The sequence below is a fragment of the Burkholderia sp. AU16741 genome, from assembly GCF_002223345.1.
In the GTDB taxonomy this organism is placed as follows: domain Bacteria; phylum Pseudomonadota; class Gammaproteobacteria; order Burkholderiales; family Burkholderiaceae; genus Burkholderia; species Burkholderia sola.
Genome location: NZ_NKEZ01000004.1, coordinates 54,921 through 280,124, shown reverse-complemented (window position 1 = coordinate 280,124; position 225,204 = coordinate 54,921). Strand labels below are relative to the sequence as shown.

The window sequence follows — 225,204 nt, the reverse complement described above, 5'->3', positions numbered from 1 at the left end:
GCTTCCCGCGCGAGTCCGGATGCTTCCTTGACGCTCGCGCGACCGGCTCCTAAACTGGCGCCGCCTCGGTGCTCGCGCAGGACGCGCGGTTAAACGGGAAGCAGGGTGCGGGCTCGAGGAGCACGCCAACCTGCGCTGCCCCCGCAACGGTAAGCGGCCGCGTCGCGTGACGCAGGCCGGCTCGGGCGCGTTTCGCGTGCAGGTCGCACGCGGGCGCGGGCCACTGCGCATCATTGCGCGGGAAGGCGAGCCGGACCGCCGCCAGCCCGGATACCGGCCGAGACGGGGAGCCCGCACGGGCTCCATGACGCGCGGCCTGCGGGGAAGCGGGGCGCGCAATGTTCACGGAACGTTCTTCGATGCCGACCCCAATCGTCCGCCACGCGCCCATGTCGCGCGCGGCCGGCTACCGCCAGCGGATGCGCCGCGCGTCGTGCGTGCGGCCGTGCGCGGCATGAACGCCGCGCGCGCCGGCGTCATCTGGGCCGCGCTGGGCGCCGTGGTCGCGCTGCTGTTCGTCGCGTCGCTGTCGATCGGCAGCGTGCCGATGTCGCCGTGGCAAGCACTCGCATCGCTCGTGCCGCACGGCGGCGACACCCTGTTCGCCGATATCGTGCGCACGCTGCGCCTGCCGCGCGCGCTCGCGGGTTTCGCGTGCGGCGCGCTGCTCGCGCTGGCCGGCGCGTTGTTGCAGGTGCTGCTGCGCAATCCGCTCGCGGAGCCGTACGTGCTGGGCGTGTCGGGCGGTGCGGCCGGTTTCGCGCTCGTCGCGATGATCGCGGGCGGCGCGTGGTGGCTCGTCGACGCATCCGCGTTCGCCGGTTCGCTCGTATCGGTCGCGCTGGTGCTCGGTCTCGCGAGGCGGGAGCTGTGGCGCGGCGAATCGCGCGACGCGTCGCCGCGGCTGCTGCTCACGGGCGTCGTGATCGCGGCGGGGTGGGGCGCGCTCGTCACGCTGTTGCTGTCGCTCGCGCCCGACGCGCGGTTGCGCGGCATCATCTTCTGGCTGACGGGCGACCTGAACGGCGCGACGGCGCCGTGGTTCGCGTGGGGCGCGCTGCTGCTGAGCGCAGGCGTCGCGTTGCCGGCCGCGCCGCAACTGAACGTGCTGCTGCGCGGCGACGCGAGCGCGCTCGCGCTCGGCGTGCCGGTCGCGCGCCTGCGCGTGCGGATCTATCTCGTCGCGTCGCTGGCCGCCGCGGCCGCGGTCACGACGGCCGGGACGATCGGTTTCGTCGGCCTCGTCGTGCCGCATGCGTTGCGGCTCGCGTTCGGCAACGACCAGCGGATGCTGCTGCCGGCCGCGATGCTCGCGGGCGGCGGCGGCGTGATGGCGGCCGACCTGCTCGCGCGCACCGCGATCGCGCCCGCGCAATTGCCGGTCGGCGTCATGACCGCGTTGATCGGCGTGCCGACGTTCCTGTGGATGCTGCTGAGGAGGCCGATGCGATGACGGGCGCCGCAGTACGGAATGCCGCCGCCGGCGACATGCGCTACATGGCCGTCGACCTGACGCTCAAGGCCGGCGCGCGCACGCTGCTCGACCACTTCACGCAGGTGTTCCGCCCCGGCGAGATCTGGTGCGTCGCCGGGCCGAACGGCGCGGGCAAGACGACGCTGCTCGCGACGCTCGCGGGACTGCAGCCGCCCGCCGCGGGACACGTCGAGATCGACGGCCGGCCGCTTGCCGCGTGGCGCCCCGAACACCTCGCGCAGCGCCGCGCACTGATGCCGCAGCAATTGCACGATGCGTTCAGCGCGACCGTGTTCGACACGGTGCTGCTCAGCCGCTTTCCGTATCTCGGCGGCTGGGGGTGGGAGCGCGACGGCGACCGCGCGGCCGCGCGCGATGCGCTCGCGACGTTCGACCTGAGCCTGCTCGCGTCGCGCGACGTGATGTCGCTGTCGGGCGGCGAGCGGCAGCGGGTCGCGCTGGCCGCGACGCTGTGCCAGGATGCGCCGTTGATGCTGCTCGACGAACCGCTCGCGCATCTCGACCTGCATCACCAGATCGACTGCCTGACGGCGCTGGCCGCCTGGCTCGCGGCAGGCCCGCGCACGGTGATGTTTTCGTGTCACGACCTGAATCTCGCACGGCGTTTCACGACGCATGCGCTGTTGCTCGACGGCCGCGGCCGTGCGTGGGCCGGCCTCGTGCACGACGTGCTGACGCCGGAGCGCGCGAGCGACGCGTTCGGCTATCCGCTCGTGCTGATCCGCGAGAACGGCCGCGATGCGCTGCTGCCGGCGTGGCCCGCGCGACAATGATCTTTCCCGTTCCGAATTTTCCGATGCGCGGCGCACGCCGCCCCCACCACACGGCTTCCCGATGACCATTTCGACCCAATTCCCGCCCGCGATCGCGCCGCTCGACGACGCGCTGCGCACGCGCCTGCAGCACGTGATCGACCACAAGACCAAGCCGCCCGGCAGCCTCGGCCAGCTCGAGGCGCTCGCGCTGCAGATCGGCCTGATCCAGCGCACCGAGCGGCCGGGCGTGCAGCGTCCCGTGACGATCGTGTTCGCGGGCGATCACGGGATCGCGGCCGAGGGCGTCAGCCCTTATCCGCAGGCGGTGACGGCGCAGATGGTCGCGAACTTCCTCGCCGGCGGCGCGGCGATCAACGCGTTTTCGGGCGTCGCGCAGAGCACGCTCGAGATCGTCGATGCGGGCGTCGCGTCGCCGCTGCCGCTGTCGGACCGGCTGGTGTCGCTGCCGGTCGCGCGCGGCACGCGCAACTTCGCGGCGGAACCGGCGATGACGCGTGAAGAAGCGATGACGGCGCTGGCCGCGGGCGCGGCGCGCGTCCGCCTGCACGCGTCGCTCGGCACGAACGTGATCGGCTTCGGCGAGATGGGGATCGCGAACACGTCGTCGGCCGCGTGCCTGATGAGCCGGTTGCTCGACGTACCGATCGACGCATGCGTCGGCCGCGGCACGGGCCTCGACGATCAGGGCCTCGCGCACAAGCGCGCGGTGCTCGGCCGCGCGCTCGCCAAGCACTCGCACGCGATCGCGCCGCTCGACGTGCTCGCGACGTTCGGCGGCTTCGAGATCGCGATGATGACGGGCGCGTACCTCGCGGCCGCGAGCGAGCGGATGACGATCCTCGTCGACGGCTTCATCGCGACCGCCGCGCTGCTCGTCGCCGAGCGCCTCGCGCCCGGCGTGCGCGACTATTGCGTGTTCTCGCATACGTCGCACGAGGCCGGCCACCGGCGCATGCTCGAGCATTTCGGCGCGAAACCGCTGCTCGCGCTCGACCTGCGGCTCGGCGAAGGCACGGGCGCCGCGCTCGCGCTGCCGCTGGTGCGCGCGGCGGCCGCGTTCCTCAGCGAGATGGCGAGCTTCGAATCCGCCGGCGTCGACGATCGTGACGCCTGAGCGCGCGCGCGGCATGCGGGCCGAACTGCACTACTTCTTCGTCGCGCTCGGCTATTTCACGCGCGTGCCCGTGCCGCGCGCGATCGGCTACGCGGCCGGCGACCTCGACCAGGCCGCGCGCTATTTTCCGCTCGTCGGCGCGTGCGTCGGCGCATGGGGAGCGCTCGTCTATCTCGTCGCGCTGCGCGCGCTGCCGCCATCGATCGCGGTGGGGCTGTCGATGGCTGCGACGCTGCTCGCGACCGGCGCGTTCCACGAAGACGGCCTTGCCGACAGTTGCGATGCGTTCGGCGGCGGCTACACGCGCGACGACGTGCTGCGCATCATGCACGATTCGCGGATCGGCACGTTCGGCGCGGTCGCGCTCGTCGTCGCGCTCGGCTTGAAATGGCAGGCGCTGGCGTCGATGCTGCCGCTGCGCGCCGCATGGACGATGATCGCCGCGCACGCGGCGAGCCGTGCGATGGCGGTGAGCCTGCTGACGACGCTCGACTACGTGCGGCCCGAAGGCAAGGCGAAGCCGGTCGCGCAACGGATGGGCGCACGCGCGGCGGGCGTCGCGGCGGTGTTCGGACTGCCGTGGCTGTTCTGGCCGGATTGGCGCATGGGCGTTGCCGCATGCGTGGCGCTCGTGCTCGTGCGCGCATGCCTGGCGCGCTATTTCGTGAAGCGGATCGGCGGTTATACGGGCGACTGTCTCGGCTTCGCGCAGCAACTGGGCGAACTGGCGATCTATCTGGTGGTGCTCGGATGGACGTCGTCCTGATCCGTCATCCGGCCGTCGGCATCGAGCCGGGCGTCTGCTACGGGCGCAGCGACGTGCCGCTAGCCGAATCGGCCGATCGCAGTGCGCAGGCCGTGCGTGCGCATTTGGCGGACTTGGATGCGCCGTTGCCCGAACGGGTGTGGACGAGCCCGCTGACGCGCTGCGCGTCGGTTGCCGAACGGCTCGCGCGGGCGTTCGACGTACCGCTGCTGCGCGATGACGACTGGCAGGAAATGGATTTCGGCGCGTGGGAAATGCAGCGCTGGGACGATATCGACCGCGCGGCGCTCGATGCGTGGGCGGCCGACCTGATGCATGCGTGCGCGCACGGCGGAGAAAGCGTCGAGCGCTTCGTCGCGCGGGTGGCGCGGCGGGCCGATGCGGTTGTGAAGCTCGACGGGCCGCAATGGATCGTCACGCATGCGGGTGTGATCCGCGCATTCGCGTCGCATGTGTTGCGCGTGCCGCTCGACACGTTGCTGTCGCGGCCGGTGCTGACGGGTGGGGTGGTGTGGCTGCGCAGCGAGGACGCCGCGCGAACGTGGGAAGTCGTGCATTGGGACGCATAGGCGCACTTGCGTCTGCATGTGAACGACGCGGCGCACGGAGCCGAGCACCGGACGCATTCGGTATGAGTGCGCGATGAACGCGACGGCCGCCGGAAATCAGTGCGCCGGCCGTCGCGCACGGGCGGCATCCAGATCCTCGCATAGCGCGGCCGCGCCTTGCGCGATCCGCGGCGACGGCCGCGTCAGCAGATCGCCATCGATCGCGAACAGGTTGTTGCGCGCCACGGCCGTCAGCGCGGGCCACGCGCGCCAGCGCGCGAGGCTCGGCAGCGGTTCGTTCGAACGGGTCGCGCCGGCACTCGTCGTCACGATCGCCTCCGGATTGGCCGCGAGCACCGCCTCGTCGGTCACGGTCGGCGCGAGCGGCTTGAGCGACGCGAACACGTTGCGGCCGCCGCAGAGTTCGAACACTTCGTTGATCAGGTGCGTGCCGTTGAGCGTCGTCAGCGGGCGATCCCACACCTGGAAGAACATCGTGACGGGCGGGCGAGCCGCGTAGCGTGCGCGCAGTGTCGCGATGTCACGCGTAAAGGCGGCCGCGGCAGCGTCGGCGGCCGGTTGCGTGCCCAGCAGCGTGCCGAGCCGGCGCAACGACGACGACACGTCGTCGAGATGCTTCGGCTCGCTGAAGAACAGCGGGATGTGCAGTGCGCGCAGCGCATCGGTCTGCCGCTCGGCGTTGCCGTGCCGCCACACGACGATCAGGTCGGGCTTCAGCGCGGCGATGCGTTCGAGATCGAGCGCCTTGTTGTCGCCGACGCGCGGCACCGCTTGCGCGGCGGGCGGATAGTCGCTGTACGTGACGGTGCCGACGAGCTTCGCGCCGCCGCCGGCCGCGTAGACGAGCTCGGTCGCGTGCGGCGCGAGGCTGATCACGCGCTGCGCGGGCGCGGGCAGCGTGACGGTATGGCCGGCGTCGTCGCGTGTCGTGACGTCGGCGTGGACGAGCGGTGCGTGAGCGAGCGCGGCCAGCAGCGAGACCGGTGCGAATCGGCGGAACAGGCGTGCACTCATGCGGAGGCCCGCGGCAGCAATGGCACGCAATGCGCAAGCGCATCACCGAGGCGCCGCCATTCGGCTTCGCTGCCGGGCAGGCCGATGCGCACGCTCGACGGCGTCGGGAAGTACCGCGTCCAGACCCCGCGTGCCGCGAGCGCCGCATGCAGCGCCGCGGCGCGCGGATCGTCGGTCCAACTGAACAGCGGCGTCGCGCGCACCGCGAAGCCGTGCATACGCAGCAGCGCGGCCAGCCGCTCGCGGTCGGCCGCGAGCCGTTCGCGCGCGGCGGCCTGCCACGCACGGTCGGCGAACGCCGCGGCGACCGCGTGGCGCGCGGGGCCGCTGACCGTCCATGCGCCGAGCCTGTCGCGCAGCGCGGCGATCAGCGCGGGATGCGCGAGCACGAAGCCCGCGCGAATGCCGGCGAGCCCGAAGAACTTGCCGACCGAGCGCAGCACGACGAGCCCCGCGCGATCGACCTGCGGCGCGAGCGACGGCGTCGCGCCCGTATCGGCGAACGCTTCGTCGACGATCATCGTGCCGCCGCGTGCCGCCAGTTGCGCGTGCCAGCCGAGCAGGCGTTCGGTCGGCAGGAACTCGGCGGTCGGATTATTCGGATTTCCGACGATGACGTGGCGCAGCGTCGCGGGCAGCGTATTCGCGCGGATGTCGAGCGCGACGACGCGATGGCCGTGGCGCGCGAACGCGGGCGCGTATTCCCCGTATGCGAGCGGTGCGACGCCGGCGTCGCCGGCCGGCAGCAACGCCGGCAACGCGCGGATCGCGGCCTGGCTGCCGGCGACCGGCAGCACGTGCGCGGCGTCGGGCGCGCGGTAATACTGCGCGGCGCAGGCCGCGAGGCCGTCGCCGTCGTCGGGCAACCGGCGCCAGGCGTCGGCCGGCACGGGCGGAACCGGGTAGCCGACCGGATTGATGCCGGTCGACAGGTCGAGCCATGCGTCATACGGAATGCCGTGGCGGCGGGCGGCCTCATGCAGGTTGCCGCCGTGCGCGATGGATGAATCAGACATGATGGGTGGCCATGGCGAGTGCGCCGCTCGCGATCAGCAGCGCGAGCCACAGCGCGAGCGTGCGCGTGACGAGCGACAGCGCGGCGACGATGTGAAGGGCGGTGGCCGGGGCGCCGATGCCGAGCACCGGCCGATCCTCGATCTCGCCGTGATAGACGGCCGGGCCGCCGAGCTGCACGTTCAGGCTGCCGGCGCCCGCGGCCATCACGGGGCCTGCGTTCGGGCTGTCCCAGTGGCGCGCCTGCGTGCGCCAGCAGCGCCACGCGGCGGCCGTGTCGCCGAGCAGCGCGTAGCTCGCGGCGGTGAGGCGCGCGGGCACCCAGTTCAGCGCGTCGTCGATGCGCGCGGCGGCCCAGCCGAAGGTCAGGAAGCGCGGCGTGCGATAGCCCCACATCGCGTCGAGCGTATTCGCGAGCCGGAACAGCAACGCGCCGGGGCCGCCCGCGACGATGAACCAGAAGAGCGCGCCGAAGATCGCGTCGTTGCCGTTTTCGAGCGCCGATTCGACGGCCGCGCGCGACAGCGCGCCTTCGTCCGCGTGGCTCGTGTCGCGCGACACGATGCGCGCGGTCAGCGTGCGCGCCGCGTCGAGGTCGCGCCGCAGCAGCGCGGCGGCGATCGGCGCGACGTGGTCGGCGAGGCTCTTCGCGCCGAGCGCGAACCACAGCAGCGCGACGTGCAGCGCCGCCGCGAACGGCCACGGCAGCACGGCGACGAGGCATGCCGCGATGGCCACCGGCGGCACGACCGCCGCGAGCCACGCGGCGACGCCGTTCACGCGACCGCGCCGGCCGGTGTTCATTGCGGCTTCGATGCGCGCGGCGAAGCGGCCGAACGCGACGAGCGGATGCCAGCCGGCCGGCTCGCCGATGGCGCGGTCGACGATCGCGGCCGCGACCGCGAGCATCGCGACGACGGGCAGCGACAGCATCAGCATGACGGCGCGCCCGCCTTGAGGTCGAGCGGCAGCCCGGCAACCAGCAGCGTGACGCGTGTCGCGAGCGCGGCGACGCGCTGGTTCAGGCGGCCGAGCTCGTCGACGTAGCGGCGCGTGACCGACCCGAGCGGCACGACGCCGAGCCCGATTTCGTTGCTGACGACGATCACCTTCGCACGCGCGCCGCGCAGCGCATGCTCGAGCCGCTCGACGTGCGTCGCGTATTGTGCGTCGTCGAGCGGCGCGCCGTCGGCCGGGCACAGCAGGTTCGTGAGCCACAGCGTCAGGCAGTCGACGAGCAGGCACGCGTGCGGATCGTCGAGGCGCGCGAGCGTGCCCGCGAGATCGACGGGTGCGTCGGCGAACCCCCAGTCGGCCGGCCGGCGCGCGCGGTGATGCGCGATGCGCTGCGCGAATTCGGCATCGGCGGCGGTCGCGGTCGCGATATAGGTGACGGGGCGGCCGCTGTCGGCGGCGAGCCGCTCGGCATGCGCGCTCTTGCCCGAGCGCGCGCCGCCGAGGACGAAGGTGAGGTCGTGCGGAATCATCGCGTGATTGTAACGGCGCGGGCGACCCGGCGCGGGCGATAATGCCGCCTTTGCCTCGCGACACCTTTCACACGATGAATGCACCCGAGCCGCGGCCGCGCGGCACGCTGATGATCCAGGGCACGACGTCCGACGCGGGCAAGAGCACGCTCGTCGCGGGCCTGTGCCGCCTCGCGCGCCGCGGCGGCGCGCGCGTCGCGCCGTTCAAGCCGCAGAACATGGCGCTCAACAGCGCGGTGACGGTCGACGGCGGCGAGATCGGCCGCGCGCAGGCGTTGCAGGCGCTGGCCGCCGGCGTCGCGCCGCATACGGATTTCAATCCGGTGCTGCTGAAGCCGACGAGCGACCGCGGCGCGCAGGTGATCATTCACGGCAAGGCGCGCATGAACCTCGACGCGCGGGCGTATCACGACTACAAGCCGGTCGCGTTCGATGCGGTGCTCGAGTCGTATGCGCGCCTGCGCGCCGGTTACGACACGGTGATCGTCGAAGGCGCCGGCAGCCCGGCCGAGATCAACCTGCGCGACGGCGACATCGCGAACATGGGCTTTGCCGAGCGCGTCGACTGCCCGGTCGTGCTCGTCGCCGACATCGATCGCGGCGGCGTGTTCGCGCATCTGGTCGGCACGCTCGCCTGCCTGTCGGACAGCGAGCGCGCGCGCGTGCGCGGCTTCGTGATCAACCGCTTCCGCGGCGATCTCAAGCTGCTCGAACCGGGGCTCGACTGGCTGCGCGCGCGGACGGGCAAGCCGGTGTTCGGCGTGCTGCCGTATCTGCACGGGCTGCTGCTCGACGCCGAGGACATGCTGCCCGCACAGGCGCGCAGCGCCGCCGCCCGCGGCGATGCCGGCGTGTTGCGCGTCGTCGTGCCCGCGCTGCCGCGCATCAGCAACCACACCGATTTCGATCCGCTGCGCGCGCATCCGCAGGTCGAATTCACGTACTGGAAGAGCGGCCCCGTGCCCGACGCCGACCTGCTGATCCTGCCCGGTTCGAAGAGCGTGCAGCGCGACCTCGCGTGGCTGCGCGACGCCGGCTGGGACGCGCTGATCCGGCGCCATCTGCGCTACGGCGGCAAGGTGATCGGCATCTGCGGCGGCATGCAGATGCTCGGGCGCACGCTCGACGATCCGCTCGGCCTCGAAGGCGCGCCCGGCAGCGTGCCGGGGCTCGGGCTGCTCGATTTCGACACGACGCTGCAGCCCGACAAGACGCTGAAGAACGTGACCGGGCAACTCGCGCTGCCGGGCGCGGCGGCCGTGCGCGGCTACGAGATCCACATGGGCGACACACGCGGGCCGGCGCTCGCGACGCCCGCGCTGACGCTGGCCGCCGATGCCGCGCGGGACGGCGTGCGTCCCGACGGCGCGAGGTCGGCCGATGACCAGATCCTCGCGACCTACGTGCACGGGTTGTTCGACGCGCCCGACGCTTGCGCGGCGCTGCTCGCGTGGGCCGGGCTCGACGGCGCGGCCCGCATCGACTACCCGGCGCTGCGCGAGGCGTCGCTCGAGCAGCTGGCCGACACGTTCGCCGAGCACCTCGACCTCGACGCGCTGTACGCCGAGTTTCGTTGAGGCCGCGTCGGTCGGCCCTCGCTTTTTCTGCCCGATCGCATACAACCGAGGAGGGCGGAAGTCCGCCCGAAGGAGGGCTCGATGGTGGTGGGGACGTCCTGCTCGCGGTGTTACTGGGCGCATCGGCGGCCGCGCATGCGTGCGATTCGTATGCGCCGGGCGGCGGCCAGTCCGGCGGCGACGCCACGCAAGGCAAGAGCGGTCACTGAGCCGGACGCAGGGCATGATGGGTCATGCCCTTTTTTGCGTCTATTAATTCCAAAGGAGAATCAATTTAAGCGGGCTGGCGCGTTTATCGGCCGAATCGATTCGAATAGAGTGCGATCCATTCCCCTCCACTCACGAAGGAATTCGTCATGAACGCCAACCGCCTGAACGATTTCGCCGCGACGCTGCTGCGCGTCGCCCTCGGCGTGCTGTACCTCGCGCACGTCGCACAGAAAATATTCGTCTTCACGCTGCCGGGCACCGCGCAGTTCTTCGCGTCGATCGGCCTGCCGGGCTGGCTCGCGTACCTGACCACGTTCGTCGAACTGGCGGGCGGCCTCGCGCTGCTCGCGGGGTTCCGCGTGCGCGTCGCCGCGCTGGTGCTGCTGCCGTTCATGCTCGGCGCGGTCGCCGCGCATCTGCCGAACGGCTGGAGTTTCGCGTCGCCGCACGGCGGCTGGGAATATCCGGCGTTCTGGGCCGTTACGCTGGCCGTCCAGGCGCTGCTGGGCGGCGGCGCGTTCGCGCTCGGCGCGCGGGAGGCCACCCTCCAGCGTGCGTAATCCGAAGGAAAGCAGACGAAAGGGCTGCATGGTTCCACACCACCGGTTCCGGTGACCCCCGGTTTGCCGATATCATCGCTCCCTGTATCCGCAATCGAGCGGCGCCTGCCATGCGGCCGGCGCCGCGCGGCATTTTCGGGGGGAATTCATGACGGTCATCGTGGTGGCGAATCCGAAGGGCGGCGTGGGCAAGAGCACGCTGTCCACCAATCTAGCCGGCTATTTCGCGGCGCAGGGCGCATGGGTCGCGCTGGCCGACCTGGACCGGCAGCAGTCCGCGCATGCGTGGCTCGACCTGCGGCCGGCCGGCTTGCCGGCGATCGAGGCGTGGGAGCTCGATGCGGAGGCGCCGTCGAAGCCGCCGCGCGGGCTCGAATATGCGGTGATCGATACGCCGGCCGGCCTGCACGGCACGCGGCTCAACGTCGCGCTGCAACTGGCCGACAAGGTGATCGTGCCGCTGCAGCCGTCGATGTTCGATATTCTCGCGACCCAGCAGTTTCTGGAACGCCTCGCCGGCGAGAAGGCCGTGCGCAAGGGCAGCGTCGAGGTCGGGATCGTCGGGATGCGGGTCGACGCGCGCACGCGCTCGTCCGACCAGTTGCACCGCTTCGTCGAAGGGCTCGGCCTGCCGGTGCTCGGCTACGTGCGCGATACGCAGAATTACGTGCAGATCGCCGCGCACGGCCTGACGCTGTGGGATGTCGCGAAAAGCCGCGTGGAGAAGGATCTCGAACAGTGGCGGCCGATCGTCGAATGGGCCGAGCGTCGCGTGCAGAAGGGCGAGAAGGCCGTCAAGGCGTCCTGAGCGGCCGCCGTCCGGCCGGCGCGATACCCGGGACCCGATAAGAAAGGGCCGGATCCCGTGGCATACGGCATCCGGCCCTTCTGCAGCGAGCGGAGTCGCGGCACCCGCGCGCGCCGGCACGCGAGCGTGCCGCTCGGCTTACGTCCAGTTCTGCGTCGGCACGTGATCGCGGTGGCCCTTGATCTTGTTGCCTTCGTCGATGAACACGAGCTTCGGCTTCCAGCCGGCCTGCAGTTCGGCTTCGTCGACCATCGCGAACGCCGCGATGATCACGAGGTCGCCGAGCTGCGCGCGGCGCGCGGCCGAGCCGTTCAGCGAGATCATCCCGCTGCCGCGCTCGCCCTTGATCGCGTACGTCGAGAAGCGCTCGCCGTTGTTGATGTTCCAGATGTCGATCCGTTCGTTTTCGATGAGGCCCGCCGCTTCGAGCAGGTCTTCGTCGATCGCGCACGAACCTTCGTAGTGCAGTTCGCAGTGCGTGACCGCCGCACGGTGGATCTTCGATTTGAGCATGTGGCGCTGCATGGGGTCTCCGTGATGCGTCGTGAGAGGCGCGGGCGGGCCGCGCGTCAGATTTCCAGGTTGTCGATGAGGCGCGTCGCGCCGAGCTTCGCGGCCGCGAGCACGACGAGCGGCTCGCCGGCTTCGAGTTCGGCGGCGCTCGGCGCGATCAGGTTCGCGCGGCGGCGGATCGCGATGTAGTCGGGCTGCCAGCCGCGTTCGGCCAGGTGCGTGTGCGCGTGCTGCTCGAGCTTGCCGAGATCGCGTTCGCCGCCGAGCACGCTGTCGCGCACCCGCTGCAGCGTTTTCGCGAGCTCCGGCGCTTCCTTGCGCTCGTCGGTCGTCAGGTAGCGGTTGCGCGACGACAGCGCGAGGCCGTCCTCGTCGCGCACGGTCTCGGCCGCGATGATCTCGACCGGCAGCGCGAGCTGCTGGCACATCCGGCGCACGATCATCAGTTGCTGGTAGTCCTTCTTGCCGAACACGGCGACGCGCGGCTGCACGCAGGACATCAGCTTGGTGACGACCGTGCACACGCCGGCGAAGAAGCCCGGGCGAAACTCGCCTTCGAGAATCCCGCCCAGATCGTCCGGCGGCAGCACGCGGTACTCCTGCGGCTCGGGGTACATGTCGCGCTCGGTCGGCGCGAACAGCACGTACACGTTTTCCTGCTGCAACTTCTCGATGTCGTCCTGGAGCGTGCGCGGGTACTTGTCGAAATCCTCGTTCGGGCCGAATTGCAGCCGGTTGACGAAGATGCTCGCCACGACCGGGTCGCCGTGCTGGCGCGCGAGGCGCATCAGCGACAGGTGCCCTTCGTGCAGGTTGCCCATCGTCGGCACGAACGCCGTGCGGTTCTGTCCGCGCAGCTGGTCGCGCAGTTCCTGGATCGAGCTGATGACTTTCATGATCGGGTAGCGGGTTCCTCGCGCAGGCGCGCGTTGACGCCGCGGCAGCGGCATCGGGGTCGAAGCGGAGAACGCCGGTGCGCGCGGGCGGCGCATCGGGCGTCGGCGGATTGTAGAGGATTTGGCCGCGCGACGCATCGATAAAAGAACGATCGTTCACTTTATAGTGGGACGTGGCGGACACCCGCCGGACGGCCATTCGCCGCGACGAAGCGACGAGCGTCGGAGCGAACCGTGGAACGGGAAGCGGCGGGGGCGGGCCCTTACGCGGGCAGGTACGCGAGACGCACGTAGATCGGCGCGAACGGTTCGGCCTGGGTGATCTCGAGCAGCGATTCACGCGCGAGTTCGAGCATCGCGATGAAGTTCACGACGACGACCGGCACGCCGCGCGACGTGTCGAACAGGTCGGCGAATTCCATGAAGCGCGCGTTCTGCAGCCGGCGCAGGATCAGGCTCATGTGTTCGCGCACCGACAGCTCCTCGCGGGAGATCTTGTGGTGCTGGACGAGCTTCGCGCGCTTGAGCACGTCGGCCCACGCGGCGCGCAGGTCGTCCGAATTCACGTCGGGAAAGCGCGGCGTGACGCTTTGCTCGATGTACACCTCGGCGCGCAGGAAATCGCGGCCGAGCTGCGGCAACTGGTCGAGCCGTTGCGCGGCAAGCTTCATCTGCTCGTACTCGAGCAGCCGGCGCACGAGTTCGGCGCGCGGATCCTCGGCTTCCTCGCCGGTGTCGGCCTTCTTCACCGGCAGCAGCATCCGCGACTTGATCTCGATCAGCATCGCGGCCATCAGCAGGTACTCGGCCGCGAGCTCGAGGTTCGACGTGCGGATTTGATCGACGTAGCCGAGATATTGCGCGGTGACCTGCGCCATCGGGATGTCGAGCACGTTGAAGTTCTGCTTGCGGATCAGGTACAGCAGCAGGTCGAGCGGGCCTTCGAACGTCTCGAGGAACACCTCGAGCGCGTCGGGCGGGATGTAGAGATCCTGCGGCAGCTTGAACAGCGGCTCGCCGTACAGGCGAGCGAACGCCGCGACACCGTCGACCGTGTCGGGCGTCGAATCGGCACCCGCGGGCGCGGCGATCGCGTCGTCCTGCCGGGCGGCGTTGGCCTCGTCGGCGGCGCTCACGTCGTCAGAAGTTCTGGTAGTAGACGTACGACGTTTGCTTCACGCGCGATTCCTGCTGCTCGGCGCGCTCTTCGAGATCGATCGGCTGCTTGTCCCACAGCAGGGAACGGCCCTTGCGTTGCTCTTCCTCGAGCGTCGGCTTCTGCTGCTTGAGCTGGTTCAGGAACTGCGTGACGTCGGACTGGTACGGCATGGCTGGATCTTCCGTTTCGGGCGGCGCACGATGCGCCGGATTCTCGATGGCGGGATTTTACCGCATCGCGGGGAACAGCCGGCGCCAATCGCGCGTCGAATCCGCGGGCCGGCGCTGGCGGGCATCGTGCGGCGGCGCTGCCGGGGCCTTGGCACTCTTTCACAATCGTTTGGCTGCGACGTCGGCGCCCTGTGGTCAAATACAGGGTTTTCCACGAAACCGTAACACTCCAGGACGGCGAGGTCATATTTGGCGGGGCAGTCGAACCAGCAAGCACACACGGCGCATCACGCGGGCCGGCGCGCGGCACGCGATCGCGCCGACGCCGCGGCCCGCGTCGCGCGGGCGGCCCTCGCGGGTTGCCTGGCCGCATGCTTCGCGCTGCCGGCCCATGCGAAGTACGACGTCGACATCGACGCGCCGCGCTCGATCCGCAAGCTCCTGAAGGCGCATCTCGATATCGCCCGCTTCGCGAAGCGCGACGACATCAGCGACGACCAGTTCGACTTCCTCGTGACCGCCACGCAGCAGCAGGTGCGCGACCTGGCCGCGACGGCCGGCTATTTCTCGCCGGTCGTGCGCACCGACGTGCGCACCCGCGACGGCAAGCGCGACGTGCGCATCGCGGTCGATCCGGGCAAGCAGACCATCGTGTCGACGGTCGACCTGACGTTCAAGGGGCCCGTCGAAACCGAGGATCCGAAGCAGGAGTCGGCCACCCGGTTCGCGTTCTCGATGAAGCCGGGCGACCCGTTCACGCAGTCCGACTGGGACGACGCGAAGGGCGCGGCGCTCCGGCAACTGCAGTCGCGCCGCTATCTCGGCGCGAAGATCGCGTCGTCCGAGGCGCGTATCGATCCGCGCACGCAGCGCGCGACGCTCGCGGTCGCGTTCGACAGCGGCCCGACGTTTACGATCGGCAAGGTCGACGTCAACGGCGTGCGCCGTTATCCGGAAAAGATCGTCACGAACGTCAATCCGCTGTCGGAGGGTGAAATCTACGACGTGCGGCGGATCACCGAATTGCAGCGGCAGCTGCAGAACACGCCGTACTACGCGAGCGTCGCGATCGACGTCGGCGACGATACGTCGAAGCCCGAGCTCACGCCCGTGCACGTGAAGGTCAGCGAGTTCCCGTACAACAACATCCGCGGCGGCGTCGGCTTCGCGACCGACACCGGGCCGCACGTGCAGGGTTCCTATACGTATCTCAACACGTTCGGCGCCGCGTGGCCGCTGACCGTGTCGGGCCGGGTCGATCAGATCCAGCAGTACGGGCAGGTCCAGCTGTCGATGCCGCCGGGCGAGAAGGGCTGGACCAACAGCGTGCTCGCGTCGTACACGAACACCAACGTGTCGGATACGCGCATCTACAGCGCGCGGGTCGGCGTGCAGCGCACGCGCACCGGCCAGTTCATCGACTATTCGTATTCGTTGATGTACTACCAGGACCGGCTCGACCAGAACGGTGCGGGGCCGACCACGAGCCGCGCGCTGGTGCCGCAATGGGCGTGGACCCGCCGCAACGTCGACGATCCGCTGTTCCCGCGCTCGGGCAACCTGATTCACGCGGAGGCCGGCTTCGCGGTCAAGCACGTGCTGGCCGACGAAACCTTCATCCGCGGCTACGCGCGCGGGCAGCAGTACGTGCCGATCGGCAAGCGCGACCTGTTCGTGTTTCGCGCGGAGCTCGGCGGCGTGTTCACGAGCGGCAGCTCGACCGGCGTGCCGGCGTCGCTGCTGTTCCGCGCCGGCGGCTCGAACTCGGTGCGCGGTTACGGCTACCAGAGCATCGGCAACAGCGTCGACGGCTCCGTGTTGCCGACCAAGTACCTGATGACGGGGACGGCCGAATACCAGCACTGGTTCAACCGCGACTGGGGCGCCGCGACGTTCTTCGACATCGGCACCGCGACCGACGCGTGGGGCGAACGCGTGTTCTACCCGGGCGTGGGCGTCGGTGCGCGCTGGCGCAGCCCGGTCGGCCCGATCAACGTCGACGTTGCGTACGGGCTGCGCAACCACAGCGTGCGCCCGTACCTGACGCTCGGCATCGCTTTCTGAACCTGCCGCCCTATTGACGACGACCCGCACGACGAACCGCATGACGAAGGACCCGAACGACACGCCGCCGCCTCACGATCCGGATACGCCCGACGGCGCGCCCGGTACGCCGCCGCGCGCGCCGCGCCGCGGCCGCGCGTGGCGCGCCGTCGCGTGGACGCTCGCGACGGTCGTGCTGCTCGTCGTGCTGGCGGCGGGGCTCGTGCTGGGCGCGGTGACGACCGAGTGCGGCACGCGGCTCGCGTGGCAAGTGGCCGGCAAGGTGCTCGGCACGCGGCTCGCGGGCACGCTCGAAGGCGGCTCGCTCGCGACCGGCGTGCGCTTGCGCGGATTCGCGTGGACCAGCCCCGACGGCACCGGCACCGAGGTCCGCATCGACCGGCTCGACGGTCGCTGGGCCCTGACGCGCGCGCCGTGGCGGCTGTCCGTCGCCTATCTGCGCGCCGGCACGATCGACGTGCGGATCGTGCCCGGGCCGTCCACGCCGAGTAAGACGCCGCAGGACCTGAGCCTGCCGCTGCAGGTGCGGATCGACGACCTGCGCGTCGATCGCCTCGCCATTCACGAAGGCACGTCGACGACGCAGCTCGACCATCTCGCGCTGAACGGCCGCAGCGACGGCCGCCATCATGAACTCGTGCTCGAGGGCGTCGATACGCCGTACGGCGCGCTGACCGCGCGCGCGAAGCTCGACGGCGTGAAGCCGTTCGCGCTGACGGGCAATGCGACCTACGTGGGCAAACTCGCCGATGAACCGGTCAACGCGAGCGCGAACGTGTCGGGGTCGCTCGAAGCGCTCGTCGCCGACGTCTCCGCGAGCGGGATGAAGCTGAACGGGCGCGCGCACGTCGAGGCCGCGCCGTTCGGCACGGTGCCGCTCACGCGTGCGTCGCTCGCGTTCGACCACGTGAACCCGCAGGCGCTGTCGCCCGGCGCGCCCGCGGCCGATCTCGCGGTGCGCGCGGAACTCGCACCGGTGAGCGCGCCGGCCGGCTCGGCACCCGCGAAGGGGTTCGCGGTGACGGGCCCGGTGTCGATCGTCAACGCGAAGCCGGGCACGCTCGGCGACCATCTGCTGCCGTTGATCGACGCACACGCGACCGTGCATCTCGACGCGCACGCGCAGCGCATCGACGATCTCGCGCTGAAGCTGATTCGCGACGGCAGCGTGACGGGCGGCGGCACGCTCGCGGGCGGCAAGGGCCGCTTCGACCTGAAGGTCGCGAACCTCGACCTGAACGCGTTCGTCGCCGAGTTGCGGCCGATGCGCCTCGGCGGCCCGCTCGGCGTGACGCTCGCGGGCGACGTGACGACCGTCGATTTCAACCTGAACGACCCGAAGCTCGCGCTGGGCGCGCGCGCCAAGGTCGCGCTGACGAAGCAACAGACCGTGCTGACCGACACGCGCGTGACTGCGGCCAAGGGGCGCATCGACCTGACGGGCGTGTTCCGCCACGACGCGCATTCGACCTATGACGCGAAGGCGACGCTCACCGCGTTCGATCCGCTGCTGCTCGCCGCGATGAGCACGCCTAAGGCAGGCGGCGGCAAGGCGCCCGCGAAAGCGGCCAAGGCGCCGGCCAGGCACGGCGAGACGCGCGTGTCCGGCACGCTGACCGCGTCGGGCGCGTTCGCGCCGCAGGTGTCGACGAAGGCGACCTTCAAGCTCGCCGACAGCCTGTACGACGGCGTGCCGCTGACCGGCGCCGGCGTCGTGCAGATCGCCGGCTCGCGAATCCTGCCGAGCAACGCGAACCTGTCGATCGCCGGCAACCACGTCGACCTGCGCGGCAGCTTCGGCGCGCCCGGCGACCGGCTGCGCTTCGTCGTCGACGCGCCGCAACTCGACCGGCTCGGCTTCGGCGTCGAAGGGCTCGTGCAGGCGCAGGGCGACCTGACCGGCAGCTTCGCGCATCCGAACGTGACGGCCACCTACAAGGCCGAGCACGTCGTCGTCGGGTCGAACCGAATCGGCACCGCCCAGGGCCGCGCGGACATCCGCGACGGCGCGCACGGCGCGCTCGTGTTCACGGCCGACGCGTCCGACATCGCGCTCGGTTCGTTCAAGCTGAAGTCGTTGCGCGCGAACCTCGACGGCACGCGTGCGAAGCACACGCTCGACGCCTCGGCGCTCGGGGTGGCCGGCGGCCGCGTGATCGACCTCACGCTGGCGGCGAACGGCGGCGTGGTCGAGAGCCGCGACGGCATGCGCTGGGACGGCACCGTCACGCGGCTCGCGAATCGCGGCACGCCGGCGCTCGCGCTGCAGGCGCCGCTGACGATATCGGCGGGCGCCGGTCGCGTGACGCTCGGCGCGACACGGCTCACGCTCGAAGGCGCGGCGATCGACCTGAAATCGTTCGTGTTCGATCGCGGCCAGATGCGCTCGGCCGGTTCGGTGACCGGCGCATCGGTCGCGCGTTTCCTCGAGGTGCGCCAGGCGCTGACCGGCCAGCGGCCGCCGGTGCGGACCGACGTCGTGCTCGATGCCGACTGGGATTTCTCGCTCGGCGCGAACGCGACGGGCTACGTGCAGGTGAAGCGCCGCGGCGGCGACGTGACGATCGAGACCGGGCGCGGCATCGCGTCGCTCGGCCTGACCGACCTGTCCGCCCGCGCGAGCTTCGCGCCCGGCAACCGGCTCAACGTGACCGCGCTCGCGAAGGCGAGCCGGATCGGCACGCTCGACGCGAACGTCACGGTGCCGTTCGCGCTGCGCGACGGCGTGTTCGGCATCGTCGACGACGGCCCGTTGTCGGGCCGCATCGACGCCGACATCCCCGCGCTGAAGACCACCGGCAACCTGCTCGGGCCGAGCTACCTGCTCGGCGGGCGCGCGGCGCTGAAGCTGACGGTGTCCGGCACGCCGGTAAAACCGAACCTGTCGGGGACGCTGACGGGCGACGAGCTGTCCGCGACGCTGATCGACCAGGGCGTGCAGTTGAAGGACGGCATCGTGCGCGTGAAGCTGTCGGACAACCTCGTCGAATTCCAGCAGGTCGAGTTCCACGGCGGCGACGGCACGCTGCGCGCGCTCGGCCGCGTGCGCCTTGACGGCGAGGCGCCGGACCTGACCGCCAGCATCGTCGCGGACAAGCTCGAACTGTTCGCGGCGCCGGACCGCAAGCTGTCGCTGTCGGGCAAGGCCACCGTCGCGAACGACGGGCCGCGCGGCGCGCTGGCGATCGACGGCAAGTTCGTCGTCGATCGCGCGCTATTCGACCTGCCGGAGCAATCGGCGCCGCACCTGTCGGACGACGTCGTGATCGTGCAGCCGGACGGCACGGTGCGCGGCGAGACGCCCACCGGCACCGCGGCCGCGAAGCCGAAGCCGGTCGAAAACAAGCCGGCGCCGTCGCTGGCGCCGCGCGCGAACATCGACGTCGGGCTCGGCAACAACTTCCGCTTCAAGGGCCACGGCGCGGATCTCGGGCTGCGCGGCACGATCACCGTGATGAGCGCGCCGGGCGTGCCGCTACGCGCGGTCGGCAACGTGCGCGTGACCGAGGGCTCGACGTACACGACGTTCGGCCGCAAGCTCGCGATCGAGAACGGTTTCTTCACGTTCAACGGCCCGGTGTCGAACCCGGGCGTCAACATCCTCGCGATGCGGCGCAACCAGGAGGTCGAGGCCGGCGTGCAGGTGACGGGCACGATCCAGTCGCCGACGGTCAAGCTCGTGTCGGAGCCGAACGTGACGGACAACGAAAAGCTGTCGTGGCTGCTGTTCGGGCACGGCACCGACCAGGGCAACAACGTCGGTCAGCAGGGCGCGATGACGGCGGCGCTCGGCCTGCTCGGCAGCGTGACCGGCAAGCGCGTCGCGCAGACCTTCGGCCTCGACGAGGTGTCGGTCGGCCGCAGCGAGGTCGGCCTGACCGATCCGCAGGTCGTGCTGGTGTCGAAGGCGATCAACGAGCGGTTCGTGCTTGGCTTCGAGCAGGGGTTGCAATCGGCGAGCAACGCGTTCAAGGCGACGATCAACCTGACGCGCTTCTGGTCGGTGTCCGCGTACGGCGGCACGTTCCAGGGTGTCGACCTGAACTACACGCGGCGCTTCGACCGGTGGTTCGGGCAGCGGTGACGAACGGCGCGGCGTACCGGGCAGCGATAAAAAAGCCCCGCACGATTCAAATCGTGCGGGGCTTTTTTGCGCAGCAGGCAGCCGCGCGTTCCGCTTACTTCACGCGCATGCCCGGCTTCGCGCCGCTGTGCGGCTCGAGGATGTAGAGGCCCGGTTCCGCCTTCTCGTCGGTGGCCGACGCGGCGAGCACCATCCCTTCGGACAGGCCGAACTTCATCTTGCGCGGCGCGAGGTTCGCGACCATCACCGTCAGCTTGCCGACGAGCTGCTCGGGCTGGTACGCGGACTTGATGCCCGAGAACACGTTGCGGGTCTTTTCCTCGCCGACGTCGAGCGTGAGCTGCAGCAGCTTGTCCGAGCCTTCCACGGCCTGGCATGCGACGATCTTCGCGATGCGCAGGTCGATCTTCGCGAAATCGTCGATCGAGATCGGTGCGTCGTCGGCGCCGTTCGCGGCGGCCGGCTTCGCGTTCGCCTTCGCGTTGTTCTTCGCATCCTTCGCGGCGTTCGCGCTCGCGGCGGCCGCACCCGTCGTTTCGGCCTGCAGCGAATCGCGGTTCGCGGCGAGCAGCGCTTCGAGCTGCTTCGCATCGACGCGCGTCATCAGGTGCTGGTACGCCTTGATCGGCTGCGCCGACGACAGCGGCTTCGCGGCATCGGCCCACGCGAGCGGCGCGATCCCGAAGAACGCCTCGACCGCAACGGCCACGCGCGGCATCACCGGCTTCAGCGCGAGCGACAGCAGGCGGAACGCCTCGAGGCTCACGCTGCAGGTTTCGTGCAGCGCGACCGCGTTGGCCGGATCCTTCGCGAGATCCCACGGCTTCGCGCCGTCGACGTACGCGTTCACTTCGTCCGCGAGCTCCATCGTGTGGCGCAGCGCGCGGCCGTATTCGCGTGCTTCGTAGCTCGCGGCGATCTGCGGAATCGCATCGCGCAGCTTCGCGACGAGCGGATGATTCATCGCGCTGTCCTGCACGCGGCCGTCGAAACGCTTGAGCAGGAAGCCGGCCGCTCGGCTCGCGATGTTCACGTACTTGCCGACGAGATCGCTGTTCACGCGCGCCTGGAAGTCGTCGAGGTTCAGGTCGATGTCTTCCATCGTCGCGTTCAGCTTCGCCGCGAAGTAGTAGCGCAGCCACTCGGGGTTCAGGCCCGTGTCGATGTAGCTCTGCGCGGTGATGAACGTCCCGCGCGACTTCGACATCTTCGCGCCGTCGACCGTCAGGAAGCCGTGCGCGAACACGTTGGTCGGCGTGCGATGGCCCGAGAACTCGAGCATCGCGGGCCAGAACAGCGTGTGGAAGTACAGGATGTCCTTGCCGATGAAGTGATACTGCTCGGCCTTCGAGCCCGGGCGGATCCACGCATCGAAATCGATGCCGTTACGGTCGCACAGGTTCTTGAAGCTCGCGTAGTAGCCGACCGGCGCGTCGAGCCACACGTAGAAATACTTGCCGGGCGCGCCCGGGATCTCGAAACCGAAATACGGCGCGTCGCGCGAGATGTCCCAGTCGGCGAGCTTGGCTTCGCCGGCGTCGCCGAGCCATTCGCGCATCTTGTTGGTCGCTTCGGGCTGCGCGAGGCCGCTCACCCATTCGCGCAGGAACGATTCGCAGCGCGGGTCGGACAGGCGGAAGAAGTAGTGCTTCGAGGTCTTGCGCACCGGCGTCGCGCCCGACACTACCGAATACGGGTTCAGCAGTTCGGTCGGCAGGTACGTCGAGCCGCACACTTCGCAGCTGTCGCCGTACTGGTCCTTCGCGTGGCACTTCGGGCACTCGCCCTTGATGAAGCGGTCCGGCAGGAACATCTCCTTCACCGGATCGTAGGCCTGCTCGATTTCGCGTTCGGCGATCAGGCCGGCTTCCTGCAGCGCGAGATAGATCTTCTCGCTCAGCACGCGGTTCTCGTCCGAATCGGTGGAGTAGAAGTTGTCGAACGACACGCCGAAGCTGTCGAAGTCGCGCTTGTGCTCCGTCCACACGCGCTCGATCAGCTGCTTCGGCGTCAGGCCTTCCTTCTCCGCGCGCAGCATGACCGGCGTGCCGTGCGTATCGTCGGCGCCGATGTAGTAGACCTCATGGCCATGCATTCGCAGCGTCCGCACCCAGATGTCGGTCTGGATGTACTCGACCAGGTGGCCGATGTGGATCTGCCCGTTGGCATAGGGCAGTGCGGACGTAACGAGGATCTGGCGGCTGCCTTGCGGCGCCGCGGCCTGCACGGAAGTGAGGTCGGATGCGGACATAGGGTCTGGAGAAGAACAGCGGGAAAAACGACGGGAAACCGCGATTCTAGCAGGGGGCGCGGGCCAGCGCGGCGGGCAAGCGCCGCGGGCCGGACGCCGGAACGACCAAGGCCGCTCGCGCGGCGTACCCGGCGGCGACATGTTGCGACGCAACATGAATTCTGCGGGCAAAAAAAACCGGGGCGGATACGGCCCCGGAGCAACAACGACAAGAGGAGAATGGTGACGCGCCGGCAACACCAGCCGCGTACCGTAAATACTGACCACGGCCTGCGACAGAAGTTCGAAAATTTTTTCGATTCGTTACCGGCCCCGCCGAAAGCCTTGTGCGGCGGGGCTGTGCGGGCAGGGCGCCCGCACGTTTCCTCTCGTGGTCGCGCTTATTGATGCTGTTGCGGCGCGCGCAGGTAGATCTCGACGCGGCGGTTCTGGGCGCGGCCGGCCTCGGTCGCGTTGTCCGCGATCGGGTTCGACGGACCCATGCCTTGCGCCGACAGACGGCCGCCGTTCACGCCGCGCTGCACGAGCGCGTTCACGACGCTTTGCGCGCGGTTCTGCGACAGCGTCTGGTTCAGCTGCGCCGAGCCCGTGCTGTCCGTGTAGCCGACGATCGACGCCGTCACTTGCGGGTTCTGGTTCAGCGTCGTCGCCAGGTCGTTCAGCAGCGGCGTGAACGCCGGCGTGATCGCATACTGGTTCGTCGCGAACGTGACCGAGCTCGGCACGTTCAGCTTCAGCGAGCCGTCCGGCTGCTCGGTGACTTGCGTACCCGTCTGCGCGGCCGACGGCGCGAGCTTGTTCTTGATCGCTTGCCAGTTGTAACCCGTCACGCCGCCGACCAGTGCGCCGACGCCCGCGCCGATCGCCGCGCCCTTGCCGCCACCGGCCAGTGCGCCGATGCCCGCGCCCAGCGCCGCACCCGTGCCGGTGCCGACGGCCGTATTGTTGCCTTGCTGCGTGGCGCAGCCTGCCAGCAGTGCGCCGGCGAGTGCGAAGGCGGACAGGCGAGTCGCGATTTTCATGTTCATCTTGGATTCCTCTCTTGGTTGAACGAGTCGACAACGACGACAAACAACAGTCATGGCTCCCTGCGCGGGCCGTCCGAAAAAGGAAGGCCGGCCTGCGCTCGCGGCAGCCACCGAGGCGGTCGCATGCCCTGTCCGTCAGCGTGGCTGTTCGGGCAGCGCGACGCGTCAGCCTCTACAATATAGGCGGTGAGTGGCCGATTTGGCCCTATAGCATGCCGCACGCGAAGAGTGCGCCGGGTCGCGCGTTCGCGCAATGGCGTGCAACAGATTCTTTCACTTTTCCCGAATTTCGCCGCGAAATTTGATATTTTTTGACGTTTTGCGCGCGAGAAAAACGTTTTCACGGAGTCTTGATGAGCATTGACCGGGCCCAAGTCGACGCCGCGCTGGCGGCAGTCGTCGACCCCAATACCAGCCGCCCGTACGCGGCGAACAAGGGCGTGCGCAACGTCGCGATCGAAGGCGACGTCGTGGCGCTCGACGTGGTGCTCGGTTATCCGGCGCGCAGCCAGCATGACGGCGTGCGCATGCGCGTCGCCGCGGCGCTCCAGGCCGTGCCGGGCGTGCGCGACGCGCGCGTCGCCGTGTCGCAGGAGATCGTCGCGCATACGGTGCAGCGCGGCGTGAAACTGTTGCCGAACGTGAAGAACATCGTCGCGGTCGCGTCGGGCAAGGGCGGCGTCGGCAAGAGCACGACGGCGGTGAACCTCGCGCTCGCGCTGGCTTCGGAAGGCGCGTCGGTCGGCATTCTCGACGCCGACATCTACGGCCCGTCGCTGCCGACGATGCTCGGCATCCACGGCCAGCGCCCCGAGTCGCCGGACAACCAGTCGATGAACCCGCTCGTCGGCCACGGGCTGCAGGCGAACTCGATCGGCTTCCTGATCGAGGAAGACAACCCGATGGTGTGGCGCGGCCCGATGGCGACGTCCGCGCTCGAGCAGCTGCTGCGCCAGACCAACTGGCGCGAGCTCGACTACCTGATCGTCGACATGCCGCCGGGCACGGGCGACATCCAGCTCACGCTCGCGCAGCGCGTGCCCGTCACCGGTGCGGTGATCGTCACGACGCCGCAGGACATCGCGCTGCTCGACGCGAAGAAGGGGCTGAAGATGTTCGAGAAGGTCGGGATCCCGATCCTCGGCATCGTCGAGAACATGAGCATTCACATCTGCTCGAACTGCGGCCACGAGGAGCACATCTTCGGCGCCGGCGGGGCGGAGCGGATGGCGAAGGATTACGACGTGACCGTGCTCGGCAGCCTGCCGCTCGACATCGCGATCCGCGAGCGGGCCGACAGCGGCACGCCGACGGTCGCGGCCGATCCGGAAGGCGCGCTCGCGCGTCGTTACCGCGACATCGCGCGCGGCGTCGCACTGGCGATTGCCGAGCGATCGCGCGACATGACGTCGAAGTTCCCGTCGATCGTTGTTCAAAATACGTAAAACCCTTGCGGGGCGGGGCCTCACGCTGTTGGCGGCGCCGCGAGGCGCGGTATCATGGCGACTTTCCCCGGGTCCCTTTACCCGCCCGGCGCGGCCGTCGTCTCAAACGGCGGCCAGCCGGCATGAGGATCGAATGAAACAACGACATCACGGCGTGCGCGCCGGCCGCGCGCGGCGCGCGCTGCTGGCCGCCGCCGCGCTGGGCCTGCTGGCCGGCTGTACCTCCTTTTCCTCGTCGCACGAAAAACGGGCCGACGCGCAACTGCAGCCGACGGTCGGCTCCCAGGCGCGCGGTGCGGTGACGTTCGTCGAGCGCCCGGACGGCGTGCAGGTCACCTACAACCTGGTTGGCCTGCCGCCGAACAGCGATCACGCGCTGCAGGTGCACGAGCGCGGCGACTGCAACGCGGGCGACGGCTCGAGCGCCGGCCAAGTATTCGCGCCGGCCGCCGACCGGCTGCGCGCGGGCGCGCGCGTCGCCGGCGATCTCGGCAACATCCACGCGGATGCGAACGGCGTCGCGGCCGGCTTCATCGTCGCGCCCGATCTGGCCCTCGACGGCGTGCGCTCGGCGATGAACCGCGCGGCGCTGGTGCACCGCGACGCGAGCGACCCGGCATTTGCGCAGCATGGCGCGGGGCCCGCGCTGGCCTGCGGCGTGATCCGTTGACGGCTGCCGCGTGCGTGGGCCGATGATCGCGTAAAATGTGCGCCTTTCCCGGCCGCCGCCTCGCGCGAGCGGCCCTCTCAGATTGTCACGCAGCGTTTCCAGGCGCCCTGATATGAGCATCAAGTCCGACAAATGGATTCGGCGCATGGCCGAAGAGCACAAGATGATCGAGCCGTTCGTGCCCGATCAGGTCCGCGCGTCCGAGGACGGCCGCCGGATCGTCAGCTACGGCACGTCGAGCTACGGCTACGACATCCGCTGCGCGGACGAATTCAAGATCTTCACGAACATCAACTCGACGATCGTCGATCCGAAGAACTTCGACGAGGGTTCGTTTGTCGATTTCAAGGGCGACGTGTGCATCATCCCGCCGAACTCGTTCGCGCTGGCCCGCACCGTCGAATATTTCCGCATTCCGCGCACCGTGCTGACGGTCTGCCTCGGCAAGTCGACCTACGCGCGCTGCGGGATCATCGTCAATGTGACGCCGTTCGAACCCGAGTGGGAAGGCTACGTCACGCTGGAATTCTCGAACACCACGCCGTTGCCCGCGAAGATCTACGCGAACGAAGGCGTCGCGCAGGTGCTGTTCTTCGAAAGCGACGAGGTGTGCGACGTGTCGTACGCCGATCGCGGCGGCAAGTATCAGGGTCAGCGCGGTGTCACGCTGCCGAAAACCTGATCTGGTTGCATAACGTCTCACCAGTTTCCGGGTGACCGCTGCGCGTGACGCGCCGCGGTCGTTCTTTTTGGAGAATCGCCCATGAAGTTTCGTTTTCCCGTCGTCATCATCGACGAAGATTTCCGCTCCGAGAACATCTCGGGCTCCGGCATCCGGGCGTTGGCCGAAGCGATCGAGAAGGAGGGCGTCGAAGTCCTCGGCCTCACGAGCTACGGCGATCTGACGTCGTTCGCGCAGCAATCGAGCCGCGCGTCGTGTTTCATCCTGTCGATCGACGACGACGAACTCATGCTCGGCGAGACCGGCCCGGACGGCGAGTTGCCCGAATTGGCGACCGCGATCATCGAGCTGCGCGCGTTCGTCACCGAAGTGCGCCGCCGCAACGCGGACATCCCGATCTTCCTGTACGGCGAGACGCGCACGTCGCGGCATCTGCCGAACGACATCCTGCGCGAACTGCACGGCTTCATCCACATGTTCGAGGACACGCCGGAGTTCGTCGCGCGCCACATCATCCGCGAGGCGAAGGTCTATCTCGATTCGCTCGCGCCGCCGTTCTTCAAGGAGCTCGTCAAGTACGCGGACGAAGGCTCGTATTCGTGGCACTGCCCGGGTCACTCGGGCGGCGTCGCGTTCCTGAAGAACCCGCTCGGCCAGATGTTCCACCAGTTCTTCGGCGAGAACATGCTGCGCGCGGACGTCTGCAACGCGGTGGACGAACTCGGCCAGTTGCTCGACCACACCGGCCCGGTCGCGGCGTCCGAGCGCAACGCGGCGCGCATCTTCAGCGCGGACCACCTGTTCTTCGTGACCAACGGCACGTCGACGTCGAACAAGATCGTCTGGCACGCGACGGTCGCGCCCGGCGACATCGTGCTGGTCGACCGCAACTGCCACAAGTCGATCCTGCACGCGATCACGATGACGGGCGCGATTCCGGTGTTCCTCACGCCGACGCGCAACCATTTCGGCATCATCGGGCCGATCCCGCGCGACGAATTCAAGCCGGAGAACATCCGCAAGAAGATCGAGGCGAACCCGTTCGCGCGCGAGGCGCTGCGCGAGAACCCGGACATGAAGCCGCGGATCCTGACGATCACGCAGAGCACGTACGACGGCGTCGTCTACAACGTCGAGATGATCAAGGACCTGCTCGGCGACCTGCTCGACACGCTGCACTTCGACGAAGCATGGCTGCCGCACGCGACGTTCCACGATTTCTACCGCGACATGCACGCGATCGGCGACGGCCGTCCGCGCACGGGCGCGCTCGTGTTCGCGACGCACTCGACGCACAAGCTGCTCGCCGGTATCTCGCAGGCGTCGCAGATCGTCGTGCAGGATTCGGAGAACCGCACGTTCGACAAGCACCGCTTCAACGAGGCGTACCTGATGCACACGTCGACGAGCCCGCAGTACGCGATCATCGCGTCGTGCGACGTCGCGGCCGCGATGATGGAGCCGCCGGGCGGCACCGCGCTCGTCGAGGAATCGATCGCCGAGGCGATCGACTTCCGCCGCGCGATGCGCAAGGTCGACGCCGAATACGGCGACGACTGGTTCTTCAGCGTGTGGGGCCCGGACAACCTGTCCGAGGAAGGCATCGGTTCGCGCGAGGACTGGATGCTGAAGCCGAACGACCACTGGCACGGCTTCGGCCCGCTCGCGGAAGGCTTCAACATGCTCGACCCGATCAAGGCGACGATCATCACGCCGGGGCTCGACGTCGACGGCGAGTTCGGCGAGACGGGCATTCCAGCCGCGATCGTCACGAAGTACTTGGCCGAGCACGGGATCATCGTCGAGAAGACCGGCCTGTATTCGTTCTTCATCATGTTCACGATCGGCATCACGAAGGGCCGCTGGAACTCGATGGTGACCGAGCTGCAGCAGTTCAAGGACGACTACGACAACAACCAGCCGCTGTGGCGCGTGCTGCCGGAATTCGTCGCGCAGCATCCGCGCTACGAGCGCGTCGGCCTGCGCGACCTGTGCACGCAGATCCACGACGTGTACCGCGCGAACGACATCGCGCGCCTGACGACCGAGATGTACCTGTCGGACATGGAGCCGGCGATGAAGCCGTCGGACGCGTTCGCGAAGCTCGCGCACCGCAAGATCGACCGCGTGCCGCTCGACGAGCTCGAAGGCCGCGTGACGAGCATCCTGCTGACGCCGTACCCGCCGGGCATTCCGCTGCTGATCCCGGGCGAGCGCTTCAACAAGACGATCGTGAACTACCTGCGGTTCGCGCGCGACTTCAACGAGCGCTTCCCGGGCTTCCACACCGACATCCACGGCCTCGTCGCGGAAGAGGTGAACGGCCGCGTCGAGTACTTCGTCGACTGCGTGCGCGACTGATGGCGGCGCGCGGACGATTCCGGACGATGCGCGCGGCGCTGGCCGCGCTCGTCGTCTGGGCGGCAGGATTGGCGGGGCTCGCCGGCGCGGGCGTTGCTCATGCGGAAGTCGCGGCGGCCGACCCGATCGACGTCGCGATGCGGCAATGCTTCGCGCGGCGCGACCGGTCGTCGCCGGCCGGCCAGATCCAGTGCATGGGCGAAGCGCAGCAGCAGTGGCAGGCAGTGATGGACGGCGCGTACCAGCGCCTGTTGAAGGATGCGCCTGCCGACGCGAAGCGCGGCTGGCAGGACAGCCAGCGCCGCTGGCTCACGTGGCGCAAGGACGAAGTGCTGCTGCTGAAGGCCGTGTACGACACGACGCGCGGCAGCGCGTATGCGATGTCGAGCGCCGACCTGCAACTGCAGCCGGTGCGCGATCGCGCGCTCGCGCTGCGCGGGGCGGCCGATCGCTATGCGCCGCCGCCCGCCGCCGTGCCGGTCGCGGCGACGAGCGGTGCGCAGGGCGGTGCGGGTGCGGCGGCGCCGGCCGGCGCCAAGCCGGCGAACGCGCCGCGCGATCCGGCGATCCGCCGCGTGCGGCCGTGCGTGCAGGACGCCGCGTGCGAACACGCGGTGTTCGACCTGAACCGCTATTACCGGAAGCTGCACCGCAAGATGCCCGCGCATTCGGCGGCGACGCTCGTGCGCGCGCAGCGCGCATGGGTGGCGTTCCGCGATGCGACCGCGCCGCTCGTCGGCGAGGACGGACGCGTCGACCTGATCGGCGCGCGCATCGCGACGATGAAGCGGTTGTCGGAGACGGCCGGCAATCGGTAGCCATCGCGGCGATGCCGGCGAGCCGGCGCGGCAACGCAAAACGGGCACCCTCGGGTGCCCGTTTGCATGGGGGCGGCGCGTGCGCCGCTTACGCGGGCTGCCGCATATCCAGACGGCCGAACCACGACGGCACGAGCGCGACCGCGTCGTCGAGCGACGCGAGCACGTGCAGGCTCAGCGCGACGATCTCGGGCGTCGGCGCCTTCAGGTCGGGCACGGTGACGACCGCGGCGCCGGCGCCGGCCGCCGACAGCGCGCCGAAGTCGCTGTCCTCGAACGCGACGCAGGCCTGCGCCGGCACGCCGAGACGCTCGGCCGCGAGCCGGTAGACGGCCGGGTCGGGCTTGCCGCGCGCGACTTCGTTGCCGCCCGCGATCGCGCGGAAGAACGGCAGCACGCCGACCGCGTCGAGCCGCGCGCGGATCACGTCGGTCGCGGACGACGACGCGACCGCGCACGGAATGCCGGCCTGCGCGAGTGTGTCGAGCAGCGCGAGCGCGCCCGACTTCAGCGGAAACTTCGGATGGGGTTCGGGCGCGGCGAGTTGCTCGCGCACGCGGACGCGCACCGCGTCGAACGTATCGGCGTCGCCGATCAGCCGCGCGAGGATCACCTGGCCTTCGGCGAACGAGCGGCCGACGATCTGCAGGTAATCGATCTCGGTCAGCACGACGCCGTGCGCGTTCGACACGTCGATCCACGTGTTCATGATGGTCCGCTCGGAATCGACGAGCAGGCCGTCCATGTCGAAGAGCGCGGCGGAAAAGGTCATCGGGGGCATCCGAGAAGCGGTGAAGCGGAAAGGCGACGGGCGGCGCGACAGCCGCCCGAATGAAAAACGGACGCCGAAGGCATCCGTGGCTGCAGGCCGTTACTTGCCGATCGCGGCGCGGGCAGCCTTGACGGCCGCGCGTACCTGGTCGGGCGCGGTGCCGCCCGGGTGATTGCGGCTCGCGACCGACCCTTCGAGCGTCAGGTAGCCGAACACGTCGTCGCCGATCAGGTGCGCGACGTTCGGCAGTTCCTGCTTCATTTCGTCGAGCGTCAGGTCGGCGAGATCGATCCCGCGGTCGTCGCAGATCTTCACCGCGTGCGCGACGGCTTCGTGCGCGTCGCGGAACGGCAGGCCGCGCTTGACCAGGTAGTCGGCGAGGTCGGTGGCGGTCGAGAAGCCCTGCAGCGCGGCCGCGCGCATCGCGTCCGGCTTCACGGTGATGCCGGCGACCATTTCCGCGAAGATCCGCAGCGTGTCGGCGACGGTGTCGACCGTGTCGAACAGCGGTTCCTTGTCTTCCTGGTTGTCCTTGTTGTACGCGAGCGGCTGGCCCTTCATCAGCGTGAGCAGCGCCATCAGGTGGCCGTTCACGCGGCCGGTCTTGCCGCGCGCGAGCTCGGGCACGTCCGGGTTCTTCTTCTGCGGCATGATCGAGCTGCCGGTGCAGAAGCGGTCGGCGATGTCGATGAAGCCGACGCGCGGGCTCATCCACAACACGAGTTCTTCGGAGAAACGCGACACGTGCGTCATCACCAGCGCCGACGCCGCGGTGAATTCGATCGCGAAGTCGCGATCGGACACCGCGTCGAGCGAGTTCGCGCAGATGCCGTCGAAGCCGAGCGTCTTCGCGACCGCATGACGGTCGATCGGGTAGCTCGTGCCCGCGAGCGCGGCCGCGCCGAGCGGCAGGCGGTTCACGCGGGTGCGGCAGTCGCGCATGCGTTCCGCGTCGCGCGTGAACATCTCGACGTACGCGAGCAGGTGATGGCCGAACGTGACGGGCTGCGCGACCTGGAGGTGCGTGAAGCCCGGCATGATCGTGTCGGCGTTCTGTTCCGCGAGGTCGATCAGCGCGCCGCGCAGGTCGTTCAGCAGGCCGCCGATGCGGTCGATCTCGCCGCGCAGCCACAGGCGAATGTCGGTCGCGACCTGGTCGTTGCGCGAGCGGCCCGTATGCAGGCGCTTGCCGGCATCGCCGATCAGCGCGGTCAGGCGCGCCTCGATGTTCAGGTGGACGTCTTCCAGGTCGAGCTGCCATTCGAATTCGCCACGCTCGATCTCGCCCTTGATCTGCGCCATCCCGCGTTCGATCGCGGCGAGGTCGTCGGCGCTGATGATCTTCTGCGCGGCGAGCATGTTCGCGTGCGCGAGCGAGCCGGCGATGTCGACGAGCGCGAGGCGCTTGTCGAAAAACACCGACGACGTGTAGCGCTTGACCAGCTCCGACATCGGTTCCGAGAAGCGGGCCGACCAGGCCTCGCCCTTTTTGTGCAGTTGGGACGTCATGGCGATTCTTCGAAGGGGAGTTGGGCGGCCGTGCGCCGCCGAGGGAATCCCGCGATTCTAACATTCGCGCGGCGGGCGACCGGCGACCGGCGGCGGGCGACCGGCGGCGGGCGGCCGGCGCGGGTGAGGGCGGCGGCGCGCTCAGTCGCGCACCAGCACGACGAGCTTCAGGTCCTCGCGGTGCGCGGGCTTCAGCGTGATCTGCTGGTACACGAGGCGGCCGTCGGCCGGATGGTCGAATTCGCGCAGCCCGCCTTCGCGCTCGAACACGTCCTGCGACGCCCAGTACTGCGCGAACGCGTCGCTGCCGGCCGTCAGCGCGTCGATCAGCGCGCGCGTCGGCGCATCGGTCAGGTGGCGGATCGCGTCGGCGCGGAATTCGGCCGCGAGCCGCCGCGCGCGGGTTTCCCAGTCGACGATCAGCGTGCGGGCGGCCGGCGACATGAACGTGAAGCGCAGCAGGTTGCGGTCGTGCTCGCCGTCGAGCCAGCCGGAAAAGAGCGCGGCGGCCGGCGCATTCCACGCGAGCGCGTTCCATTGGCGGTCGAGCACGTAGGCGGGCGTCGCGATCGCGGCGACGGTCGCGCCGAGCGTCGGCGGCAGGTCGCCGCCCGCGACGTCGGGCTCGGCCGGGTCGCGCTGCGCGGCCAGCTCGAACAGATACGCGCGCTCGGCCCTGGACAACTGCAACGCGACGGCGATCCGGGCGAGCGCGTCGGCCGAGGCCGACACGGGCCGGCCCTGCTCGATCCACGTGTACCAGGTCGGGCTGACGCCGCACAGTTGCGCGACTTCCTCGCGCCGCAGGCCCGGCGTGCGGCGGCGCGGGCCGGGCGGCAGGCCGACGGCCTGCGGCGACAGCCGCTCGCGGTGGGCGCGGATGAATTCGCCGAGCGCGCGGGCGGGCGTGGCGTCGAGCGGCGGGACGGGGGCGGAGGACGGCTGGTTCATGCGGAAACGGCGAAGTGGAGGCGAAAACGCGGCAACGATCGAACGATCAGACAGGTGGATCGAATACCAGAATAACTGCTTAACTTGTACTGGTACAAACGCAGGCCTATTGTAGCGGCTCGCGCGCTGGCAGGGCAGCGCGCGTCCCACAAAACGTTGCACGGGGCCGGGTCGCGCGCGGATGCGCCGGGTTCGGCCGACTGCATCCAGGAAAGGAGCAAACAATGAAACATCACGACCAGGTCGCCGACGCATTCGGCACGACGGCCGCCGCCTATCTGACGAGCACGGTCCATGCGACGGGCGCCGACCTGCAAACGCTCGCCGACGCGGTGCGTGCGACGCCCGATGCCGCGGTGCTCGACCTCGGTTGCGGCGCCGGCCACGCGAGCTTCGCGGTCGCGCCGCACGTGCGCGACGTGGTCGCGTACGATCTCGCCGCGCCGATGCTCGCGACGGTCGACGCGGCCGCGCGCGAGCGCGGACTCGCGAACATCCGCTCGCAGCAGGGTCCGGCCGAGCGGCTGCCGTTCGACGCCGCGACGTTCGACTGGGTCGTGAGCCGGATGAGCGCGCACCACTGGCACGACGTGCGCGCGGCACTCGCCGAGGTGCGCCGCGTGCTGAAGCCGGGCGGCCGCGTGCTGATGATCGACATCGCGGGCAACGACCATCCGCTGCTCGATACGTATCTGCAGGCCGCGGAAGTGCTGCGCGACGCGTCGCACGTGCGCGACTACCGCGCGGACGAATGGCTCGCGATGTTCCGCGCAGCCGGTTTCGACGCGCAGGTGCACAGCCGCTGGCGGCTGCCGATCGATTTCGACACGTGGGTCCAGCGCATCCGCACGCCGGCCGACAGCGTCGCCGGCATTCGCGCGCTGTGGGCGCATGCGCCGGACGAGGTGCGCGGCTATTACGCGGTGCAGCCCGACGGTTCGTTCGAGCACGATGCGTTGCTGATCGACGCTCACTGAGCGTGCGGCGCGCGCCGCGCCGTTGCGCCATTTCGCATTTCGTCGTCGCATGAAAAAAGCCGCGATACGCAGGAACGCGTATCGCGGCTTTCGTTCTCCCGGCCGGCGCCGACCACGCCCGGCGCCCGCACCGCGCGCCGATCAGCCGGTGTTGCGCAGGCCGGCCGCGATCCCGTTGATCGTCAGGTGAATCCCGCGGCGCAGCCGCGCGTTCGTGTCGCCCGCGCGGTGACGCTTGATCAGTTCGACCTGCAGGTGGTTCAGCGGATCGAGATACGGGAAGCGGTTCTTGATCGAGCGCGCGAGCAGCGGGTTGGTCGCGAGGCGGCCTTCCTGCCCGGTGATTTCCGCGAGCGCCCGCGACGTGCGCTCCCATTCCGCGACGATCCGCTCGAACACGTGCTTGCGCAGCTTGCGGTCGGACACGAGCTGCGCATAGCGCGACGCGACCGCGAGATCGGTCTTCGCGAGCACCATGTCCATGTTCGACAGCAGGTTCGCGAAGAACGGCCAGGTCTTGTTCATCTTCTTCAGCAGCGTCACGCGTTTCGCGCGTTCGGCGTCGTCCTGCGCGCCGTCGAGATACGCGCTCACCGCGCTGCCGAAGCCGTACCAGCCGGTCAGCAGCAGCCGACACTGGCCCCACGAGAAGCCCCACGGAATCGCGCGCAGATCCTCGATCCTGCGCTGCTTCGGGTCCTGCAGCTTGCGCGACGCCGGGCGGCTGCCGATGTTCAGTTCGGCGATCTCGGTGATCGGCGTCGACGAGAAGAAGTAGTCGGTGAAGCCCGGGGTTTCGTAGACGAGCGCGCGATACGCGGCCATCGCCGAATCGGACAGCGTCTGCATCGCGGCCTCGAACGCGGGCAACTGCGCCGGCGCGTTCGATTGCGGCAGCAGCGACGCCTCGAGCGTCGCGGCGACGACCGTCTCGAGGTTGCGCCGGCCGATCGACGGGTTCGCGAACTTGCTCGCGATCACCTCGCCCTGTTCGGTCAGGCGGATCTGGCCGTTCACGGTGCCCGGCGGCTGCGACAGGATCGCCTGGTAGGTCGGGCCGCCTCCGCGGCCGACCGTGCCCCCGCGGCCGTGGAACAGCCGCAGCGTGATCTTGCGCTCGCGGAACAGGTCGACGAGCGCGAGTTCCGCGCGATACAGCTCCCAGTTCGACGTGAGGAAGCCGCCGTCCTTGTTGCTGTCCGAGTAGCCGAGCATCACTTCCTGTTCCGCGCCCTGATGCGCGATCAGCGCGTCGATGCCCGGCAGCGCGAAGTATTCGCGCATGATGCGCGACGCGTCGCGCAGGTCGGGAATCGTCTCGAACAGCGGGATCACCATCAGGCTGTTGCGCGCGTCGCTGCCCGGCACGCCGAGCGTGCCTTCGAGCAGGCCCGTCTCCTTCTGCAGCAGCAGTACCTCGACGAGGTCGCTGACGGTTTCCGTGTGCGAAATGATGTAGTTGCGCACCGCGCGCGCACCGAATTGCGCGCGGACCTCGCGCGCCTTCTCGAACACGCCGAGCTCGCTCTGCGCGAGCGCCGAGTATTCGATGTACGGCGAGCGCAGCGGGCGCGGATCGGCGAGCGCGGCGAGCAGCACGCGCAGCTTGTCTTCCTCGGCGAGGGCCGCATAGTCGGCCTCGACGCCCGCCCGCGCGAACAGTTCGGCCACCACCGCCTCGTGGATGTCGGAACTCTGGCGCAGGTCGATGCTCGCGAGATGGAAGCCGAACACTTCGGCCGCGCGCACGAGCGGCGCGAGGCGCGGGGCGGCGAGCGACGCGCCGTGGTGTTCGTCGAGCGACGCGGTCAGCACTTTCAGATCGGCGACGAACGCTTCGGAATCCTCGTACGGGATCGCGCGCACCGGCGGCGCGCCGCGGCCCGCGCTGCGCACCGGCACCGTGCCTTCGCCGAGACGCACGCGCGCGCTCGCGGCGAGCCGCGTGTAGATGCCGATCAGCGCGCGGCGATACGGTTCGTCGACGCGATGCGGCGACTGGTCGGGCGATGCGGCCGCGAGCGCCTTCACCGCGTCGTTCGCGCCGACCAGCAGGTTCGACACCGACAGCTCGGCGCCGAGCTTGTGCACCTGTTCCAGATAGTGCTCGAGGATCACCGCGGCCTGGCGGTTGATCGCCTCGTCGAGCGTCGCGGCCGTCACGTTCGGGTTGCCGTCGCGATCGCCGCCGATCCAGCTGCCCATCTGGAAGAACGCGGGCACGCGGGCCGACAGACCGTGCTCGGCGAGCGCGGCCTCGATGTCGCCGTACAGCGCGGGCAACTCGTCGAGGAACGTCGCGCGATAGTACGACAGCGCGTTCTCGATCTCGTCGCCGACCGTCAGGCGCGCGTCGCGCAGCATGCGCGTCTGCCACAGCGCGGTCACGCGCGCGCGCAGCATCGCTTCGTTGTACTGGCGCTCGCGCGCGGTCAGCTCCTGGTCGCGCTCGGCGAGCAGGCGCGCGATGTCGTGCTGCGCGTCGAGGATGCTCTTGCGCTGCACTTCGGTCGGGTGTGCGGTCAGCACCGGCACGATCAGCGCATCGTCGAAGAAGCGCTGCAGCAGGCGCTTCGACGCGTTGCCGGTGGTTTTCAGCTGGTCGAGCGCGTACGCGACCGTGCCCGGCTGCGGCGCGGAGCCGGCCAGCGCGTGGATGCGGCGGCGGCGGTTGTGGTGGCGGTCTTCCGCGATGTTCGCGAGGTGCGAGAAATAGCTGAACGCGCGCACGACGCTCACCGTCTGCTCGGGCGTCAGCTTGCGCAGCTTCTTCTCGAGCGTCTGCGCGGCTTCGCTGTCGTCCTCGCGGCGGAACTTGACCGCGGTCTGGCGGATCGTCTCGACCACGTCGAACACCGTATCGCCTTCCTGTTCGCGCACGACGTCGCCGAGCAGGCGGCCGAGGAAGCGGATGTCCTCGAACAGCGGGCGATCCTTGTCGTCGCGCGTGCGGGTGCCGGCCTTCGGCGCGACGGCATTGCGGGCGGGGCTCGGGGCTTTCGTCGCGCGTTTTGTCTGACGTATCGGGTCTTTCGGTTTCGTTGCCGTGGATTTCGTTGCCGTTTTCGCACGGCCGTTCGGGGCGGTGGCGACGGTGTCCGTCGAGGCATCGGGGGAGGGCAAGGCAGCATTGCGGCGCGCCGTACGCGCCGATCCGGAAGACTTCACGATGGGTTTCCTTGGGAAAGCTCGAGTCAAAAGGAACTGCGGAAACTGCGGGAACTGCGGTCAAGCAACCAGCTACGTGCGGCACGTCCGCACAACGGCGCCGCGACCCGCGCGGAAGCAGGCCGGGCGCAGGCTCCGGGCCCGGGCGGGCCGGGGCGTGCGTGCTACCATTGTTCGATCTTCAATCCCGTCCTTCGATGTTCCAGCAATGAATTCCGAGACCCCCGCGGCCGGGCCGCAGCAGGCACAGCCGCCCGCGACGTTGACGATTGCTTCGCGCGAGAGCCGCCTGGCGATGTGGCAAGCCGAACATGTGCGTGATGCGCTGCGCAAATTATATCCAGCTTGTGACGTGAAAATCCTCGGGATGACGACGCGCGGCGATCAGATTCTCGATCGCACGCTGTCGAAGGTCGGCGGCAAGGGCCTGTTCGTGAAGGAACTGGAGGCCGCGCTGGCCGATGGTCGCGCCGATCTCGCCGTGCATTCGCTGAAGGACGTGCCGATGGCGCTGCCCGACGGCTTCTCGCTCGCCGCGATCATGGAACGCGAAGACCCGCGCGATGCGTTCGTGTCGAACGACTACGCGTCGCTCGACGCGCTGCCGGCCGGCGCGGTCGTCGGCACGTCGAGCCTGCGCCGCGAGGCGATGCTGCGTTCGCGCTATCCGCACCTCGAGGTCCTGCCGCTGCGCGGCAACCTCGACACGCGCCTCGCGAAGCTCGACCGCGGCGACTACGCGGCGATCATCCTCGCGGCCGCCGGCCTGAAACGCCTCGGCCTCGAAACGCGGATCCGCGCGCTGCTCGACGTCGAAGCCAGCCCGCCGGCCGCCGGCCAGGGCGCGCTCGGCATCGAGATCGCCGCGCATCGCGACGACGTCGCCGCGTGGCTCGCGCCGCTGCACGACCCGCACACCGCGCTGGCCGTCGAGGCGGAGCGGATGGTGTCGCGCGCGCTCGGCGGCAGCTGCGAGGTGCCGCTTGCCGCGCACGCGGTGTGGCGTGCGGGCGAGCTGTACCTGACCGGCCGCGTGTCGACCACCGACGGCAAGCGCGTGCTGACGGCCGAGGCGTGCGGCGCGGTCGTGACCGTCGCCGATGCGCTCGCGCTCGGCCGCGCGGTGTCCGACGAGCTCGAGGCGCAAGGCGCGCTCGACATCGTCCAGGCGCTGCTCGCCGGCTCGCAGGCCGCGGGCAAGGGCGACGCCTGATGACGGGCGGCGCGCGCGCGTTCACCGCTGTCCTGACGCGTCCGGACGGCCAGTCCGACGCGCTCGCGTCGCAACTGGCCGACGCCGGCTGCGACGTGCTCGAATTCCCGCTGATCGATATCGCGCCGGTCGACGATCCGGCGCCGCTCGACGCCGCGTTCGCGGCGCTGGCCGACTACGCGCTGGTGATTTTCGTGTCGCCGAACGCGATCGACCGCGCGCTCGCGCGGTACGGCGCGATCTGGCCGAACGCGCTGCCGGTCGGCGTGGTCGGGCCCGGCAGCGTCGCGGCGCTCGAGCGTCACGGCATCGCGGCGCCCGCGCATCGCGTGATCGCGCCGCAGGCGCCGGCCGACGGCGGCGTGCCCCATTACGATTCGGAAAGCCTGTTCGCGAGCATCGACGCGGCGTTCGGCGGCGCGCAGGCGCTGGCGGGCAAGCGTGTGCTGATCGTGCGCGGCGACGGCGGGCGCGAATGGCTCGCCGAGCGCCTGCGCGAGGCCGGTGCTGACGTCACGCTCGTCGCCGCGTACCGGCGCGTCGTGCCGGAGCCGCGCGTCGGCGCGTGGGAGCGCGTGCACGCGCTGCTCGACGGCCAGCCGCACGCGTGGCTCGTCACGAGTTCGGAAGGCGTGCGCAACCTGCACGAACTCGCGCGGGCTCATCTGAACGATGCCGAGATCGACGCGCTGAAGCATGCGCCGCTCGTCACGCCGCACCCGCGGATCGAGCAGACCGCGCGCGCATTGGGTTTTGATAGGATTACGCTGACCGGCGCGGGCGATGAGCGCATCGTCCGCGCGTTTCGAACGATGGCCGACGAGGCCGTCCAACCGGCGACAGCCGTACCGGTGACTAAACGCATGACAGATACCAACGATTCCAAAAGCGTCGCTTCCCAGCCGGCCGCTGCATCCGCACCGCCGTCCAGCCCTCCTTATCTCGCGTCCGAGCCGCGTGCGCGCCGCGGCGGCAGCGCGGTGCTGTGGTTCGTCGTCGTCGTGCTCGGCTGCGCGGCAGGTGTCGGCGGCTATGCGCTGAACCGCAAGATCGACCGGCTCGACGGCACGTTCGTCGCGCGCCAGAAGGCGCTCGACGCGCAAGCGGCCGAAACGCGGATGAAGACCGAGCAGGCGCTCGCCAGCACGCACCAGGTCGACACGCAGCTCGCGCAGCTCGACGGCAAGCTTGCCGATGCGCAGAGCGCGCAGCAGGCGCTGCAGCAGCAATACCAGGACCTGTCGCGCAACCGCGATGCGTGGATGCTCGAGGAAGTCGACCAGATGCTGTCGAGCGCGAGCCAGCAGCTTCAGCTGACCGGCAACACGCAGCTCGCGCTGATCGCGCTGCAGAACGCCGACGCGCGTCTCGCGACGTCGCAGAGCGCGCAAGCCGTCACGGTGCGCAAGGCGCTCGCGCAGGACATCGAGAAGCTGAAGGCCGCGCCGGCGGCCGATCTCACCGGCCTCGCGATCAAGCTCGACGACGCGATCGCCAAGATCGACGCGCTGCCGCTGTCCGGCGAGGCGATCGTGCCGCACGCGGCGCCGAAGGCCGCGCCGGCCGAGCCGGCCTCGTCGGTCGCCGCCGGCGAGCCGCGCTGGAAGGTGTGGTGGCACGCGTTCTCGGCCGGCCTCGGCGAGCAATTGAAGGGCCTCGTGCAGGTGCGCCGGATCGACAACGCGGACGCGATGCTCGCGTCCCCCGATCAGGGCTACTTCGTGCGCGAGAACGTGAAGCTGCGCCTGCTCACCGCGCGGCTGTCGCTGCTGGCGCGCAACGACAGCGCGATGAAGGCCGACCTGCACGCCGCCCAGGCGTCGCTTGGCAAGTATTTCGATCAGGCATCGAAGGATACGCAGACCGTCGAGGATCTGCTCAAGCAGGTTGACGGCGCATCGCTGACGGTCGCGGTGCCGAACCTGAACACGAGCCTGAACGCCGTTCAGCAGTTCAAGAGCCGGGGGTAACGATGACGCTTCGAGGAATCGTCTGGCTCGCGGTCCTGTTCGCGATCGCCGCGGCGCTTGCGACCGTCGGCCGTTTCGACGCGGGGCAGGTGCTGCTCGTCTATCCGCCGTACCGGATCGACGTGTCGCTGAACCTGTTCGTGATCGCCATCGTCGTGCTGTTCATCGTCGTGTATGCGCTGCTGCGCATCGTGCGCAACATCTGGCGCATGCCGCAGCGGGTCGCCGCGTATCGGGCGCGTTCGCGCAACGAGAAGGCGCAGGCGTCGCTGCGCGACGCGATCGCGAACCTGTACGCGGGTCGTTTTTCGCGTGCCGAGAAGGCTGCGCGCGAAGCGATGTCGGTCGACGCGAACCTGGGCGCCGCGAGTCTCGTCGCGGCCACGGCCGCGCACCGGATGCACGAGTACACGCGCCGCGACGACTGGCTGTCGAAGGTCGACGCGCCCGAATGGCAGGATGCCCGCCTGCTCGCCGCGGCCGACATGCGCGCGGATGCACGCGACGCCGACGGCGCGCTCGCCGCGCTGGCCGACATGCAGGCCGGCGGCAAGCGCATTCACGCGCAGCAGGTCGCGCTGCGTGCGCAGCAGCAACTGAAGAACTGGGCCGAGGTGCTGAAGCTCGCGAAAGCGCTCGAAAAGCGCGAGGCGCTGCATCCGGCCGCGGCCGTGCGGCTGCGTCAGCAGGCCGCGGAAAACCTGTTGCGCGAACGCCGGCACGATCCGGATGCGCTGCTTGAGGTGTGGCAGTCGCTGTCGCCGGTCGAGCGCCAGTCGCCGCGCCTGGCCGATCTCGCGGCCGAGTTGCTGGTGCCGCTCGAGCGCCGCAACGAAGCGCGCCGCATCGTCGAGGACGCGCTCGCGCACAACTGGGATGCACGCCTGCTGCGCCGTTACCCGGACACGGCCGGCGCCGATGCGCTGCCGCTGATCCAGAAGGCCGAAGGCTGGAAGAAGGATCATCCGGACGATGCCGACCTGCTGTTCGCACTCGGCCGCCTCTGCCAGCAGCAGCAGTTGTGGGGCAAGGCGCAGTCGTTCCTCGAATCGGCGCTGAAGCTGGCCGACAACGAGGCGCTGAGGGTGCGCGCGCATCGTGCGCTCGCCCGCCTGTTCGAGCAGCTCGGCGAAACCGACAAGGCGGCGAAGCACTACCGCGAAAGCGCGCTCGCGATCACCGTGGTGTGACGCGGCGCTGCGCCGCTCGGCGCCGTGTAAAAAGCCCCGAACGCCGATCGGCCTTCGGGGCTTTTTTTCGTCCGTCGCGAGGCAGCAGGGTGCGCGGCGCGCGGGGCGTTACGCGCCGAGCCTGCGCAGCAGGTCGTCCTCGCTTGCGACGAACCACACCGATTGCCCGCGATTGCACTCGCGAACGAGCGCGCGCAGCGCTTCGCTGTGCGCGAGCCAGCGGTCGATGTCGCCGACGACGCCGAGCCGGACGCCGTAGTTGGCCAGCTTTTGCAGCACGGCGCCGGCCAGCTTGCTGTCGAGCCGGAAGAAGTCGTCGTGCAGCGAGTCGACGGGAACGGCGATCCAGTCGGCTTCATGCTCGTGTGCGAGCGCGACGAGATCGAGCGCGTCGCTTTCCCGCTGCACGAGGTCGGCGGAAGGATCGCGGACCAGCACGCGGCTGCCCGCCACCTGAACGATTCGATGGTGCATGTCGAGTGCTTCCGTCGATGAGAGAAAAGTGCGTAAGGCGTCGCGCTGCCCGCGGATGAAGTGAGGCTGCTCGGGAAGAAACCGCACCTGCGCGTGCGGCACGAGGCGCGTCAGGCGATCCCGCGTGTCGCGGGAATCGAGCATCACGTCGCGGCCGCCGACGATCGCCAGCACGGGCATGGACAACGTGCGGAGCATGGCGTCGTCGAATCGCGGAACCGGCTCGATGCGCGGACGAAAGCCGCGATCGATCGCGCGCATCAGGGCGAGCGCGTCCCGTTCGGCCGGCGTCGATGCCGGCGGCAGGCGACCCAGCACGCGCCGCCGCACGCATGCGCGCCCGGCATCGCCGAGCAGCAGCAGCGGCAGCGCCCACCACAGAAACGGCTTCTGCCTGCCGATGCCGGACGGGCAGAGCAGCGCGAGCCGGGTGACGCGCGTCGGCCGGCGCAACGCGAAGTCGAGCGCCGTGCGCGCGCCGAGCGAGATGCCGACGAACGCGGCGCGCGGCACCTGCAGACCGTCGAGCACGTCGTCGAGCCACTGCGCATAGGCGTCGCCCGCGAGCGGCGGCCGCGACGGCGCGCTCGGTCCCGCTTCGCCGATCACGTCGATCGCGTAGAGCCGGAAGTGCGTCGACCACGCGGCCGCGTGATGCTGCCAGCTTGCCGCCGTCGTCTGTGCGCCGTGGATCAGCACGACCGGCGGCGCGTGTTCGGGGCCACAGACGATCACGTGCGTCGCGCCAAGACGCGTTTGCACGGTGACGCGCCGATGTCCGGCCGGCCAGTGCGACAGCGCGGCCGCGTAAGCGGTGCGAATCGCGCGGGCATGGCGGGGTGACTTGAAGATTGCGCTCATGTCCCGCTTTGCTGAAGCAGCATGTCGAGCGACGACATCAGCGCGGCCGTGTCGGCCGGTGTCGCGGCCACGATGATCTTGACCACGCTCGACGCGGGATCGAACGTGACGTCGATTCGCACGGGGTCGACATACGAGGTGCGGCCGGACGCCATCGCGTGCAGCGATCGCGACAGGTACTGGTGCAGCGACTGCGACCCATCCGGAATGTCGACGATGCTGGTGACGCGCACCGCACGCGGCGCGGGGGCGGCCGGCTCCGTCCGGGCGAACGCGGCGAGGTCGACATCGAGGATGCGGTATGCGCGACCGACCCGCGTTGCGCGCAGCTTGCCGTCGCGAATGAACCGCAGGACGGTCTTCGGGTGGACGCGCAGGCGGGCGGCAGTGTCTTCGACGGTGTGGAACATGAGTTGTAGGTAATTCCCTGATTATCTTTATTGTTCCATATATGAAGGAGCATAAGGGAATATTTTGGTGATCAAGGGATTGTCGCCGGATGGGCGGGACATTCCGCCGATCGGGGTTGTGCCTGTCCGGAATCGAAAACGCCCCGGCGACCGGCAATGCCGGACGTCGGGGCGTATCGGGGGAAACGAGCCGGAAATCGGCCGGCGTGTTCGAGAAATCCGGGTGCGCCTTTACGCGCCGCGCGTCGTCACTTGTCGACGAGCCGCTTCGGCACCGACAGCGCCAGCAGCCCGCCGAGCACGAGGAACCCGGCCAGCATGTACATGCCCGCATCGTTGGCGCCTGTCGCCTGCTTGAGCCAGCCCATCAGGTACGGGCTCAGGAAGCCCGCGAGGTTGCCGATCGAGTTGATCATCGCGATGCCGGCCGCGGCGGCCGTGCCGCCGAGGAATGCGGTCGGCAGGCTCCAGAACAGCGGCAGCGTCGTCAGGATGCCGATCGTCGCGAGCGTGAGGCCCAGCATCGCGAGCGCGGTCTGGTGTGCCCAGACCACCGACAGCACGAGGCCGAGCGCGCCGATCGCGGCCGGAATCGCGAGGTGCCAGCGGCGTTCGCGGCGCTTGTCCGCGCTGCGCGCGATCAGGATCATCGCGACCACCGCCGCCGCATACGGAATCGCCGACAGCAGGCCGATCATGAACGTGTCGGTCACGCCCGTCGCCTTGATGATCGTCGGCAGCCAGAAGCCGACGCCGTAGAGCCCCATCACGAACGAGAAATAGATCAGCGCCATCAGCCAGACGCGCGGGCTCGACATCACGGCGCCGAGCGGCGGGTCTTCCTTGGTGGCTTCTTCCGCGTCGACGTTGCGGGCGAGCAGCGCCTTTTCTTCGTCGGTCAGCCACGTCGCCTTCGCGATCCGCTCGTCGAGCGCGAAGAACACGAGCACGCCGGCGAGCACCGACGGAATGCCTTCGAGCAGGAACAGCCATTGCCAGCCGTGCCAACCGCTCACGCCGTCGAACGCCTTCAGGATGAAGCCCGAGATCGGCCCGCCGATCACGCCGGACAGCGCGACGGCCGTCATGAAGAACGTCGTCATCCGGCCGCGCCGGTGCGCGGGATACCAGTAGGTGAGGTAGAGGATCACGCCGGGGAAGAAGCCTGCTTCGGCGACGCCGAGCAGGAAGCGCATCACGTAGAACATCGCGGGCGTCGTGACGAACATCGTCAGGATCGAGATCACGCCCCACGTCGCCATGATGCGGGCGATCCACACGCGGGCGCCCACCTTGTGCAGGATGATGTTGCTCGGCACCTCGAACAGGAAATAGCCGAAGAAGAAGATCCCTGCGCCGAGCCCGTACACCGTGTCGCTCAGGTTCAGGTCGCTCGCCATCTGCAGCTTCGCGAACCCGACGTTTACGCGGTCGAGATACGCGACCACGTAGCACAGCAGCAGGAGCGGCAGGAGCCGCCACGACACCTTGCGGTAGGTTGCTTCCTCGAATGCGCCGGACGAGCCCGGCAGCGACTGCGTCGATGTTGCCATGTTGTCTCCTGTCGATCGAGGTTGGCGCTTTGGCGCTTGCTTGGATCCCATGCTTTGCGGTCGATCCAAGTTGGCGCTTTGGCGGTTGCCCGGATCCCATGTACCGCTGTCGTTGTAGTTGGCCGGCGCAGACGCAGCGGCGCGTCCGATCCGGTTTCGTGCAAAGCAAGACGGGCGATCGTGCGGCCGGTACAACTAGATGCAACGTCCGCCGTCGACTTCGAGGCACACGCCGGTGATGAATTCGGCTTCGTCGGACGCCAGGTACAGCGCGGCGTTCGCGATGTCCTGCGGCGTCGAGAAGCGGCCGAGCGGGATCGTCGCGAGGAAGCGGCGGCGATTGTCCGGCGTGTCCTCGCAGCCCATGAACTCGGTCATCAGCGCGGTTTCGCCGAGCACCGGGTTGATGCAGTTCACGCGGATGCGATCGGCGCCGAGCTCGGCCGCGAGCGACTTGCTCGCGGTGATCATCGCGCCCTTCGTGCTGTTGTACCAGACGAGGCCCGGGCGCGGCCGCACGCCGGCCGTCGACGCGACGTTCACGAACACGCCGCCGCCCTGTGCGCGGAAATACGGCACGAAGGTCTGCACGCACCAGAACAGGCTCTTCATGTTGACCGCGTACACGCGGTCGAATTCGGCTTCCGTCACGTCGAGCACGGGCTTGTTGCGGTGCGTGGTGCCCGCGTTGTTCACGACGATCTGCACCGAATGGAAATCGTCGAGCGCGGCCTGCAGCAGCGCGCGCCAGTCGTCCTCCTTCGACACGTCGCCGGCCATCGCGATCGCCTTGCCGCCCGCGAGCGCGATCTCGCTCGCGACGCGCTCGGCCGCCGCGCCGTTCAGATCGTTGACGACGACGTTCGCGCCTTCGCGCGCATACGTCTTCGCGATGCCTTCGCCGAACCCCGAACCGCCGCCCGTGACGATGGCCGTCTTGCCGCTCAACCGCATGGTGTGTCTCCTGTACTTGTATCGAGTCGTTGCGCGCCGCGCGTTCAGCCGTGCCGGATCGCGATCGTCTTCAGCGCGGTGAAGCCGTACAGCGCCTCGAAGCCTTTCTCGCGGCCATGGCCCGAATGGCCGACGCCGCCGAACGGCAGCTCGACGCCGCCGCCCGCGCCATAGTTGTTGATGAACACCTGGCCCGCGCGCAGGCGCCGCGCAAGCCGCATCTGGCGCGCGCCGTCGCGTGTCCAGATGCCCGCGACGAGGCCGTACGGCGTGCCGTTCGCGAGCGCGACGGCTTCGTCCTCGTCGACGAAGCGCATCGCCGCGAGCACGGGGCCGAACACTTCCTCCTGCGCGAGCCGGTGCGACGGCGGCACGTCGCGCAACAGCGCGGGCGCCTGGTAGAAGCCGGTTTCGGGCGCGTCGGCGACGACCTGCCCGTGGCCGGCCATCGGAATGCCGTCGTGCTGCGCGTCGGACAGGAAATCCCACACGCGCTGCTGCTGCTTCGCGTTGATCAGCGGGCCGCAATCGAGATCGGCGCGGCTCGGGCCGACGCGCAGCCCGTTGAACGCGGTGGCGAGGCGCTCGACGAGCGGCTCGTACACCGCGCGCTCGATCAGCACGCGGCTGCCGGCCGAGCACGTTTGCCCGCCGTTCTGCACGATCGCGGACACGAGCACGGGCAGCGCCGCGTCGAGATCGGCATCGGCGAACACGATTTGCGGCGACTTGCCGCCGAGTTCGAGCGTGACGGGCACGTGGTTCTCGGCCGCCATCTGCGTGACCAGCTTGCCGGTGGCCGGCGAACCCGTAAACGAGATGTGGTCGATGCCCGGATGGCGGGCGAGCGCGGCGCCCGCTTCGTGGCCGTAGCCGGTGACGACGTTGAGCGCGCCGGCCGGCAGCCCGGCTTCGGCGGCGAGCTCGGCGACGCGCAGCACGGACAGGCATGCGTCCTCGGCCGGCTTGACCACGCATGCGTTGCCGGCGGCCAGCGCCGCGCCGACGCTGCGCCCGAAGATCTGCATCGGGTAGTTCCACGGCACGATATGCCCCGTGACGCCGTGCGGCTCGCGCACCGTCAGCACCGTGTAGCCGGCCTGGTAGGGGAGGGTTTCGCCGTGCAGCTTGTCGGCGGCGCCCGCGTAGAACTCGAAGTAGCGCACGAGCGCGGCTGCATCGGCGCGCGCCTGCTTCAGTGGCTTGCCGGTGTCGCGTGCCTCGATCGCGGCGAGTTCCTCGATCGAATCGGCCACGCGCGCCGACAGCCGCATCAGCACGCGGCCGCGTTCGGCGGCGCTCGCGGCGCCCCACGGGCCCGCGAACGCGTCGCGGGCCGCGGAGACCGCGCGCTCGACGTCGGGCGCGGTGCCGCGTGCGATCGTCGCGAACGGCTGTCCGTCGGACGGATCGACGACCGCGATGGTTTCCAGTTGCGCGGGCAACGTCCATTCGCCCGCGATGAAGTGCTTCGCCTCTTCCATGTCTCCTCCTGTCGACCCAAGTTAGCGCTTTAGCGCTTACTTGGGTCCCATGCAAAGCGGTCGACGCAAGTTAGCGCTTCAGCGCTCGCTCGGATCCCATGCATCGCAGTCGACCCGGTCAGCACTTTGGCACCGACTCGTGCCTATGCTTTGCGATCGACGTGCCGCGCCGCCGCCGGTTCGACGCCCGGACATCCGGAACGATTATCGCGCCGATCGTCATCCGGACGCCACCGGTCGATTGGCTATAATGGCGCATTCCTTTTGGGGAATGCCCGCGGCCATGCATCGGCCGCGGCGCCCTGTCCCGAATTCCCATCGACCTACAGAGAGTGCTCATGAGCTTCAATCATGTTCCGGCCGGCAAGGACCTGCCGCAAGATTTCAACGTGATCATCGAGATTCCCGCGCAAAGCGATCCGGTGAAATACGAGGCGGACAAGGAACTGGGCCTCCTCGTCGTCGACCGCTTCATCGGCACGGGCATGCGCTACCCGGTGAACTACGGCTACATCCCGCAGACGCTGTCGGGCGACGGCGATCCGGTCGACGTGCTGGTGATCACGCCGTTCCCGCTGCTGGCCGGCTCGATCGTGCGTTCGCGCGTGCTCGGCATGCTGCAGATGACCGACGAGTCGGGCGTCGACGCGAAGCTGGTCGCGGTGCCGCACGACAAGATCTGCCCGATGACGGCGAACCTGAAGACGATCGACGACGTGCCCGAGTACCTGAAGGACCAGATCAAGCACTTCTTCGAGCAATACAAGGCGCTCGAGAAGGGCAAGTGGGTGAAGGTCGAAGGTTGGGCCGGCATCGAAGCCGCGCACAAGGAAATCACCGACGGCGCCGCGAACTACAAGAAGTAAGCGGCGTGCCGGCCGGCGGCCGGCACGTACGGAACGCGAACCGCGCGTGTCTCCTCAGGAGGCCGCGCGGTTTTGTTTTGCGCGCGCGGTTTTCCGGCGGGCGGACGCGGAGACGGGCGGGAGCGGGGTGGCCGGTGCTTTCCTCGCGCGTTTCGCGCGGGACGCGGCAACGGACGGAGCGGCGGCTTCGGCGGCTTGCGTGGCCGCTGGACGGCGGCGGGCCGGTGCGGAAGCGGCGTCTTCGCGTACGTTCGCGGCGGCTGGTTTGCCAGCGGCGGCCGGCGCCTTCGTTTTTGACGACGCGGATGCGGGCGGCAGGCCGGGTTTCTTTACCGGTGTGCCACGCGACGCGGTCGTTTTTGCGGCTGCATCGCCGTCGGCTTTGGCACGTTTCGCGCCCGGCCCGGCTTGATTTGGCTTCGTCGACTTCGCGGCTTGTTTGCCCTTCGCCGTTTTCGCCTTCTTCGCGGCCGTTGCAGCCCCGCCGACTTTCCCGGCCTTCACCTCTTTCCCGGCCACCTGTTCCGTTGCAGCCGTCTCCGCCGCATCGCCGACATTTTCCGCCTTCCCTTTCTTCCGCCCGCGCGCCGTCGCCTTCGTCCGGGCCGTGTCTCCGCTCTCGTCGCGTGACGTGACGACCACCGGCAACACCGATTCCAGCGTCCGCAACCCGGCCGCCAGCTCGCGCTTTTTCGCGGGCGTGAGCCGCTTCACCCAGTATTCGGCGCGCGACGCGCTCGACCGGTCGGGCAGCGCAAACGCCGCGAGCACCGCGCGCGGCTTGCGCGAGCGCGTGTAGCGCGCGCCCTTGCCGGACGCGTGTTCGTCGAAGCGCGCGGCGACGTCGGTCGTGATGCCCGTGTAGACGCTGTCGTCGGCGCATTCGATCAGATACAGAAACCAGGACATGGCAGGGCGGCGGGATGCGAAGCCGCCAGTGTCTCAGAAAAAACGGGCGTCAACGCCGCCGGCTGCCGTGCCCGTCGCGAAAGCGGCTCGGCGCCGCGCCGAGTTCGCGCGTGAAGAAGCGCGTGAACGCGCTCGTCGATCGGAAGCCGACGCGCACGCCGATCTCGCCGATCGGCAACTGCGTGTTGAGCAGCAGGTCGCGCGCCTCGCCGAGCCGCGCCTGCGCGACGAGCGCATGGAAACCGACCGCTTCGCGATGCAGGCGTCGGCGCAACGTCCAGCGCGACATCGCGAAGCGCGTGCAGACGTGCTGCATCAGCGTATCGGTCGGCACGTCGGCGGCGTCGGACGTGCGCAGCCAGTCGCGCACGCATTGCTCGACCGACGCGCCGAACGTCGAACGAGCGCGCACGCGCTCGCGTGCGGCGTCGGCCGCATGCCGCTGGATGCCGGCAAGCGGCGCGTTGTAGCGCTCGAACGGCGTGTCGAAGTGCGCGGAGCGCAGCACGAGGCGGTTGTGCGCGGCATCGAACGACACCGGCGCCCCGAGCATGTCGCGTAGCGCGGCAACGGGCGCGAACGCGCGGCCGGCGAATTCGGCGTCGTGAATGCGCGCGCGCGGATCGTACAGGCGTGCGAGCGCCGCGAGGATCGCGAGGTTGGCGAACGCGCTGCCCGCGTGCCGGCCGTTGCCTTCGTTCACGTATTCGAGTGCGATCGCGTCGCCGTTCTCATGCGCGAAGACCCAGTCGACGTTGCCGATCAGCTCGCGATAGCGCAGGTAGCCGTGCAGCGCGTCGCGCAGCGTCGCCGCGTTGCACGTGACGCCCGCGAGTTCGGGAAACGGCACGAGCCACGGCTCGACCTGCGGCGGCGGGCGGTGCCACGACAGCGGCCAGTCGTTCGTCAGTTGCATCGCGGCCACGTGCCGGTCGCCCGCGATGCGGCGCATGTCGTCGGCGAGCTCGGCTGGCCCGATGCCGAGCGTCTCGTAAAGCGGTGCGGGATCGATGCCGTTCATGCGCGCGTCTTCGCACAGCCAGCGGTAGATCCGGACGGATACCGATTTCTGTTGCAGCTCCATGTCTGTCTCCCTGTCGTCATGCCGTTCGGGTTTGTCCCCGCTGCGAGAGGTCAACGCATGCTCCCGCCGGTCAAGCGTGGTGACCGGTCGATTTTTAGACTTGGACGCTGGAGTGAGGCGACAAGTACAACAGAACGATTCTGGAGGATCAATGAAAACTTCGCTGTTCCGGTGTTCGACGATTGCGTCCGCGTGCGCGCTCACGGTGCTGCTCGCATCGTGCGGCGGCGACGACATTCACGCCCCGACCGACCCCGACGCGACAGCCGATCAGCGCGCGGCCGCGCTCGTCGCGCAACTGACGACCGACGAGAAGCTGCAGCTCGTGCATGGCACGGGCATGCCCGCGCTCGGCCTGGGCGGCCCGTTTCCGGCCGGCGCGCTGAACGGCGCGAGCTACATCCCGGGCGTGCCGCGGCTCGGCATTCCGGCGGTCAGCAGCGCCGATTCGGCGGGCGGCGTGAACGTCAAGAATGCGCGCGTGACCGCGCTGCCCGCGCCGGTCGCGCTCGCGGCGACGTGGGACCCGGCGCTTGCGGGCACCTACGGCACGCGCATCGCGCTCGAACTGCGCGCGCTCGGTTTCGCGGAAGGGCTCGGCGGCGGCGTGAACCTCGCGCGCGAGCCGCGCAACGGCCGCACCTTCGAATACATGGGCGAGGACCCGGTGCTCGCGGGCACGCTGAGCGCCGCGCGCACGCAGGCCACGCAGGCGCAGAAGGTGAGCGCGACGATCAAGCATTTCGCGTTCAACGATCAGGAAACCAACCGGATGACGGTCGATTCGGTCGTCGACGAGCGAACCATGCGCGAGGCCGAACTGCTCGCGTTCGAGATCGGCGTGAAGGACGGCCAACCGGGCAACGTGATGTGCTCGTACAACAAGCTGAACGGCGTGTATGCGTGCGAGAACCCGTATTTGCTGACGACGGTGCTGAAGAACGAATGGGGTTTCAAGGGCGTCGTGCAGTCCGACTGGGGCGCGACGCATTCGACGGTCGCGGCCGTGCAGGCCGGGCTCGACGAGGAACAGCCGGGCGCGGCCGACGACGGCAACGCGCCGCTCGGCTCGTACTTCAATTCGAAGCTGCGCGCGGCGCTGCAGGCCGGCAGCGTATCGGCCGCACGGCTGAACGACATGGTGCAGCGCAAGCTGCGCACGCTGATCCGCATCGGCGTGATGGACGCGCCGCCGAAGCCGGGCGGCGCGATCGACGAAGCCGCCGGCAACGCCGATGCGCTCGCGATCGCACGGCAGGCGGCGGTGCTGCTGAAGAACGCGGCCGCGCCGGGCGACGCGCAACCGGTGCTGCCGCTCGCCGCAGGCGCGCTCAAGTCGGTCGTCGTGATCGGCGGGCATGCGGACGCGGGCGTGCTGTCGGGCGGCGGCTCGGGTGCGGTGCCCGCGATCGACGGCAACGCGGTGACGTCGTGCCAGCAACCGGCCGACATGCTGTTCGGCGGGTGCGCGACCTGGTACAAGTCCGCGCCGCTTGCGGCGATTCGCGCGAAGGCGCCGAACGCGTCGGTCAGCTATCTCGACGGGACCGACGCGAATGCCGCGGCGAGCGCGGCCGCACAGGCCGATGTCGCGATCGTGTTCGCCACGCAGTGGCAGACGGAAGGGCTCGACCTCGCGAGCCTGTCGCTGCCCGATGCGAAGGCGGACCCGTACAACCAGCAATACGACCAGAACGCGCTGATCGCCGCGGTCGCCGCGAAGGCCAGGCGCGTGATCGTCGTGCTCGAGAACGGCAGCCCGGTGTTGATGCCGTGGCTCGCGAACGTGCATGGCGTGCTGGACGTGTGGTATCCGGGCGCGCAAGGCGGCCAGGCGATCGCCGACCTGCTGTTCGGCGACGCCAACCCGTCGGGCCGGCTGCCGCTCACGTTCCCGAAGCAGGAGGCCGACCTGCCGCAGCCGACGATCGATCCGTCGAACCTGCAGAACGTCTATGCGGAAGGGCTCGCGTACGGCTATCGCTGGTTCGACGCGAAGGCGATCGAGCCGCTGTTCCCGTTCGGCTACGGGTTGTCGTACACGACCTATGCGTTGTCGGCGATGTCCGCGCAGGCGGATGCCGCGGGCAACGTGACGGTCGGCGTGACGGTGACGAATACCGGTGCGCGCGCCGGGACGCACACGGTGCAGATCTACGCGGCGCTGCCCGCGTCGCTCGGCGAGCCGCCGAAGCGGCTCGTCGGCTGGACCCAGGTCGCGCTGCAGCCGGGCGAGGCGCGCACGGTCAGCGTCGCGGTGCCGGCGCAGCGCTTCGCGGTGTGGGATGCGAGCGCGCACGCATGGCGGATCGGCGCGGGCAGCTACGGGCTGTCGGCGGCCGCGTCGTCGCGCGATCCGCTGGCGCTGTCGCAGACGGTGACGCTCGCCGCGCACTGAACCGGCTGAGGCGGACGACAGGCGGCGAGGCCCCAGCGTGGCTTCGCCGCCTGCGCGGCGCGCCGGATGACGCTAGCCGGTGTTGCGCCGGAACGGATCGTGTTCGCGCAGTTCGTCGACGTACGCGTGGACATGCTCGGTCTCGCGTTCGAGAAAGCGCGCGACCGCATCGGAAAACGCCGGATGCGCGAGCCAGTGCGCGGAGTGCGTGACGGTCGGCAGGAAACCGCGCGCGAGCTTGTGCTCGCCCTGCGCGCCGCCTTCGAACGTATCGAGCCCGGCCTCGATGCAGAATTCGAGCAACTGGTAGTAGGCGGTTTCGAAATGCAGGCAGGGCACGTGCTCGATCGCGCCCCAGTAGCGGCCGTACAGCGTGCCGCCGCCGTGCTCGCCGCGCCGGTACACGGCGAGCGCGCTCGCGATCGGCTTCCCGTCGGCTTCCGCGATCACGAGCAGCAGGTTCTCGGGCATCGTCGCGCCGATCGTGCGGAAGAAGTCGAGGTTCAGGTACGGGCTCGAATAATGTTCGCGGTACGTTTGCCGATAGCAGCGCGAGAAGAAACGCCAGTCGGCGTCGGTGATCTGGTCGCCGGTGAGCCGCCGGAAGGTCACGCCCGCGTCGTGCACCTTGCGCCGCTCCGCGCGGATGTTCTTGCGCTTCTTCTGTTCGAGCGTGCCGAGGAAATCGTCGAAGTGACGGTAGCCGTCGTTGAGCCAGTGGAACTGTACGCCTTCGCGCAGCATCATCCCCATCGATTCGAGCAGCCGCGCTTCGTCGCCGGTCGGGAACAGCACGTGCAGCGACGACACGTCGCTCTGCTCGGCGAACGCCAGCAGCGTGGCCGCGAGCCGGCGGCGCGCGTCGTCGTCGGCCGCGAGCAGCCGCGTGCCCTGCACCGGCGTGAACGGCACCGCGCACAGCAGCTTCGGGTAATAGGGCAGGTCGTTGCGCTGGTATGCGTCGGCCCACGCCCAGTCGAACACGTATTCGCCGTACGAATGCTGCTTCGCGTAGACGGGCGCCGCGGCCGCGAGCCGGCCGGTGCGCGCGTCGGTCAGCGTGACGAAGTGCGGCGACCAGCCGGTGTCGTCCACCGCGCAGCGCGCGACGTGCAGCGCGTCGAGGAATTCGTGGCGCAGGAACGGCGTGGGCTGCGCGTCGCCCGCGAGCAGCGCGTTCCATTCGTCGGCCGGCACCTCGGCGGGGGACGACAGGATGCCCGTGCGATAATCGATGCGTTCGTGTTTCAAGCGTGAATCCGTACCGTTGGATGTTGCCGGATGCGGGCCGCCGTGGCCCGCGCCCGGATCGATTTCGTCAGCCGTTCAAGGCGCGCCGCCGGGTTGCGCCGATCCCGCCATGAAGACCCGACTCGCTCTCGCCCAGATCAACGTCACCGTCGGCGATTTCGCCGGCAACGTCGCGCGCATCGCCGCCGCCGCGCGCGCCGCGCACAACGATGGTGCGCAACTGATGGTCGCCCCCGAACTCGCGCTATCCGGCTATCCACCCGAAGACCTGCTGCTGCGCCCCGCGTTCTACGCGGCGGCGGCCGCCGCGCTCGATGCGCTCGCCGACGCGCTGAAGGCGTTCGACGGGCTCGCGGTGCTGGTCGGCCATCCGTTGCGCGGTGCGGGCAGGGGGGCGGGCAGCGCATCAGCCGTCGATGGTAATGCAAACCGCCCGATCGAGCGCGGCGTGCCGCCCACCGATACCTTCAACGCGGTGTCGCTGATCGTCGGCGGCGAGATCGTCGGCACCTATCGCAAGCAGGATCTGCCGAATGCCGAGGTGTTCGACGAGAAGCGCTATTTCGCGACCGACACCGAGCCGCTCGTATTCGAGCTGAACGGCGTGAAATACGGCGTGATCATCTGCGAGGACGCGTGGCACGCGTCGGCCGCGCAGATCGCGAAGGCGGCCGGCGCGCAGGTGCTGCTGATCCCGAACGGTTCGCCGTATCACATGAACAAGGAGGCGGTGCGCATCGACATCCTGCGCGCGCGGATTCGCGAGACCGGCCTGCCGATGGTGTACGTGAACCTCGTCGGCGGCCAGGACGAGCTCGTGTTCGACGGCGGTTCGTTCGTGCTCGACGGCGAGGGCGCGCTCGTCGCGAAGATGCCGCAGTTCGACGAAGGGCACGCGATTGTCGAATTCGACGGCGCGCGGCCGCTGCCCGGCGCGATCGCGCCCGAGCTGTCGACGCACGCGCAGGTGTACCGCGCGCTCGTGACCGGCGTGCGCGACTACATCGGCAAGAACGGCTTTCCCGGCGTGCTGATCGGACTGTCGGGCGGCGTCGATTCGGCGCTGGTGCTGGCCGTCGCATGCGATGCGCTCGGGCCCGAGCGCGTGCGCGCGGTGATGATGCCGTCGCGCTTCACGGCCGACATCTCGACCACCGATGCGGCGGAGATGGCGCGGCGCGTCGGCGTGCGCTACGACGAGATCGCGATCGCGCCGATGTTCGATGCATTCCGCGCCGCGCTCGCGGGCGAATTCGCGGGCCGCGCGGAAGACGCGACGGAGGAGAACATCCAGGCGCGCATCCGCGGCACGCTGCTGATGGCGCTGTCGAACAAGTTCGGCTCGATCGTGCTGACGACCGGCAACAAGAGCGAGATGGCGGTCGGCTACTGCACGCTGTACGGCGACATGGCCGGCGGGTTCGCGGTGATCAAGGACATCGCGAAGACCCTCGTGTACCAACTCTGCCGCTACCGCAACGAAACGACCGATTACGCGCTGCGCGACGTGATTCCCGAGCGGATCCTGACGCGCGCGCCGTCGGCCGAGCTGCGCGAGAACCAGACCGACCAGGACAGCCTGCCGCCGTACGACGTGCTCGACGCGATCATGCGGATGTACATGGAAGAAGACCGGCCGCTCGCCGAGATCGTCGCGGCCGGCTACGCGCAGGCCGACGTCGAGCGCGTGACGCGGCTTATCAAGATCAACGAATACAAGCGCCGGCAGGCGCCGATCGGCATCCGCGTCACGCATCGCGCGTTCGGGCGCGACTGGCGCTACCCGATCACGTCGCGCTTCACCGAACGGCTCGATTGACCGGTGCTGGGCCGGATGCGGCCCGCCGGCTTACAATCGGGAACGCGATTTTTTCATCCAAACGAGCATTGAGGGACACCCATCATGAAACGCATCACCGCCATCATCAAGCCGTTCAAGCTGGACGAAGTCCGCGAAGCGCTCGCCGAAGTGGGTCTCACGGGCCTGACTGTGACGGAAGTGAAGGGCTTCGGCCGCCAGAAGGGCCATACCGAGCTGTATCGCGGCGCCGAATACGTGGTCGACTTCCTGCCGAAGATGAAGATCGAGGTGGTCGTCGCGGAAGCGCAGGTCGATCAGGTGATCGACGCGGTGATCGGTGCGGCGCGCACCGGCAAGATCGGCGACGGCAAGATCTTCGTGTCGGACGTCGAGCGCGTGATCCGCATCCGTACCGGCGAAGAGAACGAAGCGGCCGTCTGAGCGCCGCGTCCGCTCGATTCGGTCAAGCGCGGCCGAATCGACCGATCGGGCAACGGGTCGCACGAATCCGGCCCACCAAGAAAAAACGGTGCGGATACCCGTTTGGGTACCGCACCGATACGCGCCTCTCGCAGCAGCGTGGAAAGTGTTGTCGATTCGTTCTTTGACGGCGCCTGATCAGAACAGGTGCTGGATACCGGCGTAGACGCCGGTCTGGCTGCCGCCCGGATGCGGGTTGCCGGTCGACACGGCGGTGCCTGCACCGTTCGCGTTCAGGCCGAAGTTCGCCGACGAGCTGTTGCGCACCGTCGCGGCCTGCAGGTCGAACAGCGTGCGCTTCGAGATGTTGTACGAACCGCCGATCGTGTAGATGTTCGCGTTGCCGCCGCCGTGGTTCGCGTTCACGTGATACACGGCCGCGATCAGCGCCGCTGCCGGCGTGGCCTGCCACGTCACACCGCCCCACACCTGTTGCGTACCCGTCACGCCGGCGTTCACTGCCGGGCCGCCGCTGCCGTCGGCGCGCGATGCCTGGTAGGCCGCCTGCAACTTGAACTGGCCGAGGAACACGTTCACGCCCGCGAAGTATTCACGCGAGTAGTTGAACACGTCCGAGAAGCGGCCGTTGCTGTCGCGCGTTTCGTCGTAGATGCCGCGCAACTGGAACAGCGAGTTCGTGTAGGTGACCTGACCGCCCATTGCACGGCCCGGTTGGCCGGCCGTCGTGTTGCCGTTGAAGCTGGTCGAGTTCGAGAACGAGAACTGGCCGTAGAAGTCGAGGCCGTAGAGCGACGGCGACTGGTACGACACGTTGTTGCTGGTCTTGTTCCAGTTGCGGCCGCGCACCAGCGAGGCCGTCGACCAGGCCGACTGGCCGAACGGGTCGAAGTCCCACACGCCGTTGGCGATCGCGAGCTCGCGACCCAACAGCAGCGTACCGTAGCGTTCGTTCGAGATACCGACGGTCGCGAAACGATCCCAGATCGAGCCGCTCGTGCCCAGGCCGCCGTTCATCGTGTTGAACGCGCCTTCGAGGTGGAACAGGACCTTGTTGCCGCCGCCGATATCCTCGCTACCCTTCAAGCCCCACAGGCTCGTGCCCCAGTCGCCGCTTTCCGCGCGCACTTGGTGGCCGTTTTGCAGGCCGTTCAGGTATTCGATGCCTGCATCCAGGCGGCCATACAGCGTGACGCTGCTCTGCGCGTGCGCCGTCACCACCCCAGCAGCCATCAGCGCGGCCGCGACCAAAGCTTTCTTCATCATCTCCTCCATACCCTGTCAAAAAGTCAACCCAGACTGCACGAGATGCCCGGAGCGCGAGCGCCGGGCAAAAGCGGGATAACCAGGGAGACCTCGTGCAGGGCTGGTAAGCGCGGCACGCGGGCAAGCAGACGGAAAACCGTTGAGCGGTCCCGCGCAGCCGGGTCGGCCTGCGGGGTCTCCTTGTTGTGTCGTGAAGCTAAACTACATTTCACGAACTTCGTTTTGCTACTTTGGTTACTAATTTAGCAAAAATACAATTTTGTGGCGATGGAAATCGTTGTTTGACTAACCGCTGTCGCCAAATTGCCATGCAACACGGTGCGCAAGCGGGGAGCCAAGGGTGCTCGATTTCCGGAAAACCCTTGTGCCATAAGGGAGACATGGATTCCACGGACGTGGGTCAAGGATTGCCACTATTGACGTTGCAAAGGCGCCGGCGTAAGCGCGAAAGTCGCGAAACAGGTAAGTATTTCGTAATGATCCGGGCGATTGCCGCCATTGCTGGCGGGTGCCGGAAACACCCGGCCGGCAACGCGCCGCGGCTAGTCCGGGTTCGGCCGTGCGTCGAGCAACTGCGCGCGAATCCAGCGATGCGCATCGGTTCGCGCATGCTTCGCATGCGAGTAGACCTTCACCGTGTAGCGCGGGATCTCGAACGGCGCCGGGAAGATGCGGATCGGCGCCGCGTGCCGCAGCGCCTGCGCGGCGCGATTCGGTACGGTCATCAGGAGTGCCGACTCCGCGATCACGAACGGCGCGGCCAGCACGGTCGGCAACTGTACGGCCACATGCCGCGCGAGGCCGAGCCGGTCGAGCACGTAGTCGACGACGCCGCGCGACTCGTTCCACGGCGTGACGACCACGTGGCGGGCCGCCAGATACTGGTCGAGCGTCAGCCGCCGGCGGATGTCCGGATGCGTGGCGCTCGCGATCACGACGTAGTCGTCGGAGAACCAGTCGAAATCCTCGATGCCCGGCGCGTCGGCCGCCGATTCCTCGTGGTAGCCGAGCGCGAAGTCGATGCGGCCGGCCGCGAGCTCGTCGACGGAAATCTTGCGGTCCGAATGGACCACGCGGATCCGCAGGTGCGGCGCCACGTGCTGGATGCGGGCGAGGAACGCCGGCAGCACCGCGAACGCGGTGTAGTCGGTCGCGGCGAACACGAACGTACGGTCGCTTTGCGCCGGGTCGAAGCGGCGCGCGCGGGCGAGTCCCTTCGACATCGCGTCGAGCGCGTCGCCGGCCCACGTGGCAATGTCGTCGGCGCGCACGGTCGGCTGCATTTCGTTGCCGAGGCGCACGAACAGCGCATCGCCGATCGCGTCGCGCAGCCGGGCGAGCGCATGGCTCAACGCCGACGGGCTCAACGCGAGCTCGTGCGCGGCCGCCGCGACCGACCGGTGGCGATACAGCGCATCGAACACGAGCAGCAGGTTCAGGTCGAGACGGCGGAGATCGGGATGCATCATGTTCAGGTCCGGATGAAGAAACTGCACTTCCTGCAGGCGCCACATGAACGTAGCATGACGGTTTGAGCGGCGCCAGCGCGGGGGCGCGGGGCCGCCTTTCCGTTTCACATCCGGGCTGGAGGAGGGCTCAACCCGTGCAAATCGATATCCGTTCCGCCACCGTCGCCGACGTGCCGCTGATCCTGCGCTTCATCACCGAGCTGGCCGTCTACGAGAAGGCGGAGCACGAAGTCGTCGCGACGCCCGAATCGCTCGAACGCAGCCTGTTCGGCGAAGGCTCGCCGGCGCGTGCGCTGATGTGCGAGGTCGACGGCGAGCCGGCCGGCTTCGCCGTGTATTTCTTCTCGTATTCGACGTGGCTCGCGCGGCAGGGGCTGTATCTGGAGGATCTGTACGTATCGCCGCGTTTTCGCGGCGCCGGCGCGGGGCTGCGGCTGCTGAAGGCGCTCGCGCGGATCGCGGTCGAGTCGGGCTGCGGGCGTTTCGAATGGAGCGTGCTCGACTGGAACGAGCCGGCGATCCGCTTCTACGAGAGCGTCGGCGCGGCGCCGCAGAGCGAATGGGTGCGTTACCGGCTGGCGGGCGACGAACTGCGCGCGTTCGCCGACGGCATGCCGGTGAGCGCCGCGTAAACGCAAAACGGGCGCCGCGCGGCGAACCGCGGGGCGCCCGTTCGGGCGGGGTGCGCGACGGGCGTTACTTGAGGCTGCCCGACAGGAACGCGCGCAGGCGCTCGCTCTTCGGGTTCGCGAGCACCTCGGCCGGCACGCCTTCTTCCTCGACGCGCCCCTGGTGCAGGAACATCACGTGATTCGACACGTTGCGCGCGAAGCCCATTTCGTGCGTGACGACGATCATCGTGCGCCCTTCCTCGGCCAGCTTCTGCATCACCTTCAGCACTTCGCCCACCAGTTCCGGGTCGAGCGCCGAGGTCGGCTCGTCGAACAGCATCACGTCAGGATGCATCGCAAGCGCCCGCGCGATCGCCACGCGCTGTTGCTGGCCGCCCGACAGATGCGACGGATACTGCTTCTCGACGCGCGGCGCGAGGCCGACCTTCTCGAGATACTCGCGCGCACGGTCCTCGGCTTCCTTCTTCGGGATGCCGAGCACGTTCACCGGCGCTTCCATCACGTTCTCGATCACGTTCATGTGCGACCAGAGGTTGAAGTGCTGGAACACCATCGACAGCTTGGTGCGCACGCGCTGCAGCTGTTTCGTATCGGCCGCGCGCAATGCGCCCGTCTTGTCGAGCGCGGTGCGCACTTCCTCGCCGTCGACGAAGATGCGGCCCGCGTTCGGCTGCTCGAGGAAATTGATACAGCGCAGCATCGTGCTCTTGCCGGAGCCGGACGAGCCGATCACGCTGATCACGTCGCCCGAGTTCGCCCTCAGCGACACGCCTTTGAGCACCTCGTTATCGCCGTACCGCTTGTGGAGATCGTCGACGAAAAGCTTTTGAGTCTGGGAATTCATCAATATTCCTGCGGAAACTTACTTGCCTTGCGGGCGCAGATACGCGAGCCAGCGGCGCTCGGCCTGGCGGAACAGCCACACGAGCGTGAACGAGATCACGAGGTAGAGCAGGGCGGCGATGCCGAACGCGTGGAACGACATGTAGGTCGCCGAGTTCACGTCGCGCGCGATCTTCAGGATGTCCGGCACGGTCGCGGTGAACGCCACGGTGGTCGCGTGCAGCATCAGGATCACTTCGTTGCTGTACAGCGGCAGCGCGCGGCGCAGCGCCGACGGCAGGATCACGCGGCGATACATCGTGAACGGGGACATCCCGTACGCGCGCGCGGCTTCGATCTCGCCGTACGACGTCGCCTTGATCGCGCCCGCGAAGATTTCGGTGGTGTACGCGCACGTGTTCAGCGTGAACGCGAGCAGCGTGCAGTGCATTCCATCGCGGAAGAACGCATCGAGCATCGGCGTGCCGCGCACGGCCTGCAGGCTGTACAGGCCCGTGTAGCAGAGCAGCAGCTGCACGTAGAGCGGCGTGCCGCGGAACACGTACGTGTACAGCCACACGGCGCCCGACAGCCACTTCTTCTTCGACACGCGCGCGACGGCGAGCGGCACCGACAGGCAGAAGCCGAGGCCGATCGACACGACCAGCAGCCACAGCGTGATCGCGACACCCGTGATGCGATAGCCGTCGGTGTAGAGATAGTTGCGCCAGTATTCTTGGATGAGTTCGATCATAGGTCAGCCTTGCGGACACCGGTCGAGTAGCGCTTTTCGAGCCACATCAGCACGAAGTTCGAGATCGTCGTGATGGCCAGGTAGACCGCGCCCGCGATCAGCGTGAAGAAGAAGAACCGCAGCGTGCCCTTGCCGGCGTCCTGCGACGCCTTCACGACGTCGGCCAGGCCGATGATCGACACGAGCGCGGTCGACTTCACGAGTACCTGCCAGTTGTTGCCGATCCCCGGCAGCGCGAAGCGCATCATCTGCGGGAACATGATCCGCGTGAACACCTGCCAGTTCGTCATCCCGTATGCGCTGCCGGCTTCGAGCTGGCCGCGCGGCACCGACAGGAACGCCCCGCGGAACGTCTCCGTGAAGTACGCGCCGTAGATGAAGCCGAGCACGAGCACGCCGGCGAGGAACGGGTCGATGTCGATCTGGTCCCAGCCGAGCGCGTCGGTCGCCATGTTCAGCCAGATCTGCAGGCTGTAGAACAGCAGCAGCATCAGCACGAGATCGGGCACGCCGCGGATCAGCGTCGTATAGACGGTGCCGATGCCGCTCGTCACCCGGTTGCGCGACAGCTTCGCGCCGGCGCCGAGCAGCCCCAGCAGGAACGACAGCGCAAGCGAAAGCACCGCCAGTTTGACGGTTTGCCAGGTGCCGGCGAGGATCAGCGGGCCGTAGCCTTGTAGAAACATATGGGGTCCCTGGTGTGGTCCCTGAGGGCGCACGCGGTGCGCCGCGAAAGACGCGTCCGCCAAGCTGCGCGGAACGCCCCGTGCATATCATGACCGTCCGCCCCGGCAACGGTGCCGGGCCCGCCCGTCGCGCGAGCGGCGGGCAAGGGAGCGGGCGGCGCGTGGTTGACTGCCTGTACTGCCCGGACGCGGGGCCGCCCCGCATCCGCTGCTTCTGCCTAGGCCGCGGTCAGCGGGCCGGCGCCGAATAGACGCTGAACGAGAAATACTTGTGCGACAGTCGGTCGTACGTGCCGTCCTTGTGCATGTCCGCCAGCGCCCGGTTGATCTTGAGCTTCAGGTCGGTATCTTCCTTGCGCAGGCCGATCGCGGTGCCGTCGCCGATCGTCTTCGGATCCTTCACTTCCGGCCCGGCGAACGCGAAGCCCTTGCCGCGCGGCGTGCGCAGGAAGCCGTAGTCGGCCTGCAGTTCGTCCTGCAGCGTCGCGTCGAGGCGGCCCGAGCCGAGATCGGTATAGACCTGGTCCTGGTTCTGGTAAGGAACGATCGTCACGCCCTGCGGTTCCCAATACGCCTTCGCGTAGGTTTCCTGCGTCGAGCCCTGCTCGACGCCGACGCGCTTGCCCTTCAGCGACGCGACCGTCGGCAGCAGCGGCGAGCCGGTCTTCGCGATCATCCGCGCGGGCGCGTCGTACACCTTGTCGGAGAAGTCGATCTGTTGACGACGCTTGTCCGTGACGGTCAGCGACGACACGATGACGTCGTACTTCTTCGCTTTCAGCGCCGGGATGATCCCGTCGAGATCCTGCGCCACCCACACACACTTCACGTTGATCCGCTTGCAGATTTCCTTGGTGAGATCGACGTCGAAACCGACGATCTCGCCGCTCGGCGCGGTCGACTCGAACGGCGGGTAGCTGGCGTCGACGCCGATCCGCACGGTCTTCCACTCCTTCGCGAAGGCGCTGCCCGCCACGAGGGCGAGGGCGGCGCACAGGGCGGCCTTCTTCATTTCCATCCTTCTGTTGCTGACTTTCCGGGGGCGCTCGCGGCCGGTCGAACCGGGCGCCGCGGCGTATTCTAGACGGCCAAAAATCGCCGATCGGCGCTCTGACGCTGGCGGCCGCCGGAACGGCGAACGCCAAAAGGGCGGTATTTTACCCGAACGCGATACCCGGAAAACGGCAATCCGGCACGGTCGACCGATTCCTCGATTCGGCTGTTGCGACAATCGTGGTATTCGCAACGAATATTTCTGCAATTGGTTGTGCGAGTGCAACGATGCGGTGCGCGGGCGGCGGATTGTGGCGCTGTCGGCCTCCCCTGCAGTGGAGGTAAACCCGAACAGAACATCCGCGCCGCCGAGCGTCCCCCCAATGTTCCAGATCCTGCGCGCCGAAGACCGCTGGCGCACGCGTCACGGCTGGCTCGAATCGAGTCACAGTTTTTCGTCCGCCTGCCGCACCGCGCATGCGCCGGTGCGTCGGCCCGTCGGCCCGTCGGCCCGTCGGCGCGTTGTGCGTGCTGAGCGAGGACCTGATCGCGCCGACGCGCGGTTTCGGAATGCAGCCGCGCCGCGACGTGGAGATCGTCACTTACGTGCTGGATGGCGTACTCGCGCACCGCGACAGCCTCGGCTGCGGCGCGATCGTCCGGACTGGCGGCATCCCGCGGATGAGCGCCGGCACGGGGCTCATGCACAGCGAAACCAACGCGTCGCGCGACCGGCCGCTGCATCTGCTGCGGATCGGGCTGCAGCCGGCCGAGCGGGGCGGGCGGCCCGGCTACGAGGAGCGGCGTTTCGCCGACGACGAGAAGCGCGGGCGGCTTAGGCTCGTCGCGGCGCCCGACGGTGGCGACGGCGCACTGTCGATGCGGGCGGACGCTCGCATCTTCGCGGGGCTGATCGACGGCAACGAGACGACGGCGTTCGACGTGCCGGCCGGGCGCAGCGTCTACGTGCACGTGGCGCGCGGCGAGGTCGCGGTCGACGGCCGCGCGCTGGCTGCGGGCGACGGCGCGCGGAGCGGCGGGGTGGCCGCGGTGGCGTTCGCGCGCGGCCGCGCGGCCGAGGTGCTGCTGTTCGACGTCGCCTGAAACGAAAAAGGGGACGCAGGGCAGTGCCTGCGTCCCCTTCGATGCCGCTGCGGAAGCGGCCCGCCAGCTTACTGCGCCGGCGTCGACGCGCCCTTGGCGGCCGCGCGATGCTGCTCCCAGCGCTCCTTCATCTTCTCGTGGCGCTGTTCCATCTTCGCGAACTGCTGCTTGAGCGCGGTGCTGACCATGGTCTTCTGCTGGTCGTTCAGCCCGTTGTAGAACGTGAGCCACGCGGCGGACGTCTGCTCGCGCAGTTGCGCGTTCTGCGCCTCCGCCTGCTGGCGTGCCGAATGCATCGCGCTCAGGTCGAGGATCGGCTGGTTCTGCTGCGCCTTGAACTGCTCGCGCATCTGCTCGTGGCTCTTGCGCATCGCGTCACGATTCTGCTTCATCGTGTTGACGGCCGCTTGCCATTGCTGTTCCTGCGACGCGTTGAGCTTCAACTGGTCGTGCAGTCTCATGATCGCGCCGAACGGGCCGCCTTCGTGCCCGTCGTGCATCCGGTGCATGCCGGGGCCGCCCGGCGGCGGCATGTCGGTGGGTTGCGCGGCATGCGCGGTGCCGAATGCGAGAGCGAGCACGGTGGCGGCCGCGATGGCCACGCGGGAAGTCTTCTTATACATTTCAGAAACTCCTTGTATCCAAAGGGTCCGGCGATGCGGTGCCGGGAAAGCCGGTGCCGCATCCGGTAAGACGCAGGTTAGCGATGCAGGCGCCGGCGGGTGTTACGCGGGGTGGCTGCGCGGTTACCGGGCATTACAGTTCCCTTGCGCGGTAACCCGCAGTAACCCTTTCGCCCCTTTGTTTCGTTCTTCCACTCCTCCCTCGCGCGATAAACTTCGAGCCATGACTACCCAGATCCTCATCGTCGACGACGACCAAGAACTCCGAGACCTGCTGCGCGACTATCTCGTGCGCCAGGGGATGGAAGTGTCCGTGCTGCATGACGCGGCGACGCTCGAGAAGCGCCTCGAGCGCGAGCGGCCCGACCTGATCGTGCTGGACCTGATGATGCCGGGCGTGGACGGCCTGACCGCGCTGCGCCAGCTGCGCGCGGCCGGCGACGACATCCCCGTGATCATGCTGACCGCGCGGGCGGACGACGTCGACCGCATCGTCGGGCTCGAGCTCGGCGCGGACGACTACCTCGGCAAGCCGTTCAACCCGCGCGAGCTGCTCGCGCGCGTGCAGGCCGTGCTGCGCCGCCGCCGCGCGACGCCGTCGGCGGCCGCGCCCGAGCAGCGCGAGCCGTTCGCGTTCGGCCGCTTCCTGCTCGACTTCCAGGCGCGCACGCTGTCGGTCGATGGCAAGCCGGCCACGCTGTCGAGCAGCGAATTCGCGCTGCTGAAGATCTTCGTGAACCACGCGCTGCGCACGCTCACGCGCGAGCGGCTGCTCGAGCTGCTGCACGGGCCCGAGTACGACGGCACCGACCGCGGCATCGACGTCCAGGTGTGGCGCCTGCGCCGCATCCTCGAAACGGATCCGTCGACGCCGCGCTTCATCCAGACGGTCCGCGGGCGCGGCTACGTGTTCGTGCCCGACGGCGAGGCCCATGCGCAAACCCATTGATTCGCTGTTCGGGCGGCTGGCGCTGCTCGTCGTCGGCGTCCTGCTTCTGTCGCACTTCGCGTGGTTCTTCGCGATACGGCTCGAGCGCAACCAGATGCAGACGCGTTATGCGGTCGAGGAGGCCGCGTTCCTGGTCGACGCGGTGCGCCAGCACGTCGCGCGCACGCCCGACCAGCCGCTGCCGTCGCGCGTGCGGCTCGTGTCGCCGGATAGCGCCGACGTGCCGAAGGGCGGCGATGCGGGGCTGCCGCCGCCGCTGAAGCGGTTCCGCGACGACGTGAGCGACCGCATGCCGCCCGGCACGCAGGTCGAGATCGGGACGCCCGGCCATCCGCCGGTGCTGTGGGTGAAGGAGCCGGCCGACCGCAACTGGATCGTGGTGCCCGTGCAGCCGCTGCGGCCGCCGCGCTCGCTCGACCGGATGCTGTTGTGGCTCGGCACGATCTTCTCGGCCGGCGTGATCGCCGCGCTGTTCGCGGCCTGGCAGTTGCAGCAGCCGCTGCGTTCGCTGGCGCGCGCGGTCGCGCGTTTCGGCCGCGGGCAGCCGGTGCCGCCGCTGCGCGAACGCGGGCCGCGCGAGCTGCGCCAGCTCACGCACGGCTTCAACCAGATGGTCGAGCAGGTGTCGCAGGCCGAGAGCGATCGCGCGGTGATGCTGGCCGGCGTCGCGCACGACCTGCGCACGCCGCTCGCCCGGATGCGCCTGCGGGCGGAAATGATGGACGACGCGCGGCTGCGCGACGGCGTGGTGCGCGACGTCGACTCGATGTCGCACATCGTCGACCAGTTCCTGGTGTTTGCGCATGGCGGGGCCGACCGCAGCGAGCCGGTGCCGGTCGATCAGGCGTGCGAGCGGGTTGCGCGCAGCTATCGTGCGGTCGCGCCGAACGCGCCCGCGGTCCAGACGCGGCTGGAGGCCGGTCCCGGCTTCCGGCTGCCGACGGCGACGCTCGACCGGATCCTGTCGAACCTGCTGGACAATGCGCATGCGTACGGCGCGCCGCCCGTGCTCGTCGAGACGGCGCGCACGCCGGCCGGCTACGTGCTGTCGGTCGGCGACAGCGGCGGCGGCATCGCGCCGCGCGACCTCGCGGCCGCCACGCGGCCGTTCGTGCGGCTCGATCCCGCGCGCGGCGGGAACGGCCACAGCGGGCTCGGCCTTGCGATCGTCGAGCGGCTCGTGCTCAGGCTGGGCGGCGCGTGCGACATCGGCAATCGTCCCGAAGGCGGCCTGCGCGTGTCGATGACGTTCCCGTTCGACGTCGTGCCGAAAGACGACGAATCCCACGCACAGGCCGTATGAGCGGTGGCGGCGCCGGCCCGGCCGGGCTGGCGCCGCACGGCGTCATTCGCCGAACAGCGTGCCGAGCGTCTCGGCCGCGTTGCTGTCGATCGTGTTGTAGGTCACCGTGGTGGCCTCGAAGATATAGACGGTCGTATACCGGCCGAGGCGCTCCAGGATTTCCTCCTGCAGCGATTCCGGCACGACGTTCATGTTCAGGTACCACGCCGTGGACGACAGCCGGGTCTGGAACGACCCGTACTCCTGCATGAGTTCATAGAACGCGTCGGCATCCTGATCGCGACAGACGATCACCAAGTTTCCTGCCATTCCCTTCCTCCCGCTCGTCGGTCGATCCCCGGGGCCGGTTGACACGGCGCGCGTGTGCCTTGAGGCGACACGGCCGCAACGGACCCCGGGGGCTAGCCCCGATCATACCTGCTTCGCCGTATCCGGCTGCTGATCCGGGACACGGTTTGTGCCCGCGTGCGGGGGGCGGGTTCACGGCCGGGCCGGATCACGGCATAATTCGGGCCTGCGTGCCGGCCGCAGGACTGCGGCCAGGCTGTTCCGTACCGCGCGCCCGCCATCCGTCCACGCGCTGGGCACGATCCATGCGTTGCCTGCGCCGTCCCCGGACGGTTGTACCTGAAATACAGGTTGGTGTAGTGTCGTGCCGTCGCGGCCCGGCTCGACCGGCTGCGGCGACGCATGCACGCACGGCGCGCCGCGTGCGCGAGATCGCCAGTCAATCGAATTACCGCGCCCGTGCGCTTTGCCATGAATCAACATCGACTGCCGGCTTCGATCGGCCTTACCGGGGAGGGCGCCTGATGAACGTCGGATTCTTCAATCCGAACCGGACCGCCAACGCATCCGCGTGGCGCGTGTTGCCGAACCGGTGGGACTTCATCGCCTTTCCGCTGATCATCTGCCTGATCGCGATGGCGGTGGTCGGTTTTCATGAAACGATGGCGCCGATCGGCGTGCTGCAGACGCAGAAGATCTCGCTCGATCCGTCGAACCTGCCCGAATACGCGCTGCGCACCACGCTGCGGATGCTCGCCGCGATGGTCGCGTCGCTGGCGTTCACGCTCGTCTACGGCACGCTCGCGGCCAAGAGCCGCCGCGCGGGCATGGTGCTGATCCCGATTCTCGACATCCTGCAGTCGGTGCCGGTGCTCGGCTTCATCTCGTTTACGGTCACGTTCTTCCTCGCGCTGTTCCCGAGCCGCGTGCTCGGTGCCGAGCTCGCGGCGATCTTCGCGATCTTCACGAGCCAGGCGTGGAACATGACGTTCAGCTTCTATCAGTCGCTGCGCACGGTGCCGCGCGACCTGGACGAAGTGTCGCGCGGCTTTCACCTGACGTCCTGGCAGCGCTTCTGGAAGCTCGAAGTGCCGTTCTCGATGCCGGGCCTGATCTGGAACATGATGATGTCGATGTCGGGCGGCTGGTTCTTCGTCGTCGCGTCGGAGGCGATCACGGTCGGCAACCAGACGATCACGCTGCCGGGCATCGGCGCGTATCTCGCGCAGGCGATCTCGGACAAGAACTTCGGCGCGATCGGCTGGGTGATCCTGACGATGACGGTCGTGATCCTCGCGTACGATCAGCTCCTGTTCCGCCCGCTCATCGCGTGGGCCGACAAGTTCCGGATGGAGAACACCGCGTCGGGCGACGCGCCGCAATCGTGGCTGCTCGACCTCGTGCGCCGCACGCGGCTGATTCATCAGTTGCTCGTGCCGGCCGGCTGGTTGTTCGCGAAGGCCGCGCGGATCCCGCTGCGCCTGCCGCTGTCGGGCGCGATGCGCTTCTCGCTGCCGAAAGTCGAGAAGAAGGCGTCGCGCACGGTCGACATTGCCTGGGCCGGGCTCGTGCTGCTCGGCACGGCCTATATCGTATGGCGCGTCGTCAGCTTCGTGGCGACCGGCGTGACGATGGCCGAAGTCGGCCACGTGCTCGTGCTCGGGCTCATCACGCTGCTGCGCGTGGTCGTGCTGATCTCGATCGCGTCGGTGATCTGGGTGCCGATCGGCGTGTGGGTCGGGCTGCGTCCGAAGCTGGCCGAAAAGCTGCAGCCGCTCGCGCAGTTCCTCGCCGCGTTCCCGGCGAACCTGCTGTTCCCGGTGTTCGTGATCGTGATCGCGCGCTTCCACCTGAACGCGGACATCTGGTTGTCGCCGCTGATCGTGCTCGGCACGCAGTGGTATATCCTGTTCAACGTGATCGCAGGCGCAACGTCTTACCCGAACGACTATCGCGAAGCGGCGACCAACTTCCGCATCCGCGGCTGGCAGTGGTGGCGCCAGGCGATCCTGCCCGGCATCTTCCCGTACTACGTGACGGGCGCGATCACCGCCTCGGGCGGCGCGTGGAACGCGAGCATCGTGTCGGAAGCCGTGCAGTGGGGCAGCACGCGCATCGAGGCGCATGGTCTCGGCGCCTACATCGCGCAGACCACCGCCGCCGGCGATTTTCCGAAGATCATCCTGGGCATCGCCGTGATGTCCCTGTTCGTCACCCTGTTCAACCGCCTGCTGTGGCGCCCGCTGTATGCCTTCGCCGAGGCGAAGCTGCGGCTCGACTGAGACCGATTGAGAGCGAAACGCGATGCACAATCCGAATGCTGTAAACGCCCCCGTCCAGACGTCCCAGCCGCCGCGCCTCGGTGAAGAAATCCTGCGCGTCGATCACGTCTGCCGCGGCTTCAACAAGACGCAGGGCGAGCTGCTCGTGCTCGACGACGCGAACCTGTCGCTGCGTGAAGGCGAGATCGTCGGCCTGCTCGGCCGTTCGGGCTCGGGCAAATCCACGTTGCTGCGCATCATCGCCGGGCTGATCGAGCCGACCGGCGGCGAGGTGACCTATCTCGGCAAGCCGCTGCGCGGCCCGGCCGAGGGCGTCGCGATGGTGTTCCAGACCTTCGCGCTGTTCCCGTGGCTCACCGTGCTGCAGAACGTGGAAGCCGGGCTGGAGGCACTCGGCGTCGGCGCGCGCGAGCGGCGCGAGCGTGCGTTGGCCGCGATCGACCTGATCGGTCTCGACGGTTTCGAGAACGCGTACCCGCGCGAGCTGTCGGGCGGGATGCGCCAGCGCGTCGGTTTCGCGCGCGCGCTCGTCGTCGATCCGACGATCCTGCTGATGGACGAGCCGTTCTCCGCACTCGACGTGCTGACGGCCGAGACGCTGCGTACCGACCTGCTCGATCTGTGGACGCAGGGCCGCATGCCGATCAAGTCGGTGCTGATCGTCACGCACAACATCGAGGAAGCGGTGTTCATGTGCGACCGGATCCTCGTGCTCTCGTCGAACCCGGGTCGCGTGATCGCCGAGATCAAGGTGCCGTTCAAGCACCCGCGCAATCGTCTCGACCCGGCGTTCCGCAAGCTCGTCGACGATATCTACGCGAAGATGACCGCGCGTCAGACCGGCGAGGCGACGAAGAAGGGGCTGGAGCTCGGTAGCTGGCTGCCGCAGGTGTCGACCAACCTGATGGCCGGCCTGATCGAGACGCTCGCGATGGCGCCGTACCACGGCCGCGCGGACATGCCGGAAATCGCGCGCACGCTGCACCTCGAGGTCGACGACCTGTTCCCGATCGCGGAAGTGCTGCAGTACCTCGGCTTCGCGGACGTGCGCGAAGGCGACGTGTTCCTGACGCCGCCGGGGCGCGTGTTCGCGGAATTCGGCACGCAGGAGCGCAAGCTGATGTTCGCGGATCACCTGCTGAAGCACGTGCCGCTCGCCGCGCGGATCAAGAAGGTGCTGAACGAGCGCCCGGGCCATCGCGCGCCGCGCGTGCGCTTCGAGCAGGAGCTCGAGGATTTCCTGTCGGACGGCGCGGCCGAGGAAACGCTCGACGCGGTGATCGACTGGGGCCGTTATGGCGAGATCTTCTCGTACAACGACCAGACGGAGATCTTCAGTCTCGAGGACGTCGAGTCGTGATGTTGGCGGGGCGCTCGGCATAACTGCACCTTGCAGAACGCGAAGGGCGCCGCGCGCGACGCGCGGCGCATCGCCCCGTTACTGCAAATTCCCCCACCGATCGACGGCCGGTTCCGCCGACGCCCACTTCCAGTGGGTGCCCTGCTGGCACGCATTCGCGAAATACCAGTCGGCCTTGTCGCCGTCCTTCACCGAGAACGCGAATTCCTTGCACAGCGCGAGCGCCGACGAATACGCGCGCGTGACGCGCACTTCGCCTTCGCCGTTTTCGAGCGGCAGCGTATTCTTCACCTTCCACGGCTTCACTTCGCCGACGGCGAGACTGCCGGCCGTCTTCGCGATCGCGTCCTGCTGATTCTGATGGAACTGCTTCATCGTGCGGTTGACGGCTTCGTCGGTCGCGGCTTGCACGGCGATCCCGACGCCGACGCCGACCGCCGGGTTCGCCGTGACGAGGCCCGTCGCCGCGCCGGCCAGCGCGCCGCTCGCGGCGCCGACCGATCCGCAGCCCGACAGCGCGACCGTCGCCGCGCACAGCGTGCCGATCGCCGCGATACGGATCGCGACGCTCATTGCAGCGCGCCCCAGCGCTCGGTCGCCGGTTCGGCCGACGCCCATTTCCACACGGGCCCGTCGCGGCAGATGGTGGCGACGTAGAACGCCGATTGCGCGGCCTTGTCGGCCTTCGCCGGCGTATCGACCGCGAACACGATTTCCTTGCAGTCGAGCGGACCGACGCTGATCATCCGGCTGACCGTCACGCGGCCCTGCTCGTCGTCCTCGATCGGGAACGAATGGTGCGTCGACCACGGCGCGACGCCGCCGACGTCGAGCGGGCCGGCCGCCTTCGCGATCTGCTCCTGCGTGTAGCGGTGCGCGACGCGCTGCGAGTACTGGACGCCGGCCCGCGCGCCGGCGACGGCGCCGAGGCCGATGCCCGTCGCGACGGCGGCGTTGTTGGTGACCTTGGAGGCGATCGCGGCGCCCGCGATACCGGCGCCGGCGGTCGCGCCTTCGCTGTACAGCGAATTGCAGCCGGACAGCAGTGCGGCCGTGGCGATCACGGCCAGCACGACGCGCGTCGGCGTGGCCCGGCGCGGCGATTCGAAACGAATGTTCATCCCTGAGTGCAAGTCCTGTCTGGGTGAGCGGCGACGCGTGCACGCCCTGATGCCGCGTCATTGTTTCGCAATTGTCATGGGAAAACTGCAAAGCTTTGACAAATCGCCGTGCGGCGGGCCGCGTGCGCGCGGGCGGCGTTATTGTCGGATAGATGATCGGCGAGGGGTCGAAACGTTACAAATTGAAGGTAATTGTTACCTTCGGATGCGATCAAGCGACCTAGACTGTTTTGTTATGGAATGTTTCTACGACGGCCTCGAGCCGCGCCGCTTATGAGACACCCAGCCATGCGCCGTTCGAAACGGTTGTCACACCGGCCGCCTGTCGCGGCGGCCGACCATCCGGAAGCGCCGCCGCGTCCGCGGACCGACGCGCCTTCGGCCCCGGCGGGTGCGCCGGGCGCGCCGGACGAGACGCCGTCGGACGGCGATCACAATCAGGGTGGTGCTCGCCCGGAAGGGCTCGACTATCAACGCGACCTCGGGCAGGAGCAGGACGCCTGATGCGGTCGTCGCCGCATTCCATCGCCGTATTTCATTGCAATTCTCGGAACTGAGTCGCCGCGCGGCCGCCTTCGGGCCGCCGCGCCCGCGTGGGCGTGCGTCGCGCGCCAGCCAATCGAATCGAGGAGGGGAAGTCGCATGAGCAGATTGATCGTGGTATCGAATCGTGTCGCCGCCGGCGAGGACACGCGCCCGAGCGCGGGCGGCCTGGCCGTCGGCGTGATGGACGCGCTGAAGGAAACGGGCGGCGTCTGGTTCGGCTGGAACGGCGAGATCGTCGGTGCGCCGGATGCCGAGCCCGCGATCCAGCGGGACGGCAACGTGACGTATGCGACGGTCGGGCTGACCCGGCGCGACTACGACCAGTACTATCGCGGCTTCTCGAACGCGACGCTGTGGCCGGTGTTCCATTACCGCGGCGATCTCGCCCGCTTCGACCGCCAGGAGTACGCCGGTTATCTGCGCGTGAACGCGATGCTCGCGAAGCAGCTCGCCGCGCTGCTGCGTCCGGACGACCTGATCTGGGTGCACGACTACCACCTGCTGCCGTTCGCGCACTGCCTGCGCGAGCTCGGCGTGAAGAACCCGATCGGCTTCTTCCTGCATATCCCGTTTCCGTCGCCCGACATGTTGCGCCTCGTGCCGCCGCACGAGGAACTCGTGAAGTTCATGTGCGCGTACGACGTCGCGGGCTTCCAGACCGACGCCGACAAGCAGGCGTTTACCGATTACATCGAGCGGCGCGGCATCGGCGCGGCGAGCGACGACGGGATGCTGCATGCGCATGGCCGCGTCGTGAAGGTTGCCGCCTATCCGATCGGCGTGCATCCTGACGCGATCGCGCAGGCGGCCGTCCAGTACGGCACGCGCAAGCCGGTCAAGATGCTGCGCGAGGCGCTGGGCGATCGGAAGCTGGTGATGAGCGTCGACCGCCTCGATTACTCGAAGGGGCTCGTCGAGCGCTTCCAGTCGTTCGAGCGGATGCTCGCGAATGCGCCGGGCTGGCAGGGGCGCGTGTCGCTGCTGCAGATCGCGCCGCCGACGCGTTCCGACGTGCAGACCTATCAGCACATCCGCGAAACGCTGGAAGGCGAGGCCGGCCGCATCAACGGCCGCTTCTCGCAGCTCGACTGGACGCCGATCCAGTATCTGAACCGCAAGTACGAGCGCAACCTGCTGATGGCGTTCTTCCGGATGTCGCAGGTCGGCTACGTGACGCCGCTGCGCGACGGGATGAATCTCGTCGCGAAGGAGTACGTCGCGTCGCAGGATCCGGCCGATCCGGGCGTGCTCGTGCTGTCGGAGTTCGCGGGCGCGGCGGCCGAGCTGACCGGCGCGCTGCTCGTCAATCCGTACGACCTGTCGCAGATGGCCGAGGCGCTCGAACGCGCGCTGTCGATGCCGCTCGCGGAGCGGCAGGCGCGCCACGAGCAGAACCTCGCGCGGTTGCGCGAGAACGACCTGTCGGTCTGGCGCGATACGTTCGTCGCCGACCTGCGCAGTGTCGCGGCGGCGGCGTCGGTCACCCAGCGCGCGGGCCGGCGGGTCGCGCATGCGTGAGTGCGCGCCGGACGCCGGTAGCGACGACGAAACGGCGGGCGATACGGCCGGCCGTTTCTTCGTCGTGACGGGCGGCCCGGGCTCGGGCAAGAGCACCTTGCTCGATGCGCTGGAGCGCGCCGGCTTTGCTCGCTCGCAGGAGGCCGGGCGCGGTGTGATCCGCGACCAGATGGCGGTCGACGGCCCTGCGCTGCCGTGGCGCGACCCGGCGGCGTTCGCCGAGCTGATGCTGGGCTGGGAGATGCGCTCCTACCATCTCGCGCGGCAGGCGCGCGGGCCGGTGTTCTTCGACCGCGGCGTGCCGGACGTGATCGGTTATCTGCGGCTGACCGGATTGGCGGTACCCGCGCACGCGGAAGCCGCGGCGCGGCGTTTCCGCTATCACCGGCGCGTGTTCGTCGCGCCGCCTTGGCCCGACATCTATGTGCAGGACACCGAGCGCCGGCAGGATTTTGCCGAAGCGGTGCGGACCCATGACGCGATGGTCGATTGCTATACGTCGTACGGCTATCGGCTGATCGAATTGCCGCGCGTGAGCGTGAAGGCACGCGTGCGCTTCGTGATGGATACGCTCGACGCCGCATGATGGCCGCCGCGAGTGCGGTAAGACGGTGTCAGGTCGCCGTGTCCGGCCGCGGCGACGCGACGCGCAGCAGGCTGACGAGCGCGGCCACCGCCGCGAACACCGCGGCGACATACAACGCGATCGTCGGCCCGCGGTCGGGCACGAGCCCGAAAATCAGCGCGACGAGCGCGGCGCCGAGCGTCTGGCCCGTCAGGCGCGCGGTGCTCAGCATGCCGCCGGCGCCGCCGCTGCGCTCGCGCGGCGCCGACGACAGCATTGCGCGGTTGTTCGGCGACTGGAACAGCCCGAAGCCCGCGCCGCACAGCGCCATCCGCCACACGATGTCGACCGTGCCAGGGTGCGCGCCGATCGTCGCGAGCGACAGCAGCCCGGCCGCGAACAGCGCGAGCCCGATTCCGCCGAGGATGCCGGCCGAATAGCGGTCCGACAGCACGCCCGCGAGCGGCGCGGCGAATACGATCACGAGCGGCCACGGCGTCATGTAGAGGCCCGTCTCGACCTGCGAGAAACCGAGCGAATTCTGCAGCCAGAACGGCAGCGCGACGAACGCGAGCATCTGCGACGTGAACGACGCCATCGACGTGTAGATCGACAGCGCGAACATCGGGATGCGCATCAGGTCGACCGGCAGGAGCGGCGCCGGCTGCGACAACTGACGCTTCACGAAGAAGTAGCCGACCACGCATGCGACGGCCAGTTCGGCCGCGACGTACGCATGACCTTCGCCGTGACCGAGCCCGTCGACGGCCGTGATCAGCAGGCCGAACACGCAGGCGTTCATCAGCGCGCTCGGGAAGTCGTACGGCGCGTCGTGCAGCGGGTTGGCCGGCAGCGCGCGCACGCTGCCGAGCACGGCCGCGATGCCGATCGGCACGTTGACCGCGAAAAGCCACGGCCATGACGCGAACGACAGGATCGCGGACGCGACCGTCGGCCCGATCGCCGACGACAGCGCGACCACCATCGCGTTGATCGACAGCCCGCGCCCGAGCATCGACGACGGGTAGATCATCCGCACGAGCGCCGCGTTGACGCTCATGATGCCGGCCGCGCCGAACCCCTGGATCACGCGCATCACGGCCAGCATCGGCAGCGAGCCGGCGAGCGCGCAGCCGAGCGACGCCGCGGTGAACAGGGCGAGCCCGGCGATGTAGATGCGGCGATAGCCGATGCGTTCGCCGAGCGACGCGAGCGGCAGCAGCGTGATCGTGACCGCGAGCTGGTACGCGTTGACGATCCAGATCGACGCGGCGTCGGACGCGTGCAGGTCGCGCGCGATGGTCGGCAATGCGACGTTCGCGATGGCGCCGTCGAGCACGGCGAGCGTGATGCCCAGGGCGACGCAGACGATCGCCCAGTAACGTTGCGGAAGCGGCAGGCCGGTATCGGCGTTCATGACGGGAGCGAGAGCGTGGTTGTCCGCGCGCCCGCGTGCCGGTTGCGTGCGCAACCATGTGCAGGGGCGGCGGCGATGAACGGCCCGGCCGGCGCGGGCGCGCCGGCACGGGGCCGATCGAGTGTATCACCGCGCCGCATCGTGTGACGCCAAGCCGCGCGGGGCCGGCGGGCGCGCGCATTCAGCCTTCGAAGTCGAGGCCGCCGAGCCGCACGAGCGGCTCGGCCTGCGTGCGCGACGCGAGATCGATGTCGCGCGCGCTTTGCCATGCGCCCAGCTTTTTCGGCAACGCGGCGAGGTAGTGCTCGAAGCGCCGCGGGCCTTCCGGTTCCATCAGCCTCTCGATTTCGTCGATGTCCCAGGTCAGTTCGAGATTCAGCGGATACATGAAGCCGCTCACGTGCTCGTGTGGCGCGCTGCGGATCTGCACGCGCGTCGGGTGCCCGTGCCCGCCATAGGGGACGACGTCGGTCTGAACGTGATCGGCGAAGAATACGGCGATCGCCTGCGCGATGCGCGGCGCGAATTCGGTATCGAAACGGCGGGCGGTTTCAGGCTGCATGAAGGCGTCTCCTGTCTGTCGAAAATCGTAGCACGGCGACGACGCGTTTCGACGCGGGCGATACCGGTAATCGCGCGTTACCACTTGCTGCATCTATTACGGCCGCGTCCCGCCACAATGCATCGCATCCAGTACCACTTCGCGTGGGAGTCCATCATGAAAAAGATTGCCGCAGTGTGTGTCCTTGCCGGTTCGCTCGCGGTCGCGGGCCCGGCGTCCGCGCATGGCCGCGACGGCGGCGCCGTCATCGGCGCATTGATCGGCGGCGCGGTGCTGGGCGCGATCGTGACGTCCGCGATGAATCCGCCCGTCGCGTACCAGGCGCAGGCCTATCAACCGCCGACGTACTACCAGGCGCCCGCGTACCAGCAGCCTGCCTACCCGACGTATCAACAGGCGCAGTATCAGGACGACGGCCCGAACTATTGCTACGACCGCTACCAGCGTGCGTACGTGTGCGGGGCGCCGGTGCGGGGCGGCTACGCGCAGCCGGCCGGCTGGTAAGCGCGGGCGGGTTTCGGGCCGGTTGACCCGTACCCGTCGATGTTCGCTTCGCCGGGCCGGACGACGAAAGGCCCTCGCTCGATGCGAGGGCCTTTGTCTTTTTGTGCGGCCGATTCGTTGGGGGGCGGAATGCGCCGCCGGCCTTCGGCGGGCCGTGCGCGGATACAAACGGTTGCAATTGCGCGTCAGTGGCGATGACCGCCGCCACCGCCGCCTCCGTTCCAGTCGCCGCGGTGTCCGCCGCCGCGCCCCCAGCCGTTGCCGCGGTTGCCGCGATCGCCGTCCCAGCGATGGTAGTCGCGCCGGCCGCGATCCCAGTCGCGTCCGCCGCCACCGCCCCAGATGTTGACCGTGCCGTACACGGGGGACGGCGCGTACGCATAGCCGGGATCGGAATAGTAAGGCTGCCCGTAGCCGTATCCGGCGTCCGGGGCGACGACGCAGCCGGCCAGCAGGGTAGCGACGCCGGCGGCGGCAATGAGCTTCAGCATGATGTTCTCCGTTGGTTCCGGTATAAGTACCGCGCCCGGGGATTGCCGGCTGTTTGCAATTGTGTCGCCAAATTACAGCCTCGTAAGGTCTTGCGACGAAAGTGTTAGCATCCGGGGCTCATTTGTTTTTCAGGAGCACATCGATGAAATTCGCGATCCGGGCCGCGCTGGCCGCCTTCTGCGTGACGACCGCCGCCGCATGCGTGGCCGCGCCGGCCTCCGCGCCCGCCGTGTCGGCCGAGTCGATCAAGATGTTTCCGCAGGCGGCGAGCGGCCAGCAGCGCGTCGTGATCGCGCTGCCCGCGCTCGAGAACGAGGGCGATGCGCGCGTCGAGCTGATGATCGGCAAGACGCTGCAGACCGACTGCAACCAGCAGTGGTTCGGCGGCGAGCTGACTGCCGAGGACGTGAAGGGCTGGGGCTATACGTACTACCGGCTCACCGACGTGAAGGGGCCGGCATCGACGCTGATGGCGTGCCCGGGCCAGGCGCCGCAGCAACGGTTCGTGCAGGTGCGCAGTGACGGTCAACTGCTGCGCTACAACAGCCGCCTGCCGCTGGTCGTCTATGTACCCGACGGCTTCGACGTGCGCTATCGCGTATGGCATGCGTCGAAGGACGTGCAGCAAGCCGAGAAGCAGTAATCGCTGCGCGGCGTCCTGCCGCCACCCACCGGCCGCGCTGCTCGTGCCGACGAGCGCCGGCCACGCGGCCAGCGCGGCTTGCGCGATGGCCTCCAGATTGCGGCGGCTCGCGCCGTCGCGCGCCTGGATCGACATGCCCTGTTGAACCGTCACGTAGTAGCGCGCGATTGCGTCGAGATTCGCGTGCGCCGATATTTCACCGGTCGCGATGCCTTGTGCGAGGCGTTCCTGCAACGCGTCGACCGTGCCCTCGCGCATCTCGATCAGCGTTTGCCGGACCCTATCGGAACGTTCGGCCGGATGCAGCGCCGACAGCACGATCAGGCAGCCCGCCGGCTTCGAGCGCCGCGTGAACACGCGTGCGGTGGCCGACGGCGCGGACGTGGCGATCACGTATGAAAAATCGGCCGAGCGGGCGCAGGCCGTCGTCGCCGGCATCGAGGCGCTGGGCCGTCGCGCCATCGCGATCCAGGCCGACAGCGCCGATCCGACGGCCGTGCGCAACGCGGTCGATCGTGCCGCGGACACGTTCGGCGGCCTCGACATTCTCGTCAACAACGCGGGGATTTTCCGGGCCGGCGCGCTGGACGACCTCACGCTCGACGATATCGATGCGACGCTGGACGTGAACGTGCGCGCGGTGATCGTCGCGTCGCAGGCGGCGGCGCGTCATCTCGGGGAAGGCGGCCGCATCGTGTCGACCGGCAGTTGTCTCGCGACGCGCGTGCCCGATGCGGGGATGAGCCTCTATGCGGCAAGCAAGGCCGCGTTGATCGGCTGGACGCAGGGGCTCGCGCGCGATCTCGGCTCGCGCGGCATCACGGTCAACATCGTGCATCCGGGGTCGACCGATACCGATATGAACCCGGCCGACGGCGAGCATGCCGATGCGCAGCGTTCGCGGATGGCGATTCAGCAGTACGGCAAGGCCGATGACGTGGCCGCGCTCGTGGCGTTCGTCGTCGGGCCGGAAGGGCGGTCGATCAATGGGACCGGGTTGACGATCGACGGCGGCGCGAACGCGTAAAGACCGATGCCCGGTGCGAGTGAGCCGGGTCACGGTGCGTTCGTCGTTGGTCGTGATTCGTTATTGGCAGCCGACGCGCAGGTGCTCGGCTTCCAGGTCGGCCCGTTTGTCATAGGCGTGCCGTTCGTTGCGCGGTTTGCCGTCCGGGCCTATCCCGCGCACGACTCGGTGGCCGCGATCGGGCGAGTGCGTGAGTGCATCGATGCCGGCGGCCAGTTCCCGGCACCGCGTGTCGGGGGAGGTGCTTTCCGGGCGTGGGGCTACCGCGCCCGCGCCCGCGCCAGTGACGTTGGCGATGCCCGGGCTGACGTAGCGTTGCTTGGCAGGCGCCATGCCGGTGTCGGCGGCGTTGGCCGTGGCGGTCATCGCTGAAAGCGCGGCGAGCGCCGCGATCGTTCGAATCATTCGAGAAATCCGTGTGCTGAACCGAAGAAGGTTCGGAATTCTACGCAATGTTCGCTGCATGTCCGCGGAGAATGGACGAGGTGCGATCGCGTGTCGCACGTCGCGGCGAACGGTCGATTACCCCATCTTCGTGTGCTGCGCCGCATGCGCGGCAACATCCCCGGACAGCAAAAAGCCCGCTTGCTTTCGCAAAGCGGGCTTCGGTATTTGGTTGCGGGGGTAGGATTTGAACCTACGACCTTCGGGTTATGAGCCCGACGAGCTGCCAGACTGCTCCACCCCGCGGCGCGAAGTGTACTTCGGGTTGATGCCGTGAGTCAATCGATTCGTGTCGCGCTAGTCCCCATGCCATATCGGGCCTGTTCCTTGAAACCCCTGCAACGCAGTGAAGCCGACGCGTACAGCCGCAAATTTTTCACACTCGCCACAATATTCGCGCGCCTGAAACGTCTTCAGACGCATGGAACCGCCACCCACTTCGCAAACGATGACCGACCCAGACCGCGACATCACTGCGACGGTGATGCGTGAACGAACGAGGCTAGGGAACTTCATTCGGCGCCGGATCCGCGACCCGGACGATGCCGAGGACGTTCTGCAGGATGTGCTTCACGAATTCGTGCAGGCTTATCGGCTTCCCGCGCCAATCGAACAGGCGAGTGCGTGGCTGTTCCGGACCGCGCGTAATCGCATCATCGATCGTTTTCGCAAGAAGAAGGAGCAGCCGCTGGCCGATCTGCTCGATGCCGATGACGACGCGGACAGCGAGTATCGCCTGGATCTCGCGCTACCGTCGCACGATGCCGGCCCTGAAGCGCTCTACGCTCGCACGTTGTTGCTCAAGGCGTTGCAGGATGCGCTCGACGAATTGCCGGCGAATCAGCGCGAGGTTTTTATCGCGCACGAACTGGACGGGCAGTCCTTCAAGGAGATGGCCGCGCAAAGCGGCGTCACGCTCAATACGCTGCTCGCGCGCAAACGCTATGCGGTCCTGCATCTGCGTGCGCGACTGCAACCCATTTATGACGAACTGGATATCTAGAGGAGTCGACGGATGAATTTTCGAATCAGATGTGCGGGCAAAGCGCTGCTCGTGGTGGTCGCCATCGGCGTGCTCGGGTGGGTCGTCATGATGCTGTGGAATTGGGTGATGCCGGGGTTATTCGTCGGCGCCCGGACGATCGACTTCGCCCATGCGCTGGGCTTGCTCGTGTTGAGCCGCATTCTACTCGGCGGATTCCGCGGACATCGCGGCTGGCACGGCCGGCGCCATTGGCGGAAGTGGGAGGCCATGACGCCCGAAGAACGCGAGCAATTTCGGGCCGCATGGCGATCGGGCGGCAAGCGGCCTACCGAGGAGTGAGCATGCGCGAGAAATCCACAGCCGAGTGCAAGCAGAAGGCGGGCGTGATTGCGCCGTTCGTCGATCTGAAACGTTGCGAAGGCAAGGGAGATTGCGTGACCGCTTGCCCTGAAAACGTGTTCGAGGTTCGGCGCATCGATCAGGCCGATTACCTCGATCTTGGTTTGATGCATCGGTTGAAGCTGCGCGTGCATGGAATGAAGGTCGCGTATACGCCCAATGCGGACGCGTGCAGATCGTGCGGGCTTTGCGTGACGGCGTGTCCTGAGCGCGCAATCACGCTTGCGCGACGGGCATAGCATCGTCTGTTCGCGCCGATGATGGTGGAACGGCAGATCGGGGAGCCTGACGGCGGATTGGCGATTGCTGGATACGCGGTCCACGTGATCAACCTCATCAGGGAACGCACTTGACTTCAACTACTCATGTTCTTCTGCAACGGCTTCATGAAGAAAGCCGGAGCGAAATCGTCGCCCGCGCCCGTGCGCAGTTCCAAGGGCCGAATGAGGCGTTTCCAACGCTCGTCGACGAATACGAAGCACTCGCCCCTCGGCTAAGAGGGCGTTTTCTGGAAACGTTCGGCTTGTTCACTGAAGATTTCGGGTCGTCGGCTGGCAGTGCTTTATCGTTAGCCGTGTCAGCGGAAACAGGAAGGTTTCTGCGCAACATGGTGCTCGCGCAACGGCCGGCCAGAATCCTTGAACTCGGCAGTTCCTGCGGCGTGTCGACACTGTATTTCGCCGACGCGCTGCGTACGTTGGGACGTGGCGTGGTCATCGCGACCGAAGGCGATGCGCTCAAGTGTGCGCGGTTGCGGGCTCACGTCGAAGCAGCCGGCCTGGACGCCTATGTCGAGTTGCGGGAGGGCGACGTATTCGACACGGTTGCCGAACTGGACGGTACCGTCGACATGGTATTTATCGACGTATGGGCAGACGCCTATCTGAAGCTGTTCAAGCAGGTCGAGCGCCTGCTACGGCCGGGGGCGGTTGTATTCGCCGACAACATGTACACGGCCGAGGACGCCGTTCGACCGTACAAGCTCTACCTCGACGAGGATCCACGGTTTTCGACCACGACGCTGGATTTTGAGTCGGGGGTGGAGTTTACGGTTGTTGTGGCTTGAGAGGGGAGTTTCTTGTGAATCTTGAGAGAGGTTTGGAGCTTGGCTGCTCGCCCGACAGAACTCATGTCTGTATGGCACAAATTGGTTGAGTGGGAGACGCGCCAAATAGAACTCCATAAAAATCAGTCTCGATTCGCCTCGATAATCTGGTCCAGTGCATTGGCATCGTCGGTAGGCTCCTCCGTACCCCGAAAAATGCAAACCTCCGTATGCCCGTCTCGGAACACGTCTATTTCGACTCGCATCCCAACCACGGTAACCGAGACCAAGACCGTATCGGGTCGATTGCGGCTCAGGGTGTAGTGAATTTTCGCGGAGTCGAGCCGGTCGAGCAGATGAAACAGTGTATTGGTGGTCATATCGGGTACCTATTTCTTGAATCGATTATCGTTGAGCAACTTGAGCGCCTTACGCGCCTCTTTGATACCGTCGCTCGCGTCGCCTTGAATCTCGTTGAGCGTCGAATTCAAATACTGCCCCGGAAACTCGCGGAGCACTGAGCCCTTGCATTCGGCTTTGATGATGTCGCAGGCCATCATATCGCCTCGGTCGATTCCTGCTACTTGAACCGCGTCGCCCAAGGTGTCCGCTGAATAATCGAACGGAGACGCGTCACTGAGTGAGGCGGAGTCAGTGAAATTCGCACCTCCTGCGAATTTAGCGGCACCGCCAGCGCCGCCGATTCCGACAACGCTTTGCAGATAGCTCATCAGTTCGCCAGCGGACACGTCGCTAGGCGTGGCCCAAGAAGGTAGTGGCTTATCTATCGGTAGTCCAGCGACGCCGGCACGCTGGCGAGCCTACTAGCCTTGGGGAAAGGCGGGGTTGAGGGCGAACCTCCAGCCGCCCCGCCACGGGCCGTTGGGCGATCGATTGCTACGGACACTCTCCCGTCCTCTATGGCGGACCTGAGCGCGCCTACGGGATCGCCGGAGAGTGCCCCAGCTAGTCCCAAGTCTCGGAGATAGCTAACGGCTCCCGTCACCGGTCCGGAGTATTTCGGCCAATGGAGCATCAATTCTGAGACTGCCGCCCGCTGTTCCGCGGATCGACTTACTTCACCGTTGTTAGACAACGTGGCTCGCTTCCCTGATCCTATATCGATAGTCACTGACGCCATGCGGCTTGCTCTCCGATTCCGATCGATATACATCATACGATAACGGGAGGGCTTGCCCTTTGGGCTTCGTGGAGCAGGAGGTGAGCTGAAGTAATTCGTCGTTACGCCAAAGTTACGCCAAACTCGGCGAAGAGATTTGTCGCGTAACGCTGGGATGGGATCTCTGGTCCCCCCGACAGGAATCGAACCTGTATCTAGCGCTTAGGAGGCGCTTGTTCTATCCATTGAACTACGGGGAGCGGATAGTTTGAGCGGGATGGGCTGAGCCCTTGTGAATCAGGCTCTTAGCCTTGTCCCGTGTGCCTTTCCGGGATTTTCGTCTTTCCGCGCATGACGCGAAATGACGGGGTGTGAAGCATAGTTTAACGCCCCGCCTGCTACAATTCTGCTACAAATCGACCCTGTAGCAGCGTATGTGGATGACGCATTGCTACAGTCCACAAACGGGGTGTTTCATGGCTTCGATCCTCAAGATCGGCGACCGCTGGCGTGCTCAAGTCCGCCGGCGGGGACAGAGTATAGCAAAGACGTTTCGAACCAAGGGCGCAGCCGAAGCATGGGCGCGAGAGATCGAGGGCGGTATCGACAAGGGGCAAGCTGCCGTCGACGAGCAGACGATCACGGTCGGCGAGTTGGTGCGCTTGTATCGAAACGCTCGCAACGATTCCGGACGGCCGGTCGCCGAGAAGTCGAACGAAGACTACATGCTCAAGCGGCTGGAAAGTCACTTTGATGACGAGGTGGCTGCGAAGCTGTCGACCAAACGACTCGTGAAGTTTGCGCAAGAGCGGAAGAAGGAAGGGGCGGGGCAGTACACGATCGACATGGATATCTCCAAGCTCGGGACCGTGTACAAGCATATGGCGTCGCTTCTCGACCTGAGATTGCCGCATGCGCCTAGCATCGCACGGCCGACTCTCGACCACCTGCAGCTCATCGGCCCCGGCAAGCATCGCGATCGCCGGCCGACTCGCGACGAGATCGTGAGAATCTTCCAGTGGTTTGCAGAACATCCCGAACGGGAGCAGGCGGTGCCGGATGTGATCCGAGTTGCAATGAACAGCGCATTCCGGCGGGGGGAGCTGTTTCGGCTGACGTGGTCGGATCTCGACGTCGAGCGTCGGCTCGCGCTCGTCCGTGATCGCAAACACCCGCGACAGAAGAAGGGTAACGATGAATGGGTGCCGCTGATCGGCGATTCGCTCGAAGTGTTGCTGCGTCAACCGCGATATCCGGTGCCACCCGCATACGAGGCGAAGCGTAAGGCTGATCCGACGATCGAGCCGCATCCGAACGAGTACATCTTCCGATTCAGCAAAAGCACGGCCAGCAAGTATTTCAAGCAGGCGTGCGATGAGAAAGGAATCGTTGATTTGCACCTGCATGATCTGCGGCACGAGGCAGCCAGCGCGCTGTTCGAGGCCGGTTGGCAGATTCCCGAGGTTGCCACTGTTACCGGACATAAGGACTGGCGCAACCTCAGGCGGTATACAAACTTGCAGCCGAAAAGTGTCGCGATCAAGGGTAGGTTGGTCGAGCGAGCGGCGTTGTCTGATGTGCCGACTGAATGACCGCGAAATGGCTCGGCAAGTTGGTGCGCGTTTCCCTATAATAGAGTCATTGTATGCACCACGTGCATGAACGCATTGATTTTAAAGGGAAAAAATGGATCACGCTCTGATCGATCTCGTGGTTTCGTTGGCGCATCAGGGGGTCAAGGGTGATAGTCGAGCATTTCAACTTCGCCTTCGGCGCGCTGTCAGCCGTTTGCGCGACGCCGAGCCCGAGCTTGCTGGGCGATTGATTGACGTACTGTCAGAAGGGACTGCTCCAACGAGAGAGGTCTATGCTTTGCAGTCGGAGGTGGAGCATGGCCGCGACAGGGCGGGTGGTACAGGTGCCGGCGGTGCCCCTGATGGGCCGTTAAAGGCACGTCGGGAGGTGGCGCCTACGCAAAGTTTCGCGGTTGAATCCGGAATCCCGACCCAAGTGCCAGTAGATGGTGACAGTCGTCAGACCTTGGTGACTGTTACCAACCCGACTATCGAGGAGGCGGAGTGTCCAGCATGGGCGGAGTCCGTGGGAGTTCCCGTAAGCCAACTGATTCGCGAATGGGACCTCGCGAGTGAGTTGCGGGATAACGGCCTCAGTCCGAGTAAATCGGTTTTGATGGAGGGACCGCCGGGGGTCGGCAAGACGATGACGGCAACTTGGATTGCTGCTCGGCTCCAGCTACCTCTTCTGACACTTGATCTCTCAACTGTCATGAGCAGTTTTCTCGGAAAGACAGGGAACAATATCCGAGCAGTGATTGACTTTGCACGCAGCTTTCCTTGTGTCCTGCTACTGGATGAATTCGATTCTATTGCAAAGCGTCGAGACGACGAGACTGACGTTGGGGAGCTGAAGAGGCTGGTCACTGTATTGCTGCAGTCAGTCGATAGCTGGCCAGATACCTCCCTACTGATAGCCGCGACCAACCACGAGGAGCTCTTGGATCCCGCCGTGTGGCGCCGTTTCGATCTGGTCCTAAGCTTTGATTTGCCAGATGCCACCGCAATTGAGAAATTCATGATTTCTCGGGGGGTAAAGGCCGACTTTTCGCGTGTCGCATCTGCTTTGCTTCGCGGGCAGACGTACGCACGTATCGAAAAAATTCTGAATATTGCCCGGAAGGCATCGGTGCTCGACCGTCGTTCCTATGAAGAGTGTCTATGTCAGGCGATCGTGGCGCAAATGAAGAAATCTCTTGCGGACGATGATGCAATGGAGCTAGAGTTAATTTCGCTTCATTTGCAAGGGTTGTCGCAGCGCGCAATTGCGGCGCGTCTCAAGATGGCGCACACGACTGTCGGTAGACATATAAAGGCAATTTTCGGGGAAAAGGATGGCCGATAAAAATTTACTTATAGGGTACGGCGAAACATTAGTTGAGCCTGTAAAGCTGAAGCGAGGCGGCGGGGCGAAGCGCTATCCATACGAATTTTCGGAGATGCGCGGTCGACTTTCCAAGCAGATAAAGACCGTGATCCAGCAGGTCAAGCAGACGGACGAGAAAATCGCTCCTAAGGGAGAGTCCGTCGTCGAAATGACCCTGCATCCAGCATTTTTGGCGAAAAGTTATTTTCCTCAGCAGTTGTTGAACGAATTCGGTCTTCGTCACGTCGGTAGCCGCGGTCGCTTTGTTCATCCTGAGGTTTCCTTGCGCAAGGATGAACCCCCTGAAGGTGAGGCCGCTCCGGTTTTATTTGTCGCGGGGAGTGCCGAGAACTTCGAGGCTATGGAGTCCAGTCTTAAGGAAAAAGGACTCCCGAAGTTATTTCAGGATGATTTCAGGAAAATAGAGAATTTCGAAATTTTCCACGCAGAACAGAAGGTGAAGTGGATCGACTCCGATGCTGATTTAGTGAGCCTCGAAGTTGTGCTCCACGCGGCGGCTCATCAGAGCTACATTCTCGAGAGTTTCGTTAAATGGGCGGAGCAGTGTGGCGGGGAAGTATTTGTTGATAAGGCCATATTCGTCCCGGGATTGACATTTTTGCCCGTAAACGTGAGCCGCAATAATGTTGTTGAGCTTGCGAAGTTCTCTTTTGTGCGTGCAGTTCGAAGCCTTGCCCCGTTAAGGGTAAGCCGGCCCGTCGCCGTACGGAATGTTCAAGGAGGGGATGCGGTATCACTTCCAGAGGAAACTGAACTCGACCCCAGCGTATCGGTTGCCATCTTCGATGGGGGCATTGGGCATGCAGATCTGTCTAAGTGGGTCGATGAATATACGTGGCCCGATACGAAAGTTACGGCGGCAAATCTATTGCTGCATGGCAACACCGTAACTACGACGGTTCTGTTTGGCGAGGGTTCCGCAAAAAAAGCAGTTATGCCGCGGCCATTTTCTCGTGTCCGTCATTATCGTGTTCTTGGAAAAGATAGCGGTGGTGACCCCGATCTTTTTGATGTATTGAAAAAGATTGACTGGGTTTTGATAAACGAGCAACCGCAGTTTATGAACCTGAGCTTAGGGCCGTGCATACCGATCGATGACGATGATGTGCACGTCTGGACGACCTTGTTAGATCATCGCCTGTCAAATGGTCGAACTTTTACAACCGTAGCGGTTGGTAACGACGGCGACGACCCAGATCCGTCATTGTCGCGAGTGCAGCCACCGAGTGATATGGTGAATGCGCTCGGAGTTGGGGCAGCCGATTCAGCCGGTTCGGCCTGGAATCGAGCCCCGTACAGTTGCATCGGCCCTGGGCGAAGCCCGGGGCTTATGAAGCCTGATGGTGTGGCATTTGGGGGTTCGGGCGCGGAAGCGTTTCATGCGTATTCCCCGGTACATGGCGGATTGGTCGGCCTTGAGGGCACGAGCTTTTCTGCACCACTTGTCTTGCGAGCAGCCATCGGAGTGGCGGCGACGTTGGACGCACCGCTTTCGGCAACAGCACTTAGAGCGCTAATGGTTCATCGTGCCGAACCACATGACACGGCTGGAGGGCGTGAAACCGGTTGGGGGCGTTTCGAGACCGACCCGGAAAGGCTCATTGTGTGTGGCGACCATGAGGCGATGGTCATATACACCGGCTCGATAAACCCAGGTCAACCGGTGAGGGCGAAGATTCCGTTTCCAAATATTCCGTTGAACGGTAAAGTGACCATAAAAGCAACTTTTGCATTTACTGCGCCTACCGACCCAGCACACTCTCTGAACTATACAAAAGCAGGGCTCGGAGTAATTTTCCGTCCCGTGGGAGCGGACAAAAAAACCATCCCATTTTTTAATCAGGATAAGTTCGATAGCGAAAGTGATCTTCGGCGAGATGCACAAAAGTGGGAGTCCTGTCTTTCGAGAACTAGGCGTTTCAATCCTGGGACATTGAATGATCCGGTCTTCGACATCGAGTACTTAACGAGAGAGGAAGGCAAGGCGGTTGCATCGAAGGATCAGGTGCCACTCCCATATGTGCTGGTGGTTACCGTGTCCGTGGCAAATACGCCTGGTGTGTACAACAACGTTCTTCAAAGGTACAAGACGCTGCAGCCCGTTAAGGTTGCGACTCAGATCCATATCAAGAAGTAGACTCTGCGACGCAGGGTAGGGCGACCTCCTCAATTTTTTGGCTGAGTGTGGGTCGCCCATTGCGGCTGTATTAGGCAACGGCCGACACGTTGTGACGAGCTCTGGCAGACATGGCGTCGAGGTAGTCAGCGACTGCGTCATATGGCGCGAACCGCCCACCGCCTTCCTTATAGGTCGGAATGGGAAAAGTTTCGGCGCTGATCTGATTACGGATTGTTCCCTCCGACATCAGCAGCAGTTGCGCGAGCTGCGCCAGCGTCATGCGAGGGCCGTACTTTTCCAGAATATATGCACGGGTCAGCAGGCTCATTGCGTCACCTCCCCATCATGGGTGGCATGCGCGGCAAGCAACCGTTGTGTTTCGGGATGCATCGGGTCCGCGCCAATGTAACAGTCGTCCGGCGCATCAGGCCAAGCCCGTCTGCACCGCTCAAACTCGCCTTCATTCCAGAGCGACAGCCACTCGAAGCCTTCTTCGGCGTCGAGGGCATATTGAATGGCTGCAACGCTTGCATACGTTGGATGCCCCGATGCGGCTGTGAGCGCGGTGCGTCGTTCGCGGAGAAGTCGAAGGATGGTGTCCGGGTTCGCGAGGGCGATATAGGCGGCGTCGCGCAACGCTTGCTCGTAGTCTTCGTTCCCGTTCGGGCGACAATCGCAGATATCCTTCCGGTCGTCATGCTCGTTTTCTACCCATGCGCCGACGTTGATCCAGCTACCCTTGGTTGCCTTTTCGGCAGCCGCTTGCAGGGCATCGTAGTTGCCGGTGATGTTTTCCATGTCGGTCCTCGGTTATCGAATGGCGCTGACGATACGATCGAGCTTGCCGTCGATCTCCAAACTCGCCAATGCTTGCATTGCGGTTGCCATGCGTTCGAGGACGGTGGCATAACGCTCAAGGCGGTCAATGTCGGCCGTTTTCAGGAGACGTTGCATCGTGTCGCCGAGTTCGTTTGCCGACTTCCGAACACTCCCCGCCGCTTTTTTCGTCGACTCGGAGACTTGCTTCTCGGCATCGATCATGCGGGACAGCGAGCGTTCGAAGAGGGCGATTGCATCTTGCGTGGTGGATTCAGCCTTTGCGAAATCGGTGTTCATGTCTTTAAGTCGGCGTTGAAAGTAGTGAGAGTCGGCGTTGATGTAATTCGCAACCATCGTCAGCGTATCGAGGTTGCTAAAAAGAGGGCCTTTGCTGTCTTGCCTGATTGGCTTGAGTCCGTACACTTCGGCCGGGTTATTCCGGGATGGGATCATTTCAATTCGAATCCTTGGTTCTTTGAATCTGCCTCACGTTGCGGCAGTGCGCGGCCAAGCTGCATCAAGCCGGTTTCCAGCGTGATCCCAGCGGTCGCTGCCCAGGTGCGTGCGTCCTGCGCCGCCTTGTGGCGAGCGAACGATCCGACCTCGTCGGCCATCAAGTCCAGCAGCTCGACGTCGGCCGCGTGCGAGATCTCCGTGATCAACGCGCGGATCTCGTGGCGAAGGGCGTCGAGGCGCGTGAGCCTGCCTTGGCGGGTATCCGCCAAGGCTTCGTCCTTCTGGATCGCTTTTGCGGGCGTCAGCCCGCTGCAGTCTGACTGCGTAGAAGTGCCGTTGACGCTCGCAAGTGCGATAGCCGGGCGCTTCTCCGCGTGTTCCCGCTTTCGCGGCAGCGGACGTGGGGTAGAAAGGGCCGGGCGCGGGTTCAATTTGCGGCTCCGGTCGGGAACGGCCATGCGGACGCAGGGCCAAGAGCGAGCTTTGCCTTGTAAGTCGGGAATGCGGCGTCGAGTAGCGCCCGATTCGACGCGATCCGTTGCTTGTGCCCGATGGCCGTCAGCACATCCGACAAATCGGGGCGTTCACCCTTCGCGGTGGCAGCGGAGAATTCGGCCGTCATGTCGGGATCGGGCATCCCGATGATCTCGTGCGCCCATTCGAGAATGCGCTTGAATGATGCTTGCTCGGCCTTGGTTCGCCCGTGGACCGGCGATTTGATCGTCTCGATGAGCCGCGCTGCGCCGGAACGAATCGCTTGAACGCGCGTCCATACCGCGCGCGTCTGGTGCGATACCTTCAGCGGGTCGCTCGCGAAGCTGGTCCCGGTGTTGTATTCGATCGCGTAAATCCACGCGCCGGGTGCCGGTTGAGCGATGCGAATGTAGGCCAGCGGGCCTTTGATTCTCCCGGTTCGCTCAGGTCCGCATACCGTATCGACAGGCTCGCAGCAGCCGTTTGCATCCGGCTCGGACAACGGCCAGACCTTTGTGGTTGAGGGGTGGCCGAGTAGATCGGCGAGCGGCATCAGCGCGGTATGAACTGCGTCGACCGTCGGCTTTGCCAGTCGGCCGAAGTTCTTGTCATGGAGTACAGCCTGCAGGGCCTGCAAAAGTTGCTTTGACTGCTTCTCGCTGATCTTGGTGGGGGCGCTTTGCCGCGACGCTGCCTGCATCGGCGCCTGCGTCTCGATCGTGGCATCCGCGGCCGTTGACGCGACGAGCGGTGCGGCGTCGCTGTCGGTGCCTCTGCTGGCGGCTGCGGCTACGTGCTGGGGAGAGGGTTCCGCGTCCGGATGCGTATCGAGCAGGGGCGCTGCTTCGAGGTGCTTCTTGGTTACCTTCGTCTTGCCGGCTTCAGCGGCTTTGGAGATCCCGACGACGATGCGTTCGAGCGCCTTGTCGCCGCCGTGCAGGCGGATCTGCTCGATGGCCAGTGTGCCGGTACATTGGCCGTTCCGTATGAGCTGATGCAGTTCGGCCGGTGCCCGTTCGAGCAGGCCGACGTCGCGGATCGTTTGATCGGTGACGTTCAAGCGCTTGCAGATGGCGGCAAGCGTCATGCCATGAATGTCGCGCAGTTCTGCGACGGCAGCGGCCAGATCAAGCGGCGACGACTGCTTGCCGTTGTTGCTGACATAGCCGTCGATAACCATTTCGGCGCGGTTGACCGTCTTGGCGTCACGGACGACGACCGGGATCTTCCCGATGTCCTTGCCCGCTTCGATCGCTTTACCGGCCGCGAGGTAGCGGTGCTGCCCCTTGTATACGAACAGCAGATCCTTACCCGCGACCTTCCGCGCGTAGCAATGGAGCGGTGAGCCCTTGTCGTACCCGTTCTCCATCATCAACGCAGTGAGGTGCGTCACCCATTCGGGGTCAACCGGTCGGATGTTGTCGGACGGGTCGTAGTGAAGTTGTTCGTATGGGACCATCCATAGGTCCGCTGACGTTGCGCCGGCCGCTGCGGCGGCAGCCTTGATGTTGCCGGTCGGGATCGGCGCGGTGAGGTCGAGCAGTTGCGTGCGGTCGTCCATTACGCAACCTCCTGCGGGGCCGCTGTCCGCGTCTTGCCACGCTTCTTCGCTTTATCGATCGCGTTCGACGCCTCGACACCTGCTGCGCGCTTAGCGTCGCGCAGGCGTTTGATTGCGTCGGCGCAGTTGCCTTCGTCCGGAATCGAGATCTGTCTACGGGCAATCTCAGTGCCGTCGAGGATCAAATACTCCGTATGCACGCTGTCCGGCAGTGGGCGACGTCCGACTACGTACTTGCCGATCAGAATCGGGGTCGACGGAAGACGAGCGTTCCGGTCGTATCGCGTGATGGTGTGAAGGGAGAGGGTATCTCGACGTTCGACATCGAAGAGAGGTTCGGCTTTTACTGTAATGCGCGGCATGACGGTCTCCATGACGCCGGGGCCACTCGCCCCGGCAATGTCGGGGCATTTAGACGGTGACGTGGTGGGCGGTCGTCGGAGCGACGACAGGGTCGTCCTGAAACACGTTCACGACGACAAACAGCAGAGCGGCGACGACAGTCCAGCGGAAGATCTTCGATTTTTCAAAGTTGCTTTGGCGTGCCGGCTCGGACGGGGTAATGCGGGGTGTTTGCTCGTCGCGGAGCCAGTCGTGACGGTCGTAGAGCTGGCAATCGATCAGGCAGCTCGCTTGACGGTGGTGAGCGGTGGGTTGCGAGGCGTGCAGTTGTGGAAGTTCGCGATTCATCAGTTCCTCACGATAGGTTGTGACGTGAGGATGATAGATTTTCTATCCTATCGAGAGCAAGAAAAACTATCGTTCTGAGGTAGAAAATCTATCTATTGAGATCGGGCGGGCAATAGTCAGGAGTGGGTGCGCAAAAAAAATCCCGCCGAAGCGGGACTGCGGGAGAGCGAGTTATCGCCTGCGATATCGACGGTGTTCAACCATCACGCCAATGATCCGAACGGGTTCGTGTTCGCTATTTATCGTTGGATAGTCGGAATTCAGTGGGACCAGCTCAAACACTTCCGCGCCAGTCGTACTCACGCCACGAAGCCTGTACTTCTTGAACGTGGCTTCTTCTTTGCCGTTCTTTGCGACGACATAGTCGCCCGGCCTAGGCGCAATGGCTGGCTCAACGATGATTCTATCGCCGGGCATAAACTCCGGTGCCATCGATTCCCCCTCTACCTCAAGGGCGAACGCATGATCCGATAGCTCTAGATCGGTTAGCAGGTATTCGAACGCACCGCCAGGTGGAAACGGAGTGATTGCCTCGCTCATCAGGCCGGCTTGCACGCTGCTGATCAGCGGTATGCGACGAGTGCCGACATTCGCCGGGACAACGTTCCCGATGGGCGTACCCGCAACGCCGGGGATGGGAATTGCATGCTTGGTAATACGTGCGATCTCAAGAATCTGGCCGAAGCTTGGCTCGTGACGGCCGTTCTCCCACGCTGACACGTTGCCGCGCGTCTTCCCCAATCGCTCCGCGAGTTCATCTTGCTTGAGGCTGGCAGCTTCGCGGCTCGCCTTTATCCATTCACCGATGTCCATGCGCTCAATGGTAAGAAAATCTTGCGCGCATATGGCTATATTTTCTATCCCTCGAATGTTAGAATTTCTATCATTGCGCTGATGATGGAAGCTCATGGACAACATCGTTGAACACCCCTTGGATCGGGCCGCCAAAGCGGCCGGGCTGACTATGCAGTCGCTTGCAGATCACCTTGGCGTGACTCGCGCGGCGGTCCAGCAATGGAAGCAGGCGGGCCGGCGGGTGCCGGCTGAACACTGCCCTCCAATTGAGCAGCTTTGCCACGGTGCCGTGCGATGTGAGGAACTGAACAGTCGGGTCGATTGGGCCTTCGTCCGCCAATCGGGGCCATCGCCAAGCGCAACGCATGTCTGCAACAGCTAACGGTGCGGTTTCGATCGCACATCTCGAATCCTAGTGACGTTTCGCGCGTCGCGACAGGATGAAACGCTCCGATCTCAAACGTTATGACCTGCCGATACGACAGTACCGAATGGCTGGACGTCCTCTATACGTCCGTTCGCAATACGCCCGGCGGCGTCGCCGATGCGGCGAACCACCTCACGGTCCGGCGCGGAAAAAACATCACGCCGGAATCGCTTCGTCTGCGCCTGCGTGGTGTAGGCGACAGTCGCTTGTCGATGGAGATGTTCGAGCTGCTGATCGAATGGATGCAAGAAAAGACCGAGGCAAAGGCGCACGCGCTCGATGCGCTCCATGCGCTGAATGCGCGTTTCGGGCTGGTTGCCGAATACGTCGACGAGCATGGCGCTGATGACGACATCGGGCCGGGCGTGGACGTGCATCTGGTCTCGACCGCTTTGCACCTTCAGGCCCACGTCGGCCGCGTCGCAGACGACGTGACGCGCGTTCTTGGGGAACAGCGCATCGATGACAGCCGAGCGGAGCAGATCATCGCGACTGGCCGCAAGGGCCAGCGTCTGTTCCAGCGCTTGATCCATGCTGCTCGCAACCTTGCCGCACGTCGCCGTCGTCGTCATGGAGCGGTTTAAGCCCGGCATGGGGTGCTGCCGTCCTGCCCGTGAGCATATCGGCCTTTGCTGCTCGCCCGAGCAGCAATTGGCATGCGCTGTCACGACGCTCGCATCCCGATTCGAGTATGCCCCCGCCGAAGCGGGGCGCTTGCTGTCCGAATTGCTCGCCACGTTCCCCGATCGCCTCGCTCCGATTCTTGCGGAAGCGAACGCAGCCGGGCGCGTGCGCTTGTTCATCGAGCGAGCTGCGCGCGCATGCGCCGCGCTCGCGACCAAGGCGGAACGTCACGCGTTCCGCGACCAGCTTACCGATCGTCTCTGCGCGCAGGACCTTGCCGCGTTCGACGATCTCATGTCGGCGGAATGGCGTCGACTGCGTGGCAAATAACCGGAGACACCCGTGAACGTGAACGGAATCAGTAGCGCATTGCGACGCGGCGCATCGCAGTACAGCCGCTCGCCGAGCGGACGCCAGTGCTATGCGGCGGGGCGGGCCGCATGGCGAAGCTTTTCTCACAAGGTCGAGCGCGACCGTCGTCTCGTCGAGTTGGAGGCGGCTCGTCGTGTGAGCTAACGGCGCGCAACTCAACGAATTGTGATCTGGCCGCGACATGCGGCCAAAGTAACTTTTATCGAGGGAATTTTTGTATGGCGACACTGGACCAGATCATTCAGCAATTGCGTGCTGCAGGGCATCCTGACCTGCCTGCCGGCCATCCGATCGCGGACGGCAAGCATCACCGGTACGGGCCGCGCAAGAAATACTGGTATCAGCTTCGCGAGGTCATCAGCAAGGGCGCGGTAATCGGCTATGGCGGTACCTTCGGCCATTTCTCGGGCGACGATCCGGGCACCGAGCGATTCGAATGGAGCGGCGCACCGATGAGCGAGGAAGTGCTCGCGGAGACGCGTCGCCGGCAGGAAGCCGCCGACCGTGAGCAGGCCGAGCGCGATGCGCGTCAGGCGAAGCTCGCCGCGAACCGCGCGCGCGATCAGTGGAACCGCGCGGCAGAGCACGGCGAGTCCGCCTATCTTGAACGCAAGCGCATCACGGCCGAAGGCGTGCGTTTCGACGCGGACGGCACGATCTTCGTGCCGATGTATCAATACGGCGACGACGCTTGGCTCGTCGGTTTGCAGAAAATCACGCCGGACGGCGCGAAGCGCTTCAACAAAGGCATGGAAAAGAAGGGCGCGTCGTATCTGCTCGGCGAGGTCGGCGCAGATGACCAGATCGTGCTGGTCGCCGAAGGCTACGCGACCGCGCGCTCGATCCGGATGGCAATCGACGAGGCGTTTGCAGTCAGTGTCTGCTTCGACGCGGGCGGCATCCTCCCGGCCGTGCGCTACCTGCGTGCGACGTATCCGGATGTGCACGTGCTGGTCTGCGCCGACGACGACTGGAAGATCGAGCAGCGCATGCGCGACTGGCTCGCCGACGAGTTCGCTTTCCGGGGTGAACTGGTGTTTGGCGCCGACCCGGTACGCATCGAGGCGAAGAACACGTGGTACATGGTCGCCGTGTCACGCCGTCGTGACAACAATGGCGTGCCGTATGTCGAGGTGAGCTACGGAAACGACGTGATGCCGCTGCGCCGTAAGCGCTTCGAGAACACGGGCCTGAAGCGTGCGTATGAGGCGGCAGCGACGGTCGTCGACGTCAGCGTCGTCTATCCAGCATTCGTCAATCGCGGCGAGCGCAAGTTGACCGATTTCAACGACCTGCACGTCGAAGAGGGCATCGACCCTGTCCAGGCGCAGGTGCAGGCGGCAATCTTGCGCGTCATCGCGCCAGCGAACGAAGAGATTCGGCCGGCGACGGTGGCGGTGTCGACCGCGGACGACACGCCGATGAAATTCGCGGCGACGTCCGCTGCCGCGAAACAGCCGGAATGGGATGGCCGCGAGGCAGAGAACGGCGCGCACACGTGGGAGCAGGATCTCGCGCGGTCGGACAAGGGCACGCTGCTGCCGACGCTCGGCAACGTGCATATGATCCTGTCGAATCACAAGGCATGGCAGGGCGTCATCGAGCAGGATGACTTCGGTGGCCGCGTGATGAAGCGCAAAGCGCCGCCGTTCCCGCAGGGCGTGAAGGGCGAGTGGACTGACATGGACGATCAGCGTTGCGCGCTCTGGTTGTCGCAGCGCTACGGCCTCTCGGTGCGCACCGATATCGTGATGAACGCGGTTCTGTTGGTGGCGGATGCGACGCACTTTCATGAAGTGCGCGAATACCTCGAAGGGCTGAAATGGGACGGCGTGCCGCGTGTGCGCTCGATGCCGTCGACATACCTGCGCGTGGCCGACAGCGAGTATGTGCGGCTCGCGTTCATGAAGTGGATGATCGCCGCCGTCGCGCGCGTGATGGAGCCGGGCTGCAAGGTCGACAACGTCCTGATCCTCGAAGGCAAGCAGGGGCATCGCAAATCGACGGCGCTGAAGGTGCTGGCCGGCGCACCGTGGTTCACCGATACGCCGATCCAAATCGGCAACAAGGACACGTACGCGGTGCTGGCCGGGAAGTGGGTGATCGAGCTGGCCGAGCTGGACTCGTTGAACAAGGCCGACTCGTCGGCGGTGAAGAGCTTCTTCGCGACGGCCGTCGACCGGTTCCGCAACTTCTACGGCAAGCGGGCGACGGACGTCCCGCGTCAGTGCGTGTTCGCTGGCTCGGTCAACTTCGACACGTACCTGAAAGACGAATCGGGCAACCGGCGTTACTGGCCGCTGCGTGTCGGCGGGCTGGTCGACATCGACGGCATTGTGGCCGTTCGCGATCAGCTCTGGGCGGAAGCCGTGCACCTGTATCGCTCGGGCGTCGTGTGGCACGTCGAAGAGCATGAGCGCCCGCTGTTCGAGATCGAGCAGGCGGAGCGCTACGAAGGCGACGTGTACGAGGACAAGATCGCCAAGGCCCTGGAATTCGTCTCGCGCACGACGATGGAAGAGATCCTCGCGGACATCCTGAAGCTCGATACGTCGAAATGGACGCTGGCAGAGCAGCGGCGCATCGGCAAGGCGTTGAAGTCGCTCGGGTGGGTGCGCAAGCGCGAGTCGACCGGATCGCGGGGTTGGTACTACGTGAAGGAAGAGCAAGAGCCTGGAGCGGAGCGCGAACTGGTCGCAGCAGGTGATGACGACAGTCCGCTGTAATCGCGTGGCGCGCTGTGCCTGCACGGTAAGCGCGCCACTTGGCCCGTCTTGGCGCGCTGTGGACGTCCCATGTCCCAACGTCCCAAGGTGCGGTCTCGGGCGCGGGTGCAGGGGCGCGACATGCGCGACGTGAGCGGCGCATGTCGCATGTCGCGGGCGCGCACCCCTGCAAGCCTTTTCCCTTGGGACATTGAGACATTAGGACGAGTAGGAGAGAGTCATGATCGATTTGAAAGAGCGGGTGGGCGTTGCGATGAGCGTTCGTGGTCAGTTCACCGACCCGATTGCCGATCCTAAAGTTACTTTGGGCGCGCTTGCCTTTGCGAACGATCTCGGGAGCTTGCTGGCCCGAATCAAGGCCGGGCCGCTGCCGACGCCTGCGATGGTGCGACGTGCAACGTTGCTGTTGGCGCAGATGATCCGGACGTCGGGCCGATTCAAGCGTGCGCGGTTCACGGGCCTGTCGCGCGACGAGCGCCGGGATCAACGTGCCGGGCACGCTGTCGAGCGGTCGAAGGTCGACGTCATCGAGCGCTTCGCGCTGCGATTGCTGGATGAGTGGGTGAACGATCAATGTGTCGAGTGCGAAGGGCGTGGTGTCGTGCGTCGAGCGCGTGCCGTCACGACATCAGCGCACGCGTGTGATGTATGCGGGGGCAGCGGGAAGGTGTGTGTATCGGAGGAGCGCATCCCGTTCTTCGAAGGGCGTAACGGGCCGCTAGTCTTTCGGGAATACGAACCGTGCGACGACTGCGTCGGGATGGGGCGGATCGCCGCGTCGCCGGTGTCGGATACAAAGGGCCGGCACATCTGCCCTGACTGTTCCGGTTCCGGCAAACGGCAGGTCGACGATGCTGGCCGGGCGCACGCACTTGGTGTATCGCTCGACGAGTATCGGAAGAACTGGTCGTGGCGCTTTCACGACCTGCTCGCGCTGTTGGATACGGTAGATGGATCGGTGTACGACACATTGCGTCGACAATTGCGAGGATGAAACGTATTCCATTTCAAGAGCGGATCGCGTAAACTTTGCACATCCTTTACCGCGTCACTGGATAAATGAGCGACCGCATACTCGTGTCGCGACCTTCGCCCGACAGGCGTACTGAATCGCGGGAGCGCCGCGACCAACAACGATAACTGTCTGCCGGGATCTGTTGGGAGGGCGTTCGCCCTTACGAAATGAATATCGAAGCCCTGAGTGCGAAAGCCCTCAGGGCTTTTTGCATTGGGGCGCTGAAATGCGAATCGAGTCGACAAGCGCCGGGCCGAGCGAGGTCTGGTCGACGTGGGATGAAGATCGAAGCATGGGGCGCGTTACCGCGCGGTGCTTCGTGTTTGACGACGCGATGGACCGAATCGTGTGGGCGATGGACCGGGCCGGCGATCGCGAGATCTCGGATGTCACGGTCGGCGCCGGTACGTTCAATAGTTAGTCCTTCGTGGATTTCCGCAGACGTCTCTTGTGGCCCCGGAGGAATAGGTCACCTACGTGCAACGTGCGGCATAGAACCGAGTTGAATTAATGGTGTGACCCGACCGATGCATCGTTCGCGTCAATAGGAGTCTATGTGCGCGGCACCGTGACAAGAGACTGCACGGTTTGCGCGATCATCGTCCAGGAAACAGGTTTCTGGAGGAATGCGTCCCATAGCCCTTCGTCCGAGGGAGTCTGATTTGCAGACATCAACACGATCGGAAGCCGGGAAAACGTAGGATGTGTGCGGAGTGCCCGACAAAGCGTTACGCCATCCATGTCGGGCATTGACCAGTCGGTTATCACAAGGTCCACTGCAATTTCCAATATCTTGGCGAGGGCTTCCTGACCGTTCCGAGCCAAAATAACTTGGTAGCCAGCATGTTCAAGTAGCAGTGAAAACGCATGCAGCGTTGCTTCGTCGTCTTCGGCGAGAAGGATCGTCACCATATCCACATCCATGGTTGCGAGAGTGCAAACGCGGCCCCTAGGCCCGCAGCCAGCCTCCAGTGTGCCTCGTAGATTGCGCGCGTACCAGTTCTGGTTTTTACGCGATCGATTAGTAGTGTGCACAAATTACCGAGGCGCAATATTTGGGCCCGGTTGCGTATGAACGTAGGCATCTCTCCCGACGTTCCCTCGGAAGTCCGGGATGAGCCATTGATAGGCAAGCGGGGGACCCTGTAAGCGGCCCAGCATGCGGGGGCTCGCACCCGCGTTTTTTCTCTACTGGCGAGTCTCCATAGGGGGTCATATTCATGCCGACTCAGCAGCAGATCGCTGACCATCTCGACCTTGACCAGTCGGCCGTTTCGCGGTTCGTCGACAAGGTCCAGCTCGATTACCGTGTGGCGTCGATCGACGAGATCCGCGTCGCGTACATACGTCATTTGCGCGAGGTCGCGGCTGGCCGCTCCAGCGGTACGGGAATCGATCTCGTCGCCGAACGGGCGAAGACCGAGATCGTCGATCGGGAGATCAAGCTCCTGACGCTGGCCGAGAAGAAGGGGCAGCTCGTCAATGCGGCGCAGCTCGAACAGGCGTACGGCCTGATGGTCGGCGCATTTCAAACGGAGCTGCTGTCGCTGTCCGACAAGCTGGTGCAGGAGCTGCGCACGCTATACGGCGTCGAGGTGGACGTCGAATGGTTGAACGAGCACATATATGGATGCCTTGAGCAGCTTTCTGAATACGACCCAGACAGTCCACGCGGTGATTCGCCGGATCGCGACGATGCTGCGTCCGCCGGAGCGGATTGGGACGACGGACTGGGCACGCAAACATCGTCGATTGAGCGCGAAGGGTTCGGCCAGCCCCGGCCGGTATAACCCGAACATCACGCCGTGGGTGTTCGGCATGCACGACGCGCTGGACGATCCGACCGTGCAGAAGATCGTGTGTATGAAGTCAGCGCAGGTCGCGTGGACAGATGGCGTGCTGCTGAACTACATCGGCAAGCGGATAGACGTTGACCCGTGCCCGATGATCGTCATGTTCCCGAAAGAGAAGACGGCGAAGAAATTCAACCTGGAGAAGTTCGAGCCGATGGTCGAGGTGACGCCTCGCCTGTCGGCGAAATTGCCGGTTCACGCGGCCCGCGACAAAAACAACTTGTGGGACCACAAGACCTTCGCACGCGGCTTCCTGAAGTTCATCACGTCGAACGCGCCGGACGAAGTGAAGTCGACGCCGGCCCCTGTCGTTGCGGTCGAGGAGCCGGACGACGCGAACACGAACGTGCGCGAGCAGGGCGATTCGATCACGCTGCTGGAGGAGCGGAACAAGAGCTACTCGGCCCGGCGACGCAAGATGATCTTGGGCGGCACGCCGACCATCGACGGCTTGTCGCGTATCCAGCAGGCTTACGCGGCATCGGATCAGCGCGTGTATCTGGTGCCGTGCCCTGATTGTGACGAGGAGCATGAGCTGGCGTGGGAAAACGTCACGTGGAGCGAGGGCGCCGAAGTTGTGCATGAGGTCTACGGCCGCGCACAACCGGAGACGGCCCGTTACACCTGCCCGCATTGCGGCTCGTTGTGGGACGACGCGACGCGTATTCGCGCTGTCCGTCGTGGGCGATGGGTTGCGACGGCACCGTTTCACGGCGTTGCCGGCTTCCGCATCAACGAGCTGGTGTCGCCGTTCCCCGGCTCGAACATGGCCGAGCTGGTCAAGAAGTGGCTGACGGCAGACAAGGCGCTGCGCGAGGGCGACGATACGAAGATGCGTTCGTTCGTGAACAACTCGCAGGGCCGGGCGTACAAGTACAAGACCGACCTGCCCGAGCTGGACGTGCTCGCGCAACGTGCGCTGCCGTACGCGGAGCTGACGGTGCCGCTCGGCGGTTTGGTGTTGACGCTTGGCGTCGACGTGCAGCACGACCGCCTCGCGATCGTCGTGCGCGCATGGGGGCGCGGCGAGGAAAGCTGGCTCGTCGTGTGGGGCGAGATCTACGGCAAGGTGACGGAGCAGCAGCAAGACCCGATGACGGGCGGTGTTTGGGGCGCGTTGACGATGCTGTTGTCGCACGGATACCGCCATGAGAACGGCTGGCTGATGCGTGTACGTGCAACGTCGATCGACTCGTCAGACGGAGCGACGTCGGACGCGGTCTACAAGTACGTGCGCGCGGCGCAGAAGGCCGGTTACAACGTCATGGCCGCGAAGGGCAGTAGCAACATCGACGCGGAGATCTTCAGCGTACCGAAGGCGTCGATCGACTCGACGCGCAACAACAGCAAGGCTGCGAAGTACGGGCTGCGGCCGTACATGGTCGGTGTGAGCCGCGCGAAGGATCTGATCCTCGAAAACCGACTGAAGCTCGAAGGCGACGGGCCGGGCCGCATGCACTGGTATAGCGGCGTGCGCAGCGACTACCTGTCGCAGCTCACGGCGGAGGTCAAGGTGCCGGGGCCGCGTGGCGGTAAGCGCGTGTGGAAGAAGATCAGTCCGCGCAACGAGGCGCTGGACTGCGAAGGGTACGCGCTGCATGCGGCCCGCAGCGTGAAAGTGCACCTGATGACCGAGGCGCACTGGCAGGTCGAGCAGCATCGTGCATCGCAGGTCTCCCTGTTCGATGCGGTCCCGGTGCTGGAGGCATTGCCGGCGGCGTTGCCGTCCGAGGTGCCGCCCGATCCGCCGGACGTGTCCGAGATTATCGAGACGCCGCGGCCGTCGCCGCAAGTAGCAAAACCCACCGAAACCCCGCCCCCGAGCGGGGTTTCGCGCATTCAGGGGCGTCGTGTTGGTCGATCGACGTACCTGAAGCGGCGCTAAACGAGGGAATGGCATGGCATACACAAAACAGGATCTGCAGAACATCCAGTCTGCAATCGCGAAGGGCGAGCTGGAAGTCCAGTATGCCGACCGGCGCGTGAAATATCGCTCGATCGGCGAGCTGCGCGAGGCACGCACCGAGATCATTCGCGACCTGAACGGCGCGGCCGGACGTTCGTCGATCGTCCGGCTTCGTCACGCCGGCAAGGGGGTGCGATGAAGCCGGGCTTTCCGTCACTCGCGCGGCGCGGGTTCGTGGTGCCGACGCGGTTGAAGGCTGCGGCTTACGAGTCGGCGAGCACGACCGGCGCTCGGGCGAAATCGTGGCGGACGTCGGGCGCTGGACCGAATGCGGCGGCGGTACAAAACCTGCCACTGCTGCGCTCGCGTGCACGCGACGCGATTCGAAACGACCCATGGGCGAAGACCGCGATCGCGCGGCTCGTATCGAACACGATCGGGAACGGTATTCAAGCGCACCCGCAGCATCCGAACGACGCGATCCGCAAGATGCAAAAGCAACTTTGGGAGGATAGCTGCGAGGAGATCGACGCGGACGACCTGTTCGATATGGCCGGCGTGCAGACGCTCGCTGCGCGCGCGTTCTTCAGCGACGGCGAGGTACTGGTACGTCGCCAGTTCCGCAGCCCGAGCGAGGGCTTGGCGGTCCCGATGCAGATCAGGCTTCTCGAAGGCGATCTGCTGCCGATGGAGAAGAACGAGATCGTCCCCGGCGGCGGCGAGATCGTCAACGGCGTCGAGTTCAACGCGGACGGTCGACGCGTTGCGTATCACCTGCTGCAGCGTCATCCCGGCGAGTACGGGCGTGCGTCGACGGCCAACATGCAGACGGTTCGCGTGCCGGCCGACGAAATCGCGCACGTGTTCCTCGCGCTGCGGCCCGGCCAGGTACGAGGCGTTCCCGAACTGTCGACCGTGCTGCTGCGGCTCAAGTCGCTGGACAACTTCGACGACGCGGTGCTGTTCCGGCAGGAGGTCAGCAACCTCTTCGCCGGGTTCATCACGAAGCCGCCGACCGAGCCGGGCTTTCCGGGAGATCCCGTCACGGGCGGCGAAATGCAGTACGACGTCGACGGCTTTTCGCCGGTCGTTTCGCTCGAACCGGGAAGCATGCAGGAGCTGGCGCCGGGTGAGGACGTCAAGTTCGCCGAGCCGCCGGGCGCGGGGACGGACTACGGGCCGTTCATGCGTCAGCAACTGATGGCGGCTGCGGCTTCGGTCGGCATGCCGTACGAAGTCATGACCGGTGATCTGCGCGACGTGAGCGATCGCGTGCTGCGGGTAATCCTGAACGAGTTCCGCCGGTCGATCGAGCAGATCCAGTGGAACGTGTTCATTCATCAGTTTTGCCGCAAGGTCTGGCGTTGGTGGGTCGATGCCTGCGCACTGTCAGGCGCGATGCCGATGGCGGACTACTACCGACGCCGTCGCGACTATCTGCGGGTGCGGTGGGTGCCGCAGGGCTGGCCGTATATCCATCCGGTGCAGGACGTCACTGCAAAGCGGATGGAGATCCGGTCCGGGCTTGCGAGCCGGACAGGTGCAGTGCTCTCGCGTGGCGATGATCCGGAGCAGGTCGATCAGGAGAACGCGGACGATCTCGCGCGTGAGCGCCGGCTCGGGATTCGATACGACACGCTCGATCCGGTCGACGGGGCGGGCGATCTTTCTAATGGGGATGGCGAATGAAAGGGAAGAAGCGGTGGTGGGACATCCGCGCGCAAGCGAACGCGGCGGGCGGGAACGAGGTCGAGATCCGGATCTACGGCGACATTGGATTTTGGGGCACCGACGCGGAACTGTTCGCGACGAAGCTGGACGAGGTGGCGTCGACAGCGACGTCGATCGTCCTCGCGATCAACTCGATGGGCGGCGACGTGTTCGATGCGTTCGCGATCTACAACGCGGTGCGTCGGTATAGCGGCAAGGTGACCGGACGCGTCGATGGTGTCGCCGCATCGGCTGCGTCGCTGATCCTGATGGCATGCGACACGATCGAGATGCCGTCGAACGCGCGGTTGATGATCCACAACCCGAACACCGTTGCGGCTGGCGAGGCGGAGGATCTGCGCAAGCTCGCCGATCTGCTGGACAGCACGTCCGACAGCATGTTGGCGGCCTACGTCGAGCGCAGCGGCCGAACCGCAGAGGAGGTCCGCGCGATCATGGATACCGAGACCTGGCTCACGGCCGCTCAGGCGAAGGAGCAAGGTTTCTGCGACGCGATTGTCGATCCGATCCGGATCGAGGCGTATGCGGGCGCGGCACGGCTCGCCGCACGCTATGCGGCGGTGCCGGCCGAGATCCGCGCCGTGCTGGAGGACGACGGCGAGGTAACGCCCGACCCGACGCCTCATCCTGTGCCGACGCCCACACCTGCGCCGGGGCCGGACGTGTCGGTTCTCGCCGCGCATGTGTACGCTGCGTGCCGCGACGCGCGCATCGAGCACTGCGCGGAAGGCATCGTGCTGGCGACCGGCCTGCGGGATCGCGCGAGCGTCGACGCGGCGATCCGCAACGCGCAGGACATCGCCGGTATCTGTCTGGCCGCGAGCTTGACCGAGCTGACGGCCGGCTTTGTCTCGGACGGCCTGTCGCCCGATCAGGTGCGCGCGCGGCTGTTCGAGCGCATGACGGCCTCGCAAAAGCCGATCAACCATCGTGCTGCCCCGGTTGCGTCGCAAGACGCGCCCGTGGTCGCGAATGCGCCGCGTGCGGCGTCCATCTACGCGGCTCGCAAGAGCGGCAAGTAACTTTGACGTAACCCGAGGAGGGGAATACTCATGTCGAACGTGAAGCAACAAGGCGTGCTGCCGGCCGAATTTCTCGTGTCGGAGGGTAACGGGCAGATCTCGCGCGAGCGGATCGTGGTGAAGGCAGGTCCGGCGCTGCCGGCTGGGCAGGTGCTCGGCGTGACCAGTACCGGCGAATACGCGCCGTACGACAACACCGCGAACGACGGTTCCGAAGTCGCAGCAGCCGTGCTCTACGCGCCGCTGGTCGCGTCCGAAGCGCCGCGACCGGCGACGGGTGTCGTCCGGCTCGCCGAAGTCGTTGGCGGGCTTCTGACGGGGCTCGATGCAGCCGGTCGCGGGGATCTCGCCGAGCGACACGTGATCGTCCGCTGATCACATCACACCCCATTCAAGGCCACGCCAACCGCGTGGCCTTTTTTGTATCCATTTTCATGTCGGAGGTTGTATGGCGGATATCGCCCTGTTTCAAGACGACGCGTTTTCGCTGTCGTCGCTGAGTGCTGCTATCAACGAGCAGCCGTATGTTCCCGGCCGGATCGGTACGCTCGGCCTGTTCGAAGAGGACGGGATCACGACGACGACGGTGCAGATCGAGCGCGACGGCGACACGCTGTCGCTTGTCGCGGCTGGTCAGCGCGGTGCACCAGCAGCTGTTGTCGCAGGCAGCAAGCGCAGCATGATCCCGTTCAACACGGTGCATCTGCCGCAGCGTGCGGTGATCATGGCCGACGAAATCGCGAACCTGCGTGCGTTCGGTTCCGAAACGGAGCTGGAGGCGGTGCAGACGGTCGTGAATCGCCGGCTCGCGAAGATGCGCCGCCAGCTCGACGCGACACACGAATTCCACCGCATCGGCGCGATCAAAGGCGCGGTGCTCGACGCGGACGGCAAGACGGTGTTGATCGACCTGTGGAAGTACTTCGACATCGACCAGACGGTCATTCCGTTCGAGCTGTCGACCGCGACCACCGAGATTCGTCAGAAGTGCGTCGAGGTGCAGGACGCGATCGAAGATGCGCTCGGCGCGATGACGTACACGGGTGTGCGCGTGCTCTGCGGGCGCGAGTTCTGGAACAAGCTGATCGTCGCGAAGACGGTGAAGGAAACGTATCTCGCGTCCGTGATGGCCGCGCAGCTGCGTGGTGATGCGCGCGACGCGTTCGACTTCGGCGGTTGCACGTTCGAGCGTTATCGCGGCCGCGTCGGCGACATCGGCTATGTGGCCGACGACGAAGCGCATGCGGTGCCGGAGGGCGTGTCCGATCTGTTCATCACGCGCTTCGCGCCGGCCGACTACGTCGAGGCGGTGAATACGACGGGGATTCCGTACTACGCGAAGCAGGAGCTGATGGACTTCGGCAAGGGCGTCGAGATCGAGGCGCAGTCGAACCCGATCCACCTGTGCACGCGCCCGAAAGCGCTGATCAAGCTGAAGGCTTGACGTGGCGTTCCGGGATCTGATCTCGGACGTCGACGCTGCGGTGCTGCGCGATCTGGGCGACGCGGACATCACGATCGACGGCCGGCCCGTCGAGGGTATGTTTGCGTCTCCTTGGCTCGGCCCTGATCTCGGTGGCCAGCGTACGCAACTGGTTGCGCCGGTGTTCCACGTGCGTGATCGCGATGCTGTCGGGGTACGGCAGGGCAGCGTCCTGATCGCGAGCGGGGAGCGTTACCGCGTGCACGAAGCGCATCCGGACGGCACCGGCTGGACAGTCCTCATTCTCCAGTAGGCGATATGGACGATCTCAAGATCGAAATCGACATCAAAGAGGCGACCGCGGTGCTGCAAGGGCTGTCGCCGTCCGCGATGCAGGCTGCGTGGCGACGGACGTTGCGCAAGACTGCCGGGTGGATCAAGAGCCAGACGGCGAAAGAGGTCGGGGCCGCGACGAAGATCCCGCAGAAGGCGATCCGTCGCCGCCTCTACTTCTTTCTTCGCTCGGCTGATACCGGGAAGGTGTGGCTCGGTCTGAACCCGATCGAGGCGCATCGCCTTGGCAATGCGACGAAGACGCGCAAGGGGATGCGAGTCGGCCGCCAGTCGTTCGAGGGCGCGTGGCGACAGACGAATCGCAAGCCGGACGGGCCGATTTACGAGCGCGTCGGCAAGGAACGGATGCCATACCGGATGGTGACGGTGGCGTGGCAGCAATCGGGCGACCCGGCGTTTCGGCGGGCCGCGAAAGCCTGCGAGGCGCGGCTGATGGTGATTCTCCGTCAGGAAGTGAACTACGAACTGCAGAAGGTGATGCGCCGTGCTTGAGAACCTGAAGGCGCTACATGAGGCGATCGAGCGCGACATGCGTGTGAAGCTGCCGACGATAAAGCGGATCGAGGCATACCCGCGTCTCGGTCAGAAAATCGAAACGCCTTTGATCGCGATCGAGCTGAACGAGTTCGAACCGGGTCATGACGACGGGACCGGCGACGTGCCGCTGATTGCACGCATGCAGGCCCGCGTTGTGTTCGATCCGATCGACGACGGTGCGGAGCTGGCCGTGCGGGAGGTCGCGGCACGCGTCGCAATGGTCGTGCACGGGAACACGTGGGAACTGCCAATCACGCCGGGAAAGGTCGTGCAGGTTGCGGAGGATCCGTTCCGGCCGCAGCTCGATACCTACTGTGTTTGGCTCGTCGAATGGACGCACGAATTCGGCCTCGGCATCGAGCTGGACGATATCCCGGACGGGCGGGCGATCTTATGGGGTGTCGATCCCGACACTGGCCCCGATAGCGAAGGGCAGTACTGGGATCCCGGTGCGGAAGGCGGCGAATCATGAGCGACTACGAGCTGGGCGAGATTGATCGCCGCATGGCCTGCATGGTGCAACACGGGACTGTCGACGACGTCTCGTATCAACCGCCACAGTGCCGCGTGCGGATCGGCGATTGGGTCAGCGACTGGATGCCGTGGAAGACGGCGTCAGCGGGCATTGTCCGCTTCTGGCGGCCGCCATCCGTTGGCGAGCAGGCGTCGATGTTCGCGCCGTCCGGCGATCTGGCTGGCGCATATGCGGCGCCGGGCTACTACTCGGATCAGCACGGTGGTGCGGCTCGGTCCAATCCGAACGAGACCGCGTGGGACTATCCGGACGGTGCGTCGGAGGTCTATGACCACGAGAAGCACGAATACCGCGTCGACGTGCCGGCAGGCGGGCGCATCGTATTTCGCATCGGCGCAACGGAGCTGGAGCTACGTGCTGACGGCGTGACGTTGCGCACGGAGCAATTGCTCGGCGACGTCCCTGATTCGACGTTCACGGGTAACACGACAACGGAAAAGCTGTTGACGTTCAACGGTGGGATGCAGGGCAGGGGCGGTGGTGGTGGTCCTGCCGTTCAGGTGGAGGGCGGGGCTCGTTACACGGACGACGTCGAGATCGGTGGTAAATCGTTCCTGGAGCACTCGCACAGGGAGCAAGGTGACGGCGAACCCGTGTCGCCGCCACTGTAACGCGCACATTCGCAAAGTTGCTTTGCCCCGCTTCGGCGGGGTTTTGTTTTTGAGGGATTCACCATGGCAAAAGATACTCCGCAGGCAGCTACTCCGGCCGCTCCGGCCGTTGCGACGTTCCTTGATACGCGGTTCCGTAGTCGCGTGATCGTGTTCCCGAGCGGCGATGTGTTGCACGTCTTTTCGGGTGAAGCGACCGCAAAGACTGCCGCACAGATCGAATACCTCGACGCGCACCCGGACTTCAAGCGGCTTGAGGAGCGCGGATGAGCCGGTCCGGTGCGCTCGTCGGCATGGACCGATGGACGGGTGCGCCCATCAGTGGCGTCGCGCACCTGAAGCAGAGTCTTGGCGACATCCTCAGCACACGCAAGGGCACGCGGCGAGAGTTGCCTGAATACGGCTCCGACATTCCGTTGATGGTCGACCTACCGATCACGCGTGGCTGGATCTCGGCGGCACAGGCCGAGGCCGCACGGGCAATCGTCCGGTGGGAGCCGCGCATCAAGCTTTCTCAGGTCAAGGTGCTGTCGGTCATCGACGGTAAGCCTACGTTCGCGATTCGTGGCGAGTACGACGGCATGGCCGTCGAAATCGAGGTACCAACATGACGATCATCGATCTCGCTTCGCTGGACCCGCCTGACCTTGTCGAGGTGCTCGACTTCGAGGCGACGTTCCAGAGGAAGCTGGAGTACTTCAAATCGATCTATCCCGACTGGACAGCGGCGCTGAAGTCGGATCCCGTGGTCAAGCTGATCGAACTGGCGGCGTATGACGAGATCCGCGCTGCAGCGCGAGTCAATGACACCGCTCGCGCAGTGATGCTCGCGTTCTCGACGGGCGCTGACCTGGAGCATCTGGCCGTGCTGCTGGATACGGGGCGCGCAGTCGTTGAGCCCGGCGATCCCGAGGCAAATCCGCCAGTCGAGCGGCGCATGGAATCGGATGACCGGCTGAAGTTGCGCACGCAGATGTCGATGGAGCGCGCGACGGTCGCCGGACCATTCGCGGCATACCGGGCGTTTGCAATGGACGCGTCGGCCGACGTCCTCGATGTCGCTGTCGACCGGCCGGTGGCAGGCACGGTGCGGCTCACAATCATGTCCGCACGTGGCGACGGTGTACCGGATGGGGCGTTGCTCGATCTGGTCCGCGCGAAGGTTACGCCGGAGACGGTTCGCCCGCTCAACGACACAGTTCTGGTCGAGCCGGCGGTCAAGATCGAATATGCGATCGATGGGCTGATCTATGTCGGCAGCGGGCCGGATCCGAGCATTGTGCTTGACGCACGGCGTAAGGTGCTTGACGGCGTGATAGCGAGGTCACGACGCCTTCGTGCCGGCATGCCGCGATCCGCGATTGAAGGGGCGCTGCACGCGCCGGACAGCGGCGTGACGCGTATCGAATTGCGCTCGCCCGTCGCCGACGTCCTGTGTGGCCCGCGCGAATTTGCGCACTGTACGAGCATCAATCTGGAGGTCAGGGCCGATGACGCGTGAACCACTGCTGCCGTCCAACCAGACGCCGCTGGAGGCGGCGCTCGCGCGCGTGCTGCGCCCGAGCGTCGATCCCGAGATTTTGCGCACGTTGTGGGATGCGGATCGTTGTCCGACCGCATGGTTGCCGTGGCTCGCATGGGCGCTCGCCGTCGACGGTTGGGAACTGGCCGAATCCGAAGACGCACGGCGAGCGCTCGTGAAGGGCTCGATGGCGCTGCACCGGAAGAAGGGTACGCCGTGGGCGGTGCGAGAGGTGATCCGGCGGCTCGGTTTTGGCGAGGTAACGATCATCGAGGGGCGCAGCGGTCGACGGCGCGATGGTTCGATTGTTCGTAATGGCGAGCAACTGCACGGGAAGCCAAGCGCGTGGGCCGAGTACATCGTGAAGCTTGGGGTGCCGATTACACGCGATCAAGGCGACAAGCTGTGGCGGGCAATTGAGCGTTACGCGCCTGCACGCAGCCAGCTTGCCGCGCTCGACTATGCGGCCGTGCCGATCCGACACAACGGCGTTGCGCGGCGGGACGGGCAATATACGAGAGGGAGTATTACAACATGACCAATTTGGTTGAGTTCGAGCGGTGGGAGGACGGGGTCTATCAGCTCGAAACATCGGATCCCGTCGTCGGCGGACCTGAGGGAATCGACAACCTGCAGGCGAAACAACTCGCGAACCGCACCCGGTACCTGAAAAAGGCGGTTGAAGCAGGTCAAAGTAACTTTGATGCGCACATTGCGGCAGTCGATCCGCATCCGCAGTATGCGACGCATGCGGATCTGGCAGAGAAGGTGGCCGCGCTGGTGGCGCAGTCCCCCGAAACACTCGATACGCTCAGTGAACTCGCGAAGGCCCTCGGCAACGATCCAAATTTCGCGACGACAATCGCAAATGCGCTTGCCGCAAAAGCGCCGCTCGATTCACCCGTGTTCACGGGGACGCCAAAGGTTCCCGCGCTGGCACGATTCGACAACAGCGCACGGGCCGTGAACAGTGCTTTCGTCAAGTCCGTTGGCATGCAGGCGAGTGCATTCACGACGTTGGTCGGCGCGACGGTGCTGACCGAAGATTACGCCGGCAGCACGATCTATCTCGGCGGGTCTGGAAACTACGCCATCACGTTGCCGCGCGCGTCGTCTGTGCCGGCGGGGGTGCGGCTGGAATTCGTCAGCGGGATTGGCGTTTCACCGGTGAGCATTTCACGTCAGGGCACCGACGTGATCTATATGAACGCCAACACGTCGCTGGCGACGGTACCGATGGCGCTCGGTGACACCTTCGTCATCGAGAGTAACGGAGTGAACTGGTATTCGGTCGGTGGGTCGACGCCGCTTGCGTACGCGAATGGCTTCAGCGCGTCGTTCAATACAAACGGTTGCCAGAGACTTCCGAGTGGCCTGATTGTTCAGTGGGTAACCGGAAGTAGCGATGCGAACGGCAATATGTATGTCACCAATCCTCTTGCGTTTCCGCATGCGGTACTGGGTGGCATTGCTAATGAGGCGTCGCCGGGTGGCTGGGCGGCCAATACGACGACCGTGTGGAGTTTCGACCTGGGAATTTCAACGGTTACGACTTCAGTTGCGCGGGTGCGCGCGGTGTCGGGAGCCGGCGGGCCGGCGATCGCCAGTGGAGTAGCGGGGCGTATTCAGGTATGGGGGTACTAAAAATGGGGCAAAAACTCGCGGCGTTCGATGAGCGAGGGAACATTACCGCGTTCTATGACTCGGTCGTCAGCCCGGTGCCGCAAGGTGTATCGGTGGTGGAAATTGACGACACGGTATGGGTCGATCTCATCAACGCCCAGTCGGGTGGTAAACGCCTTGTCGTTGACGAGACCGGAAAGGTCGCCGCGCTTGATCCGCTTCCGCTGACGCGGGCCGAAGCCGCACTTGCCAAGCGCGTGGAGCGCGACGCGGCGCTGCACGCGACGGACTGGCTCGTCTCTCGACATCAAGATGAGCAATTGCTTGGCGACGGAACGACCCTCACGGCGGATCAGTTTGCGGCGCTGCTGCGTTATCGACAGTCGCTGCGGGAAGCCAGCGATCTTCCGGGGTGGCCGCAAACAGATCTGCCGTCACCACCGCCGTTCGCGACGGCACTGCCCAAGGCGACGGCGTAACGCGACATTCGATTCAAACCTGTGCGAGGCCGCTCGATTCGAGCGGCCTTTTTATTTGTAGCTTTCCCGGAGACCTGAATGGCTGCTACTTCTTTTTATCACGGCGTGACGACCTTGCTTGTCGATACCGGCCCGCGCACGATCACCGTGCCGTCGACGTCGGTCGTCGGCATCGCCGACACCTACACGCCGGGTCCGGACCTCGTCGCACCGAACGTGCCCGTGCGCATCACCAGCGAATACGATGCCGCCGCTGCATTCGGCGAGACGAGCGCGATCACGCGCGCGATTCAAGGCATCTACAAGCAGAGCAAGACGGTCATGGTGGCGGTCGGCGTGCCCGCCGATCAGACCGACGCGGAGCTGACGTCCGCGATCATCGGTGGCGTGTCGGCAGGTGGTGTTCGCACCGGCATGCAGGCACTGCTCGACGGTAAATCGCTGTTCGACCTGAAGCCCCGGCTGCTGCTCGCGCCGGGGCATACGGCCAAGCAGCCGGTCGCGACCGCGGCCGACGAGCTGGCCGCGAAGCTGCGCGCAATCGCGATCCTCGACGGGCCGAACAAGACCGATGAGGACGCGATCCAGTACGCGAAGAACTTCGGAAGCAAGCGGCTGTATCTCGTCGATCCCGGCGTGCGGTATTGGGACACGGCGAAGAACGCGGACGTCGACGCGCCGGCATCTGCGTACGCTGCGGGTCTGTTCTGCCAGACCGATGCGGCGATCGGCTTCTGGGCGTCGCCGTCGAACAAGGAGATCGTCGGAATCAGTGGCACGAAGCGGCCGATCGAATTCCTCGACGGCGACGAGACGTGCCGCGCGAACCTGCTGAACAACTCGTTCATCACGACGATCATCCGCGACGGCGGTTATCGCCTGTGGGGCAACCGCACGCTGTCGGCCGATCCGAAGTGGTCGTTCGTGACGCGTGTGCGCACGCTCGACATCGTGATGGACGCCGTGCAGGCCGGCCATAAGTGGGCGGTCGATCGGGGTATCACGGCGACGTATGTGAAGGACGTCACCGAAGGTCTACGGGCGTTCATGCGCGATCTGCGCATGCAGGGCGCGGTGATCAACTTCGAGGTGTACCCGGATCCGAAGCTCAATTCGGCGTCGCAGCTCGAACAGGGCAAGGTGTACTGGAACATCCGCTTCACGGACGTCCCGCCCGCAGAAAACCCGATCTTCCGTTTCGAAGTCACGAACGAGTGGCTGACGGAAGTTCTCGACACGCAATCGTAAGAGGTGACGTATGGTCCCGGAAACTCTGAACAACATGGCGCTGTACGTCGACGGGCGCGGCTTTGCCGGCCGCTCGCCCGAAGTCAGTCCGCCGAAGCTGAAGATCAAGACGGAGGACTATCGCGCGGGCGGCATGGACGCGCCGGTCAAGGTCGACCAAGGCATGGAAGGGCTGCAGGCGGCGTTCACCATGGGCAGCGTCGAGCGTGACGTGCTGAAATTCTTCGGCCTGGCCGACAACAACGCATTCAACGCGACGTTTCGTGGTGCATTCCGCGACACGCGCGGCAAGGTGAAGTCGGTCGCGCTGATCATGCGCGGCATGCTGTCCGAATACGATCCCGGCAGTTGGAAGCCGGGTTCGACGTCGGAGCTGAAGTACACGGCCGAACTGTCGTACTACAAGGCCGAGATCGACGGTGCAGTGATCTGCGAGATCGACGTGCTCAACATGATCCGCATCATCGACGGCGTCGACCAGCTTGCCGACGTGCGCAAGGCGCTCGGCATGTAGGAACGTTGGCCGGTGGCAACGCCAGCAAAGTAACTTTTCGATAACCCGAGGGGCGGTCCAATGGCCGCCCCTTTGTCATTTCTGAGGTGCTGAATGGAAACCGTGAAGATCACGCTGAAGTATCCCGTGTCGTTCGACGGCGTCGTGCGCAACGAGCTGGTGATGCGCCGCCCGAAGGTGCGCGACATGCGTACCGCGAGCAAGCAGGCGCAGGGCGACGACGAGCTGCGCGAAATCGTGCTGTTCGCGACGCTGGCCGAAGTCGCTCCCGACGATATCGAAGCAATGGACATGGTCGACTACGACGCCATGCAGCGTGCGTACGAATCCTTTCGATCCGTTCGTCCGGCTTCCAATCGAGACGGTGAAGGCGCTGGCCCGGCGGATGATGAAGGAGTACGGAACGCAGCCGCAGTCGCTTGACGACATGACGATCGACGAATTGTTGTGGTGGCTGACAGATTGAGCGAGGACTGACATGGCACGCGATATTGCACTTGGCATCGTCATCGGCGGTGCGGTGTCGGCAACGCTCGGTAAGGCGTTTGCCGATACGAATTCGAAGATCGTCGGGCTGCGCAAGACTGCGAGCGAGCGCGGCATGTGGCAGCGGCAGATCGGCGAGACGATCAAGCTGCAGGAGGAGTTCCGCCGTCTGCATCTTGCCGGCGACAGCGCGGCGGACGGAATCCGGCGCAAGCTGGACAACAACGTCCGTGCGTTGTGTGATGCGGGCTTCGAGGTCGACCGGCTCGATCGCGCATACGCCCGGCTCGGCCGGACAGTGCGGGGACTTGAGCTGAAGACCGCAGGGCATGAGCGTCTGGCCGCCGGCCGCGAAGGCATGCGCAGCGCGGCAGGCGACGCGGTGAAGCTTGGTGCGGCCGTCGCCGTACCGACCGCTGTCTCCGCGCAGTATCAGGCAATCATCCGGGATATCGCCATCAAGGCCGGCATCGCGCGCACCGAGCAGGAGCGCACGATGTCCGAACGCATTCGCCGCGACGCGCTGTCGAATGGCATGGGGCGCAACGAGCTGGCCGACGCCGTCAACCAGATGGTCGCGGCCGGGATGGACGTTGACCGGGCGCTGAACTTCGGCCCGGCCGTTGCGAAATTCTCGGTGGGTCAGGGGGCGTCGAGTGTAGAAACCGCGCAGATGATTCAGGCGCTGCAGCAGAACGCCAACATCACGGATCCCAAGGCGATGATGAAGGCGCTCGAAGCGATCGCGTATCTCGGCAAGGAGGGTTCGTTCGAATCCGTCGACATGGCGCGGTGGTTCCCGGTGCTGCTTGCCGAAATGAAGAAGATCGGTATCACGGGGCAGGATTCCGTGACGCAGCTCGGCGCGATGCTGCAGGTTCAGATGAAGACCGCCGGCAACGCCGACGAGGCGGCGAACAACCTCAAAAACTGGTTCTCGAAAATCGGTTCGGGCGAGACCGAGCGCAACTACAAGAAGGCCGGCGTCGACTACGAAGCGAAGATGAAAGAGGCGATCGGCAAGGGCTGGTCGACGCTGGAGGCGTCGTTCGTGCTCGCTCGGGCGTACATCGAGCGTGTCGATCCGAAGAAGGCGGCGCAGCTCGCAGCGGTGGCGAAGCAGCTCAACAGCGAGCTGGACCCTGCCAAGCGTCAGGCGCAGATGCGGGCCTTCGAGGACACGATGAAAACCGGTGACCTGTTCAATGACATGCAGGTCAAGGCCGCACTGACGGCGTACATGCAGAACGCCGATCTGTATCAGAAGCTCAAGCGCAATGCGGCGGACGCGAACGGCGAGATCGAGAAGGATCTGGCTGATCGGCGTGCGACATCGAAGCAGATCTGGAGCGAGGTCGTCCAGCAGTGGGACGACGCGATGCGCAGTATCGGCGATGCGCTGCGGCCGGTGACTGATCTCGCCGGCAAGGTCGCGAAGCGGGCGGGCGAGACAGTGCAGCACGCGTCGGACGCCGCACCCGGTGCGACGGCGGCGGTCGTTGGCGTCATAGGGACAGCGATTGCCGTTCGTGGTGCCCGTGCCGCGTGGAACATGGGGCGCGGTGTGCTCGACATCCTGCGTGGCGGTTGGATGGCGCGACGCGGTGGCGGTGGAGCGGTCGGGGGCGGCGCAGCCGGAGGGCGCGTTGGTAAGGCACTCGACGCGTTGAGCGGTGCTGCCGGAGGCGTGCAGCGCGTATTCGTCGTCAACATGCCGGGCGGCGGCCTTGGTGGCGTTGCCGGGGCTGCAGGCGACCTGCTCGGTGACCTGGCCGGTGGCGGCTCTGGCGGCGGCCCGGTTCCGCGCGGTCGTCTGGGTCGTGTCATCGGGGCGTTTCGGACGATCGTCGGCCGGTTCGGGCCTTACGCGGGAAAACTGGCCGTCGCCGCCAGTGTCATGAAAGTCGCATTCGCAGCCAAGGATGCGTACGCGGTTGCACGCAGCGATCAGCCGTCCGCGCGCAAGGCGGAAGGGTACGCAAGCATCGGTGGCTCGCTCGCAGGGGGCATGGTCGGGGCGAAGCTCGGGGCAGGTATCGGGGCGCTCGGCGGGCCGATTGGGGTGGCGGTCGGTGGTGTTATCGGCGGTGCGATCGGTACGTTCGCCGGTGGAAAGTTACTTGGGGCGATGGCGCGGTGGGCGACGGGTTCGAAGGATGGCGACAGCGACGCGGCGAAGGCGGCCGCGAAGGTGGCGGCTGGCCCGGACTCGCCGCAGTCTCGCCCGTTCAAGGTCGAGCAGCAAAACTCGTTTGCCCCGGTGTTCCACATCAAGGTCGAGGGCGGCACGGACGCAGAGATCGCGGACAAGCTGCTCGCGCGCATCAATCCGCTGATTCAGCGGACGATGACCGAGTCGATGGACAAGAGCAATCGGTCGGCCATGTTCGATGCACCTCATCTGTAAGGGGTAGTGGATGGACTTCATTTCCAGTGTGACGCAGGCAGCAACGCAGGCGAGCATCGCGTCCGAACGCGTTCGGCACGTGGTGCGCGTGTTCGATCGGAATCGGAGCGCGAGTCAGAACACGGTCGACACGTTGACGAAGCTGGCGACGGGAAACCTCACGTCGGCCGCCGACCTGCTGCGCGGGGCGACGAGCCTGCTGTCGGTGGCCGGCGACCTGAGTCCGCAGATCGGCACGGTGATGCGCAGCTTCTCGGCAACCGGTGCGGCCGTCAGTGGCGTGTTGAAGATGATCGGCAGCGTCAATCACCCGTTGATCCAGTCAGCCGCGCAGTCCGTCATGGGTGCGTTAGGCAATGCGAAAACGCAGTTCACCGCGTTGGTCGGCGAGCAGACGATGGGTGCGCTGAAGTCGTTCGCGCAGACGACGGGCCTGAGTTCGGTTCTCTCCGGCCTGTTCGACAGCGCGACGTCTTCTACCCCTCATCTGTTGACGCTATCAACGGATGACGGGGACGCGTTCCACTTCGGACTGTCGACGGCGGCGTACGACAAGCTGCGGCGCTCGACGCGCTTCAAGATCGCGTCGCAGGAGCGCTTGAATCGCGAAGAGGCGCAGCAACCGGTGAGTCAGGGCGGCGACACGATCACGCTTTCGGGTGTCGTGTTTCCGTCGCTCGGTGCCGGTTTCCGTCAGTTGGAAACGCTGCGCACGATCGGCGCGAAGTTGAAGCCGGTGCAACTGACGGCCGGCACGGGCGACGTGCTCGGACGCTGGTATCTGCACAGCGTCGACGAAGAGCAGGAGGCGCTGATGTCGGACGGTGCGCCCCGCAAGCAAACCTACAGTCTGGAGTTTGGCCGCTATGGCGAAGATTTTGCGAACCTCTGACGGGGACATCCTCGACTCGCTCTGCTACGCCCATTACGGGACGTTGAAGGGCACCGTCGAGGCCGTGTACGAAGCCAATCCCGGCCTCGCGCGCGAGCCGCAGCCGTTCCGGTCCGGCGTCCTGATCACGATGCCGGATCTCGACACGCCGCGCGACGAACCGATTCAGCTCTGGTCGTGACGGAGGGACGATGCGTGCAATTTTTCAGGTCGTCGCGAACGGCGCCGACATCACGCGCGTGATTCAGGACCGCGTGCTGCGGATCCAGACCACCGACAAACCGGGCCTTGAGGCCGACGAATGCGAGATCGAACTGGACGACCGGGACGGCAAGGTCCGATTCCCGCCGAAGGGCGCGACGTTGAAGATCTCGCTCGGATGGGAAGGGCAGGGGCTGTCGATGCTCGGCGAGTATGCCGTGGACGAGATCGTGCTGCGCGGACCGCCGGCGACGATGATCATCCGCGGCCGACCGGCCAACATGCGGGCGACGTCGAAGACGCAGCGCAATGGTAGCTGGACGAACGTGAAGCTGGCCGACGTCGTCGGCGACGTCGCGCGACGTAACAAATGGGTGGCCGCCTGCTCCGTCGACGCTGCCGTGCCGCGTGCCGATCAGTTTGGCGAGAGCGACCTGCACTTCATCACGCGTATCGCGCGGCAGTACGGCGCAACGGCGACGGTGAAGGCCGGCAAGCTGATCGTCGGGCCGATCGGCGGCGGCAAGAGTGCAAGCGGCAAGCCGCTGCCGGCGATCACGTTGACGCCGGCCGATCTGACGGACTACGAGATCTCGTTTCCCGACCGTGCCAGCTTCGTTGCCGTACGGACGAAGGTGCACGACAAGAAAACGGGGAAGAAGATCGACCTGACGATCCCGAATCCCGACGCGCCACCGGGCGCCGCCGCTGTCCATACCGAGCGCCATGCGTTCGCCAGTCCAGAGGCCGCGAAGGCCGGCGCGAAGTCGCGTCTGGAGAAGCTGAATCGGCACACAGCGCGCAGCGTACTACGCATGAAGGGGCGCACGGACATATCGGCCGAGAAGACCGTGAAGCTTTCCGGCTTCAAGCAGGAGGCGGACGGCGATTTTCTGGTCGATTCCGTTCGACATACCTATGCCGGTAACGGGTGGGAGACGTCGGTCGAGCTGAACGCCGGCAACAAGGGCAAGGCGAAGGTCGGCCACCGCAAGAAGCCGACGAAGAAAGTCGACCTGGTCGTACCGTCGCCGCCGAAGTAACACGCGCGCGTATCAATTTCTGGCAGCCGCCTCGGGGCAACTCGGGCGGCTTTTTATTTTCAGCGGGGGTTTGATGGGTGATGAAAAGCAGGAGGGGCTGGCCGTCCAGATCGCGACGTTGACGCAGCAGATGCGGGCCGTCGCGGCGAGTGTCGAGGACATCAAGCGATCGGTGCAGCCGTTCGCGGATCTCGACCGGCGGCTCGCGGAGATGGCGGTGCGGGCGGAGACGGTGCGAGAGGACGTCGGACTGTTGTGGAGCCGTTCGCGTGCGGAAGAGCGTGCTCGCGGCGAGCTGGCCGACGAGATCGCCGACGTCGATCGCAAGGTCGACGCGATGAAGAACAAGGCAACGGGCGCGATGTGGGTGCTCGGTGTGTGTCTCGGTGTGGTGCAGACGTTTCTGGTCGGTTCGATCGTCTGGGTCTTCACGCACATCAACGAGGGTGATGCGCTCAACCGTCTGCAGCAGCAGCGCATCGATTTACTGGAACAGGCGGTGAGCCGGGGAGGGAAGCAATGAACGTAACGGCGAAGATTGACGCGCTGATCGGGCGCGAAGGCGGGTTCTCGAACGATCCGAACGATCGCGGCAATTGGTATCTCGGGAAGCTCGAAGGAACCATGTGGGGTGTGACGGCCGCCGAAGCGCGCGCGTACGGATACACGGGGCCGATGAAGGACATGCCGCGCTCGACGGCCGTCGCGATCTACGAGTCGCGGTACTGGCGACGTCCGAAGTTCGACCAGGTCGACGCGATCTCGTCGACGCTCGCGGAAAAACTGTTCGACATCGGCGTGAACACGGGGCCGCCGACCGGCGTCAAGTTCATGCAGCGGGCGCTGAACGTGCTGAACCAGAACGAAAAGACTTTCCCGGATATCGCGGTCGACGGTGGCATCGGCCCGATGACGATCACGGCGCTGAAGTCGTTCCTGCAGCAGCGTGGGGCGGACGGGCATCGCGTGCTGTACGGCATGATCGCCGCACAGCAGTCGGTGTTCTACATCGAGCTGGCCGAGCGCCGGCCGGAGAACGAGACATTCGAGTACGGCTGGCAGCTCAATCGCGCATTGGGGGTATGACGATGCTGGACATTCTGAAGACTGTTGCGCCGTGGCTGGTCACGGCGCTGACCGGCGGTGTGCCCGGTATCGCGGCGATGGCCGCGTCGGCGATCGCCGACAAGCTCGGCTTCGGTGACGGTTCGGTGGATGCGGTGAAGGCCGCGCTGGCCGGTCAGTCAGTGACACCCGAGCAACTGCTTGCGCTGAAGCAAGCCGACGCGGACTTCGAGTTGAAGATGCGACAGGCCGGTTTCGAGCACGCGGAAAGCATGGCGGGCATTCAGGTGCAGGCCGACAAGGTCGCGGCGGACGATCGCGCGAGCGCTCGCCAATACGCTGCAGCCGAACACGACCACACTGCGCGAAATCTTGCCTACATGTACACGGTAGCGTTGTTCGTCGTGATCGGGCTGGAGTTCTATCTGGCGATCGGCGAGATCAAGATGCCCGACGTCGTGAAGAGCACGCTCGACACGCTGCTCGGTGTGCTGATCACGATGGTGATCGGCTCGAAGGAATACTTCTTTGGATCGTCGTCGCGAGCGGACAAGCAGGCGGACCGCATTACGCAGTTTGCCGTGTCGCCGGACATCACGGTCACGGGCGGGCCGATCGATCCGAAGGTGATCGCGTCGGTTCCGATCGAGCATCGGACGCCGTGACGGCCGCGATGCACTGAAGAAACAGGGCGGCCGGGGGAATGTTGGAGCATTCGCCCGGTCGCCTTTCCACTGATCGCGCCAGTGAATCAGCCAAGGCCCTGCTTACCTACGTAGGCGGGCCGGATTCTACACCAAGTTTTAAAACGGCTTTCACAATGGCAAATCCCATCATTCCTTGGATCGGCGGCAAGCGCCGTCTCGCAGATCACCTCATCCCGCGTTTCCCGGCTCACGATTGCTATGTCGAAGTGTTCGCGGGTGGGGCCGCGCTGTATTTCCTCCGACCGCCGGCCAAGGTCGAAGTCGTGAACGACGTGAACGGGGAGCTGGTCAACCTGTATCGCGTCGTACAGCATCACCTGGAGGAGTTCGTGCGTCAGTTCAAATGGGCGTTGACGAGCCGGCAGGTATTCGAGTGGCTGAAGCATACGGTCCCGGAAACGCTCACCGATATCCAGCGTGCTGCGCGGTTCTACTACCTACAGAAAAGTTGCTTTGGCGGGAAGTTGGAGGGGCAGACCTTCGGAACGCGCACGGAACATCCGCCGGGTTTGAACCTGCTGCGGCTTGAAGAAGAATTGTCAGCGGCTCACTTGCGGCTCGCGAACGCGTATATCGAGCGACTGGATTGGGCTGCGTGCATTGATCGATACGACCGCCCGCATACGCTGTTCTATTTGGACCCACCGTACTACGAGACGGAAGGGTATGGCGTGGCGTTTCCATTCGGCGAGTACGAGAAGATGGCGCAACGGCTGCGGTCGATCAAAGGGCGCGCGATCGTGAGCCTCAACGACCATCCCGACATTCGGCGCGTGTTCGACGGATTTCACATCGAGACGGTCCCGATTCAATACACTGTTGGAGGAGGTAGGGGTGTCGAGAGAAACGAATTGATCATCTTCAGTTGGGATGATGCAGCCCAGCCAGTTGGTCTGTTTTAAGTGAGGATGCCGGCATACTATCGCGCCGGCATCGCCCTCGGTGATCCTTCAAGGCGGGAGGGGGTCTTGCTGACAAAGGCGGCCAGATTCGCACGCGCTTGGCTAGGATCGGTCTGGGTTCCCAAAGGGTAATGAACCTCTACGAAAGGGAGTAGTACCAATCATGAACTATTTGGATACTGCATTTGCTCAATTGGCCTTCGCAGCAAAGCTTTACGACTACGCAGAGCAGGAAAAGCTCAATATTGCGGACCTTGACCAGCCTTTGACGTTCAAGGAGGGGCGTAGCATTTGGGTCCTTCCCGATCAAATCTTCCACTCGTATAGCGATTTACAACTAGCCTGCGCAAATCAACTCTCGGTTGCATTCGGCGCCGCCGCAATAACCCTGAATCGTTGCAGGGAAGAATATGAGCAAGCAAGCGGCAAGTCGCTACGAGCCACCAACGGCGATGCACCGACCTCTGAGGACGAGCATTTTGCAGAACTGGTTTACCAAATTCGCAACGCATTCGCACACGATATTTCAGAGCCGCGCTGGCAAATCAGAGGCGTAGCCCGCCGACGTCCATATTTGGTCGACCGAGTAGGCGATACCGCCCGCATCATGGTTGATCTCACAGATTTACATGGGCACGCGTTTGAGTATGCTCACATCGACGGGATTGACATGCTTCATCGGCTGCGAGAGTTTGGTCGACGTTATTGGGGGTAACGCGACGGCGCCGCTGTCTCTGCCAGCAGAATTTGGAGGTTCGTCGGTAGTCGAGCATCCTGAATGTCAGGAATCTTACGAGCTTCCATGGCCGACCATTGCGGCCCGTCGCCCCACCGTGACGACTACGGCGGCTTTCAAGGAACAACAACCGTTTGTCGACGTGCGTAGAGAGAAGAAAGTTCCGCTATTGCGGTCATTTGTGAGACTGCTATTTCGACGGAATTGGCATAATCGGCAGGTTCAATTCCGACAGCAGCATATTGCGCGCGATGAAACGTAATGTCGCGATTTGATTCGAGCACTGTGCGATGTCGCTAAACCGATCGGCGGTCAGATGATCCTCCAGCGGATTCAAGTGCGCAAGTGCGTTGCGGACCGTCGCGCGCATATCGTCGATCACAGCGTTATACCGCTTTCCGACGAGGGTGGCAGCGCGGTCAGCAAGATCCGCTGGAAACGCGTCAGCCATTTCAGGGAACCGTTCTACCGCTTCACTGGTACGGGGCGAATTCTTAGGAGCATTCCGACGACGCTGAACTCGCAACTTGTGAACGCCCTCTACCACCTTAAAAAAGGACAGAAACTGATAGAAAGGATTGGTCGCGTTTGTCCCTTCCCTATAAGCGGCCAACAAGCTTCGCCTCTCTTTCGTCGATGGTCCTCCGAAATTGATGTCAAGAATCTTAGGAGCACCCAGTATCCCAAAATTCGCGCGTAGCGCTTGCGAGTCTACCTGGCGGATCTGGTAACCGCTAATGTCGACTGCACTGTCGTGTCTGAACGACCAGATGCTCAGCATGTCGCTGATCAAATTCCATGCGATCTGTTCTGCTTCGGCGAACGAAGTGGCTCGAAACTTCATCTCCGCCCGCGCGAGCCTGTTATGCTCATTTGGCAAAAACCGGATCTGAACATTTTCTTGCTCGCCGCCTATATCGCAGCGAATCTCCACGCTTTCGGGCGGCATCACTAACAGTGAATCGCCCGATTTCGCTAGCAGAGGGATATCGAGCGACTCGTGAAAGAGCACTTTTCCGGGGATGCCCAACACGAAGAGAGCTTCGTACTCTGCGGGGGAGCCTGCGGGGGAGGCGGGTGCCCCACCGTCGAATATAGGCACGATTGTTAGAGGAATACGCGAGTTGACTTGCGGCCGCGGAAACGTCGCTTTCGCGTCAGTGGTTTTTAGGAACTTGTCAGGCATTTCGGTTGTGTAGGTGTGACTATGAAAGGGCCTCGGTACTAATTGGTGTGCGGCCGCACCGAGGGGCCGAAAAGCTACCGAATTTATACTAATGATATCTTGTTTTGAGCGACTCAATGACCGAGGAACGGTCGCTCCCCGGTCGTTTGCTCAGGCGGTACAATGGTCGCGAGTGACAGGATCCTTAGCGAAGTCGAGCCTACCAATTGGAGGAGAATTGAGCGAGAACGCACAGGTACTTGCATTCGCAGATGCCGTTGCCGACGCGGTATTTGACGGTTACACGCTAATAACCCGATATGTGACCCTAGTGGTTGGTGGCAAGCACCAGATCTGGGCCGCAGTGCTGGAGGCAACCTCCGCCAAGCCCCGCCCGGAATACTGTTTTCGACTCGAGATCGAAGACGTGGCCGTCGGCCACGCAGAAGTGACAATTGAGAACGCGAAGAATCTCGTTGATGCTCTCAAGATGGCAAGCCTCGGGCGTCTCGAGATTGACGGCCAGCAACTCGATATCATAGGCCGTGAAAAAGAGCAGACTGGGGTTCCTCTCCACTATCAATTGCATAACACCCTCGGCAAGTGGGCATCTCCGATCACATTCGAAGTCAAGAATCCTAGCTTCGGCGAGCTGCTGACTCGCAACAGAGAGTACTTTGACACGTCGCTACGACTCGCAGACCCGCCGTTTGATGGTCTTGACGATGTTGCCGGGTGGCTTGGTCTCAAAGTGGCCGGGCTAGTTCAGCCCGCTATTTCTATAATCGTTCATCCTGCGGCTGACCTGCTGCTGGACGCTTGCAAGCTGAAAGACAATCGGCTCACGCTCACGATTGAAGCCGTTTCGCATCTTGATATGGATGCCATGTCGGTCATGGTACGCGAAGTGCCTGGAATGGGGGTGCAAACCCGAAAACGGCTCTCCGATAGAATTATCTGGACTCAAGACGGCGACAAGAGGATAGGCAACTTGGTCGTCGATTTGAGGAATGCACACGCAGCCTTGGTGATGTTGGTCGTGGGCAAACATACGGTTCGGCGTCACTGGTTTACGGATCCGGCCAAGGCACCCAATCATCGACTGTCGACGATGAACCATTTCGACCATGGTCTTCGTAAGCTGGTCGAGTCGTTGCGAGGCAATTCCAACCAGCAGAATGAGTTCGAGAAAGCCGTTGCAGCCCTACTCTTTCTACTTGGCTTTATGGTAGGTGCACCGAGCGAGGGCGATGCGCCGGACTTGATTGCCGTCACTCCGGGAGGTCGCTTGCTCCTCGTGGAGTGCACGGTCAGTGTGAAGGACATTCACACGAAGATGGGGAAACTGGTAGACCGGCGTGAGTCACTCAGAAATGCGCAGGGCACAGCCAACCCGATGAGCGAGCCGATTGCTGTCCTAGTATGCAAGTCACCGCGAGCAAGCATTGCGAACGCAGCCGACGCTAAGAAGCACGGCGTAATTCTTTGGGCGGGCGAACAGATAGAAGAGGGAATCGCTCGTGCTGTCGTGCCGAACAATCCGGACGAAATATTGGAGCGGGCGCTCGAGTCACTCGTGGACGATACCCTTCGAGGATGAGCGAAAGCGGCGGAGTTGAAACGGTGAGGCTCGTTCCACGTGAGCGACCGCTTGGGAGCAAATCAAGTAACTGCACTGTGGCAACCGGTGGCAGGATTGACGCTCAGAGGCACAAAAGCCCGCTACGAGCGGGCTTTTTTAAGTGCTACAAATTTGCTATAGCAAGGGGCGGAAGCCTTGCTGGACAAGCTTTGCACTTATCATTCCATCCCCTGAACTATTTGTAACCAGGCATAGGACTATGTTGGCTGTGCCGCTCGTACTAAAACTAAAAGCGTCTCGCCGAACATCGGACCTTCTTCGGTCTCGGCTCGAACTGTCAAATAGCGCCGCTTATTTACTTTAAGGCCCGAAATAGGGAGTCCGACGCGGAGGGCGGTGCGGATATTGGCACCTTCTGGGTGTTTGCCTTCGCTCTCGCCTCGAGCAGCAGTCTCTATGACTTGGCTAAGTGCCGATGCGGGAACGGTGAAGTCGAGCAAAATCTCCTGTGTGCCGCTATCTACATCTGCATCGGAATCCGATGATTCATTAGTCGCTCTAACCATCAATCTGATTGATTTGAATGGTCGGGCCAATGACGTTGAGATCTCAACAAAGGCGTATATTTGAGGGACCGTGGTCGGCTCCGGGAGCCACATCTCCGTACCATAAACGCCAAGCAAATTTACTTTATCGTTTGGACCTTTCTGAACGTCATCGGCCCAGAGGACAAGCAAGCGACGATCGGTGTTTTCAGACATTTTATGTGGCTACTGATCGTTGGGCGTAAACAAGATTGAAGACCTCCGCAGGAGAAACTTCAAGCACACTTGCAAGTTGCGTGATGGTATCAATCCCAACGTTTTGTACACCACGCTCAATTTTGGAGATCTGGGCTTGCGTTGTGCCAACCTCATTCGCCAATTGAGCTTGCGACCATCCCTTGCGCAGCCGGAGCTTTGCAATGGACAATGGTTCGTCTCGATAGAAAGACTCCGCAACCCACTTGCGGCCATCCGCCAAGAAGTCGTCGCCATAGTCTTGCTCCAACTCGGCGATGAAGTCATCGACGCTGGACGAGTTCGTGCACAACTCGGTTGACTCTCCGAGAACGTACGTCTTGGCACCGTAGCTTACGAATCGATCTGTGTGGTTACAGTCCGTCGTAAGCCCGCCGGATACGTTGAGCGAGAGGATGAGCAGGGGAATCATAATCTACCAAGTTTCGATGGACGATCGCCAAGACGTGGAAGCACTGGCTTCGCCAGTGATAGGCGTAGAACACGCGGTGGCCCAGTCCGATTTCACCGAGGCCAAGGGGCCTGAAGCGCCACAGGTCTTTCCGTTCTTTGTTGTAGAGCCTCAGCCACTTCTTAACGTTGATCACATCAATGTCAGACTGGCCATAGCCATGCTCCAGTAGGCGGTCGCGCAACTTTGGGTCGCAGTTGAGTTGCTGAATAAGGGCCAGCAACTTCTTCACGAACTCGAGCTCAGTTTTGGCCAACTGTCGGAGGTCTTCTTGTGCATCAGGATGAAGTTCGACGCGGGCCATCACCGGTTAGTCTATATCTTATAGGATATCGCGGTTGGTTGCCAAGCAGCGAGTCGGTCGTGCTCCGGCCCCAATCTTCCTGCTACGAAATTGCTACAGCAGCCTGCCCGAGGCTTGCTGGACAGCACTTTTGCTTCTCATTCTATCCCCTGAACTACGGGGAGAGCCAAGTCCGGGCAATCGCGCGAAAAAACCGCGAACCGGACGGCGGTGTGGACAGCGCGCAGAGTATAGCAAACGCGCGGCGCGTCGGCGGGGCGGAATGCACCACCCCAACGCGCGTATCGCGAGATCACCCGCGATCGAAACGGAAAATCAGAAATCGACGACGACGAAATCTTCCTTGCCCACGTCGCACAGCGGGCAGCGCCAGTCGGCGGGAATGTCGGCGAAACGCGTGCCTGCCGGAATGCCTTCGTCGGGCAGTCCTTCGGCTTCGTTGTAGACCCACCCGCAAATCAGGCAGACCCAGCTCTGGTATTCGGTTACTTCGCTCATGTTGCGCTCGGGATAATGAAAATTCGGCGATGCCGTCCGCGGCGTGGCCGGCGGACGAAAGGCGCAATGTTACCGGAATTTCGCCGAACGTCTGCGCAACGTCGTTTTAAACGTACGCATCGCGAACAACCGGCGGCGTCGCATCGGTCGGGCATGCAGTGTATGCTTCGTGGGCCTGTCAATCTGTAGGAGGAAAGGATGATCAACAGAAAGTGGATCGCGGGTGCAGTCTGTGTCGCGGCACTGGCCGTGTCAACGCTCGCGCGCGCCGAGGCGCGTGTGTTCTTCGTCGAGCCGCAGGACGGCGCGACGGTGTCGAGCCCCGTGCACGTGAAGTTCGGCCTCGAAGGCATGGCGCTGAAGCCGGCCGGCGACATGACCCCGGATACCGGTCACCACCACCTGCTGATCGACGGCAAGCCGGTGCCGAAGGGCGACGTGATCCCGGCGACCGACCATTCGCTGCATTTCGGCAAGGCCCAGACCGAAACCGACGTGAAGCTGCCGCCCGGCCAGCACACGCTGACGCTGCAACTCGGTGACGGCGCGCACCGTTCGTACGGTCCCGAACTGAGCTCGACGATCACGGTCAACGTGAAATAACCGTGCATCCCGCGCCGCCGCCCGATGCGCCGCGCGGGATCTGCCGATCGGCCGGCCGCGGGCGTCCGGTCGGCATTCGCGTGCTCATGCGGGCACGCAAACCGTAGCCGGCGTCCGAAAACAGGAGGTCCGCTACACCGCGCCCACGATACCGCGCCAGCGCCCGTCGGGAACGCCCCGCGGCACTCGTCCATCCAGCCGAGCCGATGCCGGCCTCCGCGCCCGGTACAATGGGCGCTTCCGATTTCTCTCTTCGCCGTCTCCCCATGTCGCTCTATTCCATTACCGGCGCGCAGCTCGCGTTCGGTCACGTCGCGTTGCTCGATCACGCGGATTTCTCGCTGGAAGCCGGCGAACGGGTCGGCCTGATCGGCCGCAACGGCGCGGGCAAGTCGTCGCTGCTGAAGATCGTCGCCGATCTCGCGAAGCCCGACGACGGGCTGATCACGCGCCAGCAGGAGCTCGTGACCGTCTACGTGCCGCAGGAGCCCGAATTCGAGCCGGGCGCGACGGTGTTCGACGTGGTCGCGTCTGGGCTGGCCCACACGCGCGAACTGCTCGAAGAATACGATTCGATCGCGCACCGCCTCGCGGAGATACCGGAAGGCGCCGAGCACGATGCGCTGCTTGCGCGAATGAACGCGCTGCAGTCGTCGCTGGACGCGCACGACGCATGGAACTGGCGTACGCGCGTGTCGATGACGCTCGCGCAAATCGGCCTGACGAACGGCGACGCGAGCGTCGACGCGCTGTCGGGCGGGATGCAGAAGCGCGTCGCGCTGGCGCGCGCGCTGGTGCTGCAGCCCGACGTGCTGCTGCTCGACGAGCCGACCAACCACCTCGACTTCGACGGCATCCGCTGGCTCGAGGAGTTGCTCGTCGCGCAGCGCGCGGGCCTGCTGTTCATCACCCACGATCGCGCGTTCCTCGACCGCGTCGCGACGCGCATCGTCGAGCTCGATCGCGGCCGGCTGCTGTCGTATCCGGGCAATTTCTCCGCGTACCAGACGCGCAAGGCGCAGCAGCTCGAAGTCGAGCGCGTGGAGAACGAGAAGTTCGACAAGCTGCTCGCGCAGGAAGAAGTGTGGATCCGCAAGGGCGTCGAGGCGCGCCGCACGCGCAGCGTCGGCCGCATCGCGCGGCTCGTGCAGATGCGCAACGAGCGCGCGGAGCGCCGCAATGCGCAGGGCAACGTGAAGCTCGACGTCGCGCAGGGCGAGAAGTCCGGCAAGATCGTCGCGGAGCTGACCGACGTGACGAAGCGCTACGGCGGCCGCACGGTGGTCGACCGCTTCTCGACGACGGTCATGCGCGGCGACAAGATCGGCTTCGTCGGCCCGAACGGCGCCGGCAAGACGACGTTGCTGAAGCTGATCCTCGGCGACCTGAAGCCCGACGAAGGCACGGTGCGCACCGGCACGAACCTGCAGGTCGCGTATTTCGACCAGATGCGCGCGCAGCTCGACCAGGAAAAGAGCCTCGCGGATACGATCAGCCCCGGCAGCGAATGGGTCGAGATCGGCGGCGTGCGCAAGCACGTGATGAGCTATCTCGGCGATTTCCTGTTCGCGCCGGAGCGCGCGCGTTCGCCGGTGAAGTCGCTGTCGGGCGGCGAGCGCAACCGGCTGCTGCTCGCGCGCCTGTTCGCGCGCCCGGCCAACGTGCTGGTGCTCGACGAACCGACCAACGACCTCGACATCCCGACGCTCGAACTGCTCGAAGAACTGCTGGCCGATTACGACGGCACGGTGCTGCTGGTCAGCCACGATCGCGCGTTCCTCGACAACGTCGTGACGTCGGTGATCGCGGCGGAGGGCGACGGCAAGTGGCGCGAATATGTCGGCGGCTTCACCGACTGGCAGATCCAGAGCGAGCGCTCGGAGCAGCTCGCGCAGCAGGAAGCGGCGAAGCGCGCGGTCAAGGAAGCGGCGCCCGCGAAGGACGAACCGGCGAAGAGCGCGGCCGGCCGCAACGCGCAGCGCACGGTGAAGCTGTCGTTCAACGAGCAGCGCGAACTCGATTCGCTGCCGGAGAAGATCGCCGCGCTCGAAGCGGAGCAGAAGACGATCAATGCGCAGCTCGAGGACGGCGCGATTTTCGCGAAGGATCCGCAGGAAGGCACGCGCCTGACCGAGCGGTTCGCGGCGATCGACGACGAGCTGCTCGCCGCGCTCGAACGGTGGGAAACGCTCGAGGCGAAGCGCAAGCCGGTGTGACGCGCGCGGTGCGCGTCGATCCCGCGATTGGCGCGCCACGCGGAACCAGTAAAATACCGCGCGTCCAGGGTCGCGCCGCACACGCCGCGCGCCCGCTTTCGGAGCAGTCCAAGCACACCGTTGTTTCGATTCGCTTTTTTACGGAACTCAACGTTTTGTCCACGACGTTATCCACACGAGGTGTGGACAACGTCCCGATGAATGACGAAATTCAGCGCCTATGTCAACAAAGAAACCCAGCGCGGCCTATAGCGAAGCATCGATCAAGGTGCTCAAGGGTCTCGAGCCGGTCAAGCAGCGGCCCGGCATGTACACCCGTACCGAGAATCCGCTGCACATCATCCAGGAAGTCATCGACAACGCGTCCGACGAGGCGCTCGGCGGCTACGGCAAGCAGATCACGGTCACGCTGCACGCCGACCAGTCGGTGTCGGTCGAAGACGACGGCCGCGGCATCCCGTTCGGCATGCATCCCGAAGAGGGCGTGCCGGTCGTCGAGATCGTGTTCACGCGCCTGCATGCGGGCGGCAAGTTCGACAAGGCCGCCGGCGGCGCGTATACGTTCTCGGGCGGCCTGCACGGGGTCGGCGTGTCGGTCACGAACGCGCTTGCGACGCGTCTCGACGTGACGGTATGGCGCGACGGCAAGATCGCCGAGCTCGGCTTCGCCGACGGCGACGTCGTGAAGCCGCTGTCCACGCAGGGCGCGGGCCGCGGCGAGAAAAAATCCGGCACGCGCGTGCAGGTGTGGCCGAATCCGAAATACTTCGATTCGCCGAACCTGCCGCTCGGCGAATTGCAGCGCCTGCTGCGCTCGAAGGCCGTGCTGCTGCCGGGTGTCGAGGTCGTGCTCGTCAACGAAAAGACGGGCGAGCGCCAGACGTGGAAGTATGAAGACGGCCTGCGCGGCTACCTGCTCGACGAAATGAACGGCAGCGAGCTGCTGATTCCGCTGTTCGAAGGCGAGCGTTTCGCCGATGCGCGTTCGACCGACGAAACCTTCGCCGAAGGCGAGGGTGCATCGTGGGTCGTCGCATGGAGCGAGGAAGGGTCGCTCGTGCGCGAGTCGTACGTGAACCTGATCCCGACGCCGGCCGGCGGCACGCACGAGTCGGGCCTGCGCGACGGTCTCTACCAGGCGGTGAAGAGCTTCGTCGAACTGCACAACCTGCAGCCGAAGGGCGTGAAGCTGCTCGCGGAAGACGTGTTCGCGCGCGTGTCGTTCGTGCTGTCCGCGAAGGTGCTCGATCCGCAGTTCCAGGGGCAGATCAAGGAACGGCTGAACAGCCGGGACGCGGTGAAGCTCGTGTCGTCGTTCTCGCGTCCGGCGCTCGAACTGTGGCTGAATCAGCACGTCGAGCACGGCAAGAAACTCGCCGAACTCGTGATCAAGCAGGCGCAGGCGCGTACACGCGCCGGCCAGAAGGTCGAGAAGCGCAAGAGTTCGGGCGTCGCGGTGCTGCCGGGCAAGCTGACCGATTGCGAAACGGAAGACATCGCGCGCAACGAACTGTTCCTCGTCGAGGGCGACTCGGCGGGCGGCTCGGCGAAGATGGGCCGCGACAAGGAGTACCAGGCGATCCTGCCGCTGCGCGGCAAGGTGCTGAACACGTGGGAAACCGAACGCGATCGCCTGTTCGCGAACAACGAGGTGCACGACATCTCGGTCGCGATCGGCGTCGATCCGCACAGCCCCGACGATACCGTCGACGTGTCGAACCTGCGCTACGGCAAGATCTGCATCCTGTCGGACGCGGACGTCGACGGCTCGCACATCCAGGTGCTGCTGCTCACGCTGTTCTTCAAGCATTTCCCGCAACTGATCGAGCGCGGCCACGTGTACGTCGCGCGCCCGCCGCTGTTCCGCGTCGACGCGCCGGCGCGCGGCAAGAAGCCCGCGCAGAAGCTCTATGCGCTCGACGACGGCGAGCTCGAAGCGATCCTCGACAAGCTGCGCAAGGACGGCGTGCGCGACACGCAGTGGAGCATCAGCCGCTTCAAGGGCCTGGGCGAAATGAGCGCCGAGCAGTTGTGGGACACGACGATGAACCCCGACACGCGCCGCCTGATGCCGGTGAAGCTCGGCGAGCTCGACTACGAGGCGACCGTCGCGCGGATGACGATGCTGATGGGCAAGGGCGAGGCAGCCGCGCGGCGCGGCTGGCTCGAGGAAAAGGGCAACGACGTCGAAGCGGACATTTAGTGCAGTGTTCGACGCCAATCGGCACTGATGCGCTGCGGCTTCGCGCCCGTGGCGGCGTCGCAAATCCTCGCGATGCGTCTGGCATCGCCGCGGTTTGCTTCTTGCCACGAACGCGAATCCGCTGGCGCATCAGCACCGCTTGACATCGAACACTGCACCGCCGCTTTCCGCGCGGCCGGGTATGACCCCCGGCCCGGCCTCACGCCACTTACGAATACGGAATTCAGATGGACGACAATACTTCCGATCTCTTTGCCAGCCCCGACGCGCCCGAGAGCGACGCGCTGACGCTCGGCAACTACGCGGAGCAGGCGTATCTCAGCTACGCGGTCAGCGTCGTGAAGAGCCGCGCGCTGCCCGACGTGTGCGACGGCCAGAAGCCGGTGCAGCGCCGGATCCTGTTCGCGATGAACGAAATGGGCCTCGGGCCCGACGCGAAGCCGGTGAAATCGGCGCGCGTGGTCGGCGACGTGCTCGGTAAATACCATCCGCACGGCGACCAGTCGGCGTACGACGCGCTCGTGCGTCTCGCGCAGGATTTCTCGCTGCGCTATCCGCTGATCGACGGGCAGGGCAACTTCGGCTCGCGCGACGGCGACGGCGCGGCGGCGATGCGTTACACGGAAGCGCGTCTCACGCCGATCGCGAAGCTGCTGCTCGACGAGATCGACCAGGGCACGGTCGACTTCATGCCGAACTACGACGGCTCGTTCGAGGAGCCGAAGACGCTGCCGAGCCGCATGCCGTTCGTGCTGCTGAACGGCGCGTCGGGCATCGCGGTCGGCCTCGCCACCGAAATCCCGTCGCACAACCTGCGCGAGGTCGCGGCCGCGGCGGTCGCGCTGATCCGCAATCCGAAGCTCACGCACGCGGAGCTGATGAACCTGATTCCCGGCCCGGATTTCCCCGGCGGCGGCCAGATCATCTCGAGCGATACCGAAATCTCGGCGGCGTACGAAACGGGCCGCGGCAGCCTGAAGGTGCGGGCGAAATGGAAGATCGAGGATCTCGCGCGCGGCCAGTGGCAGCTCGTCGTGACCGAGCTGCCGCCGAGCACGTCGGGCCAGAAGGTGCTCGAGGAAATCGAGGAACTGACCAACCCGAAGCTCAAGCTCGGCAAGAAGACGCTGACGCCCGAGCAGTTGAACACGAAGAAGGCGATGCTCGACTTGCTCGACGCGGTGCGCGACGAGTCGGGCAAGGAAGCGGCGGTGCGGCTCGTGTTCGAGCCGAAGTCGCGCACGATCGACCAGACGGAATTCGTGAACACGCTGCTCGCGTACACGAGCCTCGAATCGAACGCGACGCTGAACCTCGTGATGATCGGCGCCGACGGCCGGCCGGGCCAGAAGGGCCTGCTGACGATCCTCGACGAGTGGGTGAAGTTCCGCCAACTGACGATGACGCGCCGTTGCCGCCACCGTCTCGCGAAGGTCGACGACCGCATTCACATCCTCGAAGGGCGGATGATCGTCTTCCTGAACATCGACGAGGTGATCCGCATCATCCGCGAATCGGACGAGCCGAAGGCCGCGCTGATGAGCGCGTTCGGCTTGAGCGAGCGGCAGGCCGAGGACATCCTCGAAATCCGCCTGCGCCAGCTCGCGCGGCTCGAGAAGATCAAGATCGAGAAGGAACTCGAAGCGCTGCGCGACGAGAAGGCGAAGCTCGAGGATCTGCTCGCGAACGAAAGCGCGATGAAGCGGCTGATGATCAAGGAGATCGAGGCCGATGCGAAGCAGTATGGCGACGATCGCCGCACGCTGATCCAGCAGGAAAAGCGCGCGACGTTCGAGGCGAAGGTGGTCGACGAGCCGGTGACGGTGGTCGTGTCGCAGAAGGGCTGGGTGCGCGCGCTGAAGGGCCACGGGCTCGACCCGGCCGGCTTCACGTTCAAGGCCGGCGACCATCTCTACGCGGCGTTCCAGTGCCGCACGCCGGATCGCCTGATCGCGTGGGGCAGCAGCGGCCGCGTGTATTCGGTCGACGTGTCGGTGCTGCCGGGCGGGCGCGGCGACGGCGTGCCGGTCACATCGCTGATCGAGCTCGAATCGGGCTCGCACCTGATGCACTACTACGCGGCGCCGGCCGACCAGCAACTGCTGCTCGCGTCGAGCAACGGCTTCGGCTTCCTCGCGAAGGTCGGCGACATGGTGAGCCGCCTGAAGGCCGGCAAGTCGTTCATGACCATCGACGCGGGCGCGGTGCCGCTCGCGCCGATGCCGGTGCTGCCGAACGCGACGCAGGTCGCCTGCCTGTCGAGCGGCGGGCGCTTGCTCGTGTTCGGGATGGACGAGATGAAGACGCTGTCCGGCGGCGGGCGCGGCGTGATCCTGATGGCGCTCGACGACAAGGAAACGCTCGTGCAGGCGCTGGCGATCGATCCGGCCGGCGTCGTGCTGATCGGCACCGGCCGCGGCGGCAAGGTGCAGGACGAGACGCTGTCGTATGCCGGGCTCGCGCCGCACATCGGCAAGCGCGCCCGCAAGGGCCGCGCGCCGGACACGAAGCTCAAGGTCGTCACCGAGTTGCGTCCGCTGCTCGGTTGACGCCGCGCCGTTGGCCGGGTCGTCGGAATCGTCCGGTTCGGCCGCGATCGCAGGCCGCACGTCCGCTTCGGCGGGGGTGCGGCTTTTTCTTTCCGATGCGGGGATTCGGGTAAGCAAGCGTGGCGCTGTCACGCGGAATTTGCAAAATAGTGTGAAATCGCGTCGAGGGTCCGAACCGCCGCGCGACTGGCGGGTCGAACGTCGCTTGATGCCGCGTGCGACGCGGCCGTTCGCTGCACCCCACTCATCACAGGATCGTCCCCATGTCCCACGCCGTTGCCGTCGCGCTGTTTCTTCACCTGCTGGCCGTCGCCGTGTGGGTGGGCGGGATGGTCTTCGCACACTTCTGCCTGCGCCCCGCGCTGTCCGACCTGTCGCCGCAACTGCGGCTGCCGCTGATCGAAGGCGTGTTCGGCCGCTTCTTCAACTGGGTGTCGGGGGCCGTGATCGTGATCCTGCTCACCGGCGGCTTCCTGCTGATGAGCTTCGGCGGTGCGCACGCGACGTGGTCGCTGCATGCGATGGCCGGGCTCGGCGTCGTGATGATGCTGATCTTCGGACACATCCGCTTCGCGCTGTTCCCGCGGATTCGCCGTGCGGTCCAGGCGCAGAACTGGCCGGACGGTGCCCGCGCGGTGAATGCGGTGCGCCTGCTCGTCGTCGTGAACCTCGTGCTCGGCGTCGTCACGATCGGCGCGGCCGTGCTGTCGCGCGGGTTCTGACCGGCGACGTCGGTCCTTCGTTCTCGGCTCCAGGCCGGGGCGGCACGCGCCGCTACGCGGCCAGCATCGCGTCGAGCAGCCATGAGCCGGCCGGCCCGAGCGGCCGGTTGCGCGACCAGACCGCATCCACCCGCACCCGGCGCGGCCAGCCGCGCGCACGCAGCTCGCACAGGCGGTCGCGCGCGAAATGCTCGACCATCCAGCGCGGCAGTTCCGCCCAGCCGAACCCCAGCACGGCCATCTCCAGCAGCATCAGGTAGCTCGGCGCGAGCCAGTGCTGCGTGCCGACGACGATCCGGTCGTCGGTGCCGCGGCCTTCCGTTTTCACGTAGGTATTGAGGCGCAGTTCGCGCACGTCGCGCAGCGCCGCGTGCGGCACCTCGGCGTCGCCGTATTCGGCGAGCGCGTGCGTGCGGCCGACGAACAGCCCGATCTCCGATTCCTCCGCCACCGTCGCCGCGCCGATATCGGCCGGGTAGGCCGCGCGCGCGGCCATCAGCCCGAGTTGCGCGCGGCCCTGCTGGATCAGGTCGAGCACGTCGTCGTGCTCGGCGATCTGGCATTCGAGCTCGAGCGCCGGAAAGCGCCGTTCGAGCGCCATCAACGTCTCCTCGTAGCGCTTCGACTGGTAGGTATCGGACACGACGAGCGTGAGTCGCGCTTCCTCGCCGTGCGCGAGCCGCGCGGCCGTGCGGTCGATCGCCGCGCTGGCCTCGAGCGCGCGCTGCACCTGCGGCAGCAGCGCACGGCCGGCATCGGTGAGCGCCGGCGTGCGTGTCGAGCGGTCGAACAACTGCACGCCGAGATCGATCTCGAGATTCGCGATCGCTTCCGACACGGTCGACTGACGCTTGCCGAGCTTGCGGGCGGCGGCCGTAAACGAGCCGAGCAGTGCCGCTTCGGCGAATGCGAGCAGGGCTTCGGGGGCGTGATGCATGCGGGGCTCCTCGCAGCGTTATATCGGTAAAACCGATGATATCAAACTGGATTCGCACGGTTCTACCGATCAAAATGGCCGCCATGGATCAAGCAATGCATTGGAGGGCATCATGAAACAGACGAATAAAACGGTGACGGAACGCCTGCTGCACGCGCTGACGTTCGAACTGGTGGCGATCGCGCTGTGCGCGTCGATCGGCGCGTGGCTGCTCGACATGCCGGTGTCGCATGTCGGCGTGCTGACGGTGATGGTGTCGTTGATCGCGATGGCGTGGAACATGACGTTCAACACGCTGTTCGACCGCTTCGAGCGGCGGGCCGGGTTGTCGCGCACGCTCGGCATGCGGGTCGCGCACGCGGCGATGTTCGAACTCGGCCTCGTCGCGATGGTGGTGCCGGTGGCCGCGTGGTGGTTGAACGTGAGCCTCGTCGAGGCGCTGCTGCTCGACCTCGGCATCGTGCTGTTCTTCCTGCCTTACACGTTCTGCTTCAACCTCGCGTACGACGCGCTGCGCGCCCGCTGGATGGCGCGCCGGGTCGCGGTGCAGGCCGGTTGAGGCGTCAAGGCGGGGCGGGGCGCGCAGGGCGACGGCCGTGGCCCGTCAGTGCGTCGCCCACAGCCACACGCTGCACACGGCGGCGACCACGCCGTACACGGCATAGACGGGCACCTTGAAGCGCGTGAAGCACAGCGTCGCGAACGCGCCCGTCAGCCAGTAAACCGGGTCGCCCGGTTCGCGGTGGAGGATCTTCACGACGGCGACCACGAGAAAGGCTGTCGTCGCCGCGCGCAGCAGGCGCATCCCGTGCTCGAAGCGCGAATGGCGCTTGAGCCGGAACAGATGGTTCTGCGCGAACACGACGAGGCACCCCGACGGAATGAACAGCGCGGCGGTGGCGAGCAGCGCACCGACCCAGCCGTCGGTCAGGTAGCCGAGAAACGGCACGACATTCAGCAACGGCCCCGGCGCGACCGGCGACAGCGCGAACGCCAGCGTGAAGTCGTGATCGGAGATGCCGGTCGCCGGCGACACGAACAGCGTCTTGAGCACCGGCAGCGCGGAGAAACCGCCGCCGAACAGCGTCATGCCGGCGCCCGCAAGGCGCGGCCACAGCAGATCCGCCTGGTAATTGCCGGGCAGCGGCATCGCGAACAGCACGACGAGCACACCGAGCAGCACGAGCAGGCCGCGATCGCGCTTGGACAGCGTGAAATCGATCGCATCGCGTTGCGACGGCCCCGTCAGCCAGCCCGCTGCAAACGCGGCGAGCAGAATCGCGACGAAAGCGGCCGGACCATGCGCGAAAGCAAGCAGAATCGTCGATAGCGCGGCGATCGCCTGTTCGAGCCGCGTACGCGCGAGCGAGCGCAACTGCTTGACCCACGTGACGCCGATCAGCGCGGCGAGCACCATCCCGAAGTGATTGATCAGCACCGGCGCGGCCAGCGAGCGGACGAGCGGCGTCTGATAGAAGATCGCGAACAGCGTCATCAGCACCGAGAACGGCAGCACGCTCGCGATGCCGGCGATCCATGCGCCGGCACGGCCATGCAGCGTCTGGCCGACCTGCACGGCGACATTGCAGCCGACGGGGCCCGGCACGAGCCACGCGAGCGCGACGAGATCGCCGAAGACGTGCGGCTCGATGCGCCGCAGCCGCTCCACGTAATGGCGTTCGAGCTGCGCCATCATCGAAAGCCCGCCCCACGAGACGGCCGAAATGCTGGCGACGACCTTGAACAAGGCCCATAGGGATGCCGGTGCCTCTTCGACACGCGCGGTCGCTTCGACTTCGACGGTTGTCATGATTGTGTGGTTGGCGCAGGGCCGGATATCTCGCGTAGGGCCGTGCCGACGGCCCGCCGACATGTCGGCCCTCCCGATTGTCCGCCGCGCATCGTGACACTGCCATGCGCGAAAACGCTAGTTAATGAACTAAACGACCGGATCGGAAAACGCAACAATTGCGGCGGCGCGCAACGCGCGCCGCGGCCGCAGCGGTGCGGGTCAGCCGCCCGTGCTGCCGGTCGCGCGATGCGCGACGACGTTCGGATGCTCGCCGCGCACGCCGAAGCGTGCGATCAGCGCGGGAATCGCATCGGCCGGCACAGGGCGCGAGAACAGGAAACCCTGCGCCTCGATTTCGCCGAGCGCGGACAGCCACGTGATCTGTTCCTCGGTTTCGGTGCCCTCGACGACGACGGTCAGCCCGAGCGAGCGCGCGAGATGCACGATCGACGACACCATCACGCACACGCTGCGATCGGTCGGAATCGCCTGCACGAACGAGCGGTCGACCTTCAGCGTGTCGACGGAGAAGCGGTGCAGGTACGACAGCGACGAATAGCCGGTGCCGAAATCGTCGAGCGCGATCCGGATGCCGAGCTTTTTCAGCGCGACGATCTTCTCGGACACGAGTTCCGGATATTCCATCATCGCGGTTTCGGTGATCTCGATCTCGAGCCGGTTCGCGTCGATGCCGGTATCCTTCAGCGCCTGCGAGATCGTCTCGATCAGGTCGCCGCGCCAGAACTGCACGGGCGAGATGTTGACCGCGAGCGTCAGCGTGTCGTGGCCTTCGTCGCGCCAGCGGGCGATCTGCTCGCACGCGGTGCGGATCACGAAGTCGCCGATCGGCACGATCAGGCCGGTCGATTCGGCGATCGAGATGAATTCGTTCGCGGAGATCACGCCGTGTTCGGGGTGATCCCAGCGCGCGAGCGCCTCGAAGCCGGTGATCGTGCGGTGCGCGAGGTCGATCTTCGGCTGGTACGCGAGGAAGAGTTGCCCCTCGGCGAGCGCGACGCGCAATTGCTGTTCCCACCGCATCAGGTGGTCGGCGCGGTGCGACAGGTGCGGCGCATAGAACTGGTAGCAGTTCTTGCCGGCGTCCTTCGCGCTGTACATCGCGAGATCGGCCTTTTTCAGCAGGTCGATCTCGCTTTCGTTCGCGACGGTATGCAGCGCGATGCCGATGCTCGCATGCAGCACGAACGAACTGCCGCGTACGTCGAACGGCTCGCTGAACATCTGAATGATCGCTTCGGCGAGCCGCACCGCGCGCCGCTCGACGTCGTCGCCCTTCATCACGACGACGAACTCGTCGCCGCCGATGCGCGCGAGCGAGCCTTCGTCGCCGACCGCATCGGCCAGGCGCGACGCGGTCATCTGCAGCACGATGTCGCCGGCGTTGTGGCCGAGCGTGTCGTTGACGGTCTTGAAGTTGTCGAGATCGATGAACAGCAGGCCGAGCCGCGACAGGCTCGCGGGCATCGACACGTCGTTGCGCAGCCCGCGCAGCGTCGCATAGCGGTTCGCGAGGCCGGTGAGCAGGTCGTATTCGGCGAGCTGCGTCATTTCGCGCTCGCGGCCGAGCAGCTTGCCGATCAGGCCCGTCGCGACGCCGAAGAACGCGAGCATCGCGAGCGTGATGAAGCTCGTCATCAGCAGGTAGACGTTGCGCGTGTGGGTGTAGTCCGCGAACTCTTCCGTCTGCGACAGCCCGACCATCACCGCGAGCGGGTAGCCGTCGAGGTGGCGGTACGACACGATGCGCGTCACGCCGTCGATCGGGTCGATGATCGTGCCCGTCACGCGCTCCGCGATCGGGTAGACGCCCGACGCCGAAAACGCGCCCGGCGCGTTGCTGACCGAGCCCGTGCGCCGCGCAAGCACCGCGCCCGTGTCGGACACGACCGCGATCACGCCTTCCTTGCCGATGGCCGCGTTGTTGTAGAAATCGTTCGTGAAGTAGCTCGGGTCTTCCGACACCACGACGATGCCCGCGAAGCTGCCGTCCGGATTGTTCAGGCGCCGCGTCATCTGCAGCGTCCAGTGGCTCGACACGCGGCCGAGCACGGGCTTGCTGATGAAGAGACGGTCGTCGTTGTGCGCGAGGTGGACCTTGAAGTGCTCGCGGTCGGACAGGTTGATCGGCTGCGGATGGGCTTCGGCGGTGTTCGCGAACAGGATGCCCTTCGCGTTGACGAGCGACACCTGGATCAGCGTGTCGCTCGGCACGACGCCTTTCTCGACGGCGCTCGCGAGATTGAAGCGCGCCGGCGACTTCTCGAATTCGAACTTGACGAAGCGGGTGATCTGGTCGACCTGGTGGATCGCCTTGACCGTATGCTGTTCGAGCGCGGACGACAGGATTGCCGCGGAAGCCGCCGCTTCCTTGTACGCACTGTCCTTTTCAACGGACAGCCGCGCGATGATCACGGCCCACAGCAGCGCGAGCGCCAGCATCCCGAGCAGCGGGATGGCAAACAGCGCACGCCGGCGCGACTTGCGCGGCGCGCGCAGCGGCCGGTTCGGCGGCGTGTGGTTGGACCGGGCGGAGCTCATCGAAGAGGGCGGCGTCCTGCTCGCGTGCGCCATCCGTCTGGATGGCCGACTAGGGTTCGGATTGTCCCGACGTCTGTTCGTTCGCGGGACGCGCAACCATGGACAGACCTCCGAAACAACGGATTAGGCCCGATATTACTGGCTGGAACGTTTTTGCGATAGTTGGGCAAAGCGCGGGGCGCCGGACGAGCCCGCGCCATCGCACATCGCGAAACGTCAGTCGGGCGACCGGAACGTGCCGTCGACGACCGTGACGACGTGGCCGCCGATCCACGTCGTGCCGTCTGCGTCGTAGCTGACGAAGATGCGACCGTCGCGGCCGATCGCCGTGCCCTGGCGGGCCATATACGACGGGCCGGGGCGGCGTTCCTGCCGCGTCAGCAGCCCGGCCAGCGCGGCGTTCGCGCTGCCGGTGACGGGATCCTCGCCGGGCGTGCCGAACTGGCCGCCCGTCATCAGGCAGCGGACCTCGAACGTCGCCGGGCCGCCTTCGGCATGCGGCGCGTAGGCGGCGAGGCCGTCCACGCCGTAGCGGTGGGTCAGCGCCGCCAGCGCGGCCGGATCGGGCGACAGGCCGATGCACGCGTCGGCCGACTTCAGCCGCACGACCAGCCACGGCGCGCCGTTGTCCACCGCGCACGGCTCGGCTTCCAGGTCGAGCGCGTCGCTGCGCAGCGCGGCGGCCAGTGCCGCGTAGTCCGAACGGTCGAGCGGCGTGACGCGTGCCGGCGGCGCGGCGAACGCCCAGCCGTCGGCCTGCTCGCGCAGCGCGACGCGGCCGACCCCGCACTGCTGGATCAGCCGGCCCGGCGTGCGCGGCCGCGCGCCGCTTTCCAGGAACGCATGCGCGGTGCCGAGCGTCGGGTGGCCGGCGAACGGCAGTTCGCCGCCCGTCGTGAAGATCCGCACGCGGTAATCGGCTTGGGGATCGGTCGGCGTGCAGAGGAACGTCGTTTCCGACAGGTTCGTCCAGCGGGCGATCTCGCGCATCGCGTCGTCGCCGAGCGAATCGGCGTCGAACACCACGGCGAGCGGATTGCCCTTGAACGGCACCGACGTGAACACGTCGACCTGCTTGAAACGAACGAGACGGCCGGGCATCGCGCGGCGCCCGTTACGCGACTTCGGCGATCAGTTCGATCTCGACGCACGCGCCGAGCGGGATCTGCGCGACGCCGAACGCCGAGCGCGCATGCTTGCCCGCGTCGCCGAACACTTCGGCGATCAGTTCCGACGCGCCATTCGTCACGACGTGCTGTTCGGTGAAGTCGAGCGTCGAGTTGACGAGGCTCATCAGCTTGACGATGCGCGTGACCTTGTTCAGGTCGCCGGTGTGCGCGTGCAGCGTCGCGAGCAGGTCGATCGCGATCGAGCGGGCGGCGGCCTTGCCGTCTTCCGTTTGCAGATCGGCGCCGAGCTTGCCGGCCCAGACCTTGCCGTCCTTCTTCGCGATGTGGCCCGACAGGTAGACCGTGTTGCCGCTTTGCGCGCTCATCACGTAGGCCGCGGCCGGTGCGCCGGCGGTCGGGAGCTCGATGCCGAGCGACTTCAGTTTGTCGTAGACGTTAGCCATGCGTTCGATTCCTCGTAGAGAGTCGTGACAGGGAAAAAGGGGATCAGAGGCGCTCGCGCAGCAGCTTGCCGAGGCGCGCGACGCCTTCCTCGATCTTCTCGGGCGGCACCGTCACGAACGACAGGCGCAGCGTGTTCTGCTGCGCGTTCTCCGCGAAGAACGGCGCGCCCGGCACGAAGGCGACGTGGTTGTCGACGGCCGCGGCAAGCAGCTTCATGCTGTCGATCTGCGCGGGCAGGTTCACCCAGATGAACATCCCGCCTTCCGGGCGATTCCACGTGACGCCTTCCGGCATGTGGCGCGCGAGCGCGCCGAGCATCGCGTCGCACTGCGCGCTGTACAGCTCGCGGATCGTCGGGATGTGCTCGTCGAGGAAGCCGTCCTTGATCACTTCGTGCGCGATGCGCTGGGTGAGCGTCGGCGTGTGCAGGTCGGTGGCCTGCTTGGCCTGCACGAGCTTGAAGTGGAGTTCCTCGGGCGCGATGATGTAGCCGATCCGCAGGCCCGGCGCGAGCACCTTCGAGAACGTGCCGAGGTGCACGACGTGGTCGGGCGCCATCGACAGCATCGTCGGCAGCGGCTCGCCCTGATAGTTCAGCGCGCCGTACGGATCGTCCTCCAGCACCGGGAACGGGCTCGACTGCGCGAACGCGGCGAGCGCGCGGCGGCGCTCGACGGGCAGGCGGCGGCCGGTCGGGTTCTGGAAGTTCGGCTGCGCGTACAGCAGGCGCGCGCCCTGCGTGAGTTCGGGGGTAAGACCTTCCGGCAACAGGCCCTGCTCGTCGGTGGGCACCTGCACGTAGCGCGGCTCGTACAGCGAGAACGATTGCAGCGCGCCGAGGTAGGTCGGCGTTTCGACGAGGATCGGGCTGTTCGGGTCGATCAGCGCCTTGCCGAGCAGGTCGAGCGCCTGCTGCGAGCCGGTCGTGATCAGCACCTGCGACACGCGCACGCTGTAGCGCTCGGCGATCCATTCGCGCAGCGGCAGGTAGCCTTCGGTCGCGCTGTACTGGAGCGCGGCGGCCGGCGCGTCGCGCAGCACGCGGTCGGCGGCGGCGCGCATGCGTTCCGCCGGGAACGTCGCGGGGGCGGGCAGGCCGCCGGCGAACGAGATGACCTCGGGGCGTTCCGTGACCTTCAGGATCTCGCGGATCGCGGAGCTCGTCAGCTTGCGGGCGCGTTCGGAAAGCTGCCAGTGCGGCGGATGCAGGTCGTTCGGATTCATAGTCTCCTCGTTCGGATATCGTGGTCAGTCAAGAAAGGTCGTTCGGGCGCATCGCTTCGACGCCGCCGGGTGGGCAGTGCCGGCACGATGAAGCCTTCACGGCTGGGTAAGCACGGCCAGTCAGGCAAAACCGATCAGGCAAAACGTTCATTATGGCGCACCTCATCAGCCGGCGCGAGCGGCGCGCGGCGCCGTGGCCACCGCCGAGCGGCGCCCGAGCACCACGGTCGCGATCACCGCGGCCGCGAACAGCCACGTCGACGACGTGACCGTTTCGCCGAACAGCAGCGCGGAAAAGGCGATCGTGAAGAAAATCTGCAGCAGTTGCACCTGGCCGACGCGCGCGGTGCCGCCCATCGCGAGCCCCGCGTACCACGCGAAGAAGCCGATGAATTGCGAAAAGAGGGTCACGTAGCCGAACGCGAGCCACGTGCGCGGCGCGAGCGGGCCCGGATGCGCCGCGTGCTGCATCCATGCAAGCCAGCCGACCGGCAGCACGAGGAACGGCGCCGACACGACGAGCGCCCAGCAGATCACCTGCCAGCCGCCGATCTGGCGCGCGAGGCGCGCGCCTTCCGCATAGCCGAGCGCGCCGATGCCGACCGCGACGAGCATCAGCGCGTCGCCGGCCTGCACGGCGCCGCCGCCGTCGCGCAGCGCGAACGCGATCACGAGCGCGCTGCCGGCCACCGCGCTGGCCCAGAACGCCTTCGACGGCCGTTCGTGCGACAGCCATGCCGCGTACAGCGCGACGAACAGCGGTTGCAGCCCGTTGACCACCGCGCCGTGCGAGGCCGGCACACTCTTCATCGCCCACGCGGAAAACACCGGATACGCGATGATCACGCCGGCCGACGTGATCGCGAGGCTTTTCAGTTGCGCGCGGGTCGGCAGCGGCTCGCGGCGCCACCACAACAGCAGGCCGGCCGGCACGGCGGCGGCGAGCGCGCGGCCGAGTCCGTTGAGCAGCGGATTGAGTTCGGATACGACGATCCGCGTCATCGGCAGCGTCAGGCTGAAGATCATCACGCCGATGAGGCCGAGCAGCATGCCCCGGGTTTCGCGCGAATTCATGGGCTGGGTGTCTCCGTATTGCCGGGTGTGTGGAATGGAACAGGCGGCGGAGCGCTCAGCGCAGCGTGCGCGCGCCGTGCGGCGTGTCGAATTCGGCGACGAGCGCCGGCGGCCCGTCGGTGGATTCGACGGCGAGCAGGTGAGCGGCGCCGAGCCACTCGAGCTGCTCGCGGATCGTATCCGCACGCGGGTGGACACCCTTGAACGCTTTCAGCGCGACGCCGTCGTTCGGCAGCGATTCGGCCGGATGGCGCGGGCTGTCCCACTGGATCAGCGACGGCACGAGGCCGTCGCCCGCACCCTGCCACGCGGGGAAGCTGCCGTCGTCGGGCACCGTGAGGCCCCAGCTCAGGTCACCGCGCCGCATCGCGACGACCGGCGCGATGCGGGCCGGGTACTGGCGCTGCCACAGCGCAAGCCGGCGCGGGCGGTCGACGCGCGCGACCCAGTGCGCGAGAAACGGGCCTTGCGCGAGTCGCGCGTGGATCGCCGGATCGTCGAGCCCGAACAGCCGCGCGCGCGGCGGCTCCGCAGCGTCGCCCGGCGCGGGCGCATCGGGGTCGATCGCGATCACTTCGAGGTAGAGCCCGCCCCACGCGCCGAACAGCGCATTGTGGGTCCGCATCAGCGGGTGGCGGCCGCCGCCGGCCGGTTCGATGCCGAGCGCGTCGGCGACATGGCGCACGCCTTCGTCGAGGGTGCGCGCGGCAATCACGAGATGATCGAGTGTCAGGGAGCGGGCTGGCATGAGCGTCGGTCGGGAAGCGAAAGTGTCATGGTAGGCGGGCGACGGGCCGGGCGGGGGCCGGACCGGCCGGCGCACCGGCCGCGACGCGGGCCGGCGGGCGCAGCGCCCCGTGCGGCGGAGCCGCAACGGCGGCCGCACGATCGCCATTCGGGACAACTGTAATCGTCGCTACCGGCACAGTAACGGTACAATCGGCGCGATAGCCTTCGGTACAGTTGGAGCTGCCGCCCATGTCCACCGTCCCACTCGCCCAGATTCCCGCGCCGCACGATACGGCCACGCTCACGCTCGTCGACCAGTTGGTCCAGTGGGCGCGGCGGCGTATCGACGAACGCGTGTTCCGTCCCGGCATGCGCATGCCGTCGATCCGCAAGCTCGCGCTCGACAAGAGCGTGTCGCGCTTCACCGTCGTCGAGGCCTACGAGCGCCTCGTCGCGCAGGGCTACCTCGACTCGCGGCGCGGCTCCGGCTTCTACGTGCGCGAGCGCACGGGCGCCGGCCCGCAGCCGGCCGACGGCGTCGCGCGCACGGCCGAGGCCGCGCCCGTGCACAACACGATCGACGTCGTCTGGCTGCTGCGCAACATGCTGCACACGGTCAGCCCGGAGAAAGGCCCGGGCCTCGGCTACCTGCCGGGCCGCTGGCTCGACGGCGAGCTGATCACCGGCGCGCTGCGCGCCCTCGGGCGTCAGTCGGGCGCGCAGATGCTCGGCTTCGGCACCGCGCAGGGCTTCCTGCCGCTGCGCCAGCAACTGCAGACGCGCCTCGCCGAAGTCGAGATCGGCGCGAAGCCCGAACAGATCGTGCTGGTTTCCGGCATCACGCAGGCGATCGACCTGATCTCGCGGCTCTACATGCGACCGGGCGATGCGGTGATCGTCGGCGATCCCGCGTGGTTCCAGATGTTCGGCCGTTTCGCCGCGCAGGGTGCGCAGCTCGTCGGGATGCCGTATACGCCCGACGGCCCCGACCTCGACGCGCTGGAAACCCTGGTGCAGATGTGGCGGCCGAAGATGCTCGTGATCAACTCGGTGCTGCAGAACCCGACCGGCACGTCGCTGTCGGCCGCGCAGGCGTTCCGGATCCTGAAGCTCGCGGAGGCGTACGATTTCCTCGTCGTCGAGGACGACGTGTACGGCGACCTGTGCCCGCCGAGCTATCCGGCCACGCGCCTCGCGAGCCTCGACCAGTTGAAGCGCGTGATCTATCTCGGCAGCTATTCGAAGACGCTCGCGGCGAACCTGCGGGTCGGCTACGTGGCCTGCGCGCCGGAGATCGCGAAGGCGGTCACCGACCAGAAGATGCTGGTCGGGATGACCACGCCCGAGCTCAACGAGCGCGTGCTGTACAAGATTCTGACCGAAGGCCATTACCGGCGTCACGTGGAGCGGCTGCGCGCGCGGCTCGACGGCGTGCGCGACAAGACCGCGCGGATGCTCGAGCGCACGGGGCTCGGGCTTTTCACGATGCCGGCGGCCGGGATGTTCCTGTGGGCCGACACGGGCGTCGATTCGGACGCGCTCGCGGCGGTCGCGCACGAAGCCGGCTTCCTGCTGACGCCGGGCAGCCTGTTCTCGCCGCAGCAATCGCCGTCCACGTGGATGCGCTTCAACGTCGCGAATTGCGGCGATCCGGCGCTGCCCGGGCTGCTGGCACGCTATATCGACTCGGCGGTGCGGCGCGCGTCGTGACGCGGCGCGGCACGCCGGCTCTTGAAATGCCGCGCGCCGTCCCCAGATACGCGCGCAAATCGCCTGCGCCAGGCGGTCGTCCCAAACGGGCCGTCCCCAACGGGCCGTCCCGAACGGGCCGTCCTTCGCGGGTCCGCCGGCATCGCGCGCCGGGCGCCGGCGCCCCCTTTCAGTTCAAGTAAGAGGAAACAGCATCCATGGCACACGAAACGATGAGCTTTCAGGCAGAGGTCAAGCAACTCCTCCACCTGATGATCCATTCGCTCTACAGCAACAAGGAAATCTTCCTGCGCGAACTGGTGTCGAATGCGTCCGACGCGGCCGACAAGCTGCGTTTCGAAGGGCTCGCGGACAGCGCGCTGTACGAGAACGATCCGAACCTGCGCATCCGCATCGGCTACGACAAGGCCGCGCGCACGATCACGATCGACGACAACGGCATCGGCATGAGCCGCGACGAGGCGATCGCGAACCTCGGCACGATCGCGCGTTCGGGCACCAAGGAATTCTTCACGAAGCTGTCGGGCGACCAGCAGAAGGATGCGGCGCTGATCGGCCAGTTCGGCGTCGGCTTCTACTCGGGCTTCATCGTGGCCGACAAGATCACCGTCGAAACGCGCCGCGCGGGCTTGCCGGCGAACGAAGCCGTGCGCTGGGAAAGCGCGGGCGAGGGCGATTTCACGATCGACGCGATCGAGCGCGCGCAGCGCGGCACGACGATCACGCTGCACCTGCGCGAAGGCGAGGACGACCTGCTGTCGTCGCATCGCCTGAAGTCGATCATCCAGAAGTATTCCGACCACATCGCGCTGCCGATCCTGATGCGCAAGGAAGAGTGGGATCAGGAAAAGGGCGAGATGGTCCTGAAGGACGAGGACGAAACCGTCAACCAGGCGAGCGCGCTGTGGACGCGTTCGAAGAGCGACGTCACCGACGAGCAGTACACGCAGTTCTACCAGCACATCGCGCACGATCATCAGGATCCGCTCACGTGGACGCACAACCGCGTCGAGGGCCGCAGCGAATACACGCAACTGCTGTTCGTGCCGGCGCACGCGCCGTTTGACCTGTGGAACCGCGATTATCGCGGCGGCCTGAAGCTGTACGTGAAGCGCGTGTTCATCATGGACGACGCCGAGCAACTGCTGCCGCAATACCTGCGCTTCGTGAAGGGCGTCGTCGATTCGGCCGACCTGCCGCTGAACGTGTCGCGCGAGATCCTGCAGGAAAGCCGCGACGTGAAGGCGATCCGCGAAGGCGTGACCAAGCGCGCGCTGTCGATGCTCGAGGAACTCGCGAACGCGGAAGACGATGCCGGCAAGGACAAGTACAAGACGTTCTGGGGCGCGTTCGGCCAGGTGCTGAAGGAAGGCCTCGGCGAGGATCACGCGAACCGCGAGCGCATCGCGAAGCTGCTGCGCTTCGCGTCGACGCACGGCGACACCGACGCGCAGGACGTGTCGCTCGCCGACTACGTGTCGCGCATGAAGCCCGAGCAGAGCAAGATCTACTACGTGACCGCCGATACGTGGCAGGCCGCGAAGAACAGCCCGCATCTGGAAGTGTTCCGCAAGAAGGGCGTCGAGGTGCTGCTGCTGACCGATCGCGTCGACGAATGGATGCTGTCGTTCCTGCACGAATTCGACGGCAAGCCGCTCGCGAGCGTGGCCCGCGGCGATCTCGATCTCGGCGAGCTGAACGACGAGGAAAAGAAGGCGCAGGAAGAGGCCGGCGAGGCGATCAAGCCGGTCGTCGAGAAGATGAAGGAAGCGCTCGGCGACAAGGTGAAGGAAGTGCGCGTCACGTTCCGCCTGACCGATTCGCCGTCGTGTCTCGTCGCGGACGACAACGACATGAGCGGCTACCTGCAGCGGATGCTGAAGGCGGCCGGCCAGAACGCGCCGGCGATGCAGCCGATCCTCGAGATCAACCCGGAGCACGCGCTCGTGAAACAGCTGAACGCCGATAGCGCCGATTTCGGCGACTGGTGCCATCTGCTGTTCGATCAGGCGCTGCTGGCCGAAGGCGGCATGCTCGACGATCCGGCGAGCTTCGTGAAGCGGACCAACGCGCTGCTGCTGTCGCGGGCCGCGTGAACGCGCGCATGCGATTCGACGGCGCGCAGGCCGGCTGGCGCGAGACGCCGCGGCCTGGCTGCACGCTCGACCAGCGCGACTGGCTGACGCGCGGCGGATCGCTGACCGCGCACCTCGCGCGGCTGGGCCGCGTGACCGTGCGCGTGACGCGCGAGGCCGTCGACGCGCCGTGGTTCGACGAGCCCGACGCACTCGCGAGTTCGCCGCGCGCGCCGATGTGGGTGCGCGAGGTGATCCTGTCGGTCGACGGCACGCCGTACGTCGCCGCGCACAGCATCGCGCCGCTCGCGGCCAGCAAGGGCGTGTGGCAGGCGATGCGGCGGCTGCGCACGCGGCCGCTCGCGGAGCTGCTGTACAGCGATCCGCAGGTCGAGCGCTCGGCGCTCGTGAGCCGGCGCGTGATCGCCGGTCATCCGCTGTATGCGCTCGCGAGCCATGCATTGCAGGGCGCGCGCGCGCCGCACGCGTTTGCCGCGCGGCGCTCGGTGTTCCAGCGTCACGGCAAGCCGCTGATGGTCACCGAGTGCATGCTGCCGACGCTGTGGCGCCATCTCGCCGCGCACGGCGACGGGCCGCGATCGGTCGGGTCGCATGGAGACGCGTGATGTTGCAGGGCTTTCCGCCGGTCGTCGCGCCGAACACGCACACGATGATCCTCGGCAGCTTTCCGGGCGAGGCGTCGCTCGACGCCGCGCAGTACTACGCGCATCCGCGCAACCAGTTCTGGCGGCTGCTCGGCGCGGTGCTCGGCGAGCCGTCGCTGCATGAGCTGCCGTACGATGCGCGGCTTGCGCGCGTGCTGTCGCACGGCATCGGCATCTGGGATGTGCTCGATGCGTGCCATCGGCAGGGCAGTCTCGATTCCGCGATCAGGAATGCGAAGCCGAACGACTTCGATTCGCTGCGCGCGCATGCGCCGTTGCTCAAGCGCGTGTGCTTCAACGGCAAGACGGCGGGGCGGTTCGCCGACGTGATCGGCCAGGCCGGGTACGAGACGCTCGTGTTGCCTTCGTCGAGCCCGGCGAATGCAATGCTGTCGTTCGAGCAGAAGCTGGTGCTTTGGCGCGGGATACGTCCTTGAAACTCGTTGGATTCAGAGTGTCCCGAGAAGCAGGATCAGGTGGACGGCAGCAGGTGGTCGAGTAGTGGTTCTCCGTCCCCATTCCGTTACTGCTTGTGACGGTATCGCGCAAGGTTCGAGCAAGGCCGAGCAGATGCTCGAATTCGCCGCGGTTCGCCGGAAAGGGTTTGAGTTTTCCGATGCGTGCGAGGTTATCCAGTGCGGTCAATGTCGACCTCGGTTCCTATAATCATCAGCTTCGACTGGCGCAGCACTTCCGCGAGGAACGGATGACTTTTGCGTTTCCGTTCGAGAAATTCCTCGTGAGTGTATTGTGTGATCCGGACCGAGCGGCCGAGCCGTCTTTCGGCCGATTCGAGTGCGGCCATGATTTGTCGATAGCTGAGCGTCTCGCTGACCAACATGACATCGACGTCGCCACCGGCGTGGTCGCTGCCTTGGGCAACCGAACCGTATACAAAGGCGAGTTGTATCTCCGAGGTCAGCGGTGACGGCGCTCCGCGGAGCACGTCGACGACCCCGAAGGTCTTGATGACGATGAGACGCAACTCGCTGAAAATCGGGCTGCCGGCGAACGCTCGCACCTGTTTGAGATTGGCGATGCGTCGGGTTTCGATGAGGCCACCTTTTTCGAGACGATTCAGTTGTGAATCGATTGCTCGACGAAGCTCGACAGCGTTTCGCGTTCCTGAAGGACATTCCCGGCAGCATCGCGCAATTCCGGTTCGACCCGCACAGACGGAAAAGTCGCGGTTTTCATCGTGGCCTCGTTTGCATCGCAATTGCGATACATCATCCCGCGCGCCCATGTGGCCTGCCAGTCACCCGAATGGCCAGTCGACCGAGCGCTTTCGCCACCGGCGTCCCGGCCCCCCACCAATGCTATCCTCTCGTCCGCTCATCCAGCGTCATCCAGCATCACCCAGCGAGATTCGACCATCATGACCCGACTGATCAAGCGCGCGTCCGCCGAGGCGCGCGCGTTCAAGCAACGCAAGGCGTCCGCCTACAACGGCTCCGAAAAACTCCAGCCGCCGCGCGTGAAGCGCCGCCCGGACATCGATGAACACGACGACGTACCGGTGCTCGAGGCGCCGCGCAAGCCGCGCTTCGCGCCCGTTACGTTCTCCGAGGAAGGCGGCGTGCGCTTCCTGCACTTCGGCACCGAATGGGTGCAGGGCGCGATGCGGATCTCGAAGCCGCTGCATATCGAGCTCGAATACGCGCAGCAGATGATGGCATGGCTGCTGTTCCTCGAAACGCCGGGGCGGATCGTCCAGCTCGGGCTCGGCACCGGTGCGCTGACCAAGTTCTCGCATCGTTTCCTGCCGCACGCGAAGGTCGAGGCCGTCGAGTTGAACCCGGCCGTGATCGTCGCCGCGCGCACGATGTTCGCGCTGCCGCCCGACGACGCGCGCCTCGTCGTGCACGAAGCCGACGCATGGGATTTCGTCAACGACCCGGCCAACCGCGGCACGACCGGCGCGATCCAGATCGACCTGTACGACGCGACCGCGCGGGCCCCGTGCTCGACAGCGTCGCGTTCTACCGCGCGGTGCGCGGCTGCCTGGCCGATGCCGGCATCGCGACGATCAACCTGTTCGGCGATCATCCGAGCTTCGTGCGCAACATGAAGCATCTGAACGCGGCGTTCGACCACCGCGTGATCGCGCTGCCCGAAGTGCACGACGGCAACCGGATCGCGATCGCGTTCTCGGGCCCCGCGCTCGACGTGCCGTTCGCGCAGCTCGACGCCCGCGCGAAGCTGATCGAGGACACGCTGAAGCTGCCCGCGCGCAAGTGGGTGAAAGCTTTGAAAGCCACGACCGGCGCACGCGAATCCTCGTTCGCAATCTGACGCGCCTGCGCCGGCCGCATGCCGGCGCCACCACGCGACAAGGGGCGGATCACCTCGGGTTCGCCCCTGCTTGACCGCGTGCTCGCGGCTCCTATACTGGCGCGAAGCCAGGGGAGCCGCAGCCTACCCGTTTTGCCGCTCCTCCCGGCGCCGTACCCGCTCAACAAGATCGATAACCGGGATAGAAGAGGAGACGTCATGGCTCACGATGCCGACGCCAACCGGGCCGCCAAGCGCTGGCTCTGGCTGCTGGTGCTGCCGCTGATCGCGATGGTCTGGGTGCCGTCGTACAGCAAGATCGAACCGCAATGGCTCGGTTTTCCGTTTTTCTACTGGTACCAGTTGCTGTGGGTCTTCATCAGCGCGGTGATCACCGCGTTCGTGTATTTCAAGACCAGGAACGCGTGGAAGGCGGGCGGCACGCAAGGAGGTGCGCGATGAATCTCGGCGCAACCTTCGTCTTCGTCCTGCTGTTCATCGGCGTCACGATCATCGGTTTCCTGGCCGCGAACTGGCGGCGCGGCGACCTCGCCCATCTCGACGAATGGGGCCTCGGCGGCCGCCGCTTCGGCACGATCGTCACGTGGTTCCTGCTCGGCGGCGATCTCTACACGGCCTATACGTTCGTCGCGGTGCCCGCGCTCGTGTTCGGCGCCGGCGCGATGGGCTTCTTCGCGTTGCCGTACACGATCCTGATCTATCCGTTCGCGTTCGTCGTGTTCCCGAAGCTGTGGAGCATCGCGAAGCGGCACGGCTACGTGACGGCCGCCGATTTCGTCAACGCGCGCTACGGCAGCCGGATGCTCGCGCTGGCGATCGCGGTGACGGGCATCCTCGCGACGATGCCGTACATCGCGCTGCAGCTCGTCGGCATCGAGGTGGTGATCGGCGCGCTCGGCTTCGACACGACCGGCTTCGTCGGCGATCTGCCGCTGATCATCGCGTTCGCGATCCTCGCCGCCTACACGTACACGTCGGGGCTGCGTGCGCCCGCGATGATCGCGATCGTGAAGGACGTGCTGATCTACATCACGATCGCCGCCGCGGTCATCGTGATCCCCGCGAAGCTCGGCGGCTTCGGGCACATCTTCTCCGCGGTGCCGCCCGCGAAGCTGCTGCTGAAGGCGCCCGACGCGGCGAGCCTGAACGGCTACAGCGCATACGCGACGCTCGCGATCGGCTCGGCGCTCGCGCTGTTCCTGTATCCGCACTCGGTCACGGCGATCCTGTCGTCGTCGTCGGGCAACTCGATCCGCCGCAACATGGCGATGCTGCCCGCGTACTCGTTCGTGCTCGGCCTGCTCGCGCTGCTCGGCTACATGGCGCTCGCCTCCGGCGTGAAGGACATGCCGCAGTACGCGCCGTACTTCAAGGCGTTCGGCCCGAACTTCGCGGTGCCCGCGCTGTTCCTCGAGTACTTCCCGTCGTGGTTCGTCGGCGTCGCGTTCGCGGCGATCGGCATCGGCGCGCTGGTGCCGGCGGCGATCATGTCGATCGCCGCCGCGAACCTGTACACGCGCAACATCCACCGCGAGTTCGTGAACCGCAACATGTCGCACGACCAGGAGACGCACGTCGCGAAGCTCGTGTCGCTGATCGTGAAGGTCGGCGCGGTGGCGTTCATCCTCGGGCTGCCGCTGACCTACGCGATCCAGCTGCAACTGCTCGGCGGGATCTGGATCATCCAGACGCTGCCGGCGATCGTGCTCGGCCTGTACACGCGCGTGCTCGACCATCGCGGCCTGCTGGCCGGCTGGGCGGCCGGCATCGTCTGCGGCACGTGGATGGCTGTGTCGCTGAAGCTGGCGAGTTCGATCTTCACGATTCACCTGTTCGGCCTCGCGATTCCCGGCTACGCGGCGGTGTGGTCGCTGGTCGTGAACCTGGTGGTGTCGGTGGTGGTGAGCGTGCTGGTGCGCGCGATGGGCATGACGCACGCGGAGGATCGCACGCGGCCGGAGGATTATCTCGACGTCGTCGAGGGCTGATACGGGCCGTGCGCAGCAACGAAAACGCCCGCCACCGTGAGGTGGCGGGCGTTCGTTCTTGCGTCAGCCCTGCGCGCGTTTCGCGAGATCCTCGCGCTGCGACAGATCCTCGACGTTGACCATCCAGTGCACGCCGAAACGGTCCTTCGCCATCCCGAAACCGAGCGCCCAGAACGTCTTGCCGAACGGCATCGTCACTTCGCCGCCGTCGGCGAGCGCATCGAACAGCTTCTGGCCTTCGTCGACCGTCGCCGGGTTCAGCGACAGCGAATAGCCGGCGTGCGCGGCCCCGGCCGGCTGGCTGCAGTCCCCGTCCGAGCACATGATCATCGACTCGCCGATCGTGAAGCTCGCGTGCATTACCTTGTCGGCCATCTCCGGCGACATCGGGTAATCGGGGTTCGGCGGGGCATCCTTGAAGTGCATCTTGAACATCGTCTTTGCGCCGAGTGCCTTTTCGTAGAACTGAAGGGCTTCGTCGGCACGACCGTAGAACGTCAGGTACGGTTGAACTTGCATCGCTGTCTCCTGGGATGAGCCGGGCCGGCGCGTCGGCGCTGGCGTGGCGTCGTGCAAGATTGACTGGGGAAAGGGCGCATCGGGAGGCGGCCGTCGCGCCCGTGACGTGGATTGTAGTGCGCGCGCTTGACGATGGAATGAAAAATAAAACGGCTGCGAGCACGAAGTTCGCAGCCGTTTTCGGCGCGTATGCTGACGCCTGTTGTCAGTCTTGCTGACAGCCGCTGACGCGCGGCGCGATTCAGCGCAGCGCGTCGATCAGCTTCTCGAGCTTCACCGCGTCGGCGGCGAACACGCGGATGCCTTCGGCGAGCTTTTCGGTCGCCATCGCTTCGTCGTTCAGCTGGAAGCGGAACGATGCCTCGTCGATCGCGACGCGCTCGGCCGGCTTGTCCTGCAGCGTTTCCGGCGACAGCTTGCGCGCGACCGTGTCGTTGCTCTCCTGGAGCTTCTGCAGCAAATCGGGACTGATCGTCAGCAGGTCGCAACCGGCGAGCTCGGTGATCTGGCTGGTCGTACGGAAGCTCGCGCCCATCACTTCGGTCTTGTAGCCGAAGGTCTTGTAGTACGTGTAGATGCGGCGCACCGATTGCACGCCCGGATCGTTCGCGCCGCCGTCGCGCGCTTCGTCCCATTCCGCGCCGGCCTGCTTCTTGTACCAGTCGTAGATGCGGCCGACGAACGGCGAGATCAGCTGCGCACCGGCTTCCGCGCACGCGGCGGCCTGCACGAGCGAGAAAAGCAGGGTCATGTTGCACTTGATCCCTTCCTTCTGCAGCACTTCGGCCGCGCGGATGCCTTCCCACGTCGACGCGAGCTTGATCAGGATGCGCTCGCGGCCGACGCCGGCGGCTTCGTACAGCTTGATGAGCTCGCGGCCCTTGTCGATCGAGCGCTGCGTGTCGAACGACAGGCGTGCGTCGACCTCCGTCGACACGCGGCCCGGGATCAGTTTCAGAATTTCGGTGCCGAACGCGATCAGCAGGCGGTCGATGATGAAATCGGTGCTTTCGTTGCGATGATCGCGGACGGTTTTCTCGAGGATCGGCTTGTACGCATCCTTCTGGACGGCCTTCAGGATCAGCGACGGGTTCGTGGTCGCGTCCTGCGGCTTGTATTGCGCAAGCTGCTGGAAGTCGCCCGTGTCGGCGACGACGGTCGTGTACTGCTTCAGCTGGTCGAGTGCGGTAGTCATGGCGATTCGGAAGAAGAGCGCGGGGCGCCGGGTTCTCACGGGCCGCGCGAACGCGGCGGCGAAGCGAAGCGGCGCCGGGCGCCGCTTCCGATCCATCATTTTAGGCCCGATTCGTGTCGAGCACGTTTTGGCGCGTCGGGCGCGCGCCGCGGTGGGCGGCGAGCCGCGTCACGCGGGGCGCCGCGCGTTCAGGATCACCTGCGTGACGACGCCCGCGACGAGCCCCCAGAACGCCGGGCCGATCGACAGCAGCGTGAGGCCCGAAGCCGTGACCATGAACGTGACGAGCGCCGCTTCGCGCTGCTTCACGTCCTGCATCGCGTTCGCGAGCCCGCTCATGATCGAGCCGAACAGTGCGAGCGCCGCCACCGACACGACGAGCGCCTTCGGCAGCGCGGCGAACAACGCGGCGATCGTCGCGCCGAAGATGCCGGCGATCAGGTAGAAGGTGCCGCACCACACGGCGGCCGTGTAGCGCTTCGCGCGATCCTCGTGTGCTTCGGGGCCCGTGCAGATCGCGGCCGTGATCGCCGCGAGGTTCACGCCGTGCGAGCCGAACGGCGCGAGCAGCAGCGACGCGAGGCCGGTCGTCGCGATCAGCGGCGAAGAAGGCGTCTGATAGCCGTCCGCGCGCAGCACCGCGATGCCCGGCACGTTCTGCGACGCCATCGCGACGACGAACAGCGGAATGCCGATGCTGACGATCGACGCGATCGAGAACGCGGGCATCGTGAACACGGGTTGCGCGAGCGCGACGTGGAAGCGGCTGAAGTCGAGCAGCCCCAGGCTGCCGGCCACCGCCGTGCCGACGATCAGCGTCGTCGGAATCGCATAGCGCGGCGCGAGCCGCTTGACGATCAGGTAAGTGAAGAACATCGCGAGCACGAGCGCGGTCTGGAACTGCGCGGCGTGGAATATCTCGATGCCGATCTCGAACAGGATGCCCGCGAGCAACGCGGCCGCGATGCCGGCCGGAATGCGCTTCATCAGCGTGTCGAACAGCCCGCTCATGCCGACGGCCGTCAGCAGCAGCGCGCATACGACGAACGCGCCGATCGCCTCCGGGTAGGGCACGCCGGGCAGCGACGCCACCAGCAGCGCGGCGCCGGGCGTCGACCATGCGACGACCACCGGCGCGCGAAAGCGCAGCGACAGGCCGATGGTCGTCAGCGCCATGCCGATCGACAGCGCCCAGATCCACGACGAGATCTGCGCATCGGTGAGGTGGGCGGCGCGGCCGGCCTGGAACATCAGCACGAGCGAGCTCGTGTAGCCGGTCATCATCGCGACGAAGCCGGCCACGAGCGTGGACACCGACATATCGGCAAAAAAGCGGCGGCCGCCGGCGCGGCTGGCGCTCGCGGGGGGGCGAAGGGTTCATGCTCTCTCCGGGGCGGCCGCTCGGACGCGGCCTGGGTATCTGCGGGTGGGTGTCGTTACTTGCTGAGTGCGCGCATCGCGGTTTCGAGGCCCGCGAGCGTGAGCGGATACATGCGCTGGCCGAGCACGTCGCGGATGATCGCGACCGACTGCCGGTATTCCCATAGCCGCTCGGGCTCGGGATTCAGCCATGCATGGTGGGGGAACTGGTCGGCGAGGCGGCGCAGCCACACGGCGCCGGCTTCCGGGTTGTTGTATTCGACCGAGCCGCCGGGCTGCAGCACTTCGTACGGGCTCATCGTCGCGTCGCCGACGAAGATCAGCTTGTAGTCGGGCGTGAACTTGTGTAGCACGTCCCACGTCGCGGTGCGCTCCGAGTGGCGGCGGCGGTTGTTCTTCCACAGGTGGTCGTACACGCAGTTGTGGAAGTAGAAGAATTCGAGGTGCTTGAATTCGGCTTTCGCCGCGGAGAACAACTCTTCGGTGCGCTTGATGTGGTCGTCCATCGAGCCGCCGACGTCGAGCAGCATCAGCACCTTCACGTTGTTGTGGCGCTCGGGCACCATCCGCAGGTCGAGCCAGCCGGCGTTCGCGGCCGTGCTGCGGATCGTGCCGGGCAGGTCGAGCTCCTCGGCCGCGCCTTCGCGCGCGAAGCGGCGCAGCCGCCGCAGCGCGACCTTGATGTTGCGCGTGCCGATCTCGACCGAATCGTCGTAGTCGCGGTACGCACGCGCTTCCCACACCTTCACCGCGGTGCGGTTGCCGTTCGACGGGCCGCCGATGCGCACGCCTTCCGGGTTGTAGCCGCCGTGCCCGAACGGCGACGTGCCGCCCGTGCCGATCCACTTGTTGCCGCCTTCGTGGCGTTCCTTCTGCTCGTCGAGCAGCGCCTTCAAACGCTCCATCAGCTTGTCGAGCCCGCCCATCGCTTCGATCTGCGCCTTCTCCTCGGGCGACAGCTCGCGCTCGAGGCGCTTCTCGAGCCAGTCGAGCGGGATGTCGAACGCCTCGGACGGCAGCGCGGACACGCCGTGGAAATACGCGCCGAACGCCTGGTCGAACTTGTCGAAGTACTGCTCGTCCTTGACGAGCGTCATCCGTGCGAGGAAGTAGAACGCATCGATCGACGGCGAGATCAGCCCGGCCTTCAGCGATTCGAGCAGCGTCAGGTATTCCTTCACCGAGACGGGCAGCTTGGCTGCGCGCAGCGCGTAGAAGAAATTGAGCAGCATGGCCGGGCCTTCGCGGGTGGATTACCGGTTGTGCCGGTTCATGTAGACGAGCCGTTCGAGCAGGCTCAGATCCTGCTCGTTCTTCAGCAGCGCGCCGGCGAGCGGCGGCACGACCTGCTTCGCGTCCGCGCCGCGCAGCGCGTCGGCCGGGATGTTTTCGGCGAGCAGCAGCTTCAGCCAGTCGAGCAGCTCGGACGTCGACGGCTTCTTCTTCAGGCCCGACACGCCGCGCAATTCGAAGAAGCTCTCGAGCGCCGCGCGCAGTAGTTCCTCGCGGATGTTCGGGAAGTGCACCGCGACGATCTTCTGCATCGTCGACGGATCGGGAAACTGGATGTAGTGGAAGAAGCAGCGGCGCAGGAACGCGTCGGGCAGCTCCTTCTCGTTGTTCGACGTGATGATGACGAGCGGACGGTGCTTCGCGCGAATGGTCTCGCGCGTCTCGTACACGTGGAACTCCATCCGGTCGAGCTCGCGCAGCAGGTCGTTCGGGAATTCGATGTCGGCCTTGTCGATCTCGTCGATCAGCAGCACGCTCGGTTGCTCGGCGTCGAACGCCTGCCACAGCACGCCCTTGACGATGTAGTTCGCGATGTCCTTCACGCGTGCGTCGCCGAGCTGCGAATCGCGCAGCCGCGACACGGCGTCGTATTCGTACAGACCCTGCTGCGCCTTGGTGGTCGACTTGATGTGCCACTGCAGCAGCGGCATGCCGAGCGCGGCGGCCACTTCCTCGGCGAGCATGGTCTTGCCGGTGCCGGGCTCGCCCTTGATCAGCAGCGGGCGTTGCAGCGTCAGCGCGGCATTGACCGCGAGCTTCAGATCGTCGGTGGCGACGTACTGCGAGGACCCTTCGAAACGCATGGCGGCGCTCTTCTTCAACGGGAAAAAAACCCAGTATAAGTCAGAAGGGCTGTCCGGGCGGGCCGCGCCCGCGTATCGTTGCGGGGCTGTGGCGGGGCTGTGGCGGGGCCTGCCGGGGCGCCGTATGGACGCATTCCCCGCCGACGCGGTACAATCTGGCCGTTTTTTTTGGCCTGCGTGGCGACCGACAAGCAAAACGGCGCGGGCCGTTGCCGCTTCGGCGCCAGTTTCCCCTCAAGCTAGGTTACAAGAGCTATGAACAAATTCGTCGGCAAACACGTCGTTGTCGCAGCGCTCGTGGCGCTCGCGGGCAGCGCGCAGGCGGCCGGTGTGGTCGGCAACCCGAAGGACGGGGCGAGCAAGGCCGCCATGTGCATCGGTTGCCACGGCATCCAGGACTACCGCGCGGCGTACCCGGAGGTCTACCGGGTGCCTGTCCTCGGCGGCCAGAACCAGCAATACCTCGAGAACGCGCTGAAGGCCTACCGCAAGAAGGATCGTCACTTCCCGTCGATGAACGCGATCGCCGGGTCGCTGACCGACCAGGACATCGCGGATCTGTCGGCGTACTACGCCGCCCAGAAGGCCGACTCGAAGGACAACCCCTACAAGTAAAGCGCGCGCCGCCGATCTCTCCGGCGGGACAGGAGCATTCATGAACAACGCATTCAAGACGGCGGCGGCGGCACTGGCGGCCGGCCTCGCGATCGGTACCGCGCACGCCGCGGACATCTCGAAGGGCAAGGAACTGGTCGAATCGCACAACTGCGCGGCCTGCCACGGCGCGCAGCTGAACAACCCGATCAACGCGGAGTACCCGCGCCTCGCCGGGCAGCACGCCGACTATCTCGTGTGGGCGATGCGCCAGTACCAGATGGGGCTGACGAACCCGCTGCTCGGCCGCAACAACGCGATCATGCAGGCGCAGGTCCAGAACCTGTCGGTCAGCGACATGAAGGACATCGCGTCCTACATCGAGTCGCTGAAGGAAACCGACCTCGTGTTCAAGAAGTAAGCGCGACGGGCCTCACGGGCTCGCGCAGCAAGAATGCCTCGCCTCGGCGGGGCATTTTTTTGTCCATTCCACTGCCCGGCGCCGGTCGATGTGCCGGCCCCGGGCGCTCAGTCGCGCGATGCGCGGCGCAGGATGCGCTGCAGGTAAGCGTCGGTATCGGGCGGCGTGTTCGTGCGCTGCGCTTCCCAGATCGTCTCGCCGAGGCATTCCATGATCGCGTGCTGCGCGTCGTGGGTCGAGTCGAGCTTCGCGGCCAGCTTGTCGTGCGCGGCGCGGATCCCGGGCGGCTGGTCGATCGACAACTGCTCGCTGATCGCGAGGTGCATCGACAGGTGCAGGAACGGGTTGGTCCGGCCTTCCTCGGGCGTGTAGTTGCGCGCGGCCGCGCCGTCGGCGTCGGCCAGTTCGTCGTGGTATTCGGGATGCTCGACGATCCAGTCGGCTGCGATCGCTTCCAGCGGCGTCAGGATCTCGCCCGCGCGCTGCTTGCGCCAGGTCTCGGTGAAAAAGCGACGCACGTCGTCGCGGCTTGGATTGAACATGGTGGGGAAACGTCGTGATTCGGGCGGCGTCATGCCGCGTCGCGCATTGTACGCCGGCGCGGCCGACGGCGCTGGCGGCGGTCCCGGTCCCGGCCGTTGCTGGCGGGAGGCGGGCAGGCGGCACGGCGAGGGTCGTTGCAGCCGCCCGCCGCGCAACGGGTAAGCGGGGGCTAGGCTCGCCGCCGCCGCGCCGCTACACTCCGACGATTCCCGTCACGACAGCCTTGCTCGCGCGCTTTCATCTTTCATCATGACCGCCACCGTCCGCTCATCGTCCGCCGCCCTGCAGGGCGCGCTCTACGTCGCGTTGTCCGCCGCCGCGTTCGGCGCGATGGCGATTTTCGGCCGCTATGCGTATGCGGCCGGCGTCGACGTGCTCGGGCTGCTGATCGTGCGCTTCGCGATCGGCGGCGCGGTGCTCGCGGCGATCGCGCGGCACCGCCGCGTCGCGTGGCCGCGCGGGCGCTCGCTCGCGCCGCTGGTGGCGATGGGCGCGCTCGGCTACGTCGGGCAATCGTTCTGCTATTTCAGCGCGCTGCAGCACGCGCAGGCGAGCCTCGTCGCGCTGCTGCTGTACCTGTATCCGGCGTTCGTCACGCTGCTGGCCGCGTGGTGGCTCGGCGAGCGCCTCACGCGCGCCAAGGCCGTCGCGCTGGTGCTGTGCGTCGCGGGCTCGGCGCTGATGGTCGGTGGCGGGCACGGCGAGCCGCTCGGGATCGCGCTCGCGCTGGCCGCCGCGGTGATCTACTCGCTGTACATCGTCGGCGGCACGAAGGCGACGCGCGGCGTCGATCCGCTCGCGACCACCGCGATCATCTGCCTGTCGGCCACCGCGACGCTCGTCGCGATCGCGGTCGTGCGAACGGCGGCGTTCGGCGCGCCGCCGCGCTGGCCGGCCACGGCCGGCGGCTGGGCGTCGATGCTCGCGATCGCGCTCGTGTCGACGGTCGCGGCCATGCTCGCGTTCTTCTCCGGGCTCGAACGGCTCGGGGCCGCGCGCACGTCGATGCTGTCGACGCTCGAACCGGTCGTGACGGTCGCGCTCGCGGCGCTGCTGTTCGGGGAAGCGTTGTCGCCGCTGCAGTGGGCCGGCGGCGTCGCGATCCTGGCGGCCGTGCTGGCGCTCGTGCGCGCGGGCGGCGCGGCCGCCGACGACGCGACGGCGACGTCCAACGCGTAGGCGGGAAGGGGGCGCCGCCGGCGCCGCAGCGGGGCCGGCCGGTTGTCGCGCGCGGCCCGAGCGGCCGGCGCGGTGCGTGGATACGTCAGCCGCGGCGGACGCTCACTCTTGGGGCGGCGGCGTCTTCGGCCGGAACTCGCACAGCGGCTCGATCGCGCAGTGCCAGCATTCCGGCCGGCGGGCCTTGCATACGTAGCGCCCGTGCAGGATCAGCCAGTGATGCGCATCCTGCAGGAATTCCTTCGGCGTGAACTTCTCGAGCGCGGCCTCGACGGCCCGCACGTCCTTGCCCGGCGCGAGGCCGGTGCGATTCGCGACGCGGAAGATATGCGTGTCGACCGCGATCGTCGGCTGGCCGAACGCGGTGTTCAGCACAACGTTCGCGGTCTTGCGGCCGACGCCCGGCAAGCCTTCGAGCGCTTCGCGATCGGCCGGCACCTCGCCGTCGTAGCGCTCGAGCAGGATCCGGCACGTCGCGACCACGTTCTTCGCCTTGGTGCGATACAGGCCGATCGTCTTGATGTACTCGGTGACGCCTTCCTCGCCGAGCGCGACGATTTGTCTCGGGGTGTTCGCGACCGGGAACATTTTCCGCATCGCCTTGTTGACCGACACGTCGGTGGCCTGCGCGGACAGCATCACGGCGATCAGCAGCTCGAACGGCGTCGAGTATTCGAGCTCGGTGGTCGGATGCGGATTGAGGCTCTGCAGCGTTTCGTAGATCGCGCGTCGTTTGCTGGCGTTCATGGAGCGTTCTGGTCGGGCGGCGCGGGCGGGCCGCCCGGTTCGTCGTTGTCTGTGTCGTTCGGTTCGTCGCTGCCGCTCGCGGCCGCCGTTTCGGCGTCGCGCCGCGCCTGCTGTTCGGCGAGCCGCTTGCGGCGTGCCTCGGCCGCGTCGATCTGTGCCTGGACGGCCGCGCTCACGCCTTCCGTGTTCTTCGGCCCGGCGCCTTGCCCGGACAGTTCTTCCTTTTTCTTGCGCGCGCGTTCGAGCGCGGCGGCGATGATCGCGCGTTTCTTCGCTTCGGCGTCGTCGGCCGGTGCGGCGGCCGGCGCGCCCGGCTGCGAACCGGGCTGCGCGGCCGAGGGCTCCGCGGCCGGCTTCACGGCACTGGCCGCGCGGCGGGCGGCGGCACGTGCTTCGGCGGCCTCGCGTTCGCGGCGCTGGCGCGCGAGCCGCAGGTCGTGGCGTTCGCGCGCGGCGTCGGCCTGTTCCTGCGACCACGCATCCCAGCCGGTGCGATCGCCGGTCACCGGCAGCATCGCGATGCAGTCGACCGGGCACGGCGGCACGCACAGGTCGCAGCCCGTGCACAGCGACGCCACGATCGTGTGCATCTGCTTCGGCGCGCCGACGATCGCGTCGACCGGGCACGCCTGCATGCACAGCGTGCAGCCGATGCACAGGTTTTCGTCGATGAACGCGATCGCGCGCGGATGCTCGCTGCCGTTGACGGGATTCAGCGGAATCACCGGCTTGCCGAGCAGGCTCGCGAGGCGGGCGATGCCTTCGGCGCCGCCGGGCGGGCACTGGTTGTAGTTCGCGTCGCCGGCGGCGATCGCCTCGGCGTACGGACGGCAGCCGTTATAGCCGCACTTCGTGCATTGCGTCTGGGGAAGCAGATCTTCGATGCGATCCGCGAGTGTTTTGGAATCGGTCACGGTGACAACAGGCTGACAACAGGCGCAGCGGCGCCGAATGGCTCTCGGCCGCGTCGGGCTCGGCCGGAAAGGTTTGCCAAAGCTCGATTATCGCCGATTTCCCGCATTGCGCCGGACGCCGTCTATGCGCATAATCGAACCGCTTTTTTGCAGGGGCTCAGCAGGAGGGCGGCCGCCCGCGGCGCGCCCGTTCCAGGGCGGCCGGCGCCGAGGCGGTGGGGGTGCCGGTCCGAATCAAGCGGCTCACATAGCAAAGCGCCACCATGAATCAGCCAAAAATCAAAAGAGATCCTGAAGGCACGCGGCGCCGCATCCTGATGGCGGCAGCCGAAGAGTTCGCGAATGGAGGGCTGTTCGGCGCGCGCGTCGATCAGATCGCGCGCCGGGCCGAAACGAACGAGCGCATGCTCTATTACTACTTCGGCAGCAAGGAGCAGCTCTTCACGGCGGTGCTCGAACACGCGTTCTCCGCGCTGACGGAGGCCGAGCGGGTGCTGGATCTCGACGGCGTCGCGCCGGTCGAAGCCGTCACGCGGCTCGCGCATTTCGTGTGGGACTACTACCGCGACCATCCGGAGCTGCTCCGGCTCATCAACAACGAGAACCTGCACGAGGCGCGCTATCTGCACAAGTCGACGCGGATCCGCGAGATGATGTCGCCGATCGTGGAGAAGCTCGGCAACGTGCTGATGCGCGGCCAGAAGGCCGGGCTGTTCCGCGGCGACGTCGATCCGCTGCGCTTCTACGTGACGCTGTCGGGGCTCGGCTACTACATCGTGTCGAACCGCTTCACGCTCGCCGCGACGCTCGGCCGCGATTTCACCGACACCGACGAGCGCGCGGAGATGGTCCGGATGAACACCGAGGTGCTGCTCGCGTATCTGCTGCGGCGCTGACGCGACGAATGGGCGAGCCGATGAGCCGCCCGTTCGCGGCCGCGGCCGGATAAAAAAACGCCGCCGTTGCGCGAAGCAACGGCGGCGTTTTTGCGTCGGAACGCGGCGCGTCAGGCGGCCTTGCGGGCCCGCACGGTTTTGGCGCGCGGGCTGCCAGCCGCGCGTTTCGCGGCGGGCGCGGCCTTCGCGGCGGGCGTCCGGGCGGGCGCGACCGTCACGGCCGGCGTCTTCGCGCGCGTGCGTTTCGCGGCGGTGGCGCGCACCGCCGTTTCCGGCTCCGGCTTGGCGGCCGGCACGACGCCGATCGTGGTCGCATCCTGCGCATCGACGGGCAACTTCGTCGCGCCGTGCTTCGGTTCCGGCGCATGCTCGCGAATGAAGTCGCGCAGTTGCGGATAGATGATCGTGCGCCAGCGGCGGCCCGAGAAGATCCCGTAGTGGCCGCACTTCTCGGCGGTCAGGCTGCGGCGATCGTCCTGCGGGATGCCCGTGCACAGCTCGTGCGCGACGTGCGTCTGGCCGCTGCCCGAGATGTCGTCGAGTTCGCCCTCGATCGTCATCAGCGCGGTGTGCTTGATGTCCTGCGGCCGCACGCGCTCGCCCTCGACGTCCCACGTGCCTTCCGCGAGGCGGAATTCCTGGAACACGACGCGGATCGTCTCGAGGTAATACTCGGCGGCCATGTCGAGCACCGCGTTGTATTCGTCGTAGAAGCGGCGATGCGCTTCGGCGTCGTCCTCGTCGCCGCGCAGCAGGCTCTGGTAGAAGTCCCAGTGCGACTGCGCGTGGCGCTCCGGGTTCATCGCGACGAAGCCCGTGTGCTGAAGGAAGCCCGGATACACCTGGCGGCCTTCGCCCGGATAGTTCGCGGGCACCGTGTGGATCACGTTGTTCTCGAACCACGCGGTCGAGTGTTGCGTGGCCAACGAGTTCACCGACGTCGGGCTGCGGCGCGCGTCGATCGGGCCGCCCATCATCGTCATCGTGAGCGGCGTGTCCTCGCCGCGGCTCGCCATCAGCGAAATCGCCGCGAGCACCGGCACCGTCGGCTGGCATACCGAGATCACGTGCAGGTTGCGCGCGCCGATATGGCGGATGAACTCCTGGATGTACGCGATGTAGTCGTGCAGGTGGAACGGGCCGACTTCGACCGGCACCATCCGCGCGTCGATCCAGTCGGTGATGTAGACCTTGTGATCCTGCAGCAGCGTGCGCACCGTGTCGCGCAGCAGCGTCGAATGGTGGCCCGACAGCGGCGCGCAGACCAGCACGACCGGTTCGTCCTTCAGTTGCGTGACGGCGTCGGCGTCGTCCGAATAGCGCTTGAAGCGCAGCAGCCGGCAGAACGGCTTCTCGATGATCGTCTGCTCGACGATCGGGATGTTGTGGCCGTCCTTGACGATCTGATGAATGTTGAATTCCGGCTTTTCGTAATCCTTGCCGAGCCGATACATCAGCTCATAGGCGGCCGCCATCCGCGGCGCGCCGGGCATCAGCGAGAACGGACTGGAAGGATTCGCGAACGACTTCGACGCGGCCTGGGCCCAGGCCGTGAGCGGGCTCAGCATCGCCCGCTGGAATTCGTGCAGTTGGTAAAGCATGCAGGCTACTCCCGCGTGGGGGGACGGTGCGCAAGGGCGGCGTATGGCGTCGCGGCGTGCCGTGTGGGTCAGCGGCCGGCCATGTTGCATTGCAGCCGGACAATCTCGCCGATCATATCGGACAACGATCGGTGGTGCAATGCAACATTTCCCCGGCTTTTCATCATGGTGTTGCGATTTGACGATCTCTGAACAAGGCCGCCTGCGCCGCTCAGCGGCCGGTGGCCACGGCCGGCGCGGGCTGGCCGGCCGCGCGCGCCATCGCTTCTTCGTGGTGCATCAGGTTCATCGCGGTGTGCACGAGCGCCACGTGGGAGAACGCCTGCGGGAAATTGCCGACGAGCCGCCCGGCCACCGGGTCGTACTCCTCGGCGAGTAGCCCGAGGTCGTTCGACAGCGCGAGCAGGCGGCTGAACAGCCGATGCGCGTCGTCGATCCGGCCGAGCAGCGCGTAGCTGTCGACCAGCCAGAAGCTGCACGCGAGAAACGTGCCTTCGCCCGGCGGCAGGCCGTCGTCGTATTCGGTCGTGCGATAGCGCATCACGAGCCCGTCGTGCAGCAATTCCCGTTCGATCGCCTCGACCGTGCCGACGATGCGCGGGTCTTCCGGCGGCAGGAAGCCGAGCTGCGGCAGCAGCAGCACGCTCGCGTCGAGCTCGTCGCTGCCGTAGCTCTGCGCGAACGCCTGCTTGCCTTCGTGCCACGCGTTCGCGCAGACGTCCGCATGGATCCGCTCGCGCAGCGCGCGCCAGCGGTCGAGCGAGCCGGGCAGCCGGAACATTTCCGCCGACTTGATCGCGCGGTCGAACGCGACCCACGCCATCACCTTCGAGAACGTGAAATGGCGGCGGCCGCCGCGCGTTTCCCAGATCCCTTCGTCGGGTTCCTGCCAGATCTTCTCGAGGTGGTCGAGCAGCGCGCACTGCACGGACCAGACCGTGTCGTCGGCCTGCAGGCCGCCCACGCGCGCGAGGTGCAGCGCGGCCATCACCTCGCCGAACACGTCGAGCTGGAGCTGGTTCGCGGCGCCGTTGCCGACGCGCACCGGCAGCGAGTCCTGGTAGCCGGGCAGCCAGTCGAGTTCCATCTCCGGCAGCCGGCGCTCGCCGGCGATCCCGTACATGATCTGGATCTGCTCGGGCGAGCCGGCCATCACGCGGCCGAGCCACGTGCGCCACGCGCGCGCCTCGTCGTAGTAGCCGCCGCGCATCAGCGCGAGCAGCGTGATCGTCGCGTCGCGCAGCCAGCAGTAGCGGTAGTCCCAGTTGCGGTTGCCGCCGATCTTCTCGGGCAGCGACGTGGTCGGCGCGGCGACGATGCCGCCGGTCGGCTCGTACGCGAGCGCCTTCAGCGTGATCAGCGAGCGGCGGACGGCGGCCGCGTAGCGGCCCTGCACCTGGCAGCGGCCCGACCATTCGAGCCAGTAGTTTTCGGTGCGCGCGAGCATCGACAGCGGATCGCGCGCCGGCGGCAGCCGCATGTGCGACGCCGCGTAGCCGAGCGAGAACGGCACGCGCTCGTCGGCGCTCACCGTGAATTCCGCGAGCGTGTGGAGGTTCTTGCCGGTGAGCGGCACCGGCGTGCGCAGCACGACGGTATCGGGGCCGGCGATGGCCTTCATGCCGTCCTCGCGGGTCAGTTGCGTGACCCACGGAATCGAGAAGCCGTAGTCGAAGCGCAACACGAGCTCCATGCGCATCTTCATCGTGCCGTGGCGGCCGACGACGATGCGCACCAGTTCGGACCAGCCGTTGCCGGGCGGCATGAAGTCGATCACGGTGACGGCGCCGTCAGCGCTTTCGTAATCGGTTTCGAGAATCAGCGTATCGCCGCGATAGCGGCGTGTCGTGTGCGTGATCGCGGCGTCGGCGGCCGGAGCAAGCAGCCAGCGGCCGTGCTCTGGCGTGCCGAGCAGCGCCGCGAAGCAGGCGCCCGAATCGAAGCGGGGCCAGCACAGCCAGTCGACGGAGCCGTCTTTTGCGATCAGCGCGGCCGTATGGCCGTCGCCGACGAGGGCGTAGTCTTCGATCAGGGCGGGCATGGGCAGGCGATCCTTGGGTATTCGAGTTTCACAATGCGGACGTCGGCGGCCCGGACTTCACGCCCGGGCGCCGCGCCCCGTATACTCGGCCGGGCGGCGGAGCGCATGAACGGCCGGCGTTTCGTCCTATCTCAACACTTGAAGCGACTCGATGCAAGGAGGATTCAATGCCCAACCGTTTACGGGAGCGTGACGCACGCGCTTCGACACGAGGGTTCCCGCTTAGGTTCGCTCACTGGATGAAAGGTTTCGCGATCGTGCTGTCCCTGTCCGCGACCCACGCATTCGCGCAGCAATCGTCCGCCCCGGCCGACGGCGTCTACAACCTGCTCGTCGGCACCTATACGGGCGGCGGCAGCGACGGGATCTACGTGTACCGCTTCGATACCAAGACCGGCAGCGTCGCGCCGGTATCGTCGGCGAAGACCGTGAATCCGTCGTATCTGTTGCCTAGCCGCGACGGTCGCACCGTCTACGCGGTCAACGAGCTGCCCGGCGACGACGGTCCCGCGACGCAGCGCGGCGGCGTCAGCGCGTTCCGCTTCGACGCGAAGACGGGCGCGTTGAGCTTCATCGATCGCGTATCGTCGGAAGGGAACGACCCCTGCTATCTCGCGCTGTCGCCGGACGGCAGGTATCTCGTGACCGCCAATTACTCGGTCGCGGCCGATCCGGGCGGCAGCTTCGCGGTGTTCCCGCTGCGCGACGACGGCGCGGTCGGCCAGGCCGTGCTGACCGTTCATCACGAAGGCACCGGGCCCGTGAAGGGCCGTCAGGACGGCGCGCACGTGCATTCGACGGTGTTTTCGCCGGACGGCCGTTACCTGTTCGTGCAGGATCTCGGTACGGACAAGATCTACGGCTACCGCTACACGGTGGACGGCAGCCGCGGGCTGATCAGCCCGACCGACACGCGCTACACGCCGGTGAAAGCCGGCTCCGGCCCGCGTCACATGGTGTTCGGCGCGGACGGCCGCTTCGCGTACGTGACGAGCGAGCTCAACGCGTCGGTCGAGGTGTTCGGCTATCACGACGGCAAGCTGACGCCGGTCCAGACGGTGCCGATGACGGCGCCGGGCTTCAAGGGCAAGGTCGGCGGCGGCGCGATCCACCTGTCGCCGGACGGCCGCTTCCTGTATGCGAGCAACCGCGGCGACGCGAACGACCTGGTGATCTACGCGGTGAACCAGGCCGACGGCCGGCTCAAGCGTGTCGGCCGCCAGTCGAGCCTCGGCAAGACGCCGCGCGAATTCCTGATCGATCCGACCGGCAAGTGGCTGATCGTCGGCAACCAGGATAGCGACACGTTCTACGTGTTCAGTCGCGACGTCGAAACGGGGCAGCTCGGCGCGAATCCGCAGAAGGTCGCGGTCGGCAAGCCGGTGGATTTCAAGCTGGTGCCGGTCGCGCAGTAAATCGCGGCCGATTCCCGGTCGATGCAGGAAGGGCGCTGCCGAGGCAGCGCCCTTCCTATTGGGGGCAGCCGCTTGCGCGGCGCGCCCGTATCGACGAGTCGCGGCCGGCGGGCCGCCGGCCTCAGTCGGCCGCGGCCGGCACGAGCACCTCGCGGCTGCCGTTGATGCCCATCGCCGACACGAGGCCCGCGGCTTCCATCTGCTCGACGAGCCGCGCCGCGCGGTTGTAGCCGATGCGCAACTGCCGCTGCACCGACGAGATCGACGCGCGCCGCGTGCGCACGACGAACGCGACGGCTTCGTCGTACAGCGGATCGGCTTCCGCATCCGGCGCATCGCCGAACAGGTCCTGGGTCGCGCCGTCGGCGGCCGGGCCGTCGAGAATCCCTTCCTCGTACTGCGGTTCGCCGAACTGCTTCAGATATTCGACGATCCGGTGCACTTCCTCGTCGGCGACGAACGCGCCGTGCACGCGCTGCGGATAACCGGTGCCCGGCGGCAGGAACAGCATGTCGCCCATCCCGAGCAGCGACTCGGCGCCCATCTGGTCGAGGATCGTGCGCGAGTCGATCTTCGACGACACCTGGAATGCGACACGCGTCGGGATGTTCGCCTTGATGAGGCCCGTGATCACGTCGACGGACGGCCGCTGCGTCGCGAGGATCAGGTGGATGCCGGCCGCGCGCGCCTTCTGCGCGAGGCGGGCGATCAGCTCCTCGATCTTCTTGCCGGCGACCATCATCAGGTCGGCCAGCTCGTCGATCACGACGACGATCAGCGGCAGCGTCGACAGCGGCTCCGGATCCTCGGGCGTCAGCGAGAACGGGTTGCCGATCTTCTTTTCCTTCGCTTGCGCGTCGCGGATCTTCTGGTTGAAGCCCGCGAGGTTGCGCACGCCGACGGCCGACATCAGCCGGTAGCGCTTCTCCATTTCGCCGACGCACCAGTTCAGCGCGTTCGCCGCGAGCTTCATGTCGGTGACGACCGGCGCAAGCAGGTGCGGGATGCCTTCGTAGACCGACAGCTCCAGCATCTTCGGGTCGATCATGATGAGCCGCACGTCTTCCGGCGTCGCCTTGTACAGCAGCGACAGGATCATCGCGTTGATCGCCACCGACTTGCCCGAGCCCGTCGTGCCGGCCACGAGCATGTGCGGCGCCTTCGCGAGATCGGTGACGACCGGGTGGCCGGTGATGTCCTTGCCCATCGCGATCGTCAGTTGCGACGGCGAATGCTGGTACTGGCGCGATTCGAGGATCTCCGACAGGCGGATCATCTGGCGCTTCGCGTTCGGCAGTTCGAGGCCCATGCAGGTCTTGCCGGGGATCGTCTCGACGACGCGGATCGACGTGAGGCCGAGGCCGCGCGACAGGTCCTTCATCAGCCCGACGATCTGGCTGCCGCGCACGCCGAGCGCCGGTTCGATCTCGAAGCGCGTGATCACGGGGCCGGCCGACGCGCCGACCACCGTCACCGGCACCTTGAATTCCTGCAGCCGCTGTTCGATCACCTGCGCGGTTTGCGCGAGGTGCTCCTCGGTGATCGTTTCGACGTCGTCGGACGCGGGCTCGAGCAGGTCGAGCGTCGGCAGTTCGACATTGAACGACGCCGGTGCGTGGAATTCGAACGCGTTCGGGCGCGGCTGAGGGGCGAGGGGCGCGGCCGGGGCCGGTTCGGGCGGCTCGATCGCATCGGTGGCCGGTGCGCCGATCGGCGGGATCGCGAGGGGCGGCGGCGCGGAAATGACGGTTGCCGGCGTGGCCGGGAGCGCCGCGCCGGGAACGGTTGCTGTGGGCGGTGCAGCGGTCACGTCATGCGACATGGGCCAGCTTGCCGACGAGGCGGCAGGCGCGGGCGGTGTCGTGAACGGCCGGGTTGCGACTGCGGCAGGGACGGCCGCGATCGACGGAGCCTGCGTCGCAGCGGCCGCACCGAGGGCCGTCGGCGATCCGGCCGCAGCGGCAGGCGCGGCTGCGCTCGGGTAGGCCGAAGTCGCGGCGGTCGTGGTCGGCGGCGCGATCGTACCGGAGGACGGTGACGCCGTGGCCGACGCGGCGGGCGACACGGGCAGGCCGATTGCCGGCTGCGGAGCGACTGCGCCCGATGAGCTTGATGTCGTGAAGGTCGTCGGGCCGATCGACGTGGTTGCCGTGTCGGTGGACAACGTCGATGCCGGCGCGGAAGACGGTGCAGCGATGGGCGCGGACGTGCAAGTCGCGACTGTCGCGGTGGCCGGCGCCGGTGTTGCGGGCGCTTGTGCGGTCGAACCGAACGTCGAGCCGGGCGTGCCGGTCGTCGACGGCATCCCGGCGCGCGCATCGGTCGATGCGGACGTCGAAGCGAGGGGAGGCGAGCCGTAAGTCATGCCCGCGACACCGGCAGGCGGTGCCGATGCGGCCGAAGTAACGGGCGGCGCCGATGCGGCCGGTTGCGACAGCGAAGCGGACGCGGTGCCGGTTACGCCGACCGGCGAAACGGCGGCGACGGGCGCGATGCTCGATGCGGAGGCGGTCGAATCAGGCGCCGTGCCGACTTGCGACGATGTAGCGACGGCCGAAGCCGTCGATGCCGCGGCAAACGGCTGAACCGTCGGCGATTTCGGCAATTCCGCGGCGACGGTCGTCGGTGTCGCGGCCGGCTGCATCGTCGACGGCGTCCAGTATGTAGCGGGCGTCGCGCGTTGAGCGACGCCCGGCAGCGGTGCGGCGGGGTCCGCGTCAACCGGCTGCGCAGCGTTCGGTGCGATCCGCGACCCGGCCGGTGCGGATGTTGCCGCAATCGACGTGGTCTCCGAAAGCGCGCGCGCCGACGTTCCCGCCATCGACGAAGAGGGAAGGGCCGCGAACGGAGCGATGCTGTCGGCCGGTTTCACGTCGGCGTGTGCATCGGCAACCCCTTGACGCAAATAAGCCGGTGCAGCGCGATCCATTGCAGGCGCCGGGTCGTCGATATCGACGGACCCGGTCGGCTCGCTGGTGCCGACGTCGCGAACGACTGCATCGCGTGCCGGCGCGAACGCCGAATGAGCGGATTCCGATCCCACGGTGTGCGCCAGCGACTCGGCGATCGGGTTTTGGGTCGACACGTCGAGCACAGAAACCGGCGGGCTGACGACGTCTTCCCAAGGCGCGAGATCGATGGCTGCGTCGCTCGACGGTGCGGCGGCGCGTCCGAATGCCGGCGCGGCCGGCGCTTCGTCGACCGGAGGGATCTCGTCGTCGGCACGATGCGAGACCGCGGCCTCGTCGATGCCGGTATTCGACCGTGCGTGCGGTTCGGCGTTATCGAAGGCAGGAGTGAGCCCATCGCCGACCGGAGCCTGCGCGATGCCGGATGCCGCCGGCATGAAGGCGTCGAGCACGATCGGTGCGTCGTCGTCGTACGCGGGCGCGGCAGCGGGTTCGGCCGAAACATTGGCGTCCCGGGTTGCGACGCCCTGCGCTGCGGAGGCGAACGTATTCGACGCGGCCGCCGATGCCGGCGCGGCGACGCCGCCTGCTGCCGCGGCTACGCCACCGGCCACGGCAGCGGCTGCGGTCGCCGTTTGCGTTGCATCGCCCGACTGCGCGCCGCCCAGCGTTGCCCATTGCGCGGTGCTGGCCTCGATCGAGCGCAGCGTGTCGTGAACGCTCGGCGCGGGCGTAATCGGCGCGGCCGGCTTCTCGTTCCACGCATAGAGCGGCGCGCGGGCCGGCGCGGGCGGCGCCGGGCGGCGTCGTGCCGCGTCCGGCGACAGGCCGGCTGCCGTCGTGCCCGCGACCGGGCGCACCGGCGGACGCTGCGGCTGCGTGGCAGCCGGTCGTGGCGTGACCGTGGCGCGCGGCGTCGTCTGCGTCAGCGCGGCGGTGGCCGGCCGCGCGACGGTCGGACGCGGCCGGACGGGTTCGAATCCGGCCGGAAGCGGAGCCGGCGCGGGGCGCGGCATTTGCGCGTTCGCCGCGGCGCGCGCGAGGCTGGCGGTGCTGCCGGTGGTCGGCGGCGGCATCGCACTGGCCGGAATCGGCGCGGGCGCCGCCGGCGTGCGCTGCGGCGTGGCCGGCTTCAGCCAGCCCGACGGCGCGACGGGCTCCGCAAGCGGGCGCGGCGGTGTCTTGCCGCGCGGCTTCGGTCGCGCCTGCGGATCGGGTTTCCACACGGTCGGACGCGAATACCGGCCATTCTGGCGTGGCGCCATCGAATTGACGGTGTGTGCGGTGGTCGGCTGTACGACGTCGTCGTCGCGATGCAGCGCGCTGCGCGGCAGGTCGGCGATTCCGCGCGCGTCGTCGTCGCCGCCGTCGCGCGACAGCTTGACGCCGAACGACGTGTCGACCCACGCGGCGAACTGCCGCCAGCCGATGCCGGACAGCCAGGGCAAGCCGGCGAAGAACAGCACGACCATCGCGACAGGCGTGCCGATCGGGCCGAGCACGTGGGCGAAGCCGGCCGAGAACGCATGGCCGAGCGCGTTCGTGTCGGGGCCCGACAGCGGGCTCGTCAGCGTGCAACTGGCGACGAATACCGCGACGAAGCCGAGCCACAGGCGGATCGAGCCGCGGCCGGCAAGCCCGCCGCCGCCGGGCAGCATCGCCTGCACGAGACGCCAGAAGAGAAGGAGGAACCAGACGGCGGAGATGCCGAACCAGCCGAAGACAACCGTGTGCATGCTTTGAAACAGGAGTGGGGAGGGGCGCGCGGGGCGCGACCCGCCGAGTTTAACCGGCCGGCGAACAAGACTCTAACGCGGCGTGATTCCGATTCACGCCGCACGACGCACGTGGATGGCACATGCGCGTGGCGCGCCACGCGAAGGCGGTCGGTCGGCCTTCGCGCGCGCCGTGCATCAGGGGCTCCGGTGCGTGAACGTCAGCGTTGCGCCGGCCTGGGTCACGATCTGCAATTGCTGGGGCGCGCGCATCTGCACGCCGGTCTTCTCGATGTGGGCGAGCGCGTCGAGGTACGCGGCTTCGAGCTGGCCGCCGAGCGTGTTCGGGCAGGCCATCCGCGTGCCGGCGAGCGGGCCGAAGCTCAGCAGGCCGTTCTTGATCGCGTAGGTGCCCATGTAGCGGTTGCAGCCCGAGAACCCGCTCGCGCGCCGGATGCCCGAGTCGGTCGACAGCGCGAGCTTGATCGGCTCGCCGTTGTCGCCGTGCGGGATCGCGCGTTGCGTGCCGTCGGCGTTCACCCAACTGGTGAGTTCCCAGCTCGTGTCGTCGAGCAGCTGGACGGCGGCCGGGTTGTACGGGTCGGGTGCGGGGGCGGCGGAATCGGGATGGGTGGGCATCGCGCAGGCGGCGAGAAGCGTGGCAAGCGTCAACGCGCAGAGCGGCGCGCGCAACGGGCGAAGCAGGCCGGTGCGTGCGCGTGCGGCGGCGGACAGGTGGGACATGAGCCTCGTTCCTCTTCGGATTCTGATCAAGGCGTAAGAGTAACGCACCCGCCCCGCGACAGGCGAGCCGACACTTCGCGCGCGAAAACGTTCGCGGGCCGCCCACGGGCCTCGCGCGATCACGCGCGATTGCGGCCAAACCGCCCAAACCGGCGCCGATGCCCGTGTTAACATCGAAGCCGTTTTCGTCCTCCAACAGAACCAGCGGGAAATCACATGCAGATCGGTCAGCGGCTCGGTACGCCGCTTTCACCCTCGGCCACGCGCGTCATGCTGCTCGGCGCGGGCGAGCTCGGCAAGGAAGTCATCATCGCGTTGCAGCGTCTCGGCGTCGAAGTCATCGCGGTCGATCGCTATCCGGATGCGCCGGGCCATCAGGTCGCGCATCGCGCGCACGTGATCGACATGACCGATTCGGCCGCGCTGCGGGCCGTCGTCGAGGCCGAGCGCCCGCACCTGATCGTTCCCGAGATCGAGGCGATCGCCACCGACGCGCTCGCGGCGATCGAGGCGGCCGGCCTCGCCGAGGTGATCCCGACCGCGCGCGCGACGCAGCTCACGATGAATCGCGAAGGGATCCGCCGGCTCGCGGCCGAGGAACTCGGCCTGCCGACTTCCCCGTACGCGTTCGCCGATTCGTTCGACGCCTTCCGCGCGGCCGTCGCGAAGATCGGCATGCCGTGCGTCGTGAAGCCCGTGATGTCGTCGTCGGGCAAGGGGCAGTCGGTCGTGAAGACCGACGCCGACGTGAAAGCCGCGTGGGACTACGCGATGGCGGGCGGGCGCGTGAACCACGGCCGCGTGATCGTCGAGGGCTTCGTCGATTTCGACTACGAGATCACGCAGCTGACCGTGCGCGCGATCGACCCGGCGACGCTCGACACGCGCACCTATTTCTGCGAGCCGGTCGGCCACGTGCAAGTGGCGGGCGACTACGTCGAATCATGGCAGCCGCAGCCGATGAGCGCGGCGGCGCTCGAGAAATCGCGCGAAATCGCGCATAAGGTGACCGAGGCGCTCGGCGGGCGCGGGTTGTTCGGCGTCGAGCTGTTCGTGCGCGGCGACGACGTGTGGTTCTCCGAGGTGAGCCCGCGGCCCCACGATACGGGCCTCGTCACGCTCGCGTCGCAGCGCCAGTCGGAATTCGAGCTGCATGCGCGGGCGATTCTCGGGTTGCCGCTCGATCCGGCGCTCGGCACGCCGGCTGCGTCGGCGGTGATCTACGGCGGGCTCGACGAGCGCGGGATCGCGTTCGAAGGCGTACGCGACGCGCTCGCGGTGCCGGGCGCGGACCTGCGCCTGTTCGGCAAGCCGGAAAGTTTTGCGAAGCGGCGCATGGGCGTCGCGCTGGCGACCGGCGCAACCGTCGACGAAGCCCGCGAACGCGCGAAGCGCGCGGCCGCGGCTGTGCGGCCCGTGTCGGCGCGCTGACGGAACGAGGAGACGACGATGGCGTCGAGGTGGTCGCGTATCGGAAAGCTGGGCGCCGTGCTGGCGCTCGTCGCGAGTCTCGCGGGCTGCGGCCTCGCGGCCGCGCCGTGCCGGGTGGCGTCGGCCGGGCTCAAGATCGTGCCGCTCGTCGGCCATGTCGCCGCGGCGCCGACCGATGCGTGCGCGGACGTGATCGACCCCTGATTCCGGCAGTCGGCGCGATTGCCCGCCGGCCTCATAAACAATAACCGCGCGCCCTTCGACGGCGCGTTTCCACCGTCTCGTGAGAGGACCTGCATGATTCGCCCAACCCTCGCCGCGCTTGCGCTCGCCGGCAGCGCCGTTTCCGGCGCGCATGCCGCGCAACTGACCGTCGAAGAAATCGACGCCGACGCGCGCCAGCCCACGGTCTACCAGTGCGCGAACCACAAGGCGCCGGTGCGCGTGTCGTACTGGCTCGCGGGCAACGGCCAGAGCTTCGCGCTCGTGCCGGTCGACGGCAAGCAGATGCTGTTCGTCGACACGGTGTCGGGGTCGGGCGCGCGCTATCAGGCCGGCCGTTATACGTGGTGGACGAAGGGCAAGGAAGCGACGCTGCGCGACGAGATCGCCGACCCGAAATCGCCGCCGCTGCTGGCCGACTGCGTGCAGGTCGAGAAGAAAAAGAAGAAGGGCTGAGCGGTGCGCGCGGCGCCTATACGGCCGGGTCGACCGGCTGCGTCGGGTTGAAGGCCCGATACGCGCGGCTGGCGGCGGGCATGCTGAGGCGAGATTGCGCGATCGAACCCCTAATAGAGTTCACCGGCCGATACGGTTACCCCGATCGGCCGGCTGCTCGCCCCCGCGAGCCCCGGCACACTCGCCGCATGAACCGCCGTCGCGACCATTCGCGGCGTTGTCACGGACAGATTCCCGCACGGTGCTACAATACGGCCCTTTCCGCCGGCATTCGCGCCGAACGGAGTCCGCACGGCCTGGCGTCCAGCGTTAGCATTGAACCGGTCCCAAGCACCAGAGCGGCGCCGCGCGGCGCGCCGCGGCTCCGTCTATTTCCGAATTGTGATGAGCGCAGGCCCGGCCGGCCTGACGCACGATGTCCCCGCCGCGCCTTTTGAGCGAAACGCCACCATGTCCGATTCTGTCGCCAAGCCCGTCGACGCAACCTTCGATCAATTCGGCCTTGCCCCCGATATCCTGAAAGCCATTGTCGAGCAGGGCTATACGACGCCGACGCCGATCCAGGCGCAGGCCATTCCGGTCGTGCTTGCCGGCCGCGACGTCATGGGCGCCGCGCAAACGGGCACCGGCAAGACCGCGAGCTTCTCGCTGCCGATCATCCAGCGCCTGCTGCCGCAAGCGAACACGAGCGCGTCCCCGGCGCGCCACCCGGTGCGCGCGCTGATCCTCACGCCGACCCGCGAACTCGCCGACCAGGTCGCCGCGAACGTGCACGCGTATGCGAAGCACACGCCGCTGCGCAGCGCGGTGGTGTTCGGCGGCGTCGACATGAATCCGCAATCGGCCGAACTGCGCCGCGGCGTCGAGATCCTGATCGCGACGCCGGGCCGCCTGCTCGACCACGTGCAGCAGAAGACGGCGAACCTCGGCCAGGTGCAGATCCTCGTGCTCGACGAAGCCGACCGGATGCTCGACATGGGCTTCCTGCCCGATCTGCAGCGCATCCTGAACCTGCTGCCGAAGGAGCGTCAGACGCTGCTGTTCTCGGCCACGTTCTCGGGCGAAATCAAGAAGCTCGCATCGACCTACCTGCGCAACCCGCAGACGATCGAGGTCGCGCGCAGCAACTCGACGAACGCGAACGTCACGCAGATCGTCTACGACGTCGCCGAAGGCGACAAGCAGGCGGCCGTCGTGCAGTTGCTGCGCGATCGCGGCCTCAAGCAGGTGATCGTATTCTGCAACAGCAAGATCGGCGCGAGCCGTCTCGCGCGCAATCTCGAACGCGACGGCGTGGTCGCGTCGGCGATTCACGGCGACAAGACGCAGATCGAGCGGATGCAGGCGCTCGACGCGTTCAAGCGCGGCGAGATCGAGGCGCTGGTCGCGACCGACGTGGCCGCGCGCGGCCTCGACATCGCCGAGCTGCCGGCCGTGATCAACTTCGACCTGCCGTTCAGCGCGGAAGACTACGTGCACCGGATCGGCCGTACCGGCCGCGCGGGCGCGACGGGCGACGCGCTGTCGCTGTGCAGCCCGAACGAGCGCAAGCAGCTCGCCGATATCGAGAAGCTGATCAAGCGTCCGCTCGACGTGCAGACGCTCACGCTCGACAAGCCGTCGCGCCAGCGTCACGACGAACGCGGCGGCGAGCGGGGCGGCGAACGCAACAGCGAGCGCGGTGGCGAGCGCGGCGGTCGTCGCGATCGCGACGAGCATCGCGGTGCATCGGGTCGCCGGTCGGGCAGCGCCGAGCGCGGCGGCCATCATCGCCGCCACGAAGCGCCGATCGACGATTTCTTCCTGAAACCGTACGAGCCGTCGGCGTCGGCGAAGCAGCCGGACGATGCGCAGCCCGCGCAGCAGCCGGAGAAGAAAGGGCCGAAGCGCCAGGTCGCCGCGCTGCTCGGCGGGTTCGGGATGCCGCGCAAGCCGTCGGCGTAAGCCGGACGGGGCGGCGCGTCAGCGCTGCCGGACAAGCGGGTGCATGCGACGAGCATGTGCCCGTTTTTCATTGGGCGACGCGATCAGGGTGGGGCGTGCGCGCGGCGGCGATTGCTTGCCGGCTGCGGCGGCGGATATTTCGAGGCTGTGGTGTCGCAGCGGATGCGGCACTCAGGCTTCCGTCACGCTTTCATGCGAGCGGATTCGCCGCGGATGGATGCTGGAACATAGTCGGTGCGGGCGGCGCCGTGCACGCGGTTCAATCGGTGCGCGGCCCGAAGCGACGTGCCCACGCATCGGTCGCGGCCGCGTAGAACGCGTCGATCGTATGGCCGGGTAGATCGCCATCGTCCACCAGACCGAGATGCGCGGCGGCCGCCCGCAGCGCCGGCAGCGGATCGTTGCGCTCGAGCGCCGTCGCGCCCGTCTGCTTGCTCAGCTTTTCGCCGTTCGCATCGATGACGACGGGCACGTGCAGGTATGCGGGCGTGGGCATGCCGAGGCAGTGCTGCAGGTAGATCTGGCGCGCGGTCGAATCGAGCAGGTCGGCGCCGCGCACGACGTGCGTGATGCCGGCGGCGGCATCGTCGACGACGACCGCGAGCTGATACGCCCATTGGCCGTCCGCGCGTTTCAGCACGAAATCGCCGACTTCGGTCGCGAGGTTCTGCGATTGCGTGTGCTGCCAGCGATCGTCGAACGCGACGAGTGCGGCATCGCCGTCGGGTACGCGCAGCCGCCATGCGCGCGCGGGCTTGCCGTGCAGGCCGGTGCGGCAGGTGCCCGGATACGCGAGCGTCGTGTGGCGTTCATGGGCGGCGCGCAGCGAATCGGCGATTTCCTTGCGCGTGCAGCCGCACGGATACACGAGCCCGGCCGCGATGAGCCGCTCGAGGGCGGCCGTGTAGGCCGCATCACGCGTACTCTGCCAGACGGGCGGTTCGTCGGGCGTCATGCCGAAATGCGCGAGCGTCGCGAGGATGTCGTCCGCCGCACCGGGCACCGTGCGCGGGCCGTCGAGATCCTCGATGCGCACGAGCCAGGCGCCGCCGTGCGCGCGTGCGTCGAGCCAGCTCGCGAGTGCGCCGACCAGCGAGCCGAAGTGCAGCGGGCCGGTGGGCGATGGCGCGAAGCGGCCGCGATAGCGGTGCTTCATCGGCGGGGCGGGGCGCGGTGCGACGCGGCGTTACGCGGCGCTGGCTGCCTGCGCGCAGGCAGGGCACGACTGGCCGGGCACGTAGCTCGGCGATCGTTGCGCTTCCGGCGTGACGACCGCGCGGCACGCGAAGCACGTGACGTTCTCGGTGGGCTGGAGTTGCGGATTCAGCGCGGTGCGGTAATCGAACACGAAGCAGTCGCCGTGATAGTGCGCGCCGCCGACTTCCTCGAAGTACTTCAGGATCCCGCCTTCGAGCTGGTACACGTTGTCGATGCCGATTTCCTTCATGTGGATCGCGGCCTTCTCGCAGCGGATGCCGCCGGTGCAGAACGACACGACCGTCTTGCCTTCGAGGTCGGCGCGGTTCGCGTCGATCACTTCCGGGAATTCGCTGAACTTGTCGATCCGGTAGTCGAGCGCGTTGTCGAACGTGCCGACGTCGACCTCGAACGCATTGCGCGTGTCGAGCATCACGACCGGACGGCCCGTGTCGTCGTGGCCGCGGTCGAGCCACGCCTTCAGCGTGCGCGCGTCGACGAACGGCGCGCGGCCGAGTTCCGGCTTGATCGCGGGCTTCTTCATCGTGATGATCTCGCGCTTCAGGCGCACGAGCATGCGGCGGAACGGCTGCGAGTCGGACAGGCTTTCCTTGAACTGCAGCGTCGCGAACTTGCCTTCGAACAGCGGATCGTGGCGGATGTATGCGATGAACGCGTCGGTGGCTTCGCGCGTGCCGGCGATGAACAGGTTGATGCCTTCCGGTGCGAGCAGGATCGTGCCGCGCAGGCCGAGTTCGTTGCAGCGGGCGGTGACGAGCGGGCGCCATTGCTCGTTCGCGTCGAGCGAGACGAAGTGGTAGGCGGCGAGGTTGACGATGGTCATGATGGTCCGACGGGAAAACGGCCGCACGGCGGCCCGCAAAAAAGGGTGCGAAGCCGGGGCGTTGATTCGAAAAACCGTATTATCCCGCAAACGGCGCGGGCATCGGTATCCGGCCGAACGGCCAGCCGCGCGACGCGTCGCCGCGTGCATCGGCCGAACGGCCAAAGCGGGCATTTTTTGGGCAGCGCGCGCGGCGAGGCGGCTACAATAGCGCCCATGTCAGATCCTCGCTTCGTCCATCTTCGCGTTCACTCCGAATTCTCGATCGCCGACGGCATCGTGCGCATTGACGACATCGTCAAGGCGGCGGCCGCGGACGGTCAGGGCGCGCTCGCGCTCACCGATCTCGGCAACGCATTCGGTCTCGTCCGTTTCTACCAGGAAGCCCGCGGCAAGGGCATCAAGCCGATCGCCGGCTGCGACGTCTGGATTGCCAATCCGGACGACCGCGACAAGCCGTCGCGGCTGCTGCTGCTGGTCAAGGACAAGGTCGGTTACCTGAATCTCTGCGAGCTGCTGTCGAAGGCGTGGCTCACGAACCAGTACCGCGGCCGCGCGGAGCTCGACGCGAGCTGGCTCGACGGCGAGCTCGCGCAAGGGCTGCTCGCGCTGTCGGGCGCGCAACAGGGCGATATCGGGATCGCGCTCGCCGCGGGCAACGAAGAAGCCGCGCGCCGTCACGCCGAGCGCTGGGCGCGGGTGTTTCCGGGCGGTTTCTACATCGAGCTGCAGCGTTACGGCCAGCCGGGCGCCGAGGCGTACATCCAGCAGGCGGCGACGCTCGCCGCGTCGCTGAAGCTGCCGGTCGTCGCGACGCACCCGACGCAGTTCATGACCGACGACGATTTCACCGCGCACGAGGCGCGCGTGTGCATCTCGGAAGGCGACATCCTCGCGAACCCGCGGCGCCAGAAGCGTTTCACGACCGACCAGTATTTCCGCACGCAGGCCGACATGGCCGCGCTGTTCGCCGACCTGCCGTCGGCGGTGGCGAACACGGTCGAGATCGCGAAGCGCTGCAACCTGAAGCTCGAGCTCGGCAAGCCGAAGCTGCCGCTGTTCCCGACGCCGGACGGCATGTCGCTCGACGACTATCTGGTCCAGCTGTCGAAGGAAGGGCTCGAGGCCCGTCTCGCGCAGTTGTATCCGGTCGAAGCCGAGCGCGACGCGCAGCGCGACACATACTACAAGCGCCTTGAATTCGAGTGCGGGACCATCACGAAGATGGGCTTCCCCGGCTACTTCCTGATCGTCGCGGACTTCATCAACTGGGCGAAGAACAACGGCGTGCCGGTCGGGCCGGGCCGCGGCTCGGGCGCCGGCTCGCTGGTCGCGTACGCGCTCGGCATTACCGACCTCGATCCGCTGCGCTACAACCTGCTGTTCGAGCGCTTCCTGAACCCGGAACGCGTGTCGATGCCCGACTTCGACATCGACTTCTGCCAGCACGGCCGCGATCGCGTGATCCAGTACGTGAAGGAGAAATACGGCGCGGACGCCGTGTCGCAGATCGCCACGTTCGGCACGATGGCCGCGAAGGCGGCCGTGCGCGACATCGGCCGCGTGCTCGACCTCGGCTACATGTTCACCGACGGCGTCGCGAAGCTGATCCCGTTCAAGCCCGGCAAGCACGTGACGATCGCCGACGCGATGAAGGAAGAGCCGCAGCTGCAGGAGCGCTACGACCACGAGGACGAAGTCCACCAGCTGCTCGATCTCGCGCAGCGCGTCGAGGGCTTGACGCGTAACGTCGGGATGCACGCGGGCGGCGTGCTGATCGCGCCCGGCAAGCTGACCGATTTCTGCCCGCTGTACACGCAGGGCGACGACGGCGGCGTGGTCAGCCAGTACGACAAGGACGACGTCGAAGCCGTCGGCCTCGTGAAGTTCGACTTTCTGGGTCTCACGACGCTGACGATCCTCGACTGGGCCGAGCGCTACATTCGCCGCCTCGATCCGTCGAAGGCCGACTGGTCGCTCGCGCAGGTGCCGCTCGACGATCCGGCGTCGTTCCAGATCCTGAAGAAGGCCAACACGGTCGCGGTGTTCCAGCTGGAAAGCCGCGGGATGCAGGGCATGCTGAAGGATGCGCAGCCCGACCGCTTCGAGGACATCATCGCGCTCGTGTCGTTGTACCGTCCGGGCCCGATGGACCTGATCCCGAGCTTCTGCGCGCGCAAGCACGGGCGCGAGAAGGTCGACTATCCGGATCCGCGCGTCGAACCCGTCCTGAAAGAGACCTACGGCATCATGGTCTACCAGGAGCAGGTGATGCAGATGGCGCAGATCATCGGCGGCTACTCGCTCGGCGGCGCCGACCTGCTGCGTCGCGCGATGGGCAAGAAGAAGCCCGAGGAGATGGCCAAGCATCGCGAGATCTTCGCCGAGGGCGCGGCGAAGAACGGCCTCACGCGCGAGAAGTCCGACGAAATCTTCGACTTGATGGAGAAGTTCGCGGGCTACGGCTTCAACAAGTCGCACGCGGCCGCGTACGCGCTGCTCGCGTATTACACCGCGTGGCTGAAGGCGCACCATCCGGCCGAATTCATGGCGGCCAACATGACGCTCGCGATGGACGACACCGACAAGGTGAAGATCCTGTTCGACGACTGCGTCGTGAACAACCTCGCCGTGCTGCCGCCGGACATCAACCAGTCGCATTACCGGTTCGAGCCGGTCGCGGAAGCCGACGGCACGCGCTCGCGCACGATCCGCTACGGGCTCGGCGCGGTGAAGGGCAGCGGCCAGAACGCGATCGAGGAAATCCTGCGTGCGCGCGAGGAACAGGCGTTCACCGACCTGTTCGACTTCTGCGAACGGATCGACCGGCGCGTCGTCAACCGCCGCACGGTCGAGGCGCTGATTCGCGCCGGCGCGTTCGATTCGCTGAACCCGAACCGTGCGCAATTGATCGCGTCGGTGCCGCTCGCGATGGAAGCGGCCGATCAGGCCGAAGCGAACGCGATGCAGGCCGGCCTGTTCGACATGGGCGCCGAGTCGCCGCATGCGCACGCGCTCGTCGACGAACCCGCGTGGGACGACAAGCGCCGCCTGCAGGAAGAAAAGGCCGCGCTCGGTTTCTACCTGTCCGGCCACTTGTTCGACGCGTATCGCACCGAAGTGCGCCGCTTCGTGCGGCAGAAGGTCGGCGACTTGAAGGAAGGGCGCGACAAGCTCGTCGCCGGCATCATCGCGTCGCTGCGCACGCAGATGACCCAGCGCGGCAAGATGCTGATCGCGCTGCTCGACGACGGCTCGGGCCAGTGCGAGATCACGATCTTCAACGAACAGTTCGAGGCGAACAAGGCGCTGTTCAAGGAAGACGAACTGCTGATCGTGCAGGGGCAGGCGCGCAACGACGCGTTTACCGGCGGCATTCGCTTTACCGCCGACACCGTGATGGATCTCGAACGTGCCCGCAGCCGCTATGCGCAGGCCGTGCGGCTGACGATGAACGGCAATGCCGATGCGCTGGCCCTGCGCCGCGTGCTCGAGCCGCACGTGTCGAAGGACGATCCGGCCGCGGCGAACGTGGTCGACGCGCCCGCGCCGCGCGGCGGCGGCCGCGATGGCGGTCGGCGCCTGCAGGCGCCGCTGCCGAACGGGCTCGCGGTCCAGATCCACTACAGCAACGCGCGGGCACAAGGCGAAATGCGCCTGGGCGATGCGTGGCGCGTGAAGCCGAGCGACGTGCTGCTGGCGGAGCTGCGCGCGGCGTTCGACGGCAGCGTCGTCGAAATCACGTACTGAGCGCGCGCTGCTTCGGCGGCGGTCGCGCAGAGGCGGCCCGTCGCATCGCCATCGTGCGGTGCGGCGGGCCGTTTTTACGTGCGGAGGGTGTCGGGGTCTTGGGCTGGCCATCCGGACGCTATACAATCCCGCGCTAACCGTCCGAACGCCGCGCCTGCCGCGGGTTCGCACGGCGAGCGGCGCCGACAGCACACGTAAACAGGGGCGGATCCGTGCGGCGTGCGATAGCGCGCGGCGGGGCAGGCCAGCGGACCAGGATGCCGGGGAACGGCCCGTCCCGACGATAAAAACTGATTGTCACCACACGACCATGGCCAAAGGGAACCCGACGACGCAGCGGATCCTCGTGATCCGGATTGATTTTCTGGGCGACATGCTGTGCACGACGGCGTTTCTCGGCGCGCTGAAAGCACGTTGGCCGGACGCGGAGCTGCATGTGGTCGCGAACCGCTACAACGCGGCCGCGCTGGCCGGAAACCCGGACGTGCACACGATCCACACCTACGTGTACAGCCGACAGTGCGAGCGCAACGACCGTCCCGGGCGGATGCGCGCATTCTTCGACCGGATGCGACTGGTGCGTCGTCTGCGCCGCTTGCGGTTCGATCTCGTGATCGTGCCGAACGGCGGCATGCATCGCAGCAGCATGCAGTTCGCGCGCCAGCTTCGCGCGAAGGACTGCCGCTGGCACGATGCCGAGACCGAATTCGACGACCGCAAGCCCGAGCATGTCGCGCAGCGGCCGATGTGCCACGAAGCGTTGTCGGGCTTCCGGCTCGTGCCCGAACTCGGTCGCGCCGATCTCGATCGGCTCGCGCTGTCGGTGCATCCCGATCGCACGCTGCAGGAAACGTGGCATCGGCTGCTCGGCGCGCGCACGAAGCCGCGCGTCGGGCTGTTCGTGTCGAACAAGGCGGTCGAGCGCCGCTGGCCCGCCGACCGCTGGCGCGACCTCGGCGAGCGCCTCGCACCGGTCGCCGACGTGATCGTGTTTCGCGATCCGGCCATCGGCCACGCTGCCGAAGGCGATGTGTGGCGCGACGTGAATGCACGGCATGTCGCGCCTGCGTCGGTCGCCGAGCTGGTGGCGGCCGCGAGCCTGCTCGATGCGATCGTCTCGGCCGACAGCGCGCCCGTGCATATTGCGTCGGCGCTCGGCGTACCGGTGGCCGCCCTCTTCGAGGACCGTCCCGAGAAATACCTGCGCTGGCATCCGCTCGGCGTGCCGCACGTGATCCTGCGCGCGGGCCCGACCGTCGACGCGATCGGTGTCGATGCGGTCGAGCGCGCGGTGCGCCACCTGCTGCCGCCGGCCGACCATCGCGACGAAGCCGCGGCCGATGCCGCGCTCGCGCAGCCGGCCGCCGCCACGTCACCCGTGATCGCGCCGATCGCCTCGTAGCGTCGTTGCGCAACGCGCAACCGCCGTGCGCGTCATGCGGCCGCGTGCCGCGTGCCGCGCGGCGCGCCGCTGGCGGGGCCGCATCGCGGCGGCCTCGCGCGGCCGGTGCGCGACGCCGCGCCGGCTGCTGCAAAATCCTGTACATTGCCAGCCTTGTTCAGCCAGCTAGACGATCGCCGTGGCCCTGTTTTCTTCCGCCCGTCCGCCCAGAACCATCCTCGTTGCCGCGCCGCGCCGTATCGGCGACGTGTTGCTGACGACGCCACTCGTCCGGTCGCTGAAGGCCCGCTGGCCGGACGCGCAGATCGACATGCTGGTGTTTCGCGGGACCGAGGGCGTGCTCGAGCACAATCCGGACGTGCGGCGCGTGATCGTGGTCGCGCAGCGCGCGGGGTTCGGCGAGCGGCTGCGCGACGCGCTGTCGATGTGGCGCCGCTACGATCTCGCCTGCGCGGCGCTGAGTTCCGACCGGCCGCGCTTCTACAGCTGGTTCGCCGGCCGCAAGCGGGTCGGCCTCGTCGACCCGAACCGCGTCACGTGGCTCACGCGGATGATGCTGAACGGGATCGCGATCAATCACCATGAATCCGCGCATACGGTCGTCAGTACGCTCGCGCTTGCGCCGGTGATCGGCATCGAGCCGGTGTCCGAGGTCGTCGCGCCCGGCATCGGCGACGATCCCGCGCGGCGCGCGCGTTTCGACGCGTGGCTCGCCGAGTCGCCCGCGATCCGCGCCGGCAAGCCGCTGGTCGTGCTGCATCCGTATCCGATGTTCCGTTACAAGCAATGGCGGCTCGACGGCTGGGTCGACATGATCGGCTGGCTGCGCGAGCAGGGCTTCGCGGTCGCGCTGTCGGGCGGCCCGGCCGATCGCGAGCGCGAGTATGCGGAGCAGGTGGCGACCGAGGCGGGCGGCGACGTGCTGAACCTGGTCGGCCGCCTGACGTTCGGCGAGAGCGCGGAGCTCGTGCGGCGCGCGCGGCTCTTCATCGGGCCCGACACCGGCGCGACGCACGTCGCGGCCGCGACGGGCACCGACACGATCGCGCTGTTCGGGCCGTCCGACCCCGTGCGCTGGGGGCCGTGGCCGCAGCACTGGCCCGCGACCGAGAATCCGTGGGCGCTGCGCGGCTCGGGCCGGCACGGGAACGTGTGGCTGCTGCAAGGGGAGGGCGACTGCGTGCCGTGCCGGCACGAAGGCTGCGAGCGTCATGTCGACAGCCGCAGCGACTGCCTCGTTCATCTCGGGGCGCAGCGCGTGAAGGCCGCGGCGGCCGAGATGCTCGGGCTGAATCCGCCGGGCCCGGCCGACGTCATCGTCGACACGTCGCGGCTGCACCGCGCCGGGTCCGACTGACGCGCGGCAAACGCGCGTTTTCTTCGTTCGCACGGGGCTTGTTTCGCGGCGAGCCCGCGCGGCTCGCCCGCATCGACGGCGGATGCCGCTGCCGCCGAATCCAGCCGGGCAGCGCAGCGGAACGTATGCCGGCGTACGCTACACGCTGCGCCGGATCGCCGACGTCTCGCGCGGCAGCGCTTCGCTGCGTTCGCCGCAACCGAGCAGGATGCCGGCCAGCAGCACGATCAGGTGCCCTTCGGCGAAATCCAGCAGCAGCGAATTCGCGAGACTGCCGATCGCGAAGATCGCGAGCCATGCGAGCAGCAAGTGTCGCGAGCGCGGATCGAGCGCACGGCTGCCGCGCGCGATCTGCACGATCAGATTGACGAACAGCAGCAGGCCGACCGTACCGAGCTGCACGGCCATCAGCAGGTATTCGTTGTGCGGGTTCGACGTGAGCTGGCCTTCGGCGGCCGTCTTGCCGGCCGTGAGCTTCTCGAATTCGGATTCGAGGCCGCCCGCGCCGTAGCCGATCACGGGGCGCTGGCGATACAGCTCGAGCCCCTTCTTGTACCACTCGAGGCGCAGCCCGGTCGACGTGGCCGCATCGCTCTGCCGGTATTGCTGCACTTCCGTCACGACCTTCGTCAGCCGGCCGTTGTGAACCGTGCATGCCGCAACCACGAGCGCGACGCCCGCCAATACGAGCGTGCCGGCGGCAAGCCCTGCGCGCAGGGCGGACTGTCGGCGCAGCAACAGCACGAAACGCACCGCGACGACGAGGATCAGCAGCAGCGCGATGACCTGCCCCGTGCGTCCCTGCAGCATCACGAACACGTTGACGAGCGACCACGCGGCGATGCCCGCGTAAGACGCGCGCGACAACGCGGTGCGGGCCGCCAGCGCGAGATCGGCCGCCTGGTAGAACAGCAGCGCGCCGAACATGCCGGCCGCGATGTGGTTCTTGAACACCCACGCGCGCGACAGCGGCAGCTGGGTCGCATGCGCCGGCCCGATCGCGGTGAGCCCGAGATAATTGGTCGTCGACAGCAGCAGGATCACGCACAGCGTGCCGAACCAGCAGCGCCGCACGATCGGCGCCCAGTTCGAATGACGGAACGCGAGCACGGCGAACGGCAGCAGCAGCAGCTTGTCGTACTTCGCGACCCAGTTCCACGCCTTGTTATGCGGCGCGACCGTATAGCTGACGCTCACGGCCAGCGCGGCCAGGATCAGCAGCGCCGCGAGCGAAGCCGGGTCGGCGACGAACGAGCGCAGGTCGCGCCAGAATTCGGGGGAAATCACGAGCGCGGCGGCGAACAGCCCGCAGAACACGTTGGTCAGCGCGGTCGAAACCGGCACCATGCAGAGCGCGGCGACGGCGAATGCACGGGCGGCGGTCAAGCGCCGCGTGGCGGGAGCGGAAAACGAAAGCATCGGAACCTGTCGTATGGACGAATGCGGCTTGTGGGCATCTGCACCGTGCCGCGTGTCCCGGCGGGAGACCCGGGACGAACGGCGCAGTATACGCGAAGCCGGGCAGGTTTCCGTGCGGTTTTCGGGGCCCGATCAGCTGAATGCGCGTTTGATCCGCGAGCGCAACAGCGCGCGCTTGAGGCGGCCTTCCACCACCGGTGTATCGAGCGCGATCTGCGTGCCGACCGGCTCGCCGCGATGCAGGTAGTAGCGGTCGAACGTCGCCTGCGTCATGCCCCATTTGTTCAGGAACTGGCGGCGGCCGTCGTTCTTGACGATCTTGCCGGTGCTCTTCTGCTGGAAGTGGTACACGAGGCTGTCGCCGACGCCGACGAAGATCCGGCAGCCGGCGTCCCAGAATTTCATCGAGAAGTCGTTGTCGCTGCTCATGCCCGGCGACAACTCGCTGCTGTAGCCGCCGATGCGGTTCCACCAGTCGCGGTGCACGAGGGTGGGCGGCCAGGTCGAGCCGAGCCAGTCCGCGCGCGCGAGCGTCGGGGCCGCGGCGACGAGGCCCGCCGCGTCGAACTGCTCGGCGTCGCGTCCGAAATTGCTGACGACCACGCACGGGTTGCGCGTGTCGACCGGCTCGACCATCGTGCCCGACAGCATGAACAGGTCGGTCGGCATCCGTTCGATGCGGCGCACGAGCGCCGTGTCCCAGCCCGGGCAGCAAAACATGTCGTCGTTCATGTAGACGACGTAGTCGCGCGTGGCGCGCGCGGCGGCGAGGTTGACCGCATGGCAGATGCCGATGTTGGCCGGCGACGCGGTGTGTTCGATCCCTTCGTCGCGCACCCAGTCGAGCGTGCCGTCCGAGCCGTCGTTCACGTGCACGATGATCTGGTGGTCGTACGCGGAATGCCGGCGCAGGCTGTCGACGACGAGCTTCAGGTACGGCAGGTTGTTCCAGGTCGGAATGATGATGGAGAACATGGCGGTCGGGTTCGGTGGTCGTCGTGACGGGCGGCGCGCGGCGCAGCCGCCCGGGCGGGCACGCGCGGTGCGCGCAACCCGGCATTGTAACGCCGGGCCGGCCGCGCACCGGGCGGGCGCCTAGCGGGCCGGCTCGTGACCGAGCTTCAGGAAGCGGTAGTACACGGTTTCCGCGTTGAACACCGCGATCATGAAGCCCGCGCGGCCGTCGAGGAACCCGCGCCGCAGCACGTAGGTGCGCACGAACGCCCACGCGCCGCGGCCGAGCGCCTTGCCGAAGCCGCCGCGCTGGCCGGCCGCGCGGCGCTGGCGCGCGCCGGCCGTCGAATACGCGTCGAGCTTGCGCACGACCGTTTCGAAATCCTCGTACGAGTAGTGCATCAGCTTGCCGGTCAGTCGCTGCGCGGCGGTATCGAACACGAGGCGCTCGTGCACGAGGTCGTCCGAGAACCGCGCGGCGCCGCGCCGGAACAGCCGCGGCACCCAGTCCGGATACCAGCCACTGTGGTGGATCCACTGGCCGCAGAAGCTCGACAGCCGGTCGAGCGCGTAGACCTGCGCGGCCGGCGCGCGGATCGCGTCGCGGATCGACTGCGCGAGTTCCGGCGTGACGATTTCGTCGGTATCGAGCGACAGGATCCAGTCGGTGCCGAGCGCGTCGAGCGCGCGATTCTTCTGCGGGCCGAAGCCCGGCCAGTCGCGCTCGACGATCACGCGCGCGCCGTGCGCCTGCGCGATCGTGACGGTATCGTCGGTGCTGCCGCCGTCGACGACGACGACGTCGTCGGCGAACGACAGCGCAGCGAGACACTGCGCGAGCCGCGCCGATGCGTTGAGGGCGATGAGGGCGACGCCGAGGGAGGGTTCAGCCATGAAATCGTCGGAAAGGCGGAGAAAACGGTGAGCGGCAGTATACCTTCGGCCCGGCCGCGGCCCGCATCGGCGACGGGCGTGCCCGCGGGGGCGGTGCAGCTATAATGTTGAGCCCTTTCCGGCACCCGCCCGGCAGGGCGCACCCCCGGGCGGCCACGCGCCGGGCGCCGCATCGCGGCTCAAGAAGGATTGCCTTGGAAACCCAGAACACTCTTCGCAAACCGATGGACGGCACCGGCACCTCGCCGGTCACGGTCCTCAAGCGCCTGTGGCCGTACATCCGGCCGCTCATCGGCATCGTGGTGCTCGCCGTGATGACGATGGGCGTCGTCGCGGCCACCGAAGCCGGCATTCCGGCGCTGCTCAAGCCGTTGCTCGACCACGGCTTCGGCTCGCACGGCAGCGACAGCGCGAAATGGTACGTGCCGATCGCGGTGATCGGCCTCGCGCTGGTGCGCGGTGTATCGCAGTACACGTCGAATTACCTGCTCAACTACGTATCGAACCGCATCCTGCTGCAGTTGCGGCTCGAGATGTTCCAGCGGATGCTCCACACGGGCGCGTCGTTCTTCCAGCGCGAAACCGCGAGCACGGTGATCAACGCGATCGTGTTCGAGGTCAACCAGATCCTGTCGGTGCTGACCGGCGTGATGGTCACGCTCGTGCGCGACTCGCTGACGGTGATCTTCCTGCTCGGCTACCTGTTCTACCTGAACTGGCGGCTCACGCTGATCGTCGCGGTGATCCTGCCGGGCATCGGCTGGCTCGTCAGCAAGATCAACCGCCGGCTGCGCCGCCTGAACCGCGAGCACCAGACGCTGACCAACGAGCTGTCGTACATCGTCGAGGAGACGGTCGGCGGCTACAAGGTCGTCAAGGTGCACAACGGCGAAGCGTACGAGATGGACCGCTTCACGACGATGAGCAAGCGCCTGCGCGGCTATGCGATGCGCATGACGATCTCGGGCGGCCTCGCGCAGCCGCTCACGCAGTTCCTCGCGTCGATCGCGCTCGCGGTCGTGATCACGATCGCGGTCGTGCAGTCGTCGAACGACCAGACGACGGTCGGCGGCTTCGTCGCGTTCGTCACGTCGATGCTGCTGGTGATCTCGCCGCTCAAGCACCTGATCGACGTCAACCAGCCGCTGCAGCGCGGGATGACGGCCGCCGAGCTGATCTTCGGGCTGATCGACGAGCCGGCCGAGCCGCAGGGCGGCGGGCGGCCGCTGTCGCATGCACGCGGCGAGATCGAGTTCCGCGCGGTGTCGTTCGATTACGGCGCGGCCGAACGGCCGACGCTCGACCGCATCTCGTTCAAGGTCGCGCCGGGTGAGATGATCGCGCTGGCCGGCCCGTCCGGGAGCGGCAAGACGACGCTCGTGAACCTGCTGCCGCGCTTCTTCGATCCGACGGGCGGCACGATCCTGGTCGACGGCGTGCCGGTTGCCGACTACGATCTCCACGCGCTGCGCAGCCAGATGGCGATGGTCAGCCAGGACGTCGTGCTGTTCAACGACACGATCGCCGCGAACGTCGCCTACGGGCAGACGCCCGATCGCGCGCGCGTGCAGGCCGCGCTCGAGGCAGCGAACCTCGCCGACGCGGTCGCCGCGATGCCCGACGGGCTCGATACGCTGGTCGGCGGCAACGGGATGCGGTTGTCCGGCGGCCAGCGCCAGCGGCTCGCGATTGCGCGCGCGATCTACAAGGACGCGCCGATCCTGATTCTCGACGAAGCGACGTCGGCGCTCGATTCGGAGTCGGAGCGCCACGTGCAGGCCGCGCTCGAGCGGCTGATGGAGGGCCGCACGACACTGGTGATCGCGCACCGGCTGTCGACGATCGAGCGCGCGGACCGCATCCTCGTGCTCGAGTCCGGCAAGATCGTCGAAGAGGGCAGCCACGACGAACTGCTGCGCCACGGCGGCCTCTACGCGCACCTGCACCGGATCCAGTACCAGCAGCAGGCGGCGTGACGCACGGTCAGGCGGCCGCGATGCCGTGTGCTAGTCTTCATCGGGCAGTCCCGGTCGTTTCTTGTTCGACGTGACACCACGGAGGGAAGGACAATGAAGAGGATGCACGGCAGGATGCTGGCCGCACTGATCGCGGCCGGCTGCGCCGCCACCGCGGCGATGGCGCAGGATCACGGCAATCGCGATGACCGCGGCGGCCCCGGCATGCATCGCGGCCATGGCCCGAAACACGTGCCGCCCGGCCACGCGATGCATCGCGAAGACGACGTGCCGCCGCGCTGGGCCGACGGGCCGCGCCGCGACTGGCACAAGGGCGACCGGCTGCCGGCCGAGTTCCGCGATCGCCAGTACGTGGTCGACGACTGGCGCGGCTACCACCTGAGTGCGCCGCCGCGCGGCTATCACTGGGTCGGCGTCGGCGGCGACTACCTGCTCGTGCAGATCGGCTCGGGCATCGTGCTGCGGGTGGGTCCGTAAACAAGTCCGCAACCCGGTCCGTACCCGTTACTCAGCATTCAGATCGTTCATCCGGCTGCCGGGCGCGTTGCCCGGCGCCGCGTCACTTCGCCGCCGCGCGGCGGAACCAGCGTCGCTCGATTCTCGACATCACCCAGCACACACCCAGCGCGCACACCGTGCCGAGCGTCACTTCGCCGAGCCGGATCAGCGGAACGTCCCACAGCGGGCCGTTGCCCGGGAACAGCAGCACGATCGTCGCGGTCACGCCGCCGAGCCGCGCCGCGCTGCCGATGTTCAGGCACCAGCAGCAGACGATCACGACCGCGACCGTGATCGCATACGCGACGAGGCGATCGCCGCCCAACGCCGCACCGGCGAAGCCCAGGACGCCGCCGACCATCGCGCCGATGAACTGGTCGCGTGACAGCGACATCGTGTCCGAATAGTTGTGCTGCGTGACGGCGATCGCGGTGATCGCCGCCCACACCGCCTGCTCGCTGTGCATCGCGCGGCCGATCGCATACGCGAGGCACGCGCCGCAGACGGCCTGCACCGCCATCAGCCCGCCTTGCGCGAGCCGCTCGCTGAATGACAGCCCCTTGAACAGATCGAAGATCGACTGCTGGATCTGCTGGCGGGCTTCGTTGAGTGTCCTGATCGTATCCATCGTGCATCGGCGAAGAAGCGGGTAGCGGTGGCGCGCCGCCGTCAATGCGCCTGTTCGGGCGAGGCGGCCGCCGGTTCGTCGGTCGTCGCATCGCCGTTGTCGACGCGCGTCTCGGGCATCACGAGCCAGACCAGCAGCACCGCGAGCGCGCCTGCCGCGGCGAGCCCGAAGAAACTGACCGCGTTGCCGAAGTGATCGGCGACGTAGCCGGCCACGGCCGTGCTGAGCGTCGCGCCGATCCCGGCCGCGAGCCCGAACAGCCCGATACACAGGTTGTAGCGACCCTTGCCGCCCGCGACGTCGGCCGCGATCAGCGGCAGCATCACCCCGAACACCGCCGCGCTGATGCCGTCGAGCATCTGCACGGGCACGAGCAGGTACGGGCTGCTGACGCCGGCGAACAGCAGCGCGCGCACCGGCAGCGCGGAGAAGCCGAGCAGCAGGATCGGCCGGCGTCCCCAGCGCTGCGCGGAGCGGCCGACCCACGGCGACAGCATCGCGACGATCGCCTGCGGCACGATAATGCACGCGGCGATCACGAGCTGCACGTTCTCGCCCATCCCCGCCGTGACTTCGCCGGCCGCGAGGTTCAGCATCGCGGCGTTCGACAGGTGGAACAGCACGACGCAGGCCGCGAAGATCAGCATCCGGCGGTCGCGCAGCAGTTCGAGCAGCGTTTCGCGCTCGCCGGTTTCGTCGACGTCGTCGGGCTTCGACGACTGCGGAATCACCTGGTGCGTCGGCTGGATCATCGCGAGCGCGAACAGCGCCGGCAGCGCCAGCACGGCGGTCAGCCAGAACACCGCGCGCGCGGAGAAGTATTCGCCGGTGAGCCCCATCAGGCCCGCCGCGACCGCGCTGCCGATCGACGCCCAGCGCGCGTTGCGGCCGAGCCGGTCGCCGAGGTCGGCGCGGCCGACGAGCGAGAACGAGATCGCGGCCATCGCCGGCACCAGCATGCAGCTGGCAAAGCCGTGGAACACCTCGGCGGCGATCACCGGCACGATCGTCGGGCTCGACGCGAGCAGCACCGCGGACAGGATGATGGCCGCGATCGCCCACGCGGCCGCGCCTTTCTTGTTCTTCAGCGCATCGACGGCCGCGCCGCCCGGCACCTGGCTGACCATCGCGCTGATCGTGCCGATCGACAGCACCATGCCGATCTCGCCCTGCGTCCACTTGTGCGACGCGAGGTAGGACGCGATGAACGGACCGAACCCGGTTTGAACGTTTGCAACGAAAAAGTTGAGCCAGTCGAGGGCCCGGAGACTGCGAACGCTGACGGAATGCTGGATCGTCATCGGGTGGCACTCGCAGACGAAGCCGGCACCGCTGCCGCCGGGGCAACGGGCGGAAAGACCGCGACGATCGGCTTGTCGGCCGCGTACGGCGGCGCTGCCTTGATCTGTGCGTCGTTCAGGTCGAGCTGCGGGTGCAGCGCCTTGTCGCGCGTGACGAAGCGCAGCGCGCCCCAGCTCGCGGCGATCGAACGGCGGTCGGTATTGACGAGGCCGCCGAGGTCGAGCACGACGGCCTGCGGCTGCGCGCCGCGGTCGATCAGCACGTCGACGATGCGGCCGATCTTCGTGCCGTTCGGGCGCTCGACTTCGCTGTCGAGCATCGGCAGCCGCGTCGCCGGCGACGCCGCGGCCGAGCCCGACAGCGGCACGGCCTTGGGCCGTGCGGCCGGCGGCAGGTCGCCCGACGGCACGTCGAGCACGATCGGCTCCTGTTTGCCGCCCGGCGTGAAGCGGAACACGTTCCACGGGAAGATGACCTTGCGGTCGCCAATGCCCATGAAACCCTGCAGGTTGACGATCATCTCGCGCGGCTTGCCGCCCGCGTCAACCACCATGTCGACCGCGCGGCCGACCACCTTGCCGTTGCGGCGCGCGACTTCGCTGTCGAGCAGCGCATGGATCTGGGTGCGGTCGAGCGCGCGCGTCGCGACGAGCGGCGGGGGCGGAGGCGGCGGTGGGGTCGGCGATTCGGGGCGCTGCACGGGCTTCGGCCGCGTCACCTCGCGGTGCGGCTTCTTCGGCGCTTCCGGTTCCTCCGGTTGCGTCGGCGGCGGCACCGGCGGCATCGTCAGCGGCTCGCCGGCGGTTTCCTCGACAGGCTCGACGAGCGCCTCGCTGATCGGCGCGGGCGGGTTCTGGACCGGCAGCAGCCCGCAGCCGGACAGCAGCGCGGCGACGGCGACGATCAGGAAGACCGTCGAGGACGGCAACGACTTGCAGGATGCGGGAAACGGGAGTCCGCCGCTCATTGACACTCACTCCATGGGTCGGGGCGGCCCGAGGGCACGCGGCTGGCGATGGATGGCGGGTGCGGGCGGCGCACCACGCGAGGGTGAGAGTTTAACGTGTCTTGCTTTCAGGACCGATTTCGATGGCGGGTTGCAGGCCGATCGTCGGGAAAAGGAAGGGATCGGAGGCCGGTCGGCGGGCGGGCTGCGGCGCCCGATCGACGACGATGCGGGCGCCGGCGCCCGCTACCGTCGGTGCGTTGGCTCAACGCGCCGAGCTGCCGCACGCGGACAGCAACGACAGCGCCGCAACGCCGGCGGCCATCATGATCATGCTGCAGAAACGACGTCGATCTGGCCCGCCGTGGTGGCGGGCAGGCGCCGCCTGAAGCAGCGTGAACCCAGGAAATCAGGCGTCCGGATACCACGCGTCGGCGAATTCGCTGACCTGGACGTCCTTCAGTTCCGGACGGGCGGCCAGCCACCCGCGCACGAGCTCGCGATCGGCGTCGGTCGTCGTGCCGCGCGGCGCGCCGGAGATCACGTACGCGCCGATGCCTTCGTCCGCGGACGCGACGGTCAGCAGCCCGTTCGCTTCGACGAAGTCGATGAATGCATCGATCAACTGGCCGCGCTCGAGGTCGGTCATGTCGTTGCGGTAATGCGCGGTGGCGTTGAACGAGAGTTCCTGGAATTCGCCGATGTGGAGTTTCTTGCGCTGGCGGCGGTTGTGGCCTTGGCTCATGGTGTGTCGTGAATGAATGTGAGGTGAGAACGGATCGCGCGGCGGATGGCGCGGGCACCCGGCCGACGTGCGGCATGGGCGAGGCTGGCGGCGGAAGAGGGCGTATCGCGGGACCGTTCCCGAAACGGTTCTTAAACAATTGCGCGATGGGCTCTTCGCCGTGCGGCCTGGTCAAGCGGCCTATTGCACGCCTGACCGAATGATACAGGGACGGCGAGCGTGTTCGGCTTTGCTAAGGTCTGCGGTCATTCGAACCACCACGAGGGCCGTATGTCGGACGAATCGCTATTCGTATGAGGGGCGCGAGAATCTCACGCCGGGGGATCTGTTTTTCTGGGTTGCGGTGAATCAGGTTTGCAAACGGTTTGGCTTTCACGACCTTGGAGCTGCGGCTGCCGTGCTATTGGGGCAGAACGATGTACCGGTTCCCGGCAAGCCGCGCGGCGCAGCGGCCGGCACCTCCGTTGCGTCGCTTGCGGCGCGCAAAGCGCTGCCGTTCAACGTCGGGATTCGGATGCCGACCATCACGAAAGCCGGTGCTGGTGGTGTGCGGATCGCGACGACTCGTAACCTCGGTGCATTCGTCGGCCGTGCAGTGCCTGTTGTCGGCACTATTCATGCTCGCCACGGATGCGGCGGTCGTCATGTGGAATACGGTGCGGGTCTACAACAGCATTGCAAAACCGGAAGACAGGGTACTCTGATATGACTGACACGGCATGGGACCGGCTCGAGGCATTTGCTCGGGAGGAGTTAGGGCGTCCGCTTTTTGGCGGTCCGCTGAAGCTGTCACGTTCAAGCCGGATGGAAGAGGACCTTCGCATCACGGGAATCGACGCGATCGAATTTATCGACAAGTGGGGCGAGACCTTCGGGATCGATGTAGAGCACTTCCCGTATCAGCGATACATCGGCCCGGAAACGCTCGATATGGTTAGAACGTTCCTTGGGCTGTTTTCGTCGAAATATCGTGACCCGGAACTTGTGCCCCTGACACTCGGCATGCTGGAAGAAGCGATGCGTCTCGGCCGGTGGGATACCGAAGCGATCGAGTGTTTCGCACGGGAAGGGGGCCGTGCGGAATAGCCGTTCACCACATTGAATGCAGGTTGCGCGAAATACCTCCCATGCCGGGCCGAAATCGCGCAACCGCCAAAGAACGCACCGTCACATCAGCACGATGTCGTACTGCTCCTGGCTCAGGTTCGACTCGACCTGCAGCGACACCGGTTTGCCGATGAAGTCGATCAGCATCGCCAGATGCTGCGATTCTTCGTCGAGGAACAGGTCGATCACCTGCTGCGCGGCGATCACGCGAAACTCGCGCGGATTGAACTGCCGCGATTCGCGCAGGATCTCGCGCAGGATGTCGTAGCACACGGTGCGCGACGTCTTCACCTGGCCCTTGCCCTGGCAGGTCGGGCACGGTTCGCACAGCACGTGCGCGAGCGATTCACGCGTGCGCTTGCGCGTCATCTCGACGAGCCCGAGCTGCGAAAAGCTGTTGACCGTCACGCGCGTGCGGTCGCGCGACAGCGCCTTCTTCAGTTCGGACAGCACCGCGTCGCGATGCTCGGCATTCTCCATGTCGATAAAGTCGATGATGATGATTCCGCCGAGGTTGCGCAGCCGCAGTTGCCGCGCGATCGTGTGCGCGGCCTCGAGGTTGGTCTTGAAGATCGTGTCGTCGAAATTGCGCGCGCCGACATAGCCGCCCGTGTTCACGTCGATCGTCGTCATCGCCTCGGTCTGGTCGATCATCAGGTAACCACCCGACTTCAGGTCGACGCGGCGCGACAGCGCGCGCTGGATCTCCGTCTCGATGTTATACAGGTCGAACAGCGGCCGCTCGCCGGTGTAGTGATGCAGCTTCGGGCTCACGGCCGGCGTGAACTCGCCCGCGAATTCCGACAGGCGCTGGTAGGTTTCGCGCGAATCGACCTGGATGCGCGTCGTGTCGTCGTTCGCGAAATCGCGCAGCACGCGCTGCGCGAGATCGAGATCCTGGTACAGCAGGCTCGTCGCCGGCAGCCGCTGCGCCTGCGCGACGATCGTCGCCCAGGTCTTGCGCAGGTACGCGACGTCGCCGGCCAGTTCGTCGGAGGTCGCATCCTCGGCGATCGTGCGCACGATGTAGCCGCCTTTCTCGTCCGGCGGAATCACGGCGGTCAGGCGCGCACGCACGGCCTCGCGCTCGGCCTCGCTCTCGATCTTCTGCGAGATGCCGATATGCGGCTCCTGCGGCAGGTAGACGAGCGTGCGGCCCGCGATGCTGACCTGCGTCGACAGCCGCGCGCCTTTCGTGCCGATCGGATCCTTGATCACCTGCACCATCAGCGTCTGGCCTTCGAACACGATCTTCTCGATCGGCTGGTGCGGCACGGCCGACTGCGGCTCGCCCGCGAGCCGCGGATGCCAGATGTCGGCGACGTGCAGGAACGCCGCGCGCTCGAGGCCGATGTCGATGAACGCCGACTGCATGCCGGGCAGCACGCGCACGACCTTGCCGAGATAGATGTTGCCGACCCGCCCGCGCGACAGCGTCCGCTCGACGTGAAGCTCCTGCACCGCACCTTGCTGGACGAGTGCGACGCGCGTTTCCTGCGGCGTGAGGTTAATCAGGATTTCTTCGTTCATGGTGCGGTTCAGAAGGCGACGCGTGCGGTACGCAGCAGCGCGGCAGTCTCAAAAAGGGGCAGACCCATGATACCTGAATGGGATCCGTCGATTCGCTCGATGAATTCGGCCGCGCGGCCCTGGATCGCGTACGCGCCGGCCTTGCCGAACGGCTCGCCGGTGTCGACGTAGCGCGCGAACGCGTCGCGCGGTGCGTTTGAAAAGCGTACCGACGAGCGCGACAGCGCGGGCGGCAGCAGGTCGCCGTCGGCGCCGATCACGGCGACGGCGGTCAGGACTTCGTGTTCGCGGCCCGCGAGGCGGGTGAGCATCGCGAGCGCATCGCCGGCGTCGGCCGGCTTGCCGAGGATCGCGCCGTCGATGGTCACCGTGGTGTCCGCAACGAGCACCGGCGCGGCCGGCTTGCCGCTCGCGACGAGGCGCGCACGCGCGGCCTCGGCCTTCGCGACGGTCACGCGCCGCACGTACGCGTCGGCGGCTTCGCCGGGCAGTTCGGCCTCGAGCGCCTCGGCGTCCTCGTCGGGGCGCGGCAGCAGCAGCTCGAAGCGTACGCCGATCTGCAGCAGCAGCTCCTGGCGGCGCGGGCTTTGCGAAGCGAGGTAAAGAATCGGGAAAAGCGCGGGGGGCGTGCTGGACGGCATGGTGTCGTTATCTCGTTGAGCGCGCGCGGCGCGCGTCTCGAGGACGGCACGTCATGCGCGGTGGTAGGGGTGATTCTGCGTGATGCTCCACGCCCGGTAAAGCTGTTCGGCGAGCAGCACGCGCACCATGCCGTGCGGCAGCGTCATGCTCGAGATGCGCAGCAGCACGTCGGCGCGCGCTTTCAGCTCCGGATCGAGCCCGTCGGCGCCGCCGATCACGAACGCGACGTCGCGGCCGTCCTGCTGCCAGCCGGGCAGCGCCTGCGCGAGCTGCATCGTGGTCCAGTCGCGGCCGCGCTCGTCGAGCGCGACGAGGCGCGCGCCCTTCGGCAGCGCGGCCTCGATCTTCTGCCGCTCGGCTGCCATCACGCTTTCGGCGCTGCGGCCGCCCGAACGCAATTCCGGCTTGATTTCGCGCAACTCGATGCGCAGTTCGGGCGGCATCCGCTTCGTGTATTCGTCGAAGCCGGATGCGATCCAGCCCGGCATCTTGTGGCCGACCGCGAGGATGAAAAGCTTCATCGGGACACGCGCGACGGCTTAACGGCGGCGGGCGGCCGTCTTGCGCGCCGGGCGTGCGGGCGCTTCTTCCTCTTCCTCGTCGTCTTCGCTCGCCGTCGCGAAGCCGTCGCCCTTGCCGCCGCCGAGCTTCATCCGCACGGGCTTGTCGCCCCAGATTTCCTCGAGGTTGTAGTACTGGCGCAGCGCCGGTTGCAGGATGTGCACGACCGCGTCGCCGCAATCGACCAGCACCCATTCGCCGGTGTCCTCGCCTTCGGAGCTGACGACGTCGCCGCCGGCTTCCTTGACCTTGTCGCGCACGTTCGACGCGAGCGCCTTGGTCTGGCGGTTGGAGGTGCCCGAGGCGACGACCACGCGGTCGAACAATTCGGTCAGGTGGCTGGTGTTGAACACCTTGATGTCTTGCGCCTTGACGTCTTCGAGGGCGTCGACGATCACGCGCTGCAGTTTGCGAATATCCATGGATTCAGGAATGGTAGAGGCGATGTTGAAGAATATAGGCCCATACGGCGGCCGGCACATGTTCGGCCGACGCGTCGGGCATTTGCGCATGGCGTGCGATGCATTCGCGCAGGTGCGTGCGGATGTCGGTCGCGGCGATGTCGAACGAAAGGGTCGTATCGATCAGCAGGCGGCCCGCCGGCGTGGCCTTGAGCACGTCGGCGCCGGCCTGCCGCGCGGCGATTTCCCGCGCGACGTCCGGGGGCGCCGCGCCGAGCTCGAAGCCCGGGCGTGTCGACACGCCGATGTGCGCGTAGTCGAACAGCGTGCGCCAGTCGCGCCACGTATCGAGGCGCACGAGCTGGTCGGCGCCGATCAGCAGCGACAGCGACGCATCCGGGCCGATCCGCTCGCGCCAGCGCGCGAGCGTCTCGACCGTGTAGGTCGGGCCGGTGTGCTCGATCTCGTCGGTGGCGACGGTCACGGTCACGCCCGGCAGCACGAGCGAATCCGCGGCCGCGCGCGTCATTGCGAGCCGGTGCTCGGCGGCCGACACGTCGCGCTTCTGGTACGGCTGCCCGGCGGGCAGCAACACGAGTTCGGTCAGCTCGAGCAGCGCGGCGAACCGGCGCGCGAGCGCGAGATGGCCGTCGTGGATCGGGTCGAAGGTGCCGCCCAGCAAGCCGATACGACGCGGCAGCGGGGCGGGGCGGGCGGTGGTGTCCAGAAACGCGTCCTTTCGTTGGGGGCAGCGGGGCGCGCGGGCTCAGACCCAGTCGCGCGGCACGAGGAAGTCGCTATACAGGCGCGCTTCCGGCGAACCCGGCTCGGGTTGCCAGTTGTAGCGCCAGTTCGCGACCGGCGGCATCGACATCAGGATCGACTCGGTCCGGCCGCCGCTTTGCAGGCCGAACAGCGTGCCGCGATCGAACACGAGGTTGAATTCGACGTAGCGGCCGCGGCGGTAGGCCTGGAAGTCGCGCTCGCGCTCGCCGTACGGCAGCTCGGCGCGGCGCTCGACGATCGGCAGGTAAGCGTGCAGGAACGCATCGCCAACGCTTTGCATCATGTCAAACGAGCGTTCGAAACCGGGCTCCGAGAAATCGTCGAAGAAGATCCCGCCGATGCCGCGCGTTTCGTTGCGGTGCTTCAGGAAGAAATAGTCGTCGCACCATTGCTTGAAGCGTGGGTAGAGCTCGACGCCGAACGGGTCGAGCGCATCCTTGCAGGTCTGGTGGAAATGCCGTGCGTCGTCCTCGAAACCGTAAACCGGTGTCAGATCCATGCCGCCGCCGAACCAGAACACGGGGGCTTCACCCGGTTTCGTCGCGATCAGCATCCGCACGTTCATGTGCACGGTCGGGCAGTACGGATTGCGCGGGTGCAGCACGAGCGACACGCCCAGCGCCTCGAAGCCGCGGCCCGCGAGTTGCGGGCGCGCCGCGCTCGCCGACGGCGGCAGCGCGTCGCCCGCGACGTCGGAAAAGCCGATTCCAGCGCGTTCGAACACGCGGCCGCCTTCGAGAATCCGCGTGCAGCCGCCGCCGCGCAGGCGTTCGGCCGGCCCGCGCTGCCACGTGTCGGTCGCGAGCGGCGTGCCGTCGAGCGCGCCGAGCGCGTCGGCGATGCGTGTCTGCAGGCCCTGGAGATACGTGCGCACGCGCGTCACGTCGTAGGTCGAATCGGTCATGTCTGGACTGGCTGCCCCCACCCTGAGCGGGGGCCGTAAAAAAAGCGTCTGCCGGGCATTCTATCGAACCCCGGCAGAGGGGCCGCCGCCGCAAGGGCGCGGGGCGGCGAGGGCGACGTCACGCGCTCTTGCGGTTGAGCGCGCGAAAGCCGATGTCGCGGCGGTACTGCATGCCTTCGAAATTGATCTGGTTGATCGTGTCGTACGCATGCTGCTGCGCTTCGCGCACCGAATCGGCGAGGCCGACCACGCACAGGACGCGGCCGCCTGAGGTGACCAGCTTGTCGCCTTCGGCGAGCGTCGTGCCGGCATGGAACGTCACGGCCTGTTCGGTTTCGGCCGGGATTCCGTTGATGCGATCGCCCTTGCGCGGCGCGTCCGGGTAACCGTGCGCGGCCAGCACGACGCCGAGCGCGGTGCGGCGATCCCAGTCGAGCTCGACGGTGTCGAGCGTGCCCGCGATCGCCTGCTCGACGACCTTCGAGAAATCGCTCTTCAGGCGCGCCATGATCGGCTGCGTTTCCGGGTCGCCCATCCGGCAGTTGAACTCGAGCGTGCGCGGATTGCCTTCCTTGTCGATCATCAGGCCCGCGTACAGGAAGCCCGTGAAACGGATGCCGTCCTTCTCCATCCCGCGCACGGTCGGCATGATGATCTCGCGCATCACGCGTGCGTGCATCTGCGGCGTGACGATCGGCGCGGGCGAATACGCGCCCATGCCGCCGGTGTTCGGGCCGCGATCCTCGTCGAGCAGGCGCTTGTGATCCTGGCTGGAAGCCAGCGCCAGCGCATGCTTGCCGTCGACCATCACGATGAAGCTCGCTTCCTCGCCATCGAGGAATTCCTCGATCACGACGCGCGCGCCGGCATCGCCGAGCTTGTTGCCCGACAGCATCATGTCGACGGCCGCATGGGCCTCTTCGAGCGTCATCGCGACGACGACGCCCTTGCCGGCCGCGAGGCCGTCGGCCTTCACGACGATCGGCGCACCCTTCGCGTCGATGTACGCGTGGGCGGCGGCCGCATCGGAGAAGGTCTCGTAGTCGGCCGTCGGAATGTTGTGGCGCTTCATGAACGCCTTCGCGAAATCCTTCGAGCTTTCGAGCTGCGCGGCTTCGCGGGTCGGGCCGAACACCTTCAGGCCGCGCGCGCGGAACAGATTGACGATGCCGGCCGCGAGCGGTGCTTCCGGCCCGACGAGCGTGAACGCGACGCCTTCGCGTTCCGCGAAATCGGCGAGTTCGTCGAGCGCCGTGATGTCGACGTTCTTCAGACGCTCGTCCTGCGCCGTGCCGCCATTGCCGGGCGCGACGTAGACCATCTGGACGCGCGGCGATTGCGCGAGCTTCCACGCCAGCGCATGTTCGCGGCCGCCGGAACCGACGACGAGTAGTTTCATGGGATTCCCCGCAGACTAGAAAACAGGGCGGCCGGCACGCTCAGGCGCGCCGGCCGCGAAATCGGTCGGGCCGCCGTCGCAATATTGCGCACGGCGGCCGGCATCTCATTCCTCGACGATGACGGCGTTCGTATACACGTCCTGCACGTCGTCGAGGTTCTCGAGCGCGTCCAGGAGCTTCTGCATCTTCGCCGCGTCGTCGCCGGTGAATTCGACTTCGTTCTGCGGCTTCATCGTCACTTCGGCGAGTTCGGCCTTGAAGCCGGCGGCTTCGAGCGCGTCCTTCACCGCCGAGAACGCCTGCCAGTCGCACAGCACTTCGATCGAGCCGTCGTCGTTCGTGTTCACGTCGTTCGCGCCGGCTTCGAGCGCGGCTTCCATCAGCGCGTCTTCCGACGTGCCGGGCGCGAACAGGAACTGGCCGACGTGATCGAACATGAACGCGACCGAGCCGTCGGTGCCCATGTTGCCGCCGAACTTCGAGAACGCGTGGCGCACTTCCGCGACCGTGCGGGTGCGGTTGTCGGTCAGCGTGTCGACGATGATCGCCGCGCCGCTGATGCCGTAGCCTTCGTAACGGATTTCTTCATAGTTCGCGCCGTCCGCGCCGCCGACGCCGCGGTCGATCGCGCGCTTGACGTTGTCCTTCGGCATGTTCGCGTCGGCCGCCTTGTCGACCGCGAGACGCAGGCGCGGGTTCGAGTTGACGTCGCCGCCGCCGAGGCGCGCCGCCACCTGGATTTCCTTGATCAGGCGGGTCCAGACCTTGCCGCGCTTCGCGTCGGCCGCAGCCTTCTTATGCTTGATGTTGGCCCATTTCGAATGACCAGCCATACCTTTCTCCGTGCCCGGGCGCGCAGCGCGGGCGATTGTTTCAGTGTGTCGTTGAATCGGCGGCCGTGTCGGCGGGCATGAAGCCGCGGGGCCGCGCGTGTCGAGTGGAGCGTGATTTTATCACGCGGCGACCGCCGGTTCGGGGCCGCCGCGCATGGCCGGACGGCCAGGGCGACCGTCGCGGCGCGCCGGGGCCGCGCGGCACGGCGGCGCCGGCCGCCCGGTGCGGTCAGTTCTTGGTGCCGAACAGGCGGTCGCCCGCGTCGCCCAGGCCGGGCACGATGTACGCATGCTCGTTCAGGTGCGAGTCGAGCGACGCGACGAACAGCTTCACGTCCGGGTGCGCGTCCTGGAACACCTGCACGCCCTCGGGCGCGGCGACCAGCGCGACGAACATGATGTTCGCGGCGGGCACGTTGCGGCGCTTGAGCACGTCGACCGCATGCACGGCCGAATAGCCGGTCGCGACCATCGGGTCGCACAGGATGAAGATGCGGTCTTCCAGGTCCGGCAGGCGCACCAGGTATTCGACCGGGCGGTGGTCGTCGGCGCGGTACACGCCGATGTGGCCGACGCGCGCGGACGGCACGAGGTCGAGCAGGCCGTCCGACATCCCGATGCCCGCGCGCAGCACGGGCACGATCGCGAGCTTCTTGCCGGCGATCACCGGCGCGTCGACCGCCACCAGCGGGGTTTCGACCCGCTTGGTCGTGATCGGCAGGTTGCGGGTGATCTCGTAGCCCATCAGCAGCGTGATCTCGCGCAGCAGTTCGCGGAACGTGCGCGTGGACGTGTCCTTGTCGCGCATGTGCGTGAGCTTGTGCTGGATCAGCGGGTGATCGGTGATGAAGAGGTTCGGGAAACGGCTGTCCTGTTTCATGACGGGGTGCCTTGGCGGCAAAAGGGGATCGGGGGCGGCGGCGGGCACGGGCCGGCCGTCGCTCATGGCCGCAATTTTACCAAGGCGCGCCGTGTGATCCGGATATTATCGACGTCTCACGACAATCCGCGTGCCGCGCACGCCCGTTCGCCCGCCCGCCGGCGGCAGCGCGGGGCCGCGCGGTACGCGCGCCACCAGGGAAACGACGATGGATCTCGGCATCGAAGGAAAGACCGCGCTCGTGTGCGCGGCGAGCAAGGGCCTCGGGCGCGGCTGCGCGGAAGCGCTGGCCGCCGAGGGCGTGAACCTCGTGATCGTCGCGCGCACGCGCGACACGCTGGAGGAAACCGCGGAAGAGATTCGCGCCGGCGCGAACGTGTCGGTCACGGCGGTCGCGTGCGACATCACGACGCCGGACGGCCGCGCGGCCGCGCTCGCCGCGTGCCCGCAGCCGGACATTCTCGTGACGAATGCCGGCGGCCCGCCGCCCGGCGACTTCCGCGACTTTTCCCACGACGACTGGATTCGCGCGCTCGAGGCGAACATGCTGACGCCGATCGAGCTGATCCGCGCGACCATCGACGGGATGATCGGCCGCGGCTTCGGCCGGATCGTCAACATCACGAGTTCGGCCGTGAAGGCGCCGATCGACGTACTGGCGCTGTCGAACGGCGCGCGTTCGGGGCTGACCGGCTTCGTGGCGGGGCTGTCGCGCAAGGTCGCGGGGCAGGGCGTGACGATCAACAACCTGCTGCCGGGGCTGTTCGACACCGACCGGATCGCGACGACGCTCGCCGCGTCGGCGAAGGCGCAGGGCGTGACGGTCGACGAGATGCGCGCGCGGCGCACCCGGGACATCCCGGCCGGGCGACTCGGCACGCGCGCCGAATTCGGCGCGGCCTGCGCGTTCCTGTGCAGCGTGCACGCCGGCTACATCACCGGGCAGAACTGGCTGCTCGACGGCGGCGCGTATCCGGGGACGTTCTGACCCGCGCTTTTCGATTCACGATGACAACAACCGAACGACGAAGGAACTGGAGATGAGCAAACCCCGCATCGCACTGATTGCGCACGACGCGAAGAAGGACGAGATCGTCGCGCTCGCGGGCCAGTATCGCGAGACGCTCGCGCAATGCCGGCTGGTCGCGACCGGCACGACGGGCGGGCGCATCGCCGCCGCGCACGGGCTCGAGGTCGAGCGCAAGCTGTCGGGGCCGCTCGGCGGCGACCTGCAGATCGGCGCGGAACTGGCCGACGGGCGTGTCGACATCGTCGTGTTCCTGCGCGACCCGATGACCGCGCAGCCGCACGACCCCGACATCACCGCGCTGGTGCGCGCGTGCGACGTGCACGACGTGCCGGTCGCGACCAACGTCGCGACCGCGCGGATGCTGCTCGACGATCTGGCGCGGAACATGCAGGACGTTTGCTAGGCGTGGGTCGGGCGCGATTGTCCCTGCCGGCGGCAGGGCCATGCACCGACGGCGGCGACGCGCGAGAATCGTGCGTCGCCACGCGCGCCTGCCGGCACTCCCACGAATCGGTGTGGCGCGCGCATCGGCGCCCCGGATTTTCCTGACTGACAGACAGAAGAGGAGCAAAACGATGCCGAAAGCAATCCGATACGACCAGCCGGGCGGCCCGGACGTGATGAAGTGGGTCGATGTCGAGGTCGGCGCGCCGAAGGCGGGCGAAGTCCGCATCCGGCAACACGCGGTCGGGCTCAACTACATCGACGTGTATTTCCGCACGGGCCTGTATCCGCAGCCGCTGCCCGGCGGCCTCGGGATGGAGGCGGCGGGCGAGGTGACGGCCGTCGGCGACGGCGTGACTGGGTTCCAGGCCGGCGACCGCGTCGCCTATGTCGGCCAGCCGCCCGGCGCCTATGCGCAGGAGCGCGTGATGCCGGCCGAGCGCGTCGTGAAGCTGCCGGACGGGATCAGCTACGACGACGCGGCGTCGGTGATGCTGCAAGGCCTGACCGCGCATTACCTGCTGCGCCGCACGTACCCGGTGAAGGCCGGCGACACGATCCTGATCCACGCGGCGGCCGGCGGTGTCGGGCTGCTCGTGTGCCAGTGGGCGAAGGCGCTCGGCGCGACCGTGATCGGCACGGTCGGCTCCGACGAGAAGGCCGGGCTCGCGAAGGCGCACGGCTGCGATCATCCGATCGTCTACACGCGCGAGAACTTCACGCAGCGCGTGAAGGAGATCACGCACGGCGCGGGCGTGCCGGTCGTCTACGATTCGATCGGCAAGGACACCTACGTCGGTTCGCTCGACAGCCTCGCGCCGCTCGGCTACTTCGTCAGCTTCGGCAACGCGTCGGGCCCGCTGCCGCCGATCGACTCGAAGGAATTCTCGTCGCGCGGCTCGCTGTTCTTCACGCGCCCGACGCTGTTCTCGTACATCGCGAAGCGTGCCGATCTCGAGGCCGCGGCCGCCGAATTGTTCGACGTGATCCTGTCGGGCAAGGTCAAGACGAGCATCAACCAGCGCTACCCGCTCGCGGAAGTCGGCCGCGCGCATGCCGATCTCGAAGCGCGCAAGACCACCGGCTCGACGATCCTCGTTCCCTGACGCATCCCGTTCGTGCCGGCGCCACGCCGGCACGTCCCGTTGCGGGCGGCGCCGGCGTGCCGCCCGTCTTGTCTCCCGACCTGCCTCCCGACCCGCCCGACGTCCCGCCGCACGTTCGGCCCGCCGTTCCCCGCCGCACGCGTTTACGTGTTTTTTACACCCGCCCCGACACCTTTGACCCGCCCTTTACGCGCGTTCCCATAAGGTTCCAGTCGTCCGATTTCGACGACGGAGAACAAAAATGGATGGGGTTTTCATCGGCGCACTGGTGCTCTTCACCGCGCTGATCCGCGGTTTGCTTGCCGGTTGCGACAAGCTCGCGCAATACGGTCGCGGGGGGCGCGCATGACCTGGATGCTTTGGCTGGCGGGCGCTTCGACGGCCCTGCTGTTCGCGTATCTCGTCTTTGCGCTGCTGCGCGCGGAGGACATCGAATGAACGCGAACAATCTGTTGCAGACGCTGCTGTTCATCGCCGTGCTGCTGGCGGCGGCCGTGCCGGTCGCGCGCTACCTGAGCGCGGTGATGGACGGTAGCTCGCGCGTCGTGCGCGTGTTCGGGCCGCTCGAACGCGTGCTGTACCGCGTCGCCGGCGTCGATGCGGGCAGCGAGATGAACTGGAAGCAGTACGCGATCGCGACGATCGCGTTCAACGCGCTCGGCGCGCTGTTCCTGTACGGGCTGCTGCGCCTGCAGGGCCTGTTGCCCGGCAACCCGCAGCAATTCGGCGCGATGACGCCCGACGGCGCGTTCAACACGGCCGTCAGCTTCGTCACCAACACGAACTGGCAGGACTACACGCCCGAGCAGACCGTCAGCTACCTGACGCAGATGCTCGGCCTGACCGTGCAGAACTTCCTGTCGGCGGCGACCGGCATCGTCGTCGTGATCGCGCTGATCCGCGGTTTCGCGCGCCACACCGCGCAGACGATCGGCAACTTCTGGGTCGACCTCACGCGCGTGACGATGTACGTGCTCGTGCCGATGTCGGTCGTGATCGCCGCGCTGCTGATGAGCCAGGGCGTGATTCAGAACATGAAGGCGTATCGGGACGTGCCGGTGCTGCAGACGAGCACCTATGCGGCGCCGAAGCTCGACGCGCAGGGCAACCCGGTGAAGGACGACAAGGGCAACGCGGTCACGGTGCCGACGCCGTTGACGAAGCAGACGCTCGCGATGGGTCCGGTCGCGTCGCAGGAAGCGATCAAGATGCTCGGCACCAACGGGGGCGGCTTCTTCAACGCGAACTCGTCGCACCCGTACGAGAACCCGACGCCGTTCGCGAACTTTCTGCAGATCTTCTCGATCCTGATCATCCCGGCCGCGCTGTGTCTCGTGTTCGGTCGCATGATCGGCGACCGCCGGCAGGGCATCGCGGTGCTCGCGGCGATGACGGTCGCGTTCGCGGTCGCGATCGGCGTCGAGGTGAACGCCGAGCAGGGCGGCAACCCGACGCTCGCCGCGCTGCACGTCGACCAGTCGGCGAGCGGGCTGCAGCCGGGCGGCAACATGGAAGGCAAGGAAACGCGCTTCGGGATCGCGCAGAGCGGCATCTTCACGGTCGCGACGACGGCCGCGTCGTGCGGCGCGGTCGACACGATGCACGATTCGCTGACGCCGCTCGGCGGCCTCGTGCCGATGCTGCTGATGCAGCTCGGCGAGGTGATCTACGGCGGGGTCGGCTCCGGCCTTTACGGGATGCTCGTGTTCGCGCTGCTCGCGGTGTTCGTCGCCGGCCTGATGATCGGCCGCACGCCGGAATACGTCGGCAAGAAGATCGAGTCGTACGAGATGAAGATGGTGTCGATCGTCGTGCTGCTCACGCCGCTGCTCGTGCTGGTCGGCACGTCGATCGCGGTGTTGGCGGACGCGGGCAAGGCCGGCATCGCGAACCCGGGCCCGCACGGCTTCTCGGAAATCCTCTACGCGTTCAGCTCGGCCGCGAACAACAACGGCAGCGCGTTCGCGGGCCTGACGGTCGGTACGCCGTTCTACAACTGGATGACCGCGATCGCGATGTGGTTCGGTCGCTTCGGCACGATCGTGCCGGTGCTGGCGATCGCAGGTTCCCTCGCCGCGAAGAAGCGCATCGCGGTGACGAGCGGCACGCTGCCGACCCACGGCCCGCTGTTCGTCGTGCTGTTGCTCGGCACGGTGATGCTGGTGGGCGCGCTGACCTACGTGCCGGCGCTCGCGCTCGGCCCGGGCGTCGAGCACCTGATGATGTGGCTGGGCGCGTGACGCGCCCGCATGGCGACACATTGAAAAGACTGAAGAGCTTGAAGAGATCGCAATGACTCAACATTCCGCAACACGGTCCATGTTCGATCCGGCGCTGCTGCGCCCGGCGATCGTGGATTCGTTCAAGAAACTCACGCCGCGCACGCAGTTCCGCAACCCGGTGATGTTCTGCGTGTACGTGGGCAGCATCCTCACCACGATCCTGTGGATCGCGGCGCTCTCCGGCCAGGCCGAAGCGCCCGCGGGCTTCATCCTCGCGATCGCGCTGTGGCTGTGGTTCACCGTGCTGTTCGCGAACTTCGCCGAAGCGCTCGCCGAAGGGCGCTCGAAGGCGCAGGCCGCGTCGCTGCGCAGCGCGAAGAAGGACGTGATGGCGAAGAAGCTCAACGAGCCGCATCCGAAGTCGCCGATCCGCATCACGACCGCGTCCGACCTGCGCAAAGGCGACGTCGTGCTGGTCGAGGCCGGCGACGTGATCCCGGCCGACGGCGAGGTCGTCGACGGCGTCGCGTCGGTCGACGAATCGGCGATCACCGGCGAATCCGCGCCGGTGATCCGCGAATCGGGCGGCGATTTCTCGTCGGTGACGGGCGGCACGCGCGTGCTGTCCGACTGGATCGTCGTCAGGGTCACCGCGAACCCCGGCGAGGCGTTCCTCGACCGGATGATCGCGATGGTCGAAGGCGCGAAGCGCAAGAAGACGCCGAACGAGGTCGCGCTGACGATCCTGCTCGTCGCGCTGACGATCGTGATGCTGCTCGCGACCGCGACGCTGCTGCCGTTCTCGATGTTCTCGGTCGACGCGATGAAGGCCGGCCACGTGGTGACGATCACCGCGCTCGTCGCGCTGCTCGTGTGCCTGATCCCGACGACGATCGGCGGGTTGCTGTCCGCGATCGGCGTGGCCGGGATGAGCCGGATGATGCAGGCGAACGTGATCGCGACGTCGGGCCGCGCGGTGGAAGCGGCCGGCGATGTCGACGTGCTGCTGCTCGACAAGACCGGCACGATCACGCTCGGCAACCGCCAGGCATCGACGTTCGTGCCGGCGCCGGGCGTGACCGAGGAAGCGCTGGCCGATGCCGCGCAACTGTCGTCGCTCGCCGACGAAACGCCGGAAGGCCGCAGCATCGTCGTGCTCGCGAAGGAGCGCTTCAACATCCGCCAGCGCGACATGGCGCAACTGCACGCGACGTTCCTCGGCTTTTCCGCGCAGACGCGGATGAGCGGCGTCGATCTGCCCGGCCGCGAGATCCGCAAGGGCGCGGCAGACGCGATCCGCCGCTACGTCGAAACCCACGGCAGCCGCTTTCCGGAAGAAGTGCGCCGCGCGGTGGACGACGTCGCGCGCCGCGGCAGCACGCCGCTCGTCGTCGCCGACCTGCAGGACGGGGCGGCGCGCGTGCTCGGCGTGATCGAGCTGAAGGATATCGTGAAGGGCGGCATCAAGGAGCGCTTCGCGGAGCTGCGCAAGATGGGCATCAAGACCGTGATGGTGACGGGCGACAACCGGCTGACGGCCGCGGCGATCGCGGCGGAAGCGGGCGTCGACGATTTCCTCGCGGAAGCGACGCCGGAAACCAAGCTCGCGACGATCCGCGAGCACCAGGCGGCCGGGCGCCTCGTCGCGATGACGGGCGACGGCACCAACGACGCGCCGGCGCTCGCGCAGGCCGACGTCGCGGTCGCGATGAACACCGGCACGCAGGCGGCGAAGGAAGCCGGCAACATGGTCGACCTCGACTCGAACCCGACCAAGCTGATCGAGATCGTCGAGATCGGCAAGCAGATGCTGATGACGCGCGGCTCGCTGACCACGTTCTCGATCGCGAACGACATCGCGAAGTACTTCGCGATCATCCCGGCCGCGTTCGTGACGACCTATCCGCAACTGCGCGTGCTCGACATCATGCATCTGACGTCGCCGGCGTCCGCGATCCTGTCCGCGGTGATCTTCAACGCGCTGATCATCGTCGCGCTGATTCCGCTGGCGCTGAAGGGCGTGACCTACCGGCCGCTCGGCGCCGCGTCGCTCTTGCGCCGCAACCTGCTGGTGTACGGCCTCGGCGGCGTGCTGCTGCCGTTCCCGTTCATCAAGCTGATCGACATGACGCTCGCCGCGCTCGGCTGGGCCTGAGCCGGCCGCACTTGAAGGAACCATCATGAAATCGTTGATTCGCCCGCTCGTCGTGCTGTTCGTCATCCTGACCGCCGTGACGGGGCTCGCTTACCCGGCCGTGATGACCGTGTTCGGTCAGGCCGTGTTCCCGTCGCAGGCCAACGGCAGCCTGATCGAGCAGAACGGCAAGGTCGTCGGCTCCGCGCTGATCGGCCAGCAGTTCGATGCGCCGAAGTACTTCTGGGGCCGGCTGTCGGCCAGCGCGCCGATGCCGTACAACGCGGCCGGCTCCGGCGGCTCGAACCTCGGCCCGCTGAATCCGTCGCTCGCCGACCAGGTGAAGGCGCGCATCGCCGCGCTGCGCGACGCGGGCACCGACCTGTCGAAGCCGGTGCCGGTCGACCTCGTGACGGCGTCGGCCAGCGGTCTCGATCCGGAAATCACGCCGGCCGCCGCCGCGTATCAGGTCGAGCGCGTCGCGAAGGCGCGCAACCTGGCGCCGGACGCGGTCGCGCAACTCGTCGCCGCGAACACGACGGGCCGCCAGTTCGGCGTGCTCGGCGAGCCGCGCGTGAACGTGCTGAAGCTGAATCTCGCTCTCGATGCGGCGCAGGCCGCGCACTGAGCGAGCGTGCGGGCGGGCTCCCCGGCGCGGCTGGCCGCGCGCCGGGCCCGACCTTGTTCCGACGGCGCTCGCGCCGTCTTTGCCTTTTGCGGCGATTTGGAACCACAATGGCCCTATCTCGCGCGCCATCCGGCGCGTCGCCCTCCTGACGCATGAACCGCCCCGATCCCGACCAACTCCTCGACAAGCTGCAACGCGATGAAGAAAAGCAGCGCCGCGGCCAGCTCAAGATCTTCTTCGGCGCGTCCGCCGGCGTCGGCAAGACCTACGCGATGCTGCAGGCCGCGCGCCAGCGCCGGCAGGATGGCGTCGACGTCGTCGTCGGCATCGTCGAGACGCACGGCCGCGCCGAAACCGCCGCGCTGCTCGACGGCCTCGACGTGCTGCCGCCCGCCCGCCTCGACTATCGCGGCCGCTCGCTCGCCGAATTCGATCTCGACGGCGCGCTCGCGCGCGCGCCGCAACTGATCCTCGTCGACGAGCTCGCGCATTCGAACGTGCAGGGCGCGCGGCACCTGAAGCGCTGGCAGGACGTCTACGAGCTGCTCGACGCGGGCATCGACGTGTATACGACCGTCAACGTCCAGCACCTCGAGAGCCTGAACGACGTGGTCGGTGCGATCACCGGCATCCGCGTGTGGGAGACCGTGCCCGACCGCGTGTTCGACGCGGCCGACGAAGTCACGCTCGTCGACTTGCCGGCCGAGGAATTGCTCGGCCGGATGCGCGACGGCAAGGTCTATCTCGCGCAGCAGGCCGAGCGCGCGGTGCGCAACTTCTTCCGCAAGGGCAACCTGATCGCGCTGCGCGAGCTCGCGCTGCGGCGCACGGCCGATCGCGTCGACGCGCAGATGCGCGAGTACCGCGCCGATCGTTCGATCCAGCGCATCTGGCAGGCGCGCGAGCGGCTGCTGGTGTGCGTCGGGCCCGGCCCCGAAGCGCCGACGCTCGTGCGCGCCGCGGCGCGCCTCGCCGCGAGCCTGAAGGCCGACTGGATCGCCGTGTACGTCGAGACGCCGCGCCTGCAGCGGCTGCCGGACGCGCGGCGGCAGCGCACGCTCGACGCGCTGAAGCTCGCGGCCGAGCTCGGCGCGGAGACGGCCACGCTCGCCGGCGCCGACGCGGTCGCCGCGCTGATCGGCTATGCGAAGGTGCGCAACGTGTCGAAGCTCGTCGCGGGCGGCTCGCCGAAGGTCGGGCTCGCGCGCCGCTTCGCGCGGCCGTTCGGCGAGCAGCTGGCGGAGCGCGCGGGCGACGTCGACCTGATGCTGATCCGCGCGTCCGCGAGCGACGAGACGCGCGCCGCGCCGCTCGACGCGCGGGCACGCGACTGGCGCGATGCGTTCGCGCAGTTCGGCACGCACCGTTCGCCGCCGCGCCACTACGCGTATGCGGCCGCGATCTGCGCGGCGATCACCGTCGTCGCGAGCGTCGTGTCCGGGCGGCTCGACCTCACGAACCTCGTGATGCTGTACCTGCTCGGCGTGGTGTTTTCGGCGGTGCGGCTCGGCCGCGGCCCGGGCGTGCTGCAGTCGTTCCTGTCGGTGGCCGCGTTCGATTTCTTCTTCGTGCCGCCGCGCATGTCGTTCTCGGTCAGCGACACGCAATACCTGCTGACCTTCTTCGGGATGCTGCTGACGTCGCTCGTGATCAGCCACCTGACGTCGACGCTCACGCGCCAGGCGAGCGTCGCGCAGCGCCGCGAGCGCCGCACCGGCGCGATCTATGCGATGGCGCGCGAGCTCGGCGCGGCGCTGACGACCGAGCAGATCGTCGAGATCGGCAGCCGCCACGTGGGCGAGGTGTTCCGCGCGCGCGTCGCGTTCCTGCTGCCCGACAGCGCGGACCAGGTGCGGCAGAAGATCGAGGAGCCCGACGCGGCCGTCACGCTGACGGGCGCGGAGCTCGACAGCGACGTCGGCCAGTGGGTGTACGACCAGCAGAAGCCGGCCGGGCGCGGCACCGATACGCTGCCGGCGACGGCCGCGCTGTACCTGCCGCTGAAGGCGCCGATGCGCACGCGCGGCGTGCTCGCGGTCGCGTCGCGCGAGCCGCGCGAACTCGAGGTGCCCGAGCAGCAGCGGATGCTCGACGCATTCGCCGCGCAGATCGCGCTCGCGCTCGAACGCGTGCACTACGTCGAGATCGCGCGCGACGCACTCGTCAACATGGAGTCCGAGCGGCTGCGCAACTCGCTGCTGTCGGCGATCTCGCACGACCTGCGCACGCCGCTCACGACGATCGTCGGTTTTTCGTCGATGCTCGCGAACGGACGCGCGGCCGCGCAGGCCGGCGACGCCGCGGCGGCCGGGCGGCTCGCGCAGCGCGAGGGCGAACTCGTCGACGCGATTCACGACGAGGCGCTACGCATGACGGGCATCGTCACGAACCTGCTCGACATGGCGCGGCTGCAGGCCGGCAGCCTCCAGCTCAAGCGTCAGTGGTCGCTGCTCGAGGAAACCGTCGGCGCCGCGCTCGCCGCCTGCCGCCGGGTGCTCGCGCGCCATCCGGTGCGCGTCGCGCTGCCGGCCGACCTGCCGCTGCTGCAGATGGACGCGGTGCTGATGGAGCGGCTGTTTACCAACCTGTTCGAGAACGCGGCGAAGTACACGCCGCCCGATACGTCGCTCGAGATCGGCGCGGAGCGCGTGACCGACGACGGCCAGCCCTACGGGAGCCCGTTCGTGCGCGTGCACGTCGACGATCACGGCCCGGGCCTGCCGGCCGGGATGGAAGTACGCATCTTCGACAAGTTCACGCGCGGCGAGAAGGAATCGGCGACGCCGGGCATCGGGCTCGGTCTCGCGATCTGCCGCGCGATCGTCGAGGCGCATGGCGGTAAAATCGGCGCGCTCAACCGCACCGCGCCCGACGGCCGCGTGACGGGCGCGCGCTTCTGGTTCACGCTGCCGGTCGACACGCCGCCGGCCGCGCCGGCCGTGCCCGACGACGAATCCGACCTGCCGGCCGCATCGCCCCCATCCGAGTCATTGCCCGACCATGAGTGAACCCAGCCTGACCGTCGTCCTGATCGAGGACGAAAAGCAGATCCGCCGCTTCGTGCGCGCCGCGCTCGAGGAGGAGGACATCGCGGTGTTCGAAGCCGAGACGGGCAAGCAGGGGCTGATCGACGCGGCGACGCGCAAGCCCGACCTCGTGATCGTCGATCTCGGCCTGCCCGACACCGACGGCCTCGACGTGATCCGCGAGCTGCGCGGCTGGTCCGAGGTGCCGGTGATCGTGCTGTCCGCCCGCACGCAGGAAGAGGAGAAGGTCGCCGCGCTCGACGCGGGCGCCGACGACTACCTGACCAAGCCGTTCGGCGTGTCCGAACTGCGTGCGCGGATTCGCGCGCAACTGCGCCGGCGCAACCAGGGCGGGGCGAACGAGTCGCCGAAGGTGACCTTCGGCGCCGTGACCGTCGATCTCGCGCTGCGCCAGGTGTGGCGCGACGACGCGATCGTGCACCTGACGCCGCTCGAATACCGGCTGCTCGCGACGCTCGTGCGTCACGCGGGGCGCGTGCTCACGCATCGCCAACTGCTGCGCGACGTGTGGGGACCGTCGCACGTCGAGAGCCATCACTACCTGCGCATCTACATGGCGCACCTGCGCCAGAAGCTCGAGGCCGATCCCGCGCAGCCCGAGCACATCGTCACCGAGACGGGCGTCGGCTATCGGCTCGTCGGCGCCGTGTGACGGGCGGTGGGCGGCGGCCCATGCGGCCGTGACGCCGCGCCGACAGGGTTGCGTCGGCGCGACAGTCTCGCGATGAGCGCCGGCCTTGCACACCGGCTGCGCAATCCCCGCTATCCTGACCGTTCCCCGAACGAAAACGAGGAGCGTGCAATGTCCGTCCGTCCGGTCGTCATCTGTGCGCTGGCGCTCGCTGCGCCCGGCGCGTTCGCCCAGCCGTTGCCGCCCGGGCAGCAGCCGCCCGCGCAGATGGCGCTGGCCAATCCCGCATCGGTCAACTGCGAGAAGCTCGGCGGTCGCCACGTGATCCGCAACCTGTCGAGCGGGCAGGTCGGCATGTGCCTGTTCAAGGATGGCCGCGTGTGCGAGGAGTGGGCGCTGTATCGCGACGACCGCTGCGTCGGCGGCGTCGCGCCGAAGCGCGTGGCGAACTGACCGCGGCCGGCCGGTCGCCCCGTATCGGCCGAGGGCAAGCCTGTAAGCCTGTTGTTATACTCGGCGCCGCCCGGGGACGACCCCGGGACATTCGCTTCGACGGGGACGGCCCCATCCGGTACGGAGTACGTCGAGATGGCGTGGGTATGGTTGTTGATCGCCGGTTTGCTGGAAGTGGCCTGGGCGGCCGGCTTGAAATTGTCGGACGGCTTCACGAAGCTCGGTCCGTCGGTGTTCACGATCGTGACGGCGCTGGCCAGTTTCGGGCTGCTCGCGGTCGCGATGCGCCAGTTGCCGCTCGGCACCGCATACGCGGTGTGGACGGGCATCGGCGCGGTCGGCGCGTTCGTGTTCGGTATCGTGATGATGGGCGAGGCGCTGAGCGTCGCGCGCGTGGCGAGCGCGGCGTTGATCGTCGCGGGGCTGGTCGGCCTGAAATTGTCGTCGGCCGGCTGACGACGGTATCCCGGGCGCGCATGTGCCGGGCCGCCGCCCCGCGCCGCGGAATTGCGCCGGTCGCCGGTCCAGCCTGTCTATAATGGAACGTATTCGGGCCTGAATCCCGTCGTGCTGCTCGCGGCACGCGGGGCCGGCCGCCACGCGCCGCGCGGCCGGTCTGTCCGCCCCGATCCGATCAATCGGCAAAACGCACGGAAAGTGCAAGGAGAGGGCCATGATCGAAGCCATTTCGCTCGGCGCGGGACTCGCGTGGGCGAGCGGCCTGCGCCTGTACCTGACGGTGCTGATCGCCGGCGTGCTGGCGCGGTTCGGCTGGCTCCATCTGCCCGACACGCTGGCCGTGCTGATGTCGCCGTGGGTCATCGGCGCCGCGGCCGTGCTCGCCGTCACCGAATTCCTTGCCGACAAGATCCCCGCGTTCGACTCGCTGTGGGATGCCGTGCATACCTTCATCCGCATTCCGGCCGGCGCCGTGCTCGCGGCCGGCGCGCTCGGCCATGCCGATCCGACCATGCTGGCGGTCGCGGGGCTCGCTGGCGGCTCGCTCGCCGGCGCCGCGCACGTGGCGAAAGCCGGCACGCGCGCGCTGATCAACCTGTCTCCCGAACCGATTTCGAACTGGGTCGCGTCGTCGACCGAGGACGGTCTCGTGGTCGGCGGGCTCGTCCTCGCGTTCTTCGTTCCGCTCGCGTTCCTCGTGCTGCTCGCCGCGTTCATCGCGGCGTCGGCGTGGGCGCTGCCACGCCTGTGGCGCGGCGTGTCGGGCGGCTTTCGCGGGATGGCGAACCACATGGTGTCGCGGCTCAACTCGATCGGAGGGAAACGCGATTGAAGGGGCCGCAACACGCGGCGCAGCCGCCGGCCAGGCACCCCGGCCATGACGGGCGCGCGCATGCCGGCCGCTTCGGCCTGCGCGACCTGATCCACCAGGCTGCCCGGATGACCGCGCGCGACTGGCGCGCGGGCGAATTGACACTGCTGGTCCTCGCGCTGGTGCTCGCGGTCGCGGCGCTGACGAGCGTGGGCTTTCTCGCCGATCGGCTGCGCCAGGGCCTCGAGCGCGACGCGCGCCAGATGCTCGGCGCCGATTTCGTCGTGCGCGCCGATCGTCCGGTCGATCCGTCGTTCGACCAGCAGGCCCGCGCGCTGGGCCTGCGTACCGCGACGACCGCCATTTTCCCGAGCATGATCGCGTCCGCCGCGGGCGGGCAGGCCGCCGACGCGGCACCGTCGCGCCTCGCGGCCGTGAAGGCCGTATCGCCCGGCTATCCGCTGCGCGGCGCGGTCGAGATCCTGCCGGCCGGCGCCACCACCGCGCAGAAGGCCTCCGCGATCCCCGCGCCGGGCACGGTGTGGGCCGACCCGGCGCTGCTCGACGCGCTGCATCTGAAGGCGGGCGATACGGTGCGCGTCGGGCTGCGCACGTTCACGGTCGCCGCGGCGATCACCCGCGAACTCGATCGCGGCTTTTCGTTCGTCAATTTTTCGCCGCGGCTGATGATGCGCGCGGACGAGCTCGCCGCGACGGGACTCACCGGCTACGGCAGCCGCGTCACGTACCGGCTGCTGGTTGCCGGCGACGCACCGGCCGTCGCGCGCTTCGAAACCTATGCGCACGCGCGCGTCGACGGCGGGAAACTGCGCGGCGTCGGGCTCGAGTCGTTGCAGGAAGGGCAGCCGCAGGTGCGGCAGACGCTGGATCGCGCGCGCCACTTTCTGACGCTCGTCGCCTTGCTGACCGCGCTGCTCGCGGCGGTCGCGATCGCGATGGCCGCGCAGCGCTACATGCGGCGTCATCTCGACGGCTGCGCGACGATGCGCTGCCTCGGCGTGAGCCGCCGCACGCTCGGCGCGCTGTTCGCGCTCGAATTCGTCGGTGTCGCCATCGTGTCGGGCGCCGCGGGCGCGGTGCTCGGCTACGGCGGCCACTGGGCGCTGCTGGCCGCGCTCGGCAGCCTGATCGACGTCGTGCTGCCACCACCCACGTTGTGGCCGGCGCTGATCGGCATGGGCGCCGCGCTCGTGCTGCTGCTCGGTTTCGCGCTGCCGCCGCTCGTGCCGCTCACGCGCGTGCCGCCGGTACGCGTGCTGCGGCGCGAGTGGGGCGGCGCGTCTCGCACCGCATGGGCCGGGTATGCGATCGGTGTCGTGCTGTTCGCGGGGCTGCTGATCGCGGCCGCCGGCAACCTGAAGCTCGGCCTGATCGTCGCGGGCGGTTTTGCCGGCGCGCTGGTCGGATTCGCGCTGATCGCGCGGCTCGTGCTGTTCGCCGCCGCGCGCGCGGTGCGCAATGCGCGCGTGGCCGCGGGCGTCGGCTGGCGTTACGCGCTGGCGTCGCTGCACCGGCGCGGCACGGCCAGCGCGCTGCAGATCACCGCGCTCGCGCTCGGCCTGATGTGCCTGCTGCTGATCGCGATCACGCGCAACGACCTCGTGGCGGGCTGGCGGCAGTCGACGCCTCCCGATGCGCCGAACCAGTTCCTGATCGATATCCAGCCCGATCAGCGCGCCGATGTCGCCGCCTATCTGGCCGCGCACGGCGTGCGCGACGCGGTGCCCGCGCCGATGGTGCGCGGCCGCCTCGTCGCGATCAACGGCAAGCCGGTGAATCCGGACGCGTACCCGTCGGAAGAGGCGCGCCGGCTCGTCGATCGCGAATTCAACCTGTCGTATACGACCGAACTGCCGTCCGACAACCGGATCGTCGAAGGCGACTGGTTCGGCACCGCGGCCACGCCGCAGATCTCGATCGAAGCCGGCCTCGCGAAGACGCTGAACGTGAAACCGGGCGACACGCTGCGCTTCGACGTGACGGGGCTGACGGTCGACGCGCCGATCACGAGCGTGCGCAAGCTCGACTGGGGTTCGTTCCGCGTCAACTTCTTCGTGCTGATGCCGCCGCCCGTGCTGAAGGATTTCCCGGCCGTCTACCTGACGAGCTTCCATCTGCCCGCATCGAACGCCGCGCTGCTCGATCCGCTGATCGCGCGCTACCCGAACCTGACCGCGATCGACGTCGCGCCGATCCTCGCGCAACTGCAGCGGATGATGCTGCAGGTGGTCGGCGCCGTGCAGTTCCTGTTCTTGTTCACGCTCGCGGCCGGCGTGCTCGTGCTGTACACCGCGCTCGCCGGCTCGCGCGACGAGCGCGTGCGCGAGGCCGCGCTGCTGCGCGCGCTCGGCGCGTCGCGCGCGCAGGTCAATGCGGTGCAGCGCGCGGAATTCGTCGTGGTCGGCGCGCTGGCCGGCGTGCTGGCGTCGGCGGGCGCGATCGCGGTCGGCTGGGTGCTCGCGTCGCGCGTGTTCGACTTCCAGCTCGCCGTCGATCCGTGGCTCGTGCCGGCCGGCATCGCGGCCGGCGTCGTCTGCGCCGGTGCGGCCGGCTGGCTGAGCCTGCATAATGTGTTGCGGCGCCCCGCGCTGCAGTCGCTGCGCGACGCATGAGCGTCGCCGGCGGCCCCGAAGATCCCGTTTTCCGACTATCCGTATGACCGATGTGAATGACGATGCGCCGTCGCAGCCGACGGCGTTCGAGCTCGTGGGCGGCGAAGCCCGCGTGCGCGAAATGGTGGACCGCTTCTACGACCTGATGGACCTCGAGTCCGAGTTCGCGCAGATTCGCGCGCTGCATCCGCCGTCGCTCGACGGTTCGCGCGACAAGCTGTTCTGGTTCCTGTGCGGCTGGCTCGGCGGCCCCGACCACTACATCAGCCGGTTCGGTCATCCGCGGCTGCGCGCGCGGCACCTGCCGTTCCCGATCGCGTCGGTCGAGCGCGACCAGTGGCTGCGCTGCATGGCGTGGGCGATGGAGGATGTCGGGCTGCCGGAGCCGCTGCGCGAGCGGCTCATGCATTCGTTCTACGACACGGCCGACTGGATGCGCAACCGGCCCGGTTGATCGACCGGTACGCCGCTGCCCGTGCGCGGGACGATCTGCGTCTGGGCGCGCGTGCGGCCCGGCGCGACACTGGCCGCTTCCCCCATCGATACGAGGCTCGTCCGATGACGACACTAGCGCTGTTTCGCGAAGACGCGTACCGCACGCAATGCGACGCGATCGTCGAGGCCGTCGGCGACGACGGCATCCGGCTCGATCGCACCGTGTTCTATCCGCTCGGCGGCGGCCAGGCCGGCGACACCGGCACGCTGACGCTGCCCGACGGCGGCACGATCGCGATTGCCGATACGCGCAAGGCGAAATTCGACGGCGCGACGCCCGACGACGCCGTGCACGTGCCCGCGCCGGGCCAGGACGCGCGCATCGCGACGCTCGCCCCCGGCACGCGCGTGGTCGCGGCGATCGACTGGCAGCGCCGCTACCGGCACATGCGCCTGCATACGGCCGCGCACCTGATGTGCGCGGTGCTGCCGTACGCGGTCGACGGCTGCAGCGTGACGGTCGACTACGTGCGGCTCGATTTCGCGACGTCCGACGCGATCGACCGCGACGACGTCGAGCGGCGCCTCGCGGGCTTCGTCGCCGGCGCGCATCCGGTCACGACCGAGTGGATCACCGACGACGAGATGGCCGAGCGGCCCGAACTCGTGCGCACGATGAGCGTGAAGCCGCCGATGGGTCTCGGCCGCGTGCGGCTGCTGCGCATCGAGAACGTCGACCTGCAGCCGTGCGGCGGCACGCACGTGCGCAACACGTCCGAAATCGGCGGGCTGCGGGTCGCGAAACTGGAAAAGAAGAGTGCGCGCACGCGGCGCCTCGTTCTGGAGTTTGCATGACGATCGATACCGGGAAAGCGGGCGCGGCGACGCTCGATCCGCAGGCACGGGAAATTCTCGATTTCTGGTTCGGCGCGCCGGGCTCGGCCGAGTTCGGGCAGAACCGCAAAGTCTGGTTCAATGGCGGCGCGGCGTTCGACGACGTGTTGCGCACGCGTTACGGCGCGCTGCTCGACGCTGCGTGCGACGGCGCGTGCGATCACTGGGCCGATTCGCCGTCGGGCGCGCTGGCGTTGATCGTCGTGCTCGACCAGTTCTCGCGCAACATCCATCGCGGCACGCCGCGCGCGTTTGCCGCCGATCCGAAGGCGCTCGCGCTGGCCCGCCGCGTCGTCGCGGCCGGCTGGGACGCGCGGTTGCCGAGCGGGCATCACCGTGCGTTCGCGTATCTGCCGTTCGAGCACGACGAGTCGGTCGAGAGCCAGCGCGATGCCGTGCGCCTGTGCGCGGGCATCCGCGACGAGGCCGGGTGCGAGCGCTATCACCGCTACGCGTTGCTGCATGCGGCGGTCGTCGAGCGCTTCGGCCGCTTTCCGCACCGGAACGCGATTCTCGGCCGTGCGTCGACCGACGAGGAAGCGGCGTTTCTGCGGGAGCCCGGCTCGTCGTTCTGATGATCCGGACGTCGGCGGGATGAGGGGAGGGCGCGGCGAACCCTGGGACGCTTGCGGGTTCGTGTCGGCGCCGGTATTGCAGCAAAGGCTGCGCGCCGGTCGCTCGGACGGGTGAACGCGGCCCGTGCCGAAGAAGAAAGTGAAGGCGGCAAGGGCAGCGCATCGCGCCGCCCTGTGTCACCGCTGGTGCTGTTCGGGCGTGCGCACGTAGACGCGCAGCAGTTCGTCGTTGTCGCCCGGGCGGGCGCCGGTCCAGAACAGCTTCCATTCGTCGCCGGGCGCCGGATCGACGGCCCGCACGCCCTGCACGATCATCCACGTGCAGCGCGTCGTCTTCGCGTCGTCGATGGGCGTGTGCTGGATGCCGGAGAAGTAATACAGCATCGGCGCTTCCGATTCGCCGAGCCCGTGCAGGCTCGCCATGCAGTCGCCGTCGTTCCATTCGAGCGCGAGATGCGCGTTCAGGTCGTCGAACACCGAACGGTAGCTCTTCGCGACGTCGAGCCACGGCAGCAGCAGCGTATAGATGAGCCCCCACGCGACGAGCGCGCCGGCGCCCCACGACAGCGCGCCGCGCCACAGGCCCGTCGTGCGCAGCTTCGGCAGCAGCGTCAGCCAGCCGACCGTCAGCGCGAGCGCGCCGGTCACGAGCGCGGGCCGGATCGGCATCGTCCAGTCGAGCGGCAGCCAGCGTCCGAGCAGCGCGAGACTCGCGCGCGGCGCGGCCGGATCGGCCATTACCGCCCAGATCGCCCACGCGAGCACGACGACGGCGCCGAACAGGAGGCGGCTCAGGTAATCCCATGCGAGATGCAGCCGGCGCGGCAGGCGGTCGATCGCCTGCGCGGCGACCAGCGCGAGCGGTGCGAAGAACGGCAGGATGTAGAGCTGGCGCGACGTCGCGGACACCTGCAACACCACGAGCCCGATGCCGGCGAACATCACGGGCAGCGCGATGCGCGGCGTACGCCAGTCGCGCCATGCGCCGCGGGCGAGCGCGACGATCGCGAGCGGGGCGACCGGGAACCCGACGAGCAGGAACGCGCGCAGGATGAAGAACGGCTTGTCGTTTTCCGCGCCCAGCTCGGGAACGGAGAAGCCGAAGAAGCGGCCGACGTTGTTGTCCCAGAACCACGTCATGAACAGCGTTTCCGAGCGCAGGAACAGCGCGGTCGGCCAGATCAGCGCGAACGGCGCGAACACGAGCGCGGCGACGCCGAGCGCGCGGGCGAACGACCGGGTGCGGCAGGCCGGATAGAGCACCACCGTGCAGACGAGCGTGGCCGCGAACACGAGCGGCACGAACAACCCCTTCGCCATCAGCGCGATGCCGACGCCCGCGCCGAAGATCGGCGCGGCCCAGCGGCCCGCCGGATGCGCCGGCAGCCCGTGACGCAACTGCTGCGCACGCGCGACGTGCCGCATCACGAGTTCGAGCAGTCCGCAGAACGCCATGGCGGTGCCGGCAAACAGCGCGACGTCCGTCATCATGTCGTGCACGTGCTTGATGACGACGAGCGTGCTCGCGCTCAGCACGACCGGGCCGATCACGCGCAGGTCGAACCAACTCTCGGTCCGGCTGGCCACGCGGGCCGCGCGCGCGATGAAGCCGAACGCAAGCGCGGCGAACAAGGCGCTCGCGAGGCGCGCCGCGTCGTGCAGCGGCATCACGCGCTGCAGCAGCCACGCGAGGCTGGTCGCGACCCACGCGTAAAGCGGCGGTTTTTCCATGAACGGCAGGCCGGCATTGGTCGGCACGACGAAATCGCCGGTCTCGAGCATGTGCTGGATGATGCCGAACGTGTAGGTTTCGTCCTGTTTCCACGGATCGTGCCCGAGCACGCCGGGCAGCGTGTACGCGCACACCAGCGCGACGACGAACAGCCATGCGCGCCAGCCGAGCAGCAGCGAGCGGTCGCGCGGGGCGCTGATGGCGGCGGTCGAGGCCGCGACGGGCGTGCCGGCGACGTCCAGCGTCGCGATGACGTCGGTATCGGCGGTCGAGCGGGTGTGCGCGGCCGGGGCGGGCACGGGCGTGCGTCGCCGGCTGGGCGCTGCGGTTCCAGGCATGGAAAAGATCTCGGGTCGAGTCGAGCCGGTCCGGCGACATGGGCTGGACCGATAAGGGGCTACATCCGGGTAACGGACAGCGTGTTTGAGACACCTGTCTGAATGGCCGCTAGTAGAGCACGGAATTGTTACGGATGTTTACTGGAAGTGTCGCGGAATTGTGGAGATTTGTGGCGCGGCGACCATGGCGTTTTCGATCGCTTTATTGTTGCGCCGCGCGTCAGCTTAGCGGCCGCCACCAACGTCGAGCAGGGCGCCCGTCGTGTAGGACGCCGCATCGCCTAGCAGCCAGACGATCGCCTCGGCGATCTCCCGCGCTTCGCCCGCGCGGCCGAGCGGTGTCTGCGCGCCGAGCCGGGCCGCGCGGCCTGGCTGGCCGCCGCTTGCATGAATATCGGTCTCGATCAGGCCGGGGCGCACCGCGTTGACGCGCACGCCGTGCGGGCCGAGTTCCTTGGCCAGGCCGATCGTCAGTGAATC

Annotated in this window: 213 protein-coding genes, 2 tRNA genes, 4 pseudogenes and 1 riboswitch (1 of these 220 cut by a window edge); of the genes and pseudogenes, 122 read left to right on the top strand and 97 right to left on the bottom strand. The window is 67.0% G+C overall.

From position 1 onward, the window contains the following. Window positions 1-49: 49 nt before the first annotated feature. Window positions 50-297: riboswitch (cobalamin riboswitch) on the top strand. Window positions 298-454: 157 nt separating this feature from the next. The 5 genes from CFB89_RS12740 (at window position 455) to cobC (ending at window position 4,720) form a co-directional block, all read left to right on the top strand. Next, complete coding sequence (locus CFB89_RS12740) at window positions 455-1,453, top strand: iron ABC transporter permease (protein WP_089468273.1); 999 nt, start codon at window positions 455-457, stop codon at window positions 1,451-1,453. Further along, window positions 1,450-2,268: an ABC transporter ATP-binding protein gene (locus CFB89_RS12735; protein WP_089468194.1), complete on the top strand. Its 819-nt coding sequence runs from the start codon at window positions 1,450-1,452 to the stop codon at window positions 2,266-2,268. The genes CFB89_RS12740 and CFB89_RS12735 overlap by 4 nt, the downstream gene beginning before the upstream one ends. Window positions 2,269-2,329: 61 nt before the next feature. Beyond that, window positions 2,330-3,385, top strand: coding sequence for a nicotinate-nucleotide--dimethylbenzimidazole phosphoribosyltransferase (gene cobT, locus CFB89_RS12730; RefSeq protein ID WP_089468193.1), 1,056 nt, complete (start codon window positions 2,330-2,332; stop codon window positions 3,383-3,385). Between the two features lie 13 nt (window positions 3,386-3,398). Next, on the top strand, window positions 3,399-4,151 hold the full coding sequence (locus CFB89_RS12725; RefSeq protein ID WP_089468272.1) for an adenosylcobinamide-GDP ribazoletransferase: 753 nt from the start codon (window positions 3,399-3,401) through the stop codon (window positions 4,149-4,151). Continuing rightward, the gene (cobC, locus tag CFB89_RS12720) at window positions 4,136-4,720 is read left to right on the top strand and encodes an alpha-ribazole phosphatase (protein ID WP_089468192.1); all 585 of its coding nucleotides are present in this window, start codon (window positions 4,136-4,138) and stop codon (window positions 4,718-4,720) included. The genes CFB89_RS12725 and cobC overlap by 16 nt, the downstream gene beginning before the upstream one ends. Before the next feature lie 96 nt (window positions 4,721-4,816). Here the strand turns inward: cobC and CFB89_RS12715 are convergent, their stop codons facing one another. The 4 genes from CFB89_RS12715 to cobU are packed head-to-tail and all read right to left on the bottom strand — an operon-like array spanning window position 4,817 to window position 8,235. After that, entirely contained in the window at window positions 4,817-5,734 is a 918-nt protein-coding gene (locus CFB89_RS12715; protein ID WP_089468191.1) for a cobalamin-binding protein, read from the bottom strand. After that, on the bottom strand, window positions 5,731-6,750 hold the full coding sequence (cobD, locus tag CFB89_RS12710) for a threonine-phosphate decarboxylase CobD (RefSeq protein ID WP_089468190.1): 1,020 nt from the start codon (window positions 6,748-6,750) through the stop codon (window positions 5,731-5,733). The genes CFB89_RS12715 and cobD overlap by 4 nt, the downstream gene beginning before the upstream one ends. After that, on the bottom strand, window positions 6,743-7,687 hold the full coding sequence (cbiB, locus tag CFB89_RS12705; protein ID WP_089468189.1) for an adenosylcobinamide-phosphate synthase CbiB: 945 nt from the start codon (window positions 7,685-7,687) through the stop codon (window positions 6,743-6,745). Before cbiB ends, cobD begins: the two co-directional genes overlap by 8 nt. Beyond that, window positions 7,681-8,235, bottom strand: a complete 555-nt coding sequence (cobU, locus tag CFB89_RS12700) for a bifunctional adenosylcobinamide kinase/adenosylcobinamide-phosphate guanylyltransferase (protein WP_089468188.1) — start codon at window positions 8,233-8,235, stop codon at window positions 7,681-7,683. Before cobU ends, cbiB begins: the two co-directional genes overlap by 7 nt. Before the next feature lie 74 nt (window positions 8,236-8,309). Between cobU and CFB89_RS12695 the strand changes: the two genes are divergently transcribed. The 3 genes from CFB89_RS12695 (at window position 8,310) to CFB89_RS12685 (ending at window position 11,390) form a co-directional block, all read left to right on the top strand. After that, window positions 8,310-9,812, top strand: coding sequence for a cobyric acid synthase (locus CFB89_RS12695; RefSeq protein WP_089468187.1), 1,503 nt, complete (start codon window positions 8,310-8,312; stop codon window positions 9,810-9,812). A 356-nt stretch (window positions 9,813-10,168) separates the two neighbouring features. After that, window positions 10,169-10,582 carry a DoxX family protein gene (locus tag CFB89_RS12690; RefSeq protein WP_089468186.1) on the top strand — a complete coding sequence of 138 codons (414 nt, stop codon included), beginning with the start codon at window positions 10,169-10,171 and terminating at the stop codon, window positions 10,580-10,582. Window positions 10,583-10,730: 148 nt separating this feature from the next. Then, entirely contained in the window at window positions 10,731-11,390 is a 660-nt protein-coding gene (locus CFB89_RS12685) for a ParA family protein (RefSeq protein ID WP_089468185.1), read from the top strand. A gap of 138 nt (window positions 11,391-11,528) precedes the next feature. On the opposite strand, the gene panD is transcribed toward CFB89_RS12685, so the two are convergent. The 4 genes from panD to CFB89_RS12665 all read right to left on the bottom strand — a co-directional run bounded on the left by panD (window position 11,529) and on the right by CFB89_RS12665 (window position 14,128). Further along, entirely contained in the window at window positions 11,529-11,915 is a 387-nt protein-coding gene (gene panD / locus CFB89_RS12680) for an aspartate 1-decarboxylase (protein ID WP_006484038.1), read from the bottom strand. Window positions 11,916-11,959: 44 nt separating this feature from the next. Then, the gene (panC, locus tag CFB89_RS12675) at window positions 11,960-12,799 is read right to left on the bottom strand and encodes a pantoate--beta-alanine ligase (protein WP_089468271.1); all 840 of its coding nucleotides are present in this window, start codon (window positions 12,797-12,799) and stop codon (window positions 11,960-11,962) included. 263 nt (window positions 12,800-13,062) lie between these two features. Next, window positions 13,063-13,935 carry a ScpA family protein gene (locus CFB89_RS12670; RefSeq protein WP_089468184.1) on the bottom strand — a complete coding sequence of 291 codons (873 nt, stop codon included), beginning with the start codon at window positions 13,933-13,935 and terminating at the stop codon, window positions 13,063-13,065. Between the two features lie 4 nt (window positions 13,936-13,939). Continuing rightward, a complete protein-coding gene (locus CFB89_RS12665; protein WP_006478107.1) occupies window positions 13,940-14,128 on the bottom strand; it encodes a DUF3460 family protein in 189 nt (62 codons plus the stop codon). 249 nt (window positions 14,129-14,377) lie between these two features. On the opposite strand from CFB89_RS12665, the gene CFB89_RS12660 reads away from it, so the two are divergent. Then, window positions 14,378-16,192, top strand: a complete 1,815-nt coding sequence (locus CFB89_RS12660; RefSeq protein WP_089468183.1) for an autotransporter assembly complex family protein — start codon at window positions 14,378-14,380, stop codon at window positions 16,190-16,192. A 40-nt stretch (window positions 16,193-16,232) separates the two neighbouring features. Further along, window positions 16,233-20,276: a translocation/assembly module TamB domain-containing protein gene (locus tag CFB89_RS12655; protein ID WP_089468270.1), complete on the top strand. Its 4,044-nt coding sequence runs from the start codon at window positions 16,233-16,235 to the stop codon at window positions 20,274-20,276. Between the two features lie 94 nt (window positions 20,277-20,370). Here the strand turns inward: CFB89_RS12655 and metG are convergent, their stop codons facing one another. Together metG and CFB89_RS12635 are read right to left on the bottom strand one after the other, a co-directional pair. Further along, entirely contained in the window at window positions 20,371-22,527 is a 2,157-nt protein-coding gene (metG, locus tag CFB89_RS12650) for a methionine--tRNA ligase (RefSeq protein WP_089468182.1), read from the bottom strand. 380 nt (window positions 22,528-22,907) lie between these two features. After that, window positions 22,908-23,555 carry an OmpA family protein gene (locus CFB89_RS12635; RefSeq protein ID WP_089468181.1) on the bottom strand — a complete coding sequence of 216 codons (648 nt, stop codon included), beginning with the start codon at window positions 23,553-23,555 and terminating at the stop codon, window positions 22,908-22,910. A gap of 353 nt (window positions 23,556-23,908) precedes the next feature. Between CFB89_RS12635 and apbC the strand changes: the two genes are divergently transcribed. From apbC to CFB89_RS12610, 5 genes are all read left to right on the top strand, one after another. Next, entirely contained in the window at window positions 23,909-25,000 is a 1,092-nt protein-coding gene (gene apbC / locus CFB89_RS12630; protein WP_089468180.1) for an iron-sulfur cluster carrier protein ApbC, read from the top strand. 133 nt (window positions 25,001-25,133) lie between these two features. Beyond that, window positions 25,134-25,670: a superoxide dismutase [Cu-Zn] gene (gene sodC, locus CFB89_RS12625; RefSeq protein ID WP_048989052.1), complete on the top strand. Its 537-nt coding sequence runs from the start codon at window positions 25,134-25,136 to the stop codon at window positions 25,668-25,670. A gap of 112 nt (window positions 25,671-25,782) precedes the next feature. Then, window positions 25,783-26,352, top strand: a complete 570-nt coding sequence (dcd, locus tag CFB89_RS12620; protein WP_006398615.1) for a dCTP deaminase — start codon at window positions 25,783-25,785, stop codon at window positions 26,350-26,352. Between the two features lie 81 nt (window positions 26,353-26,433). After that, window positions 26,434-28,713, top strand: coding sequence for an arginine/lysine/ornithine decarboxylase (locus CFB89_RS12615; protein WP_006497175.1), 2,280 nt, complete (start codon window positions 26,434-26,436; stop codon window positions 28,711-28,713). Next, window positions 28,713-29,531 (top strand): lysozyme inhibitor LprI family protein, encoded by an 819-nt coding sequence (locus tag CFB89_RS12610; RefSeq protein WP_089468179.1) that lies wholly within the window; start codon window positions 28,713-28,715, stop codon window positions 29,529-29,531. Before CFB89_RS12615 ends, CFB89_RS12610 begins: the two co-directional genes overlap by 1 nt. Window positions 29,532-29,619: 88 nt before the next feature. Here CFB89_RS12610 and CFB89_RS12605 read toward each other — a convergent pair whose 3' ends face one another. The 3 genes from CFB89_RS12605 to CFB89_RS12595 all read right to left on the bottom strand — a co-directional run bounded on the left by CFB89_RS12605 (window position 29,620) and on the right by CFB89_RS12595 (window position 32,763). After that, a complete protein-coding gene (locus tag CFB89_RS12605; RefSeq protein ID WP_089468178.1) occupies window positions 29,620-30,303 on the bottom strand; it encodes an HAD family phosphatase in 684 nt (227 codons plus the stop codon). 99 nt (window positions 30,304-30,402) lie between these two features. Continuing rightward, entirely contained in the window at window positions 30,403-31,812 is a 1,410-nt protein-coding gene (gene argH / locus CFB89_RS12600) for an argininosuccinate lyase (RefSeq protein WP_069620362.1), read from the bottom strand. A gap of 141 nt (window positions 31,813-31,953) precedes the next feature. Further along, window positions 31,954-32,763: a helix-turn-helix transcriptional regulator gene (locus CFB89_RS12595; protein WP_089468177.1), complete on the bottom strand. Its 810-nt coding sequence runs from the start codon at window positions 32,761-32,763 to the stop codon at window positions 31,954-31,956. Between the two features lie 224 nt (window positions 32,764-32,987). On the opposite strand from CFB89_RS12595, the gene CFB89_RS12590 reads away from it, so the two are divergent. Continuing rightward, window positions 32,988-33,740 (top strand): class I SAM-dependent methyltransferase, encoded by a 753-nt coding sequence (locus CFB89_RS12590; RefSeq protein ID WP_089468176.1) that lies wholly within the window; start codon window positions 32,988-32,990, stop codon window positions 33,738-33,740. Between the two features lie 141 nt (window positions 33,741-33,881). On the opposite strand, the gene ppc is transcribed toward CFB89_RS12590, so the two are convergent. Further along, entirely contained in the window at window positions 33,882-36,908 is a 3,027-nt protein-coding gene (gene ppc, locus CFB89_RS12585) for a phosphoenolpyruvate carboxylase (protein WP_089468175.1), read from the bottom strand. A gap of 208 nt (window positions 36,909-37,116) precedes the next feature. Here ppc and hemC point away from each other — a divergent pair, with 208 nt between their 5' ends. Genes hemC through CFB89_RS12570 form a run of 3 tightly spaced genes read left to right on the top strand, consistent with a single transcriptional unit; the run spans window position 37,117 to window position 41,281 of the window. Further along, window positions 37,117-38,121 (top strand): hydroxymethylbilane synthase, encoded by a 1,005-nt coding sequence (gene hemC / locus CFB89_RS12580; RefSeq protein ID WP_089468174.1) that lies wholly within the window; start codon window positions 37,117-37,119, stop codon window positions 38,119-38,121. Next, entirely contained in the window at window positions 38,121-40,091 is a 1,971-nt protein-coding gene (hemDX, locus tag CFB89_RS12575) for a fused uroporphyrinogen-III synthase HemD/membrane protein HemX (protein ID WP_089468173.1), read from the top strand. The genes hemC and hemDX overlap by 1 nt, the downstream gene beginning before the upstream one ends. A gap of 2 nt (window positions 40,092-40,093) precedes the next feature. Beyond that, window positions 40,094-41,281: a heme biosynthesis protein HemY gene (locus CFB89_RS12570; protein WP_089468172.1), complete on the top strand. Its 1,188-nt coding sequence runs from the start codon at window positions 40,094-40,096 to the stop codon at window positions 41,279-41,281. A gap of 108 nt (window positions 41,282-41,389) precedes the next feature. On the opposite strand, the gene CFB89_RS12565 is transcribed toward CFB89_RS12570, so the two are convergent. From CFB89_RS12565 to CFB89_RS12545, 5 genes are all read right to left on the bottom strand, one after another. Beyond that, window positions 41,390-42,616 (bottom strand): alpha/beta fold hydrolase, encoded by a 1,227-nt coding sequence (locus CFB89_RS12565; RefSeq protein ID WP_089468171.1) that lies wholly within the window; start codon window positions 42,614-42,616, stop codon window positions 41,390-41,392. Continuing rightward, a complete protein-coding gene (locus CFB89_RS12560; protein ID WP_089468170.1) occupies window positions 42,613-43,026 on the bottom strand; it encodes a helix-turn-helix domain-containing protein in 414 nt (137 codons plus the stop codon). Before CFB89_RS12560 ends, CFB89_RS12565 begins: the two co-directional genes overlap by 4 nt. A 248-nt stretch (window positions 43,027-43,274) precedes the next feature. After that, the gene (locus tag CFB89_RS12555) at window positions 43,275-44,579 is read right to left on the bottom strand and encodes an MFS transporter (protein WP_089468169.1); all 1,305 of its coding nucleotides are present in this window, start codon (window positions 44,577-44,579) and stop codon (window positions 43,275-43,277) included. 195 nt (window positions 44,580-44,774) lie between these two features. Next, on the bottom strand, window positions 44,775-45,533 hold the full coding sequence (locus CFB89_RS12550; protein ID WP_089468168.1) for an SDR family oxidoreductase: 759 nt from the start codon (window positions 45,531-45,533) through the stop codon (window positions 44,775-44,777). A 44-nt stretch (window positions 45,534-45,577) separates the two neighbouring features. Further along, window positions 45,578-47,017 carry an aldehyde dehydrogenase family protein gene (locus CFB89_RS12545; protein ID WP_089468167.1) on the bottom strand — a complete coding sequence of 480 codons (1,440 nt, stop codon included), beginning with the start codon at window positions 47,015-47,017 and terminating at the stop codon, window positions 45,578-45,580. Window positions 47,018-47,355: 338 nt separating this feature from the next. On the opposite strand from CFB89_RS12545, the gene ppa reads away from it, so the two are divergent. After that, window positions 47,356-47,883: an inorganic diphosphatase gene (gene ppa / locus CFB89_RS12540; RefSeq protein WP_006489643.1), complete on the top strand. Its 528-nt coding sequence runs from the start codon at window positions 47,356-47,358 to the stop codon at window positions 47,881-47,883. A 54-nt stretch (window positions 47,884-47,937) separates the two neighbouring features. On the opposite strand, the gene CFB89_RS12535 is transcribed toward ppa, so the two are convergent. After that, complete coding sequence (locus CFB89_RS12535) at window positions 47,938-48,792, bottom strand: GIY-YIG nuclease family protein (RefSeq protein ID WP_089468166.1); 855 nt, start codon at window positions 48,790-48,792, stop codon at window positions 47,938-47,940. Window positions 48,793-48,841: 49 nt separating this feature from the next. Further along, a complete protein-coding gene (locus CFB89_RS12530) occupies window positions 48,842-49,876 on the bottom strand; it encodes an AraC family transcriptional regulator (protein WP_089468165.1) in 1,035 nt (344 codons plus the stop codon). A gap of 151 nt (window positions 49,877-50,027) precedes the next feature. Here CFB89_RS12530 and CFB89_RS12525 point away from each other — a divergent pair, with 151 nt between their 5' ends. After that, complete coding sequence (locus CFB89_RS12525; protein ID WP_089468164.1) at window positions 50,028-52,274, top strand: glycoside hydrolase family 3 C-terminal domain-containing protein; 2,247 nt, start codon at window positions 50,028-50,030, stop codon at window positions 52,272-52,274. A gap of 72 nt (window positions 52,275-52,346) precedes the next feature. On the opposite strand, the gene CFB89_RS12520 is transcribed toward CFB89_RS12525, so the two are convergent. After that, window positions 52,347-53,525 (bottom strand): GNAT family N-acetyltransferase, encoded by a 1,179-nt coding sequence (locus CFB89_RS12520; protein ID WP_089468163.1) that lies wholly within the window; start codon window positions 53,523-53,525, stop codon window positions 52,347-52,349. Window positions 53,526-53,634: 109 nt separating this feature from the next. On the opposite strand from CFB89_RS12520, the gene CFB89_RS12515 reads away from it, so the two are divergent. Then, entirely contained in the window at window positions 53,635-55,344 is a 1,710-nt protein-coding gene (locus tag CFB89_RS12515) for an NAD+ synthase (RefSeq protein WP_089468162.1), read from the top strand. An 84-nt stretch (window positions 55,345-55,428) separates the two neighbouring features. Then, on the top strand, window positions 55,429-55,767 hold the full coding sequence (locus CFB89_RS12510) for a P-II family nitrogen regulator (protein ID WP_006398637.1): 339 nt from the start codon (window positions 55,429-55,431) through the stop codon (window positions 55,765-55,767). A gap of 177 nt (window positions 55,768-55,944) precedes the next feature. On the opposite strand, the gene CFB89_RS12505 is transcribed toward CFB89_RS12510, so the two are convergent. Further along, window positions 55,945-57,030, bottom strand: a complete 1,086-nt coding sequence (locus CFB89_RS12505; protein WP_089468269.1) for a porin — start codon at window positions 57,028-57,030, stop codon at window positions 55,945-55,947. Between the two features lie 542 nt (window positions 57,031-57,572). Further along, complete coding sequence (locus CFB89_RS12500) at window positions 57,573-58,499, bottom strand: LysR family transcriptional regulator (protein WP_089468268.1); 927 nt, start codon at window positions 58,497-58,499, stop codon at window positions 57,573-57,575. Window positions 58,500-58,633: 134 nt separating this feature from the next. On the opposite strand from CFB89_RS12500, the gene CFB89_RS12495 reads away from it, so the two are divergent. Next, window positions 58,634-59,131, top strand: coding sequence for a GNAT family N-acetyltransferase (locus CFB89_RS12495; protein ID WP_089468161.1), 498 nt, complete (start codon window positions 58,634-58,636; stop codon window positions 59,129-59,131). Window positions 59,132-59,195: 64 nt separating this feature from the next. Here CFB89_RS12495 and CFB89_RS12490 read toward each other — a convergent pair whose 3' ends face one another. From CFB89_RS12490 to CFB89_RS12475, 4 genes are all read right to left on the bottom strand, one after another. Then, window positions 59,196-59,975: an ABC transporter ATP-binding protein gene (locus CFB89_RS12490; protein WP_089468160.1), complete on the bottom strand. Its 780-nt coding sequence runs from the start codon at window positions 59,973-59,975 to the stop codon at window positions 59,196-59,198. A gap of 18 nt (window positions 59,976-59,993) precedes the next feature. Beyond that, entirely contained in the window at window positions 59,994-60,707 is a 714-nt protein-coding gene (locus tag CFB89_RS12485) for an ABC transporter permease (protein ID WP_059576621.1), read from the bottom strand. Then, on the bottom strand, window positions 60,704-61,393 hold the full coding sequence (locus CFB89_RS12480; protein ID WP_089468159.1) for an ABC transporter permease: 690 nt from the start codon (window positions 61,391-61,393) through the stop codon (window positions 60,704-60,706). Before CFB89_RS12480 ends, CFB89_RS12485 begins: the two co-directional genes overlap by 4 nt. Before the next feature lie 229 nt (window positions 61,394-61,622). Next, complete coding sequence (locus CFB89_RS12475) at window positions 61,623-62,405, bottom strand: ABC transporter substrate-binding protein (RefSeq protein WP_144030096.1); 783 nt, start codon at window positions 62,403-62,405, stop codon at window positions 61,623-61,625. 364 nt (window positions 62,406-62,769) lie between these two features. Between CFB89_RS12475 and CFB89_RS12470 the strand changes: the two are divergent. Continuing rightward, window positions 62,770-63,490 (top strand): annotated as a pseudogene (locus CFB89_RS12470) (pirin family protein). Between the two features lie 68 nt (window positions 63,491-63,558). On the opposite strand, the gene CFB89_RS12465 reads toward CFB89_RS12470, so the two are convergent. Further along, complete coding sequence (locus CFB89_RS12465; protein ID WP_089468157.1) at window positions 63,559-64,113, bottom strand: Spy/CpxP family protein refolding chaperone; 555 nt, start codon at window positions 64,111-64,113, stop codon at window positions 63,559-63,561. 223 nt (window positions 64,114-64,336) lie between these two features. On the opposite strand from CFB89_RS12465, the gene CFB89_RS12460 reads away from it, so the two are divergent. Continuing rightward, window positions 64,337-65,062 (top strand): response regulator, encoded by a 726-nt coding sequence (locus tag CFB89_RS12460; protein WP_006493394.1) that lies wholly within the window; start codon window positions 64,337-64,339, stop codon window positions 65,060-65,062. Further along, entirely contained in the window at window positions 65,046-66,365 is a 1,320-nt protein-coding gene (locus CFB89_RS12455; RefSeq protein WP_089468156.1) for an ATP-binding protein, read from the top strand. The genes CFB89_RS12460 and CFB89_RS12455 overlap by 17 nt, the downstream gene beginning before the upstream one ends. Window positions 66,366-66,407: 42 nt before the next feature. On the opposite strand, the gene CFB89_RS12450 is transcribed toward CFB89_RS12455, so the two are convergent. Further along, a complete protein-coding gene (locus CFB89_RS12450; RefSeq protein ID WP_011545926.1) occupies window positions 66,408-66,674 on the bottom strand; it encodes a hypothetical protein in 267 nt (88 codons plus the stop codon). Window positions 66,675-67,177: 503 nt separating this feature from the next. On the opposite strand from CFB89_RS12450, the gene CFB89_RS12445 reads away from it, so the two are divergent. Both CFB89_RS12445 and CFB89_RS12440 read left to right on the top strand, forming a co-directional pair. Beyond that, a complete protein-coding gene (locus CFB89_RS12445; RefSeq protein ID WP_089468155.1) occupies window positions 67,178-68,935 on the top strand; it encodes an ABC transporter permease subunit in 1,758 nt (585 codons plus the stop codon). A gap of 22 nt (window positions 68,936-68,957) precedes the next feature. Next, window positions 68,958-70,295 (top strand): AAA-associated domain-containing protein, encoded by a 1,338-nt coding sequence (locus CFB89_RS12440; protein WP_006755837.1) that lies wholly within the window; start codon window positions 68,958-68,960, stop codon window positions 70,293-70,295. Window positions 70,296-70,373: 78 nt separating this feature from the next. On the opposite strand, the gene CFB89_RS12435 is transcribed toward CFB89_RS12440, so the two are convergent. Then, window positions 70,374-70,868, bottom strand: a complete 495-nt coding sequence (locus CFB89_RS12435) for a hypothetical protein (RefSeq protein WP_089468154.1) — start codon at window positions 70,866-70,868, stop codon at window positions 70,374-70,376. Beyond that, window positions 70,865-71,416 carry a hypothetical protein gene (locus tag CFB89_RS12430; RefSeq protein ID WP_089468153.1) on the bottom strand — a complete coding sequence of 184 codons (552 nt, stop codon included), beginning with the start codon at window positions 71,414-71,416 and terminating at the stop codon, window positions 70,865-70,867. Before CFB89_RS12430 ends, CFB89_RS12435 begins: the two co-directional genes overlap by 4 nt. A 288-nt stretch (window positions 71,417-71,704) precedes the next feature. On the opposite strand from CFB89_RS12430, the gene CFB89_RS12425 reads away from it, so the two are divergent. The 3 genes from CFB89_RS12425 to CFB89_RS12415 all read left to right on the top strand — a co-directional run bounded on the left by CFB89_RS12425 (window position 71,705) and on the right by CFB89_RS12415 (window position 74,066). Further along, the gene (locus CFB89_RS12425; RefSeq protein ID WP_089468152.1) at window positions 71,705-71,920 is read left to right on the top strand and encodes a hypothetical protein; all 216 of its coding nucleotides are present in this window, start codon (window positions 71,705-71,707) and stop codon (window positions 71,918-71,920) included. A gap of 138 nt (window positions 71,921-72,058) precedes the next feature. Further along, on the top strand, window positions 72,059-73,480 hold the full coding sequence (otsA, locus tag CFB89_RS12420) for an alpha,alpha-trehalose-phosphate synthase (UDP-forming) (protein ID WP_089468151.1): 1,422 nt from the start codon (window positions 72,059-72,061) through the stop codon (window positions 73,478-73,480). After that, window positions 73,473-74,066 carry an AAA family ATPase gene (locus CFB89_RS12415; protein WP_089468150.1) on the top strand — a complete coding sequence of 198 codons (594 nt, stop codon included), beginning with the start codon at window positions 73,473-73,475 and terminating at the stop codon, window positions 74,064-74,066. Before otsA ends, CFB89_RS12415 begins: the two co-directional genes overlap by 8 nt. Window positions 74,067-74,094: 28 nt before the next feature. Here CFB89_RS12415 and CFB89_RS12410 read toward each other — a convergent pair whose 3' ends face one another. Beyond that, entirely contained in the window at window positions 74,095-75,462 is a 1,368-nt protein-coding gene (locus CFB89_RS12410) for an MFS transporter (RefSeq protein ID WP_089468149.1), read from the bottom strand. 181 nt (window positions 75,463-75,643) lie between these two features. Then, window positions 75,644-76,024 (bottom strand): DUF5594 family protein, encoded by a 381-nt coding sequence (locus tag CFB89_RS12405; protein ID WP_089468148.1) that lies wholly within the window; start codon window positions 76,022-76,024, stop codon window positions 75,644-75,646. Window positions 76,025-76,141: 117 nt separating this feature from the next. Between CFB89_RS12405 and CFB89_RS12400 the strand changes: the two genes are divergently transcribed. Next, entirely contained in the window at window positions 76,142-76,528 is a 387-nt protein-coding gene (locus CFB89_RS12400; RefSeq protein ID WP_089468147.1) for a hypothetical protein, read from the top strand. A 185-nt stretch (window positions 76,529-76,713) separates the two neighbouring features. Here the strand turns inward: CFB89_RS12400 and CFB89_RS12395 are convergent, their stop codons facing one another. Next, on the bottom strand, window positions 76,714-77,019 hold the full coding sequence (locus CFB89_RS12395) for a hypothetical protein (RefSeq protein WP_069618066.1): 306 nt from the start codon (window positions 77,017-77,019) through the stop codon (window positions 76,714-76,716). 143 nt (window positions 77,020-77,162) lie between these two features. On the opposite strand from CFB89_RS12395, the gene eco reads away from it, so the two are divergent. Beyond that, on the top strand, window positions 77,163-77,663 hold the full coding sequence (gene eco, locus CFB89_RS12390; protein ID WP_089468146.1) for a serine protease inhibitor ecotin: 501 nt from the start codon (window positions 77,163-77,165) through the stop codon (window positions 77,661-77,663). 27 nt (window positions 77,664-77,690) lie between these two features. Here the strand turns inward: eco and CFB89_RS35310 are convergent. Next, a pseudogene (locus CFB89_RS35310) lies at window positions 77,691-78,029 on the bottom strand (TetR family transcriptional regulator C-terminal domain-containing protein); the annotation flags it as partial. On the opposite strand from CFB89_RS35310, the gene CFB89_RS12380 reads away from it, so the two are divergent. Continuing rightward, window positions 77,983-78,690 carry an SDR family NAD(P)-dependent oxidoreductase gene (locus tag CFB89_RS12380; protein ID WP_373559862.1) on the top strand — a complete coding sequence of 236 codons (708 nt, stop codon included), beginning with the start codon at window positions 77,983-77,985 and terminating at the stop codon, window positions 78,688-78,690. The pseudogene CFB89_RS35310 and the gene CFB89_RS12380 sit on opposite strands and share 47 nt — an antisense overlap. A gap of 60 nt (window positions 78,691-78,750) precedes the next feature. Here the strand turns inward: CFB89_RS12380 and CFB89_RS12375 are convergent, their stop codons facing one another. Both CFB89_RS12375 and CFB89_RS12370 read right to left on the bottom strand, forming a co-directional pair. Beyond that, window positions 78,751-79,095 carry a hypothetical protein gene (locus tag CFB89_RS12375; RefSeq protein WP_089468145.1) on the bottom strand — a complete coding sequence of 115 codons (345 nt, stop codon included), beginning with the start codon at window positions 79,093-79,095 and terminating at the stop codon, window positions 78,751-78,753. A 208-nt stretch (window positions 79,096-79,303) separates the two neighbouring features. Further along, window positions 79,304-79,380: transfer RNA gene (locus tag CFB89_RS12370), tRNA-Met, on the bottom strand. A 175-nt stretch (window positions 79,381-79,555) separates the two neighbouring features. Between CFB89_RS12370 and CFB89_RS12365 the strand changes: the two genes are divergently transcribed. The 4 genes from CFB89_RS12365 (at window position 79,556) to CFB89_RS12350 (ending at window position 81,584) form a co-directional block, all read left to right on the top strand. Then, window positions 79,556-80,137: an RNA polymerase sigma factor gene (locus CFB89_RS12365; protein WP_089468144.1), complete on the top strand. Its 582-nt coding sequence runs from the start codon at window positions 79,556-79,558 to the stop codon at window positions 80,135-80,137. A 12-nt stretch (window positions 80,138-80,149) separates the two neighbouring features. After that, window positions 80,150-80,458, top strand: coding sequence for a hypothetical protein (locus CFB89_RS12360; protein ID WP_089468143.1), 309 nt, complete (start codon window positions 80,150-80,152; stop codon window positions 80,456-80,458). A gap of 2 nt (window positions 80,459-80,460) precedes the next feature. Next, a complete protein-coding gene (locus tag CFB89_RS12355; protein WP_089468142.1) occupies window positions 80,461-80,757 on the top strand; it encodes a 4Fe-4S dicluster domain-containing protein in 297 nt (98 codons plus the stop codon). Window positions 80,758-80,867: 110 nt separating this feature from the next. After that, complete coding sequence (locus CFB89_RS12350; RefSeq protein WP_089468141.1) at window positions 80,868-81,584, top strand: O-methyltransferase; 717 nt, start codon at window positions 80,868-80,870, stop codon at window positions 81,582-81,584. A gap of 122 nt (window positions 81,585-81,706) precedes the next feature. Here CFB89_RS12350 and CFB89_RS12345 read toward each other — a convergent pair whose 3' ends face one another. The 3 genes from CFB89_RS12345 to CFB89_RS12335 all read right to left on the bottom strand — a co-directional run bounded on the left by CFB89_RS12345 (window position 81,707) and on the right by CFB89_RS12335 (window position 82,943). After that, entirely contained in the window at window positions 81,707-81,943 is a 237-nt protein-coding gene (locus tag CFB89_RS12345; protein WP_089468140.1) for a hypothetical protein, read from the bottom strand. A 9-nt stretch (window positions 81,944-81,952) separates the two neighbouring features. Then, on the bottom strand, window positions 81,953-82,294 hold the full coding sequence (locus tag CFB89_RS34850; RefSeq protein ID WP_179233142.1) for a hypothetical protein: 342 nt from the start codon (window positions 82,292-82,294) through the stop codon (window positions 81,953-81,955). 574 nt (window positions 82,295-82,868) lie between these two features. Next, window positions 82,869-82,943, bottom strand: a tRNA-Arg gene (locus tag CFB89_RS12335). Window positions 82,944-83,117: 174 nt separating this feature from the next. Here CFB89_RS12335 and CFB89_RS12330 point away from each other — a divergent pair. The 3 genes from CFB89_RS12330 to CFB89_RS12320 all read left to right on the top strand — a co-directional run bounded on the left by CFB89_RS12330 (window position 83,118) and on the right by CFB89_RS12320 (window position 87,781). Further along, on the top strand, window positions 83,118-84,275 hold the full coding sequence (locus tag CFB89_RS12330) for a site-specific integrase (protein WP_179233424.1): 1,158 nt from the start codon (window positions 83,118-83,120) through the stop codon (window positions 84,273-84,275). Window positions 84,276-84,369: 94 nt separating this feature from the next. Beyond that, window positions 84,370-85,602, top strand: a complete 1,233-nt coding sequence (locus CFB89_RS12325) for an AAA family ATPase (protein WP_089468139.1) — start codon at window positions 84,370-84,372, stop codon at window positions 85,600-85,602. Beyond that, a complete protein-coding gene (locus CFB89_RS12320) occupies window positions 85,592-87,781 on the top strand; it encodes a S8 family peptidase (protein ID WP_089468138.1) in 2,190 nt (729 codons plus the stop codon). Before CFB89_RS12325 ends, CFB89_RS12320 begins: the two co-directional genes overlap by 11 nt. 70 nt (window positions 87,782-87,851) lie before the next feature. Here the strand turns inward: CFB89_RS12320 and CFB89_RS12315 are convergent, their stop codons facing one another. From CFB89_RS12315 to CFB89_RS12280, 8 genes are all read right to left on the bottom strand, one after another. Beyond that, a complete protein-coding gene (locus CFB89_RS12315; protein WP_045599447.1) occupies window positions 87,852-88,091 on the bottom strand; it encodes a hypothetical protein in 240 nt (79 codons plus the stop codon). After that, window positions 88,088-88,561, bottom strand: coding sequence for an ead/Ea22-like family protein (locus CFB89_RS12310; RefSeq protein ID WP_089468137.1), 474 nt, complete (start codon window positions 88,559-88,561; stop codon window positions 88,088-88,090). Before CFB89_RS12310 ends, CFB89_RS12315 begins: the two co-directional genes overlap by 4 nt. 12 nt (window positions 88,562-88,573) lie before the next feature. Continuing rightward, window positions 88,574-89,035 (bottom strand): hypothetical protein, encoded by a 462-nt coding sequence (locus CFB89_RS12305; RefSeq protein ID WP_089468136.1) that lies wholly within the window; start codon window positions 89,033-89,035, stop codon window positions 88,574-88,576. Then, entirely contained in the window at window positions 89,032-89,469 is a 438-nt protein-coding gene (locus tag CFB89_RS12300; protein WP_179233423.1) for a hypothetical protein, read from the bottom strand. The genes CFB89_RS12305 and CFB89_RS12300 overlap by 4 nt, the downstream gene beginning before the upstream one ends. Further along, window positions 89,466-91,073, bottom strand: coding sequence for a pyridoxal phosphate biosynthetic protein PdxJ (locus CFB89_RS12295; protein WP_089468135.1), 1,608 nt, complete (start codon window positions 91,071-91,073; stop codon window positions 89,466-89,468). Before CFB89_RS12295 ends, CFB89_RS12300 begins: the two co-directional genes overlap by 4 nt. Next, a complete protein-coding gene (locus tag CFB89_RS12290) occupies window positions 91,073-91,447 on the bottom strand; it encodes a beta-hexosaminidase (protein WP_256979665.1) in 375 nt (124 codons plus the stop codon). The genes CFB89_RS12295 and CFB89_RS12290 overlap by 1 nt, the downstream gene beginning before the upstream one ends. 37 nt (window positions 91,448-91,484) lie before the next feature. Continuing rightward, the gene (locus tag CFB89_RS12285; protein ID WP_256979664.1) at window positions 91,485-91,763 is read right to left on the bottom strand and encodes a hypothetical protein; all 279 of its coding nucleotides are present in this window, start codon (window positions 91,761-91,763) and stop codon (window positions 91,485-91,487) included. Window positions 91,764-91,934: 171 nt separating this feature from the next. Continuing rightward, window positions 91,935-92,672: a LexA family transcriptional regulator gene (locus CFB89_RS12280; RefSeq protein WP_256979663.1), complete on the bottom strand. Its 738-nt coding sequence runs from the start codon at window positions 92,670-92,672 to the stop codon at window positions 91,935-91,937. Between CFB89_RS12280 and CFB89_RS12275 the strand changes: the two genes are divergently transcribed. The 5 genes from CFB89_RS12275 (at window position 92,671) to CFB89_RS12255 (ending at window position 97,701) form a co-directional block, all read left to right on the top strand. Then, window positions 92,671-92,940, top strand: a complete 270-nt coding sequence (locus CFB89_RS12275; RefSeq protein ID WP_072465517.1) for a YdaS family helix-turn-helix protein — start codon at window positions 92,671-92,673, stop codon at window positions 92,938-92,940. The genes CFB89_RS12280 and CFB89_RS12275 overlap by 2 nt on opposite strands. 83 nt (window positions 92,941-93,023) lie before the next feature. Continuing rightward, window positions 93,024-93,569: a hypothetical protein gene (locus tag CFB89_RS35305; RefSeq protein ID WP_089468134.1), complete on the top strand. Its 546-nt coding sequence runs from the start codon at window positions 93,024-93,026 to the stop codon at window positions 93,567-93,569. Next, window positions 93,556-93,939, top strand: coding sequence for a hypothetical protein (locus CFB89_RS12265; RefSeq protein ID WP_089468263.1), 384 nt, complete (start codon window positions 93,556-93,558; stop codon window positions 93,937-93,939). Before CFB89_RS35305 ends, CFB89_RS12265 begins: the two co-directional genes overlap by 14 nt. Window positions 93,940-94,199: 260 nt before the next feature. After that, window positions 94,200-96,707: a VapE domain-containing protein gene (locus CFB89_RS12260; protein ID WP_089468133.1), complete on the top strand. Its 2,508-nt coding sequence runs from the start codon at window positions 94,200-94,202 to the stop codon at window positions 96,705-96,707. A gap of 220 nt (window positions 96,708-96,927) precedes the next feature. Next, window positions 96,928-97,701 (top strand): zinc finger-like domain-containing protein, encoded by a 774-nt coding sequence (locus CFB89_RS12255; RefSeq protein WP_089468132.1) that lies wholly within the window; start codon window positions 96,928-96,930, stop codon window positions 97,699-97,701. Window positions 97,702-98,274: 573 nt separating this feature from the next. Here the strand turns inward: CFB89_RS12255 and CFB89_RS12245 are convergent. Further along, the gene (locus CFB89_RS12245; protein WP_179233421.1) at window positions 98,275-98,634 is read right to left on the bottom strand and encodes a response regulator; all 360 of its coding nucleotides are present in this window, start codon (window positions 98,632-98,634) and stop codon (window positions 98,275-98,277) included. Between the two features lie 308 nt (window positions 98,635-98,942). Between CFB89_RS12245 and CFB89_RS34840 the strand changes: the two genes are divergently transcribed. The 29 genes from CFB89_RS34840 (at window position 98,943) to CFB89_RS34160 (ending at window position 121,498) form a co-directional block, all read left to right on the top strand. Then, window positions 98,943-99,512 (top strand): MarR family transcriptional regulator, encoded by a 570-nt coding sequence (locus CFB89_RS34840; RefSeq protein WP_179233420.1) that lies wholly within the window; start codon window positions 98,943-98,945, stop codon window positions 99,510-99,512. After that, window positions 99,475-101,460, top strand: a complete 1,986-nt coding sequence (locus tag CFB89_RS12240) for a phage terminase large subunit family protein (RefSeq protein ID WP_179233419.1) — start codon at window positions 99,475-99,477, stop codon at window positions 101,458-101,460. Before CFB89_RS34840 ends, CFB89_RS12240 begins: the two co-directional genes overlap by 38 nt. Window positions 101,461-101,473: 13 nt before the next feature. Next, window positions 101,474-101,680, top strand: coding sequence for a phage head-tail joining protein (locus CFB89_RS12235; RefSeq protein WP_059609091.1), 207 nt, complete (start codon window positions 101,474-101,476; stop codon window positions 101,678-101,680). Further along, on the top strand, window positions 101,677-103,170 hold the full coding sequence (locus CFB89_RS12230) for a phage portal protein (RefSeq protein WP_089468128.1): 1,494 nt from the start codon (window positions 101,677-101,679) through the stop codon (window positions 103,168-103,170). Before CFB89_RS12235 ends, CFB89_RS12230 begins: the two co-directional genes overlap by 4 nt. Next, the gene (locus CFB89_RS12225; protein WP_089468127.1) at window positions 103,167-104,234 is read left to right on the top strand and encodes a head maturation protease, ClpP-related; all 1,068 of its coding nucleotides are present in this window, start codon (window positions 103,167-103,169) and stop codon (window positions 104,232-104,234) included. The genes CFB89_RS12230 and CFB89_RS12225 overlap by 4 nt, the downstream gene beginning before the upstream one ends. Window positions 104,235-104,264: 30 nt before the next feature. Then, entirely contained in the window at window positions 104,265-104,609 is a 345-nt protein-coding gene (locus CFB89_RS12220; RefSeq protein ID WP_089468126.1) for a head decoration protein, read from the top strand. A 73-nt stretch (window positions 104,610-104,682) separates the two neighbouring features. Continuing rightward, entirely contained in the window at window positions 104,683-105,678 is a 996-nt protein-coding gene (locus tag CFB89_RS12215) for a major capsid protein (protein WP_089468125.1), read from the top strand. A gap of 1 nt (window position 105,679) precedes the next feature. After that, window positions 105,680-105,970: a hypothetical protein gene (locus CFB89_RS12210; RefSeq protein WP_089468124.1), complete on the top strand. Its 291-nt coding sequence runs from the start codon at window positions 105,680-105,682 to the stop codon at window positions 105,968-105,970. A 5-nt stretch (window positions 105,971-105,975) separates the two neighbouring features. Then, window positions 105,976-106,503, top strand: coding sequence for a phage tail protein (locus CFB89_RS12205; protein ID WP_089468123.1), 528 nt, complete (start codon window positions 105,976-105,978; stop codon window positions 106,501-106,503). Next, on the top strand, window positions 106,496-107,020 hold the full coding sequence (locus CFB89_RS12200; protein ID WP_089468122.1) for a hypothetical protein: 525 nt from the start codon (window positions 106,496-106,498) through the stop codon (window positions 107,018-107,020). The genes CFB89_RS12205 and CFB89_RS12200 overlap by 8 nt, the downstream gene beginning before the upstream one ends. Continuing rightward, complete coding sequence (locus tag CFB89_RS12195; protein WP_089468121.1) at window positions 107,017-107,694, top strand: phage baseplate assembly protein V; 678 nt, start codon at window positions 107,017-107,019, stop codon at window positions 107,692-107,694. Before CFB89_RS12200 ends, CFB89_RS12195 begins: the two co-directional genes overlap by 4 nt. A gap of 63 nt (window positions 107,695-107,757) precedes the next feature. After that, window positions 107,758-107,964 (top strand): hypothetical protein, encoded by a 207-nt coding sequence (locus CFB89_RS12190; protein WP_089468120.1) that lies wholly within the window; start codon window positions 107,758-107,760, stop codon window positions 107,962-107,964. After that, entirely contained in the window at window positions 107,961-108,305 is a 345-nt protein-coding gene (locus tag CFB89_RS12185; RefSeq protein WP_089468119.1) for a GPW/gp25 family protein, read from the top strand. The genes CFB89_RS12190 and CFB89_RS12185 overlap by 4 nt, the downstream gene beginning before the upstream one ends. After that, on the top strand, window positions 108,302-109,195 hold the full coding sequence (locus CFB89_RS12180; protein ID WP_089468118.1) for a baseplate J/gp47 family protein: 894 nt from the start codon (window positions 108,302-108,304) through the stop codon (window positions 109,193-109,195). The genes CFB89_RS12185 and CFB89_RS12180 overlap by 4 nt, the downstream gene beginning before the upstream one ends. Continuing rightward, window positions 109,185-109,754 (top strand): phage tail protein I, encoded by a 570-nt coding sequence (locus CFB89_RS12175; protein WP_089468117.1) that lies wholly within the window; start codon window positions 109,185-109,187, stop codon window positions 109,752-109,754. The genes CFB89_RS12180 and CFB89_RS12175 overlap by 11 nt, the downstream gene beginning before the upstream one ends. Next, complete coding sequence (locus tag CFB89_RS35295) at window positions 109,751-110,860, top strand: hypothetical protein (RefSeq protein WP_256979662.1); 1,110 nt, start codon at window positions 109,751-109,753, stop codon at window positions 110,858-110,860. Before CFB89_RS12175 ends, CFB89_RS35295 begins: the two co-directional genes overlap by 4 nt. Before the next feature lie 2 nt (window positions 110,861-110,862). After that, window positions 110,863-111,318 (top strand): phage tail assembly chaperone, encoded by a 456-nt coding sequence (locus CFB89_RS12165; RefSeq protein WP_089468116.1) that lies wholly within the window; start codon window positions 110,863-110,865, stop codon window positions 111,316-111,318. A gap of 78 nt (window positions 111,319-111,396) precedes the next feature. Then, complete coding sequence (locus tag CFB89_RS12160) at window positions 111,397-112,566, top strand: phage tail sheath family protein (RefSeq protein ID WP_089468115.1); 1,170 nt, start codon at window positions 111,397-111,399, stop codon at window positions 112,564-112,566. A 10-nt stretch (window positions 112,567-112,576) separates the two neighbouring features. Then, window positions 112,577-113,080 carry a phage major tail tube protein gene (locus tag CFB89_RS12155; protein ID WP_089468114.1) on the top strand — a complete coding sequence of 168 codons (504 nt, stop codon included), beginning with the start codon at window positions 112,577-112,579 and terminating at the stop codon, window positions 113,078-113,080. Between the two features lie 93 nt (window positions 113,081-113,173). Further along, window positions 113,174-113,503, top strand: a complete 330-nt coding sequence (locus CFB89_RS12150) for a phage tail assembly protein (RefSeq protein WP_089468113.1) — start codon at window positions 113,174-113,176, stop codon at window positions 113,501-113,503. A 55-nt stretch (window positions 113,504-113,558) separates the two neighbouring features. Then, entirely contained in the window at window positions 113,559-115,973 is a 2,415-nt protein-coding gene (locus CFB89_RS12145) for a phage tail tape measure protein (RefSeq protein ID WP_089468112.1), read from the top strand. 10 nt (window positions 115,974-115,983) lie between these two features. Further along, complete coding sequence (locus tag CFB89_RS12140; protein ID WP_089468111.1) at window positions 115,984-116,865, top strand: phage tail protein; 882 nt, start codon at window positions 115,984-115,986, stop codon at window positions 116,863-116,865. Then, window positions 116,840-117,046 carry a tail protein X gene (locus CFB89_RS12135; protein WP_069617826.1) on the top strand — a complete coding sequence of 69 codons (207 nt, stop codon included), beginning with the start codon at window positions 116,840-116,842 and terminating at the stop codon, window positions 117,044-117,046. Before CFB89_RS12140 ends, CFB89_RS12135 begins: the two co-directional genes overlap by 26 nt. Window positions 117,047-117,056: 10 nt before the next feature. After that, window positions 117,057-118,109, top strand: coding sequence for a phage late control D family protein (locus CFB89_RS12130; RefSeq protein ID WP_089468110.1), 1,053 nt, complete (start codon window positions 117,057-117,059; stop codon window positions 118,107-118,109). 73 nt (window positions 118,110-118,182) lie between these two features. After that, a complete protein-coding gene (locus tag CFB89_RS12125; protein WP_089468109.1) occupies window positions 118,183-118,632 on the top strand; it encodes a hypothetical protein in 450 nt (149 codons plus the stop codon). Beyond that, a complete protein-coding gene (locus tag CFB89_RS12120; RefSeq protein WP_089468108.1) occupies window positions 118,629-119,195 on the top strand; it encodes a glycoside hydrolase family 108 protein in 567 nt (188 codons plus the stop codon). The genes CFB89_RS12125 and CFB89_RS12120 overlap by 4 nt, the downstream gene beginning before the upstream one ends. Then, window positions 119,192-119,839: a hypothetical protein gene (locus CFB89_RS12115; RefSeq protein ID WP_089468107.1), complete on the top strand. Its 648-nt coding sequence runs from the start codon at window positions 119,192-119,194 to the stop codon at window positions 119,837-119,839. The genes CFB89_RS12120 and CFB89_RS12115 overlap by 4 nt, the downstream gene beginning before the upstream one ends. Before the next feature lie 155 nt (window positions 119,840-119,994). Next, on the top strand, window positions 119,995-120,783 hold the full coding sequence (locus CFB89_RS12110) for a DNA adenine methylase (protein WP_089468106.1): 789 nt from the start codon (window positions 119,995-119,997) through the stop codon (window positions 120,781-120,783). A 163-nt stretch (window positions 120,784-120,946) separates the two neighbouring features. Continuing rightward, window positions 120,947-121,498, top strand: coding sequence for a hypothetical protein (locus CFB89_RS34160; RefSeq protein WP_144030095.1), 552 nt, complete (start codon window positions 120,947-120,949; stop codon window positions 121,496-121,498). 211 nt (window positions 121,499-121,709) lie between these two features. Here CFB89_RS34160 and mauJ read toward each other — a convergent pair whose 3' ends face one another. Beyond that, window positions 121,710-122,705, bottom strand: a complete 996-nt coding sequence (gene mauJ / locus CFB89_RS34155) for a methylamine utilization protein MauJ (protein ID WP_144030094.1) — start codon at window positions 122,703-122,705, stop codon at window positions 121,710-121,712. 217 nt (window positions 122,706-122,922) lie between these two features. Between mauJ and CFB89_RS12100 the strand changes: the two genes are divergently transcribed. After that, entirely contained in the window at window positions 122,923-124,284 is a 1,362-nt protein-coding gene (locus CFB89_RS12100; protein WP_144030093.1) for a hypothetical protein, read from the top strand. A gap of 239 nt (window positions 124,285-124,523) precedes the next feature. Here CFB89_RS12100 and CFB89_RS34150 read toward each other — a convergent pair whose 3' ends face one another. The 4 genes from CFB89_RS34150 to CFB89_RS12085 all read right to left on the bottom strand — a co-directional run bounded on the left by CFB89_RS34150 (window position 124,524) and on the right by CFB89_RS12085 (window position 126,319). Further along, a complete protein-coding gene (locus tag CFB89_RS34150) occupies window positions 124,524-125,027 on the bottom strand; it encodes a hypothetical protein (RefSeq protein ID WP_144030092.1) in 504 nt (167 codons plus the stop codon). Between the two features lies 1 nt (window position 125,028). Next, complete coding sequence (locus CFB89_RS12095; protein ID WP_089468103.1) at window positions 125,029-125,478, bottom strand: helix-turn-helix domain-containing protein; 450 nt, start codon at window positions 125,476-125,478, stop codon at window positions 125,029-125,031. Next, on the bottom strand, window positions 125,420-125,821 hold the full coding sequence (locus tag CFB89_RS34145) for a type II toxin-antitoxin system RelE/ParE family toxin (RefSeq protein ID WP_144030091.1): 402 nt from the start codon (window positions 125,819-125,821) through the stop codon (window positions 125,420-125,422). Before CFB89_RS34145 ends, CFB89_RS12095 begins: the two co-directional genes overlap by 59 nt. A gap of 315 nt (window positions 125,822-126,136) precedes the next feature. Beyond that, on the bottom strand, window positions 126,137-126,319 hold the full coding sequence (locus CFB89_RS12085; protein ID WP_006478164.1) for a rubredoxin: 183 nt from the start codon (window positions 126,317-126,319) through the stop codon (window positions 126,137-126,139). Between the two features lie 198 nt (window positions 126,320-126,517). Here CFB89_RS12085 and CFB89_RS12080 point away from each other — a divergent pair, with 198 nt between their 5' ends. The 5 genes from CFB89_RS12080 to CFB89_RS12060 all read left to right on the top strand — a co-directional run bounded on the left by CFB89_RS12080 (window position 126,518) and on the right by CFB89_RS12060 (window position 134,612). Further along, complete coding sequence (locus CFB89_RS12080) at window positions 126,518-126,922, top strand: DUF4399 domain-containing protein (protein WP_089468101.1); 405 nt, start codon at window positions 126,518-126,520, stop codon at window positions 126,920-126,922. Between the two features lie 230 nt (window positions 126,923-127,152). Continuing rightward, a complete protein-coding gene (locus tag CFB89_RS12075; RefSeq protein WP_179233418.1) occupies window positions 127,153-129,138 on the top strand; it encodes an ATP-binding cassette domain-containing protein in 1,986 nt (661 codons plus the stop codon). 220 nt (window positions 129,139-129,358) lie between these two features. Next, window positions 129,359-131,341, top strand: coding sequence for a DNA topoisomerase IV subunit B (gene parE / locus CFB89_RS12070; RefSeq protein WP_050017499.1), 1,983 nt, complete (start codon window positions 129,359-129,361; stop codon window positions 131,339-131,341). A gap of 227 nt (window positions 131,342-131,568) precedes the next feature. Beyond that, window positions 131,569-133,890, top strand: coding sequence for a DNA topoisomerase IV subunit A (gene parC / locus CFB89_RS12065; protein WP_089468099.1), 2,322 nt, complete (start codon window positions 131,569-131,571; stop codon window positions 133,888-133,890). 263 nt (window positions 133,891-134,153) lie between these two features. Continuing rightward, window positions 134,154-134,612 carry a CopD family protein gene (locus CFB89_RS12060; RefSeq protein ID WP_089468098.1) on the top strand — a complete coding sequence of 153 codons (459 nt, stop codon included), beginning with the start codon at window positions 134,154-134,156 and terminating at the stop codon, window positions 134,610-134,612. 52 nt (window positions 134,613-134,664) lie between these two features. Here the strand turns inward: CFB89_RS12060 and CFB89_RS12055 are convergent, their stop codons facing one another. Further along, window positions 134,665-135,549 carry a LysR family transcriptional regulator gene (locus CFB89_RS12055; protein WP_089468097.1) on the bottom strand — a complete coding sequence of 295 codons (885 nt, stop codon included), beginning with the start codon at window positions 135,547-135,549 and terminating at the stop codon, window positions 134,665-134,667. Between the two features lie 112 nt (window positions 135,550-135,661). Between CFB89_RS12055 and CFB89_RS12050 the strand changes: the two genes are divergently transcribed. After that, window positions 135,662-136,108, top strand: coding sequence for a multidrug/biocide efflux PACE transporter (locus CFB89_RS12050; protein WP_089468262.1), 447 nt, complete (start codon window positions 135,662-135,664; stop codon window positions 136,106-136,108). 45 nt (window positions 136,109-136,153) lie between these two features. On the opposite strand, the gene CFB89_RS12045 is transcribed toward CFB89_RS12050, so the two are convergent. The 7 genes from CFB89_RS12045 to CFB89_RS12010 form a co-directional block, all read right to left on the bottom strand. Continuing rightward, window positions 136,154-137,359 carry a chromate transporter gene (locus CFB89_RS12045; RefSeq protein ID WP_089468096.1) on the bottom strand — a complete coding sequence of 402 codons (1,206 nt, stop codon included), beginning with the start codon at window positions 137,357-137,359 and terminating at the stop codon, window positions 136,154-136,156. Between the two features lie 201 nt (window positions 137,360-137,560). Beyond that, window positions 137,561-139,900 (bottom strand): EAL domain-containing protein, encoded by a 2,340-nt coding sequence (locus tag CFB89_RS12040; protein ID WP_089468260.1) that lies wholly within the window; start codon window positions 139,898-139,900, stop codon window positions 137,561-137,563. 216 nt (window positions 139,901-140,116) lie between these two features. Then, a complete protein-coding gene (locus CFB89_RS12030; RefSeq protein WP_089468095.1) occupies window positions 140,117-141,001 on the bottom strand; it encodes a PhzF family phenazine biosynthesis protein in 885 nt (294 codons plus the stop codon). Between the two features lie 13 nt (window positions 141,002-141,014). Beyond that, window positions 141,015-141,473: a RidA family protein gene (locus tag CFB89_RS12025; RefSeq protein ID WP_006478174.1), complete on the bottom strand. Its 459-nt coding sequence runs from the start codon at window positions 141,471-141,473 to the stop codon at window positions 141,015-141,017. Between the two features lie 43 nt (window positions 141,474-141,516). Next, the gene (locus tag CFB89_RS12020) at window positions 141,517-142,698 is read right to left on the bottom strand and encodes a PLP-dependent aminotransferase family protein (RefSeq protein ID WP_089468094.1); all 1,182 of its coding nucleotides are present in this window, start codon (window positions 142,696-142,698) and stop codon (window positions 141,517-141,519) included. Between the two features lie 165 nt (window positions 142,699-142,863). Then, on the bottom strand, window positions 142,864-143,772 hold the full coding sequence (locus CFB89_RS12015) for a DMT family transporter (RefSeq protein ID WP_069618088.1): 909 nt from the start codon (window positions 143,770-143,772) through the stop codon (window positions 142,864-142,866). 55 nt (window positions 143,773-143,827) lie between these two features. Further along, window positions 143,828-144,520 carry a VOC family protein gene (locus CFB89_RS12010; RefSeq protein ID WP_089468093.1) on the bottom strand — a complete coding sequence of 231 codons (693 nt, stop codon included), beginning with the start codon at window positions 144,518-144,520 and terminating at the stop codon, window positions 143,828-143,830. Window positions 144,521-144,750: 230 nt separating this feature from the next. Between CFB89_RS12010 and CFB89_RS12000 the strand changes: the two genes are divergently transcribed. The 4 genes from CFB89_RS12000 (at window position 144,751) to CFB89_RS11985 (ending at window position 149,388) form a co-directional block, all read left to right on the top strand. Beyond that, window positions 144,751-146,211 (top strand): PLP-dependent aminotransferase family protein, encoded by a 1,461-nt coding sequence (locus CFB89_RS12000; protein WP_089468091.1) that lies wholly within the window; start codon window positions 144,751-144,753, stop codon window positions 146,209-146,211. A gap of 197 nt (window positions 146,212-146,408) precedes the next feature. Further along, window positions 146,409-148,307, top strand: a complete 1,899-nt coding sequence (gene htpG, locus CFB89_RS11995) for a molecular chaperone HtpG (RefSeq protein WP_089468090.1) — start codon at window positions 146,409-146,411, stop codon at window positions 148,305-148,307. A gap of 8 nt (window positions 148,308-148,315) precedes the next feature. Continuing rightward, window positions 148,316-148,912: a chorismate lyase gene (locus CFB89_RS11990; protein WP_089468259.1), complete on the top strand. Its 597-nt coding sequence runs from the start codon at window positions 148,316-148,318 to the stop codon at window positions 148,910-148,912. Continuing rightward, complete coding sequence (locus CFB89_RS11985) at window positions 148,912-149,388, top strand: DNA-deoxyinosine glycosylase (RefSeq protein WP_089468089.1); 477 nt, start codon at window positions 148,912-148,914, stop codon at window positions 149,386-149,388. The genes CFB89_RS11990 and CFB89_RS11985 overlap by 1 nt, the downstream gene beginning before the upstream one ends. Before the next feature lie 191 nt (window positions 149,389-149,579). Here the strand turns inward: CFB89_RS11985 and CFB89_RS35650 are convergent, their stop codons facing one another. Both CFB89_RS35650 and CFB89_RS35645 read right to left on the bottom strand, forming a co-directional pair. After that, complete coding sequence (locus CFB89_RS35650) at window positions 149,580-149,897, bottom strand: hypothetical protein (protein WP_373559861.1); 318 nt, start codon at window positions 149,895-149,897, stop codon at window positions 149,580-149,582. A gap of 131 nt (window positions 149,898-150,028) precedes the next feature. Next, window positions 150,029-150,148 (bottom strand): YlcI/YnfO family protein, encoded by a 120-nt coding sequence (locus CFB89_RS35645; RefSeq protein ID WP_306427124.1) that lies wholly within the window; start codon window positions 150,146-150,148, stop codon window positions 150,029-150,031. Window positions 150,149-150,329: 181 nt separating this feature from the next. On the opposite strand from CFB89_RS35645, the pseudogene CFB89_RS11970 reads away from it, so the two are divergent. The 3 genes and pseudogenes from CFB89_RS11970 (at window position 150,330) to mctP (ending at window position 153,234) form a co-directional block, all read left to right on the top strand. Next, window positions 150,330-151,246: pseudogene (locus tag CFB89_RS11970) on the top strand (spermidine synthase). 198 nt (window positions 151,247-151,444) lie between these two features. Beyond that, a complete protein-coding gene (locus CFB89_RS11965) occupies window positions 151,445-151,687 on the top strand; it encodes a DUF3311 domain-containing protein (RefSeq protein ID WP_089468088.1) in 243 nt (80 codons plus the stop codon). Further along, window positions 151,684-153,234: a monocarboxylate uptake permease MctP gene (gene mctP / locus CFB89_RS11960; RefSeq protein WP_089468087.1), complete on the top strand. Its 1,551-nt coding sequence runs from the start codon at window positions 151,684-151,686 to the stop codon at window positions 153,232-153,234. Before CFB89_RS11965 ends, mctP begins: the two co-directional genes overlap by 4 nt. Before the next feature lie 63 nt (window positions 153,235-153,297). Here mctP and CFB89_RS11955 read toward each other — a convergent pair whose 3' ends face one another. The 5 genes from CFB89_RS11955 to CFB89_RS11935 form a co-directional block, all read right to left on the bottom strand. Beyond that, on the bottom strand, window positions 153,298-153,753 hold the full coding sequence (locus tag CFB89_RS11955) for a VOC family protein (protein WP_089468086.1): 456 nt from the start codon (window positions 153,751-153,753) through the stop codon (window positions 153,298-153,300). Window positions 153,754-153,994: 241 nt separating this feature from the next. Continuing rightward, window positions 153,995-154,948 carry a transaldolase gene (gene tal / locus CFB89_RS11950; protein ID WP_089468258.1) on the bottom strand — a complete coding sequence of 318 codons (954 nt, stop codon included), beginning with the start codon at window positions 154,946-154,948 and terminating at the stop codon, window positions 153,995-153,997. 168 nt (window positions 154,949-155,116) lie between these two features. Beyond that, window positions 155,117-156,268, bottom strand: coding sequence for a benzoate/H(+) symporter BenE family transporter (locus tag CFB89_RS11945; protein ID WP_089468085.1), 1,152 nt, complete (start codon window positions 156,266-156,268; stop codon window positions 155,117-155,119). Window positions 156,269-156,384: 116 nt separating this feature from the next. Next, window positions 156,385-157,560: a VWA domain-containing protein gene (locus CFB89_RS11940; protein ID WP_050018108.1), complete on the bottom strand. Its 1,176-nt coding sequence runs from the start codon at window positions 157,558-157,560 to the stop codon at window positions 156,385-156,387. 21 nt (window positions 157,561-157,581) lie between these two features. Next, the gene (locus CFB89_RS11935) at window positions 157,582-158,424 is read right to left on the bottom strand and encodes a MoxR family ATPase (protein ID WP_089468257.1); all 843 of its coding nucleotides are present in this window, start codon (window positions 158,422-158,424) and stop codon (window positions 157,582-157,584) included. A gap of 255 nt (window positions 158,425-158,679) precedes the next feature. On the opposite strand from CFB89_RS11935, the gene CFB89_RS11930 reads away from it, so the two are divergent. Together CFB89_RS11930 and CFB89_RS11925 are read left to right on the top strand one after the other, a co-directional pair. Further along, window positions 158,680-159,039 (top strand): c-type cytochrome, encoded by a 360-nt coding sequence (locus tag CFB89_RS11930; protein ID WP_043189035.1) that lies wholly within the window; start codon window positions 158,680-158,682, stop codon window positions 159,037-159,039. Between the two features lie 40 nt (window positions 159,040-159,079). Further along, window positions 159,080-159,439, top strand: coding sequence for a c-type cytochrome (locus CFB89_RS11925; protein WP_089468084.1), 360 nt, complete (start codon window positions 159,080-159,082; stop codon window positions 159,437-159,439). A gap of 107 nt (window positions 159,440-159,546) precedes the next feature. Here CFB89_RS11925 and CFB89_RS11920 read toward each other — a convergent pair whose 3' ends face one another. Beyond that, the gene (locus CFB89_RS11920) at window positions 159,547-160,014 is read right to left on the bottom strand and encodes a DUF1841 family protein (RefSeq protein ID WP_371090871.1); all 468 of its coding nucleotides are present in this window, start codon (window positions 160,012-160,014) and stop codon (window positions 159,547-159,549) included. A 217-nt stretch (window positions 160,015-160,231) separates the two neighbouring features. Between CFB89_RS11920 and CFB89_RS11915 the strand changes: the two genes are divergently transcribed. Beyond that, a complete protein-coding gene (locus CFB89_RS11915; RefSeq protein WP_089468083.1) occupies window positions 160,232-161,161 on the top strand; it encodes a DMT family transporter in 930 nt (309 codons plus the stop codon). A 102-nt stretch (window positions 161,162-161,263) separates the two neighbouring features. Here the strand turns inward: CFB89_RS11915 and nth are convergent, their stop codons facing one another. Next, on the bottom strand, window positions 161,264-161,908 hold the full coding sequence (nth, locus tag CFB89_RS11910; RefSeq protein ID WP_089468082.1) for an endonuclease III: 645 nt from the start codon (window positions 161,906-161,908) through the stop codon (window positions 161,264-161,266). Further along, the gene (gene rsxB, locus CFB89_RS11905) at window positions 161,905-162,822 is read right to left on the bottom strand and encodes an electron transport complex subunit RsxB (protein ID WP_089468081.1); all 918 of its coding nucleotides are present in this window, start codon (window positions 162,820-162,822) and stop codon (window positions 161,905-161,907) included. Before rsxB ends, nth begins: the two co-directional genes overlap by 4 nt. 263 nt (window positions 162,823-163,085) lie before the next feature. On the opposite strand from rsxB, the gene CFB89_RS11900 reads away from it, so the two are divergent. Further along, entirely contained in the window at window positions 163,086-163,718 is a 633-nt protein-coding gene (locus tag CFB89_RS11900) for a TetR family transcriptional regulator (RefSeq protein WP_089468080.1), read from the top strand. 110 nt (window positions 163,719-163,828) lie between these two features. Here CFB89_RS11900 and CFB89_RS11895 read toward each other — a convergent pair whose 3' ends face one another. Together CFB89_RS11895 and CFB89_RS11890 are read right to left on the bottom strand one after the other, a co-directional pair. Then, window positions 163,829-165,319, bottom strand: coding sequence for a polyhydroxyalkanoate depolymerase (locus tag CFB89_RS11895; RefSeq protein WP_089468079.1), 1,491 nt, complete (start codon window positions 165,317-165,319; stop codon window positions 163,829-163,831). Between the two features lie 211 nt (window positions 165,320-165,530). Continuing rightward, window positions 165,531-167,360 (bottom strand): glycoside hydrolase family 15 protein, encoded by a 1,830-nt coding sequence (locus CFB89_RS11890; RefSeq protein ID WP_089468078.1) that lies wholly within the window; start codon window positions 167,358-167,360, stop codon window positions 165,531-165,533. 167 nt (window positions 167,361-167,527) lie between these two features. Here CFB89_RS11890 and CFB89_RS11880 point away from each other — a divergent pair, with 167 nt between their 5' ends. Beyond that, a complete protein-coding gene (locus tag CFB89_RS11880; RefSeq protein WP_089468077.1) occupies window positions 167,528-168,775 on the top strand; it encodes a lactonase family protein in 1,248 nt (415 codons plus the stop codon). A 121-nt stretch (window positions 168,776-168,896) separates the two neighbouring features. Here CFB89_RS11880 and CFB89_RS35290 read toward each other — a convergent pair whose 3' ends face one another. Both CFB89_RS35290 and CFB89_RS11870 read right to left on the bottom strand, forming a co-directional pair. After that, complete coding sequence (locus CFB89_RS35290; RefSeq protein WP_089468076.1) at window positions 168,897-173,420, bottom strand: DNA translocase FtsK; 4,524 nt, start codon at window positions 173,418-173,420, stop codon at window positions 168,897-168,899. 177 nt (window positions 173,421-173,597) lie between these two features. After that, window positions 173,598-174,143, bottom strand: coding sequence for an META domain-containing protein (locus tag CFB89_RS11870; protein ID WP_089468075.1), 546 nt, complete (start codon window positions 174,141-174,143; stop codon window positions 173,598-173,600). A gap of 216 nt (window positions 174,144-174,359) precedes the next feature. Between CFB89_RS11870 and purT the strand changes: the two genes are divergently transcribed. From purT to CFB89_RS11845, 4 genes are all read left to right on the top strand, one after another. Further along, entirely contained in the window at window positions 174,360-175,574 is a 1,215-nt protein-coding gene (purT, locus tag CFB89_RS11865; RefSeq protein WP_089468074.1) for a formate-dependent phosphoribosylglycinamide formyltransferase, read from the top strand. An 18-nt stretch (window positions 175,575-175,592) separates the two neighbouring features. Then, entirely contained in the window at window positions 175,593-175,778 is a 186-nt protein-coding gene (locus CFB89_RS11860; protein WP_089468073.1) for a DUF6726 family protein, read from the top strand. 93 nt (window positions 175,779-175,871) lie between these two features. After that, the gene (locus tag CFB89_RS11855; protein WP_089468072.1) at window positions 175,872-176,252 is read left to right on the top strand and encodes an MliC family protein; all 381 of its coding nucleotides are present in this window, start codon (window positions 175,872-175,874) and stop codon (window positions 176,250-176,252) included. Window positions 176,253-176,636: 384 nt separating this feature from the next. Then, complete coding sequence (locus tag CFB89_RS11845) at window positions 176,637-178,196, top strand: DEAD/DEAH box helicase (protein ID WP_089468071.1); 1,560 nt, start codon at window positions 176,637-176,639, stop codon at window positions 178,194-178,196. A gap of 259 nt (window positions 178,197-178,455) precedes the next feature. Here the strand turns inward: CFB89_RS11845 and gluQRS are convergent, their stop codons facing one another. Then, window positions 178,456-179,352 (bottom strand): tRNA glutamyl-Q(34) synthetase GluQRS, encoded by an 897-nt coding sequence (gene gluQRS, locus CFB89_RS11840; RefSeq protein ID WP_089468070.1) that lies wholly within the window; start codon window positions 179,350-179,352, stop codon window positions 178,456-178,458. A gap of 30 nt (window positions 179,353-179,382) precedes the next feature. After that, window positions 179,383-180,237, bottom strand: a complete 855-nt coding sequence (locus CFB89_RS11835) for a sulfurtransferase (protein WP_089468069.1) — start codon at window positions 180,235-180,237, stop codon at window positions 179,383-179,385. A gap of 216 nt (window positions 180,238-180,453) precedes the next feature. Here CFB89_RS11835 and dnaE point away from each other — a divergent pair, with 216 nt between their 5' ends. From dnaE to CFB89_RS11820, 3 genes are all read left to right on the top strand, one after another. After that, window positions 180,454-183,987, top strand: a complete 3,534-nt coding sequence (gene dnaE / locus CFB89_RS11830) for a DNA polymerase III subunit alpha (protein WP_089468068.1) — start codon at window positions 180,454-180,456, stop codon at window positions 183,985-183,987. A 310-nt stretch (window positions 183,988-184,297) separates the two neighbouring features. Continuing rightward, a complete protein-coding gene (locus CFB89_RS11825; protein WP_089468067.1) occupies window positions 184,298-185,389 on the top strand; it encodes a glycosyltransferase family 9 protein in 1,092 nt (363 codons plus the stop codon). Window positions 185,390-185,567: 178 nt separating this feature from the next. Beyond that, the gene (locus tag CFB89_RS11820) at window positions 185,568-186,746 is read left to right on the top strand and encodes a glycosyltransferase family 9 protein (RefSeq protein WP_089468066.1); all 1,179 of its coding nucleotides are present in this window, start codon (window positions 185,568-185,570) and stop codon (window positions 186,744-186,746) included. A 138-nt stretch (window positions 186,747-186,884) separates the two neighbouring features. Here CFB89_RS11820 and CFB89_RS11815 read toward each other — a convergent pair whose 3' ends face one another. The 3 genes from CFB89_RS11815 to CFB89_RS11805 form a co-directional block, all read right to left on the bottom strand. Next, on the bottom strand, window positions 186,885-188,165 hold the full coding sequence (locus tag CFB89_RS11815; RefSeq protein ID WP_089468065.1) for an O-antigen ligase: 1,281 nt from the start codon (window positions 188,163-188,165) through the stop codon (window positions 186,885-186,887). Between the two features lie 132 nt (window positions 188,166-188,297). Beyond that, a complete protein-coding gene (locus tag CFB89_RS11810) occupies window positions 188,298-189,140 on the bottom strand; it encodes a glycosyltransferase family 2 protein (protein ID WP_089468064.1) in 843 nt (280 codons plus the stop codon). 120 nt (window positions 189,141-189,260) lie between these two features. Then, the gene (locus tag CFB89_RS11805; RefSeq protein ID WP_089468063.1) at window positions 189,261-190,013 is read right to left on the bottom strand and encodes a glycosyltransferase family 2 protein; all 753 of its coding nucleotides are present in this window, start codon (window positions 190,011-190,013) and stop codon (window positions 189,261-189,263) included. Between the two features lie 224 nt (window positions 190,014-190,237). Between CFB89_RS11805 and msbA the strand changes: the two genes are divergently transcribed. Continuing rightward, entirely contained in the window at window positions 190,238-191,989 is a 1,752-nt protein-coding gene (gene msbA, locus CFB89_RS11800; protein WP_256979667.1) for a lipid A export permease/ATP-binding protein MsbA, read from the top strand. A gap of 93 nt (window positions 191,990-192,082) precedes the next feature. Continuing rightward, window positions 192,083-192,466 (top strand): RcnB family protein, encoded by a 384-nt coding sequence (locus tag CFB89_RS11795; protein ID WP_089468061.1) that lies wholly within the window; start codon window positions 192,083-192,085, stop codon window positions 192,464-192,466. Between the two features lie 82 nt (window positions 192,467-192,548). On the opposite strand, the gene CFB89_RS11790 is transcribed toward CFB89_RS11795, so the two are convergent. The 4 genes from CFB89_RS11790 to CFB89_RS11775 form a co-directional block, all read right to left on the bottom strand. Further along, window positions 192,549-193,115 (bottom strand): aromatic acid exporter family protein, encoded by a 567-nt coding sequence (locus tag CFB89_RS11790; protein ID WP_089468060.1) that lies wholly within the window; start codon window positions 193,113-193,115, stop codon window positions 192,549-192,551. A 41-nt stretch (window positions 193,116-193,156) separates the two neighbouring features. Next, window positions 193,157-194,416: an MFS transporter gene (locus CFB89_RS11785; RefSeq protein ID WP_089468059.1), complete on the bottom strand. Its 1,260-nt coding sequence runs from the start codon at window positions 194,414-194,416 to the stop codon at window positions 193,157-193,159. After that, on the bottom strand, window positions 194,413-195,384 hold the full coding sequence (locus CFB89_RS11780; RefSeq protein WP_089468058.1) for a PRC-barrel domain-containing protein: 972 nt from the start codon (window positions 195,382-195,384) through the stop codon (window positions 194,413-194,415). The genes CFB89_RS11785 and CFB89_RS11780 overlap by 4 nt, the downstream gene beginning before the upstream one ends. A gap of 388 nt (window positions 195,385-195,772) precedes the next feature. Continuing rightward, on the bottom strand, window positions 195,773-196,108 hold the full coding sequence (locus tag CFB89_RS11775; RefSeq protein WP_069618124.1) for a YggL family protein: 336 nt from the start codon (window positions 196,106-196,108) through the stop codon (window positions 195,773-195,775). 247 nt (window positions 196,109-196,355) lie between these two features. Here CFB89_RS11775 and CFB89_RS35755 point away from each other — a divergent pair. Together CFB89_RS35755 and CFB89_RS11765 are read left to right on the top strand one after the other, a co-directional pair. Beyond that, window positions 196,356-196,812 (top strand): annotated as a pseudogene (locus CFB89_RS35755) (STM2901 family protein). A gap of 1 nt (window position 196,813) precedes the next feature. Then, window positions 196,814-197,194, top strand: a complete 381-nt coding sequence (locus tag CFB89_RS11765) for a DUF1493 family protein (RefSeq protein ID WP_089468057.1) — start codon at window positions 196,814-196,816, stop codon at window positions 197,192-197,194. Between the two features lie 81 nt (window positions 197,195-197,275). Here the strand turns inward: CFB89_RS11765 and rng are convergent, their stop codons facing one another. The 9 genes from rng to upp all read right to left on the bottom strand — a co-directional run bounded on the left by rng (window position 197,276) and on the right by upp (window position 205,152). Next, on the bottom strand, window positions 197,276-198,745 hold the full coding sequence (rng, locus tag CFB89_RS11760; protein WP_089468056.1) for a ribonuclease G: 1,470 nt from the start codon (window positions 198,743-198,745) through the stop codon (window positions 197,276-197,278). Window positions 198,746-198,753: 8 nt separating this feature from the next. Next, the gene (locus CFB89_RS11755) at window positions 198,754-199,386 is read right to left on the bottom strand and encodes a nucleoside triphosphate pyrophosphatase (RefSeq protein ID WP_089468055.1); all 633 of its coding nucleotides are present in this window, start codon (window positions 199,384-199,386) and stop codon (window positions 198,754-198,756) included. Window positions 199,387-199,437: 51 nt separating this feature from the next. After that, window positions 199,438-199,908, bottom strand: a complete 471-nt coding sequence (rlmH, locus tag CFB89_RS11750; protein ID WP_006484265.1) for a 23S rRNA (pseudouridine(1915)-N(3))-methyltransferase RlmH — start codon at window positions 199,906-199,908, stop codon at window positions 199,438-199,440. Window positions 199,909-199,926: 18 nt separating this feature from the next. Continuing rightward, window positions 199,927-200,370 carry a ribosome silencing factor gene (rsfS, locus tag CFB89_RS11745; protein WP_089468054.1) on the bottom strand — a complete coding sequence of 148 codons (444 nt, stop codon included), beginning with the start codon at window positions 200,368-200,370 and terminating at the stop codon, window positions 199,927-199,929. 4 nt (window positions 200,371-200,374) lie between these two features. Continuing rightward, on the bottom strand, window positions 200,375-201,076 hold the full coding sequence (locus CFB89_RS11740) for a nicotinate-nucleotide adenylyltransferase (protein WP_089468053.1): 702 nt from the start codon (window positions 201,074-201,076) through the stop codon (window positions 200,375-200,377). Between the two features lie 39 nt (window positions 201,077-201,115). Beyond that, window positions 201,116-202,039: an oxygen-dependent coproporphyrinogen oxidase gene (hemF, locus tag CFB89_RS11735; protein WP_089468052.1), complete on the bottom strand. Its 924-nt coding sequence runs from the start codon at window positions 202,037-202,039 to the stop codon at window positions 201,116-201,118. Window positions 202,040-202,157: 118 nt separating this feature from the next. After that, the gene (gene purD / locus CFB89_RS11730) at window positions 202,158-203,438 is read right to left on the bottom strand and encodes a phosphoribosylamine--glycine ligase (RefSeq protein ID WP_089468051.1); all 1,281 of its coding nucleotides are present in this window, start codon (window positions 203,436-203,438) and stop codon (window positions 202,158-202,160) included. A 105-nt stretch (window positions 203,439-203,543) separates the two neighbouring features. Next, entirely contained in the window at window positions 203,544-204,272 is a 729-nt protein-coding gene (locus CFB89_RS11725; RefSeq protein WP_089468050.1) for a YebC/PmpR family DNA-binding transcriptional regulator, read from the bottom strand. A gap of 229 nt (window positions 204,273-204,501) precedes the next feature. After that, window positions 204,502-205,152, bottom strand: a complete 651-nt coding sequence (upp, locus tag CFB89_RS11720) for a uracil phosphoribosyltransferase (protein WP_006481871.1) — start codon at window positions 205,150-205,152, stop codon at window positions 204,502-204,504. A 208-nt stretch (window positions 205,153-205,360) separates the two neighbouring features. Between upp and CFB89_RS11715 the strand changes: the two genes are divergently transcribed. From CFB89_RS11715 to CFB89_RS11640, 16 genes are all read left to right on the top strand, one after another. Beyond that, window positions 205,361-206,140 (top strand): SDR family oxidoreductase, encoded by a 780-nt coding sequence (locus CFB89_RS11715; protein ID WP_089468049.1) that lies wholly within the window; start codon window positions 205,361-205,363, stop codon window positions 206,138-206,140. Between the two features lie 52 nt (window positions 206,141-206,192). Beyond that, window positions 206,193-206,585, top strand: a complete 393-nt coding sequence (locus CFB89_RS11710; RefSeq protein WP_006478230.1) for a methylglyoxal synthase — start codon at window positions 206,193-206,195, stop codon at window positions 206,583-206,585. A 172-nt stretch (window positions 206,586-206,757) separates the two neighbouring features. Next, window positions 206,758-207,732: a quinone oxidoreductase gene (locus CFB89_RS11705; RefSeq protein ID WP_089468048.1), complete on the top strand. Its 975-nt coding sequence runs from the start codon at window positions 206,758-206,760 to the stop codon at window positions 207,730-207,732. Between the two features lie 345 nt (window positions 207,733-208,077). After that, a complete protein-coding gene (gene kdpF, locus CFB89_RS11700) occupies window positions 208,078-208,170 on the top strand; it encodes a K(+)-transporting ATPase subunit F (RefSeq protein ID WP_006752209.1) in 93 nt (30 codons plus the stop codon). After that, window positions 208,167-209,972 (top strand): potassium-transporting ATPase subunit KdpA, encoded by a 1,806-nt coding sequence (gene kdpA, locus CFB89_RS11695; protein ID WP_089468047.1) that lies wholly within the window; start codon window positions 208,167-208,169, stop codon window positions 209,970-209,972. The genes kdpF and kdpA overlap by 4 nt, the downstream gene beginning before the upstream one ends. Before the next feature lie 52 nt (window positions 209,973-210,024). Beyond that, window positions 210,025-212,109, top strand: coding sequence for a potassium-transporting ATPase subunit KdpB (gene kdpB, locus CFB89_RS11690; RefSeq protein WP_089468046.1), 2,085 nt, complete (start codon window positions 210,025-210,027; stop codon window positions 212,107-212,109). Between the two features lie 25 nt (window positions 212,110-212,134). After that, entirely contained in the window at window positions 212,135-212,716 is a 582-nt protein-coding gene (gene kdpC / locus CFB89_RS11685; RefSeq protein ID WP_089468045.1) for a potassium-transporting ATPase subunit KdpC, read from the top strand. A gap of 152 nt (window positions 212,717-212,868) precedes the next feature. Beyond that, window positions 212,869-215,724 carry a sensor histidine kinase KdpD gene (locus CFB89_RS11680; RefSeq protein ID WP_089468044.1) on the top strand — a complete coding sequence of 952 codons (2,856 nt, stop codon included), beginning with the start codon at window positions 212,869-212,871 and terminating at the stop codon, window positions 215,722-215,724. Next, window positions 215,717-216,415, top strand: coding sequence for a two-component system response regulator KdpE (kdpE, locus tag CFB89_RS11675; protein ID WP_060259571.1), 699 nt, complete (start codon window positions 215,717-215,719; stop codon window positions 216,413-216,415). The genes CFB89_RS11680 and kdpE overlap by 8 nt, the downstream gene beginning before the upstream one ends. A 150-nt stretch (window positions 216,416-216,565) precedes the next feature. Then, on the top strand, window positions 216,566-216,847 hold the full coding sequence (locus tag CFB89_RS11670) for a DUF333 domain-containing protein (RefSeq protein ID WP_089468043.1): 282 nt from the start codon (window positions 216,566-216,568) through the stop codon (window positions 216,845-216,847). A 135-nt stretch (window positions 216,848-216,982) separates the two neighbouring features. Further along, window positions 216,983-217,303, top strand: a complete 321-nt coding sequence (gene sugE / locus CFB89_RS11665) for a quaternary ammonium compound efflux SMR transporter SugE (protein ID WP_089468042.1) — start codon at window positions 216,983-216,985, stop codon at window positions 217,301-217,303. 217 nt (window positions 217,304-217,520) lie between these two features. After that, window positions 217,521-218,138, top strand: a complete 618-nt coding sequence (locus CFB89_RS11660) for a DUF4126 domain-containing protein (protein ID WP_089468041.1) — start codon at window positions 217,521-217,523, stop codon at window positions 218,136-218,138. Continuing rightward, window positions 218,135-220,750 carry an ABC transporter permease gene (locus tag CFB89_RS11655; RefSeq protein WP_089468040.1) on the top strand — a complete coding sequence of 872 codons (2,616 nt, stop codon included), beginning with the start codon at window positions 218,135-218,137 and terminating at the stop codon, window positions 220,748-220,750. The genes CFB89_RS11660 and CFB89_RS11655 overlap by 4 nt, the downstream gene beginning before the upstream one ends. Before the next feature lie 43 nt (window positions 220,751-220,793). Then, the gene (locus tag CFB89_RS11650) at window positions 220,794-221,204 is read left to right on the top strand and encodes a group II truncated hemoglobin (protein WP_089468039.1); all 411 of its coding nucleotides are present in this window, start codon (window positions 220,794-220,796) and stop codon (window positions 221,202-221,204) included. Between the two features lie 104 nt (window positions 221,205-221,308). Continuing rightward, window positions 221,309-222,040 (top strand): alanyl-tRNA editing protein, encoded by a 732-nt coding sequence (locus tag CFB89_RS11645; protein WP_089468038.1) that lies wholly within the window; start codon window positions 221,309-221,311, stop codon window positions 222,038-222,040. Beyond that, on the top strand, window positions 222,037-222,654 hold the full coding sequence (locus CFB89_RS11640; protein WP_089468037.1) for a DUF924 family protein: 618 nt from the start codon (window positions 222,037-222,039) through the stop codon (window positions 222,652-222,654). Before CFB89_RS11645 ends, CFB89_RS11640 begins: the two co-directional genes overlap by 4 nt. A 177-nt stretch (window positions 222,655-222,831) precedes the next feature. Here CFB89_RS11640 and CFB89_RS11635 read toward each other — a convergent pair whose 3' ends face one another. Both CFB89_RS11635 and CFB89_RS11630 read right to left on the bottom strand, forming a co-directional pair. After that, window positions 222,832-224,724, bottom strand: coding sequence for a glycosyltransferase family 39 protein (locus CFB89_RS11635; RefSeq protein WP_089468256.1), 1,893 nt, complete (start codon window positions 224,722-224,724; stop codon window positions 222,832-222,834). Between the two features lie 225 nt (window positions 224,725-224,949). Continuing rightward, window positions 224,950-225,204: the end of an SDR family oxidoreductase gene (locus tag CFB89_RS11630; protein ID WP_089468036.1), read on the bottom strand. The gene runs 507 nt beyond the window's last position; 255 of the gene's 762 nt are visible here — the last part of the coding sequence; the start codon falls outside the window, past its right edge; its stop codon occupies window positions 224,950-224,952.

Coding starts and splice junctions, on each gene's coding strand:
- CFB89_RS12740 (WP_089468273.1), top strand. CDS start 455: ATGAACGCCGCGCGCGCCGGCGTCATCTGGGCCGCGCTGGGCGCCGTG.
- CFB89_RS12735 (WP_089468194.1), top strand. CDS start 1,450: ATGACGGGCGCCGCAGTACGGAATGCCGCCGCCGGCGACATGCGCTAC.
- cobT (WP_089468193.1), top strand. CDS start 2,330: ATGACCATTTCGACCCAATTCCCGCCCGCGATCGCGCCGCTCGACGAC.
- CFB89_RS12725 (WP_089468272.1), top strand. CDS start 3,399: ATGCGGGCCGAACTGCACTACTTCTTCGTCGCGCTCGGCTATTTCACG.
- cobC (WP_089468192.1), top strand. CDS start 4,136: ATGGACGTCGTCCTGATCCGTCATCCGGCCGTCGGCATCGAGCCGGGC.
- CFB89_RS12715 (WP_089468191.1), bottom strand. CDS start 5,734: ATGAGTGCACGCCTGTTCCGCCGATTCGCACCGGTCTCGCTGCTGGCC.
- cobD (WP_089468190.1), bottom strand. CDS start 6,750: ATGTCTGATTCATCCATCGCGCACGGCGGCAACCTGCATGAGGCCGCC.
- cbiB (WP_089468189.1), bottom strand. CDS start 7,687: ATGCTGATGCTGTCGCTGCCCGTCGTCGCGATGCTCGCGGTCGCGGCC.
- cobU (WP_089468188.1), bottom strand. CDS start 8,235: ATGATTCCGCACGACCTCACCTTCGTCCTCGGCGGCGCGCGCTCGGGC.
- CFB89_RS12695 (WP_089468187.1), top strand. CDS start 8,310: ATGAATGCACCCGAGCCGCGGCCGCGCGGCACGCTGATGATCCAGGGC.
- CFB89_RS12690 (WP_089468186.1), top strand. CDS start 10,169: ATGAACGCCAACCGCCTGAACGATTTCGCCGCGACGCTGCTGCGCGTC.
- CFB89_RS12685 (WP_089468185.1), top strand. CDS start 10,731: ATGACGGTCATCGTGGTGGCGAATCCGAAGGGCGGCGTGGGCAAGAGC.
- panD (WP_006484038.1), bottom strand. CDS start 11,915: ATGCAGCGCCACATGCTCAAATCGAAGATCCACCGTGCGGCGGTCACG.
- panC (WP_089468271.1), bottom strand. CDS start 12,799: ATGAAAGTCATCAGCTCGATCCAGGAACTGCGCGACCAGCTGCGCGGA.
- CFB89_RS12665 (WP_006478107.1), bottom strand. CDS start 14,128: ATGCCGTACCAGTCCGACGTCACGCAGTTCCTGAACCAGCTCAAGCAG.
- CFB89_RS12655 (WP_089468270.1), top strand. CDS start 16,233: ATGACGAAGGACCCGAACGACACGCCGCCGCCTCACGATCCGGATACG.
- metG (WP_089468182.1), bottom strand. CDS start 22,527: ATGTCCGCATCCGACCTCACTTCCGTGCAGGCCGCGGCGCCGCAAGGC.
- CFB89_RS12635 (WP_089468181.1), bottom strand. CDS start 23,555: ATGAACATGAAAATCGCGACTCGCCTGTCCGCCTTCGCACTCGCCGGC.
- apbC (WP_089468180.1), top strand. CDS start 23,909: ATGAGCATTGACCGGGCCCAAGTCGACGCCGCGCTGGCGGCAGTCGTC.
- sodC (WP_048989052.1), top strand. CDS start 25,134: ATGAAACAACGACATCACGGCGTGCGCGCCGGCCGCGCGCGGCGCGCG.
- dcd (WP_006398615.1), top strand. CDS start 25,783: ATGAGCATCAAGTCCGACAAATGGATTCGGCGCATGGCCGAAGAGCAC.
- CFB89_RS12615 (WP_006497175.1), top strand. CDS start 26,434: ATGAAGTTTCGTTTTCCCGTCGTCATCATCGACGAAGATTTCCGCTCC.
- CFB89_RS12610 (WP_089468179.1), top strand. CDS start 28,713: ATGGCGGCGCGCGGACGATTCCGGACGATGCGCGCGGCGCTGGCCGCG.
- CFB89_RS12605 (WP_089468178.1), bottom strand. CDS start 30,303: ATGACCTTTTCCGCCGCGCTCTTCGACATGGACGGCCTGCTCGTCGAT.
- argH (WP_069620362.1), bottom strand. CDS start 31,812: ATGACGTCCCAACTGCACAAAAAGGGCGAGGCCTGGTCGGCCCGCTTC.
- CFB89_RS12595 (WP_089468177.1), bottom strand. CDS start 32,763: ATGAACCAGCCGTCCTCCGCCCCCGTCCCGCCGCTCGACGCCACGCCC.
- CFB89_RS12590 (WP_089468176.1), top strand. CDS start 32,988: ATGAAACATCACGACCAGGTCGCCGACGCATTCGGCACGACGGCCGCC.
- hemC (WP_089468174.1), top strand. CDS start 37,117: ATGAATTCCGAGACCCCCGCGGCCGGGCCGCAGCAGGCACAGCCGCCC.
- hemDX (WP_089468173.1), top strand. CDS start 38,121: ATGACGGGCGGCGCGCGCGCGTTCACCGCTGTCCTGACGCGTCCGGAC.
- CFB89_RS12570 (WP_089468172.1), top strand. CDS start 40,094: ATGACGCTTCGAGGAATCGTCTGGCTCGCGGTCCTGTTCGCGATCGCC.
- CFB89_RS12565 (WP_089468171.1), bottom strand. CDS start 42,616: ATGAGCGCAATCTTCAAGTCACCCCGCCATGCCCGCGCGATTCGCACC.
- CFB89_RS12560 (WP_089468170.1), bottom strand. CDS start 43,026: ATGTTCCACACCGTCGAAGACACTGCCGCCCGCCTGCGCGTCCACCCG.
- CFB89_RS12555 (WP_089468169.1), bottom strand. CDS start 44,579: ATGGCAACATCGACGCAGTCGCTGCCGGGCTCGTCCGGCGCATTCGAG.
- CFB89_RS12550 (WP_089468168.1), bottom strand. CDS start 45,533: ATGCGGTTGAGCGGCAAGACGGCCATCGTCACGGGCGGCGGTTCGGGG.
- CFB89_RS12545 (WP_089468167.1), bottom strand. CDS start 47,017: ATGGAAGAGGCGAAGCACTTCATCGCGGGCGAATGGACGTTGCCCGCG.
- ppa (WP_006489643.1), top strand. CDS start 47,356: ATGAGCTTCAATCATGTTCCGGCCGGCAAGGACCTGCCGCAAGATTTC.
- CFB89_RS12535 (WP_089468166.1), bottom strand. CDS start 48,792: ATGTCCTGGTTTCTGTATCTGATCGAATGCGCCGACGACAGCGTCTAC.
- CFB89_RS12530 (WP_089468165.1), bottom strand. CDS start 49,876: ATGGAGCTGCAACAGAAATCGGTATCCGTCCGGATCTACCGCTGGCTG.
- CFB89_RS12525 (WP_089468164.1), top strand. CDS start 50,028: ATGAAAACTTCGCTGTTCCGGTGTTCGACGATTGCGTCCGCGTGCGCG.
- CFB89_RS12515 (WP_089468162.1), top strand. CDS start 53,635: ATGAAGACCCGACTCGCTCTCGCCCAGATCAACGTCACCGTCGGCGAT.
- CFB89_RS12510 (WP_006398637.1), top strand. CDS start 55,429: ATGAAACGCATCACCGCCATCATCAAGCCGTTCAAGCTGGACGAAGTC.
- CFB89_RS12505 (WP_089468269.1), bottom strand. CDS start 57,030: ATGATGAAGAAAGCTTTGGTCGCGGCCGCGCTGATGGCTGCTGGGGTG.
- CFB89_RS12500 (WP_089468268.1), bottom strand. CDS start 58,499: ATGATGCATCCCGATCTCCGCCGTCTCGACCTGAACCTGCTGCTCGTG.
- CFB89_RS12490 (WP_089468160.1), bottom strand. CDS start 59,975: ATGAATTCCCAGACTCAAAAGCTTTTCGTCGACGATCTCCACAAGCGG.
- CFB89_RS12485 (WP_059576621.1), bottom strand. CDS start 60,707: ATGATCGAACTCATCCAAGAATACTGGCGCAACTATCTCTACACCGAC.
- CFB89_RS12480 (WP_089468159.1), bottom strand. CDS start 61,393: ATGTTTCTACAAGGCTACGGCCCGCTGATCCTCGCCGGCACCTGGCAA.
- CFB89_RS12475 (WP_144030096.1), bottom strand. CDS start 62,405: ATGAAGAAGGCCGCCCTGTGCGCCGCCCTCGCCCTCGTGGCGGGCAGC.
- CFB89_RS12465 (WP_089468157.1), bottom strand. CDS start 64,113: ATGTATAAGAAGACTTCCCGCGTGGCCATCGCGGCCGCCACCGTGCTC.
- CFB89_RS12460 (WP_006493394.1), top strand. CDS start 64,337: ATGACTACCCAGATCCTCATCGTCGACGACGACCAAGAACTCCGAGAC.
- CFB89_RS12455 (WP_089468156.1), top strand. CDS start 65,046: ATGCGCAAACCCATTGATTCGCTGTTCGGGCGGCTGGCGCTGCTCGTC.
- CFB89_RS12450 (WP_011545926.1), bottom strand. CDS start 66,674: ATGGCAGGAAACTTGGTGATCGTCTGTCGCGATCAGGATGCCGACGCG.
- CFB89_RS12445 (WP_089468155.1), top strand. CDS start 67,178: ATGAACGTCGGATTCTTCAATCCGAACCGGACCGCCAACGCATCCGCG.
- CFB89_RS12440 (WP_006755837.1), top strand. CDS start 68,958: ATGCACAATCCGAATGCTGTAAACGCCCCCGTCCAGACGTCCCAGCCG.
- CFB89_RS12435 (WP_089468154.1), bottom strand. CDS start 70,868: ATGAGCGTCGCGATCCGTATCGCGGCGATCGGCACGCTGTGCGCGGCG.
- CFB89_RS12430 (WP_089468153.1), bottom strand. CDS start 71,416: ATGAACATTCGTTTCGAATCGCCGCGCCGGGCCACGCCGACGCGCGTC.
- CFB89_RS12425 (WP_089468152.1), top strand. CDS start 71,705: ATGCGCCGTTCGAAACGGTTGTCACACCGGCCGCCTGTCGCGGCGGCC.
- otsA (WP_089468151.1), top strand. CDS start 72,059: ATGAGCAGATTGATCGTGGTATCGAATCGTGTCGCCGCCGGCGAGGAC.
- CFB89_RS12415 (WP_089468150.1), top strand. CDS start 73,473: ATGCGTGAGTGCGCGCCGGACGCCGGTAGCGACGACGAAACGGCGGGC.
- CFB89_RS12410 (WP_089468149.1), bottom strand. CDS start 75,462: ATGAACGCCGATACCGGCCTGCCGCTTCCGCAACGTTACTGGGCGATC.
- CFB89_RS12405 (WP_089468148.1), bottom strand. CDS start 76,024: ATGCAGCCTGAAACCGCCCGCCGTTTCGATACCGAATTCGCGCCGCGC.
- CFB89_RS12400 (WP_089468147.1), top strand. CDS start 76,142: ATGCATCGCATCCAGTACCACTTCGCGTGGGAGTCCATCATGAAAAAG.
- CFB89_RS12395 (WP_069618066.1), bottom strand. CDS start 77,019: ATGCTGAAGCTCATTGCCGCCGCCGGCGTCGCTACCCTGCTGGCCGGC.
- eco (WP_089468146.1), top strand. CDS start 77,163: ATGAAATTCGCGATCCGGGCCGCGCTGGCCGCCTTCTGCGTGACGACC.
- CFB89_RS12375 (WP_089468145.1), bottom strand. CDS start 79,095: ATGATTCGAACGATCGCGGCGCTCGCCGCGCTTTCAGCGATGACCGCC.
- CFB89_RS12365 (WP_089468144.1), top strand. CDS start 79,556: ATGGAACCGCCACCCACTTCGCAAACGATGACCGACCCAGACCGCGAC.
- CFB89_RS12360 (WP_089468143.1), top strand. CDS start 80,150: ATGAATTTTCGAATCAGATGTGCGGGCAAAGCGCTGCTCGTGGTGGTC.
- CFB89_RS12355 (WP_089468142.1), top strand. CDS start 80,461: ATGCGCGAGAAATCCACAGCCGAGTGCAAGCAGAAGGCGGGCGTGATT.
- CFB89_RS12345 (WP_089468140.1), bottom strand. CDS start 81,943: ATGACCACCAATACACTGTTTCATCTGCTCGACCGGCTCGACTCCGCG.
- CFB89_RS34850 (WP_179233142.1), bottom strand. CDS start 82,294: ATGAGCTATCTGCAAAGCGTTGTCGGAATCGGCGGCGCTGGCGGTGCC.
- CFB89_RS12330 (WP_179233424.1), top strand. CDS start 83,118: ATGTGGATGACGCATTGCTACAGTCCACAAACGGGGTGTTTCATGGCT.
- CFB89_RS12325 (WP_089468139.1), top strand. CDS start 84,370: ATGGATCACGCTCTGATCGATCTCGTGGTTTCGTTGGCGCATCAGGGG.
- CFB89_RS12320 (WP_089468138.1), top strand. CDS start 85,592: ATGGCCGATAAAAATTTACTTATAGGGTACGGCGAAACATTAGTTGAG.
- CFB89_RS12315 (WP_045599447.1), bottom strand. CDS start 88,091: ATGAGCCTGCTGACCCGTGCATATATTCTGGAAAAGTACGGCCCTCGC.
- CFB89_RS12310 (WP_089468137.1), bottom strand. CDS start 88,561: ATGGAAAACATCACCGGCAACTACGATGCCCTGCAAGCGGCTGCCGAA.
- CFB89_RS12305 (WP_089468136.1), bottom strand. CDS start 89,035: ATGATCCCATCCCGGAATAACCCGGCCGAAGTGTACGGACTCAAGCCA.
- CFB89_RS12295 (WP_089468135.1), bottom strand. CDS start 91,073: ATGGACGACCGCACGCAACTGCTCGACCTCACCGCGCCGATCCCGACC.
- CFB89_RS12290 (WP_256979665.1), bottom strand. CDS start 91,447: ATGGAGACCGTCATGCCGCGCATTACAGTAAAAGCCGAACCTCTCTTC.
- CFB89_RS12285 (WP_256979664.1), bottom strand. CDS start 91,763: ATGAATCGCGAACTTCCACAACTGCACGCCTCGCAACCCACCGCTCAC.
- CFB89_RS12275 (WP_072465517.1), top strand. CDS start 92,671: ATGGACAACATCGTTGAACACCCCTTGGATCGGGCCGCCAAAGCGGCC.
- CFB89_RS12280 (WP_256979663.1), bottom strand. CDS start 92,672: ATGAGCTTCCATCATCAGCGCAATGATAGAAATTCTAACATTCGAGGG.
- CFB89_RS35305 (WP_089468134.1), top strand. CDS start 93,024: ATGACCTGCCGATACGACAGTACCGAATGGCTGGACGTCCTCTATACG.
- CFB89_RS12265 (WP_089468263.1), top strand. CDS start 93,556: ATGGAGCGGTTTAAGCCCGGCATGGGGTGCTGCCGTCCTGCCCGTGAG.
- CFB89_RS12260 (WP_089468133.1), top strand. CDS start 94,200: ATGGCGACACTGGACCAGATCATTCAGCAATTGCGTGCTGCAGGGCAT.
- CFB89_RS12255 (WP_089468132.1), top strand. CDS start 96,928: ATGATCGATTTGAAAGAGCGGGTGGGCGTTGCGATGAGCGTTCGTGGT.
- CFB89_RS12245 (WP_179233421.1), bottom strand. CDS start 98,634: ATGGTGACGATCCTTCTCGCCGAAGACGACGAAGCAACGCTGCATGCG.
- CFB89_RS34840 (WP_179233420.1), top strand. CDS start 98,943: ATGCCGACTCAGCAGCAGATCGCTGACCATCTCGACCTTGACCAGTCG.
- CFB89_RS12235 (WP_059609091.1), top strand. CDS start 101,474: ATGGCATACACAAAACAGGATCTGCAGAACATCCAGTCTGCAATCGCG.
- CFB89_RS12230 (WP_089468128.1), top strand. CDS start 101,677: ATGAAGCCGGGCTTTCCGTCACTCGCGCGGCGCGGGTTCGTGGTGCCG.
- CFB89_RS12225 (WP_089468127.1), top strand. CDS start 103,167: ATGAAAGGGAAGAAGCGGTGGTGGGACATCCGCGCGCAAGCGAACGCG.
- CFB89_RS12220 (WP_089468126.1), top strand. CDS start 104,265: ATGTCGAACGTGAAGCAACAAGGCGTGCTGCCGGCCGAATTTCTCGTG.
- CFB89_RS12215 (WP_089468125.1), top strand. CDS start 104,683: ATGGCGGATATCGCCCTGTTTCAAGACGACGCGTTTTCGCTGTCGTCG.
- CFB89_RS12205 (WP_089468123.1), top strand. CDS start 105,976: ATGGACGATCTCAAGATCGAAATCGACATCAAAGAGGCGACCGCGGTG.
- CFB89_RS12195 (WP_089468121.1), top strand. CDS start 107,017: ATGAGCGACTACGAGCTGGGCGAGATTGATCGCCGCATGGCCTGCATG.
- CFB89_RS12190 (WP_089468120.1), top strand. CDS start 107,758: ATGGCAAAAGATACTCCGCAGGCAGCTACTCCGGCCGCTCCGGCCGTT.
- CFB89_RS12185 (WP_089468119.1), top strand. CDS start 107,961: ATGAGCCGGTCCGGTGCGCTCGTCGGCATGGACCGATGGACGGGTGCG.
- CFB89_RS12180 (WP_089468118.1), top strand. CDS start 108,302: ATGACGATCATCGATCTCGCTTCGCTGGACCCGCCTGACCTTGTCGAG.
- CFB89_RS12175 (WP_089468117.1), top strand. CDS start 109,185: ATGACGCGTGAACCACTGCTGCCGTCCAACCAGACGCCGCTGGAGGCG.
- CFB89_RS35295 (WP_256979662.1), top strand. CDS start 109,751: ATGACCAATTTGGTTGAGTTCGAGCGGTGGGAGGACGGGGTCTATCAG.
- CFB89_RS12165 (WP_089468116.1), top strand. CDS start 110,863: ATGGGGCAAAAACTCGCGGCGTTCGATGAGCGAGGGAACATTACCGCG.
- CFB89_RS12160 (WP_089468115.1), top strand. CDS start 111,397: ATGGCTGCTACTTCTTTTTATCACGGCGTGACGACCTTGCTTGTCGAT.
- CFB89_RS12155 (WP_089468114.1), top strand. CDS start 112,577: ATGGTCCCGGAAACTCTGAACAACATGGCGCTGTACGTCGACGGGCGC.
- CFB89_RS12150 (WP_089468113.1), top strand. CDS start 113,174: ATGGAAACCGTGAAGATCACGCTGAAGTATCCCGTGTCGTTCGACGGC.
- CFB89_RS12145 (WP_089468112.1), top strand. CDS start 113,559: ATGGCACGCGATATTGCACTTGGCATCGTCATCGGCGGTGCGGTGTCG.
- CFB89_RS12140 (WP_089468111.1), top strand. CDS start 115,984: ATGGACTTCATTTCCAGTGTGACGCAGGCAGCAACGCAGGCGAGCATC.
- CFB89_RS12135 (WP_069617826.1), top strand. CDS start 116,840: ATGGCGAAGATTTTGCGAACCTCTGACGGGGACATCCTCGACTCGCTC.
- CFB89_RS12130 (WP_089468110.1), top strand. CDS start 117,057: ATGCGTGCAATTTTTCAGGTCGTCGCGAACGGCGCCGACATCACGCGC.
- CFB89_RS12125 (WP_089468109.1), top strand. CDS start 118,183: ATGGGTGATGAAAAGCAGGAGGGGCTGGCCGTCCAGATCGCGACGTTG.
- CFB89_RS12120 (WP_089468108.1), top strand. CDS start 118,629: ATGAACGTAACGGCGAAGATTGACGCGCTGATCGGGCGCGAAGGCGGG.
- CFB89_RS12115 (WP_089468107.1), top strand. CDS start 119,192: ATGACGATGCTGGACATTCTGAAGACTGTTGCGCCGTGGCTGGTCACG.
- CFB89_RS12110 (WP_089468106.1), top strand. CDS start 119,995: ATGGCAAATCCCATCATTCCTTGGATCGGCGGCAAGCGCCGTCTCGCA.
- CFB89_RS34160 (WP_144030095.1), top strand. CDS start 120,947: ATGAACTATTTGGATACTGCATTTGCTCAATTGGCCTTCGCAGCAAAG.
- mauJ (WP_144030094.1), bottom strand. CDS start 122,705: ATGCCTGACAAGTTCCTAAAAACCACTGACGCGAAAGCGACGTTTCCG.
- CFB89_RS34150 (WP_144030092.1), bottom strand. CDS start 125,027: ATGTCTGAAAACACCGATCGTCGCTTGCTTGTCCTCTGGGCCGATGAC.
- CFB89_RS12095 (WP_089468103.1), bottom strand. CDS start 125,478: ATGATTCCCCTGCTCATCCTCTCGCTCAACGTATCCGGCGGGCTTACG.
- CFB89_RS34145 (WP_144030091.1), bottom strand. CDS start 125,821: ATGGCCCGCGTCGAACTTCATCCTGATGCACAAGAAGACCTCCGACAG.
- CFB89_RS12085 (WP_006478164.1), bottom strand. CDS start 126,319: ATGAGCGAAGTAACCGAATACCAGAGCTGGGTCTGCCTGATTTGCGGG.
- CFB89_RS12080 (WP_089468101.1), top strand. CDS start 126,518: ATGATCAACAGAAAGTGGATCGCGGGTGCAGTCTGTGTCGCGGCACTG.
- CFB89_RS12075 (WP_179233418.1), top strand. CDS start 127,153: ATGGGCGCTTCCGATTTCTCTCTTCGCCGTCTCCCCATGTCGCTCTAT.
- parE (WP_050017499.1), top strand. CDS start 129,359: ATGTCAACAAAGAAACCCAGCGCGGCCTATAGCGAAGCATCGATCAAG.
- parC (WP_089468099.1), top strand. CDS start 131,569: ATGGACGACAATACTTCCGATCTCTTTGCCAGCCCCGACGCGCCCGAG.
- CFB89_RS12060 (WP_089468098.1), top strand. CDS start 134,154: ATGTCCCACGCCGTTGCCGTCGCGCTGTTTCTTCACCTGCTGGCCGTC.
- CFB89_RS12055 (WP_089468097.1), bottom strand. CDS start 135,549: ATGCATCACGCCCCCGAAGCCCTGCTCGCATTCGCCGAAGCGGCACTG.
- CFB89_RS12050 (WP_089468262.1), top strand. CDS start 135,662: ATGAAACAGACGAATAAAACGGTGACGGAACGCCTGCTGCACGCGCTG.
- CFB89_RS12045 (WP_089468096.1), bottom strand. CDS start 137,359: ATGACAACCGTCGAAGTCGAAGCGACCGCGCGTGTCGAAGAGGCACCG.
- CFB89_RS12040 (WP_089468260.1), bottom strand. CDS start 139,900: ATGAGCTCCGCCCGGTCCAACCACACGCCGCCGAACCGGCCGCTGCGC.
- CFB89_RS12030 (WP_089468095.1), bottom strand. CDS start 141,001: ATGCCCGGCCGTCTCGTTCGTTTCAAGCAGGTCGACGTGTTCACGTCG.
- CFB89_RS12025 (WP_006478174.1), bottom strand. CDS start 141,473: ATGGCTAACGTCTACGACAAACTGAAGTCGCTCGGCATCGAGCTCCCG.
- CFB89_RS12020 (WP_089468094.1), bottom strand. CDS start 142,698: ATGAATCCGAACGACCTGCATCCGCCGCACTGGCAGCTTTCCGAACGC.
- CFB89_RS12015 (WP_069618088.1), bottom strand. CDS start 143,772: ATGAATTCGCGCGAAACCCGGGGCATGCTGCTCGGCCTCATCGGCGTG.
- CFB89_RS12010 (WP_089468093.1), bottom strand. CDS start 144,520: ATGCCAGCCCGCTCCCTGACACTCGATCATCTCGTGATTGCCGCGCGC.
- CFB89_RS12000 (WP_089468091.1), top strand. CDS start 144,751: ATGTCCACCGTCCCACTCGCCCAGATTCCCGCGCCGCACGATACGGCC.
- htpG (WP_089468090.1), top strand. CDS start 146,409: ATGGCACACGAAACGATGAGCTTTCAGGCAGAGGTCAAGCAACTCCTC.
- CFB89_RS11990 (WP_089468259.1), top strand. CDS start 148,316: ATGCGATTCGACGGCGCGCAGGCCGGCTGGCGCGAGACGCCGCGGCCT.
- CFB89_RS11985 (WP_089468089.1), top strand. CDS start 148,912: ATGTTGCAGGGCTTTCCGCCGGTCGTCGCGCCGAACACGCACACGATG.
- CFB89_RS35645 (WP_306427124.1), bottom strand. CDS start 150,148: ATGAAAACCGCGACTTTTCCGTCTGTGCGGGTCGAACCGGAATTGCGC.
- CFB89_RS11965 (WP_089468088.1), top strand. CDS start 151,445: ATGGCTCACGATGCCGACGCCAACCGGGCCGCCAAGCGCTGGCTCTGG.
- mctP (WP_089468087.1), top strand. CDS start 151,684: ATGAATCTCGGCGCAACCTTCGTCTTCGTCCTGCTGTTCATCGGCGTC.
- CFB89_RS11955 (WP_089468086.1), bottom strand. CDS start 153,753: ATGCAAGTTCAACCGTACCTGACGTTCTACGGTCGTGCCGACGAAGCC.
- tal (WP_089468258.1), bottom strand. CDS start 154,948: ATGACTACCGCACTCGACCAGCTGAAGCAGTACACGACCGTCGTCGCC.
- CFB89_RS11945 (WP_089468085.1), bottom strand. CDS start 156,268: ATGTCGGTGTCCACGCTCGTGGCCGGCTTCGTCGCGATGATGACCGGC.
- CFB89_RS11940 (WP_050018108.1), bottom strand. CDS start 157,560: ATGCTGCTCAATTTCTTCTACGCGCTGCGCGCAGCCAAGCTGCCCGTC.
- CFB89_RS11935 (WP_089468257.1), bottom strand. CDS start 158,424: ATGCGTTTCGAAGGGTCCTCGCAGTACGTCGCCACCGACGATCTGAAG.
- CFB89_RS11930 (WP_043189035.1), top strand. CDS start 158,680: ATGAACAAATTCGTCGGCAAACACGTCGTTGTCGCAGCGCTCGTGGCG.
- CFB89_RS11925 (WP_089468084.1), top strand. CDS start 159,080: ATGAACAACGCATTCAAGACGGCGGCGGCGGCACTGGCGGCCGGCCTC.
- CFB89_RS11920 (WP_371090871.1), bottom strand. CDS start 160,014: ATGACGCCGCCCGAATCACGACGTTTCCCCACCATGTTCAATCCAAGC.
- CFB89_RS11915 (WP_089468083.1), top strand. CDS start 160,232: ATGACCGCCACCGTCCGCTCATCGTCCGCCGCCCTGCAGGGCGCGCTC.
- nth (WP_089468082.1), bottom strand. CDS start 161,908: ATGAACGCCAGCAAACGACGCGCGATCTACGAAACGCTGCAGAGCCTC.
- CFB89_RS11900 (WP_089468080.1), top strand. CDS start 163,086: ATGAATCAGCCAAAAATCAAAAGAGATCCTGAAGGCACGCGGCGCCGC.
- CFB89_RS11895 (WP_089468079.1), bottom strand. CDS start 165,319: ATGCTTTACCAACTGCACGAATTCCAGCGGGCGATGCTGAGCCCGCTC.
- CFB89_RS11890 (WP_089468078.1), bottom strand. CDS start 167,360: ATGCCCGCCCTGATCGAAGACTACGCCCTCGTCGGCGACGGCCATACG.
- CFB89_RS11880 (WP_089468077.1), top strand. CDS start 167,528: ATGCCCAACCGTTTACGGGAGCGTGACGCACGCGCTTCGACACGAGGG.
- CFB89_RS35290 (WP_089468076.1), bottom strand. CDS start 173,420: ATGCACACGGTTGTCTTCGGCTGGTTCGGCATCTCCGCCGTCTGGTTC.
- CFB89_RS11870 (WP_089468075.1), bottom strand. CDS start 174,143: ATGTCCCACCTGTCCGCCGCCGCACGCGCACGCACCGGCCTGCTTCGC.
- purT (WP_089468074.1), top strand. CDS start 174,360: ATGCAGATCGGTCAGCGGCTCGGTACGCCGCTTTCACCCTCGGCCACG.
- CFB89_RS11860 (WP_089468073.1), top strand. CDS start 175,593: ATGGCGTCGAGGTGGTCGCGTATCGGAAAGCTGGGCGCCGTGCTGGCG.
- CFB89_RS11855 (WP_089468072.1), top strand. CDS start 175,872: ATGATTCGCCCAACCCTCGCCGCGCTTGCGCTCGCCGGCAGCGCCGTT.
- CFB89_RS11845 (WP_089468071.1), top strand. CDS start 176,637: ATGAGCGCAGGCCCGGCCGGCCTGACGCACGATGTCCCCGCCGCGCCT.
- gluQRS (WP_089468070.1), bottom strand. CDS start 179,352: ATGAAGCACCGCTATCGCGGCCGCTTCGCGCCATCGCCCACCGGCCCG.
- CFB89_RS11835 (WP_089468069.1), bottom strand. CDS start 180,237: ATGACCATCGTCAACCTCGCCGCCTACCACTTCGTCTCGCTCGACGCG.
- dnaE (WP_089468068.1), top strand. CDS start 180,454: ATGTCAGATCCTCGCTTCGTCCATCTTCGCGTTCACTCCGAATTCTCG.
- CFB89_RS11825 (WP_089468067.1), top strand. CDS start 184,298: ATGGCCAAAGGGAACCCGACGACGCAGCGGATCCTCGTGATCCGGATT.
- CFB89_RS11815 (WP_089468065.1), bottom strand. CDS start 188,165: ATGCTTTCGTTTTCCGCTCCCGCCACGCGGCGCTTGACCGCCGCCCGT.
- CFB89_RS11810 (WP_089468064.1), bottom strand. CDS start 189,140: ATGTTCTCCATCATCATTCCGACCTGGAACAACCTGCCGTACCTGAAG.
- CFB89_RS11805 (WP_089468063.1), bottom strand. CDS start 190,013: ATGGCTGAACCCTCCCTCGGCGTCGCCCTCATCGCCCTCAACGCATCG.
- msbA (WP_256979667.1), top strand. CDS start 190,238: ATGGACGGCACCGGCACCTCGCCGGTCACGGTCCTCAAGCGCCTGTGG.
- CFB89_RS11795 (WP_089468061.1), top strand. CDS start 192,083: ATGAAGAGGATGCACGGCAGGATGCTGGCCGCACTGATCGCGGCCGGC.
- CFB89_RS11790 (WP_089468060.1), bottom strand. CDS start 193,115: ATGGATACGATCAGGACACTCAACGAAGCCCGCCAGCAGATCCAGCAG.
- CFB89_RS11785 (WP_089468059.1), bottom strand. CDS start 194,416: ATGACGATCCAGCATTCCGTCAGCGTTCGCAGTCTCCGGGCCCTCGAC.
- CFB89_RS11780 (WP_089468058.1), bottom strand. CDS start 195,384: ATGAGCGGCGGACTCCCGTTTCCCGCATCCTGCAAGTCGTTGCCGTCC.
- CFB89_RS11775 (WP_069618124.1), bottom strand. CDS start 196,108: ATGAGCCAAGGCCACAACCGCCGCCAGCGCAAGAAACTCCACATCGGC.
- CFB89_RS11765 (WP_089468057.1), top strand. CDS start 196,814: ATGACTGACACGGCATGGGACCGGCTCGAGGCATTTGCTCGGGAGGAG.
- rng (WP_089468056.1), bottom strand. CDS start 198,745: ATGAACGAAGAAATCCTGATTAACCTCACGCCGCAGGAAACGCGCGTC.
- CFB89_RS11755 (WP_089468055.1), bottom strand. CDS start 199,386: ATGCCGTCCAGCACGCCCCCCGCGCTTTTCCCGATTCTTTACCTCGCT.
- rlmH (WP_006484265.1), bottom strand. CDS start 199,908: ATGAAGCTTTTCATCCTCGCGGTCGGCCACAAGATGCCGGGCTGGATC.
- rsfS (WP_089468054.1), bottom strand. CDS start 200,370: ATGGATATTCGCAAACTGCAGCGCGTGATCGTCGACGCCCTCGAAGAC.
- hemF (WP_089468052.1), bottom strand. CDS start 202,039: ATGACCGATTCGACCTACGACGTGACGCGCGTGCGCACGTATCTCCAG.
- purD (WP_089468051.1), bottom strand. CDS start 203,438: ATGAAACTACTCGTCGTCGGTTCCGGCGGCCGCGAACATGCGCTGGCG.
- CFB89_RS11725 (WP_089468050.1), bottom strand. CDS start 204,272: ATGGCTGGTCATTCGAAATGGGCCAACATCAAGCATAAGAAGGCTGCG.
- upp (WP_006481871.1), bottom strand. CDS start 205,152: ATGAAACAGGACAGCCGTTTCCCGAACCTCTTCATCACCGATCACCCG.
- CFB89_RS11715 (WP_089468049.1), top strand. CDS start 205,361: ATGGATCTCGGCATCGAAGGAAAGACCGCGCTCGTGTGCGCGGCGAGC.
- CFB89_RS11710 (WP_006478230.1), top strand. CDS start 206,193: ATGAGCAAACCCCGCATCGCACTGATTGCGCACGACGCGAAGAAGGAC.
- CFB89_RS11705 (WP_089468048.1), top strand. CDS start 206,758: ATGCCGAAAGCAATCCGATACGACCAGCCGGGCGGCCCGGACGTGATG.
- kdpF (WP_006752209.1), top strand. CDS start 208,078: ATGACCTGGATGCTTTGGCTGGCGGGCGCTTCGACGGCCCTGCTGTTC.
- kdpA (WP_089468047.1), top strand. CDS start 208,167: ATGAACGCGAACAATCTGTTGCAGACGCTGCTGTTCATCGCCGTGCTG.
- kdpB (WP_089468046.1), top strand. CDS start 210,025: ATGACTCAACATTCCGCAACACGGTCCATGTTCGATCCGGCGCTGCTG.
- kdpC (WP_089468045.1), top strand. CDS start 212,135: ATGAAATCGTTGATTCGCCCGCTCGTCGTGCTGTTCGTCATCCTGACC.
- CFB89_RS11680 (WP_089468044.1), top strand. CDS start 212,869: ATGAACCGCCCCGATCCCGACCAACTCCTCGACAAGCTGCAACGCGAT.
- kdpE (WP_060259571.1), top strand. CDS start 215,717: ATGAGTGAACCCAGCCTGACCGTCGTCCTGATCGAGGACGAAAAGCAG.
- CFB89_RS11670 (WP_089468043.1), top strand. CDS start 216,566: ATGTCCGTCCGTCCGGTCGTCATCTGTGCGCTGGCGCTCGCTGCGCCC.
- sugE (WP_089468042.1), top strand. CDS start 216,983: ATGGCGTGGGTATGGTTGTTGATCGCCGGTTTGCTGGAAGTGGCCTGG.
- CFB89_RS11660 (WP_089468041.1), top strand. CDS start 217,521: ATGATCGAAGCCATTTCGCTCGGCGCGGGACTCGCGTGGGCGAGCGGC.
- CFB89_RS11650 (WP_089468039.1), top strand. CDS start 220,794: ATGACCGATGTGAATGACGATGCGCCGTCGCAGCCGACGGCGTTCGAG.
- CFB89_RS11645 (WP_089468038.1), top strand. CDS start 221,309: ATGACGACACTAGCGCTGTTTCGCGAAGACGCGTACCGCACGCAATGC.
- CFB89_RS11640 (WP_089468037.1), top strand. CDS start 222,037: ATGACGATCGATACCGGGAAAGCGGGCGCGGCGACGCTCGATCCGCAG.
- CFB89_RS11635 (WP_089468256.1), bottom strand. CDS start 224,724: ATGCCTGGAACCGCAGCGCCCAGCCGGCGACGCACGCCCGTGCCCGCC.